The sequence below is a fragment of the Psychromonas sp. L1A2 genome (genome assembly GCF_009828855.1).
Taxonomy (GTDB): Bacteria; Pseudomonadota; Gammaproteobacteria; order Enterobacterales; family Psychromonadaceae; genus Psychromonas.
Genome location: NZ_WUAG01000002.1, coordinates 115,344 through 346,029, shown reverse-complemented (window position 1 = coordinate 346,029; position 230,686 = coordinate 115,344). Strand labels below are relative to the sequence as shown.

At 36.5% G+C, this 230,686-nt stretch carries 207 protein-coding genes and 5 pseudogenes (1 of these 212 running past the window's edge); 127 read left to right on the top strand and 85 right to left on the bottom strand.

The genetic code is table 11. The features are described 5' to 3' along the window. Positions 1-35 carry the beginning of a helix-turn-helix domain-containing protein gene (locus GQR59_RS12020; protein WP_160065151.1) on the bottom strand. The gene continues 895 nt to the left of window position 1, outside the view, so only the first 35 of its 930 coding nucleotides appear in the window; its start codon is at positions 33-35; the stop codon falls past the left edge of the window. Positions 36-273: 238 nt separating this feature from the next. Here GQR59_RS12020 and GQR59_RS12015 point away from each other — a divergent pair, with 238 nt between their 5' ends. After that, entirely contained in the window at positions 274-1,182 is a 909-nt protein-coding gene (locus GQR59_RS12015; RefSeq protein WP_160063048.1) for a DMT family transporter, read from the top strand. 620 nt (positions 1,183-1,802) lie between these two features. Here the strand turns inward: GQR59_RS12015 and GQR59_RS12010 are convergent. Beyond that, positions 1,803-4,226, bottom strand: coding sequence for a diguanylate cyclase (locus GQR59_RS12010; RefSeq protein WP_236546754.1), 2,424 nt, complete (start codon positions 4,224-4,226; stop codon positions 1,803-1,805). 1,204 nt (positions 4,227-5,430) lie between these two features. Here GQR59_RS12010 and GQR59_RS12005 point away from each other — a divergent pair. The 5 genes and pseudogenes from GQR59_RS12005 to GQR59_RS18695 all read left to right on the top strand — a co-directional run. After that, positions 5,431-7,584 (top strand): tetratricopeptide repeat-containing diguanylate cyclase, encoded by a 2,154-nt coding sequence (locus GQR59_RS12005; RefSeq protein WP_160063044.1) that lies wholly within the window; start codon positions 5,431-5,433, stop codon positions 7,582-7,584. A gap of 116 nt (positions 7,585-7,700) precedes the next feature. After that, positions 7,701-8,111, top strand: a complete 411-nt coding sequence (locus GQR59_RS12000; RefSeq protein ID WP_160063043.1) for a hypothetical protein — start codon at positions 7,701-7,703, stop codon at positions 8,109-8,111. Between the two features lie 133 nt (positions 8,112-8,244). Beyond that, positions 8,245-9,108: a DUF6279 family lipoprotein gene (locus GQR59_RS11995; RefSeq protein ID WP_160063041.1), complete on the top strand. Its 864-nt coding sequence runs from the start codon at positions 8,245-8,247 to the stop codon at positions 9,106-9,108. Between the two features lie 794 nt (positions 9,109-9,902). Further along, positions 9,903-10,217 (top strand): DUF4144 domain-containing protein, encoded by a 315-nt coding sequence (locus tag GQR59_RS11990; protein WP_160063039.1) that lies wholly within the window; start codon positions 9,903-9,905, stop codon positions 10,215-10,217. A 246-nt stretch (positions 10,218-10,463) separates the two neighbouring features. After that, positions 10,464-11,114: pseudogene (locus GQR59_RS18695) on the top strand (IS982 family transposase); the annotation flags it as partial. 11 nt (positions 11,115-11,125) lie between these two features. Here GQR59_RS18695 and GQR59_RS18690 read toward each other — a convergent pair. Both GQR59_RS18690 and GQR59_RS11980 read right to left on the bottom strand, forming a co-directional pair. Next, a pseudogene (locus GQR59_RS18690) lies at positions 11,126-11,314 on the bottom strand (IS982 family transposase); the annotation flags it as partial. A 421-nt stretch (positions 11,315-11,735) separates the two neighbouring features. Beyond that, the gene (locus GQR59_RS11980) at positions 11,736-13,595 is read right to left on the bottom strand and encodes a DUF294 nucleotidyltransferase-like domain-containing protein (protein WP_160063037.1); all 1,860 of its coding nucleotides are present in this window, start codon (positions 13,593-13,595) and stop codon (positions 11,736-11,738) included. A 602-nt stretch (positions 13,596-14,197) separates the two neighbouring features. Between GQR59_RS11980 and GQR59_RS11975 the strand changes: the two genes are divergently transcribed. The 4 genes from GQR59_RS11975 to GQR59_RS11960 all read left to right on the top strand — a co-directional run bounded on the left by GQR59_RS11975 (position 14,198) and on the right by GQR59_RS11960 (position 17,711). Beyond that, positions 14,198-15,526: a CinA family nicotinamide mononucleotide deamidase-related protein gene (locus GQR59_RS11975; RefSeq protein WP_160063035.1), complete on the top strand. Its 1,329-nt coding sequence runs from the start codon at positions 14,198-14,200 to the stop codon at positions 15,524-15,526. A gap of 116 nt (positions 15,527-15,642) precedes the next feature. After that, the gene (locus GQR59_RS11970; RefSeq protein WP_160063033.1) at positions 15,643-15,972 is read left to right on the top strand and encodes a rhodanese-like domain-containing protein; all 330 of its coding nucleotides are present in this window, start codon (positions 15,643-15,645) and stop codon (positions 15,970-15,972) included. 293 nt (positions 15,973-16,265) lie between these two features. Beyond that, positions 16,266-17,234: an endonuclease/exonuclease/phosphatase family protein gene (locus GQR59_RS11965; protein WP_160063031.1), complete on the top strand. Its 969-nt coding sequence runs from the start codon at positions 16,266-16,268 to the stop codon at positions 17,232-17,234. 285 nt (positions 17,235-17,519) lie between these two features. Beyond that, a complete protein-coding gene (locus tag GQR59_RS11960) occupies positions 17,520-17,711 on the top strand; it encodes a CsbD family protein (RefSeq protein WP_160063029.1) in 192 nt (63 codons plus the stop codon). Between the two features lie 124 nt (positions 17,712-17,835). Here GQR59_RS11960 and GQR59_RS11955 read toward each other — a convergent pair whose 3' ends face one another. Beyond that, entirely contained in the window at positions 17,836-18,027 is a 192-nt protein-coding gene (locus tag GQR59_RS11955) for a DUF6435 family protein (protein WP_160063027.1), read from the bottom strand. A gap of 152 nt (positions 18,028-18,179) precedes the next feature. On the opposite strand from GQR59_RS11955, the gene GQR59_RS11950 reads away from it, so the two are divergent. The 3 genes from GQR59_RS11950 (at position 18,180) to GQR59_RS11940 (ending at position 19,868) form a co-directional block, all read left to right on the top strand. Then, positions 18,180-18,404, top strand: coding sequence for a hypothetical protein (locus GQR59_RS11950; protein ID WP_236546753.1), 225 nt, complete (start codon positions 18,180-18,182; stop codon positions 18,402-18,404). Between the two features lie 311 nt (positions 18,405-18,715). Continuing rightward, complete coding sequence (locus GQR59_RS11945) at positions 18,716-19,045, top strand: DMT family transporter (protein ID WP_160063023.1); 330 nt, start codon at positions 18,716-18,718, stop codon at positions 19,043-19,045. Between the two features lie 238 nt (positions 19,046-19,283). Then, positions 19,284-19,868 carry a YqaA family protein gene (locus tag GQR59_RS11940; protein WP_160063021.1) on the top strand — a complete coding sequence of 195 codons (585 nt, stop codon included), beginning with the start codon at positions 19,284-19,286 and terminating at the stop codon, positions 19,866-19,868. 62 nt (positions 19,869-19,930) lie between these two features. On the opposite strand, the gene GQR59_RS11935 is transcribed toward GQR59_RS11940, so the two are convergent. Together GQR59_RS11935 and GQR59_RS18485 are read right to left on the bottom strand one after the other, a co-directional pair. After that, on the bottom strand, positions 19,931-20,293 hold the full coding sequence (locus GQR59_RS11935; protein WP_328600627.1) for a GNAT family N-acetyltransferase: 363 nt from the start codon (positions 20,291-20,293) through the stop codon (positions 19,931-19,933). Between the two features lie 18 nt (positions 20,294-20,311). Beyond that, complete coding sequence (locus tag GQR59_RS18485; RefSeq protein ID WP_201288100.1) at positions 20,312-20,437, bottom strand: GNAT family N-acetyltransferase; 126 nt, start codon at positions 20,435-20,437, stop codon at positions 20,312-20,314. A gap of 782 nt (positions 20,438-21,219) precedes the next feature. On the opposite strand from GQR59_RS18485, the gene GQR59_RS11930 reads away from it, so the two are divergent. The 7 genes from GQR59_RS11930 (at position 21,220) to GQR59_RS11900 (ending at position 27,413) form a co-directional block, all read left to right on the top strand. Next, on the top strand, positions 21,220-21,567 hold the full coding sequence (locus GQR59_RS11930; protein ID WP_160063017.1) for a BufA1 family periplasmic bufferin-type metallophore: 348 nt from the start codon (positions 21,220-21,222) through the stop codon (positions 21,565-21,567). Next, entirely contained in the window at positions 21,542-22,480 is a 939-nt protein-coding gene (gene bufB, locus GQR59_RS11925) for an MNIO family bufferin maturase (RefSeq protein WP_236546752.1), read from the top strand. Before GQR59_RS11930 ends, bufB begins: the two co-directional genes overlap by 26 nt. Then, positions 22,480-23,304, top strand: a complete 825-nt coding sequence (locus tag GQR59_RS11920; protein WP_160063013.1) for an HvfC/BufC N-terminal domain-containing protein — start codon at positions 22,480-22,482, stop codon at positions 23,302-23,304. The genes bufB and GQR59_RS11920 overlap by 1 nt, the downstream gene beginning before the upstream one ends. A 27-nt stretch (positions 23,305-23,331) precedes the next feature. Continuing rightward, complete coding sequence (locus GQR59_RS11915; RefSeq protein WP_160063011.1) at positions 23,332-23,880, top strand: DoxX family protein; 549 nt, start codon at positions 23,332-23,334, stop codon at positions 23,878-23,880. A gap of 400 nt (positions 23,881-24,280) precedes the next feature. Further along, entirely contained in the window at positions 24,281-25,522 is a 1,242-nt protein-coding gene (locus GQR59_RS11910; protein ID WP_160063009.1) for a cation:proton antiporter, read from the top strand. Positions 25,523-26,169: 647 nt separating this feature from the next. Then, positions 26,170-26,598, top strand: a complete 429-nt coding sequence (locus GQR59_RS11905) for a hypothetical protein (protein ID WP_160063007.1) — start codon at positions 26,170-26,172, stop codon at positions 26,596-26,598. A 308-nt stretch (positions 26,599-26,906) separates the two neighbouring features. Then, positions 26,907-27,413, top strand: coding sequence for a GNAT family N-acetyltransferase (locus GQR59_RS11900; RefSeq protein WP_160063005.1), 507 nt, complete (start codon positions 26,907-26,909; stop codon positions 27,411-27,413). A gap of 1,288 nt (positions 27,414-28,701) precedes the next feature. Here GQR59_RS11900 and GQR59_RS11895 read toward each other — a convergent pair. The 10 genes from GQR59_RS11895 to GQR59_RS11850 form a co-directional block, all read right to left on the bottom strand. Further along, complete coding sequence (locus GQR59_RS11895; RefSeq protein WP_037048880.1) at positions 28,702-29,448, bottom strand: ATP-binding cassette domain-containing protein; 747 nt, start codon at positions 29,446-29,448, stop codon at positions 28,702-28,704. Positions 29,449-29,459: 11 nt separating this feature from the next. Beyond that, positions 29,460-30,539 (bottom strand): amino acid ABC transporter permease, encoded by a 1,080-nt coding sequence (locus GQR59_RS11890; RefSeq protein WP_025564476.1) that lies wholly within the window; start codon positions 30,537-30,539, stop codon positions 29,460-29,462. Between the two features lies 1 nt (position 30,540). Next, positions 30,541-31,725 carry an amino acid ABC transporter permease gene (locus tag GQR59_RS11885; RefSeq protein WP_201288099.1) on the bottom strand — a complete coding sequence of 395 codons (1,185 nt, stop codon included), beginning with the start codon at positions 31,723-31,725 and terminating at the stop codon, positions 30,541-30,543. 63 nt (positions 31,726-31,788) lie between these two features. Next, positions 31,789-32,805: an amino acid ABC transporter substrate-binding protein gene (locus tag GQR59_RS11880; protein WP_025564480.1), complete on the bottom strand. Its 1,017-nt coding sequence runs from the start codon at positions 32,803-32,805 to the stop codon at positions 31,789-31,791. Positions 32,806-33,149: 344 nt separating this feature from the next. Further along, entirely contained in the window at positions 33,150-34,904 is a 1,755-nt protein-coding gene (locus GQR59_RS11875) for a BatD family protein (protein ID WP_160063003.1), read from the bottom strand. After that, positions 34,904-36,892, bottom strand: coding sequence for a vWA domain-containing protein (locus GQR59_RS11870; RefSeq protein WP_160063001.1), 1,989 nt, complete (start codon positions 36,890-36,892; stop codon positions 34,904-34,906). The genes GQR59_RS11875 and GQR59_RS11870 overlap by 1 nt, the downstream gene beginning before the upstream one ends. Next, positions 36,882-37,865, bottom strand: a complete 984-nt coding sequence (locus tag GQR59_RS11865; RefSeq protein WP_160062999.1) for a VWA domain-containing protein — start codon at positions 37,863-37,865, stop codon at positions 36,882-36,884. The genes GQR59_RS11870 and GQR59_RS11865 overlap by 11 nt, the downstream gene beginning before the upstream one ends. Next, entirely contained in the window at positions 37,858-38,373 is a 516-nt protein-coding gene (locus GQR59_RS11860; protein ID WP_160062997.1) for a DUF4381 domain-containing protein, read from the bottom strand. The genes GQR59_RS11865 and GQR59_RS11860 overlap by 8 nt, the downstream gene beginning before the upstream one ends. Continuing rightward, positions 38,357-39,298 (bottom strand): DUF58 domain-containing protein, encoded by a 942-nt coding sequence (locus GQR59_RS11855; protein WP_160062995.1) that lies wholly within the window; start codon positions 39,296-39,298, stop codon positions 38,357-38,359. Before GQR59_RS11855 ends, GQR59_RS11860 begins: the two co-directional genes overlap by 17 nt. Beyond that, positions 39,298-40,257 carry an AAA family ATPase gene (locus GQR59_RS11850; RefSeq protein WP_160062993.1) on the bottom strand — a complete coding sequence of 320 codons (960 nt, stop codon included), beginning with the start codon at positions 40,255-40,257 and terminating at the stop codon, positions 39,298-39,300. The genes GQR59_RS11855 and GQR59_RS11850 overlap by 1 nt, the downstream gene beginning before the upstream one ends. Positions 40,258-40,501: 244 nt before the next feature. Between GQR59_RS11850 and GQR59_RS11845 the strand changes: the two genes are divergently transcribed. From GQR59_RS11845 to GQR59_RS11835, 3 genes are all read left to right on the top strand, one after another. Next, positions 40,502-40,642 carry a TIGR02808 family protein gene (locus GQR59_RS11845; RefSeq protein WP_160062991.1) on the top strand — a complete coding sequence of 47 codons (141 nt, stop codon included), beginning with the start codon at positions 40,502-40,504 and terminating at the stop codon, positions 40,640-40,642. Positions 40,643-40,763: 121 nt separating this feature from the next. Continuing rightward, positions 40,764-41,240, top strand: coding sequence for a phosphohistidine phosphatase SixA (gene sixA / locus GQR59_RS11840; protein WP_160062989.1), 477 nt, complete (start codon positions 40,764-40,766; stop codon positions 41,238-41,240). Positions 41,241-41,307: 67 nt separating this feature from the next. Continuing rightward, entirely contained in the window at positions 41,308-42,681 is a 1,374-nt protein-coding gene (locus GQR59_RS11835) for an aldehyde dehydrogenase (protein ID WP_160062987.1), read from the top strand. A gap of 104 nt (positions 42,682-42,785) precedes the next feature. Here the strand turns inward: GQR59_RS11835 and GQR59_RS11830 are convergent, their stop codons facing one another. Continuing rightward, positions 42,786-43,346 (bottom strand): TetR/AcrR family transcriptional regulator, encoded by a 561-nt coding sequence (locus tag GQR59_RS11830; RefSeq protein WP_025564495.1) that lies wholly within the window; start codon positions 43,344-43,346, stop codon positions 42,786-42,788. A 195-nt stretch (positions 43,347-43,541) separates the two neighbouring features. Here GQR59_RS11830 and GQR59_RS11825 point away from each other — a divergent pair, with 195 nt between their 5' ends. The 9 genes from GQR59_RS11825 to GQR59_RS19015 all read left to right on the top strand — a co-directional run bounded on the left by GQR59_RS11825 (position 43,542) and on the right by GQR59_RS19015 (position 52,510). Next, positions 43,542-43,994: a VOC family protein gene (locus GQR59_RS11825; protein ID WP_160062985.1), complete on the top strand. Its 453-nt coding sequence runs from the start codon at positions 43,542-43,544 to the stop codon at positions 43,992-43,994. A 9-nt stretch (positions 43,995-44,003) separates the two neighbouring features. Further along, positions 44,004-44,963, top strand: coding sequence for a pyridoxamine 5'-phosphate oxidase family protein (locus tag GQR59_RS11820; protein ID WP_160062983.1), 960 nt, complete (start codon positions 44,004-44,006; stop codon positions 44,961-44,963). 507 nt (positions 44,964-45,470) lie between these two features. Further along, the gene (locus GQR59_RS11815) at positions 45,471-45,803 is read left to right on the top strand and encodes a metalloregulator ArsR/SmtB family transcription factor (protein ID WP_160062981.1); all 333 of its coding nucleotides are present in this window, start codon (positions 45,471-45,473) and stop codon (positions 45,801-45,803) included. A gap of 218 nt (positions 45,804-46,021) precedes the next feature. Further along, positions 46,022-47,023 carry an ArsJ-associated glyceraldehyde-3-phosphate dehydrogenase gene (locus GQR59_RS11810; RefSeq protein WP_160062979.1) on the top strand — a complete coding sequence of 334 codons (1,002 nt, stop codon included), beginning with the start codon at positions 46,022-46,024 and terminating at the stop codon, positions 47,021-47,023. Positions 47,024-47,102: 79 nt separating this feature from the next. After that, the gene (gene arsJ / locus GQR59_RS11805) at positions 47,103-48,329 is read left to right on the top strand and encodes an organoarsenical effux MFS transporter ArsJ (protein WP_160062977.1); all 1,227 of its coding nucleotides are present in this window, start codon (positions 47,103-47,105) and stop codon (positions 48,327-48,329) included. 313 nt (positions 48,330-48,642) lie between these two features. Further along, positions 48,643-49,035 (top strand): hypothetical protein, encoded by a 393-nt coding sequence (locus GQR59_RS11800; RefSeq protein WP_160062975.1) that lies wholly within the window; start codon positions 48,643-48,645, stop codon positions 49,033-49,035. A 153-nt stretch (positions 49,036-49,188) separates the two neighbouring features. Then, positions 49,189-50,703 carry a caspase family protein gene (locus GQR59_RS11795; protein WP_160062973.1) on the top strand — a complete coding sequence of 505 codons (1,515 nt, stop codon included), beginning with the start codon at positions 49,189-49,191 and terminating at the stop codon, positions 50,701-50,703. 519 nt (positions 50,704-51,222) lie between these two features. After that, on the top strand, positions 51,223-51,633 hold the full coding sequence (locus tag GQR59_RS11790) for a MerR family transcriptional regulator (RefSeq protein WP_236546751.1): 411 nt from the start codon (positions 51,223-51,225) through the stop codon (positions 51,631-51,633). Between the two features lie 67 nt (positions 51,634-51,700). Continuing rightward, positions 51,701-52,510, top strand: coding sequence for a carboxymuconolactone decarboxylase family protein (locus GQR59_RS19015; protein ID WP_160062971.1), 810 nt, complete (start codon positions 51,701-51,703; stop codon positions 52,508-52,510). Positions 52,511-52,911: 401 nt separating this feature from the next. Here the strand turns inward: GQR59_RS19015 and GQR59_RS11780 are convergent, their stop codons facing one another. Then, complete coding sequence (locus GQR59_RS11780; protein ID WP_160062969.1) at positions 52,912-54,441, bottom strand: diguanylate cyclase domain-containing protein; 1,530 nt, start codon at positions 54,439-54,441, stop codon at positions 52,912-52,914. A gap of 347 nt (positions 54,442-54,788) precedes the next feature. Between GQR59_RS11780 and GQR59_RS11775 the strand changes: the two genes are divergently transcribed. The 5 genes from GQR59_RS11775 (at position 54,789) to GQR59_RS11755 (ending at position 60,421) form a co-directional block, all read left to right on the top strand. Further along, positions 54,789-55,181, top strand: coding sequence for a DUF4112 domain-containing protein (locus tag GQR59_RS11775; protein WP_160062967.1), 393 nt, complete (start codon positions 54,789-54,791; stop codon positions 55,179-55,181). A 452-nt stretch (positions 55,182-55,633) separates the two neighbouring features. After that, positions 55,634-55,879 carry a glutaredoxin family protein gene (locus tag GQR59_RS11770; RefSeq protein ID WP_160062965.1) on the top strand — a complete coding sequence of 82 codons (246 nt, stop codon included), beginning with the start codon at positions 55,634-55,636 and terminating at the stop codon, positions 55,877-55,879. A gap of 783 nt (positions 55,880-56,662) precedes the next feature. Further along, positions 56,663-58,567 carry a putative bifunctional diguanylate cyclase/phosphodiesterase gene (locus tag GQR59_RS11765; protein ID WP_160062963.1) on the top strand — a complete coding sequence of 635 codons (1,905 nt, stop codon included), beginning with the start codon at positions 56,663-56,665 and terminating at the stop codon, positions 58,565-58,567. Positions 58,568-59,146: 579 nt separating this feature from the next. Further along, entirely contained in the window at positions 59,147-59,374 is a 228-nt protein-coding gene (locus GQR59_RS11760; protein ID WP_160062961.1) for a hypothetical protein, read from the top strand. 297 nt (positions 59,375-59,671) lie between these two features. Beyond that, positions 59,672-60,421, top strand: coding sequence for a Crp/Fnr family transcriptional regulator (locus GQR59_RS11755; protein WP_160062959.1), 750 nt, complete (start codon positions 59,672-59,674; stop codon positions 60,419-60,421). Positions 60,422-60,524: 103 nt separating this feature from the next. Here the strand turns inward: GQR59_RS11755 and smrB are convergent, their stop codons facing one another. After that, a complete protein-coding gene (gene smrB / locus GQR59_RS11750; protein WP_160062957.1) occupies positions 60,525-61,070 on the bottom strand; it encodes an endonuclease SmrB in 546 nt (181 codons plus the stop codon). Positions 61,071-61,127: 57 nt separating this feature from the next. Here smrB and prmB point away from each other — a divergent pair, with 57 nt between their 5' ends. Together prmB and aroC are read left to right on the top strand one after the other, a co-directional pair. After that, positions 61,128-62,039 (top strand): 50S ribosomal protein L3 N(5)-glutamine methyltransferase, encoded by a 912-nt coding sequence (gene prmB / locus GQR59_RS11745; protein WP_025562414.1) that lies wholly within the window; start codon positions 61,128-61,130, stop codon positions 62,037-62,039. 131 nt (positions 62,040-62,170) lie between these two features. Continuing rightward, entirely contained in the window at positions 62,171-63,259 is a 1,089-nt protein-coding gene (gene aroC, locus GQR59_RS11740; RefSeq protein WP_025562415.1) for a chorismate synthase, read from the top strand. 1,411 nt (positions 63,260-64,670) lie between these two features. Here the strand turns inward: aroC and GQR59_RS11735 are convergent. Next, positions 64,671-65,009 carry an MGMT family protein gene (locus GQR59_RS11735; RefSeq protein ID WP_236546750.1) on the bottom strand — a complete coding sequence of 113 codons (339 nt, stop codon included), beginning with the start codon at positions 65,007-65,009 and terminating at the stop codon, positions 64,671-64,673. An 82-nt stretch (positions 65,010-65,091) separates the two neighbouring features. Here GQR59_RS11735 and GQR59_RS11730 point away from each other — a divergent pair, with 82 nt between their 5' ends. After that, on the top strand, positions 65,092-66,708 hold the full coding sequence (locus GQR59_RS11730; protein WP_160062955.1) for a sensor domain-containing diguanylate cyclase: 1,617 nt from the start codon (positions 65,092-65,094) through the stop codon (positions 66,706-66,708). Positions 66,709-66,876: 168 nt separating this feature from the next. On the opposite strand, the gene GQR59_RS11725 is transcribed toward GQR59_RS11730, so the two are convergent. Beyond that, on the bottom strand, positions 66,877-68,010 hold the full coding sequence (locus tag GQR59_RS11725; RefSeq protein ID WP_328600623.1) for an MFS transporter: 1,134 nt from the start codon (positions 68,008-68,010) through the stop codon (positions 66,877-66,879). An 811-nt stretch (positions 68,011-68,821) separates the two neighbouring features. Here GQR59_RS11725 and gltB point away from each other — a divergent pair. The 4 genes from gltB (at position 68,822) to hrpA (ending at position 80,759) form a co-directional block, all read left to right on the top strand. After that, complete coding sequence (gene gltB, locus GQR59_RS11720; protein WP_160062951.1) at positions 68,822-73,339, top strand: glutamate synthase large subunit; 4,518 nt, start codon at positions 68,822-68,824, stop codon at positions 73,337-73,339. Next, positions 73,339-74,808, top strand: coding sequence for a glutamate synthase subunit beta (locus GQR59_RS11715; protein WP_160062949.1), 1,470 nt, complete (start codon positions 73,339-73,341; stop codon positions 74,806-74,808). The genes gltB and GQR59_RS11715 overlap by 1 nt, the downstream gene beginning before the upstream one ends. A 241-nt stretch (positions 74,809-75,049) precedes the next feature. Further along, positions 75,050-76,609 carry a Na+/H+ antiporter NhaC family protein gene (locus GQR59_RS11710; RefSeq protein WP_160062947.1) on the top strand — a complete coding sequence of 520 codons (1,560 nt, stop codon included), beginning with the start codon at positions 75,050-75,052 and terminating at the stop codon, positions 76,607-76,609. Positions 76,610-76,871: 262 nt separating this feature from the next. After that, positions 76,872-80,759: an ATP-dependent RNA helicase HrpA gene (gene hrpA / locus GQR59_RS11705; RefSeq protein ID WP_160062945.1), complete on the top strand. Its 3,888-nt coding sequence runs from the start codon at positions 76,872-76,874 to the stop codon at positions 80,757-80,759. A gap of 1,518 nt (positions 80,760-82,277) precedes the next feature. Here hrpA and GQR59_RS11700 read toward each other — a convergent pair. After that, positions 82,278-83,150, bottom strand: a complete 873-nt coding sequence (locus tag GQR59_RS11700) for an aspartoacylase (RefSeq protein WP_160062943.1) — start codon at positions 83,148-83,150, stop codon at positions 82,278-82,280. 156 nt (positions 83,151-83,306) lie between these two features. On the opposite strand from GQR59_RS11700, the gene GQR59_RS11695 reads away from it, so the two are divergent. From GQR59_RS11695 to GQR59_RS11680, 4 genes are all read left to right on the top strand, one after another. Next, positions 83,307-84,686 (top strand): dihydroorotase, encoded by a 1,380-nt coding sequence (locus GQR59_RS11695; RefSeq protein WP_236546749.1) that lies wholly within the window; start codon positions 83,307-83,309, stop codon positions 84,684-84,686. A gap of 132 nt (positions 84,687-84,818) precedes the next feature. Then, complete coding sequence (locus GQR59_RS11690) at positions 84,819-85,865, top strand: CobW family GTP-binding protein (protein ID WP_236546748.1); 1,047 nt, start codon at positions 84,819-84,821, stop codon at positions 85,863-85,865. Between the two features lie 647 nt (positions 85,866-86,512). Continuing rightward, on the top strand, positions 86,513-87,601 hold the full coding sequence (locus tag GQR59_RS11685; RefSeq protein ID WP_160062941.1) for a carbohydrate kinase: 1,089 nt from the start codon (positions 86,513-86,515) through the stop codon (positions 87,599-87,601). Positions 87,602-87,610: 9 nt separating this feature from the next. Then, positions 87,611-88,531: a pseudouridine-5'-phosphate glycosidase gene (locus GQR59_RS11680; RefSeq protein WP_160062939.1), complete on the top strand. Its 921-nt coding sequence runs from the start codon at positions 87,611-87,613 to the stop codon at positions 88,529-88,531. A gap of 283 nt (positions 88,532-88,814) precedes the next feature. On the opposite strand, the gene GQR59_RS11675 is transcribed toward GQR59_RS11680, so the two are convergent. Next, positions 88,815-88,985: a hypothetical protein gene (locus GQR59_RS11675; RefSeq protein WP_160062937.1), complete on the bottom strand. Its 171-nt coding sequence runs from the start codon at positions 88,983-88,985 to the stop codon at positions 88,815-88,817. Positions 88,986-89,366: 381 nt separating this feature from the next. Between GQR59_RS11675 and GQR59_RS11670 the strand changes: the two genes are divergently transcribed. The 3 genes from GQR59_RS11670 (at position 89,367) to GQR59_RS11660 (ending at position 91,386) form a co-directional block, all read left to right on the top strand. Continuing rightward, positions 89,367-89,993: a hypothetical protein gene (locus GQR59_RS11670; protein WP_160062935.1), complete on the top strand. Its 627-nt coding sequence runs from the start codon at positions 89,367-89,369 to the stop codon at positions 89,991-89,993. Between the two features lie 128 nt (positions 89,994-90,121). Next, positions 90,122-90,682, top strand: coding sequence for a hypothetical protein (locus GQR59_RS11665; RefSeq protein WP_160062933.1), 561 nt, complete (start codon positions 90,122-90,124; stop codon positions 90,680-90,682). Positions 90,683-90,792: 110 nt separating this feature from the next. Further along, on the top strand, positions 90,793-91,386 hold the full coding sequence (locus GQR59_RS11660; RefSeq protein WP_160062931.1) for a DUF4760 domain-containing protein: 594 nt from the start codon (positions 90,793-90,795) through the stop codon (positions 91,384-91,386). A gap of 276 nt (positions 91,387-91,662) precedes the next feature. Here the strand turns inward: GQR59_RS11660 and GQR59_RS11655 are convergent, their stop codons facing one another. Both GQR59_RS11655 and GQR59_RS11650 read right to left on the bottom strand, forming a co-directional pair. After that, positions 91,663-92,712: an IS91 family transposase gene (locus tag GQR59_RS11655; protein WP_160062109.1), complete on the bottom strand. Its 1,050-nt coding sequence runs from the start codon at positions 92,710-92,712 to the stop codon at positions 91,663-91,665. Further along, positions 92,709-93,596: a site-specific integrase gene (locus GQR59_RS11650; RefSeq protein WP_160062107.1), complete on the bottom strand. Its 888-nt coding sequence runs from the start codon at positions 93,594-93,596 to the stop codon at positions 92,709-92,711. The genes GQR59_RS11655 and GQR59_RS11650 overlap by 4 nt, the downstream gene beginning before the upstream one ends. 209 nt (positions 93,597-93,805) lie before the next feature. Between GQR59_RS11650 and GQR59_RS11645 the strand changes: the two genes are divergently transcribed. Beyond that, positions 93,806-94,657 carry a hypothetical protein gene (locus tag GQR59_RS11645; protein WP_160062929.1) on the top strand — a complete coding sequence of 284 codons (852 nt, stop codon included), beginning with the start codon at positions 93,806-93,808 and terminating at the stop codon, positions 94,655-94,657. Between the two features lie 271 nt (positions 94,658-94,928). On the opposite strand, the gene GQR59_RS11640 is transcribed toward GQR59_RS11645, so the two are convergent. The 4 genes from GQR59_RS11640 to GQR59_RS11625 form a co-directional block, all read right to left on the bottom strand. Next, positions 94,929-95,978, bottom strand: a complete 1,050-nt coding sequence (locus GQR59_RS11640) for an IS91 family transposase (RefSeq protein WP_160062109.1) — start codon at positions 95,976-95,978, stop codon at positions 94,929-94,931. Continuing rightward, complete coding sequence (locus GQR59_RS11635; protein ID WP_160062107.1) at positions 95,975-96,862, bottom strand: site-specific integrase; 888 nt, start codon at positions 96,860-96,862, stop codon at positions 95,975-95,977. Before GQR59_RS11635 ends, GQR59_RS11640 begins: the two co-directional genes overlap by 4 nt. Positions 96,863-97,098: 236 nt before the next feature. After that, positions 97,099-97,329: a DUF3892 domain-containing protein gene (locus tag GQR59_RS11630; protein ID WP_160062927.1), complete on the bottom strand. Its 231-nt coding sequence runs from the start codon at positions 97,327-97,329 to the stop codon at positions 97,099-97,101. An 829-nt stretch (positions 97,330-98,158) separates the two neighbouring features. After that, positions 98,159-99,271: a flavin monoamine oxidase family protein gene (locus GQR59_RS11625; RefSeq protein WP_160062925.1), complete on the bottom strand. Its 1,113-nt coding sequence runs from the start codon at positions 99,269-99,271 to the stop codon at positions 98,159-98,161. A gap of 482 nt (positions 99,272-99,753) precedes the next feature. Between GQR59_RS11625 and GQR59_RS11620 the strand changes: the two genes are divergently transcribed. Further along, entirely contained in the window at positions 99,754-100,641 is an 888-nt protein-coding gene (locus GQR59_RS11620) for a DMT family transporter (protein WP_160062923.1), read from the top strand. 465 nt (positions 100,642-101,106) lie between these two features. Here the strand turns inward: GQR59_RS11620 and GQR59_RS11615 are convergent, their stop codons facing one another. Then, positions 101,107-101,979: a PQQ-dependent sugar dehydrogenase gene (locus GQR59_RS11615; protein ID WP_268892999.1), complete on the bottom strand. Its 873-nt coding sequence runs from the start codon at positions 101,977-101,979 to the stop codon at positions 101,107-101,109. Then, on the bottom strand, positions 101,972-102,220 hold the full coding sequence (locus GQR59_RS18860) for a PQQ-dependent sugar dehydrogenase (RefSeq protein WP_268892998.1): 249 nt from the start codon (positions 102,218-102,220) through the stop codon (positions 101,972-101,974). The genes GQR59_RS11615 and GQR59_RS18860 overlap by 8 nt, the downstream gene beginning before the upstream one ends. Before the next feature lie 411 nt (positions 102,221-102,631). On the opposite strand from GQR59_RS18860, the pseudogene GQR59_RS18675 reads away from it, so the two are divergent. Beyond that, positions 102,632-102,757 (top strand): annotated as a pseudogene (locus GQR59_RS18675) (transposase); the annotation flags it as partial. Positions 102,758-103,134: 377 nt separating this feature from the next. Here GQR59_RS18675 and GQR59_RS11605 read toward each other — a convergent pair. From GQR59_RS11605 to GQR59_RS11595, 3 genes are all read right to left on the bottom strand, one after another. Then, complete coding sequence (locus tag GQR59_RS11605; RefSeq protein WP_160062919.1) at positions 103,135-103,566, bottom strand: DoxX family protein; 432 nt, start codon at positions 103,564-103,566, stop codon at positions 103,135-103,137. 225 nt (positions 103,567-103,791) lie between these two features. Next, positions 103,792-104,268: a hypothetical protein gene (locus tag GQR59_RS11600; RefSeq protein ID WP_025565123.1), complete on the bottom strand. Its 477-nt coding sequence runs from the start codon at positions 104,266-104,268 to the stop codon at positions 103,792-103,794. Between the two features lie 85 nt (positions 104,269-104,353). Then, the gene (locus GQR59_RS11595; protein ID WP_160062917.1) at positions 104,354-105,220 is read right to left on the bottom strand and encodes an SDR family oxidoreductase; all 867 of its coding nucleotides are present in this window, start codon (positions 105,218-105,220) and stop codon (positions 104,354-104,356) included. A 169-nt stretch (positions 105,221-105,389) separates the two neighbouring features. Here GQR59_RS11595 and GQR59_RS11590 point away from each other — a divergent pair, with 169 nt between their 5' ends. Beyond that, positions 105,390-106,283 carry a LysR family transcriptional regulator gene (locus tag GQR59_RS11590; RefSeq protein WP_160062915.1) on the top strand — a complete coding sequence of 298 codons (894 nt, stop codon included), beginning with the start codon at positions 105,390-105,392 and terminating at the stop codon, positions 106,281-106,283. Positions 106,284-106,339: 56 nt separating this feature from the next. Here the strand turns inward: GQR59_RS11590 and GQR59_RS11585 are convergent, their stop codons facing one another. Beyond that, a complete protein-coding gene (locus GQR59_RS11585) occupies positions 106,340-107,251 on the bottom strand; it encodes a bile acid:sodium symporter family protein (RefSeq protein ID WP_160062913.1) in 912 nt (303 codons plus the stop codon). A 317-nt stretch (positions 107,252-107,568) separates the two neighbouring features. Between GQR59_RS11585 and GQR59_RS11580 the strand changes: the two genes are divergently transcribed. The 5 genes from GQR59_RS11580 to GQR59_RS11560 all read left to right on the top strand — a co-directional run bounded on the left by GQR59_RS11580 (position 107,569) and on the right by GQR59_RS11560 (position 111,818). Further along, positions 107,569-108,342 carry a transporter substrate-binding domain-containing protein gene (locus GQR59_RS11580; protein ID WP_160062911.1) on the top strand — a complete coding sequence of 258 codons (774 nt, stop codon included), beginning with the start codon at positions 107,569-107,571 and terminating at the stop codon, positions 108,340-108,342. A 68-nt stretch (positions 108,343-108,410) separates the two neighbouring features. Further along, a complete protein-coding gene (locus GQR59_RS11575; RefSeq protein WP_160062909.1) occupies positions 108,411-109,130 on the top strand; it encodes an ABC transporter permease in 720 nt (239 codons plus the stop codon). Further along, positions 109,130-109,900 (top strand): histidine ABC transporter permease HisM, encoded by a 771-nt coding sequence (gene hisM / locus GQR59_RS11570; protein WP_160062907.1) that lies wholly within the window; start codon positions 109,130-109,132, stop codon positions 109,898-109,900. Before GQR59_RS11575 ends, hisM begins: the two co-directional genes overlap by 1 nt. Continuing rightward, entirely contained in the window at positions 109,897-111,012 is a 1,116-nt protein-coding gene (locus GQR59_RS11565; RefSeq protein WP_160062905.1) for a succinylglutamate desuccinylase/aspartoacylase family protein, read from the top strand. Before hisM ends, GQR59_RS11565 begins: the two co-directional genes overlap by 4 nt. Before the next feature lie 35 nt (positions 111,013-111,047). Beyond that, positions 111,048-111,818: an ABC transporter ATP-binding protein gene (locus GQR59_RS11560; protein WP_160062903.1), complete on the top strand. Its 771-nt coding sequence runs from the start codon at positions 111,048-111,050 to the stop codon at positions 111,816-111,818. Between the two features lie 9 nt (positions 111,819-111,827). Here the strand turns inward: GQR59_RS11560 and GQR59_RS11555 are convergent, their stop codons facing one another. Beyond that, a complete protein-coding gene (locus GQR59_RS11555) occupies positions 111,828-112,685 on the bottom strand; it encodes a helix-turn-helix domain-containing protein (protein WP_160062901.1) in 858 nt (285 codons plus the stop codon). A gap of 411 nt (positions 112,686-113,096) precedes the next feature. On the opposite strand from GQR59_RS11555, the gene GQR59_RS11550 reads away from it, so the two are divergent. Further along, positions 113,097-113,414: a hypothetical protein gene (locus GQR59_RS11550; RefSeq protein WP_160062899.1), complete on the top strand. Its 318-nt coding sequence runs from the start codon at positions 113,097-113,099 to the stop codon at positions 113,412-113,414. 225 nt (positions 113,415-113,639) lie between these two features. On the opposite strand, the gene GQR59_RS11545 is transcribed toward GQR59_RS11550, so the two are convergent. Beyond that, on the bottom strand, positions 113,640-114,350 hold the full coding sequence (locus GQR59_RS11545) for a lipoate--protein ligase family protein (RefSeq protein ID WP_160062897.1): 711 nt from the start codon (positions 114,348-114,350) through the stop codon (positions 113,640-113,642). A gap of 553 nt (positions 114,351-114,903) precedes the next feature. Here GQR59_RS11545 and GQR59_RS11540 point away from each other — a divergent pair. Continuing rightward, positions 114,904-116,724, top strand: a complete 1,821-nt coding sequence (locus tag GQR59_RS11540) for a protein adenylyltransferase SelO (protein WP_160062895.1) — start codon at positions 114,904-114,906, stop codon at positions 116,722-116,724. Between the two features lie 368 nt (positions 116,725-117,092). Here GQR59_RS11540 and GQR59_RS11535 read toward each other — a convergent pair whose 3' ends face one another. Then, the gene (locus GQR59_RS11535) at positions 117,093-117,302 is read right to left on the bottom strand and encodes a hypothetical protein (RefSeq protein ID WP_236546747.1); all 210 of its coding nucleotides are present in this window, start codon (positions 117,300-117,302) and stop codon (positions 117,093-117,095) included. Between the two features lie 686 nt (positions 117,303-117,988). Between GQR59_RS11535 and GQR59_RS11530 the strand changes: the two genes are divergently transcribed. The 3 genes from GQR59_RS11530 to GQR59_RS11520 all read left to right on the top strand — a co-directional run bounded on the left by GQR59_RS11530 (position 117,989) and on the right by GQR59_RS11520 (position 122,217). Then, positions 117,989-118,981, top strand: a complete 993-nt coding sequence (locus GQR59_RS11530) for a DUF1852 domain-containing protein (RefSeq protein WP_160062891.1) — start codon at positions 117,989-117,991, stop codon at positions 118,979-118,981. 55 nt (positions 118,982-119,036) lie between these two features. Then, on the top strand, positions 119,037-120,065 hold the full coding sequence (locus GQR59_RS11525) for a methionine synthase (protein ID WP_160062889.1): 1,029 nt from the start codon (positions 119,037-119,039) through the stop codon (positions 120,063-120,065). 247 nt (positions 120,066-120,312) lie between these two features. Beyond that, positions 120,313-122,217, top strand: coding sequence for a putative glycoside hydrolase (locus GQR59_RS11520; protein WP_160062887.1), 1,905 nt, complete (start codon positions 120,313-120,315; stop codon positions 122,215-122,217). 360 nt (positions 122,218-122,577) lie between these two features. Here the strand turns inward: GQR59_RS11520 and GQR59_RS11515 are convergent. After that, positions 122,578-123,491: pseudogene (locus GQR59_RS11515) on the bottom strand (transposase). A gap of 120 nt (positions 123,492-123,611) precedes the next feature. Then, a complete protein-coding gene (gene grcA / locus GQR59_RS11510; protein WP_025565887.1) occupies positions 123,612-123,992 on the bottom strand; it encodes an autonomous glycyl radical cofactor GrcA in 381 nt (126 codons plus the stop codon). Positions 123,993-124,334: 342 nt separating this feature from the next. Here grcA and ung point away from each other — a divergent pair, with 342 nt between their 5' ends. The 4 genes from ung to GQR59_RS11490 all read left to right on the top strand — a co-directional run bounded on the left by ung (position 124,335) and on the right by GQR59_RS11490 (position 128,349). Then, positions 124,335-124,985: a uracil-DNA glycosylase gene (ung, locus tag GQR59_RS11505; RefSeq protein WP_201288097.1), complete on the top strand. Its 651-nt coding sequence runs from the start codon at positions 124,335-124,337 to the stop codon at positions 124,983-124,985. Positions 124,986-125,164: 179 nt separating this feature from the next. Further along, positions 125,165-125,704 (top strand): hemerythrin domain-containing protein, encoded by a 540-nt coding sequence (locus GQR59_RS11500; protein ID WP_160062883.1) that lies wholly within the window; start codon positions 125,165-125,167, stop codon positions 125,702-125,704. A gap of 390 nt (positions 125,705-126,094) precedes the next feature. Then, positions 126,095-126,769 carry a 2OG-Fe(II) oxygenase gene (locus GQR59_RS11495; RefSeq protein WP_236546746.1) on the top strand — a complete coding sequence of 225 codons (675 nt, stop codon included), beginning with the start codon at positions 126,095-126,097 and terminating at the stop codon, positions 126,767-126,769. A gap of 491 nt (positions 126,770-127,260) precedes the next feature. Beyond that, a complete protein-coding gene (locus GQR59_RS11490; RefSeq protein WP_236546745.1) occupies positions 127,261-128,349 on the top strand; it encodes a Preprotein translocase subunit SecY in 1,089 nt (362 codons plus the stop codon). Between the two features lie 413 nt (positions 128,350-128,762). On the opposite strand, the gene GQR59_RS11485 is transcribed toward GQR59_RS11490, so the two are convergent. The 8 genes from GQR59_RS11485 to rsmE form a co-directional block, all read right to left on the bottom strand. Continuing rightward, positions 128,763-129,410 (bottom strand): peroxiredoxin-like family protein, encoded by a 648-nt coding sequence (locus GQR59_RS11485; protein ID WP_160062879.1) that lies wholly within the window; start codon positions 129,408-129,410, stop codon positions 128,763-128,765. Positions 129,411-129,701: 291 nt separating this feature from the next. Next, a complete protein-coding gene (locus GQR59_RS11480) occupies positions 129,702-130,580 on the bottom strand; it encodes a DMT family transporter (RefSeq protein ID WP_160062877.1) in 879 nt (292 codons plus the stop codon). Positions 130,581-130,912: 332 nt separating this feature from the next. Continuing rightward, complete coding sequence (locus GQR59_RS11475; RefSeq protein WP_160062875.1) at positions 130,913-131,542, bottom strand: LysE family translocator; 630 nt, start codon at positions 131,540-131,542, stop codon at positions 130,913-130,915. Next, positions 131,542-132,048 carry a DUF3087 domain-containing protein gene (locus GQR59_RS11470; RefSeq protein ID WP_160062873.1) on the bottom strand — a complete coding sequence of 169 codons (507 nt, stop codon included), beginning with the start codon at positions 132,046-132,048 and terminating at the stop codon, positions 131,542-131,544. Before GQR59_RS11470 ends, GQR59_RS11475 begins: the two co-directional genes overlap by 1 nt. 266 nt (positions 132,049-132,314) lie before the next feature. Beyond that, positions 132,315-132,776: a Holliday junction resolvase RuvX gene (gene ruvX, locus GQR59_RS11465; RefSeq protein WP_051368642.1), complete on the bottom strand. Its 462-nt coding sequence runs from the start codon at positions 132,774-132,776 to the stop codon at positions 132,315-132,317. After that, entirely contained in the window at positions 132,776-133,450 is a 675-nt protein-coding gene (locus tag GQR59_RS11460; protein WP_236546744.1) for a YqgE/AlgH family protein, read from the bottom strand. The genes ruvX and GQR59_RS11460 overlap by 1 nt, the downstream gene beginning before the upstream one ends. Positions 133,451-133,679: 229 nt before the next feature. Next, complete coding sequence (gene gshB, locus GQR59_RS11455) at positions 133,680-134,636, bottom strand: glutathione synthase (protein WP_160062871.1); 957 nt, start codon at positions 134,634-134,636, stop codon at positions 133,680-133,682. Positions 134,637-134,687: 51 nt separating this feature from the next. Beyond that, positions 134,688-135,416 (bottom strand): 16S rRNA (uracil(1498)-N(3))-methyltransferase, encoded by a 729-nt coding sequence (rsmE, locus tag GQR59_RS11450; protein ID WP_160062869.1) that lies wholly within the window; start codon positions 135,414-135,416, stop codon positions 134,688-134,690. Positions 135,417-135,650: 234 nt separating this feature from the next. Between rsmE and GQR59_RS11445 the strand changes: the two genes are divergently transcribed. From GQR59_RS11445 to GQR59_RS11430, 4 genes are all read left to right on the top strand, one after another. Next, positions 135,651-136,607 carry a methylenetetrahydrofolate reductase gene (locus GQR59_RS11445; protein WP_160062867.1) on the top strand — a complete coding sequence of 319 codons (957 nt, stop codon included), beginning with the start codon at positions 135,651-135,653 and terminating at the stop codon, positions 136,605-136,607. A 12-nt stretch (positions 136,608-136,619) separates the two neighbouring features. Next, positions 136,620-137,396 carry a threonine/serine ThrE exporter family protein gene (locus GQR59_RS11440; RefSeq protein WP_160062865.1) on the top strand — a complete coding sequence of 259 codons (777 nt, stop codon included), beginning with the start codon at positions 136,620-136,622 and terminating at the stop codon, positions 137,394-137,396. After that, positions 137,396-137,872 (top strand): threonine/serine exporter family protein, encoded by a 477-nt coding sequence (locus tag GQR59_RS11435; RefSeq protein ID WP_160062863.1) that lies wholly within the window; start codon positions 137,396-137,398, stop codon positions 137,870-137,872. Before GQR59_RS11440 ends, GQR59_RS11435 begins: the two co-directional genes overlap by 1 nt. Before the next feature lie 142 nt (positions 137,873-138,014). Further along, positions 138,015-138,350: a PBPRA1643 family SWIM/SEC-C metal-binding motif protein gene (locus tag GQR59_RS11430; RefSeq protein ID WP_160062861.1), complete on the top strand. Its 336-nt coding sequence runs from the start codon at positions 138,015-138,017 to the stop codon at positions 138,348-138,350. A 107-nt stretch (positions 138,351-138,457) separates the two neighbouring features. Here GQR59_RS11430 and GQR59_RS11425 read toward each other — a convergent pair whose 3' ends face one another. Continuing rightward, positions 138,458-139,447 carry a DUF2333 family protein gene (locus tag GQR59_RS11425; RefSeq protein ID WP_160062859.1) on the bottom strand — a complete coding sequence of 330 codons (990 nt, stop codon included), beginning with the start codon at positions 139,445-139,447 and terminating at the stop codon, positions 138,458-138,460. 195 nt (positions 139,448-139,642) lie between these two features. Here GQR59_RS11425 and folA point away from each other — a divergent pair, with 195 nt between their 5' ends. Further along, on the top strand, positions 139,643-140,137 hold the full coding sequence (gene folA / locus GQR59_RS11420) for a type 3 dihydrofolate reductase (protein ID WP_160062857.1): 495 nt from the start codon (positions 139,643-139,645) through the stop codon (positions 140,135-140,137). Between the two features lie 70 nt (positions 140,138-140,207). On the opposite strand, the gene GQR59_RS11415 is transcribed toward folA, so the two are convergent. Genes GQR59_RS11415 through lptD form a run of 5 tightly spaced genes read right to left on the bottom strand, consistent with a single transcriptional unit; the run spans position 140,208 to position 146,572 of the window. After that, the gene (locus GQR59_RS11415; RefSeq protein ID WP_160062855.1) at positions 140,208-141,020 is read right to left on the bottom strand and encodes a symmetrical bis(5'-nucleosyl)-tetraphosphatase; all 813 of its coding nucleotides are present in this window, start codon (positions 141,018-141,020) and stop codon (positions 140,208-140,210) included. A 3-nt stretch (positions 141,021-141,023) separates the two neighbouring features. Next, entirely contained in the window at positions 141,024-141,839 is an 816-nt protein-coding gene (gene rsmA / locus GQR59_RS11410) for a 16S rRNA (adenine(1518)-N(6)/adenine(1519)-N(6))-dimethyltransferase RsmA (protein WP_160062853.1), read from the bottom strand. A 2-nt stretch (positions 141,840-141,841) separates the two neighbouring features. After that, positions 141,842-142,837 (bottom strand): 4-hydroxythreonine-4-phosphate dehydrogenase PdxA, encoded by a 996-nt coding sequence (gene pdxA, locus GQR59_RS11405; protein WP_160062851.1) that lies wholly within the window; start codon positions 142,835-142,837, stop codon positions 141,842-141,844. Continuing rightward, on the bottom strand, positions 142,837-144,153 hold the full coding sequence (gene surA, locus GQR59_RS11400) for a peptidylprolyl isomerase SurA (RefSeq protein ID WP_160062849.1): 1,317 nt from the start codon (positions 144,151-144,153) through the stop codon (positions 142,837-142,839). The genes pdxA and surA overlap by 1 nt, the downstream gene beginning before the upstream one ends. Positions 144,154-144,163: 10 nt before the next feature. Continuing rightward, the gene (gene lptD, locus GQR59_RS11395) at positions 144,164-146,572 is read right to left on the bottom strand and encodes an LPS assembly protein LptD (protein ID WP_160062847.1); all 2,409 of its coding nucleotides are present in this window, start codon (positions 146,570-146,572) and stop codon (positions 144,164-144,166) included. A gap of 221 nt (positions 146,573-146,793) precedes the next feature. Here lptD and djlA point away from each other — a divergent pair, with 221 nt between their 5' ends. From djlA to GQR59_RS11375, 4 genes are all read left to right on the top strand, one after another. Next, on the top strand, positions 146,794-147,600 hold the full coding sequence (djlA, locus tag GQR59_RS11390; protein WP_160062845.1) for a co-chaperone DjlA: 807 nt from the start codon (positions 146,794-146,796) through the stop codon (positions 147,598-147,600). A gap of 2 nt (positions 147,601-147,602) precedes the next feature. Beyond that, positions 147,603-148,145: a DUF2937 family protein gene (locus GQR59_RS11385; RefSeq protein WP_160062843.1), complete on the top strand. Its 543-nt coding sequence runs from the start codon at positions 147,603-147,605 to the stop codon at positions 148,143-148,145. Between the two features lie 185 nt (positions 148,146-148,330). Then, positions 148,331-149,359, top strand: coding sequence for a 2,3,4,5-tetrahydropyridine-2,6-dicarboxylate N-succinyltransferase (dapD, locus tag GQR59_RS11380; RefSeq protein WP_160062841.1), 1,029 nt, complete (start codon positions 148,331-148,333; stop codon positions 149,357-149,359). Between the two features lie 607 nt (positions 149,360-149,966). Beyond that, a complete protein-coding gene (locus GQR59_RS11375; protein ID WP_160062839.1) occupies positions 149,967-151,436 on the top strand; it encodes an HD domain-containing phosphohydrolase in 1,470 nt (489 codons plus the stop codon). Between the two features lie 197 nt (positions 151,437-151,633). Here GQR59_RS11375 and alr read toward each other — a convergent pair whose 3' ends face one another. Both alr and GQR59_RS11365 read right to left on the bottom strand, forming a co-directional pair. Continuing rightward, on the bottom strand, positions 151,634-152,716 hold the full coding sequence (gene alr / locus GQR59_RS11370) for an alanine racemase (RefSeq protein ID WP_160062837.1): 1,083 nt from the start codon (positions 152,714-152,716) through the stop codon (positions 151,634-151,636). Between the two features lie 9 nt (positions 152,717-152,725). Then, positions 152,726-153,985, bottom strand: coding sequence for a D-amino acid dehydrogenase (locus GQR59_RS11365; RefSeq protein WP_160062835.1), 1,260 nt, complete (start codon positions 153,983-153,985; stop codon positions 152,726-152,728). A 617-nt stretch (positions 153,986-154,602) separates the two neighbouring features. On the opposite strand from GQR59_RS11365, the gene GQR59_RS11360 reads away from it, so the two are divergent. Beyond that, on the top strand, positions 154,603-155,064 hold the full coding sequence (locus tag GQR59_RS11360) for an SDR family NAD(P)-dependent oxidoreductase (protein WP_328600622.1): 462 nt from the start codon (positions 154,603-154,605) through the stop codon (positions 155,062-155,064). Between the two features lie 147 nt (positions 155,065-155,211). Further along, positions 155,212-155,514: pseudogene (locus GQR59_RS11355) on the top strand (SDR family oxidoreductase); the annotation flags it as partial. A 134-nt stretch (positions 155,515-155,648) separates the two neighbouring features. Here GQR59_RS11355 and GQR59_RS11350 read toward each other — a convergent pair. The 7 genes from GQR59_RS11350 to GQR59_RS11320 all read right to left on the bottom strand — a co-directional run bounded on the left by GQR59_RS11350 (position 155,649) and on the right by GQR59_RS11320 (position 163,045). Beyond that, a complete protein-coding gene (locus GQR59_RS11350; protein ID WP_160062831.1) occupies positions 155,649-156,218 on the bottom strand; it encodes a septation protein A in 570 nt (189 codons plus the stop codon). A gap of 27 nt (positions 156,219-156,245) precedes the next feature. Next, a complete protein-coding gene (gene trpA / locus GQR59_RS11345; protein ID WP_160062829.1) occupies positions 156,246-157,070 on the bottom strand; it encodes a tryptophan synthase subunit alpha in 825 nt (274 codons plus the stop codon). After that, positions 157,070-158,257, bottom strand: coding sequence for a tryptophan synthase subunit beta (trpB, locus tag GQR59_RS11340; protein ID WP_160062827.1), 1,188 nt, complete (start codon positions 158,255-158,257; stop codon positions 157,070-157,072). The genes trpA and trpB overlap by 1 nt, the downstream gene beginning before the upstream one ends. An 83-nt stretch (positions 158,258-158,340) precedes the next feature. Next, a complete protein-coding gene (gene trpCF, locus GQR59_RS11335; protein ID WP_160062825.1) occupies positions 158,341-159,762 on the bottom strand; it encodes a bifunctional indole-3-glycerol-phosphate synthase TrpC/phosphoribosylanthranilate isomerase TrpF in 1,422 nt (473 codons plus the stop codon). Beyond that, on the bottom strand, positions 159,755-160,777 hold the full coding sequence (gene trpD, locus GQR59_RS11330; protein WP_160062823.1) for an anthranilate phosphoribosyltransferase: 1,023 nt from the start codon (positions 160,775-160,777) through the stop codon (positions 159,755-159,757). The genes trpCF and trpD overlap by 8 nt, the downstream gene beginning before the upstream one ends. Further along, entirely contained in the window at positions 160,777-161,406 is a 630-nt protein-coding gene (locus tag GQR59_RS11325; RefSeq protein WP_160062821.1) for an anthranilate synthase component II, read from the bottom strand. The genes trpD and GQR59_RS11325 overlap by 1 nt, the downstream gene beginning before the upstream one ends. A gap of 4 nt (positions 161,407-161,410) precedes the next feature. Next, positions 161,411-163,045: an anthranilate synthase component 1 gene (locus GQR59_RS11320; protein ID WP_160062819.1), complete on the bottom strand. Its 1,635-nt coding sequence runs from the start codon at positions 163,043-163,045 to the stop codon at positions 161,411-161,413. A gap of 336 nt (positions 163,046-163,381) precedes the next feature. Here GQR59_RS11320 and rnm point away from each other — a divergent pair, with 336 nt between their 5' ends. The 4 genes from rnm to galU all read left to right on the top strand — a co-directional run bounded on the left by rnm (position 163,382) and on the right by galU (position 166,877). Further along, complete coding sequence (gene rnm / locus GQR59_RS11315; RefSeq protein WP_160062817.1) at positions 163,382-164,227, top strand: RNase RNM; 846 nt, start codon at positions 163,382-163,384, stop codon at positions 164,225-164,227. Between the two features lie 59 nt (positions 164,228-164,286). Next, positions 164,287-164,907: an L-threonylcarbamoyladenylate synthase gene (locus GQR59_RS11310; protein WP_025562718.1), complete on the top strand. Its 621-nt coding sequence runs from the start codon at positions 164,287-164,289 to the stop codon at positions 164,905-164,907. Positions 164,908-165,078: 171 nt separating this feature from the next. Further along, positions 165,079-165,951: a 23S rRNA pseudouridine(2605) synthase RluB gene (gene rluB / locus GQR59_RS11305; protein ID WP_160062815.1), complete on the top strand. Its 873-nt coding sequence runs from the start codon at positions 165,079-165,081 to the stop codon at positions 165,949-165,951. Positions 165,952-166,049: 98 nt separating this feature from the next. Further along, positions 166,050-166,877 carry a UTP--glucose-1-phosphate uridylyltransferase GalU gene (galU, locus tag GQR59_RS11300; protein ID WP_160062813.1) on the top strand — a complete coding sequence of 276 codons (828 nt, stop codon included), beginning with the start codon at positions 166,050-166,052 and terminating at the stop codon, positions 166,875-166,877. Positions 166,878-168,437: 1,560 nt separating this feature from the next. Here galU and murQ read toward each other — a convergent pair. Further along, positions 168,438-169,331, bottom strand: coding sequence for an N-acetylmuramic acid 6-phosphate etherase (murQ, locus tag GQR59_RS11295; RefSeq protein WP_160062811.1), 894 nt, complete (start codon positions 169,329-169,331; stop codon positions 168,438-168,440). A gap of 86 nt (positions 169,332-169,417) precedes the next feature. Between murQ and GQR59_RS11290 the strand changes: the two genes are divergently transcribed. Both GQR59_RS11290 and GQR59_RS11285 read left to right on the top strand, forming a co-directional pair. Then, positions 169,418-169,921 carry a CidA/LrgA family protein gene (locus GQR59_RS11290; protein WP_236546743.1) on the top strand — a complete coding sequence of 168 codons (504 nt, stop codon included), beginning with the start codon at positions 169,418-169,420 and terminating at the stop codon, positions 169,919-169,921. Next, the gene (locus GQR59_RS11285) at positions 169,921-170,601 is read left to right on the top strand and encodes an LrgB family protein (RefSeq protein WP_160062809.1); all 681 of its coding nucleotides are present in this window, start codon (positions 169,921-169,923) and stop codon (positions 170,599-170,601) included. Before GQR59_RS11290 ends, GQR59_RS11285 begins: the two co-directional genes overlap by 1 nt. 200 nt (positions 170,602-170,801) lie before the next feature. On the opposite strand, the gene purN is transcribed toward GQR59_RS11285, so the two are convergent. Both purN and purM read right to left on the bottom strand, forming a co-directional pair. Beyond that, positions 170,802-171,455 (bottom strand): phosphoribosylglycinamide formyltransferase, encoded by a 654-nt coding sequence (gene purN / locus GQR59_RS11280; protein WP_160062807.1) that lies wholly within the window; start codon positions 171,453-171,455, stop codon positions 170,802-170,804. 4 nt (positions 171,456-171,459) lie between these two features. Further along, positions 171,460-172,500 (bottom strand): phosphoribosylformylglycinamidine cyclo-ligase, encoded by a 1,041-nt coding sequence (gene purM / locus GQR59_RS11275; RefSeq protein ID WP_025565477.1) that lies wholly within the window; start codon positions 172,498-172,500, stop codon positions 171,460-171,462. Between the two features lie 276 nt (positions 172,501-172,776). On the opposite strand from purM, the gene GQR59_RS11270 reads away from it, so the two are divergent. Both GQR59_RS11270 and hda read left to right on the top strand, forming a co-directional pair. After that, the gene (locus GQR59_RS11270) at positions 172,777-173,826 is read left to right on the top strand and encodes a DUF2066 domain-containing protein (protein ID WP_160062805.1); all 1,050 of its coding nucleotides are present in this window, start codon (positions 172,777-172,779) and stop codon (positions 173,824-173,826) included. An 8-nt stretch (positions 173,827-173,834) separates the two neighbouring features. Beyond that, entirely contained in the window at positions 173,835-174,563 is a 729-nt protein-coding gene (hda, locus tag GQR59_RS11265) for a DnaA inactivator Hda (protein WP_160062803.1), read from the top strand. A gap of 122 nt (positions 174,564-174,685) precedes the next feature. On the opposite strand, the gene GQR59_RS11260 is transcribed toward hda, so the two are convergent. The 5 genes from GQR59_RS11260 to GQR59_RS11240 form a co-directional block, all read right to left on the bottom strand. Further along, the gene (locus GQR59_RS11260; RefSeq protein WP_160062801.1) at positions 174,686-175,063 is read right to left on the bottom strand and encodes a DUF2069 domain-containing protein; all 378 of its coding nucleotides are present in this window, start codon (positions 175,061-175,063) and stop codon (positions 174,686-174,688) included. A gap of 43 nt (positions 175,064-175,106) precedes the next feature. Beyond that, on the bottom strand, positions 175,107-175,457 hold the full coding sequence (gene arsC, locus GQR59_RS11255; protein ID WP_160062799.1) for an arsenate reductase (glutaredoxin): 351 nt from the start codon (positions 175,455-175,457) through the stop codon (positions 175,107-175,109). 25 nt (positions 175,458-175,482) lie between these two features. Beyond that, entirely contained in the window at positions 175,483-175,923 is a 441-nt protein-coding gene (locus tag GQR59_RS11250) for a YcgN family cysteine cluster protein (RefSeq protein ID WP_160062797.1), read from the bottom strand. 65 nt (positions 175,924-175,988) lie between these two features. Beyond that, positions 175,989-176,975 (bottom strand): lytic murein transglycosylase, encoded by a 987-nt coding sequence (locus GQR59_RS11245; RefSeq protein WP_160065139.1) that lies wholly within the window; start codon positions 176,973-176,975, stop codon positions 175,989-175,991. A gap of 35 nt (positions 176,976-177,010) precedes the next feature. Beyond that, positions 177,011-177,301 (bottom strand): YcgL domain-containing protein, encoded by a 291-nt coding sequence (locus tag GQR59_RS11240; protein ID WP_160062795.1) that lies wholly within the window; start codon positions 177,299-177,301, stop codon positions 177,011-177,013. Between the two features lie 126 nt (positions 177,302-177,427). Between GQR59_RS11240 and minC the strand changes: the two genes are divergently transcribed. The 3 genes from minC to minE are packed head-to-tail and all read left to right on the top strand — an operon-like array spanning position 177,428 to position 179,270. Next, entirely contained in the window at positions 177,428-178,171 is a 744-nt protein-coding gene (gene minC / locus GQR59_RS11235; protein ID WP_160062793.1) for a septum site-determining protein MinC, read from the top strand. A gap of 18 nt (positions 178,172-178,189) precedes the next feature. Continuing rightward, positions 178,190-179,002 carry a septum site-determining protein MinD gene (gene minD / locus GQR59_RS11230; RefSeq protein ID WP_160062791.1) on the top strand — a complete coding sequence of 271 codons (813 nt, stop codon included), beginning with the start codon at positions 178,190-178,192 and terminating at the stop codon, positions 179,000-179,002. Between the two features lies 1 nt (position 179,003). After that, entirely contained in the window at positions 179,004-179,270 is a 267-nt protein-coding gene (gene minE, locus GQR59_RS11225; RefSeq protein WP_160062789.1) for a cell division topological specificity factor MinE, read from the top strand. Between the two features lie 291 nt (positions 179,271-179,561). Here minE and GQR59_RS11220 read toward each other — a convergent pair whose 3' ends face one another. Both GQR59_RS11220 and GQR59_RS11215 read right to left on the bottom strand, forming a co-directional pair. After that, entirely contained in the window at positions 179,562-180,110 is a 549-nt protein-coding gene (locus GQR59_RS11220; protein ID WP_160062787.1) for a peptidylprolyl isomerase, read from the bottom strand. Positions 180,111-180,217: 107 nt separating this feature from the next. Further along, entirely contained in the window at positions 180,218-180,802 is a 585-nt protein-coding gene (locus GQR59_RS11215) for a YajG family lipoprotein (RefSeq protein WP_160062785.1), read from the bottom strand. Between the two features lie 885 nt (positions 180,803-181,687). Here GQR59_RS11215 and uvrB point away from each other — a divergent pair. Further along, a complete protein-coding gene (uvrB, locus tag GQR59_RS11210; protein WP_160062783.1) occupies positions 181,688-183,712 on the top strand; it encodes an excinuclease ABC subunit UvrB in 2,025 nt (674 codons plus the stop codon). A gap of 204 nt (positions 183,713-183,916) precedes the next feature. Here uvrB and GQR59_RS11205 read toward each other — a convergent pair whose 3' ends face one another. From GQR59_RS11205 to GQR59_RS11195, 3 genes are all read right to left on the bottom strand, one after another. After that, positions 183,917-184,180: a glutaredoxin family protein gene (locus tag GQR59_RS11205; RefSeq protein ID WP_160062781.1), complete on the bottom strand. Its 264-nt coding sequence runs from the start codon at positions 184,178-184,180 to the stop codon at positions 183,917-183,919. A gap of 442 nt (positions 184,181-184,622) precedes the next feature. Continuing rightward, a complete protein-coding gene (locus tag GQR59_RS11200) occupies positions 184,623-185,033 on the bottom strand; it encodes a hypothetical protein (protein WP_160062779.1) in 411 nt (136 codons plus the stop codon). Positions 185,034-185,165: 132 nt separating this feature from the next. Further along, positions 185,166-185,747: a Maf family protein gene (locus tag GQR59_RS11195; RefSeq protein ID WP_160062777.1), complete on the bottom strand. Its 582-nt coding sequence runs from the start codon at positions 185,745-185,747 to the stop codon at positions 185,166-185,168. Between the two features lie 136 nt (positions 185,748-185,883). On the opposite strand from GQR59_RS11195, the gene yceD reads away from it, so the two are divergent. The 23 genes from yceD to GQR59_RS11080 all read left to right on the top strand — a co-directional run bounded on the left by yceD (position 185,884) and on the right by GQR59_RS11080 (position 208,479). Next, entirely contained in the window at positions 185,884-186,405 is a 522-nt protein-coding gene (gene yceD, locus GQR59_RS11190) for a 23S rRNA accumulation protein YceD (protein ID WP_025562453.1), read from the top strand. 18 nt (positions 186,406-186,423) lie between these two features. Beyond that, a complete protein-coding gene (rpmF, locus tag GQR59_RS11185; RefSeq protein ID WP_025562454.1) occupies positions 186,424-186,594 on the top strand; it encodes a 50S ribosomal protein L32 in 171 nt (56 codons plus the stop codon). A 9-nt stretch (positions 186,595-186,603) separates the two neighbouring features. Beyond that, on the top strand, positions 186,604-187,644 hold the full coding sequence (plsX, locus tag GQR59_RS11180; protein WP_160062775.1) for a phosphate acyltransferase PlsX: 1,041 nt from the start codon (positions 186,604-186,606) through the stop codon (positions 187,642-187,644). Next, entirely contained in the window at positions 187,637-188,596 is a 960-nt protein-coding gene (locus GQR59_RS11175; protein ID WP_160062773.1) for a beta-ketoacyl-ACP synthase III, read from the top strand. Before plsX ends, GQR59_RS11175 begins: the two co-directional genes overlap by 8 nt. Positions 188,597-188,691: 95 nt before the next feature. Further along, entirely contained in the window at positions 188,692-189,633 is a 942-nt protein-coding gene (gene fabD / locus GQR59_RS11170; protein WP_160062771.1) for an ACP S-malonyltransferase, read from the top strand. 2 nt (positions 189,634-189,635) lie between these two features. Then, positions 189,636-190,370 carry a 3-oxoacyl-ACP reductase FabG gene (fabG, locus tag GQR59_RS11165; RefSeq protein ID WP_160065137.1) on the top strand — a complete coding sequence of 245 codons (735 nt, stop codon included), beginning with the start codon at positions 189,636-189,638 and terminating at the stop codon, positions 190,368-190,370. A gap of 175 nt (positions 190,371-190,545) precedes the next feature. Then, positions 190,546-190,779 carry an acyl carrier protein gene (gene acpP, locus GQR59_RS11160; protein WP_025562459.1) on the top strand — a complete coding sequence of 78 codons (234 nt, stop codon included), beginning with the start codon at positions 190,546-190,548 and terminating at the stop codon, positions 190,777-190,779. A gap of 217 nt (positions 190,780-190,996) precedes the next feature. Further along, positions 190,997-192,238, top strand: coding sequence for a beta-ketoacyl-ACP synthase II (gene fabF / locus GQR59_RS11155; protein WP_160062769.1), 1,242 nt, complete (start codon positions 190,997-190,999; stop codon positions 192,236-192,238). 150 nt (positions 192,239-192,388) lie between these two features. Beyond that, entirely contained in the window at positions 192,389-193,210 is an 822-nt protein-coding gene (gene pabC, locus GQR59_RS11150) for an aminodeoxychorismate lyase (protein ID WP_160062767.1), read from the top strand. Next, on the top strand, positions 193,207-194,202 hold the full coding sequence (gene mltG, locus GQR59_RS11145; RefSeq protein ID WP_160062765.1) for an endolytic transglycosylase MltG: 996 nt from the start codon (positions 193,207-193,209) through the stop codon (positions 194,200-194,202). The genes pabC and mltG overlap by 4 nt, the downstream gene beginning before the upstream one ends. A gap of 1 nt (position 194,203) precedes the next feature. Next, positions 194,204-194,857, top strand: coding sequence for a dTMP kinase (gene tmk, locus GQR59_RS11140; RefSeq protein WP_160062763.1), 654 nt, complete (start codon positions 194,204-194,206; stop codon positions 194,855-194,857). Beyond that, complete coding sequence (gene holB, locus GQR59_RS11135; protein WP_236546741.1) at positions 194,858-195,916, top strand: DNA polymerase III subunit delta'; 1,059 nt, start codon at positions 194,858-194,860, stop codon at positions 195,914-195,916. It begins immediately after the preceding gene. After that, the gene (locus GQR59_RS11130) at positions 195,910-196,692 is read left to right on the top strand and encodes a TatD family hydrolase (protein WP_160062761.1); all 783 of its coding nucleotides are present in this window, start codon (positions 195,910-195,912) and stop codon (positions 196,690-196,692) included. Before holB ends, GQR59_RS11130 begins: the two co-directional genes overlap by 7 nt. A 131-nt stretch (positions 196,693-196,823) precedes the next feature. After that, the gene (locus GQR59_RS11125) at positions 196,824-197,435 is read left to right on the top strand and encodes a fumarylacetoacetate hydrolase family protein (RefSeq protein WP_160062759.1); all 612 of its coding nucleotides are present in this window, start codon (positions 196,824-196,826) and stop codon (positions 197,433-197,435) included. A 166-nt stretch (positions 197,436-197,601) separates the two neighbouring features. Continuing rightward, positions 197,602-198,582 carry a phenylalanine--tRNA ligase subunit alpha gene (gene pheS, locus GQR59_RS11120; protein WP_160062757.1) on the top strand — a complete coding sequence of 327 codons (981 nt, stop codon included), beginning with the start codon at positions 197,602-197,604 and terminating at the stop codon, positions 198,580-198,582. Positions 198,583-198,594: 12 nt separating this feature from the next. Continuing rightward, positions 198,595-200,982 (top strand): phenylalanine--tRNA ligase subunit beta, encoded by a 2,388-nt coding sequence (gene pheT, locus GQR59_RS11115; protein ID WP_160062755.1) that lies wholly within the window; start codon positions 198,595-198,597, stop codon positions 200,980-200,982. Positions 200,983-200,985: 3 nt separating this feature from the next. Then, positions 200,986-201,291 (top strand): integration host factor subunit alpha, encoded by a 306-nt coding sequence (locus GQR59_RS11110; protein WP_025562469.1) that lies wholly within the window; start codon positions 200,986-200,988, stop codon positions 201,289-201,291. 414 nt (positions 201,292-201,705) lie between these two features. Continuing rightward, positions 201,706-202,446: a Sir2 family NAD+-dependent deacetylase gene (gene cobB / locus GQR59_RS11105; RefSeq protein WP_268893016.1), complete on the top strand. Its 741-nt coding sequence runs from the start codon at positions 201,706-201,708 to the stop codon at positions 202,444-202,446. 182 nt (positions 202,447-202,628) lie between these two features. Next, entirely contained in the window at positions 202,629-203,459 is an 831-nt protein-coding gene (locus tag GQR59_RS11100) for a hypothetical protein (protein WP_201288095.1), read from the top strand. A gap of 57 nt (positions 203,460-203,516) precedes the next feature. Next, positions 203,517-204,182 carry a DUF2987 domain-containing protein gene (locus GQR59_RS11095; protein ID WP_160062751.1) on the top strand — a complete coding sequence of 222 codons (666 nt, stop codon included), beginning with the start codon at positions 203,517-203,519 and terminating at the stop codon, positions 204,180-204,182. A 121-nt stretch (positions 204,183-204,303) separates the two neighbouring features. After that, positions 204,304-205,008 (top strand): phosphoglycolate phosphatase, encoded by a 705-nt coding sequence (locus GQR59_RS11090; RefSeq protein WP_160062749.1) that lies wholly within the window; start codon positions 204,304-204,306, stop codon positions 205,006-205,008. A 36-nt stretch (positions 205,009-205,044) separates the two neighbouring features. Continuing rightward, positions 205,045-206,490, top strand: coding sequence for an FAD-dependent oxidoreductase (locus tag GQR59_RS11085; protein ID WP_160062747.1), 1,446 nt, complete (start codon positions 205,045-205,047; stop codon positions 206,488-206,490). Between the two features lie 234 nt (positions 206,491-206,724). Then, the gene (locus tag GQR59_RS11080; protein ID WP_201288142.1) at positions 206,725-208,479 is read left to right on the top strand and encodes an ABC transporter transmembrane domain-containing protein; all 1,755 of its coding nucleotides are present in this window, start codon (positions 206,725-206,727) and stop codon (positions 208,477-208,479) included. A gap of 191 nt (positions 208,480-208,670) precedes the next feature. On the opposite strand, the gene GQR59_RS18475 is transcribed toward GQR59_RS11080, so the two are convergent. The 4 genes from GQR59_RS18475 to GQR59_RS11065 form a co-directional block, all read right to left on the bottom strand. Further along, on the bottom strand, positions 208,671-208,838 hold the full coding sequence (locus tag GQR59_RS18475) for a hypothetical protein (RefSeq protein ID WP_201288094.1): 168 nt from the start codon (positions 208,836-208,838) through the stop codon (positions 208,671-208,673). 509 nt (positions 208,839-209,347) lie between these two features. Beyond that, on the bottom strand, positions 209,348-209,455 hold the full coding sequence (locus GQR59_RS11075) for a DUF2474 family protein (protein ID WP_160062745.1): 108 nt from the start codon (positions 209,453-209,455) through the stop codon (positions 209,348-209,350). After that, positions 209,455-210,459, bottom strand: coding sequence for a cytochrome d ubiquinol oxidase subunit II (gene cydB, locus GQR59_RS11070; protein WP_201288093.1), 1,005 nt, complete (start codon positions 210,457-210,459; stop codon positions 209,455-209,457). Before cydB ends, GQR59_RS11075 begins: the two co-directional genes overlap by 1 nt. Then, complete coding sequence (locus tag GQR59_RS11065; protein WP_160065131.1) at positions 210,449-211,879, bottom strand: cytochrome ubiquinol oxidase subunit I; 1,431 nt, start codon at positions 211,877-211,879, stop codon at positions 210,449-210,451. Before GQR59_RS11065 ends, cydB begins: the two co-directional genes overlap by 11 nt. 1,098 nt (positions 211,880-212,977) lie before the next feature. Between GQR59_RS11065 and GQR59_RS11060 the strand changes: the two genes are divergently transcribed. Continuing rightward, positions 212,978-214,384: an exonuclease domain-containing protein gene (locus tag GQR59_RS11060; RefSeq protein WP_160062741.1), complete on the top strand. Its 1,407-nt coding sequence runs from the start codon at positions 212,978-212,980 to the stop codon at positions 214,382-214,384. Positions 214,385-215,012: 628 nt separating this feature from the next. Here GQR59_RS11060 and GQR59_RS11055 read toward each other — a convergent pair. Continuing rightward, positions 215,013-215,843 carry a transglutaminase-like domain-containing protein gene (locus GQR59_RS11055; RefSeq protein ID WP_160062739.1) on the bottom strand — a complete coding sequence of 277 codons (831 nt, stop codon included), beginning with the start codon at positions 215,841-215,843 and terminating at the stop codon, positions 215,013-215,015. 722 nt (positions 215,844-216,565) lie between these two features. Continuing rightward, complete coding sequence (locus GQR59_RS18855) at positions 216,566-216,688, bottom strand: hypothetical protein (RefSeq protein WP_268892997.1); 123 nt, start codon at positions 216,686-216,688, stop codon at positions 216,566-216,568. A gap of 39 nt (positions 216,689-216,727) precedes the next feature. Here GQR59_RS18855 and GQR59_RS11050 point away from each other — a divergent pair, with 39 nt between their 5' ends. The 4 genes from GQR59_RS11050 (at position 216,728) to guaD (ending at position 220,856) form a co-directional block, all read left to right on the top strand. After that, positions 216,728-217,870, top strand: coding sequence for a cytochrome P450 (locus tag GQR59_RS11050; RefSeq protein ID WP_160062737.1), 1,143 nt, complete (start codon positions 216,728-216,730; stop codon positions 217,868-217,870). Positions 217,871-218,101: 231 nt separating this feature from the next. Then, a complete protein-coding gene (locus tag GQR59_RS11045; protein WP_160062735.1) occupies positions 218,102-218,422 on the top strand; it encodes a hypothetical protein in 321 nt (106 codons plus the stop codon). 155 nt (positions 218,423-218,577) lie between these two features. After that, entirely contained in the window at positions 218,578-218,955 is a 378-nt protein-coding gene (locus GQR59_RS11040) for a DUF2237 family protein (protein WP_160062733.1), read from the top strand. 530 nt (positions 218,956-219,485) lie between these two features. After that, the gene (gene guaD, locus GQR59_RS11035; protein ID WP_160062731.1) at positions 219,486-220,856 is read left to right on the top strand and encodes a guanine deaminase; all 1,371 of its coding nucleotides are present in this window, start codon (positions 219,486-219,488) and stop codon (positions 220,854-220,856) included. A 328-nt stretch (positions 220,857-221,184) separates the two neighbouring features. Here guaD and GQR59_RS11030 read toward each other — a convergent pair whose 3' ends face one another. Both GQR59_RS11030 and GQR59_RS11025 read right to left on the bottom strand, forming a co-directional pair. After that, positions 221,185-221,817 (bottom strand): SGNH/GDSL hydrolase family protein, encoded by a 633-nt coding sequence (locus tag GQR59_RS11030; RefSeq protein WP_160062729.1) that lies wholly within the window; start codon positions 221,815-221,817, stop codon positions 221,185-221,187. A 536-nt stretch (positions 221,818-222,353) separates the two neighbouring features. Continuing rightward, a complete protein-coding gene (locus tag GQR59_RS11025; RefSeq protein WP_160062727.1) occupies positions 222,354-224,288 on the bottom strand; it encodes a sigma 54-interacting transcriptional regulator in 1,935 nt (644 codons plus the stop codon). Between the two features lie 458 nt (positions 224,289-224,746). Between GQR59_RS11025 and GQR59_RS11020 the strand changes: the two genes are divergently transcribed. The 7 genes from GQR59_RS11020 (at position 224,747) to GQR59_RS10990 (ending at position 230,542) form a co-directional block, all read left to right on the top strand. Beyond that, a complete protein-coding gene (locus GQR59_RS11020) occupies positions 224,747-225,229 on the top strand; it encodes an MSMEG_0572/Sll0783 family nitrogen starvation response protein (RefSeq protein WP_160062725.1) in 483 nt (160 codons plus the stop codon). A 64-nt stretch (positions 225,230-225,293) separates the two neighbouring features. Then, positions 225,294-226,295, top strand: coding sequence for a Nit6803 family nitrilase (locus GQR59_RS11015; RefSeq protein WP_160062723.1), 1,002 nt, complete (start codon positions 225,294-225,296; stop codon positions 226,293-226,295). Positions 226,296-226,297: 2 nt separating this feature from the next. Beyond that, the gene (locus tag GQR59_RS11010) at positions 226,298-227,386 is read left to right on the top strand and encodes an MSMEG_0568 family radical SAM protein (protein ID WP_037050136.1); all 1,089 of its coding nucleotides are present in this window, start codon (positions 226,298-226,300) and stop codon (positions 227,384-227,386) included. A gap of 10 nt (positions 227,387-227,396) precedes the next feature. Beyond that, positions 227,397-227,936, top strand: a complete 540-nt coding sequence (locus GQR59_RS11005; protein WP_160062721.1) for an MSMEG_0567/Sll0786 family nitrogen starvation N-acetyltransferase — start codon at positions 227,397-227,399, stop codon at positions 227,934-227,936. Continuing rightward, on the top strand, positions 227,933-228,964 hold the full coding sequence (locus GQR59_RS11000) for a sll0787 family AIR synthase-like protein (protein ID WP_160062719.1): 1,032 nt from the start codon (positions 227,933-227,935) through the stop codon (positions 228,962-228,964). The genes GQR59_RS11005 and GQR59_RS11000 overlap by 4 nt, the downstream gene beginning before the upstream one ends. Positions 228,965-228,974: 10 nt before the next feature. Continuing rightward, positions 228,975-229,262, top strand: coding sequence for an MSMEG_0570 family nitrogen starvation response protein (locus GQR59_RS10995; protein ID WP_160062717.1), 288 nt, complete (start codon positions 228,975-228,977; stop codon positions 229,260-229,262). Positions 229,263-229,276: 14 nt separating this feature from the next. Further along, on the top strand, positions 229,277-230,542 hold the full coding sequence (locus GQR59_RS10990; RefSeq protein WP_160062715.1) for an MSMEG_0569 family flavin-dependent oxidoreductase: 1,266 nt from the start codon (positions 229,277-229,279) through the stop codon (positions 230,540-230,542). Positions 230,543-230,686: the final 144 nt, after the last annotated feature.

The following is a 230,686-nucleotide window of genomic DNA, read 5'->3' as shown; positions in this document are numbered from 1 at the left end:
CCCACCTCAATACTGCTTACATTAGTGTCATTCATCAACATTGCATCAAAATGCCTCTATATAAAATACTTGTTGTTATAGGAGTGATTATAAAAATAGATAAGAAAATACTAACACTAATATTAAATAGCTCAACTTATACTCTTCTTTACGCGTTGCTATTGATTATAAAACCGCAATATCGTGTTAGTTTTAATGTGATTGTGATATTTCTTATTGGTTAAATCCTGCATGATGAAATTCAATGATAAGTTTTATTATTAAGGGCAAAGGATGTCAGTATTACTTTATATATCAATGGTTTTTATTTGGGGATTGTCGTGGATATCGATTAAATGGCAGCATGGCGATGTACCGATGGAAGTGTCTATTTTTTATCGTTTTGCTATTGCTGCGATTATTATGTTCATCATTGGAAAGTGTTGGCGAAAACTTCAACCAGTAAAACCAAGAGATCAATCTTTTTTAGCACTACAAGGTATATGTTTATTTTGCTGTAATTTTTTAGCCTTTTACAGTGCAACCTTGTATATCCCGAGCGGTTTAGTGGCTGTCTTTATGGCGACAGCTCCAATTTTTAATGCGGTGCATAGTCGTTTCTTCTATCAAACTAAAACCAGTGCTAACTTTTGGTTAGGTGCGGTGTTGGGATTAGCCGGCATTAGTTTATTATTTACCGGGGATTTACTGAAAACAGACTGGTCACAGAATACCTTATACGGGCTGTTCTTTGCTCTTTTAGGTACTTGGTGTTTTTCAATTGGTAATATGCTCAGCATACGTAATACAAAAAATAATATTCAACCTTTTACTGCAACCAGTTATGCGATGCTTTATGGGTGTGCTGCATTATTATTGATCATTTTAGTTCGAGGGCTGCCTTTTGAATTTACAATGACCACTGAATACATAGGCAGTTTATTGTATCTCGCTATTCCTGCTTCTGTGCTTGGGTTTACTTTTTATCTTATCTTGGTTGACCGTTTAGGCGCGAGTAATGCTGCTTATATATTAGTGTTAACACCGATTGTGGCATTAAGCGCCTCTGCTGTTTTTGAAGGTTATCATTGGACATTACTTTCAACACTTGGTTTGGTGTTAGTAATATTAGGAAACGTATTAACCCAGCGGAAGAAACCTTTATTTTCTCGTTTTAAACAAGCGACATTACAACCAAATTAACAGATATTTTATGTACTCTAATTATTGATAGTGATATTGGTAATTAGCGTTCCCTTCAATATCTCATGATAGTTTATTAACTTATAAAAATGATTGTTTTAGTACTGTTTAAAACTGATTATTTGAGTCGTTCCCTTAGTCGCTCTCTAAATGCGATGACAGCAGGAGTGACTTATTTTCTACTTGGACAAATTAAGTGAAGTTCTACGGAAGGTGATTGATAATTTGCCAATAATTGTATTTATTTACCATTACGTAAATCTTTCGAAATATCTATTTTAGAACGATAGGCAATGCCTTTACTGTTAATGGCCCATCGTTTCACAATATCTGTATCGTTACTTACCTTATTACTTATAACTTTAATTTTGTAGTTTTGCGATTTATCTACATATTGCCAATGGCTAAATAAACGACTGTCTCTTCTGTGCAGTAAGCAGTGATAGTTTTTTAAATAGTAGGATTATAAATAAGCAGTTACACAATTTTTATTACAGTCTAAAATAATGATGTTGTATCGATCTTCTTATCCGAAATTTAGGTTACTTAGATTGATTAGTATAACTAAGCTGATAATGAACTTTAAAAATAAAGCTTTTATTAATGCTGACATTGTTAGTTTATTTTTTTATATCAGACTCTTCTTGGTCAATTATTTGAACTTGATTCCTTCCACCTTCTTTAGCTAGATATAGCGCAGAGTCTGCTTTATCGATAAGCTTTTCTAAAGTTTCTCCTTGTTGATACTGGCTTGCCCCAATACTAATGGTGATATTGATAACGGTATCTAATGTGTCTGTGTTATATGGGTTTTTTTCTATAATTCGTCTGAGTTTTTCAGCAACTTTTGAACTTTCATCAAGATTTGTTTTTGGCAATAATAATATAAACTCTTCACCGCCATACCGAGCAAATAAATCATCAGCTCTTAATTCTTTTTGTATATTGCTTACAAAATATTTTAATATTCTATCGCCAGTTAGATGACCGTAAACATCGTTTACTTTTTTAAAGTAATCAATATCTATTAGTAATATAGATAATGGGGTATTAAGTAAATTAGACTCCTGAAAAAACGAATCAGACTTTTCTAACAGGTAGTGTCTGTTAAAGATCCCAGTTAAACTATCTCTATAGGCTACACTCTGTAATAGTTCTTTTGAGTGTTCTATTTTTTTTGTTCGTTCTTGAATTTTTAACTCAAGACTTGCGTTCAAATAGAGTAATGCTTTGGTTTTTACTGCTACTTTTCTATTGAGTTTTTTATTCAAGCTATTTAGTACATGTTGCCTATATATAAAAGCGGAAATAATTACTATCACTATTAATAAACTCCACCACAATATGTCGTAATTTACTTTCTCTACATATTTGACTAATGTCTTTTTTTCGGTAATGTTATTAATTTGTTCTTGAGACAAGTTTTTTACTAATTTATCAAAAATATTCAACAATAAGGGGTCATCATTTCTGACCGCTATTCCCAATTCTCTATCTGGAGCAAATTTTCCACTGACTTTAAGTTTTCCTAAATACTCACTTTCTAAGAACAAGCCAACTGTATCCAAGCTGCCGATAAATCCATAAAGGCTACCATCAATGACTTTTTGAAGACCGTCTTTTATAGTGTCAACTTCAACTAAAATTATTTCAGGGTAGTCTTTTTTTATAATTTCTTGGTGCGCATATCCCTTAGGTACACCTATTATTTTATTAGCTAAAAGTGTGAAATTATTAATGAAAGGGGAGTTTGTTTTGGTCACTAGTACGCGAGGGTATACCAAATAAGGAGAAGTAAAGTTAAGGTACTTTTTCCTTTCAGGGGTTGAGCCTGCTAAAGAAAGTAAATCACATTTCCTTTGTTGAGCAAATTCAACAGATTGACTCCAAGAATCGGTTTTCACGGTTTCTAATGGGACAGGTAGCTGTTCTCTAAAAATATCGAGAAACTCAGTATTGATACCGATATGTTTTCCATTATCATCGAATCCTTCGTAAGGTAACCAGTTAGGGTCGATACAAATGGTTATTTTTTGTATTTTTTCTAAGTAAATTTTTTCACGTTCAGTTAGGAATATAGTTGGTTTTTTAGGATCATAAATAAGTTGTGTAAAATCAATTGCGTCTTTTTCAATGCCTAACACTTTGTAAAGTTCGAAGCTTTTTCTTATTTTGTTTTCGTTGATCGATCCAATTTCTGTCGTATTTAAATAAGCTAGTTTTTTAACTTCACGGGCTTCGAACAGCAGTGCTTCTTTAGTTAAATTTTGCTCATTATACTTGTCGAATACGATATCCACGGTTTCAGCTATATTATCAAACGCATATTGCCATCCTCTTAAAGAGGCCTTTCTGAATGCCTTAGCTGTATCAATATTATTGGCCATAAAGTGTTCGCTTGTATATAAAAAGTCACTATATAAATCAAATCCATAGTCTTTTGGATTGAAAATATTGTACTGCACTCCCTTTTTTTCTAAATAATATGGAGCTCTAGATATATAAGCAGACATCAGGTCTGTTTTTTTATTGATTAAGTCTTCTATGTTGTGAGAGTGATTTAAAAAAATCAAATCATCTTCTTTAACATTATTAGCATTAAGCATTGCTTTTAATGATGCTTGTTTAGCATCGGCAATGCTAGCCATCACTCTTTTATCAATAAATCTCGCAAAAGAATCTATCTTTGATGCTTTAGTGCTTAATAATACAAGTGGACTTGATTGGAATAATGCATATAGAAACACTATTCTTTTACTATGTGACTTTGAGAGAATGAGGGTTTCTTTTGCTACTGCAAAGTCAATGTCTCCATCAGCAACTTTTTGAGGAGTAATAGGCTGATTTTTAACGTCGAAAGGTTTTATGTCAACGGTTAAGCCTTCTTCATTATAGAAACCTTTTTCTTTAGCCATGTAATAACCAGCAAATTGAAATTGCTCGTACCATGAGAGTTGCAATGTTACCTGTTGTAACTCTTTTGCAAATAGCGAGTTACTAAATAATACAAGTAAACAAATAGACAGCCTTATAATTCTAGGCACTAAAGAATTCCTTTTCTTTTTAAAATATTCAAATCAAAAGATAGTAGATAAAAAACCAATAAGACAATATAAATATCAAAAATGGTAAATAGTTGACTATATCATGTGTTTGTCGTTTATTTATAATAATTTGATTGATAAAAGCAAAAGAATAACCAATAAGAGTTATTGTTTGTTGTTGAATTTATTAATGTTAAAAGCACTCACTAAATATTTCTTTTTAAATGGGTTGATGTTGTATCTATTAAATAAATTATTATGAAAAAGATAAATAATGAATATTATATAAAATTTAAAGTCTGTTAATAAGTTTTATAGATTAACAATACATTATGGACTGTTGTCAGTGTGATATAAAAGTACAACTAAGTTTTCCATATCATTTTATTCTTAAACCTAGTCTGACTTAAGCCTTTCATTAATTTTACATCAATAACCTTTGTCTCAAATTAAACCACTTTAAATCAACCTCTTTAAGTCATATCTGGTATTTATTATTGTCATTAAATAGGAAATATTAAGGAAGGATCAGAATGATTACTTGGAAGTTTTCAGTTTAAAGCTCCAATTCAGTTTAAACCATGTTTCAAAATCAATGGTAGCTAGCATTAAATTAGTTTAAATAGTTATAAAAATGACAAATTGACTAAAATAAGATAAATTATTGCATCTTTATTGTTTATTAATAAAATACTACTAATGTAAGTGTCAGGTATTTATCATTCTTGTCATTATTCAGTATTAGTAAATGTTGAATATAAAGCTTTTCTATATTTTTTAATCTGACAGTTATGTGTGAAATTTAATTCATCGTGTACCCCCCAGATCTTAAATTACACATTAGAATCTTTAAATATATTTACTTTTAACCTATTTGCGGTTATTTCCGTAAAGGACAAATATTTAGGTAGTAACTATGCGGTTTGGCTCAACCCTATGCGGATTTTCTCTTACACTTTTCTTCGGTCGAGGTGAAAGTGTTTATATTACAATACTTTTGGCCTCTTTTAAGCAATTATTTGCCAGTTATACCATTCGATTTTTCCTACTTTTTACTCTTGTTTTTTTTACTAGTATTGTTCATTCACAAGAAAATTCACCTCAAGTTTCTATTGCACAAAGTGAGTTCTCTGTATTAACAGAAAAAGAACTGATAACTGAAGCTGCGTCTCAACTAAACAGTAATCGAAAACAAAGTATTATTTTGGCGAAAAAAGCACTTCAACTTTCTGAAAAGAATAATAACGAAAAAATAACCGCTGATGCTCACTCACTTTTAGGGGAATTAGAAAGAAAACAAAAGAACACTAAACAATCAATGTTTCACTTTTTACAAGCCTCTAAAATATATGACAAGTTAGGCGATAAAGAACAATATATAATTACTTTTGTCGCTTATATAAATTCATTCTTAGATCAAAAGCTTTATTACCAAGCGAATGAGAAAGCAGATGATATTATTTCTATAGCAAAAGATTATGGAAAACCTTTCCCTATTGCCTTAGCCATTATTGTTAAAGGCAAAAGTTACTATCGACAAAAGCATTATGAAAATGCAATTGAACAATATATTGAGGCCTTAGCGTATCTCAAAGGTAATGACAGAGTTGTTCAAAAAGAGCTTGGTGAAACTTATACTAAACTAGCAGAGTCATATAAACGCCTAAAAAATAGAGAATTAACTGCCTCTTCTTATAAAAATGCATTAGATATATATACGACAATACAAGATCGTAAGCTGATGGCTCGCACGTTAAATACGCTGGCAGAGGCAGAACGATATCTTGGTCATTATAACATTGCACTTGATTACTCAATGAAAGGATTAGAAGTACATAAACAAATTAATGACCCTGTTGGAGAAGGGAAAGCTTTAATGGGGGCGGGCATTATTTATCGGTATATCGGTCTTTATGAAAAATCATTGGAATATATTTATAAAGCTCATCTATATTATCAGGAAGTCAATAATTCAAGCGGCATTGCAAAAACATCGAATGAAATAGGCCTTATTTATACTCGATTAAAAGAGTTTGAACAGGCTAGATCATTTTATCATTTAACAATTGATTTACCTGAAAAAGAAGTCAATGCTAAAACAATGGCTTCTGCATTACGAGAGCTCGCGGTGATAGACCTTAACTCTGGGAAATATGACTCAGCTAAGGAAAAAATAAAAAGAGCGCATATCATTTATCAAAGAGAAAATGAAAAATCCAATGAATCCCTGACTGCTCGTATTCTTGCTAATATCTATCGTGCTGAAAAAGATGATGAAGCCGCTATTATTTATTACAGAAGATCTTTGGATATAGCAAAAGAAATAAAAAGTGAAATATACCAAATTAAAGCACAAATTCCTCTCGCTGGGATGCTTATTGGCAAAGACGACGAAGAAGCCATCAAACTACTAAAAGCCTCATTAGTTTTATCAACAAAAGTTAATTCTACTTCTCATATGCTTTATGCTTATCGTGAATTAAAAAAAGCAGAAAAATCACGACAAAATTTTAAAGCATCTTTAAGTTATGCAGAAAAAGAAATCGAGTTGTTTAGGCTAATACAGAAAGAACGAGAAGATAAAGAGATCGTCTTAGTTAAAGCTAAATTATACTCACATAAAAAAGAAGTAGAGTTAGCTGAATTAAAAGAAAAGACACGACTTGATCAACTTGAAATAGTAAAGAAAAACAATGAAATAGAACTGTCAAAACAAGATCAGAAAATTGCTGAATTAGAATTAACTAAAAATAAATATGCTAATTTAATTTTAGTGACTTTGCTATTAATTTGCTTATTTACTGTGTGGTTTATTTATCGCCAATTTAATCATTCACGAACGCTTAATAGAAAGCTTGATTACTTAGCTGCGCGTGACCCTCTCACCAATTGTTATAATCGCCGCACTTTGTTTGATCTTATGAATCAAAGTTTTGTTGATTTAGAATCGCTTGGTGAGTATTGCGTTATCATGGTGGATATCGATCGTTTTAAAGAAGTTAATGACACTCATGGACATAATGTAGGTGATACTGTTCTTCGCGGAATTGCAAATATATTGCAAACAGGTGTGCGCCAAGATGATATTACCGTTCGTTATGGAGGTGAGGAGTTCTGTCTTGTATTGTCAGGTGTTGTGCCTGAACAAGCGATGCGAATTGTAGAGACTATACGCAAAAAAGTTGAGGCAAGTTATTTTGATGGAGTCACTGTTACCTGTAGTTTCGGTGTGACATCTATTCAATTTAATGCTCAAACACCGGCAGAGTTAATTCATCAAGCTGACTTAGCGTTATATAAATCCAAACAAAATGGTCGTAACAAAGTGACTCTGTGGAATGAAAAACTGGGCAAGTAGGTGCTAAGGTATTGTATCTTTTGTAGATATAACTTGTTAAAGGGGCTTTTAATACGATAAGTTATTGACGTTATGAATTTAATCATTCATTAATTATCTATTGGGAGTGTCTCATATTGAACCATATCTACGTACCAGTACTGGCCTCAACCATTAACCGCTTGGGGAAAACAAGTTATTCAACCTTTAATGATGTGCAGTATTCTGTCCAAGACTATAACGGGTTATTTATCACGGATAGAATGGATGCCCTTAATTTTCGACATCGAATGAGTGAACCAGGTTATTTTAGCTCATGGCATGTTGCTGGTGACCCAACGCTTATTATTGTTCGTTCAGGTATATTACGTATAGCTTTGCGTAATGAAGACTATCGAGATTTTAAGGCGGGTGATATTTTTATTGCCAAAGATCGTCTACAAGAAAATGAAGTTTTTGATTTGAACATTCATGGACACACAGCCGAGTTAATAGGTGATGATGTGTTGCTTGCACTTCATATTAAGTTAGCTGAATTAAAGAAATAAACATTTGAGAATAAATACTATTTTTTAAATTAAAATTGTTAATACAGGCACTTTAACTTTCTAATTTACTAATTGGTTTAGTCATCATTATTTTGAATGCATAGTTAGCCATATAAGAAGGATCTCTCTGAGAATGAAAAATTCAATTTATGCTTTTATGTTTGTAATTATGGTGTTTAGCATCACTTCATGTAGCACAAAGTTAGCTTATAATAATTTGGATTGGCTTGCTTCTTGGTATGTAGATGACTATGTCAATTTAACTGACATACAAGAAGATGAGTTTGATACTAAGTTAGATGCTTTTTTGGTGTGGCATAGAAATATAGAGCTACAAAATTATATTCTTCAAATTAAAGCTATCCAAGCTGATTTCAATAAAGGCGTTACCCTTTCTGATATTGAAAGTTATGTTACGTCTGTAAAAACCTTTTTAGAAGTTGCTTTAACCAAGGCTGAGCCTGAAGTCGTTGCGTTGGCTTATTCCTTAAGTGATAAGCAAGCTGCTAGTTTTTTAGTTGAGTTTGAGCAACAGAATCTTGATAAAATTGAAAGGTTTGAACAAGAAAATAAAGAAAGACGAACAGAGAAGAGGCTTGAAAAGTTTGAAGAACAGTTGAGCTCATTTATTGGAAGATTAAATGCACAACAAAAGAAACTCCTTAATGATGGTAATAATCAATTATTATCTAGTTTTCAAGAACGTATTGAATTTCGTCGTCACTGGGCTGGTTCAATAAGAAAAGCTTATGTAATACGAGCTCGAAGCTTAGGCGATACTGAAAAGAAGAAAAAGGGCTTTGAACTAGCGTTAAAGCAATCAATCCTAGAGTCAAATTTATTACGCTCAGAGAGATATTCAAACATACTAGAGCATAACCAAAGAGTAAGGATTAATACGTTAGAGAAAATCGTAACTTCACTGGATGAAAAACAATTAAAACACCTTAATACCAAGCTAAATGAGACGATAGATGACTTCGAAGCGTTACTCTAGTTTTAACCTCTTTTAACCTCTTTTAACCTTGTCGCCTTCCTTATTTATGTTCCTTTTAATATTAATGATTGCAGCTATATTTTTTATGTTACTCCCAAATAAAAAAGGGCTGTTTCTCCTTATACCGATTACATTAAATAAGTGATCTAAATTTTGCGCAGGAAAAATGACTTAGTTCAAGGCGAAAATTGAGCTAAATGGTGTTCCCTTTACGAAATTTACAACGAAGAAATAAGTTATTTTAACAAGTAAAATAGATAACTTAATTAGTGTGATTGGTATTACAATACCAATTATATTAAATAACCTCAGTTCTGGATAAAAAAGCGATATAACACCGCTATTTCCACGGATTTCTGCATTAAATTATCTCTCAATAACCCGTTATTGCTTCAATAATTCACCTTGAACTACGCAAACCAACGGTACTGACTAGATGACTTTATAACCTTTTAATTTTAAATATAATTTTTATTTCGTCAACCAAAGTTGAGGTTAAATAAGTGATTTAAGTTTAGCGCAGAAAAAATGACTTAGTTTAAGGCGTAAGTTGAGGCCTTTCGAAGATTAACTTCGTTAATTGTGTGTCGGAGAATTAACTATAAAATGTTAATGCATTAATGCATTAATGCGTTAATGCTTCAATAAGTGTTACCTTTACGAAACTTACAACGAAGCAATAACGGATTATTGTAAGAGGATTTAACACAGAAATGCGAGGAAATAACTGTTCTGTATTGGTTTGTTTATCCGTAATTTAAATTATTTATGTATCTATTTATTGAGGAGTGTTAATGGTTTCTTGGCCTTGTTTATTAACCCTAGAAGGGGATGATGAACTTATTTATTTAGCTGAAAATGCTGATTTCATAATTGAATGTAACGATCTTATTTTTACCGATGACGACTACATTATCGACTCTACAGGGCAGTGTTACTTAATTGAACCTAACCTCAATTTACATAAATCAGAACAACGCCTGTCTACAAATCAAGTAACTGATTTAATACGCTCACATGAGTTTAGCAAAGCACAAGTATGTTTAACTAAGATTTATTTTATGGATGTTGAGGAAGCTGTTAAGTCGATGGCTTACGAGGTTAAATAATATGACTTCTTTGAATGCATTGTTGCAGTATTTTTTATGCTTGGAGTCTAAATAACCTCAGCTCTGGATAAGCAAAGCGATACAACACCGCGGCTTACGCGGATTTCTGCGTTAAATTATTTCTCAATAACCAGCTATTGCTTCAATAATTCGCCTTGAACTACGCAAAACTAACGGCACTGTATGGTAATTATTATAACCTTTTGATTTTAAATATAATTATGGTTTCATTAACCAGAGTTGAGGCTACTTCGCTACACTCGGTTTCTGGAAGTGATGCCTTCTGTATTGGTATCACTTAGCGCTTACTTCACCTTCCTTAAAGGAAAGCCAACGGCATTGAGTTTATTAACTCAACAAGTATCAAAGTTTGCCACAATTTAAGAATCCGAATACACAAAGTATTTGCTGATTCTGCAAAGCGAGGCAAAGGTACAATGGGATGGTCCTATGGATTTAAATTACACATTATTGTTAATCATTTAGGTGATATTGTCGCAGTCAAACTGACAACCGGAAATGTCGATGATAGAAAGCCAGTACAGGCGTTATCAAAAAGTTTATTAGATAAACTATATGCTGAAAGGTTATATCAGTAAAGTGCTTTAAGTAGACCTTGCAGAGGATGGCGTAACACTTATCACAACTCAAAAAAGAAATATAAAACGCAAAATATTATCCGCTTGGGACAGAGCGATGCTTTCAAAACGCTTTATTATTGAAACAATTAATGATCAACTAAAAAATATTTTGCAAATAGAGCACTCTAGACACCACTGCCTACATGGGCTTATGTTGAATTTATTAGGTGGTCTAATCGCTTATTGCCTTAAACCACAAAAGCCTTCTCTAAATATTACAGATATAGAAAAAACAGGTTTAATAGCAATGTATTAACCCGATCTCAAGTTAAGTAAGTTTGGGAAATCATTATGATGATAGCATTGCACAATGCCGATATAAAAATTTTTAAAATCTCGGTGATATGACATGTGAAAAGCAATAATAATTGTCATTATTTCACTGGCACTCATACGACTTTGCCTATTGCGCTTTCTTTCTCCACTTTCAATTAAGTATTTCTACCATTGAGGCATAAAAACAGCACAAAAATCATCGACACTAACTTATTCATAGCTAACTCCTTGCGATTTGTTGTTTCTTGGTCGAAAGGTCAGATCGTGGAGTTAGCTTTTAGTTCAATTTTTATCCCGAGCTCAGGTTATTTAGCTTTTTTGTGTCAAAGTAGAGGAAATGGATAAATAGGGGCTTAGGGATAATATTTTTCTATGAGCAGAATTATAGCTTAAATTACATTATATCAATCTCGCTAATTAACTGATCTCTTGCACTGGTTAAAATAACTCATAGTTTGGTAGTCAGTTTGGTAGTAAGTTTAGTAGTAAGTTACGTAAAGGGAATAACGATTAAAACATTAATCTCTTTTGGTTAATTCCCAGGCAGACGATTAACGAAGGTAATCTTCGAAAGACCTTAACTTACGTCTTAAACTAAGTCTTATTTTAGATATTTCATTTTAAGTATATTTTGGAAATTCGAAATAATACGAAACGAGTCTTTTAAATGCTGGCGCTCAAAACTACCAAATAAATTAGGTTTTAATAGATTGTCTATTTTAACGTTATTTTCAATGGACTGTTGCTGATGTTGATACCTTAAATGAGTGACATACTGGTAGGTGCCAATCAAATCTTGGTAGGTAGCTTTATTTAATATTTTGGCTTGATATAACCATTTGATTCTATCACTGGTATTAATATCTCTACAGTCATTGATCACTGCATAAATTCGAGCAATATCGACAATACACCCTATCGCCGCTTTTTTGATATTAAGTACGTTGTTATTGTTACCATCTTTTTCTAAGACTAAATTTTGAAAAATACCAAGAGGAGGGCGAGTTCTTAATGCATTTCTAACCAATGCGATTGTTAATGGAAAATTATAAGTAATCTGTTGATGACGATGGGCATCTATTTCTCTAAATAATGATTTATCACCATATATATGGCGGATCTCTATAAACACATTCAGATTTAATAATGATTCATACTCAGGTTTTTGGCTCCATGAATCGTAATACTCTTTCCATACCTTAATGTTTTGACACCACTTTGGTGTCGCAGCCATAAAGCGTCCTTTGCATAAGGTATAGCCAAGTTTGGATAAGCCTTTACACACTGTCATCGCGACATGATTAAAATAAATGCGGTCGGATTTTGTTGCGTTTTTATCAAGAATTAATGCATTGTCTTGGTCTGAAGCTAGGTGGACTTCGTTACGGGCATGGGAGCCTGCAACAATCCAAGAAAAAGCACAGGGTGGGGTACCAAAGTTTTCAATGGCTAATTCAATTAATCGACAATTAAAAGCATCATAAATAGTCGTCAAAATTTGTGCTACTAAACTAGATGAAGAGGTGCTCTCCATTATCTCTTTAAAAGCTGCATTACGTTGTTCGGATAACGAAATAAGTTGTTGTAATGAGCTAGCGTGACGAATTTTATTCACCAAATAAATACTTTGTACACCACTGTTTTGTATCAAATCTTTAGGTGTAATATAGCCAATAACATGCTGTTTTTTATTAATAACAGGGATGTTTTGAATGTTGTACTTTGTCATTAACTGTACCGCTTCCATCACCAGTTCATTTGCATAAATGGTATGTGGGTTTTCTGTCATGACGGAACCGATAGGTTGCTGTACATCGAGCGCTTCTGCAACAACTCGTTGAGTAATATCTTTATCGGTTACTAAGCCAATTAAGGTTTTATCTTCAGCGACAATAAAAGCACAAGAGATACCCGTTATATTACGCATTTGATGTGCAACACTTTGAATAGTGTCATTAACTGAAACGAGTACTAATTTACTACTCATTACATCGTCACATGGACGCATATATTGATGGAATGAATGTCGAGAATCATCCGCTTCAGTGGTCGTCGCTTTTAAACGAGTACGTAAACTTAAATCCAGCTGACTTAATATATGTGGATAGTCATTGATTAGTTTTACTAAGGATTCGTAGTTAAACTGATAAAGTAGAGTATTTTCAATAGCAGTAATTGAATAATGCTCAGATCCATCTCCTGGTTGCTGATTAAAGCCAAAGATATCATCATTACCGAGTTTGGAACGTAAACTTCCATCGGGGTTATTTTGTTCGATTATTCCATTACGAATAATGTAAAGGTATGAAATATCAGGATCATGATTTAAAATTTTACCCGCATTAAGCTGAATAATCTTAACGGTATCGGCTATTTCTTTAAGCGTATCAGAGGATAATTTGTTAAAAGAAGGGATAGTTTGTAAAAAAGACACGATGTCAGGGAGTAGTTCATTATTCATATTAACCATGCTTTTTATTGTTGACTTTTTCTAGGTGAAAACTAAATGTTATTTGATTTTAAAGTCATGCTACAGCAATTTATCATCATAAAGTACCTTGTGGATTTGTAACACTAATAAATTACTCGATGAATGTTAAATCAAGTCATGCAAACCATATTATTTTTCATGGAATTATTGAGAAAGTAAGTTCTATTATTTAAATAAACTGATTCGTCAAAAGTTACCTAAGTTAATAAAGCGATTAACTTTATTAACTCCTTAGTTATTGTTTTGAATAGAGCATGTTAAAGTAAATAAGTTATGCGTAAGCTTTTAATTAAAAGAAGCTAGATTTAACTATTATTCCAACATCTTCCAATAACGATTTAGTTGTTCGATAGATAGCTTATACCAATCTGGATAAGTAAATGAGCTATTTAGGCGTTAGGGAAAATGGATGATAGCAAGGCGTTGATTGCAGTAATTAGTTATTTTCATTACAAAACCAACAACGAAGCTAGGATTCATTTTAACAAGCATAAATGACGATATAATTACTTAGATTGGTATTACTAAATAACTAAATTTCTGAACACCAAAGATCTATTAATGAGACGCTAATGAAACTAGAAATGATATGTACAGGCGAAGAAGTACTTGCGGGACAAATTGTCGATACTAATGCCGCATGGTTAGGCAACCAATTGATGGACAATGGTTTTGAAATGCATCGTCGAACGACCGTAGGCGATCGCTTGAGCGATTTGGTTGACGTTTTTCAAGAGCGTAGTACTTTCGCCGATATCATTTTAGTGAATGGTGGTTTGGGGCCAACAGCGGATGACCTTTCAGCTCAAGCCATGGCTGATGCCATGGGCGTTGAATTAGAAGAAAACTTAGCTTGGCGTGAAACACTTGTATTGTGGGCTAAAGAACGCAATGTTGAGTTAAATCCAAAGAATTTAAAGCAAGCGCTGTTGCCAAAAGGAGCAATCGTTGTTGATAACCCTGTTGGTACGGCTTGTGGGTTTAGAGTGAAGCTAAATCGAAGTTGGTTCTTTTTTACGCCGGGTGTGCCTCATGAATATAAAAAAATGGTGATAGAACAATTTATTCCTTTTGTAAAATCACAAACTAATTTACAGACTAAAGTAGAAGTCACCAAATTGTTGAGTTTAGGTATTGGTGAGTCAGACATGGCAGGGCGTTTAGAGAAATTAACTTGGCCAGAAGGGATCACCTTAGGTTACCGTTCATATATGCCTTATCTAGAATTAAAGTTAATTGCGCGTGATGTGAGTAAAGAAGAACAAGATAAAGCTATATTACAGGCAACTAAGGTATTAGGTGATGGTATCGTCGCTCGAAATAAAGGTACATTAGCGGCAGAAATACATGAACTTTTAACACAAAGAGAAAAAACACTCACTATAGCCGAATCATTAACTGGTGGTGAAATATGCAGCCAATTGGTCGCATTCTCTGGCAGTTCTCACTATTTAAAACACGCTATTGTTGCCTACTGCAATGAAGCAAAAGTCGCATTGTTAGATGTTAGTGAACAGACTATCTTAGATCAATCTGAAGTTTCGTTAGCTTGTGTAGCACAGATGGCAGCTGGTACTGCTTGTACTTATTCAAAGATGGTAGAGTCAGACTTTTCTATTGCAACTAGCGGTATTGCAGGACCTGCCGGAGGGACTATTGATAACCCGGTTGGAACTGTGGCTATTGCAGTGAAAACAGGAGATCAAGTTGTTTGCCAAAAAATCAAGTTTTCAGCTAAACGTAGTAGAAACCATATACGTGATTTAACCACCGCAATTGCCTTTGATATGTTACGTCGCGCTATATTAGGCTTATCTCCTATTGCTGATTACAGTTATATCGAACGTGTCGAATCAATGGTTTATTCCATGAAAGAATGCCGAGATCTTGTGACTAAATAACCACTTATATTGAGCTTATGGATTATTTATGAATCAATCATAAAAATGAACATAATTAGTCTTTGGGTATTGGTGTAAGCATGGGTATAAATATCCATTATAGAAGGAGTTAAATAATGAAAATTAAAGCGCTTATTTTACCAGCTTTATTAATGATAACGACACTATTTAGTTCTTTCTCTTTTGCAGAAAAGGTGTGGATTGATGTTCGTACATTGGTGGAAAATCAAAAAGATAATATTAAAGGAGATTTACGTATTTCACATTCAAATATTGTGAGAGAAGTACGTACACTTTACCCAGATATAAATACAGAGTTTTATTTATATGACAATACAGGTGGGAGATCGGATATTGCAATTTCAGCTTTAGATCAAGCAGGCTACAAAAATCTACATAATGCAGGCAGTATTGAAGAAGCTCGTGAACAAAGAGGTATAAAATGAAGATTAATATAGGGATAACAGAAAGGTAAAGTAATGATTCATAATAGTGAAATATTACTATTATGGGGAAAGACCACTATTAAATTATAGCTGTTTCTTTTTTCTTGCTAAGCTTAATCCCATTAAGCCACAGCCTAACAATAGTATAGTGACAGGTGAGGAAACTGATGCAGCAAAATATCTATTTTTAATGAATACTATGGTTTTTCTGTTTAAGGTTCCATATACAAATAAGCTGTATATTATTGAGTGTATTGAAAAAGTGTATTGATTTAATATTGAGAGAATTGAATATGTTTGACGTTTCTATTATTTTGCTTACGAGTATTATGCTGGGCGTTACCGTCGCCCCTTTATTGCCAACCAATCACTGGTTGTCGAGAGTGTGGGAGTTTCCTCGAGTACAAATTGCAGTGATCACTGTCTCTCTTACTATTGTTAGCTTTTATATCGTTTCACCTATCATGCAAATTACCTTTATGATTATAAACGGGTTATTGTCTGCTTATCAGATAGCTTGGATATTTCCTTATACAAGACTGTACCCAATACAAGTTCGTAAAGCTTCTTCTGCTAATGCCCAATCGATTAAAATAATGACCAGTAATGTGCTAATGACAAACCGTTCTGCTGACAAATTAATTGAATTGGTTAACTTACATCAACCAGATGTGTTGGTTACGTTAGAAACCGATATGTGGTGGCAAAAAGCGTTAGAACCGATTCATAAAGATTATCCACATCGAGTTAATCAGCCGTTAGATAATTTATATGGTATGCATCTTTACAGTAAGTTTGTATTAGAAGATGTGCAATTATTACACCTTATTGAAGAAGGGATCCCTTCAATACATTGTTATTTAGTATTAAAAAGTGGCATTAAAATTAAGTCTCATTTTCTTCACCCTGCACCACCGAGTCCAACAGAAAACACAACATCAACGCCAAGAGATAGAGAGTTATTGGTTATTGCAAAAAAAGTTGCAGGTCAAACGGAACCTATTATTGTGACTGGGGATTTAAATGATGTAGCTTGGTCACCGACTACTCGTGCATTCAGGCATATTAGCGGACTAAAAGACCCAAGAATGGGAAGAGGTATGTTTAATACTTTTCATGCTAATTATCCATTCCTACGTTGGCCTTTAGATCATATCTTTCATAGTGATCATTTTGAGTTAGGTGCAATACACAGAATGCCATCAATTGACTCAGATCATTTTCCTTTATTGAGCGAATTAGTTTATGTAGGAAAAAAGTAGCAGGGGCCGTATTAAACCTGCAACTTATTTTTTGTTAGGCTTTTCTACTCTCTTAGTCATGCTGAGTAATGGGACACTCATTTTATTAATATTGAAAACCTGACAAAATGCTATGTAATAGTTACATAGTAAGTCTTCTCATACTTTTCTTTAAAATAAATTTCCTTTTAAAATCAATTGTTTATTTTTTGGCATAGAACTTGATAAGTTTATATTGAACGTACTTATCGCGGTAAATATACTTTAATTTTACCGCTGCTTTTAATAAATTAAGGAGTCACTCTGATGAATAACGATATTATGAAAGGTAAGTGGAAACAGGTCTCAGGTACACTTAAAGCGAATTGGGGTAAATTAACCGATGATGATCTACAAGAAATCGATGGTAACCTTGAAAAATTCCAAGGTAAGATGCAAGAAAAATATGGAATGGCTAAAGATGAGTCAAAGAAAGAGTTTGAGAAATCATATTCATAATTTTTTTCATTTTTAAGTCATTCTATTATTAAGTGGGTGCCGGCTTGTTTGGCACTCGCTCAACAATACAATAAATGAAACGGTAATAAATATTATAAAAGGTAGTTGTATTTAATTACTTAAATCACTTACTTTCTTCTAATTCTAGTTCTACTTCTATTGCTTCAATTTGCTTATCAATTTCTTGTGCTTCAAAACTCAGTTGTGAAAATGTTCTTATATCTCCATTTCTTTGTGCATTCATTGCCTGCTCGAGCTTAATAGATAATTGCTTCTTAAGCTTTTTAGTTGGATCTTTTTTAAATATTGAAAACATAATGAACTCCTTTTTATTTTATACCTCGTTATACGTACCAATTCAGGGTTTGGTTTACTTTTGCTCAAATGATAAATATTGAATCTTAAAAACAAATAGTTAGGTCCTATATGGCGATATAAATTATGAAGATGTCAAATAAGCAGGGGAATATGAATATTAAAAAATATTTACTAGTAACAGATATATTGCCTATATGCTCAGATATTATGAAAAATTGGATATTAAAAAATATATTGAGAAATAGTAGTGGCCTTAAAGATTTACTGAAAAATGTTATGTGGTTGGAGTTTATCGAGCGTTTAAAAGAAACTGGAATGCCACTTGAACACAACACCCATTATGCGAATTTAAGAAATCAAAGTAGAGAGCCTTGAAATTAAAAATAAAAATGTTACAACAACATGCGTTGACGTTAAAAGCTAACATACTGAAAGAATCATCTCACCTCAGAAGTTACAACAAAAAATTACATTTTATAAAGATCAAATGAGTGAAAAAATTAAAAGTGATATTTAACTTTTATTTTTAATTTATAGGTTAACTGATTGATTAATAATACCACTACTAGTAATCTGCATTCCATTATTAATGATTAATTCAACGGTGACTTCTTATGAAACACATCGTTTTATGAGCGAGTTAATTATATATTTTTTATTCTATTTTATTATCGTTGAGGCAAGTCATGGGGTATTGGTTTTTAGTCATTGCAATTGTATCGGAAGTGATTGGCACATTAGCTCTCAAAGCTTCAAATGAATTTACTCATTGGTTTTACAGCTCAGCTAGCATCGTTAGTTATGTTGTTGCATTTTACTTCTTGTCTTTAGTGCTGAAGACGGTCCCAATTGGTATTGCCTATGCAATTTGGGCTGGAATGGGGATTGTCTTAGTCGCTTCAATAAGTGCAATTGTATATAAAGAGATCCCTGATACGGCGGCAATCATCGGTATGGTTTTGATTATCTCAGGTGTTGTTATTATGAATGTTTTTTCAAAAAGTGCTGCGCATTAAAAATAAGATAGATAGCGCAACAACGTAAAATTTAGGCAATAAATAATAATTATTTATTGCCTCCCAATTAAATTTTCTGTCATAAATTTATGTTTAATCCTCCATTTATAAGCGACTGACTTGTTATAAAAAACAGTGTTAAAGCAGTGCTTCAAACAACGTTAATAATATTGTTCGCCTATATAAACATGAACAATCTGATAAATACGATCAACATCAATTATTTAAAGGAAGCATAATGTCTATCCAAAAAAATATTAAACAAAAAACACGTAGTTTCATAGACTCCAAACATATGCTCAGCGGTATTACGATTGCTTCATTTTTAGAGTCAACCATAGTACCCATTCCCTTAGAAGCTGTATTGGTGCCGTTAATGCAGGCTCGTCGTGAACAGCTTTGGGCTATTGCGTTAATGGCAACATTAGGTTGTATTGTCGGCGCATTATTCGGTTATGCTTTGGGGTATTATTTATTTGATGTGGTTGGCGATTGGGTAATCAATACATTTTCAAGCCCAGAACAATTTGAAAATGTAAGACAACAAATGCAAGAACAAGGTTTTTGGTTTGTGATGACGTTAGGGATCGTGCCGATTCCATTCCAAATAGCAATGTTAGCTGCTGGAGCAACAAAGTACTCAATTACCCTGTTTTTAATCGCTTCCGCTATTGCCCGTTCAATACGTTACTTTGGGTTAGCTGTTGTTGTGTATTATGCAGGTAATCAGGCGGAACGTATTATCAGCAAACATAAAACTAAAGCAATAATCGCTTTAACTACTTTAATCTTAAGTGCTTGGGGATTAAGTACTTTATTTTAGTTAGATTAAGTCACTAAAGTATCGAAACATAATTGAGAGTCGGTAGTGAATAGGCGCTATTTTTAACGAATAGCGACATACATGCCGACTGAAATTCTTCCGTCATAGAGCATCGTCTTTTCAAGTTTAAATCCATTTTTCTCAGCAACTCGAATTGAAGCTATATTCTCTGTTTCAATCAGAGAGATTAAACGCGTTAAGTCCATTTCATTAAAAGCATAAGTTTTCATCGCTATTGCTGCTTCTGTTGCAAACCCTTTTCCCCAATAATGAGTTAATAAGCGATAACCTAATTCAAGTTCCGCCATACCTTGTATTGTTTGAGGGAAAAAACCACAGGAGCCAATTAATTGATTACTTTTTTTATCGATAACGGCTAATAAACTAGGTTCATTATTCTTAGATTTCAACATACATTGCTCAATAAAAATCCTACTTTTTTCTTATGAGTAAGGGCCATTAAGCGAAAATCGCATGACAATAGGATCGCTAAATAATGAATATGCACTTGCAATATCGTTGTTTTGGAATGGGCGTAATATGAGTCTTTCTGTTGTAATATTAATCATTTATTATCTTTATTATTCAATTAGAGGAAGTGTTGAGTTAGCTCATTACTATTTTAATTATATTAGCTAAACGAACTTGGCAAAGATGGAAACAGATTACTTTTTTCTAAATTTTCTAAATATAGTAGAGCACTAATAATAGTGCAGCTAAAAGTCGTTTATTAATTTAATTCATTATTATAACTTTTAAAGTTAAGTTTATTTGCAATTAATTTACCTATTTTTGTGTTAAAAGAATAAGTATACCCGTCACCATTCAAGCCGTAAAAATCAGCAAGTCGAGAGGTAAATAGAGGCTAGGCCAAAAGGTATCTAACAGGTGAAACGTTATAGCAACGAAGATGGTTACCTCACGATTTGCCCTGCGGGTCGCCAATTCGAAAACCAATATTACGTTGTAATATTAGATAAGGACTCGTCATTGGCATTATGTGACGCCTTGTCTTGGTGTCTGAGTTAACGAATGAGTCATGCACTTAGATTGATAACCGCTATAAGTGTATTTTAAAGTCATTAATATGACTTTTTGTGACTTATTCTTTTGTTTTTTTAACTTGTTGTATTTTAGAGTTTTATTTGGTTTTTTAACGTTTTTTTTATAATTCACTTACAAAATCTTTGAGTTATTTGAAATTTTTTATAGGGGGAGTAGGTCTAGTAAGTTGAAAAAACGGCGATACCGCTTATTCTTATTGTACTTGTTTAGGGATTGTGGCGTTATTTAATATATTTATTAATAATCACAGATAAAACAAGAAACTATTTTAATCAGGAGCATACATATGAAAAAAGTAAACTTAACTAAAGCTTTATTAGTTGGCGCATCAGCAGCAATCTTAAGTACAGGTGCAATGGCAGGTCCAAACAGCCAATTAACCATCACAGAAGGTGCTTCACCTAAAGTACAAGAGCAGTTTAAAGGTTGGGTTGCTGGTGCAAAAGTGAGTGGCCGTAAAGACAAATGCTACGGTATTGCTTTAGCTGGTGAGAATGACTGTAAAGCTGGTGCAGGTACTAGTTGTGAAGGTACTTCAACTGCAGATTTTCAAGAAAATGCATGGACATATGCACCTAAAGGCGTGTGTGAATCAATCGTAACACCTAATGGACAAGGTTCTCTTGAAGGTTAATCCATTACATTCTCCCCAGCAATTTCTTGTCGGGGAGCATTTAGGTGCAGGCTTAAGTTTAAAGCCTGAACACCTTGATGATATTTTAGTTTTACCGGTTAAAAACAGTGCTTCTGATAATAATCTTTGGTTCGAAGTGCATACAGAAAATTATTTTGTTGCAGGTGGACCTCGACTAGCTTATTTAAGGGCTATTCGTGAAAATTATAATATTAGTTTTCATGGTGTTGGTGGTTCATTGGGTGCAGACCTTAAAGCTATGCCAGCGCACACCAAAAGAGTGAAAGCCTTGATCGATGAGTTTCAACCATCATTAGTTTCTGAACATGCAGTTTGGTCAAAAGCTAACGGAAAATACTTTGCAGATTTAATGCCTTTACCTCGTACACAAGATGCTCTTAAATCTTTAATTAATGGTATTGATTGCTATCAATCTGGGATTGGTCGATCTATTTTAATTGAAAATCCAAGTAACTATTTAGACTTCATAAGTGATATGGATGAACCTCAATTTTTAGTGGAAGCAGCTAAACGAAGCGGTTGTGGTTTACTTATTGATATTAATAATTTATATATTAGTAGTAAAAATACAGGTGTTGATGCACTAAATTATCTAAAGCAGATTCCAGCTGAGCTTGTTGGGGAAATTCACATTGCAGGGCATGATCCTGATCCCGAATTAGGTGACTCGTTATTAATTGATAGCCATGCAGCAGCGGTTGCCCCTCCCGTATGGAACTTATTAGAAGCAGCATTAAACTTGTTTGGTCATCGACCAGTACTTGTTGAAAGAGATGCTAATATTCCATCATTTGGTGAGTTAATGAATGAGAGAGAAACAGCACAGCATTATTTGAATCAATGTCAGTTACAAAATAATTTATCTACTCTTAATAAAAAAGTGATTAGTTAATGAGTGATAATCAATATATTGATGCTTTTACAAAGTACTTACTGAGTGGTGATCCAAGCGCTATGGAAGTTTTTTGTGAAAACCCATCAGACATTAAACGATTAGCTATATATCGTAATGGTTTTTATAAAGGTTGTGTGGATGCATTAATTGCCAATTACCCTATGTGTGAAAAGAAAATGGGCAATAATAACTTTAGGAAGATAGCAAAAGCTTATGTCGATCATTTTCCTCCAGAACATGGCACATTGGTAGGATATGGTTTAGATTTTCCCAGCTTCATTACTGATTTTATTAATGAAATTAAACTTGAGGAAGAAGATGCACTTCAACCAAGTAAATCTCTGATAAATATTCTCAATTTAGACTTGAATTTAGTTGATATTGCACATTTGGATTATACATGGTTAATGAGTTTGATGGGTGCAGATTCAAAAGAAACATTAACGGTAGAATACGTTAATGAACTCATGGGACAAGAATTTGAGCTTACTGAACTTAATGTAAAGCTCAATGGTAGTGTTTTACTAGTCGAAGTGAGTGCTGAAGCCTTTTCGGAGTGGATATCTTTAAAAACAAATCATAATACTGTTGAAAAATTTTCGCCTACAATTAACTGTGTTATGTTTTGGCGTTTGCAAGGTGCTGTGCAAGCTCGTTTACTTTCTATTGCAGAAGCTCAGCTTATGCAATCACTACAAGGTGATGGAAGCACTCTAGGTAAGGCTTTTGACGCAGCAATAACAGTAGATGAAGAATTTGAAGTTAGCGATGCTTTTACAGCATGCTTACAAAATGAATTATTAGAAATAAGTCTTAATTAATCAACATTACAATAGGAAATAATCAATATGGATATAATTAAAAAAATGCAACTGCTGTACATACAAATGGGAGAGCAGCTGTCAAAGTTTCTAGAACCTTTAGCATTATTCTTTCTTCGTTTTATGGTTGCTAAAGTTTTCCTCGATTCTGGTTTAAGCAAATGGGATGGTTTCTTACAATTTAATGTTGATAAGTTTGATCTATTTAAATATGAATTCTTTTGTCCTGATCCCGTTCGAGCAGGTGCTTTACAACTTTGTGATCCGCAAACATTAGATTATGTAGATGGTTCATTTATGGTGAAAATGATTGAATCGTTAGCTGTGATTGCAGGTGTTGTAGAAGTACTATTGCCAGTATTATTGATTATCGGTTTATTTTCAAGATTTGCAGCATTCGGTCTTATTGGTATGACAATGTTTATTCAACTTGCTGTTTTCCCTACGCTAGACCACTGGATTAATCCTGCGTCTTGGTGGGCTGTTTCATTATTAGTTATCTTTGCTCGTGGACCAGGAGTCTTATCTGTTGATAGATTACTCGGCTTAGATGCTAAATATAGATCGGCTAAATAACGAATAAATTAATTTCATAAGATAAATATCAAATGTAATCGGCTTTTAAATTTTATTAGAACGTCGGTTACATTTGTAATTAAAATAAAATATTAATTACAAAAATTAATTCAACAACTTATTTTAACTCTCTCCTTATACCGACTACATTAAGTAAGTGATCTAAATTTTACACAGGAAAAATGACTTAGTTTAAGGCCTAAATTGGGGCCTTTCGAAGATTAACTTCGTTAATCGTCTGTCGAGAGTTAACTAAAAGAGGTTAACTTTTTAATGATTGGTTTCTTTACGAAATTTACAACGAAAATATAAGTTATTTTAACCAGTAAAATAGATCAGTTAATTAGTGTGATTGGTATTAATTTATAAAACATATCAAATCAGCCTAAAAGGATTTCTAATGGAAATAGGATTACTTATTCTTCTCTTTTCAGTTAGCGCTTACTCTATGCTAGCAAAAAAGCTATCAACGACGATTATTACTGCGCCAATGGTATTTTTAGGTATGGGCTTTATTATTTCTCAATTTGAGCTGATTAATATTGGCAATGCACATGAAACAGTGTACTTAATCGCAGAGATATCATTGGTTGTATTATTATTTTTAGATGCATCACAAATAAACCTACGTAGATTAAAAAGGCAAAATACTTGGCCATTGAGAATGTTACTAATAGGCCTTCCATTGAGCATTTTAATTGGTACTGGTTTCGCTTATTTATTTTTTCCTGAGTGGCCTTGGTCAATGTTAGCCTTAATTGCTGCCATTTTAGCACCAACTGATGCCGCGTTAGGACAAGCTGTTGTTAGCAACGAAAGTGTCCCTATTAACGAGAGACAAAGCTTATCAGTTGAAAGTGGTTTAAATGATGGACTTGCATTACCCATTATTCTCTTTTTTGCCAGCATAGTAGCAATGAGTGCAGGACCTGAAAAAAATGAAATGTCATGGTTAGCTTTTGGATTTAGCCAAATATTTGTGGGGATATTGGTTGGAATATTAATGGGATGGTCTAGTGGGCGTTTATTTTTATATGTAGAGTCAAAAAATATCTCGTCAAGTGTATATGAAGGAATTGGTGTTTTAGCGCTTACGGGAACATCATATTTAATGGCTAGTTTATTGGGGGGGAATGGTTTTATTTCCGCTTTTATTGCTGGTTTAGCTTTTGGTCATATTGTCAAAGGACACTGTCGATTCATTTATCAATTTACTGAAAGTGAAGGGCAAATTTTAATATGGACTTCTTTTGTTATTATTGGCCTAGGGTTATTACCCTCTGCTATAGAGCATTTAACTTTACCGATCGCTGGATATATTTTGGTAAGCATCTTTATTGTTCGTCCACTCGCCATTTATCTTTCATTGATCGGTACAAAAGCAAAAATGTTAACGCGAGTGTTTATGGGTTTTTTTGGTCCAAGAGGTCTCGCAACAGCACTTTTTGCATTGATTATTTCTAAAGATATTTTAGGTGACTATGGGCATTCAATATTAATTGTTGCTATCAATGCTGTATGGATGAGCACTTTAATTCATGGTATTAGTGCAGCTCCTATGGCTAATTGGTATGGTGCTAAGGTTAAGTTATTAAAAATTAAATCAAGAAAATTTTCTAAGCTAAAAACAATAATTAAATGAAAATATCACTTGAATTCAAGAAAATAAAAAGGAAAGGAGTTTTGTTGAATTAAAAACATGACTCCTAATAATAATACCAATCACACTAATTCACTGATCTATTTTACTGGTTAAAATAACTTATTTCTTCGTTGTAAGTTTTGTTAATCTTCGAAAGGCCTCAATTTACGCCTTAAACTAAGTCATTTTTCCTGCGCAAAATTCAGATTACTTATTTAATGCAATCGGAATAACAATAAACCTCATCTGAGTGAACAAAACTGAATTGGAGTTATTGGTATAGGGTAGTGTTACTCCTTTCTATTTTCGCTTAAAGTGCCACATTTATTGTCATTATTACTTTGCTTTAATTGATAGTAGATAACTATTTCACTTCAATTGGATTTCAACCTAACCTCATTCAAGCCTCAACTTATGCCTTACATTAAATTATTTTGCCTGCGTAAAATTTAGATTGCCTTTTAATAATCTATTCGAGTATTTTCATTATTAATAATTTAACTTAAATAAGCTAAAAAATTGATCTGTCATATTATTAGCTCACATTTCAATAAAAGGTTGTAAATAAGCATTTACATTTCAATAAATACAAATGATACTTATTATCATTGCTTTTTGTGTTTTATTTAATGTAACGTGAGGTTTATATGGATGTATTTAATAATATTGTGACAGCTGATTTCTCAACGTATGAAAATAATCATTTTTTTCATACTGAACGTTATCATAAAGAAGCAATTTATAATTTTGAAAAAAAGTTAAGTCAAGAACCTAAATGTGTTGAGGTATTGTGTGATTGGATTGCGAGCTATCATGAATTAGCTTCTTTATATGCTCAACAAGGTGCGATAGAAACAGCTCAAAAGTGTTTGCTTATCCCACACCAATCTATGCTCTATATGGCCAAAGAACATAATGGTGATTTAGAACAAGAACAAATTGCAATAAGAGCAATTAGTATTACCTTGCCTCCTTTATTGGAATTTGCCAACGAATACCCACCTTGCGATAGCTGCATGAAAGAACTTCAAGCACAATTAATAATGATTCAGAAGAATAAGAAAAAAGATCACTAATGAGTAAAGGGTGAATATAACCTCATTTCCGGATAAGAAAACTGATACAGCATTGTTTTGTTCGCGTATTTTTGTGTTAAACCATCTATCAATAACTAGTTATTGGGAGGTGGTTTGTCTTGAACTACAAAAATTAACGAAACAATATGACTTGAATTCAAGCCATAACTGCAATTGTAATCGGATATGACATAAATAAAGTGATCAGCTTACTTTCCATTATCTTATTTTCACCTTTAAACTACTCTTATGCTCATGATGACTATCATGAATAAATTACTTTAAGTTATAGTTTTAATAGGACATTAATGCAACGCTTCGAATATTGTAATGCTAAAGATTGCGCACAAGAGTTACTTGCCTTGGGGCAAATTAATATGAAAATGTGGTATTTATTTGAATGGCTAACTGAGCATGATGAGTTACGTCATGGCACCCAAGCTGAAATGATTAAGTTATATGTTGATGAAGAGTTGGTTGCTTATAGCTTATTAGAAAATTATGAAGCAGCTACAGATAAAAAGAAGTGGCATGAAGGTGTATTGTATCAAGATTTAGGAGTCATACATTTTGTAACACTGCCTGTGCATCGTAAAAAAGGCTATGCAAGCTTAGTTGCTGATGAGATGTACCACAAGGTCATTAAACCCTTGTTAGCACGTTATAATGATGTTCATGCCTATATAACGGCTACTGAACGTGCAGTGCCTTTAATGCAGCGTACTGGTATCGATTCTTCTCATTTAGTCACACAATTTTATTCAGATCTGACATTTCAACAAAAAGTAGTTAATCAAATAAACCCAACTCTCTGATTTGAAACCTACCCATTACTAAATCTTAATTCGTATAAGTGAAAAGAGATTAACCACGAAGGAAAGAGGGGAGAGCCATCACTTTTCTTAAAATAAATAATTGGTTTCTCTTCATGTCCTTCGTGTAGCGGAGCGCTTCGTGGTGATTATTCTTTTAAAATCAAAAGCGGTTTTACCACGAAGGGTAAAGAAGGAAGGTCAAAAAATTATTAAAGAATAATGTTAGCTTTTCTTCGTGACTTTCGTGTAGCGCAGCGCTTCGTGGTGATCCTGTTTTTAAATCAAAAGCGATTTACCACGAAGGGTAAAGAAGGAAGGTCAAAAAATTATTAAAAGCGTAATATTAGCTTTTCTTCGTGACCTTCGTGTAGCGCAGCGCTTCGTGGTGATTATGTTTTGAAACCAAAAGCGGTTTACTACAAAGAGATGAAAAGTAAGGATGAGTAAGTCAAAGCGTATTTTAAAAACAATATTGTTGGTTCTTCTTCGTGCCCTTCGTGTAGCGCAGCGCTTCGTGGTGATTATGTTTTGAAATCAAAAGAGATTTACCACGAAGGCACGAAGGGTAAAGAAGGAAGGTCAAAAATTATTAAAAGCGTAATGTTAGCTTTTCTTCGTGACCTTCGTGTAGCGTAGCGCTTCGTGGTGATTATGTTTTGAAACCAAAAGCGGTTTACTGCAAAGAGATGAAAAGTAAGGATGAGTAAGTCAAAGCGTATTTTAAAAACAATATTGTTGGTTTCTCTTCGTGTCCTTCGTGTAGCGTAGCGCTTCGTGGTGATCCTGTTTTTAAATCAAAAGCGGTTTTACCACGAAGGCACGAAGGGTAAAGAAGGAAGGTCAAAAAATTATTAAAAGCGTAATGTTAGCTTTTCTTCGTGACCTTAGTGTAGCTAGCGCTTCGTGGTGATTATGTTTTGAAACCAAAAGCGGTTTACTACAAAGAGATGAAAAGTAAGGATGAGTAAGTCAAAGCGTATTTTAAAAACAATATTGTTGGTTCTTCTTCGTGTCCTTCGTGTAGCGTAGCGCTTCGTGGTGATTATTCTTTTAAAATAAAAAACGATTTACCACGAAGGCTCTCAGGTAAATAAGGGGTAAACAGAGTATTTAACTAAAATAACGAGTTCTTATTCTTGAGTATTTTCTTGCTGTTTCATAGCACCTTCTCGTTTCTTAATGTTTGTAACATTAAATTATACTTTTCCACAGATACAAAAAAGGGCTAATCATTAGCCCTTTTTATTTTATGTATAAACCAAACTAAACTGAATCTAAGCCTAAAGCTCTAGTGCGATAGGATTTGTTCCAAGAAGGTTTTCAAACGATCTGATTGCGGGTTATCAAAGAATTCATTAGGTTCATTTTCTTCAATAACTTGCCCTGCATCCATGAAAATAACTCGGTCTGCTACTTTTTTTGCAAACCCCATTTCATGCGTTACACAAATCATAGTGATACCTTCGTCAGCTAGTTCGACCATTACATCTAATACCTCTGACACCATTTCAGGATCTAGTGCTGATGTTGGCTCATCAAACAACATGATTTCAGGGTTAATACATAAGCAACGAGCAATCGCTACACGTTGTTGCTGTCCACCAGATAATTGATTTGGATACTTATGTGCCTGCTCTGCGATTTTTACACGCTCGAGATAGTACATAGCTGTTTCAATTGCTTCTTTACGTGGTTTATTGTGTACCCATGTAGGTGCAATTAGTAAGTTTTCTAACACTGATAAATGCGGAAATAAATTAAAGTGTTGGAATACCATACCTACTTGTGAACGAATATGGCGTACTACTTTTACATCTTCAATTAACTCAGTACCATTAATGTTGATGCTACCTTCTTGGAACTTTTCCAAATGATTTAAACAACGAATAGTCGTTGACTTACCTGAACCCGACGGGCCACAAATAACGACTTTTTCGCCTTTTTTAATATCTAGGTTTACATCTTTTAGTACATGGAAATCACCATACCACTTGTTGACGTCCTTCATTTTTATCATAGTTTCTTGGTCTGACATGACGATTCCTTTTAATGCTCGGTGTTAAATTTGCGTTCAATCGATTTTGAATATTGTGACATTGAAAAACAGCATACCCAGTAAATAAGTGTTACAAAAACATAACCTTCTACTTCGTAGCCTAGCCAATTGGTATCACTGTTAGTCAGTGTTACCATTGCTAAAATGTCGAATAAACCGATGATTAAAACAAGTGTTGTATCTTTAAATAGTGAGATAAATGAACCCACTAAGTTAGGGATAGAGATTTTTAATGCTTGTGGAAGAATAATTAAAATCATTCCTTGCCAATAGCTTAACCCTAACGCTTCACTTGCTTCATATTGACCTTTTGGTATGGCTTGTAAGCCACCACGTACTACCTCAGCGATATAAGCCGCTTGGAATAGTGTGATACCAATGAGTGCACGTAATAGCTTATTAAATTCAATACCATCATGGAAAAATAAAGGTAATAAAACCGATGCCATGAATAGAATTGTAATCAGTGGAACACCACGTACAAATTCGATAAAACCAATACATAAGGTTCTAAGAATTGGCATGTTAGATTGACGTCCTAGTGCTAATACCACTCCAATAGGGAAAGAAGCAATAATACCGACAGCAGCCACTAGAATGGTCAGCATTAAGCCGCCCCATTTTTCTGTTTCTACTACTTCTAAACCAAACCAACCACCGCTGATTAAAATAAAGCAGACAACAGGGAATAATAAAATACCTGCGATTTTAACTTTAAGGTTTTTGATATATTTAAAAGAAAAAACAAAAACAATACTAATAATAGCGACTAGGTTAGGGCGCCAATGTAAACTTTCAGGATAAAAGCCATACATAAACTGATCGAATTTCTCGATGATAAATATCCAACGAGCACCACTATTAACTACTTCATCTTGTGTACCGCTCCACGTCGCATTGAATATCATCCAATCTAATAGTGGCGGCACAATGCTGTAAATCACGTATAACCCAAATAAAGTAAACAAACTACTTTTAACATCTGGGAATAGATTTTCCTTTAACCAAAAAATAATGCCTTTATTTGCCGTTGGAGCTGGCTTGGCTTCTTTCATTGTATAAGTTGCCATTTTATCGTCCTTTTATAGCCATTTTGGCATTAACCCAGTTCAATAACAGTGAAATAAGAATACTGAAAGTGAGATAAACAGCCATGGTCATGAGTATGATCTCTATTGCTTGACCTACTTGGTTTAATGTTGTGCCTGAGAATAGGGTGACTAATTCAGGGTAACCAATCGCAGTTGCTAAGGATGAATTTTTAGTTAAGTTTAAAAATTGATTAATAACAGGAGGAATGATCACTCGTAATGCTTGAGGTAAAACTACTTTAGTTAAAATTACATAGTCTTTTAAACCCAATGATTTAGCCGCTTCTTTTTGACCTTTTGGTACTGCTTCAATACCTGCACGTACTGCCTCTGCTATATAAGTTGCAGTGTAGATACTTAACGCAAATAATAATGCGAGTAGCTCAGGAATAATGGTTAAGCCGCCGTTAAAGTTAAAGCCTTTTAGCACTGGGTATTCAGCAGTGATAGGCTGACCAGCGATAAAGTAAACTAATGTAGGTGCTAATAATAAAAGTGCAATTGATACTTTAAATATTGGGAACTCTTGGCCTGTATCATTATGGCGTTGACGAGACCAACGAACAAGATAAATGACAGCGACAATGGCTAGTACAAAGGAAATAATAACTGCGCCACTTCCACTCTGAAGAATAGGTTCTGGCAGTAACAAGCCTCGGTTATTTAAGAATACGCTGTCTAAATAAACGAAACTTTGGCGTGGACTTGGTAAGGCTGCAAGTACAACGTTATACCAAAATAAAATTTGTAACAAAATTGGAATATTACGAAATGTTTCAATATAAACAAGTGCTAGCTTAGACATTAAAAAGTTGCTTGATAAACGAGCAACACCTAATAATAAGCCAATAATTGAAGCGAAAATAATCCCTAATACAGATACAAGAAGCGTATTTAATAAACCAACGATAAATACATCCAAAAAGGTAGATGTTCCATCATCGTAAGGAATAAGCGTTTGGCTGATACCGAAGCCAGCTGTGTTGTTTAAAAACGAGAAACCAGTGGTAATGCCACGGCTTTCAATGTTATCAAACATGTTATTTGCAAAATAAAATGCAAAAAATACAACGAGTGCTAAAGCGAGAACTTGGAAAAAAATTGCGCGGTGTTGAGGGTTGTTTAACAATCCTTTACCGTCTACTGGGAGCTGTTTGTTTGTCATAATGTGCCTTTTAATCAGCTAGGAAAAAGGGGAAGAGAGACTTCCCCTAGAGACTGGTTAAAATTAACGAATTGGCATTGGGTACATGATCCCACCTTGATTCCATAGTTTGTTTAAACTACGTTCAATTTGAATCGGTGAGTCTTTACCTACATTTAGATCGTATGATTCAGCGTAGTTACCTACTTGCTTAACAATTTGGTAAGCCCAATCATTTTTAAGACCTAAATCTTCGCCTGTTTTACCTGTAGCACCTAATAAACGTTTGATACCAGGATTGATTGATGATTTTAGCATTTCATCAACATTGCTTGATGATACACCTAGCTCTTCAGCTTCAATTGTTGCGAACATAGTCCAACGAATAACATTAAACCAAGCATCATCACCTTGACGTACAACAGGACCTAGTGGTTCTTTAGAGATTGTTTCTGGTAAAAGAATTGCTGATTTTGGATCATCAAGTTTAATTCTTAACCCTGCTAATTGAGAGCGATCAGAAGTTACTGCGTCACAACGACCTTTTTTGAAACCATCAATTGTTTGACCAGATGTATCATAAGTAACGGCTTTGTATTCCATACCGTTAGCTTTAAAGTAATCTGTTAAATTAAGCTCAGTTGTTGTACCCGCTTGAATACAGAAAGTAGCACCATCTAGCTCTTTAGCTGAATTTACACCTATGCTTTTACTTACTAAGAAGCCTTGGCCATCGTAGTAGTTAACACCAGCAAAGTTTAAACCTAGAGAAGCGTCACGAGTAGCAGTCCAAGTTGTTGCACGCGCTAGTACATCAATTTCACCACTTTGTAATGCAGTAAAACGCTCTTTAGCCGTTAATGGAAAGTATTTTACTTTACTTGCATCGCCCAATACCGCACTTGCTACTGATTTACAAAAATCTACATCTAGACCTTTCCATTCACCGTTAGAGTCTGCCGCAGAGAAACCAGGGATGCCTGTAGAAACACCACACTTAAGTACGCCTTCTTTCATAACATCTTCTAATGTACCCGCATGAGATAGCGTTGGTACTGCAGCTGTAAGACCAAATAATAGAGCTAGCTTTGTCACTTTCATTGTATTTTCCTTGTGGCTTAAAATAATATAAAAATTAACTATGAATATATAGGTAACGTTATATAGAACGGTATTCATATAAAGTGAATTTGCAACTTGCATGCCACTTTATATTTTAAACAATATCCATATCAAACAGATAGAGCAATTTGCATGCCATCCATATATTGCACCTGATTCATCATAAGTTAGAGGGGTACTATTACTAGTCCTTCAAGGGGTTATGTATCGAATTCTTTGATTTGAGTCATGTTTCAATGCTTTTTATGGCAGAAAGTGAGTATGAAGCTTCATTTATGAGCAAATTAATCGAAAATTAATCTACTCATAAATGTGATGGTCCTCTAAGGGTTGAGGTCGGTGATGTGATTAAGATCGCTTTGGCTTGTCACTTGATGGTGCAGTTTTATTAATATTAATAGTTTTTCTGCATCCCAATGGTGCGTTTTTTCAGAACAAGCGAGTTCTAATTGTTGTAAATTTTCTTGAAGTTGTTGTTTATGATCTTCATTTAAACCTGTAAAAGAACTGATTTGTTGCAGTAATTTTATATTTGGTTGTTGAGTTTGAAAATATCTTAATAAAGACGCATACACATCATTTGGTTTCGCTTGCTTTAATACGCTTAATAACGCCTTATATTGCTGGCTTTGTGAGTTAGCTCGTTTAGGTTCTTGCATTATTACTTTATTACTTCTAGCAACTTTAAGGTGATAAAAGCTTAATAAAATCAATAATAATAACAGTACTAAAGTACTGATCTGCCATATGATTAATTGTGTCGACTGATCATCACTATTGCCATTACTATCTGTATCACTATTTTTTTGTTGTGCCGCCGCTGTTAGATCTGATTGATCAGTGCTGCTTTCAAGGTCGCTATTGTTGCTGCTATTGTTACTGCCATTGTTAACGTTCGTTGTATTATTGCTCACCGGTGAAGGTTTAATCGTTAATGTTTGAGCAGGTAACGTGGCAAATTCTTGTTTCTCTGTTTTGCTATCCCACCATGCAATTTTTATTTCCGGTAATATAAGTTGTCCGCTTTTATTAGCGATAATGGCGTGTGTAATTGTTCGTTGGCTATATAAAGTGCCATTAATAGTACCTTGTTTTAAATCGTCTTGATCAGGGTAGTAGCGTAATGAACTATCATAATTAAGTTGGATTTCTGGTATTTTATCGAGAGCGATTGAAGCAACTTGTAAACTTATGCTACGTGTAATTGGGTCGCCAACAAAATACTCTTTGTCATGTAAGTCATTATTTTCTATTAAACGAACGTCTTCACTGATTAACCAGTCTCCTTGAAAGTTATCTGGCATATTTTTTACTGAAAGCGCTAAATTATTACCCCTAATGTTGACTGCCTGACTGACTCTCCTATGTTGAAAGCTATTTACTTGCTGTATTTTTTGAATGCTGCCTGTTAATAAAGGAGAGTTAATCGTTACCTCACCAGAAGTTGATGGAGTGATTGTGTATTGATAAGTGAATATTTGGTAGCGCAAACCATTACGTACAATCTGCGACTGTGATTGATCTAAGATTACCTTTTCGATGCTTGCACCCTCTAATACAGGAGGTTGTACATCTGCATTTGATATGTTTTCTGCTACATAAATTTTAGTTTCTAAAATAATAGGTTGATCGATATAAACGTTATTTTTATTAATCGTATTTTCAATAAAGATAGTATCGTCGGCAGTAGATTGCTGTTGCTTACCTGGTTTGTTGACTTCAACAGTGATTGCCTGCGTTGATACATCACCTATTTGTAATGAGGGGATTGTCGATGTGCCTAACTTTTTCGCTTGTATCGGTAGCGTCCATGTTATTTGTTGAGTGAATTCACCATTAATATAAGATGTTTGTTGGCTACGAGATGCTCGACCGACAGAAAAATCTTTATCTAAGGCGCTTGTATCAAGCTGGTATTCTGACCCTGTGTCATTAACTTCTACGGTTAACATAAAAGTGTCACCAAGAAAGACGTTATTGGTATTAACAGATGCAGTTGCTTGCGTTTCAGATATCGCAGGCATACTGAAGGTGACCAAAAGTACCATAATAGTTAAACATTTTTGTAAGAACTGCATTACCAGATTTCTCCATTATTATTTTGTAAGACAGGTTTATCCGCTGCTCGTTTTCGATACTCAAGTTTCATTTTATTGCGTAATAATAAAGAAGGATCATCGGGCATGTTTTTTAACCAAATAGGTAGCTTTTCATATTCTTCATTACTTGTTGAATCATCTTCTGAAATGCTAGTGCTGGCAGCTGCTTGTTCTGCTTGTAGCTCTTCTTGCTGTGACATTTCTTCTTCTGATTGTTGAATATTTTCTTTTTCCTCTGATGCTGCACTTTGTTCTTGTTGATTATTTTTTTGTTCAGGGGACTGTTGAGTTTGCTGCTGCTCACTTTCGTTTTGTTGTTCAGAAGATTGCTGGTCTTGCTGTTGTCCACTTTCGTTTTGTTGTTCAGAAGATTGCTGGTCTTGCTGTTGTCCACTTTCGTTTTGTTGCTCAGAAGATTGCTGGTCTTGCTGTTGTCCACTTTCATTCTGTTGTTCGTCTTGTTGTTTATTGTCTTTGCTTTGTTGTTCAGAGGATTGCTGATCTTGTTGCTGTTCATCCTGCTGTTGATTATCTTGGTTTTTATCAGAAGATTGTTGGTTCTCTTGCTGTTTTTGTTGCTCGAGTAATTTCTCAACGGCGGCTTTATTTGTTAATGCCTGCTCGAAGTTAGGTTTTATTTTTAATGCATTATTAAAGTTAGTTAACGCTTGTTCATACTTTTTCTGCATTGCTTGTGTATTACCTAAATTGTAAAAGGTATTGGCATCATTTGGGTTTTCTTTTGTTTCATTTAAATAAACGGCTTCGGCTTGTTTATATTGCTTATCTTTAAACAAAGCACTCGCTTTCCAAGCCGGATCTTCAAATACTTCGCTGGCTTCTTTGTAGTTTTTATTTTGGAATGCTTGATAGGCATTTTGTTGATCGTTTTCCCAAATAGAGGCTTCTACTTTAGGTGTCGTTAAAGGTAATGCTACAGTTAACAGCAAAGCGTAAAAAACACCTTTTCTAAAGAATAACAAAAACAGTGGTATCAATAATAAACTTACCCAATAGCCATCATCTATGGGTTGTTTATTGTCTGTTTGCTTAGATGATTCATTATCCTTCTTATTTAATTCTTTAGTATCATAGTGTGCTGCTAATAATTGAATATCTTGTCCTTTTGCATCAAAGTTTACTAGTAAACCATCACTCATTTGTGTCACAGGGTATAACGTATTTCTATTAAGCTTAGGAATAACGATGTCATCATTTGAATCTTTTAATAAACTACCATCGGTTAATTTAATAGCGGCACCTTCTTTGGTTGCCATTGATAAAACAGAGACCATCCATTTTGTTCCTTTTAGCATCTCTTGCATTTTTTGTTGGCTTTCTTCATCAAATCCATCGCTAATAAACACAATATGTCCTTGTTGATACCCAGCATTTTTTAATAATGAGATCGCTTTTTGTAATGCCAAATCTGGTCTTGAACCTCGTTCAGGCATTAAATCTGGAGATAAGTAAGGAATATGGTTAATAATTGAATTGCTGTCTGTGGTTAATGGCGTAATAGTAAAGGCATCACCAGCATAGGCAATCAATGCTTTATCACCTTCAGTCCATTGTTTTAGTAGATCAATTGCTTTGTATTTTGCACGACTTAGACGATTTGGCTTTATATCTGTGGCATACATTGAGTAGGACAAGTCGAAAGCAATCACTTGTGCTTTTTGTATTTCATAAACAGGTAGTTTGACACTACGAATACTCGGGCCAGATAAAGCAATACAAGCAATAATTGCTAGTAAATTTAATGCTAAGCGATTGCTTTGGGTGGTCTCCGGTAAAGTAATTAAATGCTCACTTAAGTGATTGGCAATAATACTGGTTTGTTTATATTGATTACGTTGGTAACGCCATAAGCTGATCGCCAAAACAACAATAATGCCCAGTAACCAATAAGGACGTAGAAATTCTAATGGCCCTAAAGTGATATCGAAAAGATTATTAAAGTTCATCTTCACCTCTTAGCTTTAACGAGATAACAACGATTAATAAAATGCTAATAGCTAATGAAAGGGGCCAATAAAAAAGATTTTTTTCAGGTCTAAATTCTAAATACTCACTATCAACCGGTTGAAGTTTATTAATGGTTTGGTAGATTTTGTGTAAATCTTCTTGGTTTCTTGCACGAAAGTATTGACCATTGGTAAGCGTTGCTATTTCAGTCAATGTACTTTCATCTAAATCAGCTGATGGATTAATTCTTTCATTACCAAAAAAACCTCGTTTAATCATTGAATCTGCACCAATACCAATAGTATAAATCTTAATGTTATTTTTTGCGGCTTGTTTAGCTGCTGCAATAGGTTTGATGCTACCCGAGGTATTTGCGCCATCGGTTAAGAGTATTAAAACACGCTGCTCATTCTTATTTTCAACGAAACGTTTAATGGCCATCGCAATGGATTCACCAATCGCAGTGCGATTACCTACTAAGCCTATTTCAGTTTCGTCAACCATGGTTGATACGGTATCGACATCAAAGGTTAATGGCGTTTGTAAGTAAGCATGGTCGGCAAATAAAATAAGCCCTAATCGATCACCTTTTCGTTCTTTAACAAAGTCTTTGACGATAGATTTAACTAACGTTAAGCGGTCTACTGTTCGGCCATTTAATGGCATATCTTCTTCTTGCATACTACCCGATAAATCTAAAGATAAGATCATATCGCGACTTTGCTGTTGGATTCTAATCGGCTCTCCAAACCAGATAGGTTTAGCGATGGTTAATAGTAATAAAGTCCATAATAACCAAGGTAAAGTTACACTAATTAAAGGGTTCTTTTTTGTTGATTTTTGCTGTTGTAAACCTTGCGCCAGTGGGATCCATACCTGTGTAAAAGATTGTTTTTTAGCGGCTAAGAAATAACGAACTAACAAAGGAAGTGGTATAAAAAGTAATACCCACCAGTAACTAAATTCAAACATGTGCTTTACCTGCTGAAGGCTGATTACCCAAGGTTGACTTTTGATGTGCTTTAACTTGGCTTGGAAATGATTTTATCCATTTTTTAGCAGAGGAAAAATCGTTATCCGTACAAGCTGAATTGTCTTTATATAAACGTCGACAGAATTCCTTTTGATCATTAAATAGCGGCGTATTTTGCTGGGAATTATGCGCTTGTAAAAAGGTAAACCACGCTTGTCCCGTAATAGAGGCGACATGTTCTCGCGGATAATAATGTAAACATACCCCTTTCAATAACTGATTCAACTGAGCAAAACTCGCATTGCTTTCTTGTAACTGATTTAACGACGTTAATGCTTGTTTGACTATTCTTTGTTTATTGATGTTACGTTTAATTAAAATAATGGCTAACACAATAACAGCAATAGTTACCGTTAATATTAACCAATAAATAGGTGCTGGAGGCCATGCAGAAGGAGCATCTGCGGGAATAATTATTTGTTCAAAAGGGTTACTGGGCGTAGACATTGAATTGTTCCAATAATGGGATGGAAGAACTAATATGATAATGTGCAATACCATATTTCAGTAAGTTATTTTCCATTAACTGTTGGCGTTGACTGGCCGCTTCCTGATATGACTGTTGCTGGCGTTTGTTTCTTAAAAAACCACTACCTGTCATTGAGTTTATTTTTAAACTTGTTTGTAATACTTGTTTCGGTAAATGAGATTCAAGTGGGTCACTGACTTGCCAAACGGTCACTTGGTTATGGCGACGCATCAGGTTAATCAACTTATAACAACCTTCATCTAATTGTGAAAAGTCACTAATTAAGTGAACTTGGCTACCTGTTTGCACTAAATGTGAAAGTCGTTTTAATTGTAATAAAAGTGATTGTTGCTGTTCGGTTTTAAAGGCAACGTTTTTACATAACATTTGGCTTTGGTGTAAAAAAGCCATTAATCCTTTACTCCGAGAAGTGGGCTTTAATTCTGCCACTTCTTGTTGATTAAAGACAATCCCACCTAATCTGTCATTACGTTGTTTGGCTTGCCAACTTAATAAAGCCGCTAAATGGCAAGCTTGTACTGATTTAAAGACAAACTGACTGCCAAATACCATACTATCCGATACATCAACTAAAAGAAAAACAGGACGTTCCTTTTCTTCTTGAAATAATTTGGTGTGTGCTTTACCGGTTCGCGCTGTGACAGCCCAATCAATTGCGCGTACATCATCACCAGGTTGGTAATGACGTACTTCCGCAAACTCCATACCTCGCCCTTTAATATTCGCTAAATAATTACCAGAGAGTTGACGTGAAGCAGGCAAACGTTTGGCATTAAGAGATAATTTACCATGTTGTTTGTAACTGAGTAGTTCAGATAACTGCACATCAACCCCCGTGGTATAGGGGGTATTAGTAAAAATAGCGGGGATATTAGTATCCATTATCCTGCGATCGCCACCTGATTAATAATTTCTTGAATAACTTGATTAGCATTAACACCTTGCGCTTCAGCTTCGTAACTTAAAATAAGTCGATGACGTAAAACAGGGTATAAATTACTAATAATATCTTCTGGCATCACGTAATCACGGTCATTTAACCATGCACGGGCTTTTGCTGTTCTCATTAAAGCCAATGTTGCGCGTGGACTTGCACCGTAACTTATCCATTGTGAAAGTTGCTCACCAAAACGAGCTGGTTCACGCGTTGCGATAATCAAGTCAATCAAGTATTGCTCTAAGTGAGGAGCAATAGTGACTTTCATGACTTCTTCACGCATGCTGAATATTTGTTCGTTCAACAACGGCGTTACTTCGGCGACTTTCTCTTTTAAGATCTCTTTTTGATTTAACTGTAATATTAAGCGTTCAGTATCAGCATCAGGATAATCAAGCTGTATATGCATAATGAAACGGTCTAATTGCGCTTCAGGCAATGGGTACGTTCCTTCTTGCTCTAACGGATTTTGTGTTGCCATCACTAAGAATAACTCTGGTAGTGGGTAAGTTGTTTTACCAACCGTAACTTGTCGCTCTGCCATCGCCTCTAATAATGCCGATTGCACTTTTGCAGGTGCACGGTTGATTTCATCCGCCAATATTAAATTATGGAATATAGGGCCTTTTTCAAAAATAAATTGCCCCGTCTCTTGACGGAAGATATCAGTACCGGTGACATCTGAAGGTAATAGGTCTGGCGTAAATTGGATACGATGAAAATCGCCTTCAATACCATCCGATAGTGCGTTGATTGCACGGGTTTTCGCTAAACCAGGAGGGCTTTCAACTAAAATGTGTCCATCGGCTAATAAAGCAATTAATAAGCTATCAACAAGCTCACTTTGCCCTAAGATCATTTGATTTAAATAGTGACGTAATTGATTTAATTGTTGTTTTGCCATTGCGGGTATCTACATTAAGTTATGTTAGGGAAGAAAATATACTGCCAATAGAGGGCAACTTCAAGGGGGCAAAGTTCCTTAAATAGATTAAAAAACATAAACTTTTTATAACGAATAAGATTTATTCTTGTAATAGATCAAAAGCTTTACTGAAAAAAACGCTTTATTCTTTTCTTTAAGCTATATTGAAGTATCATTTGTATGAGTAATCGAAGTCATTATTTAATTTTATTAAGGAACGGCAATGAGTGAATTAGAATCGATCATTTGGCATGTATTAGGTTACATGGCAATGCCAACTATTTTTATTGCAGGTTTTTGCGCTGTATTTATTGCAGCCGTAGGCATTTTAAAGATATCTGGTGATACACCAGTAAAAGATTAATAAAAATATGGTTGATGCTAGCAATAACAACTTTTACTTGTTATTGAATCATTACTAAATAATTATATAAGCTCCATACTTTATTGTTATGGGGCTTTTTTTGTTCAGGAGAAATGAACTAATGCAAATATATATAATGCGCCATGGACAGGCGGAAATGATGGCTTTTTCAGATGCCGAACGTAATTTAACGGATATCGGCCGTGAAGAATCTGAATTAATGGCTAAATATCTTGTGAAAAAAGAGGTGACATTAGATGCGGTACTAGTGAGTCCTTATGTAAGAGCACAACAAACTTGGGAATCAGTTAGTCCCTTTTTTGAAGGCGTAACTAATATCCAAGTGTTACCTTGTTTAACACCTAGTGGTAGCGCTAGAAAAACAGTCGATGAACTGTTGGCTTTACAAGCACAGGGCGTTAAATCTGTATTATTGGTTTCGCATTTACCGTTAGTCGGTTATATCGTCGGTGAGTTAGCACCGGCTGCAGGGGTACCTGCTTTTTCTCCTTCAGCGATCGGCCACATTACATTAAGTGATGAAGATGGTTTTGCTGAATTATTAAGTTTAACGACTGTCTCTCAAGTGAACCAATAAGTCTTGAATTTCACTGTATTATTTAATGTATTATTCACTGTTATTGAGTCAGCTGATGATGCCTTTAATGAATAGATATTCACAAGAAATCCAAGCGCAACGTGATTTTTTTATTGCTAACCTGCCTTTTTCTTTCGATTATCGAAAGAAACAACTGATCTCATTAAAAAAGGCTATTCAGCATTATCAACAGGATTTAAATGAAGCATTAGCGCTCGACTTAGGGAAACCTGAGTTTGAATCTTACATGACAGAAATTGGTTTGGTACTACATGAAATTGACTTGGTTGTTAAAAAATTAAAACACTGGATCAAACCTAAAAAGGTAAAATCACCTTTATTTATACAACCTGCTAACAGTTATATTCATCCAACGCCGCTCGGTGTTTGTTTAATCATATCTCCTTTTAATTACCCCGTGTCGTTAACGTTATCTCCTTTGATCGCAGCACTTTCTGCCGGAAATTGCTGCACCATAAAAACCTCAGAATTAACACCCAATGTGAGCCTTGTCTTAAAGAAACTCATTGATTCAACCTTCACTTCAAATTACGTTCATTGTATTAATGGAGGCGTTGAGGAAGTAACGGCTATACTTGCACAAAAATTTGACCACATCTTTTTTACTGGCAGTACAGAAGTCGGTAAGTTAGTGATGAAGCAAGCTGCAGAACATTTAACACCGGTGACACTAGAGTTAGGTGGTAAAAGCCCTTGTATTGTTGCTGCTGATGCGAATATAGATATTGCGGTAAAGCGTATTGTTTATGGAAAGATGTTGAATGCAGGGCAAACCTGTATTGCGCCTGATTATGTATTAGTCGATGATTCAATCAAAGACTTATTCCTAACAAAAATAGTACAACGCATTGAGTCTATTTACGGCTCAGATGCGAGTGAAAGTGAAGATTTTGGTCGTATCGTCAATGAAAAACATGCATTACGAATTAGTGAGTTAATTGAGCCAGATAAAGTAATTGTAGGTGGGCATGTTGATATTGAAAGACGTTATATTGCACCGACGGTAATGACGAATGTAACGCTCAATGATCCTATCATGCAGCAAGAAATATTTGGGCCTGTTTTACCTGTTATTAGTTTTTCTGAATTAAATGACGTGTTAACCATTATTGATCAGTTATCTGATCATCCTTTAGCGGCTTATATTTTCAGTGAAAACAAACAGGTTCAACACTTATTGTTATCCAAAATTCAAGCTGGTGGGATTGTGGTGAACCATTGCTTACAGCACGCTGCAAATCCTAATTTACCTTTTGGTGGTGTTGGTAATAGTGGTATTGGTCATTATCACGGTAAATTTGGATTCGACTGTTTTTCTCATCAAAAAAGCGTATTGAAAGCGGCAACTTGGCTTGATCTTTCCTTTGTTTACCCTCCTTATAAGGGCAAACTGTCTATGCTCAAAAAGCTGTTAAAATAACCTCTAAAAATCCCAGCTATTTAGGCTCATCTTTTTAAACCAATGCCTTTAAGCAATTATCTTTAAACCAATACCTTCAAAACAATACCTTCAAGCAAATGCCTTTAAAGTAGATGTTTAGCCATCTCTTTTGCAATCAATGCAGACTGTTTCATTCCACGAGTGTGAGCCATTACAATAGCACCTTCAATCAATAAACCTACTTGATCTGCTTTTTGCTGACTGACTTGATTATTTTCTTTCGTCGTTAACTGTTCAGCAATAATATTTACAATGATTTGTTTGTGTTTTGCCGCGAAGATATTAATTGGATGATTGGGATCGGCGTACTCAGCACTGACATTAATAAAGTTACAGCCAAAGAAAGTGTCACTATTAAACCATTCATTTAAATCATCAAAAATAAACAACACGTTATCAACCGGATCAACATATTTTTGGCTTTTATTATCTTCAATTTTAGCCTGCAATTTACTAACTACCTGCTCATGACGAAGTTGTAATGCTGCCAATATTAACGCTTCTTTACTGCGAAAGTGTTTATATAGTGTTGCTTTTGAAACGCCTGATTCAGCTAAAATCAAATCAATACCCGTTGCATGGTAGCCAAACTGATTAAACAAAATCAGTGCAGTATCGATTAAATGTTGTTTTCTTGGTTGCATATTGTTGGTTGTCCTTTTAGCTACCGATTTTTATTAGACGGTACATGATAAGCAAATTATAACCAATTTAAACTTGACGTAAACAGTTCTGTTCACTTATAGTGGTGAACAGAGTTGTTCACCTTGTTTTTCAACTACACTTATTGCAACAAAAATTACTTATTACAATAAAAATTAACTAAAAGGGTATTTATTATGTGTTCTACATCATCAAAATCAACAGAAAGCAGCAATGCGGCAACCGTTACAACAGAAATTGGTACTTCAGGTATTCACCATTTAGGTTTAACTATTCCAGATATCAAACAAACATCCGATTTTTTCATTGAACAACTAAACTTTAAAAAAGTAGGGGAAGTACCTGCATATCCTGCTATTTTTGTATCTGATGGAACGGTAATGTTAACGTTATGGCAGATCAAAGACGCTGAGAACACGGTTAAATTTGATCGTACAAAAAATGTAGGACTTCATCATTTTGCACTAAAAGTGAACACTATTGAGCAATTAAACGCGTTATATCAAAATCTACTTAAGCTTGAGGATGTTGAGATTGAGTTTGCACCTGAAGCATTAGGCGATTCACCTTTTGTTCATATGATGTGTTTGATTCCTGGTGGCGTGAGATTAGAACTGATCAGCGAGTAAAATACTTTTATGAATAATACAGTGGCAAACAGTTGGCATCACGGTGAGTTAATTGCACAAAAACGAATCGGTACTGAACAACGTATGGCAGAAGTGGGACCTAAATTCATTCGTGAATTGATGCCTCAACAACATCGAGATTTTTTTGAATCGCTAACCATGATGTTTATTGGCTATACAAATTTTCAGTCGCAGACTTGTGCCAGTGTATTATTTGGTGAACCAGGGTTTGTTTCATCACCAGACCCAAGTGAGCTGGTTATTAACCTTCAATATTCGATAGGCGACTTTACCAATCAAAGTGTGAAAGTCGGGGATAGAATAGGTTTACTGGGTCTTGAATTTCAGTCAAAAAGACGTAATCGCATCAACGTTATTGTCACTGATATTAATCAGAAAAGCATAACGGTTAAAGTACTGCAAAGTTTTGGGAATTGTCCTAAATATATTCAACCTAAAACATGGGCTTTTAATCCTGACTATCAACGTTTACCTTCGATAGCAGAAGTGGCGTTAGACACTAAAATAAATACCGATAAAACCATAAAACAGATGATTACCAACGCAGATACCTTTTTTATAGCGAGCTGTTTTGACGATGGAGAGTTGTTGAATAATCGTGGCACTGATATTTCTCATCGCGGTGGAGACGCTGGATTCGTAGAGGTTAATGAGTCAGGCCAATTATTAATTGAAGATTATTATGGTAATGGCTTTTTTAATACCATAGGCAATTTATTATTAAATCCAATTGCTAGTTTATTATTTTTCGATACTCAGCTTGGCCATGCACTACAAATAACCGTCTCTGCAGAAATACTATGGAATGACGATCAAGCAGTTGATGATGGCAATAAGCAGCTGGGGACAGTAAGTAATAAAGCAGATGTTAACCAAGTCAGAATGTTGTGTTTCACACCTATCAAAATAGAACATTATGATAATGGGTTTGCCTATTTACAAAAGTAGAGACAGAGAGTGGAGTTATGCAGCATTATTTACAGGGTCTACAATCCGAATAATAGTGAACTGAGGTTCGTTAGTTGACTCAGTTAAGCTTTAGTTAAACCTCAGTTAAATCTAAATCTAAATCTAAATCTAAATCTAAATCCTAAACCAAGCCCTAATAAAAACATAAAGAAACAATGCCTTAATGTTGAGTCGTGTGATTTAGCTTTCATGAATTTGCTTTTATTTAAAACAAAGTAGCTAAACTAAAAAGAGCCGCTAACCTAAAAACAGTCGTAAAATTTTAGAGCATATTAATAAACGTCGTCTTATTTATTTAAAGACAGAGATGACATAAACATTAATAAATACTCCCATATATCTCATTTCATTCATGTACTCCTATTCAATGACTTCAACTATATAGCCATTATTTTTTAACTATTTAAAGGCAATCTGAAAATAATGTCTTGAATTATAATTTTGAATGTTTAATATATATGGATATTCGTATATGTGGATGTTTTTATGTTGCCCCATCAGTTTTTTAAAATGTTATCCGATGAAACACGTTTACGTTGTTTGATTTTAATTGCGCGAGAAGAGCGAGTCAGCGTGGGTGAATTATGTGTTGCCCTTGAACAAAGCCAACCGAAAATATCTCGGCATTTAGCTATCCTACGTCAATCAGGTGTATTGCTAGATCAACGAGATGGCCAGTGGGTGTATTACGTTGTTAATTCAGAATTACCTGGATGGATGCGTAAAGTCATTGCTGGTTTGACAGCTTCAAATTGCTTAAAAGCAGAGTACCAACAAGATATTGCTAATTATCAAGTGGCAAAGTTAGTGAGTAAATAAACTGCAAAACTAATGACGATATTGTTACAAAGTTAGTTAAAAAGCTAAAAAGCTAAAAAGCTAAAAAGTTAGAAGTTAGAAGTTAGAAGTTAGAAGTTAAAAAGTTACAAAAATTGCAGGAGTTACTCATCAGTAACTAAAGCGTTAAGCAACTAAACCTGTCAGTAGTGACAACAAATACAACGTTTATTAATATCATCAATAGAGTGAGAAGAGTTATGACAATTAAAGTAGGCATAAATGGATTTGGGCGTATTGGTCGTTTAGTAATGAGAGCTTCATTTGACTGGCCAGAGATTGAGTTTGTTCAAATTAACGATGTCGCTGGCGATGCTAAAACCTTAGCGCATTTATTAGAATTTGATTCAATTCAAGGTCGCTGGGCACATGCCGTTGAAAGTACAGACAGCACAATGACGATTGCAGGTAAATCAATTGCAATGAGTCAACAGAAAGATATTGATGCAGTTGATTGGTCGGGGTGTGATGTTGTTGTTGAAGCAACAGGTGTACACCGCGAAAAAGCGTTATTAGATAAATATATCGCACAAGGTGTAAAACGAGTAGTGGTCTCTGCACCCGTAAAACATGCTGATGTTGCTAACATCGTAGTAGGTGTAAATGACCATGTCTTTAATGCTGAGCTACATAAAATTGTAACAGCGGCGTCTTGTACTACTAACTGTTTGGCGCCTATTGTAAAAGTGATTCATGAGAAAATTGGCATTACTAATGCTGCTTTTACCACTATTCATGATTTAACTAATACACAAACTATTCTAGATGCACCGCACAAAGATTTACGTCGTGCACGTGCTTGTGGCATGAGTTTGATACCCACGACAACCGGATCTGCAAAAGCAATTGTTGAAATATTCCCAGAATTGAAAGACAAAATAAACGGTCATGCGGTTCGCGTTCCATTAGCTAATGCATCGTTGACAGATATTGTTTTTGAATTAGACCGCGATACAACCGCAGAAGAAGTAAATCAACTATTAGAGCAAGCTTCAGAAGGTGAATTAGCTGGAATATTAGGCTTTGAAACACGACCTTTAGTGTCAATTGATTACCGTGGCGATCAACGTTCAACGATAGTTGATGCATTATCGACCATGATGATTGGCAAGCGCATGTTAAAAATCTACGCGTGGTATGACAATGAAATGGGCTATGCAACACGTACTGCCGAGTTAATGAAAAAAGTTGGGTTAGCCTAACGCTATCTAATTTAGCACTCTTTATTTTAATGCTATTTATTTCACCTTAAGGCATTTGCTCAATTTAGGAAACGAAACAATGAAATGGTTTTTACAACTTGATAAATCATTGCGTCAGTATTTATTAGTCACCTTTAATTATTGGAATTTTACGGTAACCGATGGTGCATTACGTATGTTGGTGGTGCTGTATTTTTATCAACTAGGGTACAGTCCTTTAAATATCGCTTTGTTGTTTCTTTTTTATGAGATCTTTGGCGTAATAACTAATCTAGTAGGTGGGTGGTTAGGCGCGAGAATCGGCTTGAATCGCACCATGAACATTGGTTTAGCGATGCAAGTGATTGCGTTGTTGTTACTCACCGTGCCGAGTGAATGGTTAACCATTCCTTGGGTAATGATGGCACAAGCATTATCGGGTATTGCTAAAGACCTCAATAAAATGAGTGCTAAAAGCGCGATTAAAACACTCATACCTCATAACCAACAAGGTAAACTTTACCATTGGGTTGCAGTATTAACGGGATCTAAAAATACCTTAAAAGGTGCTGGTTTTTTCATTGGTGGTTTATTGCTAACGCTGGTGGGTTTCCAAATTGCTTTGTTAATAATGGCAGTGGTATTGGCTGCGGTTTTTATTATGAGCTTAATGTTCCTTGAAGGCGATTTAGGTATAGCAAAAACCAAACCTAAATTCAGTCAAATGTTTTCAAAATCTGGCCCTGTGAATATCCTCTCTGCAGCACGTTTATTTCTATTTGCATCGCGTGATGTATGGTTTGTTGTGGCATTACCTATTTATTTAGCCAGTATTTTTGGTTGGTCGCACTCTATTGTCGGCGCTTTTTTAGCCGCGTGGGTCATTGCTTACGGCATAGTGCAAGGTTTTGCGCCTAAAATAACCGCATACTTTGCGAAAGAGGGCACAACACCGGACGGTAAAAGTGCGATGTTGTGGTGTCTATTATTAGCCGTTGTTACTGGTGTGTTAGCGATCGGTATCGAACTCGAATGGCAAGTACAATGGATGATCACCATTGGTTTATTGATTTTTGGCGCAATCTTCGCCGTTAACTCGTCTTTACATTCCTACTTAATTATCAGCTATGCAAAACAAGATGGTGTGTCATTAGATGTGGGGTTTTACTACATGGCCAATGCGATGGGGCGCTTAGTCGGCACCGTACTATCGGGATGGGTTTATCAAGCTTATGGCTTTGCCGCGTGTTTATGGATCGCCTTTGCGTTCTTGGTGATCACCAGTGTGATTTCATTAAAGCTGCCTGTTCAAAAAGCCACTGAATAATATTGGTCGCATATTTAACTCCCTAAGGTTGAACGAAGCACAAGGTGAGTTAGAAAATAATTAAAATAGTCATATCAATAACCCCTTTTTATATCATTCCGTATTTTCCACATTTTTGTTGTTAATACGGAATAATTCTGTCTATCCCCATGATTATTATTTGATTATTAGGTTTAAAATATTGTTTTTATGTTCCGACAGCGTATATTTTAACAAATTAAACTATTCCGTACTTCCGCTGTTAATATGGAATGATTCGGCTTAGTTACGCTGTTAGCTTTTGCACATTGTATGTGCATTATAAGGATATAGTATGAAACAGAGTGTTTTAAGTGCATTAGGTACAAAAATTGAAGATCCTGCAGTTGCACGGAAAATAATTAAAATAACATTTGGGATTTGCCTATTATATGCAGCGTTACGTTTAGGATTACACTTTCTTTCTTATTCTCCAATTCATGCTCAACTAGGATATTACAATATATTCATATCTTTAGGAATGAGTATTACAAGCATTATCCTAGGTTTTTTTATACTAAAAGAAAAGCTATGGGCTGCATACCTAGTTTGTTTTCTCTTAGTTTGTGTATTTATATTTAGATGGCTTGAGTTAAGTAAAGGGCCTGGGATATTTGGGATTGTTCAATTTATTTTCTTTACCTCTTCAGCAAGAGCAATTTCATACTTAGACATGCACCGTACATAAATAGCAAAGCTAACAATCCGTTAAAGTGCGACAAAATACAGTTGGCTATTTTCGCTGCGCTCAAGTTTAGCCAACAATATTTTGCGCCTTAACAGGGGCGTTGTACGGCACGGCATATTCTGCAATGCTCATAATCTAATAAATGGAGTCACATTGAATTTAGCAATAGTAATTGGTGTAGATAGTTATACATCTAACGATTTTGATCATTTACCTGCATGTAACAATGATGCGAGAGTCGTTGAAAAGGTTTTAAATAACATAAAGGATTTCAAAGAAATACTTTATATTAATAAAAATGAATCGGGTTTCCAAATTAAAGGTTTAATCTCAGACTTTATTGAAAAATATAAAAGATCTGAGGTAAGCGAGCTTTTGTTTTATTTTTCAGGTCACGGGGAGAGGTTTGAAGATGACTTCTTTTATTTGCCGGCTGATTTTAATAGAGCTAAAAAGGAAACAACAGGCTTAAGAAACTCTGAACTGGACGGGTGGATAAAAAGTATTGCACCTAAGCTTTGCGTGAAAATAGTGGATGCTTGTTTTAGTGGTACGCAATATATTAAGAGTGAGTCGAATACTGAGAGCGAATTGAAAAAATCAGCTCAAAAGTATGGCTTGAATGATTTGTATTTTTGGTTTTCGTCAAGAGAAAACGAAGTATCTTATGCTGGCAGTGAATTTAGTCGTTTTACTGAAAGTATCCTCACTGCTTTAACAGAGCATAAAGGTGAAATACGATATAGAGACATTATGGCTTATGTAGCTGATGATTTTTCTAATGCAGGATCATCAAAACCAGTATTTATAACTCAAGCTGATAATATTGAAAAATTTGGTGTCGTTTCTGACGAAACCCATCAAATAATATTTGATGAATTTGGCTTAGAAGAGGAAGGAACTTCGGTAGAAGGAGAAAAGGTAAAAGAACCAATTCATAAGAAAGAAGAATCAATATATGATCTTGTTAAATTAGCTTCATCAGAGTTCTGTTTTTCTGAAAAAGTATTAGCAGATTTTATTACTGATTTTAATAACAATATCAATGTTTGGAGTGATGATTTTAAAAAGCTTTATGATATCAAGATTAGTCAAAATTTGGTTTCTTATGAAGTTCCAAATACAAGTCGAATTGGTGAGTGGCTATTAGAAAATAAAGAAGTAGATTACTTTGCAATTCCGACTAGGAAAACAGAAGAATATGAGGTCGAAGAGTATAAATCGTTACCTAAAAAACCTTTAAACAAATATGACATATCAAATAAGTTGGCCTCTTTAACTCATTTGGGAATTGGTGGGAAATATAATACTGAATATAAGTTAGAAACAGTTACTAAAACTCGTTCTTATGTAGATGGGTTTCGCTACAGCCACTCAATAAAAAATCGTATAACTTCGATTATTTTTGAACCTACAATTGAAATAATTAAATCAATTAGCTTATTTATAATCCCCATATACTCGAACAGTAAATTAGTTTTACATTATTCGTTTGAAGAACTCAACCGCTCTAATTGGGGAGAACATTCATCCCCCTCTTGTGAAAAATGGAAGGTGGTTGACATAAAAATTAATTCTGTTGATTCAGCTAAATCAAGCGCTGATTATATAAAAAAAGAAATAACTACTTATGTAGAAAATAAATTAAAAAATATAGTAGGAAAATAAAAGCCGTACAACAAACAAGATGTATGGACTCCCTAACCTTATCTACTAAGATTTAAGTGATCTGATTTGAACAAGACATGGGGTCAAGTCTTGCCTTTTGCCTCTAACCAGCAATAAAGCTTAAGCTATAAAATAAAACGCTAACGACCATAACCTTAGCACTTTTTATCTTCTTTCATTTGCCAGTCAGCTAATACTGATAATGTACCTTGTCCACCGAATTCAAGCGGTGCTGATGAAATACTAAAATATCAGGATGTTGCGCTAACCATAACGGCACTTGTTTTTTAATATGTGTTTACCATTCCGTGAATAACACTACAGCAATATAAGCTTTCTTTTTTACAGTACTAAGATAAAAAACTGAAAGAGTGACCATATATGTCCAATAATTTCTTTCTCATATAGAAATAGAAAGTAATGGACAGTCATAAACTTTGGCGACTAATATTTTCTGTTCTATCTTTTAGTCATGTAGTTTTTTACATGCAGTAAATACTTGGCATCCTTAAAATTAAATTGCCAACCATTACTTCCTCATTTCAACGTATTACCTGCTTAGGAGGCCTTATCAATATTCAACGCTTTTCAACTTTAACAAACATATCTGCGCATACTATTCGCTATTATGAAAAAATTGGGGTGTTAAAGCACATTGCCAGAAATGCCAATGGACATCGTTTTTTTACTTCAAAGGATATCGATTGGATTAAATTTGTTAAACGCTTAAAAGAGATGGGCATGCCGCTAGATAATATTAAGCTTTACGCCGATTTAAGAGAGCAAGGAGAATCTACCGCAGAGCAGAGAAAGCAGTTGTTGCAAGATCATGCCGTGCTCTTAGAAGAGAAAATAGTCTTGGAAGCGTTACACCTTAAAAAGATAAAAGAAAAAATTATCTACTATGAAAACGTTATTAATAAAAATTAAAGGGTTGACTTAGAGCTTACTCTAAGGATTACGCTGTTGTTCATCGCATTAATGAATAGAGGCTAATATGACTACTTTAAATGAACGTTATGAAATTGGGTTAAAAAATTTAAATCTAATTGATAAAGAAGCAGGCGAAAAAGTCGTCGAAAGTTTAATAGACTGTTCACCAGATTTAGTGAAATACGTTATTGAATATGCTTTTGGGGATGTTTATAACCGGACAGAGTTAGCGCTAAAATCCAAAGAATTGACTGTTGTTGCTGCGCTAACAGCCATGGGTAATGCGGCACCGCAATTAAAGGTGCATATTCATGGGGCATTGAATGTTGGCTGTAACATTGCTCAAATTCAAGAGGTGATATTGCAGATGTCCGCTTATGCTGGCTTTCCAAGTGCAATAAATGGCATGCTGGCGTTAAAAGAAGTGGTTGCGGATCGCAAGCTAGAAGGCAAACAAGATGAGGCGGGCGTTGTTCAATCGTCTCCTGTGTCTAAAAACACTACTCGTTATGATTTAGGTGCGGCGCATTTAAATAAGTTGAGTGCTGATCAAGTTAAAAATTTAGAGGAAACCTTCAAAGATATTTCACCTGATATGGCTAAGTTTGTTATTGAATACGGTTTTGCTGATATTTTCTCAAGACCTGCTTTAGATAGTAAACACAGAGAAATGGCGACGATTGCTGCATTAACGGCCATAGGAACGGCAACACCACAACTTAAGTTTCATATCAAAGCGGCTTTAAATATAGGGGTTAGCCAGGTAGAAATAAGAGAAATAATGATTTTAATGAGTGTTTATTGTGGATTCCCTGCTGCTATTAATGGCACCTTAGCATTAAAAGGCGTTATTAATGAAAGTGATGTGAAGTAATTCGACAATCACCTATTAGACCCTGTAAATAATTCTGTGTACCAGTCGTTATTTTTAAAAGCCTCGATTCAGTATATGAGGTCTTTGGGGTAATAATACCAAAAGAATTAATAAGGTGATCATTCTTGCTGGTTAAAATTACCCCTAACTGCGTTGTGAGTTTTGAAGTGAGAACAACTATCTCCTACAACTCCCGCCTTATTAGTGTTAATTTTTCCTGCGCAATCTCTGATCACTTATTTAATTCCATTGGTATAATTTAATACAACTTGGACTCAGAACCTTATTTTATAACTTTATTTTTTTATTCTTTCATTCTTTCATTTTTTCATTCTTTCATATTATTCATAATGAGCTAATACGAAGGAGTTAACGCTGGTTTTGTCGTTGAATAATGGGCCTTATTTTTCTTTTTTAGCCTTTTTAGCGTGATACATTATTTCATCTGACTCTGTAATTAGTTCGTCTGATGTAATATTTCTATCACTCGTGTAGGTGGTTATTCCGTAACTAAAGTTTAATGTGAATGGTTTGTTATCTGAGGCGCTTGCGTTTTCTAATGCGATTTCTACTCTGGCAATCACTTGTTCTGCTTGCTCGATTGAGCATTGGCTTAATACTAATAATAGTTCATCACCTCCCAATCTAATCGCCGCGTCACCACTTCTGATAATATCGTTAAGTGCATTAGAGGCCGTTTGTATTAACCAATCTCCTTCTGCATGACCGAACTTATCATTTACATATTTTAAACCGTCTATATCAATAAAGCAGACCGATAAAGTGCTGTGGTTTACATCAACTTTTTGCATTTCTTTGTTCAAGAAAATTAACCCTGTCCGACGATTTAATAACCCGGTCATATCATCAAAAGAAGCGTAATGAAAAAGCTCTTGTTGTGCTTTTTTAAGCTCGCTAATGTTGGTTATACCAATCACCGCCGTTGGTTTTCCATTAAAAATAATACTGCGTACCGATATCAGTGTTTCGTTAACGCTGCCTTGTGTATTCAAAATAACAATTTCATATTCATTGAGGTTCGAACCTTTTTTAAGTTTTTCAATGAAGACTTTGTTATTTTCAAAATTGACATCTAAATAGTCCTCTAAGTGTGCTTTTGGTGTTTGGCCAAAAGGGTCTCCAATTAATGAGATGGCCTTTTCATTGACTTGTACTATCGATAATTCAGTCGGATCAACTAATAACATTGAAATAGGACTCGCGTCGAATAGGTTCTCTAGATCATGTTTATTTTGAGTTAAGGTATTAAGGCTTTTTCGTAGGCTATGGGCAGCAGGCGTGAAAATAAATAAAAACTCTAAAAGAAGTATTATCAAGGTTGCAAACATTAATATTATTTCGATTTTTTCTGCCGAGGTAACTTTAGCATTAGCTTCTTTTGCATACTGAAATACGATTTTATTCATAATCGTTAGAAATTCATTTTCATTCAGGGTGATATTTTTTATGTGTTTTTTTAACTGAGTTGGGTCGGTGGTATTTATTATAATATTTGATGAGTTTAGGATGGTCTTAAAGTGTGGGGTTATTTGTGTAAATAACTCTTTTATCGTTTGGCTATTATCTCCGGGTAAATTTAAGCTTTCATTTCCATTTAATAACCCTAAATGAGACTTTTCCCATAACGTCTTTGTTTGATCAAGCTCGACACGAGAGAGTGACGCTTTTTGCTCAGATTCTGCTGTTAAGATGTAATAACTTAATTTTGTTATTTTTTGGCTTAGCATTCGTTGCCTACCAGCAATATTAATAACATTTGAGTCGTATTGTTGTGCTGCTAATAAAGATTGCATGGTGAGTTGTGAGATGACAATTAAAATAGCAATAACTGATAAGGCGATTGTATAACGCCATTTTAGTTTTCTTACTGAGGTTGTTGCAATATTGTCGTCCGTCATTGTCGATTGCATTATCTTTCTCTTTGGTTATAGATCCATTTATAGTCCAGCTATTGTTAACTTCATCCTTGAGCTCACAAACTAGCTAATATCAGATAATAATTGATAAGTTATCCTACATTATTACTTTAAAGCATCAAAGTTGTTATTTATAAAGAGGTATATTTCGCTGATATGAGTGAAAGTAAATATAAAGTTTGTTTATGTGCGTTACCGTTCAAGGTGTTTGGTTCAGTCGCCACCTTGGACTTAAAATCAAGGTGCAACACGATGACAATGAGGGGGCCTTATCGAAGGTTGCAACGTAGAGTTAGTTTTTAAGCTAACGGGTATATACTTTATTAAACAGGTAATAAACGATGCCAAATAAAGCACCGACAGAAAATATAAAACGCTCTCAACAAAAAACACAAGCTGCAATAAAGCGTCTTGAGCGCTTTAGCAAAATGACTGATAGTAGTGTTCGTATTCCTTTTACTCAATTTAATATTGGAGTCGACGCTATTATAGGGTTAGTGCCTGTTGTTGGTGATGCCGCAGGGTTTATTTTATCAAGTTATGTGTTGATAGAAGCACAGCGCCTGGGAGTGAGTAAACGTATCAAGCTGAAAATTATCGGTAATATGTTAATTGATTTTTTAGGAGGTTTGATTCCATTGGTTGGCGATGTGTTTGATGCCTTTTTTAAAGCAAACACACGTAATACCAACCTGTTAAAAGACTACCTCCTTGAACAGGGATCGCACGAGTAAAATCGTTACGTTAAAATATACCCTTTACCATTCAAGAGGTAAAAATCAGCAAGTCGTGAGGCAAACAGAGTCTAGGCATAAAGGTAAAATCTAATGGGTTAAATCGACACTTTCTAGCAACGAACTGGATTACTTCACGACTTTGCCCTGCAGATCGAAAACTCGAAAACCAATGCTGCGTTGTCACCTTGGATAGGGACTCACCATTGTGATCATGTTACGTCTTGTCTTGGTATCGGCATTAGCGACTGAATAATGTATCTTGATTGGCAACGGGTATAGTGATTATTTAGTTTTTTAAAATGGATGTTTACCGATAAATCATATGTAACAGCACTATTATGTGGCAAGACAAATATTTACCAATACAATTATCTACCAACACAATTATTTACCAATACAATTATTTACCAGCATAATTATTTACCAGCATAATTAAGAGAGGCGTTTTTATGAAATTAACCCTTTATCATATGGGGCACTGTCCATACTGTAAACGAGTGATTAAAGTTATTCAGAGTCGCCACATTGGCGTTACTTATAAAGATTTGGATGTGCATGATAAGTTAAGAAAAGAGCTCATGGCCGGAGGCGGTAAAGTACAAGTACCTTGCTTACTGATAGCAGAAAAGGGCAAGAGCGATCAGTGGTTATATGAGTCTCAAGATATTATTCATTTTTTGAAGCAACATTATTAATGACTTCGTTGAAATGAGCATACTTTTGTCATGTTCTGTTATCAGGGAGCTATGTTATTAGAGGACAATGTTTTGTTATTAGAGATCTATGTTATTAAAGAATAATAAAAATCAATTATGGAAACAATTCAGCACCTCAACAATCAATTAAGTGGAAGATAATATTTTTTTGTACTCTATTTTCAGCTTTATTCTGATTATTTTATATCAGTTATTAAAGGCTAGGATTTTATCGCTGGAGATTGGACTGTAAAAGCGTATTGCGAATTAAAGAAAAACTAAATTAGTTTAGTCACTTTAATCATGTTTAAGGTGGTCAATATCAACATTATTATTAAGAGACTAAATAAACTTTATATTATTAGTCTTGTGTCCTAAGCTATTAATCAAACAATTTAACACCACTTAATTAACATTTATTTATACCTATGACTATGCATATACAAAATCAGAAAGCTGATGAACGAGTCGCTTTTTAATGTATAGATGAAGTTTTATATTAACTATTTTAGATTACTAAATTAGTTAATAACGATAGTTAGGTGTGTTTGTGTACTAAGCACCTATCAATATCAATATCAATATATAGTCTGTTTAGTTAGATGATTTTATCCGAACTATGTAGCATAAATTATATTGTATTGAAGAAGCATGTTTAATATTTGTCATTTTATGATGTTGTCCTAAACTAGCCACTAAACTGAGCTGATACCACCATACTTTGGGTAACATTAATAAACCCACTGACTATTTAAATTACTTGAAATAACCAATGGATTTTGAATGACGATTAATAAACAACTCACTATTTTAATGCTGCTTATTTCGTTATTCTCTGTCATTGTCGTGGTTTGTGCCTTTAAAATTGCAGATGCTGCAAAGTTCCACCAACTAAATAGTCAACACTTCAATTATGTCATCGAACTTAATGAACTCATTGCCCGCTATCCTAATACCGTTCCAGATACTGAAGTGCTTAAAACCGTCGTAAAAAAAATTCAAGATCAGCCTGAAGCTTGCATTGCATTACCTAGCAGCATTGATCACCTTTTGATGAGAACGATTAATGCTGAAAGTATCATCGCCATTTGTAAAAAGGATATTAAAATAGCTGATGATTTATTAGAAAGTATTCAGTTGTTTGAGCAGGGCTTGATCTCGCAATCTGTAATGAAAATGGACCTTAATGTAGGTTATAAAAAATTTAGACTTAACTCTATCGAGTTTATTGGACCGGTCGATAAACTCAGTGACTTTATTGTCAAAACCTCAACGATGGTGACCGTTATATTATCGATTGTTCTTTTTCTAATGGCATTTACCATTACTAACGCCATTTTAAAAGTCGTTAAAAGAATGCAAGAAACAAAAGATAAACTCGTTATTAGCGAAGAAAAAAATAAACAGCTTGCTCATAAAGACACCTTAACTGGGTTGCCTAATCGAAATGCGTTAGACAAAGCAATCAACAAAAATATTTTGATGCTCGGTAATGATAAATTTGCAGTTTTCTTTATTGACCTCGACCGTTTTAAAGATGTGAATGATACAAAAGGGCATGCTCAAGGTGACAAGTTATTGAATATTATAGCTAGTCGGTTAGGTAATACGATCAGATATAATGATTCTGTATTCAGGTTTGGAGGTGATGAATTTGTCGCTATTATCAATTTCTCTACTGCTAATAGTAATAAAGTTAGAGACATTGCTGAAAAACTGATCAAGGTGATTGCTGACCCTATTTCTTTAGATAATACAGAGATCTATGTTACTGCAAGCATTGGTATTTCAACTTATCCAAAGAATGCAAAAGATGCCGAGAGTCTCGTTAAATTTGCTGATACGGCAATGTATAAAGCTAAAAAAGAGGGTAAAAATCAGTATCTATTTTATCAAGATATCTTTAGTAAAGATCATACACGTCGTTTATCTTATGAATCACAATTACGGACAGCTATCGAGAAAGACCAACTGAATATTGTTTATCAGCCTGTCGTTAATTTAAATAATTTTGCCACTCAAGGCACAGAAGCTTTACTACGTTGGCAGCTAAACGAAGAAACGATAATTTCTCCTGATATTTTTATTCCTATTGCTGAGTATTCAGGGCAGATTATGGAGATAGGAGAATGGGTATTAAGGAATGCTTGCCAACAGAATAAGTTATGGCGAGAGAGCGGAGCTAGTAAGTTAAATATTGCAGTGAACGTATCACCTTACCAGTTATTCAACCCAAACTTTCCTAAGTTAGTTCAAAAAATACTGGCTGAGTTTGATATTCCACCACAGTGTTTAGATCTCGAAATTACAGAAAGTATGACGGTTTCTGATAATGATGTTTTTTTGAAAACGCTAAATGAACTTTCAGAGATGGGTGTTCGATTGTTAATGGATGATTTTGGAACGGGTTATTCTTGTTTGAGTTATTTAAGACAACTTCCTTTTGATGTATTAAAAATCGATAAGAGTTTCGTCAGTAATTACGATACGATCGCCTCAACTATTATTGCCATGGGCAAGCAACTAGACATGAAAATTATAGCTGAAGGAGTAGAAACTCAAAGTAACTTGAATATTCTTAAGCAACAGCAGTGCGATTTTGCACAAGGTTATTTTTTCCAACGTCCCGTTTCAGCTGAACAACTCGACATATTTAAAATCTATAACAATATTAAAAGTGATCAATGATCTTATAAGTATTCGATAACATTATAAGTATTCGATAATATGCATGATTGAATTTGTTAAAGCAAAAAACAGAAGTACTGGACAGGCATAAACTTTAACTGATGATTATTCACACACTTCTTTTAAAAATGCTTACATTTTGCATTTGGAGGTAGTTTGTTATAACTCGATCACACCTATCACAAGTCTCCTTATCTCATGGAACCGGACAGCTATTCATTTAAACTCATAACGTAAAAAATATAGAGCAACCATCAGCTTTTACTATTAAAAATGATTTTATTACGACCAACGAATGGTTGCCTACAACTTACTCTCTCAGACTCAATCTTCCTCAAAAATAATGTGTGCCACCGCACCGACGAATCATTTATCTTAGGATATAGTCACGTCATTAGAGGCATCTTGGTCTGTGGAATACAGTATCAAAATCAGGTAGATAAAAGCCGTTAAGTCTTGGCTTTGAATATTAATGGAGCGGAAAACGTGTATTAATGAGATGGATGAACAGAAAAAGATAATCTAATAACTAACGTATTTATTATTTTTAAATTCAAACTCAATTTTCGGAGAAAACTGATGGAAATGAATATCTCAAATCAAAACAAACTGGGCCCAGCTAACTTTATGCAATTGGAAATGAGTATAGAAAAAGGTGAAGCGTCGTCAGTAAAAAAAATGTTATCTGGGTTATCTATGCGTGAGCCTGAAAAAAATTATCTTATTGATGTCGCTAAGATGAATAATCAATTATCGATTATGGCGTTACTTAAAAATGCTCCCGTAAGAAACTTTATGGAAATATAGGTTCTAAAAAGTGAGCGCTTGCTTGTTAGCCGCCTTAGTATAAATGAATGCTGAGGCAGCACACTTACTCTCCTTGGTTGAAAAAGGTTTTTTATTTTTAGGTTTTTTCAATAACGTGTTGGACATTCTGCAAATTAAAGGATCGTTACTAACACATTTTGATTTGGCGTAAACTTATTGCAGTTGAACTGTCTACAAGGTTGATTTTTGTTCGGATAAAAGAGTATGTTGGGTCTCTAGCATAAGGCACGTAAGGTTAATCAACCTTACTGCGTTTATTAAAGAGGCACCATCACTATGTCAATCATATCAGACCACAATATCTCTTCGAATATCATTACACCTTTAAAAAATCATTTGTTATCTGCCTTACTTATTACTGAATATGAGCGCCTATTTCCTTTTTTAGCATTAGTGAAATTAGAATTAAACGATGTAATTTATGAGTCAAGAGATAAACTTCTTTATGTGTACTTTCCCGTTGATGCGATCATCTCTTTATCTTATGTCATGGAATCTGGTTCATCCGCAGAAATATCGATAGTGGGGAACGAAGGGGTTATTGGCACTGCTTTGTTCATGGGAGGTGAAAGTACTGTTAGCAGAGCCGTGGTAAAAAGTGCAGGATATGCTTATCGCATAAAAGGCTATTATTTTATGGAAGAATTTAAGCGCCATGGAAATTTTTTATCATTGATGCTTCGTTATACACAAGCTCTTATTACTCAAATATCACAGACGGCGGTATGCAATCGTTACCATACTATTAAGCAGCAATTATGCCGTTTACTTCTGTTATCACTTGATCGCCTACCCGATAATAAAATTGAGATGACGCAAGATCTTATTGCGAATATGTTAGGTGTGCGTCGAGAAGGTGTTACGGAGGCTGCTGGGAAATTACATAAGCTAGGCGTGATTAATTATCATCGCGGACACATTATTGTTTTAGATAGACAGAAGCTCGAAAATTTAAGTTGTGAATGTTATAGCGTCGTCAAGAAAGAAACTGATCGTTTGTTACTGGATGTTAGCATTCCAAACTAACCTACTAAAATAAGGAGAAGAATCATTCGCCTCAAGTATTGCCTTTAATCAGTAATAAAGTTTAAGCTATAAAATAAACGCGCTAAGATCCATATCAATAATCTTAACGTTTTCTCTCTTCTTTCATTTGCCAATCAGCCAATTCAACTAATACTGATAATGCACCTTGTCCACCGAACTCAAGTGGTGCTTGATGAAATGCTAAAATGTCAGGATGTTGCGCTAACCATAAAGGCACTTGTTTTTTTAATATGTGTTTACCCATTCCGTGAATAACACTACAGCAATATAAGCCTTCTTTTTTACAACAACTAATCAATGCAGCAAGCTCATTTTTTGCTTCTTGTTGGGTTAAACCATGTAAATCTAGAATGATCTCTGGAGTGAAATCACCGCGGCGTAATTGTTTAACTAAGTATTTTTGTGCATCGCTTCGGCTATAACGTACAGGGCCATCTTCGGGTAAGTGCGGTTCGTATGCATCTGAGAAGTGGCTTTGCTCAAAGTTTTGTTCACGTTTTTCTTTAATGACCGATTTATTCTTGATGTTTCTCGGTGGCAGTTTTATGGTATCCTGTTGCAATTTTTTGATACCAGCAAATTCTGTGCTAAATAACGAAAAATCATCATCTTTAGTTTTATCGGTCATGGTTTTTCCAAAGCTAGGTAGTTGAATGTGCGAAGTTTACCCTAAGTGGAGAATAAATTGGATACGATTTTTAGTGATGAAGCGATTGACGAGTTAGTCACGATTCAAGATGTGGTACGTTGGGCGGTGACTGAGTTTAATCGTGCAGGGTTATTTTTTGGCCACGGCACTGATAATGCTTGGGATGAAGCAGTGCAATTGATATTGCCTTCACTGAACCTTGAGTTACAAAGTAATATTATGATTTTACAATCACGTTTAACCAAACGTGAGCGTCAAATGTTAGTTGAATTAGTTGTGATTCGTATTGAACAACGTATTCCTGTTCCTTATTTAACCAATAGTGCATGGTTTGCAGGGTTAGAGTTTTATGTTGATGAACGCACATTAGTGCCTCGTTCTCCTATTGCTGAACTAATCGAAGCCAAATTTGAACCTTGGGTAAAAACACCACCAAAACGTATTTTAGATTTATGTACTGGTAGCGGTTGTATTGCCATTGCTTGTGCTTATGCTTTCCCTGATGCAGAAGTTGATGCGGTTGATTTGTCTGAAGAGGCGTTAGAAGTCGCCGATATCAATATTCAAAATCATGGTGTGTCACAACAAGTATTCCCAATTCAATCTGACCTATTTAGTGGTATTGAAAATGAGAAATACGACCTAATTGTGTCTAACCCGCCTTATGTTGATGCGGAAGATATGGCAAACTTACCAGATGAATATAAACATGAGCCAGAGTTGGGTCTTGCATGTGGTAATGACGGACTGGATCTAGTGAGAGAAATGTTACGTCAAGCTAGCTCAATGTTGAATGATGAAGGTGTGTTATTTGTTGAAGTCGGTAATTCACAAGTTCACTTACAAGCTGCATACCCTGAAATCCCATTCCAATGGATTGAGTTTTCAATCGGTGGACATGGCGTATTTGTGTTAACTAAAGCGCAACTTGATACTATTAAAATCTAATAGAGCCTTTAAGAAAAGAATAAAGTTAAGTTTCATTCTATGAAGCATTGAAACTTAAAAGAACAAATTAACTGAAAAGGAAGAGTAAAGTCCTTTTCAATATCAAAAATTCTGAAGTAGGAAATTTAAAAATGGCAGGAAGCAGTATTGGTCAAGTTTTTAAAGTGACAACTTTTGGTGAAAGTCATGGTGCGGCGTTAGGCTGTATTGTTGACGGTATTCCACCAAACTTAGAAATCACTGAAGCTGATTTACAACACGATTTAGACCGTCGTCGTCCAGGTCAGTCACGTTACACGACAATGCGTCAAGAAGGAGATCAAGTTAAGATCTTATCTGGCGTGTTCGAAGGTAAAACAACAGGCTGTAGCATTGGTTTGATCATTGAAAATACTGATCAACGTTCTAAAGACTATTCAGCAATTAAAGATTTATTCCGTCCAGGACATGCTGATTACACCTATCATCAAAAGTACGGACACCGTGATTACCGTGGTGGCGGTCGTTCATCTGCACGTGAAACGGCGATGCGTGTTGCGGCAGGTGCTATTGCCAAAAAATACCTAAAAGAGCAATTTGGTGTTGAAATTCGTGGTTATTTAAGTCAATTAGGTGATATCACGCCTGACACGATTGATTGGAATGAAGTGGAAAATAATCCATTCTTTTTCCCTGATGTTAGTAAAATTCCAGCGCTTGAAGATTACATGAAAGCCTTGATTAAAGAAGGCAATTCAGTGGGTGCTAAAGTAACGGTTGTTGCTTCAGGCGTACCTGTTGGACTAGGTGAGCCAGTGTTTGATCGTTTAGATGCTGAATTAGCACATTCTTTAATGAGCATTAATGCCGTTAAAGGTGTAGAGATTGGTGATGGTTTTGCTGTTGCGAATCAAAAAGGCACTGAACATCGTGATGAAATGACCCCTGAAGGTTTCTTATCAAACCATGCTGGTGGTGTATTAGGTGGTATATCAACAGGGCAAGATATTATTGCGTCTATTGCATTAAAGCCAACATCAAGCTTAACTATTCCAGGTCGTACTATTACAACTGATGGCGAAGCAACGGAGATGATTACAAAAGGTCGTCACGATCCATGTGTTGGTATTCGTGCTGTGCCGATTGCTGAAGCACAAATGGCGATTACGTTACTTGACCATGTATTACGTCACCGTGCACAAAACTTACACGTAACAACCAATACACCACATATCAAATAGCTTTATTTATTGGTTGTTTATGCTTAAGTAAAAAATCAGAATCCGATGCTTAAAAAGCATCGGATTTTTTATGCTTATAATAAAATCTACTGAATATTCTTACCGCTAAGAAAAGCCCAATAAATGAATATTTGTACAGATCAATCCTAGCTTTTAGGCTTTCTTCTTTTCACTTCGAGCCTTCGTGGTTAACTCGCTTTTGACTTTAAAACAGATTTACCACGAAGCCGCTGCGCTGCACGAAGGACACGAAGAAAAGAATAAGCAGAATATTGAAGGGGAGTTATTCTCGTATTTTTAAAAGTTTTCTTCTTTTCACTTTGTGTCTTCGTGGTTAATTGGCTTTTAATTTTAAAACCCAAGCAACCACGAAGCCGCTGCGCTACACAGAGAGCACGAAGAAAAGAACAACCAGAAAATAGTGAAAGGTAATTATTCTCATACTTTTAAAGGTTTTCTTCTTTTCACTGCGTGCTTTCGTGGTTAAATCGTTTTTGACTTTAAAACAGTTCACCACGAAGCCGCTACGCTGCACGAAGTACACGAAGAAAAGAACAAGCAGAAAATAGTGAAAGGTAGTTATTCTCATACTTTTAAAGGTTTTCTTCTTTTCACTGCGTGCTTTCGTGGTTAAATCGATTTTGACTTTAAAACAGTTCACCACGAAGCCGCTACGCTGGACAGAGGGCACGAAGAAAACCAATAAATAGAAGAACACATCTTTAAAGGTTTTCTTCTTTTACTTCGTGTCTTCGTGGTTAACTCGCTTTTGACTTTTAAACCTAAGCCACCACGAAGCCGCTGCGCTACACAGAGAGCACGAAGAAAAGAACAACCAGAAAATAGTGAAAGGTAATTATTCTCATACTTTTAAAGGTTTTCTTCTTTTCACTGCGTGCTTTCGTGGTTAAATCGTTTTTGACTTTAAAACAGTTCACCACGAAGCCGCTACGCTGCACGAAGGACACGAAGAAAAGAATAAGCAGAATATTGAAGGGGAGTTATTCTGGTATTTTTAAGGTTGTCTTCTTTTACCTTCGTGCCTTCGTGGTTAGCTCGCTTTTGACTTCAAAACCCAAGCAACCACGAAGCCGCTGCGCTGCACAGAGGACACGAAGAAAGCCAATAAATAGAAGAACACATCTTTTAAGGTTTCTTCTTTTACCTTCGTGTCTTCGTGGTTAACTCGCTTTTGACTTTAAAATAGATTTACCACGAAGCCGCTGCGCTGCACGAAGGACACGAAGAAAAGAATAAGCAGAATATTGAAGGGGAGTTATTCTCGTATTTTTAAAAGTTTTCTTCTTTTTATTTCATGCCTAATCGTTTTTTTGATTGATGGTTTATAAAGCAGTGATTGGAAGCCTTTTTTTACATCGAACTTTAGTGTTGAATTAGGTTTAACTCAATTTTAATCTAAGTATTGTTTAAACTTTACGATTTTACCTTCAGCAGTCACTTCAATATCTTCTGCTTCTAATAAGGTTTTTTGACGTATTAAAGCATCACCTTGTAATGATATTTTCCCCTGTGAATTGACGACTCTGAACCAGGGTAGGCGCGTATCTTTAGGTAACCTTGCTAATATTTTTCCAACATGGCGGGAATGTGCAGGATAGCCAGCTTGGCTCGCTAGTTGACCATAAGTTATTAACTTTCCTTTATCTAAAAAAGATAAAACGGTATAAATATTTTGCGCGAACTCTTCCATTTTTCTACCTGTTTTGATGGCTAAGTCTAATAATTTCATTGGGTTATGTTTGGCTATTCACAATGAAATACCATAGTATAAACATTAAAATTATATTATAAACTTATAAATGGATTACAGAATGAAGTTAAGGCATCTCCTTGTTATCACCTTTGCAATCATCGTAATCATTCCTATGACGTTATTTTGGATCTGGCCTTATTCGAAAGCGTTAGAGTTAGAAGTAAAAGAAGTTAATGAAAAACATTTAGTTATAGCGAAAAACCTTTCTGCTGCTTTTGAACGTTACTATCAAGATGTAACAGGTATTTTTTCGATTGTAGCTTTCCAATCACAAAAACAATTAGAATCTAAAGAATTTAAGCAGTTATTAAATAGTTATAAATTTAAAGAAATCATTGTTATAGATGATGAGGGTATCGTTCAACGTTGTTTATTCAGCGCGAATGGAAATTGTATTGAAAGTGTGAAAAATGACATTGTATTACTGGCCAAAGAGACCTTAAAAGAAGGTACTATCCAAATATCCACCGTGACGGAAGATAAAACTAATAATAGCGGTCTTATTCTGCTTGTGGTCAAAAAAGTAAATAACAATATTCTATTAGCTTACCTTTCAACTGATTATATTGTTCAAATGGGCAAACGAGTTGCTTTTGGTCAAAAAGGGCACGCAGCCATTGTAGATCAAGCTGGAAATGTGCTGGCTCACCCTCTTGATTCTTGGATTCAAGAAAGAAAAAATATGATAGCAATTAGTCCCATTAAAAAAATGTTAGCAGGTAAAACGGGCGTCGATGAGTTTTATTCACCCGCATTAAAAGGGGATATGATCGCGGGTTATACTCAAGTCCCTAATGCCAAATGGGGAGTAATGGTTCCACAGCCGATTAAAGAGCTAGAGAATAAAGCTGATGCCATTGATCAAACTGCAATCTTTGTCATGTTGTTAGGGCTTGGCTTAGCATTATTAATCACTATACCTGTTTCTTTAATCTTAATTAAACCATTAGAAAACCTATTAAGAGCAATCAAGTTGATTGAACAAGGCAACTCGAATGTTAATTTAAAATGGAATCTATCAAAACTCATCCCTCTAGAGCTTCAACTGCTTAAAATGTCTTTTGCTAATATGATGCAGAATATTGAAAGAAATAAAAAAGAAATATCAAAGCTAGCTTATTTTGATGCGACTACTGGCTTACCTAATCGAAATTATTTTTATCGCCTATCTAATAAAGCGTTAGATAAAATGTTAAAAACGAATCAAAAAGGGGCCTTAGTTTTCATCGATTTTGATGGATTTAAAGCAGTTAATGATACGCATGGGCATAGAGTAGGGGATGAGTTGCTATTTTTATTTGGAAAACGTCTTGCTTCTTTTCTCTCGTTTAATAGTGAATATGAGCAAATTAATTATTTAACAGACAACTTGCCTTTGATAATTCCTGCTCGATTAGGTGGTGATGAGTTTGTTATTTTATTTCAAGATATTGAAAATAGAAAGGAAGTCGAACTAAAGCTTCAAACACTATTTGAAGTTTTATTTTTGAAATATGAATTGCATGATGGTGTTGAATTAACTATTACAGGTAGTGCAGGTGTTGCTTTATATCCTGAAAATGGGTGTCGGTATGACCAATTAATGAAGTCCGCTGATATTGCAATGTACGATGCAAAATCAGCTGGAAAAAATAGAATTAAATTTGCAGCAACAAATCGTGCCGTATTAGGCTAGTCGTCTTCGCCATTAAAGCCAATATGAATAACTACACAATATCAGTAGCTACATCAACATCAATAAGTACTAATGTTACTCGTTCAGGGCTTTGTAATAAAGTACATTAGCCCTTATAAGAGAGTCAAATAAGCGTTTTTTTATTTACCTAAGGCTGCTCTTTATTTCTTATTGAATTATAGCTTGAGAGTTTTTTTGATATGAAAATTCATTACCTTTCATAGGGTTCTTAGGAATCAATAATGACAGTATTAATGAGCAAACAGCAAAACCAGCGCCACAATAAAATACCCATGACGGATTCACTATCCAAACTAACCCAAGTAAAACAGGTATCACCACCGCTGCAATATGATTAATTGAAAAACTGATGCCAGCCGTGGCTGCTATATCTTCAGGATTGGCTATTTTTTGGAAGTAGGTTTTAATAGCAATAGCTAAAGCAAAAAACAGATGGTCAATTACATATAATGACGCTGCTACCGTACTGTTTTCTACCAAGCCATAAGCAATAAACAAGATAATCAATCCTATGTATTCGAATAATAGTACTGAGCGCTCACCAAAGTGACCAATTAGTTTTCCTATTTTAGCGGCAAATAACCAATTGAAAACATAATTAATCAAGAACAATGCACTAATTTCAGCCACGCTATAATGAAATTTTTCTACCATTAAAAAGCCAGCAAATACGACGAATATTTGTCGACGAGCGCCGCTGAAAAAAGTTAGAGCGTAATACAACCAGTAACGTTTTCTTAAAATAAACTTTTTATTTTGTTCAACGAGGGGAGGGAATTGTTTAAAAGCTGAGGCTAAAATAATCGTTAAAACTAATCCTAAACCACCAAATATTAAGTAAGTAGTTTTGTAACTCACATCAAAGTAATCCATCAATATCCACACACTCGCATAGGCAAGTAATGACGCGATGGCTTTAACTGATAGAATTTTACCTAAAAAATGCGGCGTTTCCGATTTGTTTATCCACTGTAATGTTAACGATTGATTCACTGTTTCAAAGTAATGAAAGCCAATCGACATCAACATTGTTGTTAAATACAACCCCATCACTTGTGGAAAGAAACCAGTGATAGCGACACCAACGGCTGTAATGCCGAGTGAAAGAATGGCTAACCGTTGTTCTTTAATAAATAATAAAACATAGATAACGGTAAAGGCTAAAAATCCAGGGATTTCGCGTAAACTTTGTAAAATGCCAATCTCTACACCCGTAAAAGCTGCTTTTTCTATCACGAAATTATTAAGTAATACCATCCAAACTGAAAATACTAATGGCATAATAAACGCCATTGTTAGTAATAAACTTTCAGGTTTTTGAAAAAAAGAGTGAGATCTCATATCTAGTTTTATCGCTATTAAAAGAAAAAAGTATTTTACGCTTATTACTAAATAAAGGTAATAACGTTTTTATGCTTAGCTTTTTCAGAATAAAATGAAGTAATAGGTAACTGATTAATATCATTAAGCTATAACGAACAACGAACTGCGCTTTAATGTTGCACGAATAAGTGCTTGTTTACATGTGGCATTTCTTTTTTTGAAGATAAAAAATTAGATTAAATGGTAATGGTTATCAATAACTAGTGTGAATTAATATTCACATATATCAACTAAAAATTCACATTTGAAAGTTTTATATTATTTTGACAAGACAGTATTAGATGCTAATTCTTACTTATGTATTTTTATTTTTTATTTTTTTTCTTAAATTACAGTGCGTTATGAATTTTGATTTTTTTACTATGTTATCAAGTGAAGCTAATATAGCTTTGGTGCTAATGAATAAAAAAATTGGCTTTTATTCGCCTTAAAAGATAGAATACTCTTCAATTATGCCAGTGTAATAGGCTTTATTAGAAGAAATAATGTATAAGCCCTACGCTTGTAGGATCATTATGCGCCTTATTTTTTAAAAAAAAGGGAGTTTTTGTTTAGTGCGCTTCTCCAAAAAAGTAGTTTCCTTTACAAAAAAGTAAAAAATTAATTGTTTGTTTTTGGTAATTCAATTACAAGCCGTGTGTAGCACTTCGAAAACATTAGATTTGACAGTATAAGAAATGTTTACTGTTTCATCTAGAAGGACATGTTTATGACTAATAAAGAGCAGAACGCTCAAGGCCTTTATGTGCCTGAAATGGAACACGATGCCTGTGGTATCGGTTTCGTAGCCCATCTTAAAAACAGCAAATCTCACAAAATCGTGACACAAGCTTTAGATATGCTAGCGCGTATGGAACACCGTGGTGGTCAAGGTTGTGATCCATGTAGTGGTGATGGTGCAGGTATTCTTTTACAAAAACCACATGAGTTTTTAGTAACGGAAGCATTAAAAGAAGGCATTTCTCTGCCTAAATTCGATCAATATGGTGTAGGTACAATCCTATTCCCTAAAGATGAGAATCACCGTGATCATTGTCGTGAAATTTTAGCTCGAACTGCTGAACGTCTTTGTCTTGAAGTAATTGGTTACCGTGTACTTCCAACAGATAACTCAATGATTGGTGCAGATCCCCTAAGCAGCGAACCTCAGTTTGAACATATGTTCGTGACTGGCGGTCCTGATATGGACCCGGCTGTATTAGAACGTAAATTATTTATCCTACGTAACTATGCTACGCGCATTTGTTTAGAGTCGGTTAATGGTATTGAAGACAACTTCTACATTAATACATTCTCATACAAAACAATCGTATATAAAGGTCAATTAACAACTGAGCAAGTGCCTCAGTACTTCTTGGATTTGCAAAACCCAAGCATGGTAACTGCGTTAGCTTTAGTTCATTCTCGTTTCTCGACAAACACATTCCCACGCTGGCGTTTAGCGCAACCGTTCCGTTACATTGCTCACAATGGCGAGATTAATACGGTTCGCGGTAACATCAACTGGATGAAAGCCCGTGAAGCACTGCTTGAAGCAGAATTCTTTACTCGCTCTGAATTAGATATGTTAATGCCAATCTGTACAGATGGTATGTCTGACTCTGCAAGCTTTGATATGGCGTTAGAGCTACTTGTTCTTTCTGGCCGTAGTCTTCCTCATGCATTAATGATGATGATTCCTGAAGCTTGGCAAGAAAATAAAACGATGGACCCAGCTCGTCGTGCATTCTACCAATACCATGCAAACCTAATGGAACCTTGGGATGGCCCAGCGTCTGTTTGTTTCACCGATGGTGTTCAAGTAGGTGCAACGCTTGACCGTAATGGTTTACGTCCATCTCGTTACACGGTAACTAAGGATGACTTCCTAGTGATGGCATCTGAATCAGGTGTTGTTGAAATCGATCCTAAGAACATTAAGTTACGTGGTCGTTTACAACCAGGTCGTATCTTTGTTGCTGACCTTGAGCAAGGCCGCATTATTTCTGATGATGAAGTAAAAGACGGTATTGCAGCAAGAAAACCTTATGAAACTTGGTTAGCAAACAACCTTGTTAAATTAGAAGATCAACCAGCGGCGCTTGAACGTAATATCCAACCAGATGCTGGTAAGTTATTAAAACGTTTACAAGCTTTTGGTGTGACGTCTGAAGAAGTAAATGAAATTATTTTACCTATGTTCCGTGACGGTAAAGAGCCGTTAGGTGCAATGGGTGTGGATTGGCCGTTAGCGGTGCTTTCTCATCAATCTCAACATTTATCTCATTACTTTAAACAATTATTTGCGCAAGTAACTAACCCACCAATCGATCCGATTCGTGAGCGTATGGTGATGTCGCTAAATACTTATTTAGGTAAAGACAAAAACTTATTGGCAGAAACGCCAGAGCATTGTCATAAAGTTGAACTTGAGTCGCCTGTATTAAGTAATGCTGAATTACAAAAAATTAATGCATTAGATGACAAACATTTACAAGCTAAAACATTAGAAACTTTCTTTTTAGCAACTGGTGAAAAAGATAAGCTTAAGAAAGCATTAGCACGTATTTGTCGTTATGCAGAAGATGCGATTCACGATGGTTACTCAATCATCATTCTTTCTGACCGTAATGCAACATCTGACCATGCGCCAATTCCAGCTATGTTGGTAACAGGTGCAGTACATCACTACTTAATCAAACGTGGCCTACGTGCTATGTGTGACATCGTAGTTGAAACAGGTGACGTACGTGAAACACATCACTTCGCAACAGTTATCGGTTACGGTGCTTCTGCGGTTAATGCTTACTTAATCGAAGAAATGATTGTTGATTTACAATCTAAGAATCGTTTACCAGCAGACAAAGATGTATGTGATATCTTCAAATCGTATAAAGATGCAATCGATGCAGGTTTATTAAAAATCTTCTCGAAAATGGGTATTTCTACTATCCAGTCTTACCAAGGTGCACAAATATTTGAAGCACTAGGTATTAGTAAATCAGTGGTTGATGATTACTTCAAAGGCACTGTGACGCGTATTCAAGGTTTATCTCTTGATGACATCGCACACGAAATCTTAGTACGTCATCGTTTTGCTTACCCATTACGTGCGGTTCCATCACAACGTTTAGACGTAGGTGGTGTTTACCAATGGAAACAACGTGGTGAAAAGCACTTATTTAACCCAACAACGATTTCATTACTACAAGAATCAACGCGTAATAAAAATTATGCTCAGTTTAAACAGTATGCTGAAACAGTTGACCAACAAGGTGATGATGCTGCAACGTTACGTAGTCAGTTTGAATTTGTACCGAAAGCATCGGGTCCAATTTCAATTGATGAAGTAGAGCCAGCTGAAAATATCCTTAAGCGTTTTGCAACAGGTGCGATGAGCTTCGGTTCTATCTCTCATGAAGCTCACTCAACGCTAGCGATTGCAATGAACCGAATTGGCGCTAAGTCAAACTCTGGTGAAGGTGGTGAAGATCCAATTCGTTTCCTACCAAAAGAAAATGGTGATTGGGAACGTTCTGCTATCAAGCAAGTTGCATCAGGTCGTTTTGGTGTTACATCGTACTACCTAACAAACGCTGCTGAAATCCAAATTAAAATGGCACAGGGCGCTAAACCAGGTGAAGGTGGTCAATTACCAGGTCACAAAGTTGATGACTGGATTGGTCGTACTCGTCACTCGACGCCAGGCGTAGGTCTAATTTCACCGCCACCACATCATGATATTTACTCAATCGAAGATTTAGCTCAGCTTATCTTCGATTTGAAAAATGCTAACCGAAAAGGTCGTGTTAACGTTAAATTAGTATCAGAAGCGGGTGTTGGTACAATCGCATCAGGTGTTGCTAAAGCAAAAGCTGACGTTATCTTAATCGCTGGTTTTGACGGCGGTACAGGTGCATCACCATTATCATCTATTCGTCATGCGGGTTTACCATGGGAACTAGGTTTATCTGAAGCACATCAAACGCTAATGAAAAACGGTTTACGTAACCGTGTAGTATTACAAGCTGATGGCCAGATGAAAACACCTCGTGACTTAACGATTGCTGCTTTACTAGGTTCTGAAGAATGGGGCGTAGCAACTGCTGCATTAGTGGTTGAAGGTTGTATCATGATGCGTAAGTGTCACTTGAATACATGTCCTGTTGGTATCGCAACACAAAACAAAACATTACGTGAGCGCTTTGACGGTCGTGTAGATGATGTGGTTACTTTCTTTGGTTACATGGTTGAAGGCATGCGTGAAAACATGGCGAAACTAGGTTACGCGACGATCACTGAAATGGTCGGTCAAACGCAAAACCTGAAAGTTCGTGATAACGTAAGCCACTGGAAATACAAAAACTTAGACTTGAGCACTATCTTGTTCAAGCAAGAAGCTAAAGCTGAAGACGGAATGTTTAATCAAATTAAACAAAGCCATAACCTTGAAGCGGTATTAGACAGAAAACTAATTGAATTAGCACAACCTGCACTTGAAAAAGGCGAAGCGGTAACCGGTGAATTCCCGATTACTAATATCGACCGTTCATGTGGCACCATGTTGTCTAATGAAATATCTAAAGTGTATAACGACCAAGGTTTACCAAACCCGATGCAAGTTAAATTCACGGGTTCTGCAGGTCAATCATTTGGTTGTTTCCTTGCAAAAGGTGTTGAGTTTACCGTTGAAGGTGATGCGAACGATTACTGGGGTAAAGGTTTATCTGGTGGTCAAATTGTTGTTTATCCTTACCGCGATTCAACATTAGTGTCTAAAGATAACATTATCGTTGGTAACGTATGTTTCTATGGCGCAACATCAGGTCAGTCTTACATTAATGGTATGGCCGGCGAACGTTTCTGTGTGCGTAACTCAGGCGCGGAAGTAGTTGTTGAAGGCATCGGTGACCACGGTTGTGAATACATGACTGGCGGTATTATGATAAACTTAGGTTCAACTGGTCGTAACTTTGCGGCAGGTATGAGTGGCGGTGTTGCTTATATTTGGGACCAAGATGATACGTTTGCAGCTAACTGTAATATGGAACTAGTTGATTTAGATCCACTAGAACAAAAAGATAAAGACTTATTAATTGCAAAAGTAACTAAACATTTAGAGCTAACAGAGTCTAACTTAGCGGCAGCGTTCTTAGCCGATGTTGAAGCAAGCTTAGCTAAAGTTGTTAAAGTTATGCCTCGTGATTATAAAGCGGTATTAGCAGCTCGAGCAAAAGGAGAAGCATAATGGGGAAGCCTACTGGATTTTTAGAATTAGGTCGTGAATTGCCACCGAAAGTATCGGTTGAAGATCGCCTAAAAGATAATAAAGAGTTTGTACAAAATGATGTGTTTGGTAAGAAAATCAATGACCAAGCATCTCGTTGTATGGATTGTGGTGTTCCTTTCTGTCACAGCGGTTGTCCGATTGGTAACATTATTCCTGAATTCAATGATGCGGTTTACCGTGAAAGTTGGTTAGAAGCTTGGGATATCCTAAGCTCAACTAATAACTTCCCAGAGTTTACTGGTCGTGTTTGTCCTGCACCTTGTGAAACATCGTGTGTATTAGGTATCAATCAAGACCCTATTACGATTTGTAATATTGAAAAAACCATCGTAGAAAAAGCCTACGAAAATGGTTACGTAAAACCTAAAATTCCAACATCGCGTACTGGTAAAACAGTGGCGATCATCGGTTCTGGCCCTGCAGGTCTTGCAGCTGCTGAGCAATTAAACTCAGCAGGTCACATTGTGACTGTTTATGAACGTGATGAGAAAGTGGGTGGTTTAATACGTTTCGGTATTCCAGACTTTAAACTAGGTATGGACGTTATCGATCGTAAGATTGCGGTAATGGAAGCAGCTGGTATTAAAATGGTAGTGAATGCCCATATCGGTGTTGATTTTGATGCAAACGATTTGCGTAAGCAATTTGACGTTGTGTTATTAACAGGTGGTTCTACAGTTCCTCGTGACTTACCAATCCCTGGTCGTGACCTAAAAGGTGTTCATTTTGCAATGGAATTCCTAGGTCAAAATAACCGCCGTGCAAACGGAATGGACCTTAAGACTGAAGAAATTCATGCATCTGATGACCATGTTGTAGTTATCGGTGGTGGTGATACGGGTTCTGACTGTGTTGGTACCTCTAACCGTCATAAAGCCGCGTCAGTAACACAAGTGGAAATCATGCCGATTCCACCTGAAAAACGTACGGTTAACATGCCTTGGCCTTCGTACCCAATGATCTTGAAAACAACCACTTCTCACGAAGAAGGTGTCGATCGTCATTGGTCAATCCTAACTAAAGAATTCATCGGTGATGAAAACGGAAACGTTAAAGAGTTAGTGGTTGCAGATATCGAATGGGAAGAAGCAGCACCGGGTCAACGTCCTAACTTTAAAGAAATCGAAGGTTCTGTACGTTCAATTCCTTGTACTAAAGCATTCTTGGCAATGGGGTTCTTACACCCAGAACCAACAGGTGTGTTAGCACAATTGAAAATTGGTTTAGATGAGCGCGGTAACGTTAAAACTGACGATTTCCAAACAACTCAACCAGGCGTCTTTGCTGCTGGTGATATGCGTACTGGTCAGTCTCTGATTGTACGTTGTATTAATGAAGGCCGTGAAGCTTCACGCGCAATCGATACATACTTGATGGGTCAATCTAATCTTGAATGTATCAATGATTCATTAATGATGGCTGATTAAAGTAACTAAAAAATAATTGTTGGTTGTTTGTTAGGCGATATAGTCGCTACCTAGCTTAACCATAGATATTTAGGTTTAATAAACCCCCTCTCTTTTTAGAGTAGGGGGTTTTTTTGTTTTAAAAGTAGGATAAAATCCGCTTCCCTGAAATTCGGTACTTTGTACCGCTCATATCAAAAGCATTTGAAAGTCTGCAGTATTGCTACCGTTGATTTTCAAATGTAGAACAAAGGAAAGATTCATGTCTTTAATCGATTTTTCAGCGTCTACGCTGTCGATCTTACCCGCAGTCGTTGCGCTGGGGTTAGCTATTCTTACTCGTCGAGTTTTATTGTCGTTAGGGCTAGGTATTATCTTAGGTGCTTTACTACTCGCTGACTATTCAGTAGTTGATGCTGGCACGTATATATACTCAACCGTTAAAGGTGTTGTCGTTGAAGACGGCGGTTTAAATACTTGGAATATGAGTATTGTTGTCTTCCTATTATTATTAGGAATGATGACCGCTGTGTTAACACTTTCAGGCGGCACGCGTGCTTTTGCTGATTGGGCGCTTGACCATATTAAAGATAAACGTGGTGCTTCGTTATTAGCGGCTTTTCTTGGTGTGTTTATCTTTATTGATGATTACTTTAATAGCTTAGCGGTAGGTTCTATTTCACGACCAGTGACTGACCGTTTTAATGTCTCCCGCGCTAAGTTGGCTTATATTCTTGATTCAACAGCTGCACCTATGTGTATCTTAATGCCAGTTTCAAGTTGGGGCGCTTACATCATGACGATTATCAGTGGCATTTTAGTTAGCCACGGTATGACTGAATACTCTCCACTCGGCGCTTATGTTGCGTTAATTCCCATGAACTTTTATGCCATTTTTACATTGTTAATGGTATTTGCAGTTATTATTTTTAAGCTCGATATTGGGCCAATGAAAAAGCATGAAAAAATAGCAGAAAAAGAGATCACAGAGGGCGAGCAAGAGTACATTGATTTACAAGATGAAATGGGTATCGAAGAGCATGAACAAGGTAAGGTAGGTGATTTAGTTTATCCTATTATCAGCTTAATTTCGGGTACGTTATTCTTCATGTTATATACCGGTAATACGGCATTAATTGAAGCGGGTAAAGCGTTTTCAGTATTAGGTGCATTTGAGAATACTGATGTGGGTACTTCTTTAGTTTATGGTGCTTCAATAGGCTTAGTCTTCTCTTTATTCACCGTATTAAAACAAAAACAGTCATTTGAATATATCAGGTTCGCATTATGGGTTGGTGCTAAATCGATGTTTGGCGCAATTATCATTCTATTTTTTGCATGGTCGATTGGTACTGTGATTGGCGATATGAAAACCGGTGCTTATCTATCTAGTTTAGTGCAAGGTAATATCGGTCTGCATTGGTTACCGGTTATCTTATTTGTGCTCTCTGGTGCAATGGCGTTCTCCACAGGTACGTCATGGGGCACCTTTGGTATCATGTTACCGATTGCAGGCGATATGGCTGGTGCAACTGATTTAGCGATGATGTTACCTATGTTAAGTGCGGTATTAGCCGGTTCAGTGTTTGGTGACCATTGTTCACCTATTTCAGACACCACGATTTTATCATCAACAGGTGCACGTTGTGAGCATATCGACCATGTATCAACACAGTTACCTTATGCGTTATCAATGGCATTTGTGTCTATCGTTGGCTTTATTGTGATTGGTTTCACTGGCTCTACTGTTTCAGCATTCATAGCATCAAGTATTGCGTTTGTTGCTGTGATTGCTTGTATGAAAGTGCTCGCGAAGCGTTAGCCTTTAAAATTAAAAGAGAAACTGAAACTGAAAGGTATGAGCGCTTATGATCGTTTTCACGATTGACCATGGCCGAATACTTTCAAACCAATAAATAAGCAGGTTCGCCTGCTTTTTTTATATCTATCATTTCTTCAAAGCAAAAAATAACCCTTCTAAAAGACGCCATCTACACTAAAAATACAGTCTAAACATAACTGTGACTATCCTTTTGAGAAGAGCCTTGCTAGGATCACTTTTTTGTTTCTGCTAGGTATCTGTTTTGACCATTTCTGCGACTACTTTGAAAGACCATTTAAATGACGTGTTATATAAAGATCAATTCCGCTTAAAGCGCCGCATTGACGATCTTGCTAATCTTAAAACACCCGAAAAAGTAGAAGCTAGTTTGACTAAGATTGCCGTCGATATTCAAGTCTCTATGGATAAACGACAACAGCGTTTAGAAAACTTGCCAGAGGTCAGTTATCCAGACCTACCTGTTAGCCAGAAAAAAGATGAAATAGCGAAAGCCATTGCCAATAACCAAGTCGTAATTATTGCCGGTGAAACAGGCTCTGGTAAAACGACGCAAATACCTAAAATCTGTTTAGAGCTAGGGCGAGGTGTATCGGGCCTAATCGGTCATACACAACCACGTCGTTTAGCGGCAAGAACCGTTGCAAACCGTATTGCCGAAGAGTTAGATTCAGAACTCGGTGAAACAGTCGGTTACCGTGTTCGATTTACAGACAAAGTCAGCGACAGGTCTTATATCAAATTGATGACCGACGGTATTTTATTAGCGGAAATTCAAAACGACCGATTCTTAAGTCAATATGACACGATTATCATCGATGAAGCGCATGAGCGTAGTTTAAACATCGACTTCTTAATGGGCTATTTAAAACGCTTATTACCAAAACGCCCAGATTTAAAAGTGATCATCACTTCAGCAACCATCGACCCAGAACGTTTTGCACAACACTTTTGTGATAAACGCGGTAAAGCAGCCCCTATTATTGAAGTCTCTGGCCGTACATTCCCCGTTGAAACCTTATACCGCCCATTAGAAGAGTATGCAGCAGGCGACCAAATAGAAGGTATCTTCCAAGCCGTTGATGAACTTCAGCGTTTAGGTCGTGGTGACATTCTTATCTTCATGAATGGTGAACGTGAAATTCGCGATACGGCAGAAGCGTTAACTAAACGTAAACTACGAGATACTGAAGTATTACCGTTGTTTGCACGTTTAAGTGTGGCGGAACAAAACAAAATATTCCAAGGGCATCGTGGGCAACGAATCGTATTAGCCACCAACGTGGCGGAAACTTCATTAACGATTCCCGGTATTAAATACGTTATCGACACAGGTACAGTGCGTATTAGCCGTTATAGCTACCGTACCAAAGTACAACGCTTACCGATTGAGGCAATATCACAAGCCAGTGCTAACCAGCGTAAAGGGCGTTGTGGACGTGTCAGTGAAGGTGTGTGTATTCGTTTATTCAGCGAAGACGATTTTAATGGTCGCCCTGAGTTTACTGATCCTGAAATTCTACGTACTAACTTATCGTCTGTTATCTTACAAATGCTATCACTGGGCTTAGGCGAACTTAATAAGTTTCCGTTTGTAGAACCACCAGAAGACAGAAATATCAAAGATGGTTTGAGCTTATTAGAAGAGCTAGGCGCAGTTAATTTAAAACAAAAAGATCCACGCAAAAAGCTAACACCCTTAGGTCGCCAACTTGCTAAATTGCCCGTTGACCCGCGTTTAGCGCGTATGATTTTAGCGGCGAAAGAATTTAACTGTGTGCATGAAGTGATGGTGATCAGTGCGGCGTTAAGCATTCAAGACCCACGTGAACGCCCAATGGATAAGCAACAAGCGTCCGATGAAAAACATCGTCGTTTCCAAGATAAAGAGTCAGATTTTATTACCTATGTAAATCTTTGGAATTACATTAACGAACAACGCCAAGAACTCACTAGTGGCCAGTTCCGTAAAATGTGTCAGAAAGATTTCTTAGCGTATATGCGTGTGCGTGAGTGGCAGGATATTTATACACAAATCAAACAAGTCACCGATGAATTAGATATTAAAGTTAGCGCAGAGCCATCAAACTTTGATGCGATCCACCAAGCCTTACTTGCTGGACTGTTATCTCATATCGGTTTAAAAGATAAAGATGCCGAATACCTTGGTGCACGTAACAGTAAATTCTTTATGTTCCCTGGCTCTGGTTTATTTAAAAAACAACCTAAATGGGGCATGTTTGCTGAGCTTGTTGAAACCTCAAAACTGTTTGCCCGTGTAGCCGCACGTATTAAACCTGAATGGGTTGAACTGCAAGCACAACACCTTATTAAGCGCAGTTATGCAGAACCACATTGGCAGAAAAAGTCGGGTGTAGTGGGCGCCTTTGAAACTCAAATGTTGTATGGCATTCCTATCGTTAGCAAACGAAAAGTGGTTTATACACAAATTGACCCGATACTGTGTCGTGAATTATTTATTCGCCATGCTTTAGTGGAAGGGGAGTTTGAAACGCGTCATCAATTCTTCAAAGATAACCAAGCGTTATTAAACGATATTGAAGAGCTAGAGCATAAATCACGTCGCCGCGATATTTTGGTAGACGATGAAACACTCTTCTTATTTTACGATGAAATCGTGCCACAAAACGTATGCAGTGCAAAGCAGTTTGATAGCTGGTGGAATCAAGAGAAAAAACAACAACCACAATTATTAAACTATCAGCGTGATCAAGTGATGGCACATGATGCGGATAAAGTAACCGCAAACGCTTATCCAGATTCATGGCAACAAGGCGATTTCCGCTTAAAACTAGATTACGCCTTTGAGCCGGGTACTGCACAAGATGGTGTGACCGTTAACATTCCATTAGCGCTATTAAACCAAATATCAGAGCAAGGGTTTGATTGGCAAATCCCGGCATTACGTGAAGAATTGTTGGTTGCGTTAATCAAAACATTACCTAAGCCTATTCGTCGTAACTTTGTACCTGCACCAAATTATGCAGAAGCAGCAATGGCCAACTTAGTGCCTTTACAGGGAACCTTGCTAGAAGCTTTTGAAAAGCAACTATTACGTATGACAGGCGTGCGTATTCCTGAGAACTCATGGGATCTTTCAGCCTTACCAACTCACCTACGCATAAAGTTTAATGTCGTTGATGACAAACAAAAGAGTGTAGCAGTCGGGACTGATTTAAAATTGCTGCAACACGATTTAAAAGGCGAAGTTAAACAAACGTTATCTAAAGTATCAAAACAAGGTATCGAGAAGTCTGACTTAATAGAATGGGACTTTGGTAAATTACCGAAGTCATTCAAAAAAGATCACGGTGGTTATGAAGTAAAAGCTTACCCAGCATTAGTCGATAAAAACAAAAGTGTCGCCATTGAATTATTTGATAGCGAAGCAAAAGCACAACGCTTTAACCAAGCGGGTGTGCGTCGTTTAATTTTATTAAACGTGCCATCACCGATTAAATATCTACAACAAAGCCTGCCAAATAAAGCCAAGCTTGGGTTGTATTTTAATCCTTTCGGGCAAATAAAAGACTTAATTGATGATTGTATCAGTTGCGCGGTTGATGCGATTCTTGATGGGGCAATACATCCACAAGAAGCGCCTGAGTTTGAAGCACAGAAAGAAAAAGTGCGTGCCGAACTCGCCGATAAAACCTTACAAATTACGCAACAAGTTGAAGAAGTATTAACCCTTGCGCATGCGGTTAATAAACAGTTAAAAGGCAAAGCAGACTTAACCATGTTGGTTGCCAAAGGCGATATTAAATCACAGCTAGAACGTTTAATTTTCCCTGGCTTTGTTTGCCAAGTGGGAGAGGGGAAACTTAATGACATTAAACGTTACTTATTAGCCTTACAAAAGCGTCTTGAAAAACTGCCCGTTAATCCAAATCAAGACCGATTAAATACAATTGAATTGCATGAACTTGAAGAACGTTATCGTGCTTTATGTAAGCAGTTATTGAGTAATGAAAATGAGCATGAAGGTTTAGCAGAAGTGTATTGGATGATGGAAGAGTTACGCGTGTCGTTGTTTGCACAACAGCTAGGGACACCTTATCCAGTATCGGCTAAACGTGTGAGATTGAAGTTGACGGAGCTTAAGGGTTAGCTATTTTAGCACTTAATTTGGGGCGCAGGATTCATCCTGCTTTCTCTGGTTTTAATGTGAGTAAGTTAAATCTCGTCTGCGCTCGTTCAGGCTGTTTGATGTTTAGTTACTTGGTGTTTCGCCCTAGCGGCGAACCTACTTTCTTTTTCCAGAAAAGAAAGTAGGCAAAGAAACTGGCACCGAATCGCTTTCTAATCCAATCCATCTACTCATTTTAAACGTACCGTTTCGGACGTGCATCCCTGCACTAGCCTCAACTAATCCAAACATCCTGTTTGGCTTTACTAAAATGAGTTGATGGATTGGGAAAGCTCAACGGTGGGGATGGATGTAGCCATGTTGAACATGGTTTTATGTTGTGGGTATTCACTTGTGATTTCTGCACTTTAGCCGAAGCGTAAAAGTTAAGTTTTTGGGGCGCAGGATTCATCCTGCTTTCTCTTATCTTTAATATGAGTTCGTTCGTGCTCGTCTGTGTTCGTCCTGTCAGTTTGATTGTTGTTAGCTGTATTTTCGCCCTGTCGGCGACATACTTTTTCTTACCAGAAGAATACCTTTTACCCTCAACAAGCAAAAAGACTGGCTCCCAATTCGTTTTTTAATCTACTCTTTTAGATATATAGCAATAACTACCTTCTAAACGCACCGCTCATACTCGACATCCATGTCTCGAAATGAGCTAGCACCGGCAAAGGGCACGCAGAGCTTAGCCCGTTCATAACACTATGCTGTTGCATAAATCATTCCCTGCCTCTACTTGCTAAAGGTAGTCATTCATACAGAAAACTCTACGGGAGGGCTGTCGTAGCCACATTGTTCGAAGTTTTATCGTAACTAATTGATATTGCTAATATCAGTTTATGGCTGTCAACAATCTTTCGTGTGAGTAAGGATTGACTCGTCTGCGCTCATCCAGTCAGTTTGATGTTTATTAATAGTGTTTTCGCCCTGTCTGCGACCATCTTTTTCTTACCAGAAGAAAAAGGCGGCAAAAAGACTGGCCACCGAATCGCTTTCTTATCCAAACAATCAATGCCTTTCTTAACGCACCAGTTCATACGGCACGTCCCTGTGCCGTATGAACTTACAGCAAACGTCCTGTTTGCTGTTGCTGAAAGGTATTGATGGTTTGGCAAAACTCAACGCCGGGGTGGTCGTATCCGCGTTGAATATTGAACTTTTCATTAACAGATTGATATTGTTGAGTTCAATGTATGGATGTCCTGTGCTTTGCTGTGCTTTTGCTACCTTATCCAGTATCAGCGAAACGAGTCAGATTGAAATTGAGGGAGTTGAAAGGTTAATTTTTATAATACAATAATGTCTTAATTAAAGTAGAGTATTATTTACAGGGGCTAATATCACTCTGCTTTAATTATACCAATCACAATAAATAGCCACTTCCTCATTGTAAATTGCGTAAAGGGAGTCGCCATTTACGCCTTGAATTGAACTGTTTTTACAGCGCAAAATGTAGATAACATATTTAATGTAATCGGTATTAAGTTAAATACGCTATCAGCTTGTACAACAAATGTTAATTTTGTCTGCTAGTGCCATGGCAATGTGTTTTGTCGAATAGGCAGCTTCATTGATAAAATGCGGATAAGTGCTTTGTTTACCATGCCAATATAAATCAAGTCCATTAAAGGCAGAAAGTAATGGCTCGCCTTTTTTTACTTCCGTAAAATCTAAACCACAAATAGTGGGGTGAACAGCGGCTAGTCGCATTCCGTCTTTATCTAGTGGGAAAGACACTTCTCCAGTTAATTGATAAGCCTCATAATCATTAAGAGAAAGCGACAGTCCTTGATTTTCATAATCAATAAAATCAAGCACACTCAATAATAGTTTTTTCATTAACAATAAACTCTGATGGGTTAACACTCCATGACTCTGTTCTTCAACTTCAATCATGACCCCTGACCCAGTCATTGTGCAGAGATAGGGATGTTCCTGCCAGTTACTTTCGTTTTCAAATAGTATATTGGCCTGTGGCATGCATTTTTTAACATAAGCGCCCATTCTTTCATAATAGGGCGTTCTTGCTAATAGAATAAGTGTTGCACCCATGCGGCTTGTTGTGTTGTGTAAATCAATTACCAATTGCTTCGGTTTATTTTTATATTTCAGTTGTAATTGTTGCGCAATTTTCTTTTCTTTACTGTGTGGAAGCAATTGTTTTTCGTTTCCAAACTGTCGGTTTAAATCTGTTTCAACAAAACGCACATTGTTGATAATGGCATCTGGATTTGCAACTAATGTATCGATTGTAAAACTTTCTCGTTGAACATTTAATTGTTTATCTCGTATTAATTTTTCAATATAAAGACCTGATAACTCATTACCATGTGTACCAGCAACGATTAATACTTCTTTGAAATCCTTCATTCTCTCAGCCTTGTTCTAATAATGTACTGGTTTTGTATGTTATGGCAGCAAATGAAAGCTCAGCCATAAAATTACAAGTTATCACTTAAAATGTTATGTTATATCATAACAATTTATTCAGTAAAATTTTAAATTTAAGAAAAGGTGAAACAAGCGATGCAAAAGGGAATGCAACAGAGAATGCAACAGGGAGTACAAGAAAGGTCATACAGGACACTGATAAAAAACGCATTTATAGTGAACGAAGGTCATGTATTCAAAGCTGATGTTTATATTATTAATCAAAAGATAGCGTTGATTGCAGAAAGCATTGAAGCAGAAGTAACAGATAACGTTATTGATGCATCAGGGTGTTATTTATTACCAGGTATGATTGATGATCAAGTTCATTTTCGAGAGCCGGGTTTAACACATAAAGGCAATATTGCCACAGAATCTCGTGCTGCAGTCGCTGGTGGAATAACAAGTTACATGGAGATGCCTAACGTCGATCCTGCTACCACTACGATTGAAGCGCTTGAAAAGAAATTCGACATTGCTGACAAAAAGTCCATGGCTAACTATTCATTCTACTTGGGTGCAACAGAAGATAACTTAGATCAAATTAAGCGACTCGATCCAAGTAAGCATTGTGGTGTTAAAGTCTTTATGGGTGCTTCAACAGGAAATTTACTGGTAGAAAATAAACAGGCGCTAGAAGCTATTTTTCGTGAATCACCAGTACTGATTGTCACGCATTGTGAGAAAGGAGAAGTGATAGAAAAAAATATTGCTGCTTTGTTACAAGCAGGAAAATCATTCTCTATTGAAGACCATCCGAAATTACGTGATGTAGAAGCTTGCTATCAATCCTCTTCCTATGCCGTTGGATTAGCCAAAAAGTACAACAGTCAGTTACATGTTTTACATATCACCACAGAAAAAGAATTAAGCCTCTTTAGTGCAGGGCCAATTGAAGGTAAAAATATAACAGCGGAAGCCTGTGTTCATCATTTATGGTTCACCGAGCAAGACTATAAGGAGAAGGGAAACCTTATAAAATGTAACCCTTCCATTAAAGCTAAAAGCGATCGTGATGCATTAATTGAGGCTTTGCATGAGAATAAAATTGATATTATTGCGACCGACCATGCGCCGCATACTTTAGCGGAAAAACAGGTAAAATATGAAAAAGCACCAGCGGGGTTACCACTTGTTCAACATGCGTTGTTAAGTCTTTTACATCAAGTAAACGATAAACGTTTAAATCTAACGCAAGTAGTACAAAAAACGGCGCATAACCCTGCGATAAGATATGCTGTTCAGCAACGTGGCTTTATTCGTGAAGGTTACTTTGCAGATTTAGTGTTGGTCGATATGAAAGCCTCGACGGCAGTAACCCATGAAAATAGTTTATATCATTGTGGTTGGAGTCCGTTTGCAGGACAAACATTCTCAGCCAAAATAAAAAGCACTTGGGTGAATGGTCAGCAAGTATTTGATGGTCATGAAGTGTTACCTGTTAAAGCGTCGATGAGACTGAGTTTTACGCGATAATTTTTACGCGACAATATAGAAATAATAATATAGAAATAACAATATCGGGCTAACAACACTTTTTAGCTAACAACATTGAGCTAACAACACAGAGCTCATATGAAAAAAGTATATGATCGGAGAAAAATAAGCGTGACAAAAGTAATAAGTGTTACAAAAACAGCAATACACAATGTGCCGACTAATATTATTACTGGTTTTCTTGGTGCAGGTAAAACCACGGTTATTATGAACCTATTAAAGCATAAACCTGCGAATGAACGCTGGGCTGTATTGGTTAATGAATTTGGCGAAATAGGCGTAGACGGTAGTTTGTTACAAGGCCAAGGTAGCGACAAACAAGTCTTTATTCGAGAAGTACCGGGTGGCTGTATGTGTTGTGCGGCTGGTGTTCCGATGCAAGTAGCGCTCAATCAGTTATTAAAAGAAGCAAAGCCAGATCGCTTATTGATCGAGCCAACGGGGTTAGGGCACCCCAAAGAAATACTGCAAGTCTTAAATTCAGAGCACTATCAAAAATCATTGAGTATTCAAAAAACGATTACGCTGGTCGATGCACGTTCGTTAGCTGATCCTCGCTATACCAAGCATGAAACCTTTAATCAACAAATTGCTATTGCAGATATAGTCGTGGGTAACAAACAAGATCTGTATCAACAAGGCGATCATGAAAAGTTACAACAGTATGTTGAAGGCTTCGATGAAAAACCAAAGCAGGTCGTTTTTACGCAACACGGCGAACTATTACCTGACTTATTAACTGGTGGAACATTAACAGTAAATGCACCAACACATGTTCTCGAACATCATGAGCATAACCATGAACATTCTCATGAGAACAAAGCAATTGCGTCTGAATTACCTATGCCAGAAAGTGGCGTGATTAAAGCGGAAAATAAAGGTGAAGGGGTTGTTAGTGTAGGTTGGCGGTTTTCTGCTGAAAAAACATTTAATCATCAAAAGCTTCAGCAATTATTTTCGACGTTACAGGTTGAGCGTTTGAAAGCTGTATTTATAACTGATCACGGTATGATCGGTTATAACTTGACTGGTGATGATTTAAAGGAAATTGCATTAACTGAACTTGTATTAAGTGAGCTTAATGAAAGTAAAATAGAGATAATTACCAATGAAATAGATGATGATTTTGAGACTCAATTAATGGCAACTATTATCTGAATTCATACTGTTTCTCGATTTTTATTATTTCTCGTTCCCACTGTCCTCTGTGGGAATGCGCACTTTAGCATTTTTAGGGTAAGGATTTGCTCGTCTGTGTTCGTCCTGTCGGCGACATACTTTTTCTTACCAGAAGAATACCTTTTACCCACAACAAGCAAAAAAGACTGTCTCCCAATTCGTTTTTTAATCTACTCTTTTAGATATATAACAATAACTACCTTCTAAACGCACCGCTCACACTCGACATCCATACCTCGAAATGAATTAGCAACGGCAAAGGGCACGCAGAGCTTAGTCCCATTCATAACACTATGCTGTTGCATAAATCACTCCCTGCCTCTACTTGCTAAAGGCAGTTATTCATACAGAAAACTCTACGGGAGGGCTGTCGTAGCCACATTGTTCGAAATATTATCGTAACTGATTGTTCATACACAATATCGAGTGATCTTTTTTCGGATTATCTAATATTTTCCTATTTTAATTAATGGGGTTGTAGCTTTTACTAAATCTTTCTTTCAAATATAAATAACACTTTAATTTTATATTTTAAATATATTATTGTGCAAAATGTTGACAGTTTGTCTGGAAAGTGACCTAATAAACTTAAGTTTAGACTGTAAACATTAGTTTAAGGGGGCATTATGACGGAACGTGAACGTGAAATATTTGAATTAATTGAAGCAAATCCTATGATTTCTCAATCAGAAATCGCCTCGCTATTAGCCATTACTAGAACTTCTGTTGCTGTTCATATCAGTAATCTGATTAAGAAAGGCTATGTAATGGGGAAAGGGTATGTAATTGCATATTCTCATCCTATTACGGTTATTGGTGGTGCGAATGTTGATATACAGGGAAAATCTCAAGGAAACCTTCTAATGGAAGATTCTAACCCCGGTGTTATCAAAGCTTCTTTAGGTGGGGTTGGACGTAATATTGCAGATAATCTTTGCAAGTTTAAATTAGATGTTCGGTTCATTACGGCGATTGGTGACGATAATGAAGGAGTGATGGTAAAGGATAATGCCAGGCTCCTTGGTATTGATATGGAACAATCTATAACGACTGCGGAGCATCGAACTTCAACTTACTTATACATACTAGATAAATATGGTGAATTAGTGATTGCTGTTTCTGATATGGGAATAGTTGATCAATTGACACCGACCTATTTTAAAAAATTGCTAGTTAAAATAGACCATTCTCCCCATACCATCCTCGATGCAAACTTACCTCAAGAAACTATTGAATATTTATCCAGAAATTTGATTAAAACCAAGTTAATTTTCGATCCTGTATCGATTACTAAAGCGACCAAAGTAAAAGATGTTTTAAATAAGTTTTACGCAATTAAAGTAAATAAAACCGAAGCAGAGGCGTTGACTGGGTTAACTCTAGATACTCAAGAAATGATAGTAAAAGCTGGGCTACAGCTTCTTGATTATGGAGTAGAACGTGTTTTTATTACGATGGGGAGTGGCGGGGTTTATTACCAAGATAAACATAATGGCTTTTTTCGGAAAGCCATCAAAACATCCGTAGTGAATGCGACAGGGGCAGGAGATGCTTTCACTGCAGCTATGATTTATGGTTTTACTGAAAACTTAAACAGCGAACAACTAGTCGATTTTTGTATTGGTGCCAGCACTATAACGCTTGCAGCTCAAGAAACAATCTCCTCGGATCTAACAATAGATACCGTTAATGCAATTTTAAACAACCACCATTAGAGGATTATTATGTTAAATCAATATGTTGTTATCAGTGATGAAGTAAAAGCCGCTTTGGTCAATAATCAACCTATCGTTGCGCTTGAGTCGACAATTATTTCCCATGGTATGCCTTATCCTCAAAATGTAGAGACGGCATTAAATGTTGAACAGATTGTGCGTGATAATGGTGCTATTCCTGCGACTATCGCCATTATAGGCGGTAAATTGAAAGTAGGTTTATCTAGAGAAGAAGTTGAGTATTTAGGTAAAAAGGGGCTAGACGTCATTAAATGTAGTCGTCGAGACTTACCGATTGTTGTTGCGAAAGAGTTAGATGGTGCAACAACCGTAGCAACAACGATGATCATTGCTAATATGGCTGGTGTGAATGTCTTTGCTACAGGTGGTATTGGTGGTGTACATCGTGGCGCAAGTGAAACTTTTGATATTTCAGCTGACTTGATGGAACTAGCAAGTACAGAAGTAACAGTCGTGTGTGCAGGAATAAAGTCCATTCTAGATATTGGTTTAACCTTAGAATACCTAGAAACACAGGGCGTTACAGTGCTTGGTTATGGTTCTGATAATTTACCTGCTTTTTATCTTCGCGATAGTGGTTTTGGGGTTGATGCTCGGGTCAATAACGGTAAAGAAGTTGCTGACATGATGAAAGCGAAGTGGGGCATGCATTTGAAAGGTGGATTTGTAGTAGGCAATCCTGTCCCAGAGCAATATGAAGAAAACAAGGAACAAATTACAGCTGCAATTGAACAGGCTCTCGATGAACTTAATGAACAAGGGATTAAAGGTAAAGATTCAACACCTTTCCTTTTAGCGAGAGTAAAAGAATTGACTGGTGGAGATAGCCTCGAAACCAATATTCAGCTTGTATACAACAATGCTAAAGTAGCTGCAAATATTGCAGTAGAGTACTGTAAATGTAGATAACTTAGTTTATTTAAAATAATTTTCTCGTTCCCACTATCCTCTGTGGGAATGCATACTTTTGTATTTTTAGGGCCAGGATTGAGTCGTCTGCGCTCATCCAGTCAGTTTGATGTTTATTAATAGTGTTTTCGCCCTGTCGGCGACCATCTTTTTCTTACCAGAAGAAAAAGGTGGCAAAAAGACTGGCCACCGAATCGCTTTCTTATCCAAACAATGCCCATACCTTTAAAATAAGCTTTCCCAACGCACCAGTTCATACGACACGTCCGTGTGTCGGATGAACTTACAGCAAACGTCCTGTTTGCTGTTGCTGAAAGGTATTCATTGTTTGGGAAAGCTCAACGGTGGGGATGGATGTAGCCACGTTGAGTAAGGTTTTATCATAACTATTTGATATTGTTAATCTCAAGTGATGGCTGTTCAGTTCTTTTTGTTGTACTTCATCATCTGGCATTCATCGGGGGGCTTTTTGTTGTAATAGATAAAAGAGGTGATCCAATAAAGGTAGGCTTTATTGTTTTTCTGCGTAATGCTTCATTCGCATCTTTTTAGTTACAGCACTCAAAAATGGAGAAGGCATATGTCACTCCTATCTTTTAAATTGGTGTGTTTATATACAGTGCAGTCATGTTGCAGTATTTTCACCGTAATTATTGCAATTTGTCGTCTTTTCCCATGATATTAGTTTTATGTTTTGTCTGTAATTACTTGTTATAGAAATAAATTAACGTAAGATTGAAGTTATTTTTTCTCATTAGCTTATGTAGTATTTTCACCTCAAAAGTAACATTTTGTAAGTTAATAAGCTGTTATATTTCATTTCTGAGAGTATTAGATGGAAAGTTTATTAAGAGATACGTTTGATAATTTGATTAGAGAATACGATATAATTTTTGAACAATATTATCCTTCTCATAATTCGACGGGTTTCATGGAGGCTAATCAAGTCCATTTGTTTGTAAAGTCATTTTGTAAATTACAAAATGACGCATTTTCTTGGCTTGAAGCTCCGTTAAAAAAAGTTGGCAGAAGCTATCCTCGTATTGATGCTGTGATTTTTATACCAAGCCGAGAAGCGGTAATATTTATAGAAGCAAAGAGAATCAATAACCCTAACGATAAAATAAATGAAATCTACAAAGATATGGATAGGTTGTTAATTGATAATAACCGGAACCATATAATGTCAGAGGCAAAGTTTGATATTAAGCATCAGTATATTATTTGTCTGGCAGATGTATGGCTCGAAACAAAGTATAAAAGATGTATACCTTATTGGTGGTGCTCTAAAGAACAACCAGAGGGGATTATTGAGTTAGAATCTTCTCGTTATAAAGATACTCCAACCTTTTTGGAAAGAATGAAATCTGTCGGAGTTAATTGGAATATTAAAAATCAACATATACATGAATTTAAAACAGTAAAAAACTACTGCTTAATGTTCGGTACACATAAAATATAACAAGTTAATCAACTGGACGTATTACGGTTGTCATCGTTTTTGCAAAAGAAAAAGCCGCAAAAACAACGCCAACCTACACGCCAGTTATTAAGGCGTTAAATTTCAATCATCAATAAGGTCGGCAGAATTTGAAAGAGATATTTTTGTTCGTAATTTCTCATCCACCGGTAGCCACTATCGTTACAGGTTTAATAGCAATAATAACTGTGATTCTGAGTCAAATTTGGATTGACTCGAGGCAAAGAAAAGATCATAAGCACCAAAGGTCGCTCAAACACCAAGAGCTGTTACTTGCAAAAAAAGAAGAAGTCATTGATTTGTGTAACATACAGGTCGAGCTGATATCACAAATCGAATTAGTTTTTGAACAGTGGTTTGAAAATTATGATGAGCACTATGACTCTACAAAAATTAGAATACTCCAATCAAAAATTGATGGTAACGTATCTAAACTTAATCTGATCATTAACTTATATTTGCCAGAGATGGAAAGTTACATTGTTCGTATCGATGATGAAACCCAAGGATTTATTGAACTTTGTGCTGACTATTCGATGGGTGGCAAATTTGGTAAAGAAAATTACCTAAAGTTAGATTACATCGAGGTTGTAGAGGTTTCGAACGAATATGCAGGATCGTTTATGTACTTGTCTTCAAATCTAGCGAATATGGCGAGACAAAAAATTTAACAAACGCTTTAAATCTGATTCGCAAACGCGTGCCGAACTCGCTAACGCTCAAACATGGCACACGTCCACTCACAGTTTAAGCGGGCGTTAAATTAACCAACAGGAGCAATATGATTAATTCTTGGATAACAAATAATGTTGATATTATTTCTACAGCAGTATCTATACTAAGTTTACTTTCTCTTTTTCTTATATATAAACAATTGAAAGATACTAAAACTTGGAACAAGCTTCACTTCACCTATACATTCTTCCCTGACTCTAAAGAATTTGAAGAACTTGAAATTTTTTTAGATGACAGACTTAATTTTTGGCAAAGAGACTCTGCACTTTCAGACTTAGAAGTAAAAGCTCTTTTAGGAAAAGAAAATTTAAATGAGACTGAAAAGAATCAGCTTTACGAAAAGTTTAATAAAAACATAAATAAAGATGATTGTGCTAAAGAACTCATTGATGCTGGTAGAAAGTTAAAAATATATTTGAATGAATTAGAATATTACTGTGCCGCAGTTTCTTCTGGGGTCATTGACTCTGAGTCAGCTAAAAATATTTATTCTTATAAGTTTAAACGGGCTTATGAGAAAGCTTTACCTTGGATTGAAGAAGTAAGAAAAATGAAAAATGAAACTTCAATATATATTGAAATAACTAAGATTCTAAATAATTGGCATCCTTCACCGGCGGGGCAGAAAAATAAATATTAATTTAACAAATAAGGATAGGTGTCGCGCAGCCGACACCTTATCTGAGTGTTGGACAAGCCCGTATGAGACTCTTTGCTTTATATAGTAAATAGTGGAATGGGTTTTGGGCTGGCTCAATAATTCAACTTTCTTTAAGGCGAGTCTCGCTAATATAAAATTGATACCTCAATTATATCAGTATGTTATATTTTATATGTTGAATGCCATATCACCTCTCTGGCTTGTTAATCTTTTATTTGTGTCAATGATCTGTTTAAGACCGTACGTTTTCACGCATTAGTTTCTCAGTCGACTTAAGCCCATAAAATGCATTTCATGGTGACAGCATGGGCAAATACAGATAGCACGCTTGCGTTTTACTGGTGTCGCCATTGTGCTTATGTCGCTCCCCAATATCAGCAATATTTGTAGTCGCAGTTGTTTGGCATTACCTCTTAAAAACCCATAATCCCTCACCCGCTGCAGACCTTTTGGTAACACGTGTTGTAAGATTAACCATAAGAATTCGAGCACAGGTAAAGTACGTTCTTTAGTCATATTAGTGCTGCTTTCTTTATACTTAAATGTGACCATTTCCTCGGAGAGGTTAATAATGTCTTTATCGGGTAACACGCCACGATACAGATAACGTGATAAGTATTTAAAAGCAGAGGCACCAAATCCGACCTTACGGCAATCGACCATCCATTTTTTAGGCGTGTCAGTGGGCATGGTTAACTCAGCGCTGTGATTAATCGCATCAATGACTCTTGCCCGCCATACTTTAGCGAGTGCAAATTCATTAAACAGATATTTTGCATCACTTTTGTGCCATTGTTTCTTTGTCGTATCGTAACGTCCGCAGGGCACAATGATATGCACATGAGGATGACATTCACGTCGCCGATTATGCGTGTGTAATACGCTAGTAAACCCTAAACTGCCTTTATTCTCTCGCTTGGCAAAGTCTTTTAATATGCCCGCCGTCACTTGTAACATCAATTGATACAGTGCTTTGGGGTGTTGACGAGCCAGTACTCTCAATTGATAGGGTAGCGTAAAGGTGACCATAAAATAGTGTACGGGTAATAGTTTATCGGTCTGTTTAGCTAACCAATTTGAAGTTGTTTGATGCAAACATTGTGGACAACTTCGATTCCCACAAGATGCTGGGAGTTGTTGGTCATGCTGACAATGGCCACAATGCCATTGGGTCGTTCGATTTACATCGTTTTTACAGTGCAGCATATCAGTGATAGCGCGACGAATATCTTGATTCAACAATCCACCATATTGTTGCTCCAGTTGTGCTTGATAGCGCTCAAGTAGTGCAATAAATTGGCTCATGATGCCTCCCATTGAATTGATAACCTTTCGGTTAACTGGTTCAAGGCGGTGACATTATCTTTTTGTTTGAGTGGAGTGAGTTGTGTGTATTTCGCTGTCGTATTCAGGCTGTGATGTCCCAATAGTATTTGCAGGGAGCGTAGGTCAATACCTTGCTCTAAGAGATGAGTTGCAAAGCAATGTCGTAATGAATGTGGACTGATAGATTTATTAATACCCAATTCAGTCATCACTTTTTTCAACGCTTTCTGCACACTGCCTTTATCCATCGGCACTTGTGTGTTTTTACCAATACTTGGAAATAACAACTGCGGATGACGATGCGTTGACCAATAGCAACGTAATGCAGAAAGTGTTCGTTTGGGTAAAGGGAGTAAACGGTCTTTACCTCCTTTACCTTCGCGAATATGCACTTGCATGGTATGGCTATCAATGTCGTTCACCGTCAAATCAAGGGCCTCACTTAAGCGTAATCCCATGCTGTACAAAACAAGAAAAAACACCTGATAACGCAATGCACGAGTGTGGCTAATTATCAGTCCAATTTGTTGTGGCGTGAGGATGTCGGGAATGCGTTTTACTTGTGGTGGTTTGACAATATTGAGCCATTCCCACTGTCTATCGAGAGTATGTTTATAAAAAAACTGTAATCCATTTCGGTCTAATTTAATGGTACTCCACGAGTGAGTTTGAATGAGTTGTGCAAAGTAACACTTTAAATCTGCTTTGGTTAATGTGTCAGGTGTGCGGTCAAAAAAGGTAGTTATCCTACGTACTGCACGAGAGTAGGCATCAATCGTGGCAGGTCTCATGCCTTGCAGTGTTAGGTTGGTCAAATGCTGTTGATATAAAAGATTAAAGTGTTGTTGCTCTGAGGTGTTCATCGCTTATACTCCTATTAGATATCACCGAAAAGTGATATAAATATAAGTATGAACGTTATTGGTATTTTGTTTTTCTGCCGCACAGCGGCTTCGTTCAACAAGTCGTTTAAAAGGATAAAAAACAGTTGGCTTTTGCTCCTTCGTCGCTAATTTTAGCCAACAATTTTTTGCCACTTAACGAGGCGTTAGCTTTTCATGGAGTAGCAATTATGAGTACAGCAGAAGTATCTGATAGCTTTGATGGAGATAAGCTCTATCAGCAAAGGGCTAGAAAAGCATTACCGTATTTGGTGAGACAAGCTTTGGTTGGAGAAACCATATTCTATTCAGATCTAGCTGAAGAATTATCCATGCCAAACCCTAGAAACCTTAATTATGTATTAGGGTGTATCGGTACAGCTTTAATTGAGTTATCGGAACAAACAGATGAAGATATACCACCTATACAGTGTTTAGTTGTAAATAAAGAAACAGAACTACCTGGTGAAGGTATTGGATGGTTTATTTCTAAAAAAGAATTTAGAAAACTAAGCAAAAAGCAGAAAAAAGTAATCGTAGATAGTCAACTTGCTAAAATATATTCTTACCAAGATTGGTTATGGGTATTAGATGAATTAGAAATAGAGCATCCAATATTTCCAAAAATATCAGAGCCAACACAAAGTAAAAAAGGTGGTGGTGAAAGTCAGGGTCATAAACAACTTAAAGAATATATAGCTAATAATCCGACTGTTATTGGTTTAACTGAAAGTTGGCCTAAAGGTGAAGTGGAATACAGCTTACCTTCTGGTGATTCAGTTGATGTTATGTTTCAGTGGCGAAAACAGCTAGTTGCTGTAGAAGTGAAATCTAGCATTTCAGATACTCCCGATATCAATCGAGGCTTATTTCAGTGTGTTAAATATCAATCAGTATCAGAAGCAATGCTTGGAGTTCAGGGTAAACCACAAAATGTTCAAACTTATCTTGTTTTAGAGTCTGAATTTCCCAAGTCCTTAATTCCAACAAAAAACATGTTGGGAATTCAAGTATTAGATAATATTTACGCAAAGAAAAGCTAACAAATAAGGATAGGTGTCGCGCAGCCGACACCTTATCTGAGTGTTGGACAAGCCCGTATGAGACTCTTTGCTTTATATAGTAAATAGTGGAATGGGTTTTGGGCTGGCTCAATAATTCAACTTTCTTTAAGGCGAGTCTCGCTAATATAAAATTGATACCTCAATTATATCAGTATGTTATATTTTATATGTTGAATGCCATATCACCTCTCTGGCTTGTTAATCTTTTATTTGTGTCAATGATCTGTTTAAGACCGTACGTTTTCACGCATTAGTTTCTCAGTCGACTTAAGCCCATAAAATGCATTTCATGGTGACAGCATGGGCAAATACAGATAGCACGCTTGCGTTTTACTGGTGTCGCCATTGTGCTTATGTCGCTCCCCAATATCAGCAATATTTGTAGTCGCAGTTGTTTGGCATTACCTCTTAAAAACCCATAATCCCTCACCCGCTGCAGACCTTTTGGTAACACGTGTTGTAAGATTAACCATAAGAATTCGAGCACAGGTAAAGTACGTTCTTTAGTCATATTAGTGCTGCTTTCTTTATACTTAAATGTGACCATTTCCTCGGAGAGGTTAATAATGTCTTTATCGGGTAACACGCCACGATACAGATAACGTGATAAGTATTTAAAAGCAGAGGCACCAAATCCGACCTTACGGCAATCGACCATCCATTTTTTAGGCGTGTCAGTGGGCATGGTTAACTCAGCGCTGTGATTAATCGCATCAATGACTCTTGCCCGCCATACTTTAGCGAGTGCAAATTCATTAAACAGATATTTTGCATCACTTTTGTGCCATTGTTTCTTTGTCGTATCGTAACGTCCGCAGGGCACAATGATATGCACATGAGGATGACATTCACGTCGCCGATTATGCGTGTGTAATACGCTAGTAAACCCTAAACTGCCTTTATTCTCTCGCTTGGCAAAGTCTTTTAATATGCCCGCCGTCACTTGTAACATCAATTGATACAGTGCTTTGGGGTGTTGACGAGCCAGTACTCTCAATTGATAGGGTAGCGTAAAGGTGACCATAAAATAGTGTACGGGTAATAGTTTATCGGTCTGTTTAGCTAACCAATTTGAAGTTGTTTGATGCAAACATTGTGGACAACTTCGATTCCCACAAGATGCTGGGAGTTGTTGGTCATGCTGACAATGGCCACAATGCCATTGGGTCGTTCGATTTACATCGTTTTTACAGTGCAGCATATCAGTGATAGCGCGACGAATATCTTGATTCAACAATCCACCATATTGTTGCTCCAGTTGTGCTTGATAGCGCTCAAGTAGTGCAATAAATTGGCTCATGATGCCTCCCATTGAATTGATAACCTTTCGGTTAACTGGTTCAAGGCGGTGACATTATCTTTTTGTTTGAGTGGAGTGAGTTGTGTGTATTTCGCTGTCGTATTCAGGCTGTGATGTCCCAATAGTATTTGCAGGGAGCGTAGGTCAATACCTTGCTCTAAGAGATGAGTTGCAAAGCAATGTCGTAATGAATGTGGACTGATAGATTTATTAATACCCAATTCAGTCATCACTTTTTTCAACGCTTTCTGCACACTGCCTTTATCCATCGGCACTTGTGTGTTTTTACCAATACTTGGAAATAACAACTGCGGATGACGATGCGTTGACCAATAGCAACGTAATGCAGAAAGTGTTCGTTTGGGTAAAGGGAGTAAACGGTCTTTACCTCCTTTACCTTCGCGAATATGCACTTGCATGGTATGGCTATCAATGTCGTTCACCGTCAAATCAAGGGCCTCACTTAAGCGTAATCCCATGCTGTACAAAACAAGAAAAAACACCTGATAACGCAATGCACGAGTGTGGCTAATTATCAGTCCAATTTGTTGTGGCGTGAGGATGTCGGGAATGCGTTTTACTTGTGGTGGTTTGACAATATTGAGCCATTCCCACTGTCTATCGAGAGTATGTTTATAAAAAAACTGTAATCCATTTCGGTCTAATTTAATGGTACTCCACGAGTGAGTTTGAATGAGTTGTGCAAAGTAACACTTTAAATCTGCTTTGGTTAATGTGTCAGGTGTGCGGTCAAAAAAGGTAGTTATCCTACGTACTGCACGAGAGTAGGCATCAATCGTGGCAGGTCTCATGCCTTGCAGTGTTAGGTTGGTCAAATGCTGTTGATATAAAAGATTAAAGTGTTGTTGCTCTGAGGTGTTCATCGCTTATACTCCTATTAGATATCACCGAAAAGTGATATAAATATAAGTATGAACGTTATTGGTATTTTGTTTTTCTGCCGCACAGCGGCTTCGTTCAACAAGTTGCTTAAACGGAACTAAAACAGTTCATCATTTTTGCAAAAAAGACCGCAAAAATCCTGCCCTGCTTTAGTCCGCTTAGCAAGGCGTTATGTGGCTAAGGGCATTTATCAGCATGCCCTTGATCCTAAAATAATTTATATCTTGGGTAAGTTTGCTAGATTGTTCTTAGTTTTACCGTCTGGGTTTGCCCTTATATGTGAAGCTGATTTTTTCGAATGTACCGAGTTTACGTCAGCTATTAACTCTTTGTCGGCCATGCCAACAAGGGTTTTAATTGAAGTCGCTCTAGAGTTACCCTCGATAAGTGCATGTGTAATTGTATCTTTTGCATTTTTTCGAACACCAGTAATTTTTCTTTGTGTCATATTAACCTCTATAAGTTGTATTGGTTAACATCCATGTAAAGTTAAGTTCCTGTTCGGTTAAACATTATACATACATTGATAGGTTTTGGCTGTTAGTTGTATTTTGTTAATAGGTTTTGTTGTGGCACGCACATAACAAACAAGAATAGGTGTCGCGCAGCCGACACCTTATTCGGGTGTTGGACAAGCCCGTTTGAGGTTGGTTTACTAAATACAAAGTTGTGGATACCCTACATTGAAGTTAATAATATCAACTGGTTAATGATTCAAGCGATGCTAAACAAAAAGTTGTGGACTCTCATACATTGAAGTTAATAATATCAATTGGTTAATGATTCAAGCGATGCTAAATGAGGCTACGACTTCTTCGCCGTTGAGCTTTCCCAAATTATTAATTCCTTTCAGCAACAGCAAACAGGATGTTTGCTGTAAGTTCGTTCGGTACATGGATGTGCCGTATGAACTGGTGCGTTAGAAAGCTTATTTTAAAGGTATGGGCATGGTTTGGATGAAGAAAGCGACTCGGTACCAGTCTCTTTGCTCTCTTGTAGGTATCAGGTTCTCTGCTGGCAAAGAGAAAGTGAAGTCGCCGAGAGGGCGAAAACCAACGCTCAAAATATCTAACTGACCCGATGAGCGTAGACGAACTCATACTAAAATGGCCTCGACCATAAACCTTAAAATAATGGGGCAGGTCTTGCGTTTTACCTTTGACAAATACACTACGAAAATCAACGTGGCTAATGGCATAGCGTTAAATAACTTTATGCTGTTTAACTTGATTACTATCGACGCTATTTCATAGGTAAGTAATCGAATTAATGTGTTTTTATCTGTTATCTGTATTTATTATTTTGGTCATCACATCATTCACGGCGCAAACTGCGCCTTCTAAATAACCAGCATCTATACGAGAAAACTCACTGCCTGCTAAAAATATATTCTTTTGAGTTAATTCAGTCATATGTTGATCCATAGGAAAGTCAGGATGTTTTGGCGGTTCATTAATATCACGTGCAGAAGCAACAAATTCGTCGGTTGCCCAATCTTTATATAATATTGAATCAAGTTCTTCTTCTGAATTCTCATACAGTTGATTCAATTGATTGAGGCAAGCCTCTTTTATTTGCGATTCATCATATTGTTGTCGATGATTAGCCGGCACACCAATAAAGCCAAATAAGGCATTTGTCAGGTTAACCTGTTCCCCCGTTTCTGAAATATCGATAGAGCAAGCGTCATGCATTTCTTGCATGGGGCCTTGTTGGCTAAATGCTTGTCCAGACAACCCCTTTTCGCGCCAAAAACTAGAATGATAGATTGAAATGAATTTTGCTTGCGCAGCCATCCATGTTGGTACTTTTTTAAAGTGCTCAATAAGTTCAGATGAAGCCCAATGAATGGGTGTCAGATGTTCTACAATCATGCGAGGAGGTAATGCTAATATAAGGTTATTTGCATGAAACGATTTAGTCTCATTGTTATTTTTTGCTGTTATTATCCATTGGTCATCGACTTTTGTTGTATTGGTAACAACATGTTCTGTTTTTATATTGCGTGAATCAATCTTACTATACATGACATTAATTATTGTGGTCATGCCGCCAATGACACGATACATACTTGCAGCACCCGCACCTTCGGTTCTTATGATTCCTTGATTACCTTGTTTTTGAAATAAGGCATCGCCTTTCGTATATTGCTCAACATACGGTATGTTAAGTTCTTCAAGTAACTGTTGTATATTGAATTGATGAGGGAAAATCCACGTAGGTCCTAAATCATGATAATGCTCTGTGGAGGTGTCTTTTACACCTAATATCCTACCGCCGAGATTTGGTTTAGCTTCCAAAAGTAAATAAGGTATCCCTTGTTTTTGTAAATACCAGGCACTCAATAATCCAGATAAACCACCGCCTATAATAATGTTGTTAATGTGCATGAAAGTTCCTAGGTTTGATATAAAAGCGACATAATATTGGTTGTGTAATTGTGATTAATTTACTTAAACTTGTGAAGGCAATTAACCCGTTAACGTTATTTATAAAAGTACAGGACACTTATAAACTTTACCATTGCCAAATCACATTAAAAGCCGAAGATACATTATTTTCGTTCTGCTTTGTATGCTGTTTGGCACTCTGGCAGAGTGCCATTCGGGTCAAGCCTTGCTTTTTTCGTTTGATAATCATACTGCTAAATTCAATATGGTTACCACTATGTCACCGTTATCTCGAAGTTCTGAAAAAGTTCTGAACACTCATTAGTTGCTCACAATCAAATTAGATTGTTACGATTTAAAGTTATTTAGAGCTGTCATTCTATATTAAAATTATCAACAAAATAGGAGGTTGTCGGGTAAACTCTCTAGCCATCATTCTCTAGTAATATTTACCTATTAAACATGCTAATTGGATAAAACACATGCCTCACAACTATACACCTACTGTTAAAGACTGGCTTTCTCTGCTGTTACTGATTTTGCTGTGGGGTACGTCATTTATGTTTACCGCTGTCTCACTGCAAAGCTTTAGCCCTGTGGCTATCGTTTCTCTTAGAGTCTTGATTGCAGCGGTTATTCTAACGCTCTTTATGTATGCCAAGGGTTGGCGTTTACCTGTAGAGCCGTTGGCTTGGGCGGTATTTTTATTGCTGGGTGTTATGGGGAACTTGTTGCCATTTCTGCTTATCTCAACGGGTCAGAAAGGTATTAGCTCGGGCATTACGGGATTGTTGATGGCATTTATGCCGTTGGCAACAATGATTTTGGCACATTATTTTGTATCAGGAGAAAGCCTAAATCGCTTTAAAATATTCGGTTTTGTGTTAGGTATTACTGGCGTGGTTATTGTGCTTTGGCCGTCGTTAATCGGAGCTCACAGTAACTTACTGAGTGGTCTATTGATTTTACTCGCTACTTTTAGCTATGCGATCAATGCCATTTTAGTGAGGCGATTGCCTTCTTATAATCCTGTTGTAACAGCGGCAGGCGTGATGATTATTTCGAGTCTCGTTATAGTGCCATTTTGGCTGTGGCAAGATTTACCATGGCAACAAAGTTATTCTTTAAACGCCTCGTTATCCATGCTGTGGTTAGGTGTTGGCCCGACTGCGTTTGCTACCATTCTTTTGTTTGCAGTTATCGGCACGGCTGGCCCTACGTTTCTTTCGTATATTAATTACGTGATTCCTATTGTTGCGTATTTTACTGGTGCGCTTCTTTTGGGCGAAGCCATTGAATGGCAAAGCCTAGGGGCGATGTTATTGATCATTTTAGGGATAGCGTTAACGCGTAAGCGGGTTGCTGGTTGAATAAAGTGTTTGTTAGCTTTACTTGGATTTCTACTGAATATATATAGTAGAAAGTTGTTAAAGTTGTGGATACTCATACGTTAAAGTAAATAATATCAAATGGTTAATGATTTAAGCGATGCTAAATGTGGCTACGACTTCTCCGCCATTGAGCTTTCCCAAATCATGAATACCTTTCAGCAGCGGCAAACAGGACGTTTGCTGTAAGTTCATTCGACGATGTGCCGTATGAACAGTGATATGCCGTATGAACGGGGGCGTTGGGAAAGCTTATTTTAAAGATATGGGTATGGTTTGGATAAGAAAGTGACTCTGTACCAGTTTCTTTGCACTCTTGTAGATATCAGGTTCTCTGCTGGCAGAGATAAAGTAAAGTCGCCGATAGGGCGAAACACAAAGCCGGAATTATCAACATAACCTCGAGGAGCAAAGACGAACCAAAATTAAAAATAGAATGTCCAATGCTTAAGGCATTAGTCTCAGAATACCTTTCCCATCAATACCCAAATAAATATAGCCATCATTACCTTGAATCACATTTCTTACTCTACCTGCGTTAGCCAATAATTTAGTTTGTTTCACTACATTGTCGTTATCTATCTCCAGTAATACTAAATGCCCAAACTTCATTGAACCGAGTAATATTTTACCTTGCCATTGCGGGTATTTATTACTGCTAATATACGCCATGCCAGAAGGGGCAATGGAAGGATCCCAATATAACTTAGGTTGCTCCATGCCTTCTTTTTCAGTGATGTCGGTGTAATCCGTACCAATATAATTCACGCCATAACCGATAACGGGCCAGCCATAATTTTTCCCTGACTCAATCAAGTTAACTTCATCGCCGCCTCTTGGGCCATGTTCATGTGACCAAACTTGATTGCGATCAGTAAGTGTAATTAACCCTTGTGGATTACGATGTCCATAGGAATAAATTGCTTTTTTAGCGTTAGCTTGTTGATAAAAAGGGTTAGAGGTTGGGATACTGCCATCAAGATTTAATCGATAAATTTTACCACCATCCAATGATAAATTTTGCGGGTTTTTATCGCGTTGTCCACGGTCTCCAATTGAAAAGTAAACAAATTCATCGGTGATGGCAATGCGGCTACCATAATGGTTTCCTCGCGTTGAGTCACCTTCACCAAGGTATAATCTTTTCTGGTCAACCAACTGATTATTATCAATATCTAACTTCGCACGCATTAAAGCAGTATTACTTCCTGTTTCATTTTCACTCGCATAGGTGAAATAGATAAGCCGATTTTTTTCAAAATCTGGGTGTAATGCAATATCCAGTAAACCGCCTTGCCCATTATCATGAATTTCAGGCAAAACCGGTTATTTCAATGGAAGGTTTGCCTTCAGTTAATAACCATAGCTTGCCCGAACGTTCCGTTGCTAACATTTTACCATTAGGTAATTGAACCATTCCCCAAGGGATAGTTATCTCTGGCCATATTGTTTCTGTTTGATATGGTGTTTTATCTTCATTAATAGGAAGAGGTTGCATAGCTTGAGCTGAAGTCGCTAACAGGCTGAGGGAAATGAAGAGTAGTTTTTGCCAATATTTCATCGTTTATCCTTTCATGCATGAGAGCCGACTGCCGCTAAATGTTGTTTAATATTAATGGTTATATTTTAGTCACCTTCATTTATGCAATTTAGAAATAAGTTTACAAGTTTGATTTGGTTATTTCATACAGGTTTGGTTGTGTTTAATGCCAATTAAGCTCGTCTACGCTCGTGTCATGATTTTGATCTGTATTAACGGTATTAACGGTATTAACAGTATTTGCGGTATTGTCGGCGACTTTACTTTTTATCTACCAGCATAGAAAGCTTGTATCCGAAGGAAATCAAAGGGACTGGTTTCAGCGTTTTTTAATCTATTACTTTTTAACTTAAGTAATGACTACCTTCTTAACGTACCACTCCGATCACCATATTTATTTGGCGCTCTTAACTCGCATGGCATCCTTGTCTTATCTTGCTAAAAGCAATCATTGATTCAGATTTTGACAATGCCTCGGTAATAAAATGTCCTCCTTACTCGTCAGGGTTGAATCCTATAGAGCAAGTTTGGAGTTGGATACAGCAGCTTCATTTAGCGGTAATGAGTATAGTTGATGGAGTTGTCACACATAGAATAGATTTGTTAGCGATAATAAAAGGATGATAAATGTGTGCACAGAGATTGAATTAATCTGATTACTCAACTTTCAGATGGATGTTAGAGGTACTTCTATTTCAATAATTTCGGATAAAATAAGCAGAATTTTTTTGAGAGTTTAGCCTCTTTGTGGCTTTAAGATAAAATGCTTCTAGCTCTTCTTTTTTGATAATGACCTATCCTTAATATGATTAATTTAATGATAGGCAATTACACAAATTTTGCGACAAGGTCACAGTGGTTAAACTCAATAAAATTAATTTTAAGCTTGTGACCCTCATTTTATATCTGTTATTTATTAGCGCTATAACATGGACTTAAATCTTCATGGATTGAGGAATAAGACCGTCAATTAAAGGAAGTTTACGAAGAGCAAATGCACCATTGCCTTGCAGCGCGACAATAACGGCAAGCACAAATAAAAGCGCAGGATATTCCCAACCGCCACCTGCACTGCTAAATGTCCATCCATTCCCACTATGGACCCATACTGCGCCTAACAAAATTGGCATACTTAATAATGCGCTTAGGCGCGAATAAGCGCCAAGTAATAAAGCAGTTCCACCAGCAAACTCTCCGAAGAGTGTTAAATATATAAAAATTGCAGGAATTCCTACACTTTCAAAATAACTAACTGCACCGGGAATAGTAAAAACTAACACCTTAAGCAAGCCATGCGCAATTAATACAACTCCCAGAGAAACTCGAGCAATTGTTGCACCATAATTTTGTGTTGCTGTATTCATCATCGTTAACCCTCTTATATAATTCATTAAATTAATATTGTTAAATTAACCTAATTTTATTAGGTCATTATTCATAAAATATATGATGTATTTTGCTACTTTATAGGTTTTCCTCGATCGTAAAATACTCTTTGTATTGCGCTCATCATCTATCATAAAAAGAAAAATATGACCCTATATTTCATTGTTATGGTTTTTGGGTTCAGATCATAAGTACATAACTTTAAATTAGTTAATTAATTTAAAATCAAATGCACCATCTGATTGCGTCGCAAATATACACACACTCTCAGCTAAACACTCACTAACATGAGGTACATTGGCTGGAATAAACCAAGTAGACCCAGCAGGTAAAATGACCTGTGTTTCGGGTTTATTAAGTTCATAATGTCTTGCAAAACCTTTTATAACCATGACTGTATAACTATGCGAATGAGTGTGAACAACTGTTTTATTACCGGGAGAAAGTTTAAGTAATTTGAGATGGGCTCCTTTAGTAAAATCATCTTTCACATTAGCAACTGCTCTGCTGCCAGGAAGCTCTATCCATTTTGCGTCATTAAACAATGTATATGTTATTTTTGGTGTATCATTTTCAGCTGCAACAACGGTAGTTATCGTCACGCCTAATGTTGTACAAAAGGACATGGCATAAAATAGGGTTTTCAGGTGCAGAGAAAGTATTTTATTTATTATTTTTAGCATAAAATCCCTTTCACTCTGTTTATGTGTCAATGAATTAAAAGCACTGATACATAGCACTTGTTTTTTAGTTTAAAATAAGAAAACGTTAACTCTTTTTAAGAGCTTCTAGATGCCCAAGACCCAGTGTTTGCATTACAGCATTCTGAATAGGTGCCACCGCCGCATTAATAGCCTCTGAACCAAAACTATTACCTACAACAGTACGAGCTGGACGTTGACCATCTGGAGTCTTAATTAACTCAACAATTGCTTCGGCAATATCATGTGGTTTAGGTGCATCAGCTGCTTCGAACATTGACATAAAGCTTGAAAACATAGCCCCTGGAATTTCACCAACATCGCCATAATTTTTTACACAATCGGAATTTAAAGGTTGTTGTGCACTACCATACATATCAGTTGGATAGGCACTAGGCTGTATTAACGCAACATCTACACCAAACTGGGAAACCTCATAACGTAGGCTATCTGTTAATGCTTCAACGGCATATTTACTGGCACCATAAATGCCAAAAAATGGAAAAGTAACTCTACCTAAAATAGAGCCCACATTAATAATTAGGCCTTTTTTATTTTCACGCATCATCGGTAACACTGACCGAATGACACGATGAACACCAAATACATTCACATCAAATAATGCAACCATTTGTTCGGTTGAAAAAGCTTCCGTCACCCCTGCAGAAGCAATACCTGCATTATTAATAAGCACATCGATATGGCCAGCTTGGTCTTTTACTATTTGTATTGCTTGCTCTATTGATTGCTCATTTATCACGTCAAGCTCAACAACATAGGCACCAGCAGCTGTTAATTTTTGAGCGTGCACACTATTTTTACCTAAAGGATCACGCATAGAAGCAAATACTTTATATCCTTCACCAATAAGTGATAACGCAGTATCGTGACCAAAGCCCGTAGAGGCACCTGTAATTAAAATTATTTTAGACATAAAAACTCCTACTCAAACATATTTAAAATGCACAAAAGTTCAATGGCTTAGGGAGGATGGCAATCTAGAGCATAAAATGACTTAATGTATATCGAGCAGTTATAATCACATGTTCAAATAAAACAAAAAACAGTATTCTAATCATAGGATTTGTGAATATAATGCACAAATGAATAACATATCAAACATACAATTGTTCGTTAACGTTGTTGAGAAAGGAAGTTTCTCTGCTGTCGCTCGCTCTATGGAAGTGACACCATCTGCGGTATCTCGTCAAATATCTCAGTTAGAAAAAGAACTAGGCGCTCGTTTATTTCAACGTACAACGCGTAAGCAAAGCCTCACCGAAGCCGGAGATATTTATTTTCAGCATGCGAAACGATTAGTTGATGATATAGAAGTGGCTAAACTTGCCGTCAAAAAACTAGCTGATAAACCTTCTGGTCGGTTGCGAATAACGGCAGAAGCTGATTTTGCGTTAACATTTATCGAGCCTATTTTACCTGAGTTTCTGCAGTTATATCCTGAAATACAAATCAGCATAAATATGAACTCTGCTCCACTTGATTTAATTGATGAAAACCTTGATTTGGCATTACGGATAGGTCATTTAGATAATTCTAGTTTAACCGCTCGTAAGTTGGGTGACAGTCAATCTGTGATTTGTGCAAGTCCTAATTATCTTTTAAAGCATGGACAACCAACACACCCTCATGATTTACAAACACACAACTGCCTTTCATTTAACAGCAAGATAAGTAATAACCGTTGGCGTTTTGAAATGGCTAACCATCCTATAGAAGTGCCAATCAAAGGGTCTTTAAGCGTTAATAGTTTGAGTTTCTTACGTAAAGCCGCATTGAAAGATCTCGGAATAATAATGATTCCAAAATGGATGGTGCATGATGAGTTATTACAAGAAAGTCTAACGCCAATACTCGAAGCATTTTCAATCATGCAACCTAGTACGCCTATTAATGCCATATTTACTAATAAACGACAATTAGCACCCAAAACAAGAGCATTTATCGATTTTTTAACACAGCGTCTGACTAAAGGGTAAACATGTGTTATCAAGTCGAGAGTCAACATTCAAATTCTTGGCATTATTAGATTCGCCTAAGGATTTACCTTTATTGGCATAGTCATTTTATCTTTGCCTTTATTTTTGTTTAAGAGCCAATATACAAAAAGGAATGCGGGTATATTCATTAACAGCCCGTACATTAAAGGAATAGCCGCTAGTGCAGGTTGATGCATGATAGTGAAGGCAATCATCATCGCGGTACCTGCATTTTGCACTCCCACTTCTATTGCAATGGTTTTTCTATCGGTTTCGTTAACATTCAACTTACCTGCAATAAAATAGGCAATGATTAACGCTAAAACACACAACGCCATTACAGCGATACCTTGCAAAGAAAGCATTGCAGGAATGATGCTTAAGTTTGTCAAAACAAGCGCAGTAACTACGAGTAACATTGCGATAGTCGATCCCTTTTTAATCAAAGGAATGGCAGACTGTGCCCATTGTTCGGCAAAACAACGAATACTCATACCAATAACAGTCGGTAGTAAGGTGACAATAGTGAGTTGTTTCATTGCTGGCAATAAAGGTAAATTAAATAATTGGCTATCTGTGCTACCGTTGTAATGGATAAAACCAACAAAAGCGATGGGGATAATAAATGGCGATAACATACTGACTACACTGGTTAAGCAGACACTTAAGGCGAGGTTACCTTTCGCAATAAATGAGAATAAGTTTGAAGTCGCACCGCCAGGACATAATGCCAATAAAAAAAGCCCTGCTGCAGCTGTTTGATTAAGTGCAAAAAGCTTGATAATAAATAGAGCGAGTATTGGCAGTAAAAACAGTTGTAATAAAAAACCAATCACCGTGACTTTAGGCGCTTTTAGTACCGCTTTAAAATCTTTTATTTGTAAACTTAACCCCATTCCCAACATTACCAGCCCCAATACAACAGGCAGCATAACTTGAGCAACAGTTTGAGCGATAATTGGTGTCATAAATTCCCTTAGCTTACGAACAACTTGATGGTATTCATCATATCGAGAGTTTTGGTTTGTGGTTTTGATATGGCGCATTAATTGTTGTTTTTTAAGGGGAGGGATTTTGAAGTAAATTTTTAAGTGAAAGAAAAGGCAATATTTGTATGAGCTGTTAATCTTCTTTTTCTGACGCTACTTGAAGCTATGTGACGGCTGTGTGCGCTATCTGTCGCTACTTGCTCCCATAGACTTACTTTTAGCCTTTCCTGTAAAGTAAAAAAGACTTTATATAAAAATAATAAAATCAAAATTTATTTACCTAAAGGAAACATATCATGAAAAAAATCGCTTATTCTCTGCTTTTACTGGCTGGTGTTGCAATACAGTCTACGACTTTTGCTGCTGGTGATACCATTCGTTTTGGTGTTGATGCAACTTATCCTCCTTTTGAGTTCAAAGAAGCTGATGGCACGATAGCTGGTTTTGAAGTTGATCTTGGTAATGCCATTTGTGAAAAAATGGGTAAGGAATGTGTATGGGTTTCAACTAACTTTGATGGCCTTATTCCTAGCTTACGTGTTGGAAAAATTGATGCGATTTTCTCTTCTTTGGGTATTTCTGAAAAACGCAAGAAAGTAGTCGATTTTTCTGATCGTACATGGTCTGGTTTTTCTTCTATGGTGAGCCTTACTTCTAAAAAATTAATACCAACGGCAGAATCTTTAAAAGGCAAAACGATTGGTGTTCAACAAGGCACAATGCAAGAAGACTTTGCAAAGAAAAAATTAGTACCTAAAGGTATTCGAGTTCAATCTTACCAAACTCAAGATCAAGTCTATGCTGATTTATTAAACGGCCGTATTGACGCTTCACTACAAGATATGACTCAAGCTCAAGTTAATTTTATTGAAGGAGGAAATCATGGCGATTTTTCAAATCATAAAGTGGTTGATAAGTTGTTGCCTGCTGACTCTGCGATAGCAATTCGTAAAGGTGATGCTGAAACTGCAAAATTAATTAATGATGGTATAAAAGCGATTCATGCTGATGATACTTACATTACGATTCAACGTAAGTATTTTGGTGAATTAGATCTTTATAATAAATAGAAAATTTAATTTAAAGTAGCTCCATCGTGTTATGTATTTAAAGATGTTATTACCTATAGGAAGCAAACATGCAAGACCTTTTTTCTAAAGCCTTTTCACTTGTTGATCTCGGCGGGTATGGACATCTTTTACTACAAGGCACTTGGATGACAGTAAAGCTTTCTTTACTGTCATTTTTCCTTGCAATGGTCATTGGCGTTTTCACTGCCTTAATTAAATCTTCTAAAAATGTATTTCTTGGTTTTTTAGCAACCTGCTATACAACCCTTATTCGTGGTGTTCCTGATTTAGTTTTAATGCTTTTAATTTTTTATGGTGTACAAAATTGGATAGGGCAATTAACCAAAATATTTGGATGGGAATTTATTTATATCGATCCATTTAGTGCTGGTGTTATTACGCTTGCTTTTATTTATGGCGCTTACTTTTCTGAAACTTTTAGAGGTGCATTACAAGCGATACCCAAAGGGCAGAAAGAAGCTGCGCTTGCTTTTGGTTTATCTGAAAGTCAAAGTTTTCGTTATGTTATTTTTCCTCAAATGATGCGTTTTTCAATTCCTGGATTATCTAATGTTTGGCAAGTCATTATCAAGGCTACTGCTTTGATTTCTATTATTGGTTTAAATGACTTAATCAATGCGGCTGTTGAAGCTGGTAAGTCGACTAATAAAGTGTTTTTGTTTTTGATTCTTGCTGCTGTTATTTTTCTCATTTATTCAATTCTAAGTAATATTGCATTCGCTTTATTGAAAAAATATTTCCAAATCGGTGTTAAGGAAGCAAACTAATGTTTGAACTATTAGAGATGTATTGGAAACCTTTTTTGTATTTTGATGGTTATAGTTACTCTGGTCTTATTATTACTATGTGGCTATTAATTTTTTCAGTTGTTGTTGGGTTTTTATTATCGATCCCTTTAGCGGTTGCACGTAATACTAAATATAAAGTAATAAGCTGGAGTGTTGCGGCTTTTACGACCATTTTTCGCGGTACGCCACTCTATTTACAATTACTCATTTGTTATTCAGGTATTTACAGCCTGTCTTTTGTGCAAGATCAAGCTCTATTGGGGCAGTTTTTCCGTGATGGCATGTATTGCACGTTGCTAACGTTTTCTCTTAATACCGCTGCTTATATGTGTGAAATGTTAGCGGGGGCATTAAAAAATGTCGATACCGGTGAAATCGAAGCCGCCAAAGCTTTTGGGATGAACCGTTTCAAGATCTATTTATATATTATTTTTCCCTCGGCCCTTAAGCAATCTATTCCACAGTACAGTAACGAAGTTATTATCGTACTGCATTCAACAACGATTGCGTTTACCGCGACAGTTCCTGATATTTTGAAAGTTGCTAGGGATGCTAATTCAGCTACATATATGACCTTCCAATCCTTTGGTATAGCTGCTGTTTTATACTTGATCTTGTCATTTATTTTATTCTATTTTTTCAGACGTTTTGAATTTTATTACACAGCTCATTTACCTAATAACCAACGTAGCAAAAGTTTATTTTCTACCTATTTTTCCACACAAAAGAAAAAAGTGAGTGCAGAATGAAGCATCATCAAAGTCCATTAATTTCACCTGTTCTAGGTACGCACCGTAATATAGACAGCTTTCATTTTGGAACGCCTAATAGTGGTAAAAAAATCTATATTCAAGCTTCGTTACATGCTGATGAATTACCGGGTATGTTAGTGGCTTGGAAACTCAAGCAACAATTAATTACATTAGAAGAACAAGGTCATATTCAAGGTGAGATCGTTTTGGTGCCTATGGCTAACCCGATTGGTCAAAATCAACATTTAATGGATGTACACCTCGGGCGATATGAATTAGAAAGTGGACAAAATTTTAACCGTGATTATTTCGATACTTTTGAAGAAGTTGTTTCGCGAGTCGAAAATAACCTAAGCGACGATCCAGAAAAAAATAAGAAGCTGATCCGTTTGGTATTACACGAAGCAATGCAAAGCTGGAATGTAGAAACCGAAATACATTCTCAGCAAAAAATATTACAAAGTTTATCTTGTGATGCTGACATTATTATTGATATGCATTGTGATTTTGAGGCTGTACAGCACGTTTACAGTACATATTATTCTTGGGATAGCATTGCACCACTTGCACATTATCTAAACTCAAAAGCTCATTTGCTAGCAGATGAAACGGGTGGTAAACCTTTTGATTCAGCTTTTGATATGGTGTGGAAACGCTTGCAAGATCGTTTTGGCGATATTATCCCTAAAGCCTGTCAATCAGTTACTTTAGAATTACGTGGACAAGCTGATGTCTATCATAAAGAAAGTGATCGAGACGCTAAAGCTTTAATCAATTATTTACGCCATTTAAATATAGTAACTGATCAACCTGCTGATACTTTAACTACAGATGCAATACCAGCGACAGATTTAGCGGCTGTCGAGCCACTTAAGAGTAATATGGGGGGGGTATTAGTACATTGTGTCGATATTGGTGAAAATGTGGTGACAGGACAGTTAATTGCAGAGGTGATTAACCCTATTACTGATGAAATACAGCAAATAAGATCTTCTCAGCCCGGTTTGTTATTTTCTCGTTCATTACGCCGTACAGCAACAGCTGGAATGTTAGTTGCCCATGTCGCAGGTGAAAAAACAATTCGTAGCGGTTATTTACTCGCACCTTAATAAATTATAAAAATAATTTAAAAACTGGAATTATTATGAGTACAGAATACAAAATTTCCATTGAAGGTTTACATAAAAGCTATGGTGAACATGAAGTATTAAAAGGCATTAGCCTCAAGGCAAAAGCTGGAGATGTCATCACTCTTATTGGGTCTTCAGGTTCAGGTAAAAGCACCTTGTTACGTTGTCTTAACTTCTTAGAACAACCAAATGAAGGTGTATTTAAGATAAATAATAAAACCATCAAAATGACTGCTGATAAAGATGGTATGACCTTCGCTAACCCTAAAGAATTGCAATATTTACGTACAAAACTCACGATGGTTTTTCAGCACTTCAATTTATGGAATCATATGACTGTGCTAGATAATATAATGTTGGCACCTACTAAAGTATTGGGAATGGATAAGGAAACTGCGAGGAAAAGCGCATTCGCTTATATAGATAAAGTAGGGCTTAGCCAAGATATGGCTGATAAATATCCTGCATTTTTATCTGGGGGGCAGCAACAACGTGTAGCTATTGCTCGTGCTTTAGCAATGGAGCCTGATATTCTTCTCTTTGATGAACCGACTTCTGCACTCGACCCTGAATTGGTTAATGAAGTACTAAAAGTAATTCGTACCTTGGCAGACGAAGGACGCACTATGATCATGGTGACACATGAAATGGCATTCGCTAAAGAAGTATCGGATCAAGTTGTATTTTTGGCTGACGGTATTATTGAAGAAGCAGGTACACCTGAAGAAATCTTTAATAATCCTAAAAGTAAACGTCTACAAGGTTTTCTCAGTTATACGAACTAACTTATATAATTAGTTCTCTGATGCAGTAAATATGTGCGGATTTTCTATACCGCTTGATGTTTCTAAGCGCGTTTTTATCGCTGGGGAAATGGCTGTGTCTTCGATTGAAAATAAGCCAATCTTTTTGAGTTTTTGACGTAAAGGTATACTTTCGCTGATACGTTCAAAAACAATACGAGAAGTGAAAGGGATACGTGAACTTCGCCCTTGTATACCTAGTGTAATGCCTGATAGCAGGCTAAAGCTGCCTTTAGTAGCACCATATAAAACTGTTTGTGAAATTGCTCGCTGGCAATGAACACCGTAATCAATAATTTGTATCCGTTCTCCTAATACCAACACAATCCCCACAAATTTTCCTATTTCATATCCTTCTAACATAGCTTGTCCTGGCTCTGTTCTTTCATAGAAATGTGAATAAGCAATACCATTCTTAAGCGATAGCCTTGCGAAACCTTTACTAATATAACCAGTATATGAAGGAGTCATGTAATAGTAATAGTAGTCGCCTAAATATTGAGTGATATCTTCTGATGTTAACATCATCATTTCTTCTAATAAGCGGGTATGGCGTTTTCCTTGAGGGCTTTCATCAAGAATTTTTTTAGGTTTTTGATTACGTTCGCGAGAAGATATTAATGAATTAAATAGATCTGGAGGTAAAGTGATCTCTTCACTTTCCACCCCAAAAAAATCACAAATTTTTCTTAAGCTTTGCATCGAAGGCATGCTACTGCCATTTAAATACTTTGAAAATTGTTGTCGATTAATTCCCATCTTTCGACAACTTTCTGAAATACTTTCACTATAGCTGCATAACAACTTGAGATTCGCAGATAAATTTATTTCGAGTGCATTACTTTTCATATTTTATAAGTTACCTACTATTACTTTCATCATTAATTTCTTATTTATTGAGCCTTTATCGAGATTATTCTATTGTACAACTCAAAGTTATTAAAAGGGGATTTTTGTTAGTTGTGAATGTTACTTGATAAACTCTATGTGTTTTATTTTAATAAGAATTAATCACGAATTGCTTTGATTTCGTCTGCGCTCATCGAAGTTTTTTGATTTTTATTTGCAGTGTTTTCGCCTTATCGGCGACTTCGCCGTACTTTCTTGTGTGGTGAAGGTAAATACACTGACAAGCTTTTGAGGATACTGAAAACGTTTAAGGCTCAAATTGAATGATTGTTTTCCTGTTAAGGTTAAATATAATGATTCACCTAATTAATCTGAATTGAAGTGAATAATATGATACCCATGGGAAGTGTTGTGACTGCGTGCATGATCGTAGGTTTAATTGTTGCCTTACCACCAATAGCAAAGGGTTGTCCAAAACCTATTCGCCTTAGTATTGGCGGTATTTTGCTCGCCGCGGGTCTATGGAATATATTATGGTACGCGAGCCAACATTTTACAGAGTTTTGGGGAATTGCTGCCTTTTGTTCTGGTGTGTTAATGGTGATTACTTCAATCTATATTATTAAAGCAAGCTGGTTATCGTTGTTTTTGCAACGTGCAAAGCCTGTGGTGTTGTTAATGTTATTAGGCTTTGCGGCACTCTATGCAATAAAGATATATAGCCTATAAGTTGTTGTTTTGAAATTGGTCAAATATTGATCGATAAAGATTTAATCAATTATTGCTAACTTCAAGCTTTAAACTTCAAACTGCCTTTTAGAAATACTGTTTAGTATCGCCTTGAGGTGGTTTTTATAATTCAGCCATTCACCAAGCCTCAAGTATCCTATATCACCATATCTTTCAAATCGAAAATCATATGTTATGGCGTCATGATTTGAGTGGTTCCTACCACTAGCCTAAGCCATTATCTACAAATGCTTGAGTGAGTTGTTGATAAAGCACATCAACACTAGGTCGTGTATTAATATGCTCAAACAAGGTGGTGTGAACCTGTGCTTTTATTCGCTCTTTTTTATCACACAATTGGTAACACAAATTAATGGGTTTAATGATTTCTTCTAGCACGGCATCAATGAGAATACAGGCTTGTGCGAGTATAATTTTACCGCCTCCTTTTTTCAAAATAATACGTTGCGCAGTTCCTACGATTTTACGCCCATTAATATTGATATTAAAATCACCGTCACAGTACGAAAACTCCGTGGCATGCGTTTCACTATTTAATCCATATAGGCTAAAAAAATCTTTTAATACTTTGCATAAGTTTTCATACGCTTGGGTAATAGAGTAGGGCGTTGCATCATCCCAAACATACAAGTGCGATAAGTTAATGATTCCTTGGCATTGTGGGACAGGAGCGCCACCTGTTTTACGTGACAGTAATTTCCAGTCATCTTTTTGTAAGGCTGTCTTTAATAAGGTAGATTCGGGCCATTTTTTATTAGCAGGAAATACAATCGTGGGTGTTTTTGTTTGCCATAATATAAGGCATTTAGACATTTCATTCGCTTGTATTTGTGCAATGATGGCGGTCTCTTTTTCAAATACATTAGCCACAGATACGCTTGTATAACGTAATAATTTGTTTTGATTTTTAACCATAACCTCCTCCCAGATTTAAATCACATTTAACGATACTAAATAATAAAGAGCAGGTTAAATTATCATAAATACTGAAATCTGAATACAGATAAGCGTTGAGTGGTTTTAAACTTTAAACTATCTTTTGTAATGTTTTTCTTTATCTAAAAAACTTTGTAAAATATTGTAAAAAATATTCTGGATCGTATTTTGCATTTTACCTCAAAAGCACTGAGCGCTTATACGAACTCAATAATATTAATTCATTAATTATTAAATCTAAGTTCAATATGGCTACAACTATCTACCGAGTTTTCTACTGGTTTAGATAAAGTAAAGTCGCCAATGGGGCGAAAATACTGTCAATAAAAAGCAAACAGATGCAACGAGCGTAGGCGAGCCAATCAGACCCAAATAAAAAGTAAAGCCAATGTTAACTCACGTTTAATGAAACGATTACAATTAGCACTGAACTCTCCAACATATCGCGGTAAGATAGTAAGCATTACTACTTATCTCTATGAACGATTATCTTTATGAACACTCATCTCTATAAACGCAGGTATAAAACATTATGACGAATCGACTGCCTCAGAAAAACAACTCGACTGTATCTGCTATACCTACTACACCAACGTCTAAAATCGCTACGTTAGGTGAGCTTGCTAAGTTGGCAAATTATTCGCTTATGGACACGCTTAACTGTGATCCTGATGCGACGGAAAACGGGATTGATTACGCACCACGACAAGTCTTCTCTGGGCATTATGTTCCAGTTAATCCAACCCCGATTAAAGACCCAGAATATGTTGCGCACAGTAATGCATTTTTTGCTGCGCTTGGTTTAGCCGACAAGTTGGCCGAATCTGCTGAATTCATGCGCATGTTCTCCGGCGATACTTCTCAGGTGCCAGCGCCGATGCGTAAGGTTGGTTGGGCGACAGGTTACGCACTTTCTATCTACGGGACTGAATTCACTCATCAATGTCCGTTTCAGACTGGTAACGGATATGGGGATGGTCGTGCTATTTCAGTGCTTGAGGCGGTTATCAACGGTAAACGCTGGGAAATGCAGTTAAAAGGCGGTGGCCGAACACCTTATTGCCGCGGGGCGGATGGTCGTGCTGTTTTACGATCGAGCATTCGTGAGTTCTTAGCTCAAGAGCATATGCACGCGCTTGGTGTTTCTACATCACGGTCGTTGAGTTTATACGTTTCCAAAACTGAAACAGTAAAGCGCTATTGGTATACGGAAGGCACTCGTTCGGAAAATCCCGATATGATGAGCGCTGAAGCCGTTGCTATTTCGACTCGTGTTGCGCCGTCATTTATTCGTGTTGGTCAAATTGAGCTTTTTGCTCGCCGCACTCGTGAAGATAGCGCCCTTGGAAATAGTTTTGAAGATCAGCCAGATGAACAGCTTCATGCGATGCAAGAGCTGGAAAAAATAGTACTGCACTTGATTGAGCGAGAATATGCTGACGTTGTCGATAGCCAGCTCAGTACGCCTGAAAAAATCGTGTTATTAGCGCGCGAGTTTCGTGGTCGCCTTACGTCACTCATCGCGAACTGGATCCGCGTTGGCTTTTGCCAAGGTAACTTTAATAGTGATAATTGTGCTGCTGGTGGTTTTACGCTTGATTATGGTCCATTTGGTTTTTGTGATGTGTTTAACCCGTATTATCAACCTTGGACGGGCGGTGGTAATCATTATTCATTTTTGAATCAACCTAAAGCCGCGCAAAGCAATTTCGAGTCTTTTTGTTCGGCGTTACGACCGTTATTAGCAGATCATAAAGATCATTTACTAGCACTCGGCGAGATTCAACGTGAGTTTTCGACCGTGATGGACTCAGAAATGCAAAGTATGTGGGCTGCCAAGTTGGGTCTTAGCACGTTAAACCCAACGGCTCACAAGGTATTATTTAACGAGCTACTCACTCTAATGATGCAAACGCCTGTCGATTATACAATTTTCTTTCGGGAGCTATCGTCGATACCTGACGACATTCGTCCATTGAAAAAAAGCTTTTACAATGGCTCAAGTCAGGCAAACGAGTCAGATTCTCATCAAAGGGACACGCGTTGGATAGAATGGTTTGCAACATGGAAAGCACTGCTTAATAGTGACTGTGAAGCGAATGGCTGCACCCTTGAAGAAGCCGCTAAGCAAATGAAGTTGGTTAATCCAAAATACATTTTACGAGAGTGGTTTGTTAAACCTGCTTATCAGCAAGCAGCCGTTGGGGATTACACTTTAATTAGAGAGTTGCAAGACGTGATGAATCAACCTTATGCAGAGCAGTCTCAAGAAGTGGAAGATAAATACTATCGATTGAAACCGCTGGAGTTCTTTAAGGTTGGGGGCATTTCGCACCTTAGTTGCTCGTCGTGATTTTTAGGTTTGGGTATTCTGCACTTTGCTATTGATTCGTCTGCACTCGTTGGATCGTATTAATATTTATTAGCAATGATTTGTATTTTTGGCGACTCTACTTTGGCGATTAATTCGTTGCTATTCTTAGTTTCAATGTATGAGTGTAGGACTCTTTTATAATTTTGTGGGGCAGTGAAAAAGAAAATCATATGTGGATAGGATGAAAATTGCGGCTGGTCAATATAAAAATAAGCCAATTATTAATACTGAAGTAATTAGAGTGAAATTAAATATTGTTAATTTCACTCTATCTAAACTAGATTTTAATTAAATTTTTAGTTTGAATCGGTAAGAGAATCATCAATACTAAAAATTAAATTACACCCCTATTTTTCTAATTCATCTTGTGTGATTTTGACTTTCATTGGGCTTGATTGTGGTGATGGCTGAGTAATTGTTTCTGTTACAGTTTTCCCAATTAATTCACCTTTAGCGTTATATTCAGATGAAATTGTTTTTTGATATGTTGGGATACTACAAGCTGAAAGAGCAGCTAAAGCAATGCCAGAGGTTAAGATCATAAATATTTTTTTCATTTTTACTTCCATTTTTAATGCCCGCAAATAATATAGAAAACTATGCTGGGCAACGAGCATAGTTAACTTTAAAAAACTACAATGTTGAGTGTGTATTACTATTTGGGTATTTTTACATATAAGTAAAATGATTAAAAGATGATATTTACTTTTAATTACATAAAAACAACAAGGTATAGTTAAATTGTAAATTTTTTGTGAGATTAGATTGGTTGGATATAAGTTTATGATAGGAATTTTAACTTATCATGTGCATCTTTTTTCGTTTAAATAATCCTGATTTTTAAACTTGAAAGCCTCGTTTCAGTTCATCAATCACTTCACGCCGACAAGGCGGAAATATTGAGAATAATGATAAAAAAACTCGTCGAGCGCAGGCAATTCAACCAACCCAAACCCAATTAACTTCAATCTTCTTAACATTTTAATCTTCATTCCTACTTTTTTATTCTGTTTTATTTACATCCAAAACTCATTTATTAATTATTTTCATGTTAATTTGAAAATCAATCATTTTTATTCATGATTAATTTAACGTATAAAATACACTCTGCTTTATAACGCTGGGCAATATTACCGAGAGTGCTTAATTCGACGTCATCGATATAAATAAGACAGATGGCTAGAAAATCCTGAAAAAACAGGGAGTGTACAGATTTTATGATTGAGAATTGGAGCTAAATACCATGAACACAGATTTTACCTTTACGATTAAGAGCACAGGTTTAGATGAGCATTACCAACCTGCTGGCAATACACGAGCGACAACCAATTTTGCCAATTTAGCGCGTGGGGAGAGCCGCCAACAGAATCTGCGTAATGCATTAAAGATGATCGATAATCGATTTAATGCCTTAGCGCATTGGGACAACCTAAAGGGCGATCGTTATTCTGTGGAACTTGATATTATTTCTGTTGAAATGGACATTGAAAGCAGTGGTCAAACGTTTCCATCCATTGAAGTGTTAAAAACTAATATTGTTGACCATCAAACTAATCAACGTATTGAAGGCATTGTTGGTAATAACTTCTCGTCTTATGTACGTGATTATGACTTTAGTATTTTGTTGTCTGAGCATAATAAAGGACAACCGTCATTTAGCATCCCAGAACACTTTGGTGAGTTGCATGGAAAGTTATTTCAGTCTTTCTTGCATTCCTCTGCTTATAAAACGCATTTTAATAAACCACCTGTTATCTGTTTAAGCGTGGCGGAGACTAAAACCTATCAACGCATTGCAAACCACCATCCGGTATTAGGCGTTGAATATCAGCCGAATGCATCTTCTTTAACAGAGCAATATTTTAAAAAGATGGGCCTACAGGTGCGTTATTTTATGCCGCCTAATAGTGCTGCGCCCTTGGCTTTTTACTTCGTTGGCGATTTGTTAAATGATTACACCAACCTTGAACTGATCAGCACTATCAGCACCATGGAAACGTTTCAGAAAATCTATCGACCTGAAATTTATAATGCGAATGCAGTAGCAGGGCAAACTTATCAACCGAATTTGAAGAACTTAGATTATTCATTAACGCATATTGTGTATGACCGAGAGGAACGTAATCGTTTGGGTATTGAGCAAGCGAAGTTTGCTGAAGCGCAATTTATCAAACCCTACCAAGCTGTATTTGAGCAGTGGTCTGCCAATTATCAACAGCAACTTTGTTTCGCTTAATAAGTTAAAGCCTAATAATAAAAAATTAAATACCTAATACAGGAAGCAATTGATCATGAAAAAATTATTACCAACTTCTACAGCAGGCAGTTTGCCTAAACCATCTTGGCTTGCAGAATCTGAAACACTATGGTCTCCATGGAAATTACAAGATCAGGCGTTAGTGGATGGCAAAAAAGATGCATTATGTGTGTCATTACACGAACAACAACAAGCCGACATAGATATTGTCAGCGATGGTGAGCAGACTCGCCAACATTTTGTGACTACCTTTATTGAGCACCTTAATGGTGTGGATTTTGAAAATCGTAAAATCGTTAAAATTCGTGATCGTTATGATGCGAGCGTACCGACAGTAGTTGGCCCTGTGAGTCGACAAAAACCAGTGTTTGTTGAAGATGCGAAGTTCTTACGTCAACAAACAGATCAGCCAATCAAATGGGCGTTGCCAGGTCCAATGACCATGATCGATACGCTGTATGATGACCATTATAAAAGTCGTGAAAAACTCGCTTGGGAATTTGCGATCATTTTGAATCAAGAAGCCAAAGAGTTAGAGGCTGCTGGCGTTGATATTATTCAATTTGACGAACCTGCTTTTAACGTGTTTTTTGATGATGTAAATGAATGGGGAATTGCTTGTTTAGAAAGAGCGATTGAAGGACTTAAGTGTGAAACAGCAGTTCATATTTGTTATGGCTATGGCATTAAAGCCAATACAGATTGGAAAAAGACCTTAGGCAGCGAGTGGCGCCAATACGAAGAAGCGTTCCCAAAATTGCAAGCCTCTAATATTGATATTATTTCGTTAGAATGTCACAACTCTCATGTGCCGATGGAACTACTTGAGCTTATTCGCGGTAAGAAAGTAATGGTAGGCGCAATTGATGTGGCAACCAATACGATAGAAACGCCAGAAGAAGTGGCGAATACGTTACGAGAAGCCCTTAAATATGTTGATGCAGATAAGCTTTACCCATGTACTAACTGCGGCATGGCACCTTTATCGCGTGAAGTAGCAAGAGAGAAGTTAAAAGCACTGAGTGATGGTGCTGCTATCGTTCGAAAAGAGCTTTCGGTCTAGTCTACAATGGTACTTACTAGTTAAAAATATGTCGTCCTGTTAACTTTGTTGATTGAGTACTTTAGTAAAGACTCTCAAATTGTATTGGGGTTTTAAGGAGTATCAAATTTTTAAAATAGATATTTATATTAATAACGAAGAGGTTATGTTAATTGTGACCAATTAATAATGTTTGAATAAATCATCTGATGCCTCGTCCTTTACTGCAGAGGGCTTTATTAATAATATTTAATTAATAGGAAGTACAATGAAAATACAAATAAAATGGAGTATGGCTTGTCTATTATTCATATCGTTAGTACCGCCAGTGAATGCTGCTAATAATGAAGTTTGGTTCGCATTGAGTGCACAAGCTTGTATTGGCGAAGATACCGATCTTGCTGTTAATAACGGTTTGACAATAAGCGACCTCAGTTCAGACAATATGACTTGTACACAAGCATCCATTGGTAACGACATGGTTTATAGTATTGATTGGGAAGGTAGTGACTTTGACCGTGATGGAACTAACGATACACTGACTTTCGATTTACGTGTTGAAGGTTTTGCCGGTTCTACATACAGCTATTCTGCTATAGCGGGTGAGTCATCCATGACCGCTTTAGGTGAATCAAGCCCTGTTACTTCTGATACGACTAATAATTTTTGGGATGTTGAAGACAATGGTATAACAGGTATTGGTGCAGGACAAAGTTTACGTTTTAGTGTGGAGAATATTAAAGTTTCTGTTTCTGATTACAGCGCAACTATGAATGGTTTTGATTTTATTAGTTTAATAGAAACCGGCGGTCGCACTCATACACATATTCGTGGTGAAGGAACTGGCTTAGATTCAAGCACTTTTAGTAATGATTCTGTCTATAGTTTTTTATCTCTACAACCATTTGTGATTACAGGCGCTGGTGATTACTACAGTCATTTACTTGGCAGTATTAATCAAATTCAATTTTCTTTTTCAATTTCTAACCCTGAATTAGTCACAACACTTGATGATTATGATTATTCGCTTTATGGCATGGGACCAGATTTTTTTGATGTTTACCCTGAATCGGATACATCACGACAAGCCTACTATCCTGAATTTTCTTGGGATACCGTACCCCGTTGGTTAGCTGTACGTAATTCTGATTCTTACACCGATCAGCAAATCGAAACTATTGCCGCACATTATCAACTAGTAATGTTAGAAAAAGCTAATGAGGCAGGTTTAGAAGCTGTTGATGAGGGTATTAAAGAAACGAGTAGAAGGCTGAAGGAAATAAACCCTAATATTTCAAATATTTTTTATTGGAATTCGGTTATTTTTTACAGTGGTTATAGCAATGATGAAGACTATGAAGAAAATGCTAGTGCGTGGAGCGTCTTAAATGATGATGGCAGTATTTATCTATTTAAAGATAAGTATTATAACTACAATAGTGAAGTTGAAGAGGCTCGAGATTGGTGGGTTGAATTACCTACTACAATAGCCGCAGATGATAATATAGATGGTGTGTTTGTTGATAAAATCACTAAAGCTGCATTCGATGAAATCTTTGTTGATGGCGAGCCCATTAATGGTTATGTCGATATGTTAAACCAATTACATGAAAAGATGCCAGACGATAAAATATTAATAGGTAATGTGTTACGAGGAGAAAGAAACAACGGAAATCGCTCTGTCATGGCATTATTTGATGGTTCTTATTTAGAGCGTTGGGACTTTACTGGTGATATTGCATTTCCTGAACAAACTGAAGCTGATGCCATTGCGGTGTCAATTCAAATGATGCGAGAAGCACTGGCACAAGGTAAGTTGATCAATCTTCAAACTGCACCAATGACTGATGAAGATGTGCCTGATACATATGAAGAGCAAATCGAGTTCATGGAAACACACGTAGATTACCCATTAGCTATATTCTTAATTGTTGCCGAAGAAAATGCTTTTTTTAGTTATCAGCTGAGTGTGAATGCATTACCATCAGCTAATACGGTGTGGGATAGCAGCTACATCGAAGAACTTAATCATAAACTTGGAGAGCCCTTAGGTGATCCCGTTAAAGATGGTTACATTTATACACGTTCATTTGAGTATGTTGATGTATGGTTAGATTTGCAAAACGGTGAAGCTTTATTAACATGGCGCGATACGCCAATTAGTGCAAATTAACCGTCAGTAATTAATGTATAAATTAAGAGAGTCGCTAACTAAAAAAAGCCGCTCTTTCAAGGTTAAACCTAATGTTATGACTAAATATTAGGTTTAACTTTAGGTATAAAAAAGTGATCAGCGAAGATAGTTAGTCATTGAATTGCACTTATTATGCGAATTTAGGAATTAAAAAGTGCGTATGAAGTTAGTTTATGCCTGAATGGCACTGCATTAAGGTTTTCTACTCTTTGTTCCTGTGTTTTTTCGTTGCTTTTGTGGGGACCCTTTTTTAGAATATCAGCTCTACAGGGTAAGATTATGAATTTTCCATTTTAAGCTAAGTGTGATCAAATAGGCTTATTATACCAATTCCTATAATTAAGTTTCCAGATTGGTCCAATCTCTGTAACAGAGTGAGATCACTCTTTTGGTATCTTCACTAAAGCGATGCCAAGCATGGCAACATTTATTAACAATGTCGTTATAACCATCAAAGCATCTATTCGCGATTTTATTATCCCGCATCCAATGCCAAACTTGTTCGATTGGATTCAATTCAGGAGAATACGGAGGGAGGTGAATGATCGTTAAATTAGTAAACTCTTCAGCTAAATAGGACTGGTGCCAACTGGCTCGATCCATTATTACAACGGCATTTTTCCCTTTGGGGTTACATCAGAAATTAAGCGTAAATGAACCTTCATCACATCACTATTACTGTAAGGCTCTCGGTCTGGTGCCTTTTTCTGTCCATATCCTAGTTGTTATTACGTTGACCACACCTAGCCTCACCCTGAAACCAAATATGGACATCTTTTAAATGAACATGCTCAGGAATCTTAAGGATCGTTTTTATTTGAAATTTTTTAAAAGATGCTTGTGCTTTAACTGATTGCTTTGGGTGTTTAGAGCGTATCGTTATCTAACTTAGATTTAACTTACCCAGTAAATGATAAATGTTGGTTTTTTGATAAATGACCCCGAATGTAGTTTCGATATATTCTTGTATATCTTTTCCCTGTAAACGGCCATCTTCTGACTTTGTAGCCTTATCAATGACATACTGCTTTATTGTAGAAAGTTGCTCGGAGTTGAGTCGATGAGGTCTGCCATTGCGTGGCTTTACTTTTAAGTCTTTTAATCAAAATGTTGACACTTCTACGGCTAATTTTTAAAAAATCTGCAATTTCAGTTCTATTTTTACCGTCTAAAAAGTGCGGTACAGCCAATAATTTTAATTGTTGTCTCGCATTGATCTCCGAATTAATTAGTTCCGAAAAGTTATGGCTCATATTAATGCGGGTTTATATTGTTAAGTTTAGCTGAAAAGCCTAATAGAAGTTAATTATTAGGCTTTGGTGATAGTGAAGAGATCAAGCTAATCTCTTCACTATTATTTCAAACGAAAACTTTTATAAGCTTTCTGTAAATGTACGTGTTAATACATCTTGTTGTTGCTCTGGTGTTAGTGAGTTAAAACGTACTGCATAACCTGATACACGTATTGTTAACTGTGGGTACTTTTCAGGGTGTTTTACAGCATCTTCTAATGTTTCACGACGTAACACGTTCACATTTAAGTGTTGACCACCTTCCTGTGCTTTTGGCGCTTCAATCGCTACTTCTTTATATTTAATTTCACCGAGTTCAGCTAAAGAAATAACTTGATCTTCAGCGTATGCATTGTCTTTCACACATAAACAACGCGCCTGTGCATTTTCTTCATCTAATAACCAAAACGAGTTTAATAACGCAGTGTTATTTGATTCAGTAATTTGAATACCTAAAGCCATAATATTTCCTTAATTCTTAATTATTGTTTAGTAATACGGTTTAGTAATACGGTTTAGTAATACAGAAACCGTTTAATAAAGCATGCAATAAATAATATCTAATGCTGCTGGTTAATTAATCTACTTATGATTATAGGGCCGCTTATGTGTGATGTACAACATTAATCACTTACTTTTATAGTGGTTTATTTGTGTTTATATTGAGCAATATCAAAGCAAGTTTGTAACTGGTTGTTTTTTCTTAATATTGTTTTGTTGCTCAAATGTAAAAATAAAGTTTATATTTAACAATTGCTTATGTGGTATATTTTATTTTTGATAATTACTAAATGGTAGATGGTTATGTCCTGGTTTGATTTTATAGAAAAGCAACAGCAACAAAGTTACTTTAAACAATTACAGTTGTTCATCGACCAAGAAGAAGCCGCTGGAAAAACTATCTTTCCATCCCCGACAAATCGTTTTACTGCTTTTTCACTAACTGAATTAAAAGACGTTAAAGTGGTCATTTTAGGACAAGACCCTTACCACGGTGATGGCCAAGCACATGGGCTGAGTTTTTCTGTACAAGAGGGCATAAAATTACCGCCTTCATTACGTAATATCTATAAAGAACTCGCTGATGATCTACAGTGGACAACCTTACCGGAAAGTGGTGATTTAAGTGATTGGGCGAAGCAGGGGGTATTATTGTTGAATACCGTATTAACGGTTGAGAAGTCTAATGCAGGAAGCCATGCAAAAAAAGGTTGGGAGCAGTTTACTGATAATGTTATTCAACATATTAACGACCAAACAGAAGGTGTTGTATTTTTATTGTGGGGCAGTTACGCGATTAAGAAGTCACAGATGATTGATCAATCTAAACATCATATTTTGACTGCTGTACATCCTTCGCCATTATCTGCATATCGTGGTTTTTTTGGTTGTAAGCACTTTTCAAAAACGAATCAATTGCTCACAGAGCAAGGTAAGCAAGCAATTAACTGGTAATTGATTGGTAATTGATTGGTAATTGATGGTTTTTTAGCGTGTTCATATTTATTTCCTTAACCGCTAATGCTTAATGACTGTTTATTGATTTTGCGCAGGAGTTGAGCAAGATATTTGCGATATCATCTGTTAGTAATTATTAGCAATGCTTCTTCTTTTATTAATAGATGGGAATTCACATGCTTAATCGTATTCATAAAGACCATAAAAATATTATGCAGTTGTTGCAGGTGATGGACAACCATATTGTGTCATTAAAATTAGATGAGGAAATTGATTACCAACTGCTCAAGTCTATTACTGATTACCTTAAACATTATTCAGATAAATACCATCATCCGATGGAAAACCTCATTTATGCTTATTATCTAAAATATAGAGTGGTGACTGATCAAGTTGCCAATCGTTTGGAAGATGATCATAAACAGCTAAAAATTCTCACCACAGAATTAGACGACATGATCAACATGATTTTGTTGGATGCGATTATACCTAAAGAAGTGTTTATAGAAAAAATGGAAGGGTTTGTGAGTAAACAAAAACAACATTTAAACTATGAAGAAGCTGAAATTCTACCCGCCATTCAAAGCAGTTTAACAGAAGATGATTGGGCTCACTTGATTTTACAATGGAAGCATAAAGAATACGTCGATCCACTTTTTGGTGAGAGTATTAGCGATCAATTCAAAGCATTAGCCTTACACATTAAAGTTAGTTAATACGCTAAAAAAACGATGCTGTTGTCTTACAATGGCATTTATTTAATCGAGGTGACTGTGTGTTTTTTAGTTGCTTACACCTAGCTTTTTTATTTAACAATAACAGTATAATAAAGCTTTTCTTATTTTAAAAAACTGTCACTATGCGATCTCACACCTTTCGAGATATCAAGAGTAGTTAACGCAATAAAATAATTGTTTAACGTTAATTATTTCCCATCAAAGATTCCAGTGTTTATCAGTCTAAATTAGTACTTTTATCTTTTTAGATTGAGCATGACTTCCACCAAGACGATTAATAACAAAACTAATTTACATGTCATTTTTATTAAGTCGGTTTTATTAATTAAGCTTTATCAATTAACTAGATCATTAAGAAAGGACTTTACTTTGCTAGCGTTAAAAAATGTCTATGAGTTTACTGGCAATAACTCAAATGATGATTCCTTGTTTGCACTTATCGCAGAAGGTATTGATAAGCGTGGGTACAGTATTATGCCAACGGCGTTACCTGAAGCATTAACACATTCTTTATTTACGCATCAGCAATTGATGGAAGCTGATAAATTTAAAAGTGCAGGTATTGGTAGAGGTAAGGAATACCTACAAAATGAATTCGTTCGAACTGATGCTATTAGCTGGATAACTGGAGAAAGCCAAGCAGGACAAGATTGGTTAACTTGGGTAGCAGGATTACAGACTTATTTAAATCGACGTTTATTTTTAGGGTTATTTTCATTTGAAAGTCACTTTGCCCATTATCGCCCTGGTGACTATTACAAACGTCATTATGATGCTTTTAAAGGCGAGTCTAATCGGGTGTTATCTGTGGTTGTTTATTTTAATAGTCATTGGTTACCTAGTGATGGTGGAGAGTTGGTGTTATATAAAAGTGACCATGATAAAGAAGGGATTAAAGTGGTGCCGTTAATGGGCACGATTGTAACGTTTTTAAGTGAAGAGTTTCCACATGAAGTATTAGCGGCAAACCGCGATCGTTATTCTATAGCAGGGTGGTTTCGTGTTAATACGTCGGTCACTGATCGCGTTGATCCGCCACGCTAACTTTTATTATGTCGTGTGCCGTTACTCATAACATTACTTCTCATCGATATTTAGCATCCTAAATTCGCATAATAAGTGACTTAAGGTGCTGTTTTATTTCTGCTTGTGTCGTTATGCTCTGAATCCAAGTTATTCTATTACGCCAGTTTGTCTAAATAAGTGGGGCTAATAACACTATCAATACTAATGACATTATTAAAGACAATAATCGAAGATAAAAAAACTAAATAGAGCGATGACCACTTACTATGACTCAATTCATGCATCGGTTAATCATACTTTTAGAAGCTCTGTTTTTTAAATCGGTATAAAAAATAAACAAAATATTGATAATTTACTTATTTATTCATCTAATGCCTGTCATTACTGGCTTTTCGATAAAAGCCTCTCTACAATTCGCGCCAATTTCTGTCCTTATTGATCTGCTTTGTTAGTTATTACCAAGGCTTTCACGATTTGAGCAATGATCAATAATCATAAGTAGGTAATTCATGACTAATATATCGACCCTATCTAAAAAACGCATTCGCCATGCAAAAGGTCCTTTTGCGATGACCGTTGTTTATAGCTTTACCGGTGCATCTATCTTGGCATCAATCATCTTTTCATTATTACTCTTTTTATCAATTGATAATGGATTTTGGATGCAATTTTTATTTGGCTCATTGGCCGTGATATTCGAGCTAGGAAAGTTTTTTGCTTGGTATGAATTTGGGGAACGTTTAGCAAGACGCAATATTAGCGCCGCATTTTCAGCGTTTATCTTTTACAGTGTGTTAGCCATTATTTCTATTGGTGGCAGCATCGGTGGTATTAATAGTGCAACCAATACCGCCCAGAGTCACCTTGATGTGCAAAATAATAAAAAAGCCGCATTTGACTTTCAAATAGCGGCCATTGATAAACAGATTGCGCTTAATAATGTTGCCGCAGAAAAGTATATTGAGTTGAATCGTATCGTTACGGGGGTCGCGCGTATTCAAAAAGAGAATACTCAATTACGTGAACAACAGTTAGCGCTGGCTATTGAACGTGATAAACAACCCGTTGCAAGCCAAGGCTCTGTATTAGGCTTAATCGGTAGCGTTGCGACAGCACTGAATATAGAGAATAAAACAGCACAGCTATCATTAGTGATTTTTCTGTCAGTTTTATTAGATTTATTTGCCGCTTTCTTCGTTGGATTAATTGGTGAAGAGTTGCGTTTCTCTCGTACTTTAAAACTACAACAGGCAGAGCAAGAGAAAGCATCGTTAAGTGAGCAAACTAATCTTGCGCTTTATAATAAGCAACATGAACAGCAAGTAGCGGCGATATCTCGAAGTGAAGATTTATTACAACAAGCTATTTCATTACTCAGCAATGGCACTGTGCGTTGCTCAAAGAAAGCATTATCAGACAAGTTAGCTTTAAATACTGAAGATACGGATCACCTGTTTACTACTCTATTGGTACAGGGATTCATTAGGCAAAAAGCGAATCGTCACTTTGTGTGGGAAGGTCAAACGTTGCCAAACATGAACAAAAAAAAGAGCGCTGAAATTAAAGCAACGGCATTGGACGTCGAACAAGCTGCTTAATAAATAGAATCGTTTAGCTATTTATCCATTAATCAATCAGATTAACGTCGTCATCATACTTATCCATTTAATCTGTATCGATTTTAGTGAACAGTGATAATTGAGTAGAATAGTAGAATAGTAGAATAGTTGAATACGATAGTTGAATAGAATAGCCGGATAGAATAGCTTCTGCTGAATAGTAATGCATGAGCCTGTCTGTATTTATTAGGGCAGGCTCATGCGTATTATAATAATAAAGGTTGTTGCTCTTGTGCACTTTCGCTAGAGCAGCTTATTTTATTAATGAGAAGGACTGATTTTTAAAACAGGCGATGAGTAAAAATGACATTTACAAAAACAACTAGCGCTATTTATTAATATCACTTTCCACTCTATTTTGGTTTGCTTAATAGGCTTAATTAGCTCAATGCTTATAGTTTTTGTAAGGCATCGATAATATCTGAAGGCTCTGAACGTGTGCGGTAATCAACATCTACGAAACGCCAAGTTACTTCACCAGTTTGATTTAATACAAAAGTAGCTGGGGTTGGCATAATGTTAGCATTGCCATTATTAATTGTTTCAATATCCAGTTTTCGATCTACTTTCATATGCTCTAATACAAACTCTGGTACTTCCCATGCAACGCCAAATTGTGCAGCCACTTTTGCATCTTGGTCAGATAGAACCGTAAACTCCATTTTGCTTATTTCATTTTTTGATAATGAACCATCTGGCACCTCTGGACTGATAGCCACTAGTTCAGCACCGAGGTCATGTATCTCAGTTAACCGAGCTTGTAATGCTCTAAGTTGTAAGTTGCAATAAGGACACCAGCTGCCACGGTAGAAGGTCACAACGACCGGACCTTTTGCTAGTAATTCAGTGAGTAAAGTTGATTTACCTTGCTGGTTTGGCAATTCAAAATGAGGTGCTGCTTGGCCAAGTTTAAGTGCGTCACTACCTTCTTTAAAAGCTTTTGCTTGAGCGATAACATCATCGATACCTTTCATAAAATCAGGGTTAGCTTGTCGACCTGCTTCAATCTTAGCGTCGGTTTGTTGTTTTAATGTTGTCATGCAGTTGCTCCTAATGTGTTAACGGAAAGAATGTCTAGTTTATACTTATATCAGTGACTAGGTTGCTTGAATGTACATTCATTTTTACCAACAAAACGCACTAAAGCATTTATATAAACTAGTTAACCAATCTCTCAATAAGCTATTTAAAAGGCAATCACAGCAGACTTTTTTCTTGTCTCGTTGTTGTTCAGAGCAATCAATATAAGAGGTGAATAATTGTAATGTATTCAAGAGTTGTTATAAATTTGAAAGCCAAATTGCACAATAACTTTCAAATTTACTTTACGTTTAATGTTTGAACATTTTTCTTATTTGTGGCCAACGGCTGATTAACATTGCCATAAAGATTAAGCAACATCCAAATACTTGCCCTAATGACATCACTTCACCAAACCACAGTACAGCAAAGATAGCAGCCCATACAGGCTCTAAATTCATAATGACGGCGGCATGACTAATAGGCGTTAAACTCATTGCATACATTTGTAATAAGTATCGTAAACTTGTTGCGAGTAACGCGCTTGCTAAAAACCAGGCAAAAATATTAGGGCTAATGCTTGTAGGTAATGACTCGGTCAATAACGACACTATCAACAGTAAGATTCCCGCAGTGGTTAATTGCACACTGGTTAACACTAATGCATGTACTCGCAATAAAAATCGCGATAATAGGTTAAGTTGAAAGGCAACAGCAATAGCCGTTCCTAAAAAATAGAGATGTGAAATTTCAAAATTCAAACCATTACTGAGTGCTAAAAAGCCTAATCCGATGATAGCAAAAGGTAATGCAACCCAAATACTCGTGGCGGGGCGATCTCCAAACATAAAGCGTCCGATAATCGGTACAAATACGACGCCCATACAGGTAATGAAAGCACCGACACCGACGTTGCTACTTTGATAAAGTCCCATAACCCAGCAAAGCATTGCCAGCCCCATTACTGCGCCGATTAGCATCACTGGTTTAATCTCTTGCCATGTAACACCGCGAAAATACCGATGACCAATCAATAATAAAACCACACCGCCAACAAGAAAGCGCATTGAAATAAAAAATAAAGGGGTCATGCCCATTAAGGCTTCTTTTGAAAAGATCCAACCTGCGCCGGCTAAAATAGTCACTAGCACTAAAAGAAGTTCTGCTTTAAAGGCAAATTTTTGTTGCAAAATATGTCCTTACTTATATGTGTAATAAGAAGTATTTGGAGTTGATAATAACTGCGACAGTAAACTATTTTTTATGATTATATTAGCAATAAATAAAACATTGTTTCATTTTGTGGTGGGATGCACGTTGAAAATCAAAAAAATAATGATGCTGTTTTGATTTTCTTATCTGAACTTTAGATTATTTACTTTAACAACAGTATGTTATATCTCTTTTAATAAACAAACGTTCTCATGTCAATTATGCTTAAAGATGCAGACCCTTTGATACTGCTCTTTTAAATTGTGAGGCACTTGATACATGAGAACGAATTTTATTGAAGAAGTATTGGTTAATCGTCCATCAATAACTTCACTGCTAATCCAATCAATACAACGCCTGTTAAACGTTCCATCATTAATTGTGTTTTACCACCATCAAAGCGTTTTTGTGCAGTCACTATCATTCGGCTAATAAAGGCCTGCCAGCATAGTGCGATCACAAAGTGGATAGCGGCCATTAATAATGATTGCATAAATGCAGAATACTCAGGGTTAATGAATTGCGGTAAAAACGCTAAATAGAAAACAGCTGTTTTAGGATTTAATGCGTTTGAAAGTAGGCCTTCTCTAAAGCTTTTACTCGCTTTAAAGTTACCCTGTGTTGTGATGGCTTCAGGATCTTTTGCTGCTGCTGAAAAGCTATGTCTAAGACCTTGCACCCCTAAATATAATATATATAGAGCACCGATCATTTTCACGCCTTGGAATAGCTGTGGCGATTGGGATAATAATAATGAAATACCTACTGCGGATAATGAAGCGTGGAAAAAGAGACCGCTACAAATACCGATATTAGTGATAAAACCATCTTTTTCACCACCTCGAGTGGTATTTCGAACGACTAATGCCGTATCTAGGCCTGGTGTGATTGTTAAAATAGTGATTGCAATTAAAAACGCTTCGATATGTAAAATAGGCATTAGTAGCTCGCTAATTGTGATGGGTTATAAAGAGTGGCATCTAGCGTTACGTTATGTGTTTCTGCTAGTTCGTGTAGTTTATTTTCAAGGTGTGTCAGATGGTTAATGGTTAATGTGTTGTTATCTAATTGCCATAGTTGGCGAGAACCGCAATAACTGAAATGTAAAATATGCATGGCAACGTGATCACCACGTTGTGCTGCTGATTCTATTTTTTTCATACGACGGTTAATTTTATTTAAGGCTTGTTTTAAGTCCCATACGTAACTGACTTCGTAAAAAAAAGGATGCTTTCTAAGTTTGGATAAAATAATGAAAACCGAGATGGCGGTTATTGCGACACCTAACAAGTTCCAATGGAAGTGGCTTCCTGTTGAAGAGGGGATTAATAAGATAAGTAGCTGGCTTATAGCTAAACTGCCGATGCTTAATACTCCAATACAAGCAAAGATAACTTTATTTAAACGTTTACGATAGCGCTCTGGATCGATTTCAATAAGTTGCATGGGCGTGATGTAGTCCTTTATAAAACGAAGAGTAAACATTTATAACTCAATAAAGTGATAACTTAAATAGATTCCTGAATTAAATTATTTACTTAATGAATTAAATTGGATTGGTTTATCAATAAATTGCACTGCTCTTTAGTTTAAAGAGCAGATGAAAAAGTACTAGAAAATAAGTACTAGAAAATGAGTCGTTGAAATGAAAGTGTTTGAAAGACAGAAAATTATTGTTGGATTTTTATTATTGTCGGCGTTGTGGTTGATCACTAATAATAGTTTTCCATCCAACCTTCTAATATTAGCGCGGCAGAAACACTGTCTACTTTACCTTTTTCTAATGCTTTATAGCCGCCACGTTCAAAGATAAATTCTTTAGCGCTTGCGGTCGTTAAACGTTCATCTTGAAAAACCGTTTTAACACCAAAGCGTCCCGTTAGACGATTACCAAACTTTTTAGCACGTTGGGTGATCGGTTGTTCTGTGCCATCCATATTAAGCGGTAAACCGACAACAATTAAATCAGGTTTCCATTCTTTAATAACCGCTTCAACGGTATCCCAGTTTGGAATGCCATCATTAGCTTTAATCGCTGCAATGGGTTGTGCTGTTGCAGTGATCATTTGTCCTGTCGCTACACCGATACTTTTGGTGCCAAAATCAAAACCTAGTAAGGTATTAGGGGCCTTAATTGGCGTTGATGATGCTGTATTAGTTGTTTCTACTGTCATTATGCGTGGCCTACTTCGCTACTTAATTGTGATGGGTCTACACCGAGTTGTTGTAAAGATGAGTTCCAACGTTTGCTGACGGGTGTATTAAACATGATGTCCATCTCACATTGTACCGTTAACCATTGGTTGTTGCTGATTTCTTCTTCTAACTGGCCTGAATCCCAACTTGAGTAACCTAACGCAACCATGTATTTCTCTGGTTGTGTTTCTGTACCTAATGAAGAAAGGATTAAATTGGAATTAGACATCATTAACTGTTCATTCAAAAGGGTACTTTGAGAGTCATCTTCTATCGGGCTATGTAATACAAAACCTCTGTCCATATCCAATGGTCCACCTAAAAATACAGGTTCTGTGATTGGGGGTATTGGTTCATGGCTGATACTTTCTGCACTTTTTAATAGTTCTTGAATGGTCAGTTTAACAGGATAATTAATAATAAACCCCATTGCACCTTGTTCATCATGCTCACATAAATAGACCACTGAATTTTTAAAGTATGGGTCTGTTAATGAAGGCATTGCAATTAAAAAATGGTTTTTTAATGAGTTGATCATCTCTGTTTCTGAATGGTGTTTAGACGTTTTATTTTCAGTACTGGATTGAGTCTCTGAGTGTGCAGTACTAATGTCAGAATCAGCAAAAGGGGTTTTAGTTTTGTTTATTGTCATGTGCTTCTCCATTAGTATTGAGTTTATTACCTACTTTATTGTCGCTTAGTTCATGCTTAGTAATAAACTCAATGATTTATATCCAGTATTTTTCTTTATCGTTTAACTGTAGTACTAAGTTATATAGTGCTTAGCTACATTACTACATTACTACATTACTACATTACTACTTAGCTACAGTTGTAGTACGTTATTTATAGTGTGTTGGTTATAGTTTAGTCTTAAAAGCTTATTTAGCGGCTTTAACACGTTTTTCGATAGCATCCATCAATTTACCACTGATGTTAGTACCGTAAGCTTTATCAATTTCCTGAATACATGTTGGGCTAGTCACATTAATTTCAGTGACTTTATCGCCAATCACGTCTAGACCAACAAAAATTAATCCTTTTTCTTTTAATTTAGGACCAATGGTATTAGCAATATGCCAATCTGACTCAGAAAGTGGTTGTGCTACACCTGTACCACCAGCGGCTAAGTTACCACGTGTTTCACCTTTTGCAGGGATACGTGCCAGTGCGTAAGGCATTGGTTCACCGTCAACAATCAAGATTCGTTTATCACCGGCTTTAATGGCTGGGATAAAGGCTTGAGCCATACAGTAGCGTTGTTCGTGTTCAGTTAATGTTTCAATGATCACGCCAATATTGCTGTCATTTTCTTTGATACGGAAAATGGATGCGCCACCCATACCATCAAGTGGTTTTAAGATAACGTCTGTGTGTTTTTTATGGAACTCACGGATTTTAGCAGCACTACGTGTCACTAGTGTCGTTGGAGTGAATTCACTAAACCAAGCGGTATATAGTTTTTCATTTGCATCACGAAGACTTTGTGGTTTGTTGACGATTAAACAGCCTTCAACTTCTGCGCGTTCTAATAAGTAAGTTGCATAGATGTACTCAGTATCAAAAGGAGGATCTTTACGCATTAATACTGCATCTAGGTCTGAAAGAGGGTGATCAACGGCTTCTTCTAATTGATAAAAGTTACCTTCTTCACGTTGTACTGTTAGTTTCTTGCTAGTTGCAAAACAACGACCATCTTCAAGGTACAGATCTTTCATTTCTAAATAATACAGTTCCCAACCACGAGATTGAGCTTCTAATAACATTGCAAAGCTTGAGTCTTTTTTAATGTTGATGTCTGCGATGGGATCCATCACGATGCCAATTTTAATGGTCATATTCTTTCCTATTTCAATAAATTATTAAAAGCTATCATTAAAGCTATATGGTTACGCTAAATCACCAAAACGACATTGTAATGCCGTAATAGCGGTTAATGCTGCTGTTTCGGTGCGTAATACTCTTGGGCCTAATAACGTTTCGGTGAAATCTAAACTTTCAGTTAAGCTAATTTCATCGTCACTTAAACCACCTTCCGGACCAATTAATAAACGCACATGATTAATATCGTTTGGTAATGTGTTGATTGAATACTTTGCGCGTGGATGAAGTGTTAATTTACAACAAACAATTTCAAATTCACACCATTGTGTTAAAGCTTGTGTCGCATGAATTGTCGGCACAATATTTCTGCCTGATTGCTCGCAGGCCGCAATGGCAATTTTTTGCCATTGTTGTTGCTTTTTGGCCATACGTTCTGCATTAAGTTTGACGCCACAACGTTCACTGATTAGTGGTGTAATTTCATTAACCCCTAATTCTACTGCTTTTTGAATGACAAACTCCATTCGATCACCACGAGAAATGACTTGCCCTAGGTGAAGATGTAATGGACTTTCATTATCTGTTGTTTGGAATGACATTATTTTCGCTTGGCATGTACGTTTTTGTACGTCACTTAATTGCGCTAAATACTGTCCACCTTGACCGTTAAATAAGACAACAGTATCGCCAACATTTAAACGTAATACGCGTATGTGTTGGGTTGCATCATCAGATAACGTGATAGTGCTATTTTCAGTTAACGTTTGTGGTTCGTAAAAACGAGGATTACGCATAAAGGTTACTTTTTGATTGTAAATAAGCGCTAGTATAACGCGAAAACATTGAATATCACTATCGCTTAGCAATGAGTTATCCGTTGTAATCGAGACACTTAGCGATGCTTATTAAATGTTTAAAGATAATATTAGTAAAGGTACCATTTAATTACTGTTTCCCTAATATCAATTATGCACAAGATATGGGATAATTTTCGATTTTATTTTGTAGTGATAGTTTAGGATTTTGTTATGACCAGCTCTAAGTTAAAAAGTATTACCACGGATCCCAAGCGTGGCGTTTATTTCATTGGGACCACACCTCCTAAACAAGATACAGATATTGAATTGGTATCGGGCATTGCTGATAAGTTATTAGGCCGTTTATCTGAAATTGATTACGATGGTTTTATTGTTTATGACATCCAAGATGAAACGTCTCGCACTGATAAACCTCGTCCATTTCCATTTAGATATACGCATGACTCTCGTTTATATTCAAAAATTTTACACGATAAAGTCGACAAACCAGTGATCACTTATAAAAGTGTTTCACAACGTGACGCTGCTGATTTTTCGGCTTGGTTATCTGACGCTTGGCATCAGTTTTCAGTACGCGATATTGTGTTAGTCGGTTCACCATCGTCGGATGGCGAAATTAAATTGTCATTAGCTGATGCTTACAAAGCAGTCGCTGCGCATCCACAAGATTTTTATTTAGGTGGCGTGACTATTGCTGAACGTCATGTTGCAAAGGGTGATGAACATTTACGATTACGTAGCAAGCAAGATCAAGGTTGTGAGTTTTTTATCACTCAAGCGGTTTATAACGCACAAGCGACGATTGATTTGTTAACGCGCTATGCGAGTGAGTGTAAGCAACAAGGTGTTCAACCTAAACGTGTTATTTTAACGTTTTCTCCTTGTGGTAGTGCTAAAACATTAGAGTTTATTGAATGGTTAGGTATCTCAGTCCCTGAAGCAACATCTTTACGTATTTTAGAGTCTGATAATCCATTAAAAGAATCATTACAAATTAGCCGTAATAACTTTGAACAGATTCTACAGGCTGTTTTGCCATTTAATATTCCATTAGGTTTAAACATCGAAAGCTTAACCAATCGCAAAGAAGAGATAGATGCAGCTATATTATTATTTAAACTTCTTAAAGCCACGTTGGATTTAAAACTGGCGGAATCACAACTATAAGTCGACTACATCATGAGCTTGTCAAAGGAACAACAAACGGAACTTACACGGGTCGCTGTCTTTGCTGGACAAATTTTACATCAGCACGGGGCAGAGAGTCGTTTAATTGAACAAACCACCCAACGGATTGGATTAGCGCTTGGTGCTGATAATGTTGAATTATCTATTAGCCCTGACGCTATCGTGATCACTAGTTTGGTGAACGGACATTGTGTTACTACCACCAGACGTTGCCATGACCGAGGCATTAATATGCAAATGGTCTGTGATGTGCAACGTATTTGCGTGATGGTAGAAAAACAGTTACTTGATGCAAAAGAAGTGAAAAAACGCTTACAACGATTAAAACCATTTAAGCATAATCGTTGGTTAGTGGTGTTAATGATTGGTTTTTCCTGTGCTAGTTTCAGCCATTTCTTTGGCGGCGACAGAGCCGCGTATTGGGTGACTTTTGTGGCCGCATGTTTAGCGATGATTCTACGACAAGAGCTTGCTCATCGGCAACATAACCCTTTTGTAAACTTTGCTGCAGCCGCTTTTTTAGCCACTATTATTACTAGTGTTGGGGTGATTTTCGAAGCGGGTGAAAATCCACAAATAGCAATGGCGGCAAGTGTGTTGTTATTGGTTCCTGGTTTTCCTTTGATTAATGCCGTATCTGATATGCTGAAAGGGCATATTAATATGGGGATAGCGCGTTGGGTTTTTTCGACTTTGTTAGCGATTAGTGTCTCTATTGGAATTGTTGCTGCAATGACCGTTATCGGTGTGTCAGGGTGGACGAACTAATGAGCGAATTTTTTAATCTGTTTATATTATTCATTACTGATGCTTGGTTTGCATGGATACCTGCTGTTGGATTTGCCATGGTATTTAATGTACCGCGCAAAATGTTGATTTTTTGTGCCGCTGGCGGCGCGTTAACTCACAGCTTTCGTTTTTTATTATTACATTTCGGCATCCCTATTGAATGGGCGACTTTTATTGCCTCGGCTAATATGGGTTTTTTAGGATTGTATTGGTCTCGTAAACACCTTATACCTCGCCCTGTGTTTACTGTCGCCTCTGTTATCCCTATGATTCCAGGTAGTTATGCATTTACAGCAATGATTGGATTGGTGGAAATTAATACTAGTGGTTACAGTTTAGAGTTGATGCAAGTCGTGATGGAAAATGGTTTGCGCACTTTATTTATCTTAACCGCGCTAAGCTTTGGGTTAGCAATACCGTCTATTTTAATTTACCGTGGACGCCCGATTGTTTAGCTTGCATTAATAATAGGTCTATTGGTACACAGATGGACGTATATTAGGCTAGATTGGAATAAGGAATACTGTACACTGTGCGAAAAATATTAAGTACTAATAAAGTGTGCAGAATAAGCGAGTAGGATAATAAAGGTTCATTATGTCAGATAAATTTTTCTTTAAAGGTAAAAAAGAGAAAAAACCAAAACATTCAAGTTATGGTTTTAATACAAAGCGTGCTGTGAAAATAGGTACTGAAGAGTTGCCTTTACAGGTAGTTGTTAATGGCGAAGCGCGTGCAGAAGAGATACAAGCACTAGCAAAAGAACATGATTTAGTTGTCGCTATTACTATTGATGCTGAAAAAGCAGAAAATACTACAGAATTAGATGTGTTGATTAATAAACCAGTCACTACTCGTTTTGAAAAAAAGCCTGCTCGCAATGAACCTTGTGTTTGTGGCAGCGGCAAAAAATATAAAAAGTGCTGTGGTTAATTGTTTTTGATTTACTAAAAAAGTTAATGAAGTAAATAATAAAAAGCCCCGATAAAGATTCTTTATCGGGGCTTTTTTGTTGTGTAGACTTTTACTGTTTGTAAAGGTTAACCTTGCTCTAATAAACGTCTTAAATCAATTAATGCTGCATTGGCACGAGATACGTAGTTTGCCATGACTAGAGAATGGTTTGCTAAGAAACCAAAACCACTACCATTTAAAACCATTGGGCTCCATATCGCTTCTTGCGTTGCTTCTAAATCACGAATGATTTGTTTTAAGCTTACCTGTGCATTTTTCTTTTCTAATACATCTGCAAAATCAATCTCTACAGCTTTTAAAAAGTGTAGTATCGCCCATGTAGAGCCGCGGCTTTCGTAGAAAACATCATCAATTTTAAACCAGCTGGTTTTAATTTGGACTTCAGCATCACTTCTTGTTGACTGTTTTGCTGTTGGGTCACCGGCTAAGTTAGTATCAAAAACATCATTTCCTACACTGGCACTTAAATTTTGCGAAATAGAACCTAAACGTTTTTCTATTTCACGTAACCAATCACTTAAGTTATCGGCACGCGTGTAAAATTGTGCTTCAGTTTCGTCTTCTGCCACTAAACGATTACGGTAGCGTTTAAAAGCTTCAATGGCTAGTTTATATTCTTTTTCAGCACTCGGTAACATCCAGTTTGTATGCGAAATGTTCATTTTATTTTGTGCTGTTTCTAAGTCTTTATCACCTGTTGATTGAGACTGTGAACGGCTAAAGTCTAAACGCATTACTAGTGCTAAATCTCGGACTTGTTCTAATACGCCATATTCAAATGCAGGCATGTTATCCATAATCAAACCTGGCGGTGTTACATCATTTGATAAAAAACCACCTGGTTTATCCACTAACCACGTTGTCACATCAATCAAAGCTGTTGTGGTTGCATAACCAGGGATCATTTCAACATTAGAAATTCTTGCTGTTTCTTGAGTACGTGATTTGACATTATAGGCAGATGGCATCCATCCCCACCAAATTGATAATAGCCATAAAATAAAAATAACGACGAGGACTATTGGTATAATGCTTTTTTTAATTGAAACGGCCATATTATGTTCCCTATTACAGCTGTAAATGTAATGAGACTGTAGCATAATAATGACAAAAATTAATGTACAAGATAGCAATTAAATAGATGAATTCTAAAACTTAATTGTTAAACTTCTGCATTACTAAGTTTAACAATTAAGTTTCTAAATAAGCTTTCCAATAAATTTATAAATAATAAGCAATCTGGAATACAAATGAAAATTTCAATGATAGTAGCAATGGCCCATAATCGAGTGATCGGGTTAGACAATCAAATGCCATGGCATTTACCTGCTGATTTACAACACTTTAAAAAAACAACCTTAGGTAAACCGGTGATCATGGGACGTAAAACTTATGATTCAATTGGCAGAGCTTTACCGGGACGTTTGAATATTGTCGTATCAAGAGATCCTACTTTAGAGATTGCTGGTGTGACTTGTGTGGCTTCTGTAGAGCAAGCTTTATTAGCGGCTGACGGTGTTGAAGAAGTGATGATTATTGGTGGGGCAACTATTTATGAACATTTTTTAGCCGTCGCGAATCGTTTATATTTAACCTTTATTGATTTAGACACAAAAGGTGATACGTGTTTTCCTGATTACTTAGCACAAGGTGAATGGAAACAAGTAGAAAGTGAACACTATGAAGCTGATGAAAAGAATACGCATAATTTAGAGTTTGTTACTTTAGACAGAGTAAATGCTTAAGACTATTGGTTAATAACTTATAAGCAATAAATTGAAAGAAAAACAGTTGTAATGAGTTATTGAATCAATTTTAGCCGTAAGCAGGGCAGGATAATGAAAATAACTTCTTATCTTGCCAACGTATCATAGTGAGGCTATTTCCCCATACGCAGCCTGTATCTAATGCGTACAAGTCAGGTTGGTTTGTTTTACCGAGTAATGCAGCCCAGTGGCCAAATAAGATCGGTTGTTGATGATCTCTTGGAGTTATTTCAAACCAAGGTTTTAACTTATTGCTATCGGTTTGCTCCGGGGCTAATTTGTTCTCAAACTCAAGCTCGCCTTTTAAGGTGCAATAACGCATGCGAGTAAATACATTAATAATGTAACGTGTTCGTTCTATACCAGACAGCGTCTCTTGCCATTGTGTTGGGTGGTTACCGTACATATTTTTAAGCAACGCTTTATAGTTGTCACCGTGTAACTCTTGCTCAACTTCCTGTGCTAATTTTTTTGCTTGCTGAATAGACCATGAAGGTAATATTCCCGCATGTACCATAATGAATTTATGTTCAGGATGTTCTAATAATAGGGGTTGTTGTCGTAACCATGTTAATAAAATTTGGCTATCTTCTGCTTCTAAAATAGGGGATATTTGGTCTTTTACTTTGGGTTTATGAATACCTATAGAAGTAGCTAATAAGTGCAGGTCATGATTGCCTAAAATGACTTTTGCTTGTAACTCTTTAAGATATCGTAGTGTTTCAAGCGACTTAGGGCCTCGAGCGACTAAATCGCCAGCGACCCATAATTCATCATTTTTTTGATCAAAATTGGCCAAAGATAGTAGCTGTATCAATTCGTCATAACATCCTTGAATATCACCTACTATATAAGTGGCCATTGTTTATGCCTCTTTTTGTAAACGGTCGTAAACATAATTTGCTACACGAACGTACTCTTCAACAGAAATGTTTTCAGCACGATGACCAATATTAATATCAAGACTGGTTAACTCTTCTACTGTTAACAATTCTCTCCAGCCATTACGAACTGTTTTACGGCGTTGATTGAAAGCCATTGAGCATACTTGGTTTAGTACTTTCATGCTTTTTGCTAGAAATGGTGGTGTATCGTAAGGCTCTAATCGAACTACTGCAGACTCAACTTTAGGAGCAGGTATAAATGCTGTTGGCGGCACTTCTAGCACTGGAATAACATTACAGTAATATTGCGCCATTACACTCAAACGACCGTAGGCTTTACAATCAGGTCCTGCACATAATCTATTAACCACTTCTTTTTGAAGCATAAAGTGCATGTCAGAAATTTTATCCGCAAATTCAAATAAGTGAAACATAAGCGGTGTAGAGATGTTGTAAGGCAGATTGCCAAATACACGTAGCTGTTTATCACCTTGGACTAATTGTCCAAAATCGAAACGCATTGCATCGGCTTGAGTAATTTTTAATTTATCGCGTAAAGTTGGATGCTTCTCTAAGCGTTCAGCTAAATCACGGTCAAGCTCAACCACATTTAAACAGTTTACTTTAGCTGCAACGGGCTCTGTTAGTGCGCCTAAACCTGGGCCAATTTCTACTATATTATCTTCAGCTTGTGGTGAAATGGCAGCAACAATTGAGTCGATGATATAATCATCGTGCAAAAAGTTTTGTCCAAAACGTTTACGAGCTGTATGGCCTAGGTGGGTTTTATCATTCATTTTTAGTTAACCTTGTTGATGTTACTTTGGACCATTGTTATAGCCTCATTGACTGCACACAATAAACTGCCTGAATCGGCTTTGCCTGTGCCAGCTAAATCTAATGCAGTACCATGGTCAACCGAAGTACGAATAAACGGTAAACCTAATGTGATATTAACGGACTGACCAAAACCTTTGTATTTTAAAACAGGTAAACCTTGGTCGTGGTACATTGCTAAAACAGCATCTGCATGTTGTAAATATTTATCTTGGAATAGGGTATCTGCTGGTAAAGGGCCAACTAATTTAATCCCTTGAGTACGCAATTTATCTAATGCGGGCTCGATAACCTCTATCTCTTCTCTACCCATATGGCCACCTTCACCTGCATGGGGATTTAAGCCACAAACATAGATAGTTGGTTGTTTAATGCCGTACTTCTCAATCAGTTCTGCATTTAAAATGGTAACGATATTAGTTAACAGTGGTGCTGTGATAGCAGCTGGCACAGCTGAAAGTGGTAAATGTGTTGTTACTAATGCAACACGTAAACCCGTTGTTGCCAACATCATCACGACTAAGTCTACATTTGCTTGTTCAGCAAAAAATTCTGTGTGACCGCTAAAAGTAACTCCAGCATCATTAATAATACCTTTATGGACAGGTGCGGTAACAACTGCTGAAAACTCTCCACTTAAACAGCCTTGGCTCGCATAGCGAAGTGTTTCTAGTACATAAGCACCATTCGCTGCGTTTAACACGCCTGTTTCTACAGGCGCATCAGTAGCAATATGAGCAACGGTCAATTGACCTATCGACTGGGCCTGTTTAGTGTTATTTTTATCATATTCAATAAACGTTATTTTTTTATTTAATAACTGAGCTCTTGATTTTAGGAGCGTTAAGTCAGCACAAATAATTAACTCAACTGGCCAAGTTTTATCGGCTAATTCTAATATTAAATCAGGGCCTATTCCGCTCGGTTCTCCTGCGGTGACAACAATACGAGGTAACATTACTCTTCCTCAATAATGTAATCAGGGTTATTGATTTTAATATACGCTTCTTGACGAATTTCGTTTAACCAAGCGTAAGCTTCTGCTGGGAAACGTTGTCTAAAGATCATGCTATAAGCTTTTTGTTTAGTCGCACTTTCTGTTGTATCAGACTCACGCTTGTCAATGACCTGTAAAAGATGCCATCCGTGCATGGTATGGAATGGTTGACTAATTTCACCAATAGGTTGTGATTTTGCAAGGTCTCTGAATTCAGGAACGTACATATTTGGATCTGCCCATCCTAGCTCACCACCTTTCACCGCTGAACCTGGATCTTGTGAGTATTGTTTAGCTAATTCGTCAAAGGTTTTAGTACCATCGACTATTTCTTGGCGTAATTTTTCTAGTAATGTTTTGGCTTTTTCATCACTCATTATGATAGTTGGTTTGACTAATATATGACGAGCATTAACTTCTTCTGTCATTATATTTTCGCCGCCTTTTTTATCTAATATTTGGATGATATGGATACCCAATCTAGAATGAAATGGCCCAATAATATCGCCTTGTTTGTTTGATTCTGTTAAGTTTTCAGCAAATAGACTTGGGATATCATCCATTTTTCTCCAGCCCCAATCTCCGCCTTCTAATGCTTTAGGTCCTTCTGAATTAGTTAGTGCTAGTTGTTTGATATCAGCACCATTTTCAATTTGTTGTGCTAATTGCTGTGCTTTTTCATCAATCGCTAATTTTGTTTCTGCTGAAGCATCGTCTGACACTTTTAATAAAATGTGTGCAAACTTAAGCTCGGTACTTTGCTGTCCAGCTTCATTGATACGATCTATAACTTGCTGAACTTCTTGATCTGAAATATTGATACGTCTGCGTACTTGAACCTGACGTACTTCATTAATGGTTAATTCATCACGAATATTATTTACAAATGCTTTGTAATTGATACCTGCAGCCGCTATATCGGATCGCATTTCAGATAAACTTTGACCTTTTTCCTTAGCCATTTCTTCAATGGTTTGATCAATTTGAGCATCACTGAGTCGAAGACCAATACGTTCTGCAATTTGTAATTGTAATTTATCACTAATTAACTTGTCTAAGATCTGCTTATCAATGTTGCCTTGATTTGGTAATGCTTCACCATTTTCTTTATATCGCGCAATTAAATCACGCTTCATGTTTTTCATATCACTTGCTAAAACAAGTTCATTGTTTACAACAGCTTCAATTTTATCTAGCTGGACTTCAGCTGCATTGGCAAACTGAGGTATCGTCGTTGCGAAGATAAGTACACTTAAAAATTGTTTCGATAATTTCATTTTTTACCTATTACTTTAAATAAAATGGACGACCGTAGTCGAATAATCCATCTTCATATCCAGAGTTACCAACACCGCCTAAGCCCATTAGTTCAAATGTTATACTGACACTACTTTCTGTTTCCACATCCTCATCATAGCTAGCTTCATCTCCAAAATAAGAAAGCATATGCCTGTCATAGGTTAAGCCAATAGCCCAACAGCATGATTGGTATTTAAGGCCAATAATACTCTCAAAACTGTTTTGAAATTCAACATTATAATAATAACTCGCAAAAGTAGACCATTGTGTATCGATTGACCAATTTACTTTTGTACCAACTTGGTTAACAATTTCATCCCACTCAGCATCTTTATCTTCTTTGTAGTAACGGTAACTTAATTGAGCATAGGTATTATAAGCCCAACGTTTTTCAAAGGTTGTATTAGCACGTTGAATGAAATTGTCATCACTATCCCATTCTATTCCACCGTGGAAGAAGTAATCGTTATCAAAATTGACATCAATTTCACTGACGATAGACGACCTATTTACTTCTTTATCGTCGTCATCGTCATCATCTGTAGGTAAAACGGTGCGAGATTCTGAAAAATAATAATTCTGTCCAATAGCAAAACGTAATCTTTCTCTGCCTTGATCATTTAAAAAACTAGTTGATACGCCTAAGGTTATTTGATCTGCTTCTGCTATTCTGTCATACCCTGAGAAACGATTGTCACGGAATAATCCATAATAATCTTGTTGCAATGTTGTTGTATCGTATAAGCCAATACCCGATTGATCTTGGTATGGCACATATAAATATTGTATTTGTGGTACCAATGTCTGGCGGTAATCATCGCCAAACCATGAGAAATCTCTTTCTAAGTTAACCCCCGAGTTAATTTTGAAAGAGGGTAAATAGCGTACCGTTGACTCCTCTAGGTCATCATACCAATCATATTTAGTCGCATTATCTAAGTCCTGTTGATAATAACTCAACATATACTTCAGCTCAGTATTCACAAATAATGAATCATAATAGAGTGGTAAAGATAATTTTGGTTCAACATGAATACGTGTACCCGTATAAATATCATCATCACTATGTTCAAAGCGTGTTATTTCAGAATACCAGTCAAACTGTAAACTTTTCCAATTTAAAGGTTGGTATGCACTGAACGCTAATTTAGGTAATACGATATGAGGAGTATCATCATCGGTATTATATTCGTCATTATTAAGTACTTGGAAGTTACGTACTTCTAATTCCGCATTCCAATTTGTTTTGGTATAACTTAAATTTGCGTTTTGTAGCAACTGGTTATCGCTTCGACTACCATATTCAGTAGTGATATCATTAAAGTAGTATTCATCGCTGACTTTATTGTAGTCAACATTGAAGTTCCAATCTTCGGCAAAAGTCACATCATGATCGAAATGAACTAAGTAACGTTCACCTATGTCATCACCGTTATCATCTTTACGTATTCTATCGTCATTCAAATATTCAAATTGTAAAGTACCTGAGCCGACATCAAATAAGTAACGATATTCAGTCGAGACTAATAACCCTCTATTTTGCATGTAAGTGGGGGTGATTGTCGCATCTTGATTGGGTGCTATGTTAATATATAAAGGTTGATTATAAGTAAAACCATTAACCGAAGAGAACTCATAAGTAGGAAATAATATACCTGTTTTTCGTTTATCTGATAGCGGGTAACTGATATAAGGAAAGTAAAAGACTGGCACATCTTTTATTCTTAAGACTGCATTATAGGCCGTTCCCATATCAGCTTCTTGATCAATATGTAATGTTGATGCATCTAAGCTCCAAGTGATATCGTTAGGAGGACAAGCTGTATAACTTGATGACTTTAACTCATATTGACCTTGACCATTATCATAAATACGATCGGCACTACCTCGACCACCTCGCCCATGGAATTGAAATTCGGTTTGAATTAAAGAAGACTCATCAGTTTTGAAGTTGGTATTAATTTCGTTTGCAATTAAAGTTACCTGACCGTCGACGTAACGAGCATTGCCTGTTGCATTTGCTTGAGATGTATTTCGGTTATATACCATTTTGTCAGCGTCTAAAGATTTCTCTCCTTGCACTGCGTTAACATCACCTTCATAAATGATTTCGCCGTTTAATCCTCTTAAAGAATCTGCATCAATATTGATTGGGATTTGGCTTTTATCAAGGTTATTGTTACGTTCCGTTATCGGTGGGACATTCTGATAACATTGTCTGAAATAAAAGTTTACATCACGTGGTGCAGATTTTTCTTCCATACTTTGTGATACGACTTTTAACTCTGTTTTATTAACAGTGTTTAATTCATCACTTAGATCACTCGTATCAGTTTCTTGAGCAACTGCACTAGCAATAGGTGACAGGGCGAACAATAAGGGTATTAGTTTTAGCATGAATAACTCACTACAAGTGCTTAGAAATATCAGAAAACGCTAAGCAGAAAACAACAATATAGCCACGTATAATAAAGTAAACTTTTGCTGGCTCCAATCTTTGATTGTCTATTACGTGAGTATTTCTGTTATTTAGTACAAATAATTGGTAAATCTTGACATAGTTAGTCAAAATGTTCGACAGTTTTACTATTTTCTTAATTTAAAGGTAATTATTAGTTATGCGCATATGGGGCAAATTATTAGGTGGTTTTTTTGGGTTTATGTTTGGGCACTTTTTCGGCCTAATATTAGGTGTTTGGTTAGGACATCGTTTTGATGTTGCTGTTGGCCGTAACTTTAATATGCAAGATGGTATATTAGGCGGTCGTGGAAATAGTGCAGATAAACAAAAAATATTCTTTGAAACGGCTTTCTCTGTGATGGGACACGTTGCTAAATCAAAAGGCAAAGTAACTCAAACAGATATTCAAGTGGCCAATGCATATATGGACCAAATGAATTTGCACGGTAATGCAAGAACACAAGCCCAGGCTGCTTTCACTGCAGGTAAAGAAGCTGATTTTACATTGGTTGAAACATTACAAGAGTTTGTGCGTGTGTTACATGGCGAGCGTAATGTTTTGCAAATGTTTCTAGCCATTCAGGTACAAGTTGCTTTTTCTGATGGTGAAATTGATGAGAATGAAAAGTCGATTCTTTACACTATTGCTGAAAATTTAAATTTCTCGCGTTTTGAATTAGATCGTTTAATTCAGATGATTCAAGGACAACAACATTTTCACCAAGGCGGTCAACAACAGAACACTGCACAATCTGAAGATGATGCTTATCAAGTATTAGGTATTGATAGTAGTGTGACGGATAAAGAAGTAAAGCGTGCTTATCGTAAGTTAATGAGTCAAAACCACCCAGATAAGCTGGCTTCAAAGGGCTTACCTGAAGAGATGATGGAACTTGCGAAAGAAAAAACGCAAGATATTCAAAAAGCTTATGAGTTATTACGTACTAACCGCGGCTTTAAATAGACATGCTATCGGTAATTAAGCGTTATAGTTTACAACTTGTTTTCACTTTAAGTTTACTCTTAGGCTTGCAATTACCGAATTTTTTACAACAATATGAATTACGTTTACAAGGTCATTTTGTTGAAGCTCAACAGCATTTAGCGGAATTTCAATCGCTTGCAGATAAATATTTTGCTGGCGATTTGAACGTATTAATTACAAAACATAAAAGTAGTAAAGATAGTTTGTACCGTGAAGAAGCACTGGTTATAGAAAACACTTATTCTCGAGTGCAATTTTTACAACAAAAAATGGATAATTTAAATCAACCAATTTGGTATCGATTAGGAGAGTTAACGCAACAAATTAACGATCCCATTGTTAATGAAACGTGGGCCGGCTATCAAGCTAACGTGTTACTCAACCAGCAAGCTATTTTAGTGGGTTTAAGCGTTGCTATCTTACTAATGTTATCAATTGAGTTTTTCTTTTATCTTGTGAAATTGAGTTTTTCTAATTTATTACTTCGAATTAGAAGTAAATCCAAAGGCAGTTTTCATTCTTAAGCCCATATAATAAGTAAAATCATAAGAATAAATGAATATCAAACTCATCTATATCAATTAATTTCTGCTTATAACGTTTTAATTTTGCATCTGCTCTAGTGCTTCTCTATTATTGTCTACTAATTATTTTAGCAATCATTTTATGGTGTTTTCACCTAATAGACTTTTAAATCGGAGCTTAATACATGTCTACATTTTCTCTTGCGTTTGGTACAGCCACTAAAAATCGTGACCAAAAAATTATTGAAGCATTTTTTCCAAACCCAATTTTAAATCCAAATGAAGATTTAGTAGCGACTATTGCTGCTATTACTGGTTATGAAGGTGGCAATCAAGTCATCGAAATTAAATCAGACGTTGCAGAGCAATTAGCTGCTGCATTTAACGGTGAAGATGATACAGATAATGCTGACTTTGCAGTTGCTGCCGCTAAATCAAAGCAACCATTAGTGTTAGTTATTCTAGCAACTGATGAAGCACCACAAAGTGTGGCTGAAGGTTACTTAAAATTACAACTTATCTCTCATCGTTTAGTTAAGCCACACGGTGTTGTCTTAGATGGTATTTTTGGTTTGTTGCATAACATCGCATGGACAAACAAAGGCCCAATCGACTTACCTGAATTAAAAGATCGCCAAATGAAAGCGCGTTTAAAAGGTAAAACAATCACAGTCGATTGTGTTGATAAATTCCCTAAAATGGTTGATTACGTTGTACCAGCTGGTGTTCGTATTGCTGACACATCACGTGTACGTTTAGGCGCACATGTTGGCGAAGGGACAACGGTTATGCATGAAGGCTTTATTAACTTCAACGCCGGGACTACTGGTGTAAGCATGGTTGAAGGTCGTATCTCTGCGGGTGTTATGGTTGGTGAAGGTAGCGATATCGGTGGTGGTGCTTCTATCATGGGTACATTATCTGGCGGCGGAAAAATGGTTGTTGCGATTGGCGAAAATAGCTTATTAGGCGCAAATGCAGGTCTAGGTTTCCCATTAGGTAATCGTTGTACTATTGAGTCTGGCTTATACGTAACGGCTGGATCTAAAGTTAAGATGTTAGATAATGAAGGTAATGACGCTGGTTTTGTCAAAGCGCGTGACTTATCTAATAAAGATGATTTATTGTTCCGCCGTAACTCAACAACTGGTCAAGTTGAATGTCTAGTTAATAAAAGTGCAGTAGAGCTTAACAGCATGTTACATTCTAACTAAGTCTCTTTTATATTGGTTTTAGTTAAAAAGTAAATCATTTCAGGCTACCTTTGAGTAGCCTTTTTTGTACCTATTTAACTATCTTTGTAAAGTTATAGAACGAACTTTAAAGAGGATAGTCCCCCTATTTTTTCGTTTATTTTTTACCTTATACCGATTACATTAAATATGTTATCTAAACTTTGTGCAGGAAAAACAGTTCAATTCAAGGCGTAAATTGAGCCTTTCGAAGATTAACTTCGTTAATCGTCTATCGGAAAATTAACCAAGAGATGTTAATTCTTTAATGGCTGTTCCCTTTATGAAATTTACAACGAGGAAGTGGGCTGTTTTAACAAGTAAAATAGATAAGCTATTTATTGTGATTGGTATTATTTATCCTTTGATATTTTATCTGATGTTTATTTACTAATAAATGAGAAGCATTTGCTTAGTTTTAATACCTATTATTGGCTATAGTGTTGTTAGGGTATTTTTATTTTTTTTATTAAACATAAACTCCAACCTACTATTCGTCACTTTTAATGGGTGATAAATCATCGTAATAGTCATTTTAGCTATTCAATAAAAGTGAAATATTATGAATCTAAGTACTAAAAGGTGCACAATGAACAGCTCTAACTATAATGCTTCTCTTACTCTTAAACTCTACGTTCTCGCTGCTATCTTATTCGGCATTTATGGCGGTCGAGTTTGTCCTTTTTTAGCAAGCTTAACGATGAGTGAAATAGTTATTCATGTATCAATTACTTTTTCTATCTTATTGCTAATACGACACTTTTTATTACCTCATCACGCCTTAAACAAACAGATAAAACAAATAAAATTAGATACATTTTGCTTTTTCATCATCAGCCTTCCTTTGGCTGCTTATTACAATATTGTTTATGACTTTGGGCTAGATAGTAATGTGAAAATTGTTTTTGGAATGGCGTTGTTTGGGTTCTTTACTGGCTGCCTGTTACAACTTTCTGCAAAGCTCGCACAAATGGATGAAACGGAATTGAGTGGTCAATTTGATTTTGAACTATCAGGTCAACGAAGTTCTTTAATTAATCAAATGATTTGGTTAGTGGTACTTTTATTAGTGATCCTGACGGCAGCATTATCTATGGTGGCAGTAAAAGATATTTTTTGGTTAAAGCATAACCCTGAACTGGTCATGGATGGCAGTGGTCAAATCAGTGTGATTAAAGAGCTTATCTATATAGCGGCTTTGGTGACCGGTTATGCGATGGCGGTTATGTTTTTATGGAGTAAGGTGATTAAACGAATTTTACTGAGTCAAGAGTGCGCCTTAAAAAGGGTAAGTGAGGGCGATATCAATACCCGTTTGCCTATTTTTAGTTACGATGAGTTTGGTTCAACGGCATCATTAACTAATAGCATGTTAGATAGTCTTGAGTTTGCTCAAAATGAAGTGAAAACAACAAGGGATGTAGCGATAGTTAGCTTATCTGCTTTAGCTGAATCTCGCGATAATGAAACCGGTGCACATATTTTACGTACACAAGAATATGTTAAAGCATTGGCTGAGAATTTAAGTGAATCTACTGTATATTCAGCGTTATTAACCCCTCATTATATCGAACTGTTATATAAGTCCGCACCGTTACATGATGTTGGTAAAGTAGGTATCCCTGATAATATATTACTTAAACCTGGTAAGTTAACCGACGATGAATTTGAAATAATGAAAGGCCACGCTCAAATTGGTGCCGATGCTTTATCGATAGCAGAAAAGCAGTTGGGCAGTAGTTCATTTTTAGAAATTGCAAAAGAAATTGCCTTATCACATCATGAAAAATGGAATGGTTCAGGTTATCCGAATCAACTCTCAGGGGAAAGTATTCCTTTATCTGGACGACTAATGGCTTTAGCAGATGTCTACGATGCACTTATCTCTAAACGAGTCTATAAGCCTGCTTTTTCACATCAAGAAGCGAAAGAGATTATTATGAAAGGGGAGGGTTCGCATTTTGACCCAGCAGTAGTAAAAGCGTTTCTTGCTATTGAAGATAAGTTTGTTGCTATTGCCGCTCATTTTCAAGACAGTGCCAAAGATTTGCTGGCATAAAGTACGAAGGTATTTGTGCTTGTTGAAGATTGAAGATTGAAGATTGAAGATCGAACAGAATATTTTATTTTAACGTAGTTGTGTAAAGGTAGGTATTTTTATAAAAGTGATTTGTTAAAGATAGTGAGTTAAAAGTTGAGGGTGCAGATAATTTAACGTGATTTATTGAACAGAAATCACGTTAAATTAATGATAGGTTATTTTATGTAAGTTTTACTGACTCGGCGTGTTAAACCACACAATAACGAATATGAAATAGTTTCTGAGCAGTTAGCTACCTCAGTTACTGAAATGTTATCACCCCATAACTCCACATCAAATCCAATGCAGTCTTGTTGCTCAAACATGGATAAATCTACCATAACCATATCCATTGAAACACGACCTAATATTTGACTCTTTTTACCATTGATAAAAACAGGCGTACCATTTTCTGCATGCCTAGGGTATCCATCAGCATAACCAATTGATACTGTACCTATTTTTGTTGCCGTTTTAGCAGTCCATAAACCGTTATAACCAACACTTTCATCTTTATTGATCGTGCGCTGAGAAATAACTTTTGCTTTAAATGTCATCGCAGGGATTAAAGGGCTCGCTAATTCATCATCGTCGATAGGGGATGAACCATAAATAATAATGCCTGGACGCACCCATTGGTTTCTACCTTTGACAGCTTTTGTCAATACAGCTGATGAATTAGCAATACTAATTTCACCAGGTAATTCACCAATCGTGTTTATAAACAACTCTGTTTGTTTTTTAGTTAATGGCGAGCTTAAATCATCAGCAGATGAAAAGTGACTCATGTGGGTGATACTAGCAACTTGCTCTAACTTAGATAGTTGTTGCCACGCATCTGCATATTCTTCAGGTAAAAAACCTAATCGATGCATACCTGAGTCCATTTTTAACCAAACATTAACTGGTTGCTTAAGCTTTGCTGCTTTTAATGCATCAAGTTGATGTTGGTTATGTATTGCACACCATAAATTATTTTCACTGATGTATTCTAATTCGTCTGCTGTGAAAAAACCTTCCAATAATAAGATAGGTTGTTTAATACCTGCATCACGCAATTCGATTGCTTCTTCAATACATGCGACACCAAATGCATCCGCTACATCAGTTAAAGCGTTAGCGACTTCAATTGCGCCGTGACCATAAGCATTCGCTTTAATAGTTGCAATTGCTTTAGCAGGTGCAGCAAGTGATTTTGAATGTAAATAGTTTTGTTTAATCGCGTTTAAGTTAATAATCGCTGTTGCTGTTCTAGCCATTTGTCTCCCCTAACGTGCGTAACGATCAGCTGATAAGCCAGAATCATCAATATCCGGTGTTTTATCATTAATAACATCACTTACAAATTTTGCTGAACCTAAAGACATTGTCCAACCGAGTGTGCCGTGACCTGTATTAAGGAATAAGTTATCAATATTTGTTTTACCTAAGATTGGCGTGCCATCCGGTGTCATTGCTCTTAAACCAGTCCAGAATTCAGCTTTAGTTAAATCTGTTGCATGAGGGAATAAATCCGCAATAGAGAACTCAATATTTTTACGACGTTTTTCTAATAACGCTAAGTTATAAGAGCTAATTTCAGCGGTTCCACCAACTCGAATACGATCGCCTAAACGCGTGATTGCCACTTTGTAAGTTTCATCCATTACGGTTGATTCTGGTGCTGCTGAATAGTCTTGAATTGGGATAGTAAGAGAATAGCCTTTAATAGGGTACACAGGCACTCTGATATTAAGGTTTGCAAGCATGTGCGTAGAATAAGAGCCTAAAGCCATTAAATAAGCATCTGCAGTAAGTTCACCTTTGCTGGTAGAAACACTGACAATTTCGCTACCTTGCTTATTGATTTTCTCAATGTTGGTATCCATTACAAACTTAACACCTAAGCCTTCACACGCTTTAGCTAATTCAGTAACGAACATATGACAATCGCCTGTTTCATCATTTGGTAAGTGAATGCCACCTACGATTTTATCAATCGTATGATGAAGTGCAGGTTCATAACCTAAACAGTCTTCAGCCGTTAGTATTTTATGTTCAACACCACATTCTTTTAATACTTCAATGTCTTTTTTAGAGCTCTTTACTTGGCTTTCAGTACGGAATACTTGCAATGTACCTTGCGTTCTATGATTGTATTCAATATTAATTTCTTTTCTAAGTTCTCTTAAACAATTTCGGCTATATTCTGCCACTCTCATCATTCGAGCTTTATTGATGTGATAATCTTTAGTATTACAGTTTGCGACCATTTTAGTCATCCAAACTAACGTTTCCGTGTCTAGATCTTTAATGCTAATTTTTAATGGTGCAAGTTCTTGCATTAACCATTTCATTGCTTTAACTGGAATACCTGGCGCTGCCCAAGGTGCAGAATATCCTGGGGATATTTGACCGGCATTGGCAAAACTCGTTTCATTAGCAACACTCGATTGTCTGTCAACTACAGTGACATCATGTCCAGACTTAGCTAAATACCAAGCACTCGTTACGCCTATTACACCAGAACCTAATATTAAAACTTTCATTTTTATCCCAAAATAATCATCAATTCGAAAATACATCATAGATGATATTCACAATTATTAATGATTGTATTTACAATTGTTTCAGCATAAAAAGCTGTAATAAAACAAAAATCAGTATTTTAATCTATAAAAGGCAGTAGAACTAGAATCTTAGACAATATTTAACCAATATAAAATCATAATAGAAACAGTAAAATAACATTAAATAAACATAGGTAATAAGATTGTGTTATTTATGTTGATGGTGACTTAAAGAAGGCTTTAATGATAGGGGCGTCGTTATAAAAATGAGACTTTGTGGTAATGGTTAGGGGCGAATAACTAACGTCGATACATTCGCTTTATATATGAAGTATTGAATATTAAATGACATGACATAAGACGGCTATGTTTGATTTTACTTTGCCTTTAAAGCTATCAATAATTATTTAGCGCCATTTAACTTAATAGTTACTTTTAACTTGTGCAGATACCTGCTTTTAATAACAGCTTCTGATGTATAACAGAGAGGCAGATATTTAAGTCAATATCAGTTTCAAAGCTCAAGCTCAAAGTTTCATGGGGTAATAGCATCGTTAAAGTGATGTCGAAATCACAATAATCAAGGAGAACGTTAAATGGCTTTTCAAGTGCTTAATCATTCGGTCGTATTAGTCACTGGTGGGTCTCGAGGTATTGGAGCCGCCACTGCAAAACACCTTGCTAATTTAGGTTATGCCGTTTGTGTTAATTATATTTCAAATCAAACGGAAGCCAATCACGTTGTGTCAGATATCGAAAAACAAGGCGGTAAAGCCATTGCAGTACAAGCCGATGTTTCAAATGAAAATGATGTTATTCGTCTTTTTAACACACTCGATAATACTTTGGGCTCAGTGACTCATTTAGTGAATAATGCAGGTGTTTTATTACCGCAGATGCGTGTTGCTGATATGTCAGCTGAACGAATTAATAAAGTACTAATGACCAATGTAACCAGCTATTTTTTATGTTGCAGAGAAGCGATTAAACGGATGAAAAATGGCGGGGCAATTGTTAATGTTTCTTCCGCTGCATCAAGGTTATACCAATGGAATTAAATAAGTGATCAGAGATTGCGCAGTAAAAATTAACACTAATAAGGCGTGAGTTGTAGGAGATAGTTGTTCTCACTTCAAAACTCACAACGCAGTTAGGGGTGATTTTAACCAGCAAGAATGATCACCTTATTAATTCTTTTGGTATTAGGTTCTCCTTTTGAATATGTTGACTATGCTGCATCGAAAGGGGCAATAGATACTTTAACCACCGGGTTATCACTTGAAGTGGCGAAAGATAATATTCGCGTTAATTGTGTACGTCCAGGATTTATTGATACAACTATGCACGCTGACGGTGGAGAAGCAGATCGTATCGAACGTGTTAAACATTTAATCCCGCTTCAACAAGGTGGTCGGCCAGAAGAGGTTGCTGCATCAATTGCATTTCTGTTATCACATGACGCATCTTATATTACTGGAACCTTTATTGATTTAGCAGGAGGTAAATAGGCGATTAATAGTTAATAGGGAAAGTAAGTAGGAAGAGGGAGTAGGGTTAATGTCGAGGCTTTTAAATAAAAAATCCGATGTATTAACGACATCGGATTTCTATTTACACAATAATTAAAGAGTTTCCAGAGATATTACTCAGACTCTTTGTTAGTCTCTACTTCTGTTTTTTCTTTGTCTTTTGGTAGGTACTTATAAATATAAACACCACTGAATAGGGTGAACACTAATGTCGCTCCCATTAATCCAAAGACTTTAAAGTTTACCCATACTTCTTGAGGCAAACTAAATGCGACATAGATATTAAGTAAACTAAGTGCAATAAAGAAAAGAGCCCAAGCAATATTTAAATTACTCCAGACTTTATCAGGCAAGGTGATTTCTTTACCTAGCATCTGTTTAATGATTGGCTTTTTAAAGATGAATTGACTTGCTAACAGTGCAACTGCAAACAATGCATAGATGAAGGTGACTTTCCATTTGATAAACACATCATCGTGTAAGATCAATGTTAATGTACCGAACACAAAAACCATTATAAAGGTAATTACTTGCATTTTTTCAACTTTACGGTGCTTAAAATAGTTATAAGCAAGTAATAAACCTGTGGTTACGATTAATGATCCTGTTGCCGCATAAATGTCGACCATTTTATAAACGGCAAAAAAGATTATTAACGGTATAAATTCAAGCAATTGTTTCATGAAACTCTCTTCTTTAAAGTGAATAGGTTATTTAATCGTTGCTGCTTTCATTGCGCTGATAAAGTCAGACATTTCGGCTTTCATTTTATCTGGGTTATCAAGGTTACGTTCAATCACTTTAACCACTGCTGAGCCTGAAATAGCACCCGCTGCACCAGATTTAATAGCATTCGCAACTTGCTCTGGTTGTGAAATACCAAACCCTAACAATGAAGGTGGAGCATTATACTCACCTAATGTTTCAAGCATATGTTCAACAGGCATACCTGCTTTTGCATCAGCGCCAGTCACACCTGCACGGCTTAGTAGATAAGTGTAACCTTGTCCGTATTCTGCTACTTGTTTTAATGTTGCTTTATCGCCATTAGGCGGTGCAATAAATATTTGTTGTAAACCAAATTTTTCAGCGGCTGCTCGATACGGTGCACTTTCGTGTAGAGGTACGTCTGCGATTAAAATAGAATCAACACCTGCTTCTTTGCAACGTTGGTAAAAGTTTTCAATACCGTTACGAAACACCAAGTTTACATATAACAATAAACCAATTGGCACTTCAGGGTATTCAGCACGAACTTCTTTAATGATTTCAAAACAAACCTGCGGTGTTGTGCCTGCTTCTAATGCGCGAATTGATGCATCTTGAATAACAGTACCGTCAGCCACTGGATCCGAAAATGGAATACCTAACTCTAAAGCATCTGCACCCGCTTCGACAAGTGTCTTGATGATACTTAAAGATTGATCACGGTTTGGATCGCCAATAGTTACAAAAGGAACAAATGCCCCTTCATTTTTAGCGGCTAAACGTTCAAATAATTGTGCATAACGCTGTGTCTGTAGATCATGTGCCATTAGATTAGACCTCTTTTTTCGAAAATATCAGCGACAGTGAAGATATCTTTATCACCTCGTCCAGATAGATTAACAATAATCACTTGTTCTTTATCATCTTGTTCAATAATTTTTAGTGCGTGTGCTATTGCATGGGCAGACTCTAAAGCTGGGATGATACCTTCTTGTTCCGCGAGTGCTTTAAATGCCATTAACGCTTCATCATCAGTAGCGTTCACATACTGTGCTCGACCTGTTTTTGCTAAATGAGCGTGTTGAGGTCCAACAGATGGAAAATCAAGCCCCGCTGAAATTGAATATGACTCTTGAATTTGACCTTGTTCATCTTGCATCATTAATGATTTCATACCGAAGAAGATGCCGTCAGTACCACACGCAATAGGACAGCCATGCTCACCTGTTTCAATACCGTGGCCTCCTGGTTCAACACCAATCAACTCAACCCCTTCGTCATCAATAAAGTCGCTGAAAATACCAATAGCATTTGAGCCACCACCAACACAAGCAATGATTTTGTCAGGCAAAATACCTTCTTTACGTAGACATTGAATTTTTGCTTCTTCACCAATCACTTTTTGATATTCACGCACAATTGTTGGGAATGGGTGAGGGCCAGCTGCAGTGCCTAATAAATAATGTGATGTATCGTAACTACCAGCCCAGTCACGCAATGCTTCATTACAAGCGTCTTTTAAGGTTGCAGAACCCGATGTTACTTGAATAACTTCTGCGCCCATTAAGCGCATTCTAAACATGTTTGGCTTTTGGCGTTCACAATCTACTGCGCCCATGTAAATACGGCATTTTAGCCCTAGTAATGCACAAGCTAACGCCGTTGCAACACCGTGTTGACCTGCGCCCGTTTCTGCGATGATTTCTGTTTTACCCATGCGTTTAGCTAATAAAGCTTGGCCTAAAACTTGGTTCGTTTTATGTGCACCACCGTGTAATAAATCCTCACGTTTAAGGTAGAGTTTTGTTTTTTTACCTTTGGTTAAATTACGGCATAACGTTAATGGAGTAGGGCGGCCAGCATACTCAGTTAATAACTCTTGTAATTCAGCATTAAAAGCATCGTCTGTTTGTGCTTTTAAAAATTCAGCTTCTAGTTGTTGTAATGCTGGGACCAATATTTGTGGTACGTACATACCACCAAAGTCACCAAAATAAGCGTCTAACGTTTTCATGTTTTTTTACCTTATAATGCGTTTATTACTGTATGTTTCTTACTATGAGCCATGCTTATGTCTTCATGACTATCGCTTCATGCCTATCGTTTCATGTAACGACGTATTGCTGAGAAACTACGATTTAATTTGTCTGCGTCTTTTTTACCTGGGGCAGATTCCACACCTGAATTAAAGTCTAATCCTGCACAGCCTATTAACGCTGCTTGTTGTGCATTTTCAGGTGTTAAACCACCGGCTAATATGATTTTACTTTTATCAATATCGAGTAATTTATCTTGTTGTGCAGTAAGCAGTGACCAATCAAATACTTTACCTGTTCCACCACTTTGTGTGCCAACACGCGTATCTAATATATGTTTACTGACATTATATTTTTCAAATTCTGGCAAGCTATCACTGATTCCGTGTGCTTTCCAAATTTCACAGTTTTTAGGTAGTACTGTTAACAATTCTTTAATATATTTTGGTGTTTCATCACCATGTAATTGCACTGCGCTTAATCCTAGGCTTTTAGCGGTATAGGCAATTAACTCTATCTCTTCATTTTGAAAAACGCCAACGTACATTAGTGGTGCGCCTAGCATGACTAAACGAGCTTGTTCCAATGCAACAAAACGAGGTGATTTTTCAACAAAAATTAAGCCGCCATAGACTGCACCTGCTTTATGAACGTCTGCTGCATCACGTGCATGAGTTAAGCCACACACTTTGTTTTCGCCTAAAATAAGTTGTCTACAAGCTCGGTCAATATTGGGTTGAGACATAATAGAGCTACCGACTAAAAATCCATTCGCAAATTGACTTAGTTCTTTCACTTGCTGGTGGTTGTAAATGCCTGATTCCGAAATGACGATACGGTCTGCAGGGATTTTTACTGCTAGCTCTTTAGTACGGTTTAAATCGATACTAAGATCACGTAAGTCTCTATTGTTAATGCCAATTACTTTAGCGTTGAGTGCTATTGCTCGAACCAATTCATGTTCATTACTAACTTCAGTTAATACGCCCATATTTAAGCTGTGTGCCGTATCACGATAAGCTTGGTAAGCGTCATCATCTAATACTGACAACATCAGTAAAATTGCATCTGCTTTGTAATAACGTGCTAAGTAAATTTGGTAAGGGTCAACAATGAAATCTTTACAGATAACAGGTTGAGTAACTTGCTCACGTACTTTATTAATGTACTCAAAGTCGCCTTGAAAGTACTTTGTATCGGTCAATACTGAAATAGCCGATGCGTAGTTTTTATAAACGCCTGCTATTAAGTCTAAATCGAAATCTTCACGTATTAGGCCTTTTGACGGAGAGGCTTTTTTACATTCAAGAATAAAGACGCTTTTGTCTTGATCTAGTGCTTGGTAAAAGTGGCGATCGCTTTCTACTAGTTCGTCTTTAAATTTAATTAAAGGTTGCTGTTGTTTTCTTTCTTCAACCCATAGCAACTTGTCATCAACAATTTTGCCTAAAATAGTATCTTGTAAACTTTGATCGTTAAGCATTGCTTTGCTCCGCAAGTTGTTTTAATAGTGAGAGAGGTTGACCTGATTGCATGCTTGCTAATGCCATTGCTGTACCTTGTTTAAAGTTATCTGCTTTACCATTTAGTACTAATAGTGCAGATACGTTAATTGCTACAGCCGCTTGTTGAGCAGCCGTACCTTTACCTTGTAAAATTTGTTCAATGATGACTTTATTCTCTTCTGGTGTACCACCAAAAATACTTTCAACAGGGTAGTAATCAACGCCGAAGTCTTCCGGTGTTAACGTGTACTCTGTTATTTCATCGTTATGTAATTCAGCGACCTGAGTGCTACCATGTAAAGCCACTTCATCTAAACCACTGCCATACACGACCATGACACGTTTCATGCCTAATTGTTGGTGTACTTTTGCAATGGGTAGTAATAATTCTGGTGCATAAACGCCCATCAATTCAAAATCAGGACGCGCCGGATTAACCAATGGACCGAGCACATTGAATATTGAACGTGTTTTTAATGCTGCTCGAACGGGCGCTGCAAAACGCATTCCTGCGTGGTAATTGGGTGCAAAAATGAAACAGACATTTAAGTCGTCTAAACATTGGCGTGCTGTTTCTGGTGACATATCTAAGTTAATGCCAAAAGCCGCTAATAAATCAGAAGAGCCAGATTTGCTTGAAACACTACGGCTGCCGTGTTTACAGACTTTAACACCACAGGCTGCTGCGACAAATGCGCTCGCTGTTGAAATGTTAATGGTGCCTAGACCATCTCCGCCTGTGCCAACGATATCTGTAAAAGGATAATCAGGACGCGGAAACTTTTTAGCTTGCGCTAAGAGTGCTTTGGCTGCCCCTGTTATTTCAGTCGGTGTTTCACCTTTTATTTTTAGTGCCGTTAAGACTGACCCTAATACGATGGGATCGATTTCGCCTGAAACAACTTGTTCAAAAAAGGCCTGACTTTGTTGCTCGCTGAGCCCTTCACCTTGATAAAGCTTTTCTAAGGTCGGTTGTACATCATATTGGCTCATTATTTATTCTCCGTTTCAGTCAGTAAGTTGAGACTGTTTTCTAAAAGCTGTGCACCTTCACAAGTTAAAATGGATTCAGGATGAAATTGAAAACCGATCACCTTATCTTGTTGGTGGTAAATCGACATACACATACCGTTATATTGTGCCACGATTTCCAGTGAAGCGGGAACTGATGTGCCCACTAAAGAATGATAACGTGCCACAGAAAGTGGTTGTGATAATCCAGTGAACATTTTGTCAGCACAGTGTTCAATTAAAGATGATTTGCCATGTTGTATTTCATCTGCTTGGCCAACAACTCCACCATATTGTTCTATTAATGCTTGATGGCCTAAACATATTCCTAAAATAGGTACTTGGCCTTTACATAAGGTGATTAAATCGATCATACAACCAGCAGCACTTGGTGTTCCTGGACCTGGTGATAACACTAAAACAACTTCACCTTCACAAGCATCAATGTGTGCTTTAATTTGTTCTGCGCTCTGATTATTACGATAAATCTTAACGGGATAACCTGCGGTTTTAAATTGATCCACTAAGTTGTAAGTAAATGAGTCAAAGTTATCAAGAAAAAATAAGGTCGCTTTAGGCGTTTGGTTGATTTTATTAGTTTGAGTTGTCATGACCTTATTCTCCTTGCTTAGCGGCAGTGTCGTTAACTGCTGACGTTACTTTAGTTGACGTTACGTTAGCTAACGTTGTTCCGTGAGCTAATGCGACTGCATTTAATACAGCAGCGGCTTTGCTTCGTGTTTCATCTGCCTCAAGCTGAGGGACTGAATCATAAACAACACCTGCACCTGCTTGTGCTTGTGCAATACCATCTTTTACAAAAGCAGAGCGAATAACGATACAGCTATCCATATCACCATTGCCGTTAATGTAACCAACGGCGCCGCCATAACTACCTCGACGCTTTTTCTCTACTTTTCGGACGAGATTTGAAGCACTTATTTTTGGTGCGCCTACTAATGTACCCATGTTCATACAAGCTTGGTAAGCGTGTAGCGCATCTAAGTCACTGCGTAATTTACCTACAACACGTGACACCAAGTGCATAACATGACTGTAACGGTCAACTTGTAATAGTTCAGCAACGTGGCGTGTACCAGGTTCACTAATACGTGCAACATCATTACGTGCTAAATCAACTAACATAAGATGTTCAGAAGTTTCTTTTTTATCTAAACGTAACTCTAATTCTAAGCGACCATCTAAATCTTTATTAATAGTGCCATCTTTATTAAAACCACGGCGACGCGTGCCTGCGATAGGGTAAATTTCAACATCTTGTGTTTCTTGTGTAAATTTAATTGCGCTCTCTGGTGAGGCTCCAAATAAGATGAAATCACTGTCCTTTAAATAAAACATATAAGGACTTGGGTTGGTTTCTTTTAGTTTTTGGTAAGCTGAAATTGGGTCTGGACAAGGTAAAGAGAAGCTACGAGAAGGTACCACTTGGAAAATGTCACCTTTAACAATATTGGTTTTAAGTTGTTCTACAATGGCACAATATTCAGCATCTGATACATCAACTGAGACCTTAGCATCAATGGTTATTTGCTGATTAATTGGAGCGATGAAGTTATCACATAGGCCTTGTAATTCAGTAATGCGCTGGGTAATTCTAAGTTCGCTTTCATCTGAATATAACCCACCAAAAATGCTGCCTAATATTTCACCTTGTTGAGTTTGATGATCGTGAATCATTAATGTTTCTGCTACATAAAAAACATAGTCGGGTGTGGTGTTTTCACCATCAGGCACTTCTATTAATTGTTCAAAAGTAGCAATAAAGTCATAGGCAAATACACCGCCTAAAAATAAAGCTTCTGAATGTGCAGAGCGTTTTTTGATACGGTCAACTAAACAACGTATGGCATCCATCGGAGAAGCTGATTTTAAACGCTGGTCCTCGTCGCCACTAGTATCAGATTGTGGGAAAGTGAGTTGTAATTGGCTTGGTGTTTGACCAGTAATGAGCTGTGTTGAAAATTTTGGTGCAATGAAGGTGAGAAGATCTTTACCGTTATCGGTTAATGCTTCTAGTGTGACCACTAAACCGTGGCAAGTCAGTTTCAAACAGGCATCAACCAGTAGCAAACTTTTTAAGTGTTCTTTACTTTCAATCTCTGCTGAGTCGAACAGTAAATGATGGTCGCTATCTGCACTGATTTGTTGAAATAATCCTAGTGAATCTTGGATGTAACTGCAGGGTGCTTCAATGGTTTTTAATACGCCAATTGGGTGTAGAGTATTCATGTTTAAGTCCTTAATAATATTATGAGCAAATGGGTTTTATTGTTGTTTTATTTGCCATCGCCAATTAAAGACTGTGTATAAAATGGTCATTGTCGCCTACCTGTTTATTTTTTGTTTGTTCCAAATATGAAAAAAGCCCGCAATATGCGAGCTTTAAAATTGGTTTTCTGGGAAAATTAAATATACAAAAACCTCATTGCTCGCTTATGAGAATGAGTGCCACCAAGAATCTTTAAGAGTAATTGTATTAAAAATCATATATTATGCGTCCCGTATTAATTAGGACTTATTTTTTTGCATTCTGGTCCTAATGTCAAGGTTATTTTTAGGATATTCATGTTAATCGATCTTCATTCTCACACGAAAGCCTCAGATGGACAACTCACACCCAGCGAATTAGTGCAACGTGCTGAAAACAGACAAGTTCATTTATTAGCCATTACTGATCACGACACGGTCGATGGATTAGTTGAAGCGACACAGTATATTCAAGACAATGATTTAAAACTGCAATTAATTAATGGTATTGAAGTGACCACTAATTGGTTGAATCACGAAATCCATGTGGTTGGATTAAATATCGATCCTACACATCCTGCATTAGTCGAGTTAATTGAAATTCAGAAAGATAAACGTGAGCAGCGTGCTATTGAAATGGGCAGACGTTTAGCGAAAGCTAATATAGAGAATGTCTATGAAGGGGCAAAGGCCTTAGCGGGTGATGGTGCCATTACACGAGCTCATTTTGCTCGGTATCTCGTTGAGATTGGTGTTGCTCCTACTTTCCCTAAAGTATTCGATAAATACTTAAGCCGTGGTAATACCGGTTATGTTCCTCATGATTGGGTCGATTTAGCTGATGCGATAGCTGTCATTCATGCCGCTGGTGGTCAAGCAATACTCGCTCACCCAGATGCTTACAGCTTATCGAATAAATGGTTAAGAAAATTATTAATCACCTTTAAAGCCGCCGATGGCGATGCAATGGAAGTGGCTATCGGACAGCAATCACCACAAATGCGCTTACAACTAGGGATGTGGAGTAAAGAATATGGCTTAATGGCTTCACAGGGGAGTGACTTTCATTTTGTTGGACGTTGGCGTGATTTAGGAAAAAGTTTATTTTTACCTGATATTTGCCAGCCAATTTGGCATAATTGGCCTGCTTGCCAATCGGCTTGATTAAGTAACGTATTTTTATAAAAGATAAGCACAGCCATCATTAACAGTAGAAGAGAATTATGAGTCAGTTTTTTTATGTTCACCCTGAAAACCCACAAAAGCGTTTGATGAAACAGGCTGCTGAAATAATCGAGAAAGGTGGAGTAATTATTTATCCTACCGATTCTGGTTATGCATTAGGTTGTGCAATCGATGATAAAAATGCGTTAGAACGTATTTGCCATATAAGAAAAATAGATAAGAAGCATAATTTCACGTTAGTGTGTAAAGATCTTGCTGAAATTGCAGTCTACGCACGCGTTGATAATAGTGCTTATCGTATGTTGAAAAGTAATACGCCTGGGCCGTATACCTTTATTTTTAAATCGACTAAAGATTTACCTAAACGTTTAATGAACCCAAGCAAACGTACTATTGGTATTCGTATTCCAGATAATGCAATTGCATTAGCGTTATTAGAAGAGTTAACAACGCCGTTAATGACAACCAGTCTTATTTTACCTGGCAAAACCAGTACAGAATTTGATCCTGAAGAGATTAGAGACCTATTAGAGAATCAAGTTGATTTGATTCTTAATGGTGGATATCTCGGGGAGTCACCAACGACCGTGATTGATTTATCTGATGATGAAGTCGTTATCGTCAGAGAAGGAGCGGGCGATTTAAGCCCATTCCAATAAAAATTGAAAAAACTGTTTAATTTAAGATTGAATGGTCATTTCTAGATAAGTCGCTAGCAACACCGTTAGCAAAGTAAGTAACAAAAATGAAAATGTATGCACAGTCGCTTTTATGTTTAGCGTAGTAAAAAGTGCAGTTGGCATAATGTGAATTACCCAAAGGAAAAGAAAATGAGTGAAAAATTACAAAAAGTATTAGCCCGTGCTGGATTAGGTTCTCGCCGTAAAATGGAAACAGTGATTGCAGAAGGACGTGTAAGTCTTGATGGTAAAATTGTTGAGTTAGGTGAACGCGTAACACAAGAACAAGTTATTCGTGTTGATGGACATGTTGTAAAATACCAAGCAGCAGAGAGTGTTGTATGTCGTATTTTAGCTTACAACAAACCAGAAGGTGAAGTTTGTACTCGTAGTGATGAAGAAGGGCGTAAAACCGTATTTGATCGTTTACCTGTCTTAAAAGGTTCACGTTGGATCTCTATCGGTCGTTTGGATATTAATACATCAGGGTTATTACTGTTTACAACAGATGGTGAATTCGCTAATAAAATGATGCACCCAAGTCAGCAAGTTGAACGTGAATATGCTGTACGTGTTTTTGGTGATGTAACAGAAGCTATTCTAAACCGTTTACGCATGGGCGTGCAACTTGAAGATGGTGAAGCAAAATTCTTAGATATTAAAGAACATGGCGGCGAAGGTATTAACCGTTGGTTCCATGTTGTATTGACTGAAGGTCGTACTCGTGAAGTACGTCGTTTATGGGAAAGCCAAGGTCTTCAGGTTAGCCGTTTAATGCGTGTGCGTTACGGTAATATTATTCTAAATAATCAATTACCACAGGGCGGTTGGCAGGAACTCACATTAAAAGAAGTAAATTATTTACGTAAATTAGTGGACATGCCACGTGAAACAGAGACTAAAGTCCGTGTTGAAACCAATAAAGTGACTAACCCTCAAGCGAGAATTCGTCGTGCGGTTAAGAAACATAATCAACATCGTAAAGCCGGCGAACGTCGTCGTGTTACTCGAACAAGAAGCTAGGTTTTTAAATTATCACGCTATTATGTTAGGTGTTTTATCCATAAAAGAGTGATAAAGTAGATTTAAATCAAGTAAATGTATTCATTAAGTGAGGGATTATGATTAAAAAATGTTTATTTCCAGCAGCAGGTTACGGTACGCGTTTTCTTCCTGCAACTAAGTCTATGCCAAAAGAGATGATGCCGCTTGTTAACAAACCTTTGATTGAATTTGGGGTTGATGAAGCAATTGAAGCTGGCATGACGGGTATGGGTATTGTGGTTGGACGAGGTAAGCATTCTATCTCTGATCATTTTGACCATAACTATGAATTAGAAAAAGAAATCAGTGGCACGCCAAAAGAAGAAAAGTTAAAAGATATTCGTAAAATTATGGATACAGCAACGTTCTCTTTCATCCGTCAACGTCAGATGAAAGGTTTAGGGCATGCTATTTTGGTAGGTCAAGAGTTGATCGGCGATCAACCATTTGCTGTCGTATTAGCTGATGACTTGTGTATTAATCAAGAAGGTGATGGCGTATTAAAGCAGATGGTTGCTTTATATGAACAATTCCGTTGTTCAATTGTTGCTGTTGAAGAAGTGCCTGAAGATGAAATTCATAAATATGGTGTAATCAAAGGTTCTGTTATCAGAGATGATATTTATCGTGTTGATGATATGGTTGAGAAACCAGCGCCAGGTACAGCACCAAGTAACCTTGCCATTATTGGCCGTTATATTTTAACTCCAGATATCTTTGATATTTTGAAAAACACAAAACCAGGCAAAGCAGGTGAAATACAAATTACCGATGCGCTATTAGCACAAGCTAAATCTGGTTGTGTATTGGCTTATAAATTCAAAGGTAAACGTTTTGATTGCGGTAGTGTACCTGGTTACATAGAAGCGACAAATTTTGTTTATGAAAATTTATACGAAGAATAAGCATCTTGAATTCAAGTGATAAGTGCAATCGCTTATTTATCTAAAACAGTTCACTAACCGAACGGTTTTTTTTTGCCTTTTTTATATATTAAGGCGATTTAGTGATTGCTTGTTATTTTTGCTTATCTTCCTTCGTGTTCTTCGTACAGCGCAGCGGCTTCGTGGTCGTTTTTTATTTTTGAAACCTTTTTAAATAAAAAGACGAATTAACCATGAAGACTCGAAGGGAAAATAAGGTTAGATAAAAGACGTTTATTGTTTAATCGCCTTGTCATTTTTCCTTGTCTTCCTTCGTGTTCTTCGTGCAGCGCAGCGACTTCGTGGTCATTTTTTATTTTTAAAACCTTTTTAAATAAAAAGACGAATTAACCACGAAGACTCGAAGGGTAAAGAAGGTTAGAAAAAGGCGCTTATTGTTTAATCATCTTGTTATTTTTGCTTATACCAATGGAATTAAATAAGTGTTCAGAGATTGCGCAGGAAAAATTAACACGAATAAGGCGTGAGTTGTAGGAGATAGTTGTTCTCACTTCAAAACTTACAACGCAGTTAGGGGTGGTTTTAATCAGCAAGAATGATCACCTTATTAATTCTGTTGGTATTATCTTCCTTCGTGTTCTTCGTGTAGCGCAGCGACTTCGTGGTCATTTTTTATTTTTAAAACCTTTTTAAATAAAAAGACGAATTAACCACGAAGACTCGAAGGGTAAAGAAGGTTAGAAAAAGGCGCTTATTGTTTAATCATCTTGTTATTTTTGCTTATACCAATGGAATTAAATAAGTGTTCAGAGATTGCGCAGGAAAAATTAACACGAATAAGGCGTGAGTTGTAGGAGATAGTTGTTCTCACTTCAAAACTTACAACGCAGTTAGGGGTAATTTTAATCAGCAAGAATGATCACCTTATTAATTCTGTTGGTATTATCTTCCTACGTGTTCTTCGTGCAGCGCAGCGACTTCGTGGTCATTTTTTATTTTTAAAACTTTTTTAAATAAAAAGACGAATTAACCACGAAGACAGGAAGGGCAAAGGAGGTTAGAAAAAGGCGCTTATTGTTTAATCATCTTGTTATTTTTGCTTATACCAATGGAATTAAATAAGTGTTTAGAGATTGCGCAGGAAAAATTAACACTAATAAGGCGTGAGTTGTAGGAGATAGTTGTTCTCACTTCAAAACTTACAACGCAGTTAGGGGGGATTTTAACCAGCAAGAATGATCACCTTATTAATTTTTTTGGTATTATCTTCCTTCGTGTTCTTCGTGCAGCGCAGCGGCTTCGTGGTCATTTTTTATTTTTAAAACCTTTTTAAATAAAAAGACGAATTAACCACGAAGACAGGAAGGGAAAAGAAGGTTAGAAAAAAAGCGCTTATTGTTTAATCTCCTTGTTATTTTTTCTTGTCTTCCTTCGTTTTCTTCGTGACTTCGTAGTCGTTTTTTATTTTTGAAACCTTGCAAAACACAAAAACGAATTAACAACAAAGATAGGAAGAAGAATATTAGATAAAAGATTTTTATTGCTAAATTGCATTGAATCGAGTGCTAAATAACATTGTTGTTAAATGCATTGTCTTATAAAGCCTTTATGTTGCTGTAAGCTACTTCTTGATTGTTCGGCATTAGTACCCGTTAAAATCATGACAATGGCAGTTTTACAATGATTCCCAGATTCTTTTAATGCTACTTCTGCGACTTCTCGGGAGCACTCTGTTGCTTCCATTATTATTTTCTTTTGTCTTTCTATTAACTTTTCATTGGTTGCTTGCACATCAACCATTAGGTTACCAAAGACTTTACCATTTTTAATCATAGAACCTGTCGTAAGCATATTCAGTACCATTTTTTGCGCGGTGCCCGCCTTCATTCTTGAAGATCCTGTCACAACTTCGGGTCCAACAATGACATCTAATTTGATATCAGCAATATTTGCCATTTCACTATTGTTGTTACAACAAAGACTGACAACAGTACAACCTAGATCTTTTGCATATTGCATTGCGCCAATCACATAGGGTGTACGTCCACTGGCTGCAATACCCACAACAATATCTTTATCATTTAACTGGATATTCTGTAAGTCTTGTTGACCTGCTCGAGTATTATCTTCTGCATTTTCAACCGCTTTTAAAATAGCTGGCTTGCCACCGGCAATTAACCCAACCACTTGTTCGGCTGGACTACCAAAAGTAGGAGGACATTCACTTGCATCTAAAATGCCTAAGCGCCCAGACGTTCCTGCTCCACAATATAATAAACGTCCGTCTACACTAAAAGCAGACTGAATAGCATCCACTGCCAGCGCAATGTTAGGGAGGATTGCTTCTACGGCAGTAGCGACTTTTTTGTCTTCGTTATTAATAATAGTAAGCATAGCTAATGTTGATAAGGTATCAATATCCGCACTTGCTTGGTTGCGGCTTTCGGTAATAAATTGTTGTAAAGATAAATTCATAATAGACACTTAGTTATAATAGCTTTTAACACTGAGGATGTAAGTTGCTATAATAACAGCTCACTTAATTGAGTTGAATTGATATCATGAAGCAGCCTTCGAAAAGATCTAATAACCGACACTCACAAACATCTACTGGTAAAATTCATCTTGAAAAAAATGAACAAGTCGATAAATCAGAATATACTGAAAATATAATGTTTACAAAAAAGCAGAAAATAGCAACTTTGGTGAAAAATACTTTACAGCTAGCATTAGGTTTATTGATTATCATGTTATTTTTATCAATGGCTAGAATGATTACTAGTTATTTTGGCAGTACTTTTCCTGCTTCAATATTGGGTATGTTGATGTTATTTGTAGCACTCTCATTAGGCATTATTAAATTAAATTGGATAGAGTTTACTGGGAATTTATTCTTAAAATATTTAGCTTTATTATTTATCCCTATCGGAGTTGGTTTGATTAATTATTTTGAATTGATTGCCGAACACTGGTTAGTGATTGTATTCTCATTATTTTTTACTACATTGTTGACGTTATTTATGGTCGGTCATTGTTATCAATGGTTAACTAGAGAGGAAGGATAATGTTTGTTTATATTGCTACACCGGTTACCTTATTATTGTTCTTTTTAGCTAAAAAACTATATAGCTTAAAACCAAGCGGGTTATTAAATCCTGTTCTATTAACCATACTCAGTTTAATTTTAACGTTACTTCTATTAGATATACCTTTTGCTGAGTATCAACAGGGCACGTCACTCATTACTGCATTTTTAGAGCCTGCTATTGTCGCGTTAGCGGTGCCACTGTATTTACAATTAAAAGTGATTAGGTCGCGTTTAAAGTTTATTCTAACCAGTTGTTTACTCGCAGTTTTTGTGGCCTTTACCTGTGCTTTTTATATTATGCCTTTGCTAGGTGCTGATTTAATTACAGCGGCTTCTTTTGCTGGACAGTCTGTTACAACACCTATTGCGATGGAGATTAGCTCAAACTTAAATGGCATCGTTTCCTTGACCGCTGCTATGGTTATTTTTGCAGGTATTATTGGTGCCAGTATTGGTTTACCTTTTTTAAGATTATGTAAAGTAAAGGATCAACAGGCAATTGGTGTCGCTATTGGTTGTGCTTCTCATGCACTAGGTACGGCTAAAATTTTAGAAGATAACGAAGAAGCTGGTGCTTTTTCTTCTATCGCTTTAATTGTGTGTGCAATATTATCTGCGCTGATTATGCCCATTCTTTACCAATGGCTTATTGTATAATTTTAGGATTATTTTAAAGATTTATAGCAAAATCAATCATTATACCAATCACACTAATTAAGTTATCTATTATACTTGTTAAAATAACTTATTTAATATAATCGGTATTACTTAAAAATAGGCAATAAAAAACCGAAGCAAGCTTCGGTTTTTTTATCTTATATTCATTACAACTTATTGAATATAATGATAGTGATTGGTTAATCAGCAGCGTAACCAAACTCGTCTAACTGTTTATTATCTAAATAGGCAAACTGACCCTGCATATTTAAACGACCACTAACAAACCAAGAGGCGGCAAGAGCATATATTTGATGCTCTTGCGTTAACACTCGTTCTGTTAAATCTTGTGCACTATCTTCAGAGAAAATAGGCACTTTAGCTTGTAATACTGTTGGACCACTATCAAGCTCTGGCGTAACAAAGTGTACCGTTGCACCATGCTCTTTATCACCGGCATCAATAGCACGTTGATGTGTGTTAACACCTGGATATTTTGGTAACAAAGACGGGTGAATGTTAAGCATTTTACCTTGATATTGATTAACAAAATCAGAGGTTAAAATACGCATAAACCCTGCTAATAAAATAAGATCCGGTTGTAACTTCTCTAATTCAGTTGCTAATAAAGCATCGTATTGCTCACGCGATCCAACACCTTTACTTTCAACTAAGATAGCAGGAATATTTGCTTCACTAGCACGTTGTAATCCAAACGCATCTGCTTTATTGCTGATCACAGCAACAATTTCGACTTGTTGATCATTTATTTGCTGTTTATGTAACTTATCCATTAGTGCTTGCAGGTTACTGCCGCTTCCTGAAATAAGTACAACTATCTTTTTAGTCGTCATTGTATTATTTGATCTCTACTTGAGATTCACCTTCAGCTGCGTCTTCGATATGACCTAATACCCAAGCGTTTTCACCTTGTGCATTTAAGATCTCAACTGCTTTTTCTTTTTCAGCAGCAGGAACAACAATCATTAGGCCAACACCACAGTTAAATGTGCGGTACATTTCTTCTGTTTCAACGTTACCATTTTCTTGTAACCAGTTGAAAATAGCAGGCCATTCCCAGCTCTTACCATCAACAACTGCTTTGCTGCCAGCGGGTAATACACGAGGAATATTTTCCCAGAAACCGCCACCAGTAATATGTGAAATAGCATGTACAGGACAGTTTTTGATTAATTCTAATGTAGATTTAACGTAGATTTTAGTTGGCGTTAATAACGTATCGCCTAGAGTTGAATCACCAAAGGGTGCACTTGTATCTGCTTTTGACACTTCTAAAATTTTACGAACGAGTGAGTAACCGTTTGAGTGAGGACCACTTGAAGCAACAGCGATTAAAGCATCGCCAGCAGCAACTTTAGTACCGTCGATCACTTCTGATTTTTCAACAACACCAACACAGAAACCAGCGATATCGTAATCGTCACCTTCATACATGCCTGGCATTTCAGCTGTTTCGCCACCGATCAATGAACAGTTTGATAATAAACAACCTTCACCAATACCTGTCACAACATCTGCAGCTACATCAACATCTAATTTACCTGTTGCGTAATAGTCTAGGAAAAATAGTGGCTCTGCACCTTGAACGATTAAGTCGTTCACGCACATAGCAACAAGATCAATACCAACCGTATCATGCTTTTTAAGGTCAATGGCTAAACGTAATTTTGTGCCTACACCATCAGTACCTGCAACTAATAATGGCTCTTTATAACCTGTTGGTAGTTGACATAAAGCGCCAAAACCACCAAGTCCGCCCATTACTTCAGGACGTTTAGTGCGTTTTGCTACACCTTTAATACGTTCAACTAATGCTGTACCTGCGTCAATATCAACACCAGCGTCTTTATAGCTTAAAGAGGTTTTTTGGTTGCTCACTTGCATTCCCCACAAATAGAAGTTAAAAGCGAAAATCGCTTTAAAAAGTTTAGAAGATAAAAATTGTCCGCATTTTAGCATTTATAAGACTAGGGTCGAATTATTTCTGAAAAGAATTGTCTATTTTGATGAATATTTTCGTAATACTCGTGCTAAGTGATTAAAATACATATAATAGTCAGACCTTTTTAGATATTTATTAACTGAAACTTGCATTAGTATAGGATCTGCTTATGATCTCCCTCATATTGATTAATTTAATGGTTGTGTAAATAAATGAAAAGTAATCGTTTAGTTCGTTTTTTTGCTGTAGTAAGTTTGTTTTTCTCGGTACACAGCGTTGCTTTACCTCAGATCAGTCCTTATCAAGGGTTAGTACCTGCAGAAGACAGCAATGAAGATAAATTAAGAGAAGCAGCGCTCGAACAAGTTTTAATTAAAGTATCGGGTAATGTGGATATTGTTAAGTTAGATGGCAGTAAAACGCTCGCTAAAAGCATACCTGATATGCTGGCTCAGTTTGGTTATCAAGATATTAATGATAAACGTTTCTACTTTGCTCTTTTTGAAAAACAAGCCATTAATAGTGCACTTAACGCGATGCAACAACCTATTTGGGGCGAAACACGACCTAGTCCATTAATTTGGTTAGTGAATGAAGATAGACAATTAACGTCTGAAAACATGATTGATAGTAGCCAAGATGGCGCAATATCATGGGGGTTAAATAAGTCGCAAATAGAACGTGGGATCACGGGGAAATTTCCGCTTGTTGATCTTGATGATCTCTTAACCGTTTCAGTGTCTGATGTAAGTGGACGTTTTTATCAAACCGTTGCCGATGCTTCTAAACGCTATGATGCAGAATATTTTGTGTTAGCTAATTTAACAAGTATCAACGCACAGCAATGGCAGTTAAAATGGGAACTGGTGCAGTACAATGCGCAGAGTAAAAAAAATAAAGTGTTGATTAAACAAACAAGTAATGGCGACAAAGCAGGTGTGATGTTTACAATGCTAGGTGAGATAGCTGATTACTACGCTAAGCAATTTGCCATTTTAGAAAATAATGGTGCAAGATCTGCTCAGTTATTAAATATTAATAATATTAACTCTCTCGAAAAGTTAATGAGTATTAACGATATTCTTAATAACTTAAATTCAGTAGACAGTTTTGAAGTTGTTAGTTTAGATGATAAAAAATTAGAAGTATTAGTGACATTAAAAGGTAGCTTAGCGAGTTTGGAAAATGCATTGAACGCACAACCAAAATTGCAAAAAGATTTAATCTCAACCGCTCCTTTTTACTATAATTGGCAACCATAGAGTATTTAATGCCTCAAGATGAATTAAGATTTCAATACCCTTTACTTGCTTTAAAGTTTCCAGACGATGAAACGTTTGCCAGCTTTTATCCAGGTCAAAATGCAGAACTATTAACGTTACTTAAAAATAATGTGGTAGGCATTGGTGAGCCAATATTATATATGTGGGGAGAGTCCGGTAGTGGTCGCTCGCATTTATTACATGCATTATGTTCAGAAGTAGACGAAATAGGCGAAACAGTCGCTTATATTCCTTTGCACCATTATCGTAGTATGACTTTAGATATTTTTGAAAATATGGAAAATATCACCCTTGTTTGTATTGATAATGTCGATGCCATTGCCGGTGATAAAAAGTGGGAGAAAGCACTTTTTGATTTTTATAATCGTTGGTTAGATAATAAAGATAATCGAGTACCTGGTGCTAACTTAGTCATTTCTGCTAGTGATTTACCTAAACAAATAGGAATTGAATTGGTTGATTTAGTTTCTCGTTTAGAGTGGGGGGCTTGCCACCATTTACAACCGCTTAATGATGAAGAAAAATTGGGAGCGTTACAGTTACGAGCTCAATTAAAAGGCATGCGTTTACCGATAGATGTAGGACGTTTTTTACTAAACCGTCTTTCTCGTGAAATGTGTATGTTACTGAATACATTAGATCAGCTAGATAATGCCTCATTAGAAGCTAAACGAAAATTAACCATTCCTTTCGTTAAAGAAGTGTTACGTTTATAACTGGTTTATAAGTGTAAGTGAAAACGGATAGTTAACAACGTTAAATCATAACCCAATAAAAAAGCCACTTAATAAAAGTGGCTTTTTAGTTTTAGAGATCATCTTAAAGATTGTTTAATGGGTTATTTCTTTTTTTTGCGAATGCTTAACCCAAGTTCTATTCCTCGGTATTTAGCAAAGTAGATGTTACCCGCTAAAAATAAACTCGCTAATATAAATTCAATAATAGCTAACCAAAGTTCCTGATCGTTACCCATGATAATGACACTGCCATGCATGATGTAGATAAGTGATATAAAACCACTCCATGCATAGGTATAAGGATTGCCCTGAACAATGCCTTTTAAAGGACATAACAATGGAATTAACCAAATCAGTGTTATTAAAATTGGGCTAATACCTAAAGGAGGTGGTGATAAATAAAGGTGCCAAAGAGGAACCAATATTAATAAACCAAAATATCCACATTGTGCAATACGTTGAAAATGTAAAGTGTTCATTTAATCCCTTTATAGTTAATACGATTGATAAAGCAATCTACAATTAAAGTATCGCTAATACTGACTCAGGAGGACGCCCAATAGCTGCCTTTCCATTTGCAACTACAATTGGACGTTCAATTAGTTTCGGGTTTACCTGTAAAGCTGTCACTAAAGCCGACTCATCATTCTCAGAAGCAAGGTTTAGTTCTTTATATATAGTCTCTTTAGTGCGCATCAACTGTCTTGCAGAGTCAAAACCTAATTGTGAAATAAGTGTTTTAATGGTTTCCACTGAAGGTGGATTTTCCAAATACTTTATTATTTCAATCGAATGTTGTTCATTATCGATTAAAGCTAATGTTTCACGGCTTTTAGAGCAACGTGGATTGTGGTAAAAAGTAATATCTGTCATAACAACCTCATTTTGTAATCAGTCTTTATTGAGCTGGCCAAATAGCAATGTAATCTTCTAAATTATCAGGGTCGACTTGCGTTTCAGAAATAATTTTTCCTCGAATCGAATGTCCGCCTTTATGCATAGCTGACTGACTGCCAGTTATTAAAGGATGCCATTCCGGTAATGGCTTTTCTTCAATTAATAACTTGTAAGCGCAACTCGCAGGCAACCAATGAAATTGCTCTACATCATCAAGTGATATTTTCACGCAATCAGGCACTATTTTTAATCGGTTTTCATACTTTTTGCATTGACATGTTTTTGTATGCAACAGATGACAGGCGACATTAGTAAAATGCAACTCTTCTGTTTCATCATCAATTATTTTATTAAGGCAACATTTGCCACAACCATCACACAGTGATTCCCATTCATTTTGAGACATTTGTGATAGTGTTTTTGTTTCCCAGAAATTCTTCATTTACTTCTCTTTTTACTTACTTACTTACTTAACTATAATGACTTAATTCAATTACTTAAATACGACTATTTAACTACAATCGGTGGTGACACAATACGCTCAGATAAGTAAGTTACTGCTGTTGCAAAATAATAAGAACGGTTCCAATGCATCAATACTTTATAATTATTGTATGCCAAATAAACTCGGCCATTTTTGTCGTCAGGAATGACAATCGAAGCCTGTAAGTCTACATTAGGTAAGTCATGACCATCGTAGCGACGAACACCTAATGCTTGCCATTCAACTAATGATTTTTGTTGTTTAATCCCTGCTAATTCAACATCAAAGTTACTCGGTATTTTAACTTGGCGTCCCCAAATATGACTATCATCCCAACCTTCTGTTTTCAGGTAGTTTGCGGCAGAAGCAAATACATCGCCAGGTGTATTCCAGATATCTTTTCTACCATCACCATCGTAATCGACCGCATAGTTTAAATATGAAGTTGGCATAAATTGTACTTGACCCATTGCACCGGCCCACGAGCCAATAAATTTATCTTTAGTAATATGCCCTTGCTCTAAAATGGTTAGTGCAGCAAATAGTTGTTTTTTGAATAGTGTTTCGCGACGACCTTCATAAGCCATGGTTGTTAATGATGAAACAACATAATGACGTCCTGTTAAACGCCCGAAGTTAGTTTCAATGCCCCATAAAGCAACAATAAAACGTGGTTGTACTCCGTATTCTTTACCGATTTTTTGTAATAAGTGATAATTTTTTTTATAAGCTTCTCTTGCTTGTTTAATTTTCCAATCAGGCACTGCTCTTGGAATATAGGTATCCAGTGTCATTTTAAATTCAGGTTGTTGTTTATCTGAAGATACACTGCGTTGTAAAAATTTAACGTCTTCAAAAGCACTATTAACTGTATTTTCATTAATACCTAATTCGATTGCTTCTTTTTTAAGATCTTCTACATATTTAGTAAATGAAATGTCACGCTCAACATTTGCAAAACTACTTGTAGAAAAGCTACATAAAGTGATAATAGATAAACTTTTTAGAATAAAGTTAATGTTTTTGGAAAATAAATTAATTGTTTTCATGACTCTGATTCCAATTGCTGTAGTTTGCGATTTTTATGGTCTTTTAAATAATCAATAGGTGGCGGTGGTAACTGTAAATAAAAACCTGAATCAGTTACTGCTTTAATCACTCTAGAGGCCTCTGCTATCGCCATTTTTGTGGTTTCTTTGATATTTAATATAGAAACTAATTGTGGTGGCCCAAATTGTTCTAGCAAAGGAGTAGGGACTTGAGAGAAGTCATCTCGTTTTGCAACAAAAATATAGGTTTGTGGTTTACGGATACTTTTATATACAGCACATAACATAATACTTATCTAGCCCTTTGCTTGCCTAATGTTGATGCAAACTATAACATGCATAAGCATTTATTTTTTATAGAAATTGACTGAATTTTATGTCAAATAATAAAGATTTAATTAGAAAGGACAATTATGACGTTAAAATCGTTAAATTTTACCTTGTTAGTAGTAAACCTGGAGAGTGAAACACTTTCAGAGCTGGCCGATGAATTAAATAAAAGACGGTTAATGGCCCCTGAATTTTTTGCTCAAACACCGATGGTTGTTAATATTGTAGAATCTTCATTAAATATTGATTTTTTACAATTGCAACAAACCGTTGAAGAGCATGGTTTTATTTTGACAGGTATTACGGGCAAAGTGTCAGAACAGCAAAAAGATCAAGCAAGTAAATATTCTATTGCTGTATTACATGGTTCGAAAAGACAAATCGTTAAAACTACACCTGTTGAACAAAAGTCAGAACAGGATGCAGATTCAACTGATGATGTTAAAGAAAGCACTGAAGCGACACCGGAAGAGTCATTTGTTCCAGGTGAAGTGAAAACGAAAGTGCATAATGGCCGAGTGCGTTCAGGCCAACAGATTTATGCTAAAGAGTGTGATTTGGTGATTAGTGGTGATGTAGGCGCAGGTGCTGAAGTCATTGCTGATGGCAATATTCATATTTACGGTACGTTAAGAGGTAAAGCGCTAGCGGGGGCCATGGGCAACACGGGTGCGGCGATCTTTTGTACAGTATTAGAACCTGAATTAGTATCAATCGCGGGTGTTTATAAATTAAGTGAAACATTACCAGAGGATATGTGGTCAACCTCTTGCTCTGTTTCTTTAGAAGATCAGAATATGGTCTTTTCAAGTTTAAATAAAATTTAAAATACAAAGGAAATTTATATGGCAAAGGTAATTGTTGTCACGTCTGGTAAAGGTGGTGTTGGTAAAACAACAAGCAGTGCAGCTATTGGTACTGGTTTAGCTAAAACAGGTGCTAAAACCGTGATCATCGATTTTGATATCGGCTTAAGAAATTTAGATTTGATCATGGGTTGTGAACGCCGTGTTGTTTACGACTTGATCAACGTTATTAATGGCGAAGCAAATTTACAACAAGCATTAGTTAAAGATAAACGTGTTGAAACACTTTATATTTTACCTGCTTCACAAACACGTAATAAAGATGCTTTATCGCAAGAAGGTGTTGCAGAAGTTATTGAAGCGTTAAAAGCTGATGGCTTTGAATATATTATTTGTGATTCACCAGCGGGTATCGAGCAGGGCGCAATGATGGCATTGTATTTTGCTGATGAAGCTATTGTAACCACTAACCCAGAAGTATCGTCGGTGCGAGATTCAGACCGTATTACTGGTATGTTATCAAGCAAGTCACACCGTTCAGAAAAACAAATGGAACCGGTTAAAGTACATTTGTTAATCACACGCTATAGCCCTGAACGTGTTGAACGTGAAGAAATGCTTAGTATCGAAGATATTGATGATTTATTAGGCATTGATTTACTGGGTGTTATTCCTGAATCTAAAGATGTATTAAGCGCATCTAACTTAGGTGAACCAGTGATTTTAAATCAAGAAAGTGATGCAGGTAAAGCTTATCAAGATGCAGTAGACAGACTATTAGGTCACCAACGTGATTTACGTTTTGTTACTGTTGAAAAGAAAGGCTTTTTAAGCCGTATATTTGGAGGGTAAGATGGGATTATTACAATACTTTAGAAAGGATAAACCTAAAAAAGGTACTGCAAAATTAGCAAAGGATCGCTTACAAATTATTGTTGCTCATGAGCACTCTAGTTTTGATGTCCCTTCATATATGCCTGAATTACAAAAAGAATTAGTCGCTGTTATCCGTAAATATATGGATATTTCGTCTGAAGATGTTAAATGTGAATTTAATGATAAAGCAGATGATGATATGTCAGTATTAGAAGTTAATGTGACATTACCGAAACTAAAGTAAGTTTTCGATGATCTATTCACTTTGCTCATCGCTAAGTGAATAGATTAACGATATTGCTGCTTCTTACTATAAAAAATGCGACTACTAAGTCGCATTTTTTGTGGCTATAACATTATTTTATTAACGTATTATACCAATCGCACTAATTAACTGATCTATTTTACTTGTTAAAATAACTTATTTCTTCGTTGTAAATTTCGTAAAGGGAACAACCATTTAGCTCAATTTACGCTTTAAACTAAGTCATTTTTCCTGCGCAAAATTTAGATCACTTATTTAATGTAATCAGTATTATTCTGCGCTATCTTTTACTAATGTAATTTTATTAATAATAACAGGCTCAACAGGCTTGTCTTGTGCTGCTGTTGTAACGTTAGCTATTTTATCAACCACTTCTAACCCTGCCGTTACTTTACCAAATACTGCATAACCCCATTTGTTAGTGCTTGCATCCAAAAACGAGTTGTCTTTTTGATTAATAAAAAATTGACGTGAAGCTGAATGTGGGTTGCCAGTACGCGCCATTGAAATAGTACCTCGTTCATTACTCAGTCCATTTTTAGATTCATTCTCAATAGAAGCAAGTGTTTCTAAACGTTGACCAGATACTGAGAAGCCACCACCTTGAATCATAAAACCTTCAATGACACGGTGAAAGGTAGTTGCTTTGAATTGATCTCTTTTAATATAAGCTAAAAAATTTGCCACAGTTTTAGGTGCTTTTTCAGGATATAGCTCAACAGTCATTTGTCCTTGATTGGTATCAATCACCACACTTGGATTGGCAGCTAGCGCTACATGACTGGTTAATAATAGAATGAATGCCGTAATGTATTTCATGATGATCCCTTGTTTTTGTTTTAGTCTCTAGTATCAATTTAAAGTGGTATTTTAAAATCGTCGTAATATTAAGTTATTGTTTGGAATATTTCTAACATAACAGTGAATTAAAATTGTTGCATCTGTTCGTTTAGCTCTTGGTCTTCAACAATTTGTTTTAATAAAAGCGATAATTGCTTATTCATACGTTTAGTAATGTCTGCAATGTTAGCTGAGAAAGCGGCATCCCATTGTTTATTTGCACGAAATAACTTGATGAAAGACTGACCTTGATGAGTTAAAGCTACTTTAACCATCATTTGTGATGATACATCATAACTTGCTGTGTTCTCTGTGACTGTTGCGAGTGCTTTCACTAACTTAATATCTATTTTGTAATCACTCGTGTGATCTATTTTCAACTTATTATCTAACCAAGCTTGCGTTAAGCTTTTTTCAATTAATAAGCGCAAAGATTGTTGTTCATTAATTAACTGTGCAACATTATCGCCATCGACTATTTCGATCAAGTGGCGTGCTACTCGCTCATCTTGACTATTAATTTTCCAAGGCTGTGGGTTTGTAAAAGTATAAGCCCCTTTTTCAATATTAAGTTCAGGCATAATATTGGTATAAGAAGGTGTTGAAGTACAACTGATTAATGTTAATAAACTGGTGATTATTAATAATGGTTTGAAAAAAGCGTTAAACATTTTAAGATCCTAATAAGAGAATTAAAAGCACATCATAACAAACCTAATATTTAAGCGAATTAATAAATCTGAACATAATGACTAATTGGTTTAATTTTAAGTTGTAATCATTTTTCAAAAGCGCTTTTTCCATCAAATAAGCTATTTTATCTTGTAAATACCTATTATTTTCCATGTTCAATAAATAAATTGGTTCATGAGTTTATAAAAACAATTTATGTAAAATATGAACAATGTTACCGAATTTTTTTGATATGAGATCTTCGTCATATTAACTTAATCTTTCTGTAACACTGATGAAATCTAGGCTAGCGGTGGTTATCCACTTTTTCTGTGGATAACTCTGTGGGAAGTTAAAGAAGAACGTACTGAAACCCTTGATATCACTTGGGTTTGATTAGATCGAGTTATTTTTAACCGTAAAAAATAGTCTTTTTATTTCAATGAGTTATAATCGTCAAGTGGTTTTTTTTAGGTTTTTAAAGTTCTCTTCAATATCTCTTTTGTTTTTTAGTGTGTCAATAGATTTCTGTTAATATTTACGGAATAAATATATTTATTTATATTGACAAAGTTTTCCTTTAAGGAATCTTAATTGCTTATTTAATGAACGCTATATTTGTTTAATATATCCAACTAGAGTGCTCTGTCTATTAAGTCACTGAATCTTTTTTATTAATGTTGAAGGCTTTTTATGGTCATTTTGTAGCAATTTTGTTAATGAAAATAGCTGATTCAGTATTAGATATTTATGTAACCTCTATTTTCATCGGTTTTCTATTTAGAGCTGATCTGCATTTATATTTTATTTTTAAAAACGATCAGTCTATTCGCTATTAGTAATGTTAAGATTAACCAATAAATCAAGAGATATAATGAGGATCTATGAGTAAACCGTTTGAGCTAGTTTGTCCATTTACTCCAGCAGGAGATCAACCACAAGCGATTACAAAATTGGTAGAGGGCATAGAGTCTGGTCTTGCGTTTCAAACGTTACTTGGTGTGACGGGGTCTGGTAAAACATTTACCTTAGCGAATACTATTGCTCAATTAAACAAACCCACCTTAATTCTTGCTCCAAATAAAACACTTGCCGCGCAATTATACGGAGAAATGAAAGCTTTTTTTCCAAACAATGCTGTCGAATACTTTGTTTCTTATTATGACTATTACCAACCTGAAGCTTATGTACCTAGTTCAGATTCCTTTATAGAAAAAGATGCCGCAGTAAATGCACATATAGAGCAGATGCGTTTATCCGCAACAAAAGCGTTATTAGAGCGCGATGATGTGGTGTTAGTTGCATCAGTTTCTGCGATTTATGGTTTAGGTGATCCACAGTCTTATTTAAAAATGATGTTACATATTAGTGTGGGTGAAATAATTTCTAGTAGAGAAATTTTACAACGCTTAGTAGACATTCAATATACTCGTAATGAAACAGAGTTAAGCCGTGGTACTTTCCGTGTGCGTGGGGAAGTGGTTGATATTTTCCCTGCTGATTCAGAAAAGCAAGCAATTAGAATAGAGTTATTCGATGATGAAGTGGAAAATATTAGTATATTTGATCCATTAACCGGTCAACAAATCGAACAGCTCTCTCGTACTACTATCTTTCCTAAAACTCACTATGTAACGCCTAAAGAGCAAATTCTTAAAGCAATAGAAGGTATCAAAGAAGAATTACAAGATCGTAAGAAAACCTTCTTGGCTGAAAATAAACTGATAGAAGAGCAACGGATTTCACAACGTACTTTGTATGATTTAGAGATGATGAATGAACTAGGTTATTGTTCTGGTATTGAAAACTATTCACGTTATTTGTCTAGCCGTGGAATAGGAGAAGCACCACCGACATTATTTGATTACCTGCCTAGTAATGGCTTATTAGTCATCGATGAAAGTCATGTTACCGTGCCGCAAATTGGCGCGATGTATAAAGGTGACCGATCCCGAAAAGAAAACTTAGTTAATTATGGTTTCCGTTTACCTTCAGCGTTAGACAATCGCCCGTTAAAGTTTGAAGAATTTGAAAAATTAGCACCACAAACTATTTATGTTTCTGCTACACCGAGTGATTATGAAATAAATAAATCACAGGGCGATATTATCAGGCAGGTAATTCGTCCTACTGGTTTGTTAGACCCAATTATCGAAGTACGTCCAGTTGCAACTCAGGTAGATGACTTATTATCTGAAATTAATATTCGTGTTCCAAAAAATGAGCGAGTTTTAGTCACCACACTAACCAAGCGTATGGCTGAAGATTTAACGGAATACTTAAGCGAACATGGTGTTAAAGTGCGTTATTTACATTCTGATGTTGATACGGTTGAGCGGGTTGAAATTATTCGAGACTTACGTTTAGGTATATTTGATGTGCTGATCGGCATTAACTTACTTCGTGAAGGGTTAGATATTCCTGAAGTATCTTTAGTGACTATTTTAGATGCAGATAAAGAAGGCTTCCTACGTTCTGAACGTTCATTAATTCAAACCATGGGGAGAGCCGCACGTAATTTAGAAGGGAAAGCGATTCTTTATGCGGATAGAATTACTGAATCAATGCGTAAAGCCATTAAAGTTACAGAAGATAGACGAATATTGCAGGATGACTTTAATAAAGCCAATGGCATTGAACCTAAAGGTTTATCGAAAGAAGTCACTGACGTCATGCAGTTAGGTCAAAAACCTCAACCAAAAAGTAACATCACACCTCTTAATGTAGCAGAAAATGGTGGTTCATATAACGCTAAGAAGCCGTTACGTACAGAGCAAGATATTTTAAAAGAGATTGCAAAAATTGAAAAACAGATGTTCGCATTTGCTAAAGATTTAGAGTTTGAAAAAGCAGCACAATTACGTGACCAAGTGACAAAATTACACGAGCGGCTTTTGTCTGTTGGGTAATTATCTTTTGATTAACTGATTAACTGATTAACTGATTAACTGATTAACTGGGCGAGTCATTATAGTGTAGTTATTTTACTTGATAGAAAAAATAACCTTATGTTTGTTTAACTAAGAAAAGTAAACATAAGGTTGATTCTTATTAGGTTACATTTTATCTGTAATGTCTTAATCAAAACTTTTAATTTTAAACTTCAATTAATCTTACTGCGATATAAAATTAACAATATCACTCGACTCATATAACCATTGAGTTTCACCATTGCTATGTTCAATACGTAAACAGGGTACTTGCTTTTTACCACCACCTTGGATCAAATCACTTCGATGTTGATTATTCTGCTGAATGTTTCTCGGTTCAATATCAACACCCAGTTTTTGTATTGCTTTACGTGTCATTACACAATAAGGACAGGCGTCATAGTAATAAAGAGACATAGATTTAGGTTGTGTTTGTGATAACGTCATGTGCTTTTTCCTCAATGAGTATTATTTTCTTTTTTAATTTTTAAGTAAATGATAAGCGATGTGGTGAAATATCATGTGCAGAGTTAATTAACTAAACTTAATTAACTAAACTTAATTAACTAAACACAATCAAACCAATCACTACAAAGCTATTTTTACTAAATCCTTAATAATTACTGGCTTAATATAAGGGACTATTTAGTGATTAAGGCAACCAAATGTCTTAAGTTTGCCCCCATTTGTCCAAATGATTGCTTTAACCAATAACTCCAGTGGTTATTTATTATGATATGTATTCTCTTTGAAAATATAATGGGTAGTCGGGAGAATGTTTAAGATAAGTGATAAAGAAGGGGGGGGGAAATTAGATTGTTTACTTTGGTTATTATTCAGCGTTTACTGATTAACAAATAGAATAAGAGGTAGAAAGTACAATCAAAGGCTAACCTAAGGGCGTTAAAGCGTGCTGTTTTGCAATGATATTGATGACTTGAATTAAACGATTTTTAATTTCAGATTCAATGTTGGTTTTTGTTTTGATTAAATCAGCAACGGCAATATACGCGTTGGTGGTTAAGTTCTTTGGTTGATAGCAATAGGCAATATTGTTATCAAAAATCCAATCCTCTTTATTTATTTTTGTCTTCATTTCTTTACTTATAAATTGTAGATCGTCTGTTAACGCTCTAACTAATGTGAAATGAAAAGACAAAATACAAGTTTCATTACCATACCAACCCGCTTTTAATGCTTGAAAGTTAATCCACATTTCTAATTTATTTAATAAAGGGGAAAGTGCACTGGAAAATGTTTGGTCGGCAATGACTTTTATAGGAAGTGTTTCTGGTGTCATGTTACCTACTTATCTTATGTTTATTTGAGTAGAGAAAGGCGAACACTATACTCTCAGCGTTCAAACCTAATTCTACTGGTTATTTGTTGTTTACTAATGTTGTTTGCTAATTTTCTATATTAGTAAGTAAAATTAAAGTACACCTAACCCTTCCTTTTCTAACAATTCAATCAAAGAAATCAGTGGTAAGCCGATTAAACTATTTGGATCTTTACCTTCAAAGCGACTGAATAAACTAATACCAAAACCTTCACTTTTAAAACTACCGGCGCAATTATAAGGTTGTTCTTTATTCAGATAGTTAGTAATCATCTGATCTGATAACGCTCGGAAATACACTTCAAAGGGTTCAACTAAAGAATGGACCTGACCTGTTTTACCATTAACGACGGCGAGCCCGGTGTAAAAAGTGACATGTTGACCACTAGCCGCTTTTAATTGCTTAAAGGCATTTTCAAAGTTACCAGGCTTCCCTAATATTTTACCGTTGTTTAAGCAAACTTGGTCTGATCCTATGATTAAGGCATCTGGAAAATCACTAACCACTGCTTGGGCTTTTGCAATTGCGAGCCTTTCTACTAATTGAACTGCCGTTTCTCCTGGCAATTCGTCTTCGTTAACCTGTGGGTTAGCTGTGGAAAAGTCTAGATGCAGTTTTTCTAGCAACTGTTTTCTAAACGGTGAAGTCGATGCTAACACTAGCTTTTGTGGCATAATAGACCTTACTTAAGTATAAAAATAAGTTTATTTTAAGGACTACGAAAGAATAAAGCGATAGCTGAATAAAAACTTAAGAAAAATAACGCTTTTTCTTTGACTATATTGAACTCTATCTATATTATTCGCCACCATGCAAAAGGTTAAACTACCGATTAGCGTTGATTCTGTTCGCGCTGCTAATAACAGATTAGAGATACTAGCTAGCCTAGACAAATCTTTATTAAGCAGATTAATAGAGTCAACAATCAGTATTCAATCTGATATCGATACTTATTTTGCCTTTGATGTTGATCAGCAAAAGCTGAAAATATTCAATGGTAAAGCAAGCGTCGCAGTAGAACTCACTTGTCAACGGTGCAATGAGCCTATGATTTATCAGTGCGAAGCTGAATTTACGTATTGTCCCGTTCTTAATAAAGAACAGGAAAATAATTTACCAGACGTTTATGAACCCATTTATTACGATGAAAATGGGGAGGTAAATCTTCATCAAATAGTTGAAGACGAGCTATTATTAACACTTCCTCAAATTGCGAAACATGCAATTGAAGATTGTAAATATGGTGAGTACGAAAGTACCTTCGGCGAAATTGAAGAAGAACAAGAACGTCCTAACCCATTTGATGCGCTAGCTCAGCTAAAGCTCAAGTAACAAGCAGGAATTTTTAAAATGGCAGTACAAAAAAGTCGTAAGACTCCTTCAAAACGCGGTATGCGTCGTTCACATGATGCACTAAGTGCACCAACTTTAACTGTTGATAGTACTTCTGGTGAAACTCACCGTCGTCATCACGTTACTGCTGACGGCTTCTACAAAGGCAAAAAAGTCATCGAAAAGTAAGTTATTACTTTGCGTAACTTTACCATTGCGCTTGATGCCATGGGGGGAGATTTTGGCCCCCATATTTCTTTACCTGCAAGTTCGAAATCCTTACTATTACACCCCAATTTATACATCACTATTGTTGGTGATAACCAAATAATATCCCCTTTATTAAAGCAATATCAGTTACTTGAACACCCTCGAGTCAAATTTATGCACGCACCAGAAACCATATCAATGGAAGATGATCCTGTTTCTGTATTACGTCATCGATCTCAGTCTTCAATGCTCGTTGCGTTACAATTAGTGGCGAGGGGTGATGCGGATGCTTGTGTGAGTGCCGGTAATACAGGGGCGCTTATGTTATTAGCTAAGCACACTTTAAAAACACTTGAGGGGATTTCTCGTCCAGCATTAGTTTCAGCGCTACCTAATAATCGTGGCGGGCATAGTTACTTAATGGATTTAGGGGCGAACCTTCAATGTGGTTGTGATACGTTATTTAATTTTGCATTAATGGGCAGTGTATTGTGTGAAAAAGTGGAGCAATTAAGCGCTCCATCGGTTTCATTATTGAATGTTGGTCGTGAGACTAACAAAGGCAATGATACGATAAAACACTGTGCAAATTTGTTGGCTAATACTGAATATATAAACTATATCGGTTATATAGAAGCTAACGAGTTGTTTGATGGTCGTGCGGATGTCGTTGTAACTGATGGTTTCAGCGGTAATATTGCACTGAAAAGCTATGAAGGGATGGGGCGTGTATTTTTAGCGCAATTACAAAAAGCAATGGATGCAACTTGGTATAGTCGATTGCTTGGTAAGTTGTTGAATCCAATTATAAAAAACCAATTAAAACATTTGCATCCAGATCTGTATAATGGTGCCAGTTTGATTGGGTTACGTGGCATTGTTGTAAAAAGTCATGGTAGTGCAAATGTAGAAGCATTTACTTATGCAATAGAACAAGCAATTAAAGAAATTCAATGGCAGATACCTGCTTGCATCAGCGCAAGGTTGGAATCTGTCTTAGCAGAGCGAGATTGTTTATCACATGAATAGCAAAATTATAGGTACGGGTAGTTATTTACCAACAACAGTACGCACCAACCAAGACTTGGAAAAGATGGTTGATACAAGTGATGAATGGATCACTGTACGTACTGGTATAAAAGAACGTCGCATTGCTAATGAACAAGAAACGATAGCTTTCATGGGCAAACAAGCTGGAGAGCAAGCTTTACAAGCCGCGAATATGGAAGCAAGTGATTTAGATTTAATTATTGTGGCAACCACAAGTAATCACAATGCTTTCCCTTCGGCCGCTTGTGAAGTACAAAACTTGTTAGGTATATATGATATTCCTGCGTTTGATGTATCAGCAGCTTGTGCTGGCTTTACTTATGCGTTAAGTGTTGCTGATAACTTTATTAAAGCGGGTGGCGCAAAAAATATATTAGTTATTGGTGCTGATGCGTTAGCTAATACCTGTGATCCAGAAGATAGAAGTACTATTATTTTATTTGGCGATGGTGCCGGTGCGGTTGTATTAACTGCTACTGAAGAACCTGGTATTTTATCTACTCATATCAATGCTGATGGTCGATTTGGAGATTTACTCAAACTACCTAATGTAGCGAGAGGCAAAGAAGATACATTGACTAACTCATATTTAACAATGGCTGGTAATGAAGTATTTAAAGTCGCTGTTAAAAAATTAAGCCAAGTTGTCGTTGATACTTTAGCCGCTAATAATATTGAAAAAGATCAGTTGGATTGGTTAGTTCCTCATCAAGCGAATCAACGTATTATTGCTGCGACAGCGAAAAAACTAGGTATGTCTATGGATCAAGTTATTTTGACGCTTGATAAGCATGGTAATACTTCAGCAGCTTCAGTACCACTTGCCTTAAACGAAGGGGTAAGAAGTGGTAAAATTAAACCTGGCCAGCTTGTTTTATTAGAAGCATTTGGTGGTGGTTTTACTTGGGGTAGTGCACTTGTAGTTATGTAGTTACACAACTAAGTCGTTAAGTAGCTATACAAGCATAAGACGAGTTTATTTTAAAAACATTACAAAAGTAATAATAGAAAATTTAGGAATTAAAGATGACAAACTTTACATTTGCCTTTCCTGGCCAAGGCTCACAAAGCTTAGGTATGTTAGCTGATTTAGCGGCTACACATCCTGTTGTAATTGATACATTTAAAGAAGCAAGTGACGCTTTAGGTTATGACCTTTGGACATTATGTCAAGAAGGGCCTGTAGAAGCTTTAAATCAAACAGATAAAACTCAACCCGCATTATTAGCTGCATCAGTTGCTGTTTGGCGTGTTTGGGCTGAAATGGGTGGTGAGCAACCAACGACTATCGCCGGGCATAGCCTAGGTGAATATTCTGCATTGGTTTGTGCTGGTGTTATCGATTTTAAAGATGCATTAAAATTAGTAGAGCTTCGTGGTCAACTAATGCAACAAGCTGTTCCTGCTGGTGTTGGCGCAATGTATGCGATTATTGGTTTGGGCGATGCTGAAATTAAAGCTGCATGTGAGCAAGCTGCGCAAGGCGAAGTCGTTTCTCCTGTTAACTTTAACTCGCCTGGCCAAGTAGTTATTGCTGGTAATAAAGATGCGGTAGAACGTGCGGGTGTGTTATGTAAAGAAGCGGGTGCAAAACGTGCTTTACCTTTACCCGTTTCTGTTCCTTCACACTGTGCATTAATGAAACCTGCCGCAGATGAGTTGGCAATTGCATTACAAACAGTACAATTTAATACACCAACGATATCTGTTATTAACAATGTTGATGTCGCAATTGAAACGGATGCTGACAAAATTAAAGATGCATTGGTTCGTCAATTATACTGCCCAGTTCGTTGGACAGATATTATCGTTAAAATGGCAGAGAAAGGCATTAACTTACAAGTTGAAGCGGGTCCTGGAAAAGTATTAAGCGGTTTAGTTCGTCGTATCGATAAAAGTTTTACGGCACAAGCAATTAATGACACAGCAAGTTTAGCGGCTGCATTAGCTGCTGTTAAAGGAGAATAATGATGAGTATGCAAGATCAAGTAGTATTAATCACTGGTGCAAGTCGTGGTATTGGGCGTGCAATTGCTGAAAGTTTTGTTGCATTAGGTGCAACGGTACTGGGTACAGCAACTAGCGAAAGTGGCGCTGCTGCGATTAGTGAATATTTAGGTGATGCAGGTAAAGGTTTTGTATTAAACGTGACTGAAACTGAATCAATAGATGGACTATTTGCTGAGATTAAGAAAGAATTCGGTAGTGTTGACGTATTAGTTAACAATGCTGGTATCACGCGTGACAACCTATTAATGCGCATGAAAGATGCAGAATGGGATGACATTATCGGTACTAACTTAACACCTATTTTTAAATTGAGTAAAGCGGCACTTCGTCCTATGATGAAGAAGCGCGCTGGTCGAATTATTAATATTGGTTCAGTAGTAGGTACAATGGGTAATGCTGGTCAAGCTAACTATGCTGCTGCAAAAGCTGGTGTAATTGGTTTTACTAAATCTTTAGCACGTGAAGTTGCAAGTCGTGGTATTACTGTTAATACAGTGGCGCCAGGTTTTATCGAAACTGATATGACTAAAGCGTTGAATGAAGATCAACGTGCCGCAACATTAACAAATGTGCCTGCAGGTCGTTTAGGCGATCCTAAAGAAATCGCTGCTACAGTTGTGTTTTTAGCTTCTGAAGGCGCTGCTTATATCACCGGTGAAACTATTCATGTTAACGGTGGTATGTACATGGTCTAGTTGTTGACAAACTCTGTTAAGCAATTAAGCTAAAAAAAGATAGATATTCTACTAATTTATTGATTAAAATCTTAAAATACTGGTCTAACCAGTGATAGAATACTTGAATATTAAACGCGATAGAATAAACTACCGCAACTTAACGCAAAAGCGTAATTACAAAGGAAGATAAAAAATGAGCAATATCGAAGAACGCGTAAAAAACATCATCGTTGAACAGTTAGGTGTTCAACTTGACGAAGTTAAAAACGAAGCTTCTTTCGTTGACGATCTTGGTGCTGATTCACTAGACACAGTTGAGCTTGTAATGGCTCTTGAAGAAGAATTCGATACAGAGATCCCAGATGACGAAGCAGAGAAAATCACTACTGTTCAATCTGCTATTGATTACGTTGTTAACAACGGTTAATTCTTCACTTTAATGTGTAGAAAATTTCTAAAAGGCGGTCTTCTGACCGCCTTTTGTTTTCTAAAGATAAAGTTTTCTAAAGATAAATTTTTCTGACAATAAAAAGTGTTCTAAAGATAAATTTTTCCAACCAACAATAATTAATTTGAAATAATATCTAAGTATTTTATAGAAAGTGTTTAGTTATTGTTTTTAAAGCTTCATTTAGGAGAGTCTAGTGTCAAAGCGTCGAGTTGTAGTAACCGGTTTAGGTATGATATCGCCAGTCGGCAATACGGTAGAGCAATCATGGCAGGCAGTACAAGCAGGCAAAAGTGGGATTTCAAATATCGAACATTTTGATACTGAAAAATTCTCCACTAAGTTTGCTGGCCTAATCAAAGACTTTAATGTCGAAGAATATATGCCAAAGAAAGAAGCGCGTAAAATGGATTTATTTATCCAGTATGGTGTTGCTGCTGCTGAGCAAGCATTTCAAGATTCAGGTCTTGAAGTGACTGATGAAAATGCAGAGCGTATTGGTGTTGCGATCGGTTCTGGTATCGGTGGTTTAGGTATTATCGAAGCGAATAAAGATAACTTTGCAAAAAGTGGTCCTCGTAAAATCAGCCCATTCTTTGTACCTGCTACTATTATTAATATGATTTCTGGTCATGTTTCTATCAATAAAGGCCTAAAAGGTCCTAATATTGCAGTAACAACAGCCTGTACAACAGGTACACATAGTATCGGTTTAGGTGCTCGTATGATTCAATACGGTGATGCTGATGTGATGTTTGTTGGTGGTGCAGAAAAAGCATCAACAGAAATGGGTATGGGTGGCTTTGGTGCTGCACGTGCTTTATCTACACGCAATGATTCTCCAGAAACAGCGAGTCGTCCATGGGACGAGTCACGTGATGGTTTTGTATTAGGTGATGGCGCAGGTGTATTAGTGATTGAAGAATACGAACATGCAAAAGCACGTGGCGCAAAAATCTATGCTGAATTTGTTGGTTTTGGTATGAGCGGCGATGCTTACCATATGACGTCACCACCAGAAAGTGGTGCTGGTGCAGCCTTATCAATGAAAAATGCGATTAGAGATGCTGGTATCGAAGCTACTGATATTCAATATATCAATGCACACGGTACTTCTACTCCTGCTGGTGATATTGCTGAAACTCAAGCTGTTAAAGGTATTTGGGGTGACGCTGCAAACTCTGTGATGATGAGCTCAACTAAGTCAATGACAGGGCATTTATTAGGTGCTGCTGGTGCAATTGAAGCAATCTTCAGTGTATTAGCCATTAAAGATCAAGTGGCTCCGCCAACGATTAACCTTAAAAATCCAAGCGAAGGTTGTGATTTAGATTATGTTACCGATGGTAAGGCGCGTCCTTCACACATTGAATATGCATTATCAAATTCATTTGGTTTTGGTGGAACAAACGGTACGTTAATCTTTAAACGTATCTAGTTTTTCTAATGCTTTAGACAATTAAAAACCTGATTTAATCGATCAGGTTTTTTTATATCTAAATTTTATAAACGTTAACCATATTATAAATAAAGTAGGATCGGTATACTCAACTTCATCAATGAAATTATAAAAATTAGTGATAAGTAGATGTTAATTAACGGACTAGAAAATAATAAAATTAATGCAGCAGATCGAGGGCTCGCTTATGGTGATGGTTTATTCTCCACCATAAAAATTGAGTTTGGTGAAGTCATTGATTGGTCACTTCATCTAGCGCGTTTACAAAACGGAAGCGCCCGTCTTTTTTTTCCTGATATTGATTGGCAGCAACTTCAACAAGAAGTTTTTACAGCCGCTAAGGCTGTGTTGGATCAACCTCACTATGTATTAAAATTAATGCTGACCAGGGGAAGTGGTGGGCGAGGTTACAGTGCAGAAGGTTGTAATGATGTTCAGCGTATTATCAGCCTTTCCGTTTTTCCTGATACTTATTTACAATGGCAACAGCAAGGGATCAATATTGTACAATGCGCTAGTCAACTAGGGCGTAATAAACAACTTGCTGGTTTAAAATCATTAGCAAGATTAGAACAAGTCTTCATTAAACGAGAACTCGCAGCTTTAAATGCCGTTGAAGGATTAGTTTGTGATGAGCTTGGAAATGTTATTGAAGCCTGTAGTGCTAATGTATTTATTTATCTCAATGGTCAATGGGTAACACCTAAATTAGATTTTTGTGGTGTGGCGGGAGTGATGCGTGAACGTATTATGCAACATAGTGCCATTAAGGTTGTCGAAAAAGAAATATCTTTAGAAGATGTAAATCAAGCCTCTTGTCTTTTTCTATCTAATGCTTTGATGGGGATTGTGCCTGTGAAACAATATCAAGAAAAAAGTTATAGCCAACAACAGTTACAACGAATAACTGAATTACAAGTAATACTTAAGCAAGGAAGTCAGCAACAATGATGAAGAAAATAGGGTTCGTTTTATTATTTCTCTGTTTAATAATAGCCGCAGCATTACTGTGGTCAAAACAACAAATAGACACTTACTTAGGTTCCCCGAGAGTACAAGAAACACAATTATTTACCTTAGCAGATGGTAGTTATTTCTCTCATTTAGCACCACAGTTAATCAATCAAGGTTTACTAGATAGTCAACGTTGGTGGAAGGTCATCTCAAAATTAAGACCTGAATTAACAAAAATAAAATCTGGTACTTATGAGCTTCCCAAAGGGGCTTCTCTAGAACAAATTTTGGTGATCCTGACCAGTGGGCATGAATTCCAATTTAAATTGACCTTTGTCGAAGGCAGTACTTATAAAGACTGGCAGGCTATTTTTACTAATGCCGAGCACATTCAACCGTTACAAAAAACAGAACAAGAATTATTGACCGCTTTAGAGAGTTCTTCTACTAAATTAGAAGGGTTATTGTTCCCTGAAACTTATCATTACACTGCTGATATGAGCGCATTTAGTATTGTAAAAAAAGCCTATCTTCATCAACAACGTGTATTAGAAAAATTATGGGCGGAAAGAGACAAAAACTTACCTTATAAAACCCCTTATGAAGCGTTGATCATGGCGTCAATTATCGAAAAAGAAAGTGGTTTAGCCAATGACCGCGATAAGATTTCATCAGTTTTTGTCAATCGTCTAAAAATAGGAATGCGTTTACAAACTGATCCAACAGTTATTTACGGCATGGGCGATCGTTATAATGGCCGCATTCGTAAAAAAGATTTGCAAGAAAAAACCGCTTATAACACTTATACCATTAACGGTTTACCGCCAACACCGATTGCAATGCCTAGTGAAGAAGCGCTTTATGCTGCATTACACCCAGCAACAACCAAGTACCTATATTTTGTGAGTAAAGGGGATGGCACTTCTTATTTCTCAAAAAATTTAAGAGAGCACAATCGTGCTGTAAATAAATATATTCGAGGAATGTAATATGTCAGCACAACAAAAATTAGCCGGTAAATTTATTGTCATTGAAGGTTTAGAAGGCGCAGGCAAAAGTACTGCGATTCAATATATTCAAGACTGGTTAATCAGCAAAGGTATCTCTGAACAGAAAATTGAATTGACGCGTGAACCTGGCGGCACCGTATTAGCTGAAAAAATGCGTGATATAGTGAAAATGGACGTTGACGATGAGCAGTTAGACGATAAAGCTGAGTTATTAATTATGTACGCTGCTCGTGTCCAGTTAGTGGAACATAAAATAAAACCCGCTTTGGCAGACAATAAAGTCGTTATTGGTGATCGCCATAACTGGTCTTCTTTAGCTTATCAAGGTGGTGGTCGCGGGATTGATTTAAATCTTATTCGCGATATTAAACAAGTAGCATTAGGTGATTTCAAAGCTGACTTTACGTTATTTTTAGATATTGAACCTGAGCTAGGGTTAAGCAGAGCACGTGGTCGCGGAGAGTTAGATCGCATTGAACGTTTAGCCATTGATTTTTTTAATCGCTCTCGTGCCGTATTTCAGCAATTAGTTGCAGATGAACCGAGCGCGGTTTGTATTGATGCAAGCCAATCATTTACTGACGTAGAAACCGCCATTAAGCAACAACTTGATACTTGGTTAGCGAGTTTATAAATGCCTACTATGAAAGAAGTGCAAGATACAGATAATGCTGAGGTTATTTTTGATAATGTCACGACACCTTGGCTGACTCCTTTTTATCAAAAGCTACAAAATACTTATCATGAAGGGCGTTTTGCCCATGGTTTATTATTCACAGGTAGTGCCGGTATTGGTAAATATAAGTTAGCAAAGCAATTAGCACAGTTTTTATTGTGCACCGATAAAAGAGAAAATGACGCTTGTTTTGAGTGTCATTCTTGCCGTTTAATCAGCGCGAATAATCATCTTGATTTTCATTTGTTAGAAGCCGAAAAAAACAAATCGATTGGTATTGACCAAGTACGTTTATTAACTGAAAAACTGAACGAACGACCTCAGTTAGGCAATAATAAAGTGGTCTTGATTAAAGGGGTTGATCAGTTAACGGAAGCGGCTGCTAATGCACTATTAAAAACACTTGAAGAACCACAAGGTGACAGTTACCTTATTTTGTTGGCGCGTACCCATCACCAATTAATGCCGACATTATTGAGTCGTTTGCAACAAACACATATACATAGTCCAGATGATCAGACATTAATCGATTGGTTATATGCGCTAGGGTATCAAGTAAGTGATTATGGGGTATTGCGTTGGTTTCAAAATAGTCCATTAGCTTTGCTTAATCACTTAAAAGAGCTTGAACAAGATGCGTCTCTTGATACACGTCGGCAATGCGTTGAAGGGTTGTTTAATTTGTTATATCAACCTATTCATTTGTTCTCATTCTCACAATTACTGGTTAAAGACGTAGAGCAAAATTTACTATTGGTTTTTCATTTATTACATGATATTCATAAGTTAAAACTAAACAATAATCAACTTAATGAAGATGCTATTTACTATTTTGCATTGCCACAATTACAACTTTGGCAAGCGCAGCTCTCTTACAAAAGTTTACGTGTATTAAGTACTGAAATATTAAAGACTCGTAGTTTATTAACCAGTCATTCATCACTAAAAAAAGAACTGTTGATTAACGCATTATTGATAAAAATAAAAAATGAATTTAAGGAAAATAAAGCATGTTAGTAGATTCTCATTGTCATCTTGACCGTTTAGATTATAAAGAAAAACACAAGAATATTGCAGACGTTATCAACAAAGCACAAGTACAAGGCATTACGCACTTATTAAGTGTTTGCGTAACGTTAGATGACTATCCAGCGATGGCTGAAATGATTGCCCCTTATAAACAAGTGTCTAGCACTTGTGGTGTCCATCCTTTATACAAGGATGCAGTAATGGATGAAGCATTATTACTTGAATATGCAAGTTCAGATAAAGTCGTAGCGGTAGGTGAAACTGGATTAGACTTCTTTTATTCCCCTGAAACAAAAGAATGGCAGATTGATGCATTTCGTAAACAAATCAGAGTGGCTAAACAGCTTAATAAACCGCTTATTATCCATACTCGTGGTGCACGTCAAGATACCTTAGATATTCTTCGTGAAGAAGGCGCTGAGCAAGTCGGTGGTGTATTACATTGTTTTACTGAGTCGATTGAAATGGCGGAAGAAGCAATGAAAATGGGCTTCTATATTTCAGTGTCTGGCATTGTTACATTCAAAAATGCCAAAGAGCTGCAAGAAGTGATTAAAGCGGTACCGTTAGATAGATTATTAGTTGAAACCGATTCACCTTATCTTGCACCTGTTCCACATCGCGGCCAAGAAAATGAGCCCGCTTATACTCATGATGTTGCTAAATTTGTGGCGGAATTAAAAGGTGTTTCTTTTGATGAGTTAGCAGAGGTGACGACTAATAATTATTTCACGCTGTTCAAAGGGGCGATTACCGTTAGCTAATATTATCGTAATGGTCATTTACGCCTTGAATTGGACTGTTTTTCCAGCGCAAAATTTAGATAACATATTTAATGTAATCGGCATAAACCTATAAAAAGGTCTGATATAAAATATGAGAAAAGGAAATTGATATGCAAACTGTATTATTAAATGGACAACAAATCACACCATCAAAAGTAGTGTGTATTGGTCGTAACTATGTTGAACATATTGCTGAATTGAATAATGAAGTGCCGACTGAACCTGTTATTTTTGTAAAGCCAAATTCTGCTATTTCAACGGATATCAAAACACATGCCGTTGATGCCATTCATTATGAAGCTGAGCTGTCTTTGATCATAGAAAATAATAAATTTATTGGCGCTGGTATTGGCTTAGACCTGACTAAACGTGAAGTGCAAAGTGTATTAAAAAGCAAAAGCTTACCTTGGGAAAGAGCGAAAGCTTTTGATGCTTCAGCGGTATTCTCTGAGTTTGTCGCTATTGACAATAAAGTGGAATCATTAAGTTTAGTCTTATTAATTAATGATGACATTATTCAACAAGCTAATTATGAATTAATGATTTATAAACCGGCACAAATAGTCGTTGCTGTTAATGAGTTTATGTCTTTTGAAACAAACGATATATTAATGACGGGCACTCCGAAAGGCGTTGGTAAAGTGAATAAAGGCGATCGATTTACGGGCCAACTTTATGACCAAGATAAACTATTATTAACGCAAACTTGGACGGTATTATAAGTCTATATTTTACCTGTCTTTAATAAGCGCTGGCTTGAACGTGAAATAAATGTTCAATTCCAGCGTTTTATCGCCTGCAAACCGTCCTCAGCACTAGCCATATCATTTTGAACTGCGTAAAATTACACCCATATTTTTTATCACTTGTCTAAAGTAGAGTAATCAAATGCAGCATCTAGATGAAATCGTTGCTAATGCGCAACAACAGATCGAAAACGCCGCGGATACCAATGAATTAGAAGAAATTCGTTTACAGTATCTTGGCAAAAAAGGCTTAATGACTGAACAAATGAAAGGCTTAGGCAAATTACCGCCTGCTGAAAAACCAGCTGCTGGACAAATGATCAATCAAGCTAAACAAGCGATTCAAGCTGTTTTAGTTGAACGTAAAAAGGGTATGGAAGAAGCGATTTTAAATGAAAAATTAGCGTCTGAAACTATCGATGTCACTTTACCTGGTCGCGGTTCAAAGCAAGGTAATATTCACCCAGTAACACGTACAACAGAGCGTATTGTTGAGTTCTTTAGTGAATTAGGTTTTGAGGTTAAAGATGGTCCTGAAGTTGAAGATGGTTACCATAACTTTGATGCGTTAAACATTCCGCCTCATCATCCAGCACGTGCTGATCACGATACTTTCTATTTTAATCCTGATTTAGTATTACGCACACAAACATCTGGTGTTCAGATTCGTACGATGGAAAAACAAGAGCCACCAGTACGTATTATTTCTCCTGGCCGTGTTTACCGTAACGATTACGACCAAACACACACACCAATGTTCCATCAGGTTGAAGGCTTGATGATTGCTGAAAACGTTAGTTTTGGACAGCTTAAAGGTATTTTGAACGATTTCTTACATAACTTCTTTGAAGAAGATTTAGAGATTCGTTTCCGTCCATCTTACTTCCCATTCACTGAACCTTCTGCTGAAGTTGATGTGAAAGGTAAGAACGGTTGGTTAGAAGTATTAGGTTGTGGAATGGTACACCCAAGCGTATTAAAATCGATGGGTGTTGATCCAGAGAAATACTCAGGTTTTGCTTTTGGTATGGGTATTGAGCGTTTAACAATGCTGCGTTATGGCGTAAATGATTTACGTTCTTTCTTTGAAAACGATCTTCGTTTCCTCAAGCAATTCAAATAAGGGTTATTAATAATGAAATTCAGTGAAGCTTGGTTACGCGAATGGGTTAACCCAGAAATTAGTTCTGAAGCACTACAGCACCAAATTACAATGGCCGGTCTTGAAGTTGATGACGTAGAGCCTGTTGCTGGCGAGTTTAGTAAAGTACTTGTTGGTGAAGTTGTCGAATGTGGTCCACATCCTGATGCAGATAAATTACAAGTCACTAAAATCAATATCGGTGAAGATGAATTAATCGATATCGTTTGTGGCGCTAAAAACTGTCGTTTAGGGTTAAAAGTAGCGGTTGCCGTTGTCGGTGCTGTTTTACCGGGCGATTTTAAAATTAAAAAAGCAAAACTTCGCGGTCAACCATCATTTGGTATGTTGTGTAGTGAGTCAGAGTTAGGCATGGCTGACAGTGCAGAAGGGATTATCGAATTACCTTTAGATGCACCTATCGGTCAATGTGTTCGTGAATACTTACAACTTAATGACGTGATCATTGATGTTGATTTAACAGCAAACCGTGCTGATTGTTTAGGTATTGCAGGTCTTGCTCGTGAAGTAGCCGTATTAAATAGCATTGAAGCAACACCAGTAACTTGGAACAATGTTGATGTCACTATTGATGACCAAGTCGCTATTAATTTACAAGCACCTGAAGCATGTCCACGTTATCTTGGCCGTGTCATTAAAGGCATTAATCAAAATGCAACAACACCACTTTGGATGGTTGAAAAACTACGTCGTTGTGGTGTGCGCAGTGTTGATGCTGTAGTTGATATCACGCAATACGTATTACTTGAGTTTGGTCATCCAATGCACGCATTTGATTTAACTAAACTGGATGGTGGTATTGAAGTTCGCCTTGCAGAGCAAGATGAAAAGTTAACGCTATTAGACGGTAAAGAAGTTAAATTAAACGCTGATACATTAGTGATTGCAGACCAATCTAAAGCGCTTGCAATGGCTGGTATCTTTGGAGGCCAAGACTCTGGTGTTCAAGAAGGTTCAACAGATATTTTCTTAGAAAGTGCCTTCTTTGCGCCTCTAGCGATTGCTGGTCGTGCACGTAGTTACGGTTTACATACTGACGCTTCACATCGTTATGAACGTGGTGTGGATCCAGTATTACAAACAACGGCAATGGAACGTGCTACACAGCTGTTAGTTGAAATCTGTGGTGGCGAAGTTGGTCCAATTACAGAAGCTGTAAACGAAGCGACTTTACCAAAACAAGCGACTATCGAGTTACGCCGTAGTAAGTTAGATCGTTTAATCGGTATTTCAATTGATGCTGACCGTGTTCAGAAAATATTAACGCAACTAGGTTGTGTTGTTTCTGAAACAGCAGAAGGTTGGTCAGCAATTGCTCCTACCTACCGTTTTGATATGGAAATTGAAGAAGATTTAATCGAAGAAGTGGCGCGTGTATTTGGTTATAATAATATTCCAAATATTGCTCCTCAAGCCGCATTAACAATGCCTGCTCATAATGAGTCTCGTTTAAAACTGTCTAAGATCCGCGACGTATTAGTGAATCGCGAATATCAAGAAGCGATCACTTATAGCTTTGTTGACCCTGACAAACAGTTAAAATTGCACCCTGAATCTGATGCGCTTATCTTGCCTAATCCTATTTCTAAAGACATGTCAGCAATGCGTGTTAGTTTGTGGTCTGGTTTATTGGAAAGTGTGTCTAAAAACCAAAAGCGTCAGCAAAGTCGTGTACGTTTATTTGAAACAGGTTTACGTTTCATTAAAGATGAACAAGCTGAAAATGGTATCCGTCAACAAGCGATGTTATCGGGTGTTATTATTGGTAACGTGAATGACGAACATTGGTCTATCGAAACGCGTGTTGCTGATTTCTTTGACTTAAAAGCAGATTTAGAAGCGGTGCTAGATTTAACCGTTGATGATGCTAGTTTTGAATTTAAAGCTGAAAAGCACAGTGCATTACATCCTGGTCAATCTGCAGGTATTTATCGTAACGGCGTTAATGTTGGTTATATTGGTAGTTTGCATCCAAGTTTGAAAAAGCCATTTGCATTAAATGGTCAAGCTATTGTGTTTGAAATCGAAATTGATGCCGTATTAACACGTCAATTACCGCAAGCTGGCGACATTTCTAAGTTCCCTGCGAACAGCCGAGATCTTGCATTTGTGGTCGATGATCAAGTAAATGCAGGTAAGGTCTTAAAATTTATAGAAAAAATTGGCGGTTCTCAACTAGTTAGCATAAACTTGTTTGACGTATACAAAGGACAAGGTGTTGAAGATGGTAAGAAAAGTTTAGCAATAGGCTTGATCTTACAAGACGCAACACGTACTTTGGAAGAACAGGAGATTGCTGATAGCGTTAATTTAATAGTTGAAGCGGTTTCTACGGAATTTCATGCATCGTTGAGAGATTAATTTATGGCACTGACAAAAGCTGAGATAGCAGCACATTTATCGGAAGAAATCGGATTAAGCAAGCGAGAAGCAAAAGAGTTTGTAGAATCTTTTTTCGAAGAAATTAAATCGACACTTGAAGCTGGTTCTCCAGTTAAAATTTCAGGTTTTGGTGGATTTGAACTTAAAGATAAAGGAGAACGGCCTGGTCGTAATCCTAAAACTGGCGAAGATATTCCTATTGAAGCCCGACGAGTTGTTACTTTTAAAGCTGGTCAGAAACTGAAAGAGTTAGTGGAAACTAGTCTTTCAGATAAGCCTAATAAATAATTAATACTAAGTTTGATCATTAGGTCATTATTCAATTTGGCATGATATCTCATGAAAAGTCGCTCTGCGGCTTTTTTTTTGCCTAAAATTTACTGAACATATTTATTGAAATTCAGAGCAGTGATTAAATACCTAAGTAGTTGAATCAATATATTATGAACTTAGACACAAACTTTTTTTAATATAACACTACAATTAATAATGCTATTTTTTGATTGCCAAATAGATAGTCAAAAAAATAGCGTGTTAAGGTCAATTGTTAGGATAAGTTACTGATACAGGTTATTGAGCTTAATTATTTAATTCGCTTAAAAACATAATGTATTGATGTATTGAAGCAGATTGTTGAAATGAATATCTGAAATAAAGCACTGAGCTAAACTATAAGCTGCTTTTTCACTGTGCGTTATTAGCATATATTTTAAAAAGTCGATGAGGTCTATTGTTGTGAGTGAGTATAAGAAAATTGTGATCTTAACAGGTGCGGGCATTTCAGCTGAATCAGGCATTAGTACTTTTCGTGCAAAAGATGGTTTGTGGGAAAAGTACAAACTGGAAGATGTAGCCACTTTAGATGGGTATAAACGCGATCCAGAGTTAGTGTTAGACTTTTATAATAAACGTAGACAAAGCTTTTGTTTAGGCACCAGTAAACCCAATGCAGCACATTATGCATTAGCTGAGCTCGAAGAGAAGTTTGATGGTGAGTTTTTATTAGTGACACAAAACATTGATAACTTGCATGAACAGGCCGGCTCTAAAAACGTCATTCACATGCACGGTGAGTTATTAAAAGTGCGTTGTGCCAAAACAAATCAAGTTATTCCTTGGACCACCGACCTTACCAGTAACGATTTTTGTACTTGTTGCCAATATCCATTGCCATTACGACCTCATATTGTTTGGTTTGGTGAGATGCCACTAGGGTTAGATATTATTTATCATCATCTCGCACAAGCTGACTTATTCATCGCTATTGGTACTTCAGGAACCGTTTATCCTGCAGCAGGTTTTGTTGAAGAAGCAAAAAGTGTCGGTGCCGAGTCAATAGAAGTTAATCTTGAACCAAGTGAAATAAATAGTCATTTCGATATTCTATTACATGGTAAAGCCTCACAATTAGTGCCAGAGTTGGTTAAAACATTGTTAGATTGAAAAGGTAAGAATAACTTATAGCATGCTATGCAGTTGATTTTTAAATAATACGTATAAGCACCTAATCTACTTGAAAAGCTAACAGAACTCCCTACAATGATTTGCTGCTGAACAGCTGTTATTTGGCTGTTATTTAGCTTTTATTTAGCTCTTATTTATTTTAGTAGGGAAGTTAGCTTGTTATGAACTCAAAATATTTTGTATTAGGGGGTGATATTAAAAAATCACTTGCCGAAGGGTATCGATTTGATTTAAAGAAATTGTTATTAGATGCGCTTAAAGTTACCCGTAAACATTTCTTACCACTCCTTACCGCTTGTATTTTCATCATGCTCGTTTCCTTTGCTCTATTAAGCATCTTTATTGATGGTAGTACCTCTTTGAGCGACCCTAAAGTCATTGGTGTTTTCTTTATTTTTGCATTATTGATTGCCCCTCCATTAATGACCGGTTTAATCATGATGGGGGTTCACCACTCTGTTGGTTTAAAAACTAATTCATTTCACCTATTTAACTACTTCAAAATGCTTTTAAAATTATCGCTGGCTGCGATGATGGTTAATTTAATGACAAATGCTGCAAGTATGGCGCTTGGGCAAGTATTTGGCAGTGCTGGGTTTGTGTTGTCTATTATTGTTTTATTGTATTTAAAAATGTCTTTTTGTTTGGTTTACCCTTTAATTGCAGAAAAGAAAGTCTCTCCTGTTGTTGCCTTAAAACTGTCCTTTAAATTAGTGCATAAAAATATCGGGCAATTTACACAATTACTTATTCTTTTCTGTGCACTATTTATTGTTGGGATTTTAACCTCAGGAATTGGTTTATTATTTGTCATTCCATTTTGTATTAATGTCATTGGACTAGTTTATCGTGATATTTGTGGTGTTAGCATTGCAGTTACTGATGCATCAGACTCAAGCGATCAAGATAAAAATAATGGCCATAAAAGTGATACTGATAACTCAGATGATGATCATCATTCAGGTCCTAAAAGCGGTGGTTTTGAAGCCTAGCTTCATTCATTTAGTCTTTTATTCATTAATAGTAAGTAAAAAATAAGGAATTAAGGCATGCGCTTATTACTTGTCGTTTCGCTAATGTTGTTTTCTTCATTTAGCCAAGCATCTACTATCAAGCTAAATTATTCGGTTTTCTTTAGTTACATGAAAACCATGTATAAATTAGATTACCCTTATGTGACCACGGCTTTTTATTTAGTAGACAGTGAAAATCAAAGCTTATGTCATATTAATAACGCAGAGATCGTGGTTGAAGAGGTTAATGAGCCCATTCTTTTCCAACCAGAAGGGCGCTTATTACCATTTTACTCAGATCAGCATCGTCAAGATGGTGCAGTATTAGTGGTTGACCTCGACGATGGTAAAACGCTTTCTAACTGTAACTTACAAATAACAGTAATGGCTAAAGAGCGAGAACTTTCTAACTTAAATGAAAAAAAGTTAATGGCTATTTCGGAACAACTAGAAGGTGTATTAAAGAAAAATGCAGGCATGATTGGTAAATACTTTTTACCTGAATTTGCAGGTGTTAGATTAACACTCACGTCACCATTAACTGAGCCTCAGTTAAACACATTAGGTAATCAAATTAGTATCGCGAGTAACGGCGATCTTTTACTGAAAAAAGATTCTTTCAACATAATAAATAAAATAAATGAACTTAACCTTTTACTTAAACGTATAACTCCATGGATGCTAAATAATAACCCTAATTAAATTAAAGGTTTAATAGAGGTTATTAACGCTCATACATTTTGATAGTATGGCTATATTGAAAGTAGAAAGTTACAGATAAAAGTTATCATAAGTTAAAAGCACAAGCACTTAGGAGTTACTCTTGAAATTTACAGGCAAAAAAGCGGTTTTATTTGATTTAGACGGCACTTTAATTGATAGCGCACCAGACCTAGCATTAGCTATTAACCACATGTTAACGAGTATTGGTCGTGAAGAAATTTCACCGACTATTATCCGTTCTTGGGTAGGAAATGGCGCGAGTATTTTAGTGCAAAGAGGCTTGTCTGGTCAGACTGAAATTGATAAAAATTTAGACCCTGAATTACTAGAAAAATCACTGGCTATTTTCCTTGATTTTTATGCTAAAAACTTATGTGTTGATACGGTTACTTATCCTCACGTTCGTGCATCACTTAAGATATTAAAAGCGAAAGGTTACCAATTAGCAATTGTGACCAATAAGCCGTACGACTTTATCCAGCCTATTCTTGATGGGTTAGATTTAAATGGATTGTTTGAGCTGTTAGTTGGTGGCGATACGTTAGAAAAACGCAAACCAGATCCACTACCATTGCATTATGCTTGTGAAAAGTTAGGTGTCACGGTTGAACAATGTGTCATGGTCGGTGATTCTAAAAATGATGTACTTGCTGCGAATGCTGCGAATATGCAGAGTATCGGGTTAAGTTATGGCTATAACTACGGTGAAGATATCAACGAACATAATCCAGATGTTAGTTTTGATGATTTTGCCGACATTATTGCTACGCTTTCTGATATCAATGAGTATGAACTAAGCGAGTAATTACAGTCTTTTAACATAGATATAAATGGTTTTATAATGACTACGAATGAAATGTCAGATAAAAAAATTGCGATTATCGGTGGTGGTATAGCAGGTGCTTCCATTGCATTGTGTTTAAGTGAAATAGGCTTACAAGTTGACTTGTTTGAAAAGGGGACGAGTTTAGTTAACGGTCCACCTATTTGTCATCTACATGCTGGTGGGAATTTGTATCGTGAGATTCCTGATAAGCAATGTATTACGTTATTAAAAGAGTCTATTGAAGCATTACGTCTCTATCCAGATTCAGTGGATTATCGACCAACAGTGGTTGCTATCCCTCAACAGGATGCCGGGCAACCATTAGATTTATTACCACGTTTAACGTTATTGCAAAATGAATATCAAAAACTCATTGAACATGACATAAATAATCAAGTGTTAGGTGATCCAACTGACTATTATCGTTTATTTGAGCTAGAAGAATTACAAGCGCTGGCTTTATTAGATGAGAAAAAAGTGCCTGAAACGGCTGAACAATGGATGATTCCATTTGCTAAACATGTTGATTTATCACTGCTTAAATTTCCTGTGGTATTAGTCCAAGAATTTGGTTGGAATGTATTTCGCTTAGGAGCGACTGCAGCACTTTCGTTAGAAAAAAATGAATTATGCCAAATACATTTAAATAATAAAGTGACTAAAATAGACCAAGATAAACAACAAAAATGGTCTATCACCAGTGAAGAAAATGGCGTAACGAGTACACATGAGTTTGATTATTTGATCAACGCTGCTGGCTTTAAAACCGGTGAAATTGATGACTTAGCAGGTTTTTACCGTCAACGATTAGTTGAATTTAAAGCCGCTTATGTAACGCAATGGCAAGGTACAGAAGGGTTGTGGCCTGAAGTTATCTTTCATGGTGTACGTGGTACACCAGAAGGTATGGCACAGTTTACGCCATATGCAGACAACCTAGTGCAATTGCATGGCATGACAGATGAAATTACGTTGTTTGAAAACGGGTTAGTGGCTAATGCTGAAAACAGTTCCCAACCGAAGTTAGCGCCTGAATTGTTGCGTAAAATTGATGTTGGTTGGTTGAATCAAGAAATAGCGGTCAGAGGTCAACGTGCTATTGAACATTTATCTCGTTATATTCCGGCCTTCAAACAAGCGACGGTCACGGGGAAACCATTATTTGGTGCTCAGCAAATTCCTGGTGAAGATGCTAATTTACGTGCCGCTGGTGTTTCTTTTGAAAACAATAACTATGCTCGTTGTGAAATAGTCAAAGCGTCTTCAGTGTTAACCTGTGCTGATGCCTTGATGCAGAAGTTATTTGAAATTGGGTTTGTCGATAAAAGTGCAGTCGGTGCTCGTTTGTTTCCAATTACGCACTCTATTAGCGACCAAGCAATTACTGAGCGATCGGAGCTTTACACACAACAACGTGGCTACCCGATAGCGCTAGCTTATCGTAATATCAAACAGCATTAAACCTTAAACCATTTATCCAACAGTAAATAACAAATCCTATGACTCAACAGGCCATGGGATTTTTTGTTTCTCCATTCATATCCTTGAATTACTGCTCTCTCGGCACCATTATTAACGCTTAGCATCTAATTCTTAGTTAATAATACGATCACCTCCTAACATATTGAGTATATTGTGAATAATACTGCTGCAGATGACACCTATTTACAAAACAAATCTAATCCAAAAGAAAAGCTGAAAGCCTTTAATAGTTTATTACCTATCTTTTCCTTTATAAAACCTTATAAGCTAATGCTTTCATTGGCACTACTTGCTTTATTAATGACGGCGGCTATTAACTTGTCCTTAGGGCAAGCAGTGAAATTGGTTATCGACAATGGGTTTATTGCCGGCTCAGCGCAACAGTTACAAGCGACTATTTTAGGGTTAGTTTTTCTGGTTGGTTTATTGGCAGTAGGGACGTTTAGTCGTTTTTATTTAATGTCGTGGTTAGGTGAACGAGTGAGTGCCGACATTAGAAAGGCGGTGTTTAATCGCATCGTCACTTTGCATCCAAGTTACTTTGAAGAAAATAGAAGTGGCGAATTAATGTCACGTTTAACCACTGACACTGCGTTATTGCAATCTATTATCGGCTCTTCATTTTCAATGTCGTTACGCAGTTTTTTTCTGTTGGCTGGTGGGTTGGTCATGTTATTTGTCACCAACTTAAAGCTGTCTTTAGTGGTGATCGTCGCCGTACCTTTTATATTAATACCGATGCTCATTTACGGCCGAAAAGTCAGGGCGTTAGCTGAAACGTCACAGGGGGCCATTGCCGATATTGGTACCTATGCTGGCGAGATCATTCAAAACATTAAAGTCGTGCAAAGTTATACGCATGAAGCCAGAGAGCAAATCGCTTTTGGTGAAGAAGTTGAGAAAGCTTTTGTAGTGGCAAAGCGCAGAGTAAAACAACGTTCATTTTTGATTGCTATTGTCATCTTCCTCACCTTCGCGGCCATTAGCAGCATGTTGTGGATTGGTGGAATGGATGTGCTCTCAGGTAAAATGACCGGTGGTGAATTAGGTGCCTTTGTTTTTTACGCCATTATAGTGGCAACGTCAGTGGCCACCATCGCAGAGGTTTATGGAGAGCTTCAACGAGCAGCTGGTTCAGCAACCCGTTTATTGGACTTATTAAAAGTAGAAAGTGATATAAAACAACCTAACCAACCGAGTGTGATGAAAGCACAATCCACATCGGCGATTACTTTTGAACAAGTCAATTTCTCCTACCCGTCACGACCAGATATTCCTGCGCTACAAGATATTAATTTAATAATCCCAGCGGGAAAAACAGTCGCGTTAGTGGGGCCTTCCGGTGCAGGGAAAACAACACTCTTTGAATTGTTACAACGATTTTATGACCCGCAGCAAGGCCACATAAAGTTTAATGACACGGATATTACCCAACTGGCATTAACTGATTTACGTGAAGCCATGGGTATGGTGCCACAACAACCGATTTTATTTAGCTCAGACGTTTGGCACAACATACGTTACGGCAATCCACAGGCGACCGATGCGCAAGTCATCGACGCTGCAAAACGCGCGCATGCCGATCAGTTTATTCATCAATTACCGCAAGGTTACGCGAGTTTCTTAGGCGAGCAGGGCGTACGATTATCGGGAGGGCAAAAACAACGCATTGCCATCGCGAGAGCGATTTTAAAAGATCCAAATGTTTTATTATTAGATGAAGCAACCAGTGCGTTAGATGCTCAAAGTGAACACCATGTGCAATCTGCATTGAATGAGTTAATGCAAGATAGAACCACCTTGATTATTGCGCATCGCTTATCCACAGTGATCGATGCAGACTTAATTGTGGTGATGGATAAAGGTAGGATCGTTGACACAGGGGATCATCAGTCGTTATTAACCAGTTCGCCATTATATAAAAAGTTGTGTGATTTACAGTTTGATAAAAATAATGCGGATCAATAATAGGGGTTGTTGAAAGCTTTGAATGAGAAAGCGGGACAACCTTATTTACAGAGGCATGAAATGGTGTTGCCTACTTGATCATTAACTCAATTGGCTATTTTTAAGCTTTAACTTGCTAGATCGCAATGAGGTACATTGCGTTTTAGAAAAAGGGTTAAATAACCCTAAATTAGTGGCAATAACCACTAAGCTTATCTGCTTTTTTTATTATCTGTGGCGTTGTCTGATTGCTGCTCACCTCGAAGTGCTTTTTGTGCTCGTTCATCAAGTGGGACACAGCAACGTTTATTTTCAGGTGTTAACCCCATTTCATCTAACCAATCGCAGTAGGTTTTCCATGCTTTTTTTATTATGTTCATAAAACCTTCATTTCTATTAGTAATCTAATTATTAGTTGTACATATAGTACAGCGTTATTGCATTCAAAAAACTAAGAAATGGTGATTATATGCTGTGGAGCATTATGAGGTGAGTGAAATTTTATGGATGTTCAGTTATTTTTTGTTGTTACCCTGTCGCAAAAAAGAATTAAGGCCAAGTGTGAAGTACTCAACCGTTCAGTATGAAAATAATGGATATGAATTATCGCATCAACCTACTTGGTAACAAGAAAGGCGGATACGATGATTCAAATTAAAGGGGTAAGCCTAACGTTTTTAAGTTGCCAGGGGAGTAAATAACCTTTTTCGCTTTGGCCATCGTTTGATGCAAGCAAAACATTATCGAGTATGTCGAGATCGCTTCCTTTCTAAATGGAAGCGGGTTAGTTGCGTTTTAAACTTAGATTAAGGCTGCTTGGATCGACTTTAGCCGATCTAAGCAGGTAAGTGACGATACCGATCCGAAACCCGACACGAAACAAAAAACGTTAAAGGATGACTGACTTTATCATCATAGCCACAATGCCCAGCGCTAAAACACTAGAGAGCCAAATCCCAACGAACCATGCTAGTTTCTTATATTTTTTCCAAGCCATTAGTGATACCCATCTTCAGGTCTTACTTTACCCCGGAATACCCAATATGCATAAGCGGTATAGATTAAAATTAATGGCACTAAAACTACCGTTCCCATTAGTGCGAATTTTAAACTGGAATCAGGCGCAGCTGCTTCAGCGATGGTTAAACTTGGCGGTACAATATTAGGGTAAAAACTAATAAGAATACCGATGAAGCTGAGTACAAATAAGCCAAGTGAGGCAAGAAATGGCTGAGCTTCTTTATCACGCTTTAATCCCATAAATAGTAACCAAGTGCACAGTGCTAGCAAAGCAGGAACTAACACACTAAACACACTACCAGGCAGTGCGAACCAACGTTGGAAATAAGCGGGATCTTGAAAAGGGGTGACAATACTAACAACGCCTATAAAGCTTAGGGTCGCAATGCCTAACCATTTTGCATAACCGCGCATTCTAGTTTGTAGTTCACCTTCTGTTTTCATAATTAACCAGGTAGAGCCCAATAAGCCATAGCCAATGACAACCGCACATCCAGTGAATAATGAAAATGGGGTCAGCCAATCCCACCAACCGCCAGCGTAGGCGCGGTTTGACACTTCAATGCCTTGTACTAATGCACCAAGCGAAATACCTTGAGTAAAGGCGGCTATCACTGAACCTGCGAAGAAAGAAAAGTCCCAAACAGGCTTCCAACGCACGGTTCGCCAGCGATATTCAAAGGCAACGCCTCGGAAAATTAGCGCTAACAACATGAGTATAATAGGCATGTACAAGGCTGGCATAATAACGGCATAAGCTAGTGGGAAAACTGCAAATAAACCTCCGCCTGCCATTACTAGCCAAGTTTCATTGCCATCCCAGACGGGAGCAATAGTATTCATCATCACGGACTTGTCTTGTTCTGATTTAGCCGACGGGAACAAAATACCGATGCCTAGATCAAAGCCATCTAAAATGACATAACATAGTACGGCGAATGTGATAATGATGGCCCAGATAAATGATAATTCAAATTCCACGATCTTCTCCTTGGTCATCTGATTTATGTTCTACATGAATTGTTTCAATAATTTGTTTTTCTGCAGTCCTGATAGGACCGTCATTCATATCAACGCCTGATGTAGTTGGCAATTTATTCATCAACCTTAATATATAGTAAGTACCTGCTCCAAAGACAAAGAAATAAACGATGATAAATGCGATTAGGGATACTGCAACTGCAGGTGCTGCAATCGGAGCAAGACTATCGGAGGTTCGCAATAGCCCGTAGACGGTGAAAGGTTGACGACCCACTTCTGTAGTAACCCAACCTGCTAGTACGGCAACAAACCCCATTGGTCCCATCACAATCGCTGCTCGTTTTAACCAATCATCATCATAAAGCTTGCCACGCATGCGTCTCCAAAAACTCCATACCGCCAAGCCTAACATCGCAAAACCCAGAGAAATCATAATACGGAAGCTCCAGAACACAATGGCAACAGGTGGCTCATCTTCATCTGCAATCGTATCTAGACCAGCAAGCGGTGCATTTAAGTCATGCTTTAAAATTAAGCTAGACATTTTAGGTATCTGAATAGCGTAATCAATTCGCTTTTCTTCTGGATTAGGGATACCAAATAAAATCAGCGGTGCACCTTCTGGGTGGCTATCATAGTGTCCTTCCATCGCCATTACTTTGGCTGGTTGGTGCTCTAAAGTATTTAAACCGTGAAAGTCCCCTACAAGAATTTGCAAAGGAGCTGCAATAATTAACATCCCCATCGCCATTGAAAACATACGACGAGCAGCAACATCAGCCTTTCTTCTTAGTAGGTGTAAAGCGCCGACAGCACCAACAACGAGTGCCGTAGTCAGGAAGGCTGCTACTACCATGTGTACTAAACGATAAGGGAATGATGGGTTGAACACAATCTGCCACCAATCTTCTGGAACAAATTGTCCTACCTCATTAATACTATAGCCAGCAGGTGTTTGCATCCACGAATTAACGGATAAAATCCAAGTGGCTGACATTAAAGTACCAAAGGCAACCATAGAAACTGCAAACATGTGTAGTTTATTGCCTACTCGCTCGCGTCCAAACAAAGCGATGCCTAAAAATCCTGCCTCTAAAAAGAAGGCAGAGAGTACTTCATAGGCCATAAGTGGTCCAAGTACTGGTCCAGTTTTGTCTGAAAATACCGACCAGTTAGTGCCAAATTGATAGGACATAACAATACCGGAAACGACTCCCATCCCAAAGGCAACTGCGAAAATTTTCTTCCAGTAATTAAACAAGAAAAGGTAGGTTTTATCATGAGTTTTCAGCCACAAGCCATTCAATACGGCTAGAAAGCTGGCGAGTCCAATCGAAAAAGCTGGGAATATAATATGAAAGGAGATAGTGAATGCAAACTGAATTCGGGCAAGTGTCTCCGCAGTAAAGCTTTCAAACATAAGCATAGACCTCATATAAGTTAGATTTTAAATTATGTTAATCTCATGTAGCAATCAAATTTGTATTGAAACAAAAGCAACATTAGATATTACTTTTAAATGAAAAATGACGTTTGTTAAACTGATTGTCATCGCTTTAGTCATTGATGGTTTTGATACACTGTCTGTGTCGCAAACATTATCAACTTCCAATTTTCACATTTATAAAAACCAATACGGAAAGAGGCTGTTTAAGGTTCAGTTAAGACGTATATTTTTGTCTGATGACTTTCTAATCTGAATAAATTAAGTAGAAGGCAATTAAGTGTTAACTGCGTTGTGATTTTTGAAGTGAGAACAACTATCTCCTGCAACTCACGCCTTATTAGTGTTAACTTTTCCTACGCAATCTCTGATCACTTATTTAATTCCATTGGTATAAAGCATCAATTTTGATTGGTTTCTTTATGAGATTTGAAGAAACAAAAGGTAGTCGTTCTTTTAAAAATCGCTCCCACTATTCAAAGGTTAATTGTGCTTTTTAGAGGCTGGATTTTTATGCGTCTAAAAAGAACACTGTATGATCAACTTAATCTGACGAGGCTATTTATCGCATTGTTTAATTTCACTTTAGTGCGGGTTTAATACCATTTACTACCGAGAAGAAGTGAGCAGGAAGGTGTTTACTGACTAAGATACTTAGGGGACGAAAGCGACTTAATTAATCTCTGGCTTTTCTTTGACATTATATTATTGCTATTAAAAATTATTCACAACATTACTTTTAAAATACGTATAACGCCTATGTAGGATAATAATCTTCAATAAAATATTAAACTGTAGCTGGACTGCTTAACGAAAATCTGAGTAATCAATGTTGAAGAAAAAGGGGGGATATCATTTTGTATTTGTTAATTATTTAAGTTAGATTTATATTGTTAACTCTTAATCTATAAGAGAGTTGATGAGTCGTCGGTTATGTTCAGAGTTAATTCATACAATCCACATTGATCCTATATTGTTACAAAATATAAATTTTATTCTGATATTTTTCAAACAGAAAGGTAAGAAAAATCCCTACAAATATGCGTCAATTAAATAATAAAGGTATACATAACTATGGTTGATTTTAGTCGACTGGCCTATGTCGATCTTGAAACTACAGGCGGTAAGCCAACCAGAGATAGTATTACGGAGATTGCCATCGTACAAACCCTAGATGGGGTGATAATAGATAAATGGCAGTCGCTGGTGTGCCCTGATACTTACATTCCGTTGATGATTCAAAAGCTAACCGGTATTACCCCGGAAATGGTTGCTGATGCTCCGACTATAGATGAGCTGATTCCGACGATTCTTGAGTTGTTTGAAGGGCATGTTGTTGTCGCGCATAATGCCCGATTTGACGTCAGCTTTTTACGTAATGCCTTCAAACAAAATGGGGTCGAGTTTAAGTACCCAATAGTCTGCACTGTTAAACTCTCACGAAAAATGTACCCTCAATTTAAAGTGCATAACCTTGACAGTATCATTAAGCGATTTGATTTAACTTGTGAGGCTCGCCATAGAGCAATGGGTGATGCAGCTGCCTTACCTCAATTAGTGTCGCGTATGGTCGATGATTTTAATGAGGAAAATGTATTCGCTGCGATGCAATTACAGCAAAAACTTTCTAGCATCCCACCTCATTTAAATCCTGAACTCTTCGATAATATGCCAAACGAACCAGGGGTTTATTTATTCTATGGTGAAAGTGGGGACTTATTGTACGTTGGTAAAAGTGTAAAAATTAGAGCGCGCGTTATTTCTCACTTCTCTAGTGATCATCGTCATGATCGAGAAATGCGTATGGCGCAACAAGTGCATAATATTGAATGGATAGTCACTGCTGGTGAGTTTAGCGCGTTGATCTTAGAGTCAGAGTTAGTGAAATCGCGTTCACCTTTATTTAATAGGCAGCTACGTAAACAAAAAACGCTGTTTACTCTCTATTGGGAAAATGATTTAAAAGAGAATATTTCAGCACCCAAAATTATTGATATAAACAGCCTAAGCACTCAGTCGAAAAAAGCGTCATTGAAAAATACCTATGGGCTTTACAAAGGACGAAGAGGGGCAAATGAGTCATTGCGTAAATTGAAAGACGACCATAATTTATGTGCGATTCAACTGGGTTTAGAGAAAGGTAAAGGACCTTGTTTTGCCTACCAACTTAAAAAATGTAAAGGGGTATGTTGCGGTAAAGAAAACCCACTTATCTATCAAATGCGGATGCAGCAGGCCTTAGCACCGATCAAACTTAAAGGTTGGCCGTACCAAGGTGCTATCGGCATCAAAGAATATAATGAAGAAAGCGATATAAGTTGTATTCATATTATTTCTCATTGGCTGTATTTAGGTAATGTTAGTGATGAAAGTGAATTGGAAAGTTTTGACTTTGATACGACGGTTAAACTCGATACTGATTTTTATAAAATATGTATCTCTCAACTACAAAAAAATCATACGCTTATCACCTTAGAATAACAAAGCAGTGGACAGTCATAAAAATGATAAGCTTTAACGACTTATATTTTTAGTTCTATCTTTTATTGATGTAGTTTTTGCATGCTAAGAGGTAATTGTGATGAGATTACCTCGCCGATCACAAGTGTCGCTTCAGGTGTATTTTATTACCACTGTATTTCACGTTATATTCGACGTTCTTATTTAATGCCAAGTTTTACCGGTAGATAGAAACCTGTTTCCGTTAGTCTTTAGATTTGCTAGCAATGAAAATAGTATTATAGGGAGAGAAAAATATATGTATATCTGTGAGTTTATCTACTAGCGTATTTTTCTCTTCACAACTTAATCAATATATTAATTAGCAGCAGCTAAAAATTTCATATCTGTAAAAGCTATTATTTTTCAAATTGCCATTAAGTTGTATTTTTATTTTATTAAACCGTGAATTTCCGATATTTTTTTCATTTTTTAATAACGGAAATAGCTTTGTTTTTGGTGGCCTAAATTATTAGCTTTCTAGATCTATTTAGCTTTCCAAATCTATTAAATTAAGTGATTAACTAATTTCGTTACCGTTTTGACAAATAACGAAATAGTATTAAGTTAAATATTTATAGATTTCTGATTTTGCCATAAACCTAATAGCCTAAGCCGTTGAAACGGGAGAACCGTTATTATAGGGGAAATCGGAATCTGCAGATGTAGCCTCTACTTTAATAAACTGCATTTTCGCCTGACCGACAATATTAGCAAATGACGTGGTTGCAGCATCAAGTCCAATGCCTATTCTGACTAATCCACTTAAGGGAGCCATTTGAGTGGCGTCAAAAAGATACCAGCGATCCCCTAAATAGGCTTCGAAAAATCCATGGAAATCAGGTGGCTCTAAACCAACGGCATAACCCGAAACATAACGAGCAGGAATACCTAAAGCACGACATAGAGCGATACTCACATGTGCAAAATCACGACACACACCTGCTCGTTGAATAAGTACATCACAAGCGCTTGAAGATGCATCGGTACTACCCGCAACATAGTCAATATGATTATTTACCCAGTTGCAAATTTCGACGACTCGAGAGTAGCCACTTGGTAACTGGCCAAATTCTTTCCAAGCAAGGCGTCCGAGACGGTCAGACTCACAATATCGGCTTGGGTTTAAAAAAGGGAGGACAGATGTTGGTAAGCTTTTATGCTCAACTTCATTTATATACTTATCCTGTTCAATATCAGGAGATAATTGTACTGTTGCGCTATATTGGATACTTAATTCACAGGGTTCTACTTTTAGGCGAAGCCCACGAGAACCAAAGTCGTTAAGTTGAAACCATTCACTGTCAATCGTTGGTGAGATAGTCAGGTTCTCTTCTATTGTTTGTTGATGCACCGTATTAGCCGCTGCAATATTAAAAACAAAACTTGATGTAGCATCGACCGTATAAATAAGCTCTGATAAGATTTTTACATAATACATAATAAATAACCTTTAATGGCTGATAATAACGAAATGAAGAAAAAGACTGGTAAAGCTTCCTTTATAATTAAATTTTGCCTTATTGGTTCTCCTATATTCTACAAAATAATGAGCACCCAATGCTTCACTCTATCAAATTAAATGCATTGTCGATATCAATGAATTAAGCACACGCAATTCGATAAATATTGACTAGCCAAGTGTTGATAAATAGAGGACAAGATAAGTAGAGGACACCAATCTATTTGAATTATTTTAATGGGTAAACTCTCTCATAAAAATGCTTATTCCTGCATTTATACCAATGGAATTAAATAAGTGATCAGAGATTGTGCAGGAAAAATTAACACTAATAAGGCGTGAGTTGTAGGAGATAGTTGTTCTCACTTCAAAACTCACAACGCAGTTAGGGGTGATTTTAACCAGCAAGAATGATCACCTTATTAATTCTTTTGGTATTAGTAGGTAGTTTTTTATGGCTTAATCTCACGAATCGCAAGTATCATTATCTGATACACCTTATCGAATAAGTCATCGAATCATTACAGCTAAGTACTAGACAGCCAAAAAATATAAAGACAAAAGGCAAAACGCCATTGCTATTATTAACGCTCTATTCCCCCTAAAAGTACGCAAAAGCATAACGTTGATTATGATCAATAAAAGACTAATTAGTTTTGTATAACAAAGAATACAAAGCCCTTTTTCTATTCAAAAATGTTTTAATCACTAGCCTGTTTATCAGCTAAATCAATAGGTTTTCTCTTAGCCATTGGCTGAAAAGTGACGAGACAAATAGGATGTGTATTCATGACTACATGAATAATGACGTCATATTTACCCATCTCGATTCCCTTAAGTTATATTTTCTCATAGGAAGTGTTATGACTGAAAAATTGCCAATAGACTTATCTCTCGCAGGCAACGATGTTCGAGCTTTTACCGATGAATTAAGAACCAAGCATGCCATTATCAAGAATACGAGCGGTGAATGGGTCTTATTAAAACACGCCAATGTCATGGCAACAGCGTTGGATCATGAACGCTTTTCAAGTCATGTTTCTCGTTACTTACAAATTCCGAATGGTTTAGATGGTGAGGAACATACTCAATACCGCGCAGTGCTCGATCGTTATCTAACGCATGAAGCACTGACACCCTTTATTCCTGTTTTTGAACGTGTCACTAGCGAGTTGATTGCACAAGTACCCAAAGGCAAAGTGATTGATGTCGTCAATGATATTGGTGCTGTATTCGCGGTTCGTGCTCAATGCCAATGGTTAGGTTGGCCTGCGGAATTAGAACCACGTTTATTAGCTTGGATGAAAGAAAATCATGCGGCAACACGTTCAGGTAAACATGAATGGACAGCCAACGTCGCTGAAGAGTTTGATGATATTGTACGTGAAATTATTCAATCTCGTCGTGCTGAACAAAATGGAACTGCTGACGATATTACTGCACAACTTTGCCGAGAAATGGTGAATGGAAAGTTATTAACGGATCAAGAAATTGTTTCTATATTACGCAATTGGACTGGTGGTGATCTCGGCTCTATCGCTTTATGTGTTGGTGTTCTTATTGCTTATATTGCCGAACACCCTGAGTTGATGACCACAATAAAAACGTCTTCAAATGAACAGGTAGAAGCAATTATTAATGAAATATTGCGCATTGATAACCCTTTTGTTTCTAACCGAAGAGTGACGAAGTGCCCTGTACATATTAGCGGGCAAGATATTCCAGCGGGTGCAAAAATACAACTGAATTGGACGTCAGCAAATCGTGACCAAGCGGTGTTTGATAACAATCAATTTGATCCTATTAAAAATGCAGATAAAAACTTAGTTTACGGAATAGGTAAACATGCTTGCCCTGGACAATTATTAGCTTCTTTGGAATTAAGGATCGCATTACAAACGCTCCTTTCATCATTCAACAACATTAGCTTTGTCGATGGGCAACCACCTGAACGAGAAGTCGCACCCGTCGGTGGATACCATCGAGTTCCTGTAATCTTAAGTTAATGGTTTTGTTAATGTCGTTGGGGTTGATTATCTATCGTACAGCATGATGTTCTCGACAATAGAATCATTCTACAGCCTCGTTATTTGTCATGCGTGTATGTGTATTTATCCATTTTTTGGGCGTAGCGTTCTATCCCCATATTGAAAGCAAATGTAGGCGCTATAAAAGCGTTCTATATTTATTCGATCTATATTTATTCGTTCCATACTTATTAATGTTGAGAGGTAAACATGAGATTTAGTCATAAAGATAAAAAAGATAGTCGCGTTGCTAGGCAGTCAACCTACGCCTTCGATTATCCGTCAAAGTTAGATCAAGCTCCTAAAGAGCAAGGTGCTTTTGTTTTGTTAAATGAAAGTAGTGATGTAATGTATGTCGGGATTGCATCGGCTAACTGTTTTGAGAAAACGCTGGCCGCCTTGATTGACACAATCGCCACTGATAAGGTGGTGGCATTTCGTTGGTTTGTTACTGAGTGCGAAAATTCAGCGAAGTCACTGACACAGGATTGGATTAGTAAATATCAGCCCAATAATCAGAATATACGGTAGTGTCATCGCTAAGCATATAAGCAATTTAAATGTCACTGAAATTAAAGTAAAACAGTGGCTTAGGTTTCTCTTTGCTACATATTCAAACCCACGATGTTTGTCCGCTTAAGCGGGCGTAAACTTTCTCATTGGTGATAAAATAAAGGTATTGTACGATGGAAATGGATGAATCTATAAATGTGTATGGTGAAGCGTTAGAAATGTGTTGTGATAATCCAATCACTGGCTTTTACCGCGATGGAAAATGCAATACGAATAAAGATGATGTTGGTTCGCATACTGTCTGTATCAACGTAACAAAAGAGTTCTTAGAATATTCAAGGTTTAGAGGTAATGATTTATCGACTCCTATCCCTGAATTTGGTTTTAAAGGTTTAAAGCCGGGCAACAGCTGGTGCTTATGTGCTGCAAGGTGGTTAGAAGCTGAAAAGGCTAATATGGCACCCAGAATTCACCTAACGAGAACCCACATTAAAGCGTTAGATATTGTGCCAATGGAATTACTGAAAAAATACGCAATGGATCTAAATTAGAGTATTAAAAATAAGCTGAAAGTATTGGGATGAAAGTATTGGAATGAAAGTATTAACAGCCATAAACTTTGAAGACTGATATTTTTAGTTCTACCTTTTAGTCATGTAGTTTTTACATACTAAAGGGTAGTTGTTATAGCCCCATCTCCTCAATCACAAGTGTCGCTTTTAGATACACCTTCTTATCATTGCATTTTTCGTGGTGCTCTCCGTGCTTATTTTCACGGTGTAAAATGTTAATATTTCCTTCATTTTTTACGATAAATAGCATCAAGCTTCATTTTGAAAATAAATAAGTTATGATGTTTATCACTCCTAAATTCAGTGCTTTTTTATGCTGGATATTTTTATACTCAGGTTTTTATAGATAAAGTTAAGCTGCAATGTCTTCGGTCTTCTGTCTTTTGCGTGTCTATAGGGATACACCATGCCATATCTTAGTCATCGACCTTTGTTTAAAAGCGACACTGTAATGGTGCTAATTATCAGTAAATAAGATCTTAGGCTTACAACATAATGAGGAAATATTAATGGCTAACTATACACAGGTCTTTAAAGGAACTGCTTTTACAAGTAAGAGCTCAAAAGATATCCTTATTTTAAAAGAGCATCTTTTTTGTATTAATCAAAATGGCATGATTGAAAAAGTGCTTTCACCTAACGATGCTGACTATCAAGAGATGCTCAGAGCACATGAGGGAAAAGTCCATTTTCATCAACTAGAACCTGGACAATATTTTTTACCCGGCTTTGTTGATACTCATGTTCACGCCCCCCAATGGGCTCAGTCTGGAACTGCTTTAGATATTCCGCTTTATGATTGGCTAAATACCTACACCTTTCCCATTGAATCTAAATTTTCCGACTTAACGTTTGCTAAAGAAGTCTATGACGATCTAGTGAGTACATTACTCGCAAATGGCACAACAACTTCCCTTTATTTTGCCACTGTCCACAAGGAAGCTAGCTTATTACTTGCTGAAATCTGTGCACAAAAAGGGCAGCGAGGATTAGTTGGAAAAGTTGTTATGGATGATCCTGAACAAAATCCACCATTTTACCGAGATGTCGATACTAAAACTGCCTTGGCAGAAACCGAAGAGTTTATTTTAGCTGTTAAAGCATTAGCCAAATCAACAAAACAAGGCGTTTATCCTGTTGTCACTCCACGCTTTATTCCAAGTTGTACCGACGCGGCTTTGAAGGGGTTAGGTGAATTAGTAGCGAAACATGATACGCATGTTCAGTCACACTGCAGCGAAAGTGATTGGGAGCATCATCATGTACAGGACAGGTTTCAAAAAAATGATGCGTTTGCGTTAAATGATTTTGGCCTATTAGGTGATAAAGCTGTGATGGCACATTGTAATTTTTTAGATGATGACGATGCTCATTTATTTGCTAAAACAGGTACTGCAATAGCCCATTGTCCTATTTCAAATGCTTATTTTGCCAACAGTGTTATTCCTATTTCACATCTACATGCAAAAGGTATCGATGTGGGATTAGGGTCGGACCTTTCTGGAGGATTTTCACCTAGTCTTTTCGACAATGCTAGACAAGCTGTGATGTCATCGAGAATGTTAGAAGATGGCGTCAATCCTGCACTGCCGGCCGAACAGCGTGGATTGCCATCGTCACGTATTACCATTAATGAAGCTTTCTACTTTGCGACTGCTGGTGGCGGTGAAAGCTTAAGTTTGCCTATTGGTCGCCTAGAAGAAAATTATGCATGGGATATACAGATTATCGATTCAAGGGTCTCGTCTGCAAAGTTGCCTATTTTTAATCCTGATGAAGATTTAAACGATGTATTTCAAAAAATCATGTACCTAGCCCGCCCTGAAAATATTCGAGAAGTATGGGTTCAAGGTGAAAAAGTTCACTCACGTAAGTTATAGCTTGAATTCAAGAATAAAAAAAGAAAGGATCTTAAAGTTGTGGGTACTCAAAGATTGAAGTTATATTTAAAATGCTAACAAAAAAGAAACTATAAGTTAGAAAATTAATGATTAAGTATTGAAAATACAAGCGGGATGTTAAAGTTTTGCTTTTTTATAACGATTACATTAAGTAAGTTATTTTAACCAGTAAAATAGATCAATTAATTAGTGTGATTGGTTTAACTTTAACTTCTAACTCGCTTAGTACCACAAAACATCCAAGGAAACATAGTAGGTTTTGCTTTGAACTAGTGGCCAAGATAACCCAACCACTACTCATCTAGTTTTATTCGTCCAGTGGTAATATTGTAGGAATCAATTGACTCAGCTTATTGGCAAGTTTGATATGCTGCTCAGGATGCCAATGTATTCCCTCTTTTTTACAAGGTTCTATAAACTTAGCGGCATCTAGAAAGTGACAACCTAATTCCTTCGCGCGTAACTCATAATAGTGGCTAAACTGTTCGGATTTAGCTTGAGCACCATCCCAACCTTCTTTACCATTATCTAGTTCCAATACATGTGCAGGAGAAATTAAAAGTACTTCAGGCGCTTTGCTCATAAAGCCTGGATTGAAATTTTTAGCCACCTCAATCAATCGTGCTGCACCCTTAGAGATATCGCTCGCGGTCACATTAAATCTGGATTTTAAATCGTTGGTACCTAGCATAATGATCACCAAATCAGGGTGATGGCTTCCTAAGCAGGGGAGTAGGTAATCTAGTCCTTTTTTACCCGCTTCAAATGGGTCTTCAAATACCGTGGTACGGCTATTCAATCCCTCTTCAATAATACGATATTCACTAAGTAATTGGGATTGTAGCAACATAGTCCATCGTTCAGATTCGTTATAACGTCGTTCTAGAGAAGGAGAGTATCCCCAAGTGTTGGAGTCACCAAAGCATAAAATGGTTTTCATTGTTCAATATCCTTTCATAAAACTAATTAATTTATTTTAGAATATCCAATAACTTACAATAAAACAATCAAGATAAAATTACTTATAGTTATACCGATTACATTAAATAAGTGATCTAAACTTTGCGTAGGAAAAATGACTTAGTTTAAGGCGTAAATTGAGCCTTTCGAAGATTAACTTCGTTAATCGTCTATCGGAGCATTAACCAAAAGAAGTTAATTCTTTAATGGCTGTTCACTTTATGAAATTTACAACGAAGAAATAAGTTATTTTAACAAGTAAAATAGATTAGTTAATGAGTGTGATTAGTATAGTTACTTATACCAAAAGAATTAAAATTTAACGAGGTTGGGAAGGTGATTGAATGTGAGTTGCTAATATTTGTCTACTTTATCCTATTTTCTGCTTGGAGATATTTTCAGGTTGATAAAGTGCCAGATGGTTATGACTATCGTGTATGAATTTCACCTTAGCGATATCAGTTTTATCGTGAAAAAATGGGTAGCGGTGTTAGATAATTACATCCAACACACAGGCTAAAAGTGAGATGATTTTTTATGCGTATCCCTTGATAAACCAAGACGTTTAATGCGTGAGGCTAAGGTTGTTGGTTTCATGCCTAATAGTTTAGCCGCGCCAGCATCACCAAAAACTTTCCAATGGCACTGTTCTAATGCCGCTAGCATGTTGTTTTCAACGATTTCCTGAATTTTTATATCTGAAATTATCGTTCTATCTTGTTGGGTATAATCTTCAAATATGTCAGGGGTAGCATTATTGCTATTAGGTAAATTTAACTCTGCTACACCGTTAACGGCTGTTATTACTGCTCTTTCTATCACATTTTGTAACTCTCGAATATTACCTGGCCATAAATATTCTTCGATTTGTTTTAAAGATGATTTCTTTAATTTAACTAATGTTGCTCCATATTTTTGTGATTCACGTTGTAAAAAGTGCATTGCTAATAATGCAATATCACCGGCTCGTTCACGAAGTGCTGGCGAGTGAATAGGAAAAACATTCAATCGGAAAAATAAATCTTCTCTGAAATTATTTTTAAGTGACTCTTGTTTTAAATCACGATTAGTCGCTGCAATTATTCTTACGTCAACCATACGAGTACAGTCTTCGCCTACTCGTTCAAATTGTCCTTCTTGTATTACTCTTAGCAATTTACTTTGTAAGTTAAGTGGTATTTCACCCACTTCATCTAAAAATATAGTACCGCCATTAGCTAATTCAAAACGGCCTATTCGGTCACGAACTGCGCCAGTATAAGCCCCCTTTATATGACCAAAAAACTCACTCTCAAATAATTCGTGTGGAATAGCTGCACAATTAACGCGTATTAAAGATTTTTCTTTACGGTTACTGGCTTCATGTATTGCCATTGCGATTAATTCTTTACCGGTGCCAGACTCACCAGTAACCAACACATTCGCATCGGTTTTTGCAACAAGGTCAATTTGCTGCATTACATGTTTAATAGATGAGCTTTCACCAACAATGCCATAAAAATTCTTTTCGATTAAAAACTCTTGCTGCAAATAAGCATTTTCATCTTCTAATCGTGCTTTTAATTCATTTAATTCGTCTAAGGTGTCTTTTAAATATTGTTCTGTTTTTAAGCGTTCGCTAATATCTCGAAAAACAACCACTGCGCCAATAATTTTACCGTCTGAAATAATAGGCGTGCTGGTAAATTCAACAGGAAAAGGGGGGCCATCATGCTTCCAAAATAACTCTTGTTTGCCTTCATAGATAACGCCATCTCTAACGGCTGCATAGATAGGACAGTCTTCAACATGATAATGGCTGCCATCATCATGTGTATGATGATGAATGTAATGAACATTTTGCCCTAATACTTCTTCACTTGTTCGGCCCAATAATTTTTTTGCTGCTGGATTCATAAAGGTACACAAGCCTTCGGTATCAACACAATAAAGTCCGTCACCTACTGACGACAACATTAATGCGTTATCTAGCTTATGTTGATGGTACATATTTTCTAAATGTTTAAGTTCTAATAAGCTACTACTAGAAATGCGGTTTATTTCTTTGTTTTCATACTTTAGCTTTTCAAGTTTACTGTCTTTCAAGCTTAAAATAATTAATTCACGTTGATTAATAACCGTTCTAGCAGCTTGTAACTCTACTGAAATATAGTCGTCTTTGGAATTTTTACACTGTATCTTCGAACTTGATGCACGACCATAAATTAATACCTCTTCAGTAAAAACAATCAATTCACCTAGGTCTTTATCATGTATTTTTGAAATGGGCATCATCAGAAGTTTTTGCCGTGGATAACCTAATAAAGCTGACGCAGCTACATTACAATCAATGTATTTATTTTCGATAGGATCTAAAAGCATCAATGCTTCAGGACAATGTTCAAAAGCCGCATTTCGCATCCAATAAGCCAACTTGCTCCAGTTGTCGCTCGAATCTAATTGATGTTCCATAAAGATAACCTTACCGAAGAAATAGTTTTAATATTTTTAACATTAATGAGTAGGTCATCATGCTTCAATGCATCTAATGTTACTCATTATCGTAATTATTTCAACTTTCCATTCAGTTTCATAAAAATACCACCAGCCAGACCCCTTATATAAAAGGCTTTTGTGCTTCGTTTATATTTAATCGATTTTCTACACAGTACTTAAAATACAACACTCGGGTCATTATATTCAAATAGCACTTTATATTACTCACATTCGTGGTTAAGCACTAATTCGCGTAATAATTACGATATTGAGTAATTGTGGTTTTTGGTGGAATGAATGAAATTGATTGTTAGTTATTGATATTTATAGGTAATTTTTTTATTTTGGTTTTGGCACAGTTTTCGCTATAGCTGAGTCAGTGAACTAACAATTTTGTAGTCACGTGATACACAATAACTTTAGAGGATTTAAACATGCCAAAAGTCGATAAAGAGCAGCATAAAACGGGTGATTTTCTCGTAGATTACGAAGAAAAAGTTTTTGAAGATGTACAAGCTGAACCAGGTGCAAAAGCATTAGTTACATTTCATACCGTTGCATTCGAAGGCTCAATTGGTTTAGTGAACTTGCTACAAGCTAAGCGTTTACAACGTAAAGGGTTTGAAACAAAAATTTTGTTATACGGACCGGGTGTACTTTTAGGTGTACAACGTGGATTTCCAAAACTAGGTTCAGAAGCTTTCCCTGGTAATTTGGCATACAACACTCAAATTCAACAGTTCATGGACGAAGGTGGTGAGGTTTACGCGTGTCGCTTTGCTCTTCAAGCATTATATGGCCAAACAGAAAAAGCATTAATGGAAGGTATACGCCCAATTAATCCATTAGACGTAATGGATTTACAACTATTAATGGCAAAAGAAAATGCATTTGTTGTTCATACCTGGACAAGTTAAGCAGTATCTCTACTTAGCTAAGCTCTGATTAATATTAATAAAATAAGATAATAAGGCACAAACGATGACAAAAATAATTGCCGCTGCGGTTCAATGTAGTCCAGTACTTTACTCATGTGCAGGTACTGTCAATAAGGTATGCGATTGGATTCACAAGCTTGGTAAAGATGGCGTTGAGTTTGTTGTTTTTGCAGAAACATTAGTGCCTTATTATCCTTATTTTTCATTTGTTCAACCTCCCTACCAAATGGGAAAGCAACATCTTTTATTAATGCAAGAAAGTGTTGAAGTACCTTCAATTTATACACACCAAATTGCAGAAGCCGCCAAAGCCGCGAACATGGTTGTATCGGTTGGTATTAATGAACGCGACAATCAAACACTTTATAACGCACAGTTATTATTTGATGCTGACGGCACGCTTGTTCAGCATCGACGAAAAATTACGCCAACCTATCATGAACGCATGATTTGGGGACAAGGTGATGGGTCAGGTTTAGCGGCGGTAGATACCAAAGTAGGCCGTATTGGATCACTGGCCTGTTGGGAACATTACAATCCATTAGCACGCTATGCCTTAATGGCTGATCACGAGCAAATTCATGTCAGCATGTTTCCCGGTTCATTAGTAGGGGAAATATTTGCCGAACAAATCGAAGTCACTATTCGTCATCACGCACTAGAAAGCGGTTGCTTTGTGGTAAATGCGACTAGTTGGTTAAGCCCTGAACAACAGCAACAAATAATAGATGATACTGGTTGTCCAATTGAAGCCATTAGCGGCGGAAGCTTTACCGCAATTGTATCACCAGAAGGCCGTTTACTCGGTGAAACATTACGAAGTGATTCAGGTGAAGGTGCTTGTGTTGCTGAATTAGATTTAAGCTTAATCAGTAAACGTAAACGCATGATGGATTCTGTTGGGCATTACAGCCGCCCAGAATTATTAAGTTTACTGATTGATAAAACCCCCACCGCACATACACATGACATGAGTAAATTATCAGGCATTCAACAAGAAAATAAACCAACTGACGCACCAATCATTACTGCTGAGGAGTTGTAATTATGGGGCTGAATAAGCAACAACTTACCGACCTTCAAACGCTTGGTATACGTTGGTTTGATATGGATGAATATGACTTAAATCGCAAAGGTGGTGCAGGGCCAACCGATCACAAAGCATTTAATTTTGCAGAGCAAACTACCATGGTGCCGATTTTTAATGACCAAGTTAAAAAATCAAATTATTCAGCAACCTATAGTGAAAATAAAGATCACGTTTTAATTTATGAAAATGACACGTTAGTGGATAAAGCAACTATACCTGCGCAACCTAATTTTTATAAATTGAAAACAAAAGAAGGTATACCTTACTCAAAAATAGCCACATTACACAGTAAAAATGTATTAGCGACAACCGTTTTTCAAAAGTGTGTACGCTACGGCAATAGAGATACATCATGTCAATTTTGCGCTATTGAAGAATCACTAAAAAGTGGCGCGACTATCGCCCATAAAAAGCCGGAACAATTAGTTGAAGTAGTCAAAGCCGCCATTGAACTTGACGGTATTACGCAAATGATAATGACCACCGGGACTCCTAATTTAAAAGATCGTGGCGCAAAAATGCTACTGGAAAGTGCGACAGCCGTTAAAGCTGCGGTTGATATTCCTTTACAGGTGCAATGTGAGCCACCTGAAGATGATTTTTGGTTTCAAGCACTAAAAGACGTAGGCGTTGACGCCATCGGTATGCACCTAGAAGCCGTGAGCCAACGAGTGCGTGAAGCTATTATGCCCGGCAAAGCCAGCGTGCCAATGTCGCGTTATATATCCGCTTATAAAGCCGCAGTAAAAGTGTTTGGCCGGGGTAATGTAAGTACCTACATACTGGCAGGGCTTGGCGATACTGAAGAAGAAATAATTTCAGTAAGCACTATGTTAATCGACCTAGGCGTTTACCCGTTTGTTGTGCCATTTACGCCTGTTGCAGGCACGCCGTTAGAAAATCATCCCATGCCTGATCCTGAAATGCTGAAACGTATTTTTTCTACCTTAGGCCCGATTTTGAAAGACAAAATGATGACCTCTGATTCTTTAAAAGCTGGCTGTGCTAAATGTGGTGCATGCTCATCAATGAAAAGTTACGAATAGGAGTAATACCATGGCTAAAGCTAAATTTGCGGTAATTAATGATGTATTTCCAAGTTTTCGTTCGCAACATATTCAAGTCAAGGTCGCGACTTCTCCATGGGAAAAACAGGAATACTTTCAATTACGTAATAAAACATTTACGCAAGAACAAACAATATTGACCGGAAAAGAGAAAGATACAAAAGACTTCGAAGCTATTCCTATCATTGCGTTAGCGTCTAATTGGTCAATTGGTGAAGAAATCGCAGGCGCGGTGCGTATTTATAAAATCTCTGACACCGACAACACATGGTATGGCGGCCGACTTTGCGTTGCGCGTACTTATCGAGGTTATCAAAATATTGGCAAAGCACTTATTAACGAAGCGGTATCACGTGCTAAAGATCTTGGTTGTCAAACGTTTCTAGCAACGGTGCAGCCTCAAAATGAAAAGTATTTTAAATCCGTACACTGGAAAACACTCGGTTCAATAGAGGTAGCGGGCAAACCTCATGTGCACATGGAAGCTAACTTAGACATGTATCCTTTTATGACGAGGGATCTGCAATGAATGCTTGTCAGACTATTTATAAAGCAAATATTGAACCTGAAGATGAGCTTGAGTCACTATGCCGTAGCTTAAAAGCATTACCTGAAATAGAGGCTAAAAGAGCCATAAAAATAGCGGCCTCACATGCTTATAAAGAAAGTAAACATGCTGAAAATATCGAACAACTTTATGCTTTACCCGGCGATGATTGCGCGGCATTTAAAGCAGGTAGCGGCTATCAGCTATTAGCAATGGAAGGCATGCTGCCTGATTTTGTAAAAAAAGACCCAAGAGCTGCTGGTTGGTCATCGGTAATGGCGAATGTAAGTGATATTGCCGCCATGGGGGGAAGACCAACTGCCATCGCCAATGCTTTTTGGCATAACGATATAGCGCAAAGCGAAGAATTAATTTTTCATATAAAACGTGCCTGTACTTCATTCGGTGTTCAGTTCTCAGGCGGACACAGCAGTATTAATGCATCAATGCATCCTAATTTAGCGGTCGCCATAACAGGTTATGCTGAAAAACTCTTATCGTGTTACCACATACAACCCGAAGACAAGCTTTTTATATTGTCAGATCTTACTGGAAGCTGGCATGGCAACTTACCTTATTGGGGCTGTGTACAAGGTAAAACAGACGAACAAATTCAAGCGCAGTGGGGCATTCCAGCAGACCTTGCTGAAAAAGACCTCGCCATTGCCGCGAAAGACATTAGTAACGGCGGCATTATGGGGACGCTACTCATGATGATAGAGCTGACCAAATGTGGCGTGAACATAAATATAGATAACATTCCCGCGCCAGAAAATCCACACGACATACGATGGCTTAGAGCCTTTCAAAGCTTTGGATTTTTACTCGCCGTTCGCCCAGAAAAAGCAGCTGAATTAAATAAATACTTTGCTAACAGCCACCTTAGTTGTGTTGAAGTCGGTACGTTTAATCATAGCGGAAAAATTCATATTCAAACCCAACATTCATCATCTGAATTTTGGGATATAAACCACGAACAGCTTACCTGTATGGGTAAAGCGCCTCTTTAAGGATCAGCATATGCCAGCAGTAAACTTTACCGTAAATTGGCCTGACGGTGAAATAGTTAGCTATTACTCCCCATCTACGGTTATTCACAATTACTTATCATTAGGTATTGAGTATGACCTTAGCAAATTTAAGCTCACTGTTGATCAAGCATTAGACGCTGCATCCGAGCGCGTTAAAAGCACGTATGGTTTTTATTGCTCTGCCGCAAGCGACGAAAAATCAAAAATCGAACGTAAATATAACCAACTCATTAACACACACAAAAACGGTAAAGTTTGCGTTACCGTTTTTAATTAAAAAATAGGCTAACAATGACACATTCAACCACAAACTCACTTTCGTCTAACTCAACGCATTATTCTGTTATTGTTGTTGGCTCAGGGCAGGCAGGTATGTCAATGAGTTACCATTTAAAACAAGACAACATCTCTCACTTAGTTATTGAAAAGAATAGTGAAATTGCATATAACTGGAAAAATGAACGTTGGGATGAATTTTGTTTAGTTACCCCAAATTGGCAATGCCAACTGCCAGGTCATCATTATCAAGGCGACGATCCAGATGGCTTTATGGTTAAAGATGAAATAATTAATTACTTACAGTCTTATTTTGATTCTTTTAAGCCGCCAGTCGTGTTTAACAGCGTTGTTGATTCAATTACAAAAGTAGACAGCATATTCCATGTGACAACAGACTGTAATGGTATCAAAAACCATTACACCGCTGATAAAGTAGTACTTGCCTGTGGTAGCTACCACCAAGCCTTTATTTTACCGTCAGCACAAAATATGCCTGAAAAAATAAAACATATTCATTCACGTGATTATAAAAATGCAGAATCACTACCCGCTGGCGACATCATGGTAGTAGGTACAGGCCAAAGTGGGGCACAAATAGCAGAAGACATTCACCTACAAGGGCGAAACGTTCACCTTTGTGTCGGTAATGCCCCGCGCGTAAACAGACGTTACCGCGGTAAAGACGTTGTGCAATGGCTTGAAGACATGGGCTACTACGACACAACCATTGACAAGCACCCAGATGGTGAAAATGCACCACATTCAACAAACCACTACGTCACTGGTCGAGATGGCGGCCGCGATTTAAACCTACGCATATTTGCTGAACAAGGCATGAAACTTTATGGCCAATTAGGCGAAGTAAATAACGGTGTCGCAAACTTTTTAGACGACTTGTCAAAACATTTAACAAACGCAGACGACTCAGCAAAACGTATTACCGATAAAATTGAAGAATACATTCAACACAACAACATTGAAGCACCTGCAGACGATAATATTCATTCAACCTATCTGCCTGACACGCCAGCAACACTTGATATGAACACAAGTAAAATAAGCACTGTTATTTGGGCGACAGGTTTTAGAATGAATTTCGATTGGGTTAAATTACCCGCGTTTAATGACCGAGGGCTACCACTAGAAAAACGTGGCGTTAGCCCAGTAGAGGGATTGTACTTTTTAGGTTTAAATTGGATGAACACATGGGGTTCTGGACGTTTTTTCCACGTAGGGAAAGATGCACACTTTATAAAAAATGAAATATTGAAAAGCTAAAGGCCTTGAAATAATAGGGCAGATTCAATTTTGAAGTGCATAACGGCTAAGCATCTAAGCATCTAAGTATCTAAGCACCTAAGTTCCTAAGTTCCTAAGTTCCTATAGCCATCATGTGTTCAAACATTAACTTGCACACTTTCA

What these genes read in the sequence shown, in the direction of transcription:
- GQR59_RS12015 (WP_160063048.1), top strand. Translation starts at nt 274, where the DNA reads ATGTCAGTATTACTTTATATATCAATGGTTTTTATTTGGGGATTGTCG.
- GQR59_RS11995 (WP_160063041.1), top strand. Translation starts at nt 8,245, where the DNA reads ATGAAAAATTCAATTTATGCTTTTATGTTTGTAATTATGGTGTTTAGC.
- GQR59_RS11990 (WP_160063039.1), top strand. Translation starts at nt 9,903, where the DNA reads ATGGTTTCTTGGCCTTGTTTATTAACCCTAGAAGGGGATGATGAACTT.
- GQR59_RS11980 (WP_160063037.1), bottom strand. Translation starts at nt 13,595, where the DNA reads ATGAATAATGAACTACTCCCTGACATCGTGTCTTTTTTACAAACTATC.
- GQR59_RS11975 (WP_160063035.1), top strand. Translation starts at nt 14,198, where the DNA reads ATGAAACTAGAAATGATATGTACAGGCGAAGAAGTACTTGCGGGACAA.
- GQR59_RS11970 (WP_160063033.1), top strand. Translation starts at nt 15,643, where the DNA reads ATGAAAATTAAAGCGCTTATTTTACCAGCTTTATTAATGATAACGACA.
- GQR59_RS11965 (WP_160063031.1), top strand. Translation starts at nt 16,266, where the DNA reads ATGTTTGACGTTTCTATTATTTTGCTTACGAGTATTATGCTGGGCGTT.
- GQR59_RS11960 (WP_160063029.1), top strand. Translation starts at nt 17,520, where the DNA reads ATGAATAACGATATTATGAAAGGTAAGTGGAAACAGGTCTCAGGTACA.
- GQR59_RS11955 (WP_160063027.1), bottom strand. Translation starts at nt 18,027, where the DNA reads ATGTTTTCAATATTTAAAAAAGATCCAACTAAAAAGCTTAAGAAGCAA.
- GQR59_RS11950 (WP_236546753.1), top strand. Translation starts at nt 18,180, where the DNA reads ATGAATATTAAAAAATATTTACTAGTAACAGATATATTGCCTATATGC.
- GQR59_RS11945 (WP_160063023.1), top strand. Translation starts at nt 18,716, where the DNA reads ATGGGGTATTGGTTTTTAGTCATTGCAATTGTATCGGAAGTGATTGGC.
- GQR59_RS11940 (WP_160063021.1), top strand. Translation starts at nt 19,284, where the DNA reads ATGTCTATCCAAAAAAATATTAAACAAAAAACACGTAGTTTCATAGAC.
- GQR59_RS18485 (WP_201288100.1), bottom strand. Translation starts at nt 20,437, where the DNA reads ATGATTAATATTACAACAGAAAGACTCATATTACGCCCATTCCAAAAC.
- GQR59_RS11930 (WP_160063017.1), top strand. Translation starts at nt 21,220, where the DNA reads ATGAAAAAAGTAAACTTAACTAAAGCTTTATTAGTTGGCGCATCAGCA.
- bufB (WP_236546752.1), top strand. Translation starts at nt 21,542, where the DNA reads ATGGACAAGGTTCTCTTGAAGGTTAATCCATTACATTCTCCCCAGCAA.
- GQR59_RS11920 (WP_160063013.1), top strand. Translation starts at nt 22,480, where the DNA reads ATGAGTGATAATCAATATATTGATGCTTTTACAAAGTACTTACTGAGT.
- GQR59_RS11915 (WP_160063011.1), top strand. Translation starts at nt 23,332, where the DNA reads ATGGATATAATTAAAAAAATGCAACTGCTGTACATACAAATGGGAGAG.
- GQR59_RS11910 (WP_160063009.1), top strand. Translation starts at nt 24,281, where the DNA reads ATGGAAATAGGATTACTTATTCTTCTCTTTTCAGTTAGCGCTTACTCT.
- GQR59_RS11905 (WP_160063007.1), top strand. Translation starts at nt 26,170, where the DNA reads ATGGATGTATTTAATAATATTGTGACAGCTGATTTCTCAACGTATGAA.
- GQR59_RS11900 (WP_160063005.1), top strand. Translation starts at nt 26,907, where the DNA reads ATGCAACGCTTCGAATATTGTAATGCTAAAGATTGCGCACAAGAGTTA.
- GQR59_RS11895 (WP_037048880.1), bottom strand. Translation starts at nt 29,448, where the DNA reads ATGTCAGACCAAGAAACTATGATAAAAATGAAGGACGTCAACAAGTGG.
- GQR59_RS11890 (WP_025564476.1), bottom strand. Translation starts at nt 30,539, where the DNA reads ATGGCAACTTATACAATGAAAGAAGCCAAGCCAGCTCCAACGGCAAAT.
- GQR59_RS11885 (WP_201288099.1), bottom strand. Translation starts at nt 31,725, where the DNA reads ATGACAAACAAACAGCTCCCAGTAGACGGTAAAGGATTGTTAAACAAC.
- GQR59_RS11880 (WP_025564480.1), bottom strand. Translation starts at nt 32,805, where the DNA reads ATGAAAGTGACAAAGCTAGCTCTATTATTTGGTCTTACAGCTGCAGTA.
- GQR59_RS11875 (WP_160063003.1), bottom strand. Translation starts at nt 34,904, where the DNA reads ATGCAGTTCTTACAAAAATGTTTAACTATTATGGTACTTTTGGTCACC.
- GQR59_RS11870 (WP_160063001.1), bottom strand. Translation starts at nt 36,892, where the DNA reads ATGAACTTTAATAATCTTTTCGATATCACTTTAGGGCCATTAGAATTT.
- GQR59_RS11865 (WP_160062999.1), bottom strand. Translation starts at nt 37,865, where the DNA reads ATGTTTGAATTTAGTTACTGGTGGGTATTACTTTTTATACCACTTCCT.
- GQR59_RS11860 (WP_160062997.1), bottom strand. Translation starts at nt 38,373, where the DNA reads ATGTCTACGCCCAGTAACCCTTTTGAACAAATAATTATTCCCGCAGAT.
- GQR59_RS11855 (WP_160062995.1), bottom strand. Translation starts at nt 39,298, where the DNA reads ATGGATACTAATATCCCCGCTATTTTTACTAATACCCCCTATACCACG.
- GQR59_RS11850 (WP_160062993.1), bottom strand. Translation starts at nt 40,257, where the DNA reads ATGGCAAAACAACAATTAAATCAATTACGTCACTATTTAAATCAAATG.
- GQR59_RS11845 (WP_160062991.1), top strand. Translation starts at nt 40,502, where the DNA reads ATGAGTGAATTAGAATCGATCATTTGGCATGTATTAGGTTACATGGCA.
- sixA (WP_160062989.1), top strand. Translation starts at nt 40,764, where the DNA reads ATGCAAATATATATAATGCGCCATGGACAGGCGGAAATGATGGCTTTT.
- GQR59_RS11835 (WP_160062987.1), top strand. Translation starts at nt 41,308, where the DNA reads ATGAATAGATATTCACAAGAAATCCAAGCGCAACGTGATTTTTTTATT.
- GQR59_RS11830 (WP_025564495.1), bottom strand. Translation starts at nt 43,346, where the DNA reads ATGCAACCAAGAAAACAACATTTAATCGATACTGCACTGATTTTGTTT.
- GQR59_RS11825 (WP_160062985.1), top strand. Translation starts at nt 43,542, where the DNA reads ATGTGTTCTACATCATCAAAATCAACAGAAAGCAGCAATGCGGCAACC.
- GQR59_RS11820 (WP_160062983.1), top strand. Translation starts at nt 44,004, where the DNA reads ATGAATAATACAGTGGCAAACAGTTGGCATCACGGTGAGTTAATTGCA.
- GQR59_RS11815 (WP_160062981.1), top strand. Translation starts at nt 45,471, where the DNA reads ATGTTGCCCCATCAGTTTTTTAAAATGTTATCCGATGAAACACGTTTA.
- GQR59_RS11810 (WP_160062979.1), top strand. Translation starts at nt 46,022, where the DNA reads ATGACAATTAAAGTAGGCATAAATGGATTTGGGCGTATTGGTCGTTTA.
- arsJ (WP_160062977.1), top strand. Translation starts at nt 47,103, where the DNA reads ATGAAATGGTTTTTACAACTTGATAAATCATTGCGTCAGTATTTATTA.
- GQR59_RS11800 (WP_160062975.1), top strand. Translation starts at nt 48,643, where the DNA reads ATGAAACAGAGTGTTTTAAGTGCATTAGGTACAAAAATTGAAGATCCT.
- GQR59_RS19015 (WP_160062971.1), top strand. Translation starts at nt 51,701, where the DNA reads ATGACTACTTTAAATGAACGTTATGAAATTGGGTTAAAAAATTTAAAT.
- GQR59_RS11780 (WP_160062969.1), bottom strand. Translation starts at nt 54,441, where the DNA reads ATGCAATCGACAATGACGGACGACAATATTGCAACAACCTCAGTAAGA.
- GQR59_RS11775 (WP_160062967.1), top strand. Translation starts at nt 54,789, where the DNA reads ATGCCAAATAAAGCACCGACAGAAAATATAAAACGCTCTCAACAAAAA.
- GQR59_RS11770 (WP_160062965.1), top strand. Translation starts at nt 55,634, where the DNA reads ATGAAATTAACCCTTTATCATATGGGGCACTGTCCATACTGTAAACGA.
- GQR59_RS11765 (WP_160062963.1), top strand. Translation starts at nt 56,663, where the DNA reads ATGACGATTAATAAACAACTCACTATTTTAATGCTGCTTATTTCGTTA.
- GQR59_RS11760 (WP_160062961.1), top strand. Translation starts at nt 59,147, where the DNA reads ATGGAAATGAATATCTCAAATCAAAACAAACTGGGCCCAGCTAACTTT.
- GQR59_RS11755 (WP_160062959.1), top strand. Translation starts at nt 59,672, where the DNA reads ATGTCAATCATATCAGACCACAATATCTCTTCGAATATCATTACACCT.
- smrB (WP_160062957.1), bottom strand. Translation starts at nt 61,070, where the DNA reads ATGACCGATAAAACTAAAGATGATGATTTTTCGTTATTTAGCACAGAA.
- aroC (WP_025562415.1), top strand. Translation starts at nt 62,171, where the DNA reads ATGGCAGGAAGCAGTATTGGTCAAGTTTTTAAAGTGACAACTTTTGGT.
- GQR59_RS11735 (WP_236546750.1), bottom strand. Translation starts at nt 65,009, where the DNA reads ATGAAATTATTAGACTTAGCCATCAAAACAGGTAGAAAAATGGAAGAG.
- GQR59_RS11730 (WP_160062955.1), top strand. Translation starts at nt 65,092, where the DNA reads ATGAAGTTAAGGCATCTCCTTGTTATCACCTTTGCAATCATCGTAATC.
- GQR59_RS11725 (WP_328600623.1), bottom strand. Translation starts at nt 68,010, where the DNA reads ATGCCATTAGTATTTTCAGTTTGGATGGTATTACTTAATAATTTCGTG.
- gltB (WP_160062951.1), top strand. Translation starts at nt 68,822, where the DNA reads ATGACTAATAAAGAGCAGAACGCTCAAGGCCTTTATGTGCCTGAAATG.
- GQR59_RS11715 (WP_160062949.1), top strand. Translation starts at nt 73,339, where the DNA reads ATGGGGAAGCCTACTGGATTTTTAGAATTAGGTCGTGAATTGCCACCG.
- GQR59_RS11710 (WP_160062947.1), top strand. Translation starts at nt 75,050, where the DNA reads ATGTCTTTAATCGATTTTTCAGCGTCTACGCTGTCGATCTTACCCGCA.
- GQR59_RS11700 (WP_160062943.1), bottom strand. Translation starts at nt 83,150, where the DNA reads ATGAAGGATTTCAAAGAAGTATTAATCGTTGCTGGTACACATGGTAAT.
- GQR59_RS11695 (WP_236546749.1), top strand. Translation starts at nt 83,307, where the DNA reads ATGCAAAAGGGAATGCAACAGAGAATGCAACAGGGAGTACAAGAAAGG.
- GQR59_RS11685 (WP_160062941.1), top strand. Translation starts at nt 86,513, where the DNA reads ATGACGGAACGTGAACGTGAAATATTTGAATTAATTGAAGCAAATCCT.
- GQR59_RS11680 (WP_160062939.1), top strand. Translation starts at nt 87,611, where the DNA reads ATGTTAAATCAATATGTTGTTATCAGTGATGAAGTAAAAGCCGCTTTG.
- GQR59_RS11675 (WP_160062937.1), bottom strand. Translation starts at nt 88,985, where the DNA reads ATGCCAGATGATGAAGTACAACAAAAAGAACTGAACAGCCATCACTTG.
- GQR59_RS11670 (WP_160062935.1), top strand. Translation starts at nt 89,367, where the DNA reads ATGGAAAGTTTATTAAGAGATACGTTTGATAATTTGATTAGAGAATAC.
- GQR59_RS11660 (WP_160062931.1), top strand. Translation starts at nt 90,793, where the DNA reads ATGATTAATTCTTGGATAACAAATAATGTTGATATTATTTCTACAGCA.
- GQR59_RS11655 (WP_160062109.1), bottom strand. Translation starts at nt 92,712, where the DNA reads ATGAGCCAATTTATTGCACTACTTGAGCGCTATCAAGCACAACTGGAG.
- GQR59_RS11650 (WP_160062107.1), bottom strand. Translation starts at nt 93,596, where the DNA reads ATGAACACCTCAGAGCAACAACACTTTAATCTTTTATATCAACAGCAT.
- GQR59_RS11645 (WP_160062929.1), top strand. Translation starts at nt 93,806, where the DNA reads ATGAGTACAGCAGAAGTATCTGATAGCTTTGATGGAGATAAGCTCTAT.
- GQR59_RS11640 (WP_160062109.1), bottom strand. Translation starts at nt 95,978, where the DNA reads ATGAGCCAATTTATTGCACTACTTGAGCGCTATCAAGCACAACTGGAG.
- GQR59_RS11635 (WP_160062107.1), bottom strand. Translation starts at nt 96,862, where the DNA reads ATGAACACCTCAGAGCAACAACACTTTAATCTTTTATATCAACAGCAT.
- GQR59_RS11630 (WP_160062927.1), bottom strand. Translation starts at nt 97,329, where the DNA reads ATGACACAAAGAAAAATTACTGGTGTTCGAAAAAATGCAAAAGATACA.
- GQR59_RS11625 (WP_160062925.1), bottom strand. Translation starts at nt 99,271, where the DNA reads ATGCACATTAACAACATTATTATAGGCGGTGGTTTATCTGGATTATTG.
- GQR59_RS11620 (WP_160062923.1), top strand. Translation starts at nt 99,754, where the DNA reads ATGCCTCACAACTATACACCTACTGTTAAAGACTGGCTTTCTCTGCTG.
- GQR59_RS18860 (WP_268892998.1), bottom strand. Translation starts at nt 102,220, where the DNA reads ATGAAATATTGGCAAAAACTACTCTTCATTTCCCTCAGCCTGTTAGCG.
- GQR59_RS11605 (WP_160062919.1), bottom strand. Translation starts at nt 103,566, where the DNA reads ATGATGAATACAGCAACACAAAATTATGGTGCAACAATTGCTCGAGTT.
- GQR59_RS11600 (WP_025565123.1), bottom strand. Translation starts at nt 104,268, where the DNA reads ATGCTAAAAATAATAAATAAAATACTTTCTCTGCACCTGAAAACCCTA.
- GQR59_RS11595 (WP_160062917.1), bottom strand. Translation starts at nt 105,220, where the DNA reads ATGTCTAAAATAATTTTAATTACAGGTGCCTCTACGGGCTTTGGTCAC.
- GQR59_RS11590 (WP_160062915.1), top strand. Translation starts at nt 105,390, where the DNA reads ATGAATAACATATCAAACATACAATTGTTCGTTAACGTTGTTGAGAAA.
- GQR59_RS11585 (WP_160062913.1), bottom strand. Translation starts at nt 107,251, where the DNA reads ATGACACCAATTATCGCTCAAACTGTTGCTCAAGTTATGCTGCCTGTT.
- GQR59_RS11580 (WP_160062911.1), top strand. Translation starts at nt 107,569, where the DNA reads ATGAAAAAAATCGCTTATTCTCTGCTTTTACTGGCTGGTGTTGCAATA.
- GQR59_RS11575 (WP_160062909.1), top strand. Translation starts at nt 108,411, where the DNA reads ATGCAAGACCTTTTTTCTAAAGCCTTTTCACTTGTTGATCTCGGCGGG.
- hisM (WP_160062907.1), top strand. Translation starts at nt 109,130, where the DNA reads ATGTTTGAACTATTAGAGATGTATTGGAAACCTTTTTTGTATTTTGAT.
- GQR59_RS11565 (WP_160062905.1), top strand. Translation starts at nt 109,897, where the DNA reads ATGAAGCATCATCAAAGTCCATTAATTTCACCTGTTCTAGGTACGCAC.
- GQR59_RS11560 (WP_160062903.1), top strand. Translation starts at nt 111,048, where the DNA reads ATGAGTACAGAATACAAAATTTCCATTGAAGGTTTACATAAAAGCTAT.
- GQR59_RS11555 (WP_160062901.1), bottom strand. Translation starts at nt 112,685, where the DNA reads ATGAAAAGTAATGCACTCGAAATAAATTTATCTGCGAATCTCAAGTTG.
- GQR59_RS11545 (WP_160062897.1), bottom strand. Translation starts at nt 114,350, where the DNA reads ATGGTTAAAAATCAAAACAAATTATTACGTTATACAAGCGTATCTGTG.
- GQR59_RS11540 (WP_160062895.1), top strand. Translation starts at nt 114,904, where the DNA reads ATGACGAATCGACTGCCTCAGAAAAACAACTCGACTGTATCTGCTATA.
- GQR59_RS11535 (WP_236546747.1), bottom strand. Translation starts at nt 117,302, where the DNA reads ATGAAAAAAATATTTATGATCTTAACCTCTGGCATTGCTTTAGCTGCT.
- GQR59_RS11530 (WP_160062891.1), top strand. Translation starts at nt 117,989, where the DNA reads ATGAACACAGATTTTACCTTTACGATTAAGAGCACAGGTTTAGATGAG.
- GQR59_RS11525 (WP_160062889.1), top strand. Translation starts at nt 119,037, where the DNA reads ATGAAAAAATTATTACCAACTTCTACAGCAGGCAGTTTGCCTAAACCA.
- GQR59_RS11520 (WP_160062887.1), top strand. Translation starts at nt 120,313, where the DNA reads ATGAAAATACAAATAAAATGGAGTATGGCTTGTCTATTATTCATATCG.
- grcA (WP_025565887.1), bottom strand. Translation starts at nt 123,992, where the DNA reads ATGGCTTTAGGTATTCAAATTACTGAATCAAATAACACTGCGTTATTA.
- ung (WP_201288097.1), top strand. Translation starts at nt 124,335, where the DNA reads ATGTCCTGGTTTGATTTTATAGAAAAGCAACAGCAACAAAGTTACTTT.
- GQR59_RS11500 (WP_160062883.1), top strand. Translation starts at nt 125,165, where the DNA reads ATGCTTAATCGTATTCATAAAGACCATAAAAATATTATGCAGTTGTTG.
- GQR59_RS11490 (WP_236546745.1), top strand. Translation starts at nt 127,261, where the DNA reads ATGACTAATATATCGACCCTATCTAAAAAACGCATTCGCCATGCAAAA.
- GQR59_RS11485 (WP_160062879.1), bottom strand. Translation starts at nt 129,410, where the DNA reads ATGACAACATTAAAACAACAAACCGACGCTAAGATTGAAGCAGGTCGA.
- GQR59_RS11475 (WP_160062875.1), bottom strand. Translation starts at nt 131,542, where the DNA reads ATGCCTATTTTACATATCGAAGCGTTTTTAATTGCAATCACTATTTTA.
- GQR59_RS11470 (WP_160062873.1), bottom strand. Translation starts at nt 132,048, where the DNA reads ATGCAACTTATTGAAATCGATCCAGAGCGCTATCGTAAACGTTTAAAT.
- ruvX (WP_051368642.1), bottom strand. Translation starts at nt 132,776, where the DNA reads ATGACAGTAGAAACAACTAATACAGCATCATCAACGCCAATTAAGGCC.
- GQR59_RS11460 (WP_236546744.1), bottom strand. Translation starts at nt 133,450, where the DNA reads ATGACAATAAACAAAACTAAAACCCCTTTTGCTGATTCTGACATTAGT.
- gshB (WP_160062871.1), bottom strand. Translation starts at nt 134,636, where the DNA reads ATGACCATTAAAATTGGCATCGTGATGGATCCCATCGCAGACATCAAC.
- rsmE (WP_160062869.1), bottom strand. Translation starts at nt 135,416, where the DNA reads ATGCGTAATCCTCGTTTTTACGAACCACAAACGTTAACTGAAAATAGC.
- GQR59_RS11445 (WP_160062867.1), top strand. Translation starts at nt 135,651, where the DNA reads ATGACCAGCTCTAAGTTAAAAAGTATTACCACGGATCCCAAGCGTGGC.
- GQR59_RS11440 (WP_160062865.1), top strand. Translation starts at nt 136,620, where the DNA reads ATGAGCTTGTCAAAGGAACAACAAACGGAACTTACACGGGTCGCTGTC.
- GQR59_RS11435 (WP_160062863.1), top strand. Translation starts at nt 137,396, where the DNA reads ATGAGCGAATTTTTTAATCTGTTTATATTATTCATTACTGATGCTTGG.
- GQR59_RS11430 (WP_160062861.1), top strand. Translation starts at nt 138,015, where the DNA reads ATGTCAGATAAATTTTTCTTTAAAGGTAAAAAAGAGAAAAAACCAAAA.
- GQR59_RS11425 (WP_160062859.1), bottom strand. Translation starts at nt 139,447, where the DNA reads ATGGCCGTTTCAATTAAAAAAAGCATTATACCAATAGTCCTCGTCGTT.
- folA (WP_160062857.1), top strand. Translation starts at nt 139,643, where the DNA reads ATGAAAATTTCAATGATAGTAGCAATGGCCCATAATCGAGTGATCGGG.
- GQR59_RS11415 (WP_160062855.1), bottom strand. Translation starts at nt 141,020, where the DNA reads ATGGCCACTTATATAGTAGGTGATATTCAAGGATGTTATGACGAATTG.
- rsmA (WP_160062853.1), bottom strand. Translation starts at nt 141,839, where the DNA reads ATGAATGATAAAACCCACCTAGGCCATACAGCTCGTAAACGTTTTGGA.
- pdxA (WP_160062851.1), bottom strand. Translation starts at nt 142,837, where the DNA reads ATGTTACCTCGTATTGTTGTCACCGCAGGAGAACCGAGCGGAATAGGC.
- surA (WP_160062849.1), bottom strand. Translation starts at nt 144,153, where the DNA reads ATGAAATTATCGAAACAATTTTTAAGTGTACTTATCTTCGCAACGACG.
- lptD (WP_160062847.1), bottom strand. Translation starts at nt 146,572, where the DNA reads ATGCTAAAACTAATACCCTTATTGTTCGCCCTGTCACCTATTGCTAGT.
- djlA (WP_160062845.1), top strand. Translation starts at nt 146,794, where the DNA reads ATGCGCATATGGGGCAAATTATTAGGTGGTTTTTTTGGGTTTATGTTT.
- GQR59_RS11385 (WP_160062843.1), top strand. Translation starts at nt 147,603, where the DNA reads ATGCTATCGGTAATTAAGCGTTATAGTTTACAACTTGTTTTCACTTTA.
- dapD (WP_160062841.1), top strand. Translation starts at nt 148,331, where the DNA reads ATGTCTACATTTTCTCTTGCGTTTGGTACAGCCACTAAAAATCGTGAC.
- GQR59_RS11375 (WP_160062839.1), top strand. Translation starts at nt 149,967, where the DNA reads ATGAACAGCTCTAACTATAATGCTTCTCTTACTCTTAAACTCTACGTT.
- alr (WP_160062837.1), bottom strand. Translation starts at nt 152,716, where the DNA reads ATGGCTAGAACAGCAACAGCGATTATTAACTTAAACGCGATTAAACAA.
- GQR59_RS11365 (WP_160062835.1), bottom strand. Translation starts at nt 153,985, where the DNA reads ATGAAAGTTTTAATATTAGGTTCTGGTGTAATAGGCGTAACGAGTGCT.
- GQR59_RS11360 (WP_328600622.1), top strand. Translation starts at nt 154,603, where the DNA reads ATGGCTTTTCAAGTGCTTAATCATTCGGTCGTATTAGTCACTGGTGGG.
- GQR59_RS11350 (WP_160062831.1), bottom strand. Translation starts at nt 156,218, where the DNA reads ATGAAACAATTGCTTGAATTTATACCGTTAATAATCTTTTTTGCCGTT.
- trpA (WP_160062829.1), bottom strand. Translation starts at nt 157,070, where the DNA reads ATGGCACATGATCTACAGACACAGCGTTATGCACAATTATTTGAACGT.
- trpB (WP_160062827.1), bottom strand. Translation starts at nt 158,257, where the DNA reads ATGAAAACGTTAGACGCTTATTTTGGTGACTTTGGTGGTATGTACGTA.
- trpCF (WP_160062825.1), bottom strand. Translation starts at nt 159,762, where the DNA reads ATGCTTAACGATCAAAGTTTACAAGATACTATTTTAGGCAAAATTGTT.
- trpD (WP_160062823.1), bottom strand. Translation starts at nt 160,777, where the DNA reads ATGAGCCAATATGATGTACAACCGACCTTAGAAAAGCTTTATCAAGGT.
- GQR59_RS11325 (WP_160062821.1), bottom strand. Translation starts at nt 161,406, where the DNA reads ATGACAACTCAAACTAATAAAATCAACCAAACGCCTAAAGCGACCTTA.
- GQR59_RS11320 (WP_160062819.1), bottom strand. Translation starts at nt 163,045, where the DNA reads ATGAATACTCTACACCCAATTGGCGTATTAAAAACCATTGAAGCACCC.
- rnm (WP_160062817.1), top strand. Translation starts at nt 163,382, where the DNA reads ATGTTAATCGATCTTCATTCTCACACGAAAGCCTCAGATGGACAACTC.
- GQR59_RS11310 (WP_025562718.1), top strand. Translation starts at nt 164,287, where the DNA reads ATGAGTCAGTTTTTTTATGTTCACCCTGAAAACCCACAAAAGCGTTTG.
- rluB (WP_160062815.1), top strand. Translation starts at nt 165,079, where the DNA reads ATGAGTGAAAAATTACAAAAAGTATTAGCCCGTGCTGGATTAGGTTCT.
- galU (WP_160062813.1), top strand. Translation starts at nt 166,050, where the DNA reads ATGATTAAAAAATGTTTATTTCCAGCAGCAGGTTACGGTACGCGTTTT.
- murQ (WP_160062811.1), bottom strand. Translation starts at nt 169,331, where the DNA reads ATGAATTTATCTTTACAACAATTTATTACCGAAAGCCGCAACCAAGCA.
- GQR59_RS11290 (WP_236546743.1), top strand. Translation starts at nt 169,418, where the DNA reads ATGAAGCAGCCTTCGAAAAGATCTAATAACCGACACTCACAAACATCT.
- GQR59_RS11285 (WP_160062809.1), top strand. Translation starts at nt 169,921, where the DNA reads ATGTTTGTTTATATTGCTACACCGGTTACCTTATTATTGTTCTTTTTA.
- purN (WP_160062807.1), bottom strand. Translation starts at nt 171,455, where the DNA reads ATGACGACTAAAAAGATAGTTGTACTTATTTCAGGAAGCGGCAGTAAC.
- GQR59_RS11270 (WP_160062805.1), top strand. Translation starts at nt 172,777, where the DNA reads ATGAAAAGTAATCGTTTAGTTCGTTTTTTTGCTGTAGTAAGTTTGTTT.
- hda (WP_160062803.1), top strand. Translation starts at nt 173,835, where the DNA reads ATGCCTCAAGATGAATTAAGATTTCAATACCCTTTACTTGCTTTAAAG.
- GQR59_RS11260 (WP_160062801.1), bottom strand. Translation starts at nt 175,063, where the DNA reads ATGAACACTTTACATTTTCAACGTATTGCACAATGTGGATATTTTGGT.
- arsC (WP_160062799.1), bottom strand. Translation starts at nt 175,457, where the DNA reads ATGACAGATATTACTTTTTACCACAATCCACGTTGCTCTAAAAGCCGT.
- GQR59_RS11250 (WP_160062797.1), bottom strand. Translation starts at nt 175,923, where the DNA reads ATGAAGAATTTCTGGGAAACAAAAACACTATCACAAATGTCTCAAAAT.
- GQR59_RS11240 (WP_160062795.1), bottom strand. Translation starts at nt 177,301, where the DNA reads ATGTTATGTGCTGTATATAAAAGTATCCGTAAACCACAAACCTATATT.
- minC (WP_160062793.1), top strand. Translation starts at nt 177,428, where the DNA reads ATGACGTTAAAATCGTTAAATTTTACCTTGTTAGTAGTAAACCTGGAG.
- minD (WP_160062791.1), top strand. Translation starts at nt 178,190, where the DNA reads ATGGCAAAGGTAATTGTTGTCACGTCTGGTAAAGGTGGTGTTGGTAAA.
- minE (WP_160062789.1), top strand. Translation starts at nt 179,004, where the DNA reads ATGGGATTATTACAATACTTTAGAAAGGATAAACCTAAAAAAGGTACT.
- GQR59_RS11220 (WP_160062787.1), bottom strand. Translation starts at nt 180,110, where the DNA reads ATGAAATACATTACGGCATTCATTCTATTATTAACCAGTCATGTAGCG.
- GQR59_RS11215 (WP_160062785.1), bottom strand. Translation starts at nt 180,802, where the DNA reads ATGTTTAACGCTTTTTTCAAACCATTATTAATAATCACCAGTTTATTA.
- uvrB (WP_160062783.1), top strand. Translation starts at nt 181,688, where the DNA reads ATGAGTAAACCGTTTGAGCTAGTTTGTCCATTTACTCCAGCAGGAGAT.
- GQR59_RS11205 (WP_160062781.1), bottom strand. Translation starts at nt 184,180, where the DNA reads ATGACGTTATCACAAACACAACCTAAATCTATGTCTCTTTATTACTAT.
- GQR59_RS11200 (WP_160062779.1), bottom strand. Translation starts at nt 185,033, where the DNA reads ATGACACCAGAAACACTTCCTATAAAAGTCATTGCCGACCAAACATTT.
- GQR59_RS11195 (WP_160062777.1), bottom strand. Translation starts at nt 185,747, where the DNA reads ATGCCACAAAAGCTAGTGTTAGCATCGACTTCACCGTTTAGAAAACAG.
- yceD (WP_025562453.1), top strand. Translation starts at nt 185,884, where the DNA reads ATGCAAAAGGTTAAACTACCGATTAGCGTTGATTCTGTTCGCGCTGCT.
- rpmF (WP_025562454.1), top strand. Translation starts at nt 186,424, where the DNA reads ATGGCAGTACAAAAAAGTCGTAAGACTCCTTCAAAACGCGGTATGCGT.
- GQR59_RS11175 (WP_160062773.1), top strand. Translation starts at nt 187,637, where the DNA reads ATGAATAGCAAAATTATAGGTACGGGTAGTTATTTACCAACAACAGTA.
- fabD (WP_160062771.1), top strand. Translation starts at nt 188,692, where the DNA reads ATGACAAACTTTACATTTGCCTTTCCTGGCCAAGGCTCACAAAGCTTA.
- fabG (WP_160065137.1), top strand. Translation starts at nt 189,636, where the DNA reads ATGAGTATGCAAGATCAAGTAGTATTAATCACTGGTGCAAGTCGTGGT.
- acpP (WP_025562459.1), top strand. Translation starts at nt 190,546, where the DNA reads ATGAGCAATATCGAAGAACGCGTAAAAAACATCATCGTTGAACAGTTA.
- pabC (WP_160062767.1), top strand. Translation starts at nt 192,389, where the DNA reads ATGTTAATTAACGGACTAGAAAATAATAAAATTAATGCAGCAGATCGA.
- mltG (WP_160062765.1), top strand. Translation starts at nt 193,207, where the DNA reads ATGATGAAGAAAATAGGGTTCGTTTTATTATTTCTCTGTTTAATAATA.
- tmk (WP_160062763.1), top strand. Translation starts at nt 194,204, where the DNA reads ATGTCAGCACAACAAAAATTAGCCGGTAAATTTATTGTCATTGAAGGT.
- holB (WP_236546741.1), top strand. Translation starts at nt 194,858, where the DNA reads ATGCCTACTATGAAAGAAGTGCAAGATACAGATAATGCTGAGGTTATT.
- GQR59_RS11130 (WP_160062761.1), top strand. Translation starts at nt 195,910, where the DNA reads ATGTTAGTAGATTCTCATTGTCATCTTGACCGTTTAGATTATAAAGAA.
- GQR59_RS11125 (WP_160062759.1), top strand. Translation starts at nt 196,824, where the DNA reads ATGCAAACTGTATTATTAAATGGACAACAAATCACACCATCAAAAGTA.
- pheS (WP_160062757.1), top strand. Translation starts at nt 197,602, where the DNA reads ATGCAGCATCTAGATGAAATCGTTGCTAATGCGCAACAACAGATCGAA.
- pheT (WP_160062755.1), top strand. Translation starts at nt 198,595, where the DNA reads ATGAAATTCAGTGAAGCTTGGTTACGCGAATGGGTTAACCCAGAAATT.
- GQR59_RS11110 (WP_025562469.1), top strand. Translation starts at nt 200,986, where the DNA reads ATGGCACTGACAAAAGCTGAGATAGCAGCACATTTATCGGAAGAAATC.
- GQR59_RS11100 (WP_201288095.1), top strand. Translation starts at nt 202,629, where the DNA reads ATGAACTCAAAATATTTTGTATTAGGGGGTGATATTAAAAAATCACTT.
- GQR59_RS11095 (WP_160062751.1), top strand. Translation starts at nt 203,517, where the DNA reads ATGCGCTTATTACTTGTCGTTTCGCTAATGTTGTTTTCTTCATTTAGC.
- GQR59_RS11085 (WP_160062747.1), top strand. Translation starts at nt 205,045, where the DNA reads ATGACTACGAATGAAATGTCAGATAAAAAAATTGCGATTATCGGTGGT.
- GQR59_RS18475 (WP_201288094.1), bottom strand. Translation starts at nt 208,838, where the DNA reads ATGAACATAATAAAAAAAGCATGGAAAACCTACTGCGATTGGTTAGAT.
- GQR59_RS11075 (WP_160062745.1), bottom strand. Translation starts at nt 209,455, where the DNA reads ATGGCTTGGAAAAAATATAAGAAACTAGCATGGTTCGTTGGGATTTGG.
- GQR59_RS11065 (WP_160065131.1), bottom strand. Translation starts at nt 211,879, where the DNA reads ATGTTTGAAAGCTTTACTGCGGAGACACTTGCCCGAATTCAGTTTGCA.
- GQR59_RS11060 (WP_160062741.1), top strand. Translation starts at nt 212,978, where the DNA reads ATGGTTGATTTTAGTCGACTGGCCTATGTCGATCTTGAAACTACAGGC.
- GQR59_RS11055 (WP_160062739.1), bottom strand. Translation starts at nt 215,843, where the DNA reads ATGTATTATGTAAAAATCTTATCAGAGCTTATTTATACGGTCGATGCT.
- GQR59_RS18855 (WP_268892997.1), bottom strand. Translation starts at nt 216,688, where the DNA reads ATGGGTAAATATGACGTCATTATTCATGTAGTCATGAATACACATCCT.
- GQR59_RS11050 (WP_160062737.1), top strand. Translation starts at nt 216,728, where the DNA reads ATGACTGAAAAATTGCCAATAGACTTATCTCTCGCAGGCAACGATGTT.
- GQR59_RS11045 (WP_160062735.1), top strand. Translation starts at nt 218,102, where the DNA reads ATGAGATTTAGTCATAAAGATAAAAAAGATAGTCGCGTTGCTAGGCAG.
- GQR59_RS11040 (WP_160062733.1), top strand. Translation starts at nt 218,578, where the DNA reads ATGGAAATGGATGAATCTATAAATGTGTATGGTGAAGCGTTAGAAATG.
- guaD (WP_160062731.1), top strand. Translation starts at nt 219,486, where the DNA reads ATGGCTAACTATACACAGGTCTTTAAAGGAACTGCTTTTACAAGTAAG.
- GQR59_RS11030 (WP_160062729.1), bottom strand. Translation starts at nt 221,817, where the DNA reads ATGAAAACCATTTTATGCTTTGGTGACTCCAACACTTGGGGATACTCT.
- GQR59_RS11025 (WP_160062727.1), bottom strand. Translation starts at nt 224,288, where the DNA reads ATGGAACATCAATTAGATTCGAGCGACAACTGGAGCAAGTTGGCTTAT.
- GQR59_RS11020 (WP_160062725.1), top strand. Translation starts at nt 224,747, where the DNA reads ATGCCAAAAGTCGATAAAGAGCAGCATAAAACGGGTGATTTTCTCGTA.
- GQR59_RS11015 (WP_160062723.1), top strand. Translation starts at nt 225,294, where the DNA reads ATGACAAAAATAATTGCCGCTGCGGTTCAATGTAGTCCAGTACTTTAC.
- GQR59_RS11010 (WP_037050136.1), top strand. Translation starts at nt 226,298, where the DNA reads ATGGGGCTGAATAAGCAACAACTTACCGACCTTCAAACGCTTGGTATA.
- GQR59_RS11005 (WP_160062721.1), top strand. Translation starts at nt 227,397, where the DNA reads ATGGCTAAAGCTAAATTTGCGGTAATTAATGATGTATTTCCAAGTTTT.
- GQR59_RS11000 (WP_160062719.1), top strand. Translation starts at nt 227,933, where the DNA reads ATGAATGCTTGTCAGACTATTTATAAAGCAAATATTGAACCTGAAGAT.
- GQR59_RS10995 (WP_160062717.1), top strand. Translation starts at nt 228,975, where the DNA reads ATGCCAGCAGTAAACTTTACCGTAAATTGGCCTGACGGTGAAATAGTT.
- GQR59_RS10990 (WP_160062715.1), top strand. Translation starts at nt 229,277, where the DNA reads ATGACACATTCAACCACAAACTCACTTTCGTCTAACTCAACGCATTAT.